Genomic DNA, 230,686 nt, shown 5'->3' on the forward strand with positions numbered 1-230,686 from the left:
ACCAGCAGACCAAGAACCTGCTGATCAGCTATGACATCAATCCGCTCGGTTTCTTCTGACTGGATGGGCACCGGCGTGCGCTCCCTAGGGTCTGTTCCCGTTTCGTCGCACTCCGCGTTGCTGCGACAAATGGCGCCAGGCAAGGCGCGGGACGCAGGCAATGGTCGCTCCCTTGCCAAGTTCCGCAACGCCGCATGGCGACATTTGCCGCGCAACCCTTCGGGCCGGGCCTGTTTTTGCGCGATGCGGCGTTTCTCGTCGCTCATTTGGAACGACCAAACTTCACTCCTCGCGCCTTGCCTCGCGCAAAAACAGGCTCCGGCGCGGACGCGTACGAAGCGGGAACAGACCCTAGACGCCGGTTACTTTGGCAGGCACCCATGGTGCCGAGCCTCGCCGGGCCGTCATCCCCGTGACGCCCGGGTGGCTCGTTACGCAGCGCGGCTTCTGGCCGCGTTTTTTTTGTTCCAGGCGGGCGGCCCGCGAGGCACCGGGCCACTACCAAGGCAGGTCGAAATCTCGTTCCAAAGTACCATTCTGCTGACTGCGGGCAGGGTGCTTAATGAAGTTGCCGGGCGTTTCCGGCATCACCATAAGAACTGAGGACCGAGCCATGTGGACTAAACCCGAGTACAGCGATCTGCGTATTGGTTTCGAAGTGACGATGTACTTCGCCAATCGTTGACTGTTCCGCCCCGGCTTCGGCCGGGGCCTTGATCGGGGAGGGTTCCATGTTCATCCAGATTCTCGGTTCCGCTGCGGGCGGTGGTTTTCCTCAGTGGAACTGCAACTGCACCAACTGTGCGGGCCTGCGCGCCGGCACCTTGCGCGGCCAGGCGCGTACCCAGTCGTCCATCGCCATCAGCGACAACGGCGTGGACTGGATTCTCTGCAATGCGTCGCCGGACATCCGTGCGCAACTGGAGGCCTTTCCCGCCCTGCAGCCGGCGCGCAAGCCGCGCGATACAGCGATCGGCGCGATCATCCTGCTCGACAGCCAGATCGATCACACCACCGGCCTGCTGACCTTGCGCGAAGGCTGCCCGCATGAAGTCTGGTGCACCGAGATGGTCCACCAGGACCTGACCACGGGCTTTCCATTGTTCAACATGCTCGAGCACTGGAACGGCGGCCTGAAGTGGAACCCCATCGCGCTGGACGGCAGCTTCGTCATCCCGGCCTGTCCGAATCTCGTCATCACGCCGATTCCGCTGCGCAGCTCGGCGCCGCCGTATTCGCCGCACCGCAACGATCCGCATCCGGGCGACAACATCGGCCTGTTCATCGAAGACCGCCGCACCGGCGGCAAGCTGTTCTATGCGCCGGGCCTGGGCCAGGTGAGCGAGGCGCTGCTGGGCACCATGCGCGGCGCCGATTGTCTGCTGGTGGATGGCACGCTCTGGCGCGACGACGAAATGCGCGTGCGTGAGGTCGGCGACAAGCTGGGCAGCGAAATGGGTCATCTGCCCCAGAGCGGCCCGGGCGGCATGATCGAGGTGCTCGACGGCCTGCCGGCAGCGCGCAAGATCCTCATCCATATCAACAACACCAACCCGATACTCGACCAGGACTCGCCCGAACGCGCCATGCTCGACGAGCACGGCATCGAAGTGGCCTTCGATGGCATGAGCATCGAGTTGTAGTGCCAAGCCTTCACAGCCGGTGCGCAGCGCGCACTCTACAGAGCAACCGCCGTCCCGCCTGCGGGGCGCCGCAAAGGAAGCCGCGATGACCCTGCCAGCGATGACCCCAGCCGAATTCGAACAGGCGCTGCGTGCCAAGGGCGACTACTACCATATCCATCACCCTTTCCATCGAGCGATGTACGCCGGGCAGGCTACCCGGGAGCAGATTCAGGGCTGGGTGGCCAACCGGTTCTACTACCAGGTCTGCATACCGCTGAAGGATGCGGCGATCATGGCCAACTGTCCGGATCGCGATGCGCGCCGCGAGTGGGTCCAGCGCATCCTCGACCATGACGGCGCGCCCGGCGAGGAGGGCGGCATCGAGGCCTGGCTGCGACTGGCCGAGGCGGTGGGGCTCGACCGCGAGCAGGTGCTGTCGCAGGAGCTGGTGCTGCCCGGCGTGCGCTTCGCGGTGGACGCCTACGTCAACTTCGCGCGTCGCGCTTCCTGGCAGGAAGCGGCGAGCAGCTCGCTGACCGAACTCTTCGCGCCGACCATCCACCAGTCGCGCCTGGATGCCTGGCCGCAGCATTACCCCTGGATCGAGGCGTCCGGTTACGACTATTTCCGCAAGCGCCTGAAGGAAGCGCGGCGCGATGTCGAGCACGGCTTGCGCATCACCCTCGGGCATTACCGCACGCTCGACGCGCAGGAACGAATGCTGAACATCCTGCAGTTCAAGCTGGACGTGTTGTGGAGCATGCTCGATGCCATGAGCATGGCCTACGAGCTGGACCGCCCGCCGTACCACACCGTCACCCGTGAGCGAATCTGGCACAAAGGTATCGAGCTGTGACGGCGGATATCCCCTCGCCGGAAAACGGCGTAGGGTGGATAAGCATTCCATGTGGGAGAGCGCCACGCGGACTTCCCATTCTTCGACCTTTGGCGAGTGACCCGACATGACCGAGAACATCCTGCCGAAAGTCCCGACCTTGCGCCGCGGCTACCGCTTCCAGTTCGAGCCGGCGCAAGGCTGCCACGTGCTGCTCTATCCGGAGGGCATGATCAAGCTCAACGACAGCGCCGCCGAGATCCTCAAGCGGGTCGATGGCGCGCGCTCGGTGGGCGGCATCGTTGCCGAGCTCCAGGCAAGCTTTCCCGGCGCGGAGGGCATCGAAGAAGACATCCTGGCGTTCGTGGAGGTGGCCGTTGAACGGTTCTGGATCGAGCTTCGTTAAGCCCGGCTACGAGCCCGGTCCGCCGCTGTGGCTGCTCGCCGAGCTGACCTACCGCTGCCCGCTGCAATGCCCGTACTGCTCCAACCCGCTGGATTTCGCTCGCAGCCATGAGGAGCTGAGTACCGCCGAGTGGATCGAGGTGTTCCGCCAGGCGCGGGAGATGGGCGCGGCGCAGCTGGGCTTTTCCGGTGGCGAGCCGCTGGTGCGCCAGGACCTGGCCGAGCTGATCGAGGCGGCCCGCGGGCTGGGTTACTACACCAACCTGATCACCTCGGGCATCGGCCTGACCGAAGAGAAGATCGCCCGCTTCGCCGAAGCCGGGCTGGACCATATCCAGATCAGCTTCCAGGCTGCCGACGAAGAGGTGAACAACCTGCTGGCCGGCTCGAAGAAGGCCTTCGCGCAGAAGCTGGAAATGGCCCGCGCGGTGAAGCGGCATGGCTACCCGATGGTGCTCAACTTCGTCACCCATCGGCACAACATCGACAACATCGAGCGCATCATCGAGCTGTGCCTGGAGCTGGAAGCGGATTTCGTCGAGCTGGCCACCTGCCAGTTCTACGGCTGGGCTGAGCTGAACCGCGCCGGCCTGTTGCCGAGCAAGGCGCAACTGGAGCGGGCCGAACGCATCACCAACCAGTGGCGCGAGCGGCTCGCTGCCGAGAATCATCCCTGCAAGCTGATCTTCGTGACGCCCGACTATTACGAAGAGCGCCCCAAGGCGTGCATGAGCGGCTGGGGCAACCTTTTCCTCGACGTCACTCCCGACGGCACCGCATTGCCGTGCCACAGCGCGCGCCAGCTGCCGGTGGAGTTTCCCAACGTGCGCGAGCACAGCATCGAATACATCTGGCGGCATTCCTTCGGCTTCAACAAGTTTCGCGGCTACGACTGGATGCCCGAACCCTGCCGCAGTTGCGACGAGAAGGAACAGGACTTCGGTGGCTGCCGTTGCCAGGCGTTCATGCTCACCGGCGACGCTGCGAATGCCGACCCGGTGTGCAGCAAGTCGGCGCAGCACGGCGTCATCCTCGCCGCGCGCCAGCAGGCCGAGCAGGATGCGCCGGGCCTCGATCAACTGCGCTACCGCAACGAAAAGGCCTCGAGGCTCATCCTCAAGGTCTGAACCCGGCGCTGGCCGGGCCGCTGAACGATGGATGCAAGCATGAGCAAAACCGCTATCCCCTATGGTTCCTGGCCCAGCGAATGGAGCGCCGAGCGGGCTGCCGCCGCCAGCCGAGACTTCGCCGAGTTGCGGGCCGGTCATGGCGGGCTGTTCTGGATCGAGTACGACCCGGCGGATGCGCGTTGCACGCTCTGGTACTGGCGGGAAGGGCAGGCGAACTGCCTGACGCCGGCCGGCTTCTCGCTGCGCAGCCGCGTCTATGAATACGGCGGTGGCGCCTTCTGCCTGACCGCGCAGGGGGTTGCCTTCGCCAACGAGGCGGATCAGCAGATTTATATCCAGGACCTGTGCCAGCAGGAGCCGGTCGCGCTGAGCCGGAACCTGGAGTGTCGCTACGGCGACCTGCAGTTCGATCGTCGCGGCAATGTCATCGTCGCCCTGGAAGAGCGCCATGGCGAGCCGGGCGTCGAGCACCGTCTGGTGAGCCTCGCCCTCGATGGCGGCGAGCGGCGCGTGCTGGTCGAGGGGGCCGATTTCTATTCCTCGCCCGCGCTCGATCCGGAAGGTGGACGCCTGGCCTGGATCGAATGGAGCCGCCCCGAACAGCCCTGGACTGCAACCCGCTTGTGCTGTGCCGAGCGCACGGTCGACGGGCATTGGGGACATGTTCTCTGCCTGGCCGGTGCCGATGGGCAGGAATCGTTGCAGGAGCCGCGTTTTGCCGAGGACGGGACTCTTTATTGCCTGAGCGATCGCGATGGTGGGTGGCAGCCCTGGCGCGAGCGTGCAGGGCGGTTCGAGCCGTACGAACAGGAAAGTGCTGAGACGCATACGGGGTTCGACTGCGCCCCGGCGCCCTGGCAGCTGGGCACGATCAGCTATCAACCCCTGGCTGGCAGCGGGCTGTTGCTGACGCGGATGCGCGACGGCTTCGGCCTGCTCTTCGAACAGGGCGCCCATGGCCTACGTCAGCTGGCCGCGGACTATTCCCGCTGTCGCCAGCTGGCGGTCGACGAGCGCTCCTTCTATTGCATCGCAGGCTCGGCGGATCGCACCGCCTCGGTGCTGAAGATCGACCGCGACAGTGGCGAAACCAGCGTCCTGGCCGGTGGTGAACAGCCGCTGCCCGACACCCAGCTTTCGCGCCCGCAGAGCCTGTATTTCCCCACGGGGCAGGGCGAGTCCGCCCACGCTTATCTCTACTTGCCGAACAATGCTAAGTACTGCGGTATGCCGGGCGAGCGGCCACCTTTGGTGGTGTTCATTCACGGCGGCCCGACCTCGGCCTGTTATCCGGTGTTCGATCCGCGCATCCAGTTCTGGACCCAGCGCGGCTTTGCCGTGGTCGATGTGAACTACCGTGGCAGCAGCGGTTTCGGGCGTGCCTACCGGCACAGGTTGCGCGAGCAGTGGGGCGTGCTGGATGTGGAGGACGCCTGCCAGGCTGTTCACGCATTGGCGGCTGGCGGGCAGATCGACCCGTCGCGGGTGTTCATCCGGGGCTCCAGTGCAGGCGGTTACACGGCGCTCTGTGCGCTGGTGGCGAGCGACCTGTTTCGCGGCGGCGCCAGCCTGTACGGCGTCAGCGATCCGCTGGCACTGCGCCGCGTCACGCACAAGTTCGAGGCAGACTATCTGGACTGGCTGATCGGCGATCCGCAGAAGAATCCTGAGCGCTACGACGAACGCGCGCCACTGCGCAATGCCGAGCGCATCACGGCGCCGGTGATTTTCTTCCAGGGCGGCCAGGATGCCGTGGTGCTGCCCGAACAGACCGAGTCCATGGTGGCAAAGTTGCGAGCCGGCGGCGTCGAGGTGGCGTATCGGCTCTACCCGCAAGAGCGCCATGGCTTTCGCGATGCGGTGAATCTGGCTGACGCGCTCGAACGCGAATGGCGCTTCTACCAGCGGTTGCTTTGAACGGCACGCACCAGGGAAGGCAAGCGAAGCGGGCCATGCCTTGGGCGCATTGCTTTACCCGACCAATCCAGTAGGCTTGCGCGGTTGTTACAAAAAATAATAAAGGCCACGGTGATGAGCCCGAATATCAGCCTCCAGCGTAAATTCGTTTCCCCTGAAATCATCTTCGGTGCCGGTTGCCGCCACAGTGTCGGCACCTGCGCCAGCAACTTCGGCGCGCGCAAGGTGCTGGTGGTTTCCGACCCCGGTGTGGTGGCCGCTGGCTGGGTAGCCGACGTGCAGGCCAGCCTTGAGCGGCAGAACATCGAGCACCACCTGTTCACCGATGTATCGCCCAACCCGCGTTGCGAAGAGGTGATGCTCGGTGCCGAGGTCTATCGCAACGAAGGTTGCAACGTGATCGTCGCGGTGGGCGGCGGCAGCCCGATGGACTGCGCCAAGGGCATCGGCATCGTGGTCGCCCACGGTCGCCATATCGTCGAGTTCGAAGGGGTGGATACCCTGCGCGTGCCCAGCCCGCCGCTGATCCTGATTCCCACCACGGCCGGCACCTCGGCCGACGTTTCGCAGTTCGTGATCATCTCCAACCAGGACGAGCGCATGAAGTTCTCCATCGTCAGCAAGGCGGCGGTGCCGGACGTTTCGCTGATCGACCCGGAAACCACGGCGAGCATGGACCCCTTCCTGTCGGCCTGTACCGGCATCGACGCGCTGGTACACGCCATCGAGGCGTTCGTCTCCACCGGCAACGGCCCGCTGACCGATCCCCACGCGCTGGAAGCCATGCGGCTGATCAACGGCAATCTGGTGCAGATGATCGCCAACCCGACGGATATCGCCCTGCGTGAGCAGATCATGCTCGGCAGCATGCAGGCCGGGCTGGCGTTCTCCAACGCGATTCTGGGCGCCGTACATGCCATGTCCCACAGCCTAGGCGGCTATCTCGATCTACCTCACGGGCTGTGCAACGCGGTGCTGGTCGAGCACGTGGTGGCGTTCAACTACGACGCCGCGCCGGATCGCTTCAAGATCGTCGCGCAGACGCTGGGCATCGATACGCGCGGCTTGAACCACCGGCAGATCCGTGAGCGCCTGGTGCAGCATCTGATCAGCCTCAAGCAATCGATCGGCTTCAAGGAAAGCCTCGGCCTGCATGGCGTCGACCTGTCGGACATCCCCTTCCTGTCGCAGCATGCGATGCAGGATCCCTGCATCCTCACCAACCCTCGCTCTTCTACCCAGCGCGATGTCGAGGTCGTCTATGCCGAAGCCCTCTGACGATCAGCAGCAGGCCCTGACCCAGCTGCTCGGCTTCGGCAGCCATTCGGCGCGCAAGAGTCATTACCCCGAGTTGCTGAGCCGCCTGGAGGAGCTGGAGGCCGAGCGCAACCGCTACAAGTGGCTGTTCGAGCATGCGGTGCACGGCATCTTCCAGGCCAGCCTGCAGGAGGGCATTCGCGCGGCCAACCCGGCCCTGGCACGCATGCTCGGCTACGACAGTCCGGAGGACGCGCTGTGGGCGCTGACCGATCTGTCGCACCACCTGTTCATCGGCGGTGAAGAAGAGCTGCTGCAGATTCGCCATACCCTGAGCAGCCAGCTGGGCCTGTTCGGCTATGAGACCCGATTGCGGCGCAAGGACGGCAGCTTCATCGACGTCATGATGAACCTGCTGCTCAAACCGGACGAAGACGGCCTGGTGGAAGGCTTCGTCGCCGACATCACCGAACGCAAGCAGGCGCAACAGCGGCTGCTGCAGCTCAACGAGCAACTGGAACAGCGCGTGGCCGAACGCACCTGCGAGCTGCGCGAAGCCCGCGATGCCGCCGAAGCGGCCAACCTCAGCAAGGACAAGTACCTGGCCGCCGCCAGCCACGATCTGCTGCAACCGCTGAATGCGGCGCGGCTATTGATCTCCACCCTGTGCGAACGGGATTTGCCGTGCGCCGAACGCAATCTGGTGCTGCGGGCGCACCAAGCGCTGGAAGGCGCCGAGGACCTGCTTACTGACTTGCTGGATATTTCCAAGCTGGACCAGAGCGCGATCAAGCCGGACATCGACAGCTACGGCCTCGACGAGGTGCTGTTGCCGCTGGTGTCGGAGTTCCAGCCGGTCGCCGAGGCGGCGGGGCTGCAACTCGTGCACTTCATTCCGCGCCATGCGATCCAGACCGATTTCCGCCTGCTGAGCCGCATCCTGCGCAACTTTCTCAGCAATGCCTGCCGTTACACCGAACGTGGTCGGGTATTGCTCGGCGCACGCAAACGCGGTGGTTCGCTGCGCATCGAGGTCTGGGATACCGGCCGTGGCATCGCCCAGGACCAGCTGCAGTCGATCTTCCTCGAATTCAATCAGCTCGGGGTCGAGCGTGCCGCCGAGCGGCGCGGCGTCGGCCTGGGACTGGCCATCGTCGAGCGCATCGCCAAGATGCTCGACTACCGCATCCAGGTCAGGTCGCAACCGGGGCGCGGCTCGGTGTTCAGCATCGAGGTGCCATTGAGCGAATCGATGCCCAGGCGCAATCTGGAGGCGCTGGTCAGCGTGCCGCAACTGGGCGACCCCTTGCCGGGGCGGCGGCTGCTGGTGCTGGATAACGAGCTGAGCATCCTGCACAGCATGGCCGCGCTGCTCGGCCAGTGGGGATGCGAGGTGCTCACGGCGACCGATCGGGCGCAGGCGATCGCCGTGCTGGACGGCCGGGCGCCGGAGCTGATCCTGGCCGATTTCCATCTCGACCAGGGCACCACCGGCTGGGAAGTGGCGCAGGCATTGCGCGAGCGTTTCGGCGAGGCGATTCCGGTGGTGATGATCACCGCCGATCGCAGCGACCAGTGTCGCAAGCAGCTGCAGGGCCTCGGCGTGCCGGTACTGAACAAGCCGGTCAAGGCCGGCAAGATGCGCGCGGTGCTCAGCCAGCTGCTTGCCGGAAGGGCTCCTATCAAGGAGCTCGGGGGCACCTGAAACCGGTTGGGGTGGCCAGAGGTTTTTCCAGCTTGTGGGCATCATCCATAAGAGCGGATGCCCGTCCCGTCGAGGTTGACACGCGTTCCCGCGGCACCGCGGACGATCGCCTCGATATCCGCCAGTGCGCCGATCACCGCATCCTTGCCGGTGTGCCGGACGAATTCGCAGGCCGCCTGGACCTTCGGTCCCATGGAGCCGGCGGCGAAGGATAGCCGTTCCAGCGCGTCGGGATGGGCGTGGGCGATGGCCTTCTGTGCCGGCGTGCCCCAATCCAGGTAAGCGCCGTCGACGTCGGTGGCGATCAGCAACAGGTCGGCCCGCAGCTCTTCGGCCAGCAATGCCGAGCAGAGGTCCTTGTCGATCACCGCCTCGATGCCGCGCAGCTTGCGCTGCTCGTCGTAGACCGTCGGGATGCCGCCCCCGCCGGCGCAGGTCACCACGCAACCACGCTCCAGCAACCACTGGATCGGGCGAATCTCGAAGATCCGCCTGGGCCGCGGGCTTGGCACCACGCGGCGAAAATGCTCGCCATCGGCGGCCATGCTCCAGCCCTTGTCCGCACCCAGTCGTTCGGCTTCCTCACGGCTATATACCGGGCCGATGGGCTTGCTCGGCGCGGCGAAGGCCGGATCGTCGGCATCCACTTCGACCTGGGTCAGCAGGGTGGCGAAGGGCGTTTCGGCAGGCAGCAGGTTGCCCAGTTCCTGCTCAATCATGTAGCCGATCATGCCTTCGGTCTGCGCGCCGAGCACGTCCAGCGGGTAGGCGCCGTCCGGGTCGTAGGCGGCGCCCTGCAAGGCCAGCAGCCCGACCTGCGGGCCGTTGCCGTGGGCGATCACCAACTGGTTGCCGGGCGCCACCAGCGCGATCTGGCGGCAGGCAATCCGCACGTTCTCGCGCTGCCTGTCGGCGGTCAAGGGTTCGCCGCGGCGCAGCAGGGCGTTGCCTCCCAGGGCTATGACGATGCGCATCCTTATCCTCCGTTTCAGATATCGCCGAGGGTCGCCACCAGCACGGCCTTGATGGTGTGCATGCGGTTCTCGGCCTGGTCGAAGGCGATGCATGCCGGCGATTCGAACACCTCCTCGGTGACCTCGATGCCGCCGGCCAGCTGCGGATGATGCTGGACGATCTCCTGGCCGATCCGGGTCTCGGCGTTGTGGAAGGCCGGCAGGCAGTGCATGAATTTCACCCGCGGGTTGCCGCTCGCCTTCATCAGTTGGGCATTGACCTGGTAGGGCAGAAGTTGGCCGATGCGCTCGCCCCAGGTCTCAACCGGCTCGCCCATCGACACCCAGACGTCGGTGTGGATGAAGTCGACGCCCCGCACCGCCTCGCACGGGTCTTCTGTGAGCGTCAACTGTGCGCCGGACTGGTCGGCGAATGCCTGGCAGGCGGCGATGTGCTCCGCGCTTGGCCAGAGCGCTCTGGGCGCGCCGATCCTCACGTCCATGCCGAGCTTGGCGCCGACCAGCAGCAACGAATTACCCATGTTGTTGCGAGCGTCGCCGACGTAGGCGTAGCTGATTTCGTGCAGTGGCTTGTCGCAGTGCTCGCGCATGGTCAGTACGTCGGCGAGCATCTGGGTTGGGTGGTATTCGTCGGTCAGGCCGTTGAACACCGGCACACCGGAAAACTGCGCCAGTTCCTCGACGACGTGCTGGCTGTAGCCGCGGTACTCGATGGCGTCGTACATGCGCCCGAGCACGCGGGCGGTGTCCTTCATGGTTTCCTTGTGACCGATCTGCGAGGAGGTCGGGTCGATATAGGTGACGTTGGCGCCCTGGTCGTAGGCGGCCACCTCGAACGCGCAGCGGGTGCGCGTGGAGGTCTTCTCGAAGATCAGCGCGATGTTCTTGCCCTCCAGGTGCTGGTGTTCGATGCCGCTGTACTTGGCGCGCTTGAGGTCGCGCGACAGGTCGAGCAGATAGCGCAGCTCCCGCTCACTGTGATGGGCGAGGCTGAGCAGGTTGCGGTTGTGCAGGTTGAAGGCCATCGTGGTCGCCTCAGTAGTCGACGGGGTCGCGGACAATCGGGCAGGTCATGCAGTGCCCGCCGCCCCGCCCGCGGCCCAGCTCGCTGGCATCGATGGTGATGACCTCGACACCGGCCTTGCGCAGCTGGGTATTGGTGTGGGTGTTGCGGTCGTAGCCGATCACCACGCCGGGCTCCAGTGCCACCACGTTGTTGCCATCGTCCCACTGCTCGCGCTCGGCCTCGTAGCTGTCGCCGCCGGTATGCACCGTGCGCAACTGCTGTATGCCAAGCGCCTCGGCGACCACCTCGATGAAGCCCTTTTCCTCGCGGCGCAGGTCGATGCCGCCGGGCTTGCCGTCGTCCGGGCGCAGGCTGAAGGAGGTGATGGCCTGCACCGCTTCGGGGTAGATCGTCACCAGGTCGCGGTCGCAGAAGCTGAACACTGTGTCCAGGTGCATCGACGAGCGACCGACCGGCAGGCCGGCGACGATCACCCGCTCGGCCGCGCCCTGCTGGAACAGCGACTGCGCCAGTTGGCCGATGGCCTGGCGCGAGGAGCGTTCGCCCATGCCGATCAGCACCACGCCGTTGCCGATCGGCATGACGTCGCCGCCTTCCAGGGTGGCGAGGCCGTGGTCCAGATCCGGATCGCCGTACCAGACCTTGAAATCGGCGCCGGCGAAGGTCGGGTGGAATTTGTAGATCGCAGCGGCCAGCAGCGTTTCCTGGCGACGCGCGGTCCAGTGCATGGGGTTGAGCGCCACGCCGCCGTAGATCCAGCAGGTGGTGTCACGGGTGAAAATCGTGTTCGGCAGCGGCGCCAGGATGAAGCTGGAGTGGCCGAGATATTCACGGAACATCCGCACGATCTCGCCGCTGTGGGTACCGGGCAGGTCATCGCCGGAGACACCGCCGATGAGGAATTCGGCGAGCCGGCGCGGCTCGAGTTCCTGCAGCCAGGCGCGCACTTCGTTGTGCAGGCCGAGGCCGACGAGGTTGGGCGTCAGCTTGCGATCCAGAATCCAGCCTTTCGCCTCGGCGTCGTGGAGGATGTCGGTGAGCAGGTTGTGCATTTCCAGCACTTCGACGCCGCGCTCGCGCATCTTGGTGACGAAATCGAAGTGGTCGCGCTTGGCCTGGCTGACCCATAGCACGTCGTCGAACAGCAACTCGTCGCAGTTGGACGGGGTGAGCCGCTGGTGGGCCAGTCCCGGCGAGCAGACCAGCACCTTGCGCAGCTTGCCGACCTCGGAATGCACGCCGAGTCGTTGAGTGGAAGTAGGCATCGAAATCTCCTGTCACGGGCCTCCGCGAAGGAGGCCAGGGTGAGTCAAAGGGTCAGGAAGCCGTCATACAGACCATAGGCCGCGATCAGCGCGCCGATGAGCACGGCAACGAAGATGAGCTTTTCCAGCGTGGTGAACACTGGCTGGCCCAGCTCGCGCTTGGCCTTGGCGAAAAACAGCGCGCCGGGGGCATAGAGCAGGGCCGACAGCAGCAGGTACTGGATGCCGCCGGCGTAGAGCAGCCAGGCGGCGTAGAGCAGGGCGACCAGTGCGATCGACAGGTCCTTGCGGCGCTCGTCGGGGTCGCTTTCGTAGGTCTCGCCGCGCCAACTGACCAGCACCGCATAGGCGGCCGACCAGAAGTACGGCACCAGGATCATCGAGGTGGCCAGGTACAGCAGGTTGAGGTAGGTCGCGTCGTTGAACAGGGTGACGATCAGCATCAGCTGGATCAGCCCGTTGGAGAGCCACAACGCATTGCTCGGCACCTGCTTGGCGTTTTCCTTGCGCAGGAAGGTCGGCATGGTGTGGTCGCGCGCGCCGGCGAAGAGGATCTCGGCGCAGAGCAGCGTCCATGCCAGCAGCCCGCCGAGCAGCGAGATGACCAGCCCGACGCTGATCAGCAGCGCCCCCCAGCGTCCGACCACGTGCTCCAGCACGCCGGCCATGGAGGGATTCTTCAGCGCGGCGAGCTCCGGCTGGCTCATGATGCCCATCGACAGCACATTCACCAGCACCAGAAGCAGCAGCACGGCGTAGAAACCGATGACGGTCGCCTTGCCGATGTCGCGGCGATTCTGCGCGCGTGCCGAATAGATGTTGGCGCCCTCGATGCCGATGAACACCCAGACGGTGACCAGCATCATGCCGCGCACCTGGTCCATCACGCTGCCCAGCTCGAGGTTGCCCGAACCCCAGAAGTCGGCGGTGAAGACCTCGACCTTGAAGGCCAGGGCGGTAATCACGATGAACAGCACCAGCGGCACGACCTTGGCGATGGTGGTGATCAGGTTGAGGAACGCGGCCTCCCTGATGCCGTTGAGCACCAGGAAATGGATGCCCCAGAGCAGCAGCGAGGCGCAGACGATGGCCGCCAGGCTGTTGCCTTCGCCGAAGACCGGGAAGAACAGCCCCAGGGTGCTGAACAGCAGGACCATGTAGCTGACGTTGCCGATCCAGGCGCTGATCCAGTAGCCCCAGGCAGAGGAAAAGCCCATGTAGTCGCCGAACCCGGCCTTGGCATAGGCATAGACGCCGGTATCCAGTTCGGGCTTGCGGTTGGCCAGGGTCTGGAACACGAAGGCGAGGGTGAGCATGCCCACCGCGGTGATCGCCCAACCGATCAGTACCGCACCGGCCCCCGCACTGGCCGCCATGTTCTGTGGCAGCGAGAAGATGCCGCCGCCGATCATCGAACCGACCACCAGTGCGACCAGGGCACCGAGGCGGAGCCTTTGCGTTGACTCAGTCATGGCTAGACCCTCCTTTCGGATGTCTGGCCATTAAGCTCCGCCGTTGCAGCCACCGAAATGACTTGGGTCAGTGTTTTTCAACTTGTGCGGGTCGAGGCAAGGGGCGCCAGCGCTTGCCCTACAACCGGTACAACTTTGCCAGCCGACACCTCCGCCGGCCCGTTCTCACTGCAGCTTGAAGCGATTCACCATGCCGATCAGGCGGTCGTTCGAGGCTGACAGCGCATCGGTGCTGCGGCCGACGGTCACGCCGCTCTCCACCAGTTCGTCGACCATGTCGCGAACCGCCACCATGTTCTGATTGATCTCGCCACTCACGGCGCTCTGTTCTTCGGCAGCGGCCGCGATCTGTGCGCTGAGGTCGTGGATGCGATTGGTCGAGTCCGCCATCTGATCCAGGCCGCTATTGACGCGCGTGGTCTTGTCCGCGGTGGCCTGGCAGCTGTCGCGGGTTTTTTCCATCGCCGCCACGGCGGCATCCACGGCGTTTTGCAGCGCCGCCAGCATCTCGTCGATTTGCGAAGTGCTCTGCTGCGTGCGGGCCGCCAGCGCGCGAACTTCGTCGGCCACCACGGCGAATCCGCGGCCCTGCTCACCGGCGCGGGCGGCCTCGATGGCGGCGTTGAGCGCGAGCAGGTTGGTCTGGCCGGCGATCTCGCCGATCACGCCCAGCACATCGTTGATCCGCCGTGCATCTTGCTGCATGGCTTGGACCTGGGCGGTGGCCGTTTCGACCTCGTTGACCAGATCCAGGACGCTGTTCGCGGCTTCCTCGACCGTCCGGCGCGATTGCGCGGCGTGCTCGTTGGCCGCCTGGGTAAAGCTCGCGGTCTCGTTCGCGCTCTGTGCGACGGAGTCGGCGGTGGAGCTCATCTCGGTGATGGCGGTCACCGCCTGGTCGGTCTCGCTGGCGTGGCGCGCCAGGATGGCATTGGTCTGGCTGGACTGGCGCTTGAGCTGATCGAGCTCGGCGGAGATCTGCCGGGACGAGGCGGCCAGGTCCGCGATCATCTCCTGCAGGTAGACGATGAAGTCATTCACCGCCACACCGATGTGGTCCACTTCGTCGTCACCCTTGATCCCGATTCTGCGGGTGAGATCGGCATCGCCGGACGACAGCGACTGGATGTTCGCCGTCAACAGCTGCAGCCGGCGCATCAGGGTGCGCAGGGCAACCACCATCAGCAACAGCAGCAGCGCGACGATGGGCAGTTGCAGCCAGCCCAGGGTGCCGAGCATCGCACTGGTCTTCTCCGTCAGCAGGCGGCTCGGCAGGGCGGTGGCCAGCAGCCAGGGCGTGCCCTCGATGGGCTTGAGGAAGAAGGCGGTCGGCTCGCCGTCCGCCGCTTCGAATTCGCTGAAGACGCGATGCTCGCCGCGATCGAGCGCCGATCCGATCTGGGCGACGAAGGGTGTTCGCGCAGCCAGCTCCGAGACGTTCTTCAGCACGATCTGCTCGTTCAGCGCCGGCAGGTTGCTGAGAATCTTGCCATCGGCCTCGACGATCATGATCTGGCCCTGGATCTCCTTCTCCTTGTTGGCCACCAGCTCGTTGAAGAAGCCCAGCGTGAGGTCGATGGTGGACACGCCATAGGCCTTGCCATCCTTGCGAATCGCCATGGCGCAGTTGGTGCGCGGCTCCGCGCTGGCGTCATCCTTGTAGGCGGCCGCCCAGGCGCAGTGCCCGCTCGGCGCCTGGAGACCGGCCTTGTGCCAGGGCTGCTCGAAGTAATTGAGCGATTCGGCGCTGTTCCAGTGGGTGTTGAGCACCAGCCGGCCCTGGGCGTCGCGGTGATAGAAGGTGCTGTGCTTGGCCTGTCCGGGTGTGCGCATGTTCGGAAGAGGCCAGATGCCGCCGCCGAATACCTTCGGGTCCCCGTACTGGTCGATCAGCCTGGGTAATACGGCATCGATCTGTTCGCTCTGGAGCAGCGCGGCCGTCTGGGTAATGGCGCGCGACTGACTTTCGATCCGCGCCAGGTTGAGCTGGATGGCCTGGGCGATTTCGTCCACCTTTTCCTCGACGAGCCGGATTTCGGTCTCTTCGAGTTGCGGGGCGACGAATTTCTGGATACCCAGCAGCGTCAACGCGATGGCAACGACGGTCAGGGTGGCGAACGTGGTCAGGTAGCGTGCCTGGATGGTTTTCAGAAAGGTCATGGGAGCTTCGGCCAGAGGATGGATCGATCAGTGGCCGCTATCGGCATTGCCGGTGACTACTTGAGGGACCGACGGAATGCCCGGACGAGTGGCTTCGGTCACAGATTCGTCATCGAGTAGTGGCAATCTGATGCTCCCTGCGCTGCCGGATCGGTACTTTCCAGTGATACGCCTGAAGCCCGCCACTTCGCTGGAGTCGATCAAGCTGGTCACGGTAGCGTTGGGCGTCGCCATCGTCGCGTTCATCTGGATCATCCATCACCAGCAGTTCTCGACCGCCAGGAGCGAAGCGCTCGAAGCACGGGCGGCCGAGCACCTGAGCCTGGCGACGGCCATCGCCGAGAGCCTCAGGCACCTCACCGACCGCGCCGAGGCCATGGGCGCCTGGTTCGAGCAACCCTTCGATACGCCTTCGAAGCTGTCACCCCATCTGTCGCGAATGCTGGCGGACGATCCGGTATTCAGCCGCGTCGGCATCTACAGCCTTGCCGGCACGCAACTATTCTCCAGCCACGAAAGCATGCCCGCGGCGCTACCGGATTCCTGGCTGGAGCAGTATCGGGCCAGGGCCGAGCGCTTTGCCTTCAAGCCGTTCCTGCCATCGCTGGCCGCCGGAGTGGGGCGCAGCGACACGCCGAGCTGGCGCTTGCCCTTGCTGCTGCCGCTTTCCGACGCGGGGCAGCGTCAGTTGCGTTACATCATGCTGATCGAGATGGACGTGGGCTATCTGGCGTCGCTGATCCAGCGCATCGAACTCGGGCGTACCGGCCTGGTGCATCTGCTGGACAGCACTGGCCAGGAGCGGCTCAGGGCGGACAGCAGTGGCGTGGTCTTTGGCGGGCAACCGCTGCGGCTGGCTACCGGCGAAGCGTCCGGGCGGCGGATTCACACCCTGGAAGGCGCGGTCTATCTGAGCCTGTACAGCCAGCTCCCCGAGCGGGCGCTCAGCATCGCGATCAGCCAGCAGTACGAGGAAATACTCGAGCCAGTGAGAGCCGTGCAGGTGCCGCAGCGGTGGCTGAGCCTGGCCATGTCGGGAGTGATTTTATGCGTGGTGCTCTGGCTGATTCGCATGCTGGGCCAGCAACAGCGGGTGCTGGTCGCGTTGCAGCAATCCGAGCAGAGCAAGCAGCAACTGATCGCCAGCCTGCAGAACGAGCACGAACGCAGCCGCCGAGCCGCTTCGACGGACCACCTGAGCGGTCTGTACAACCGCCGCGAGTTTCTCCAGCTCGCCAGCGCGATGCTTGCCGAGCAGCGGAGCACGCGTCGCTTGCTGGCGATCCTGTTCATGGACATGGACCGCTTCAAGTCGATCAACGACACCCTGGGCCACAAGACCGGTGATCAGCTGCTCCAGGCAGTCGCCGGGCGGGTTCAACGTCTGCTGGAGCCCGGAGACCTGGCGGCGCGTTTCGGTGGCGATGAATTCGTCGTGCTGCTGGCCGGTGAACGCAGCGAGCAGCAGATCGCCGACTGGACCGCCACGCTGGTCGAGCGTATCTCGGCGCCTTATTCGCTGGAGAGTCGCGAGCTGAATACCAGCCCCAGCATCGGTGTCGCCATCTGTCCGCGCGATGCCGAGGACATCGACAGCCTCATTCGTAACGCCGATGCGGCGATGTACTCGGCCAAGCAGGCCGGCCGCGGCCAGTTCCGCTTCTACGACCCCTCGCTGAACCTGACCAGCATCGAGGAGTTCCAGCTCGAGCAGGCCTTTGGCGACGGCTTGAGGAAGCATCAGTTCGTGCTGCATTACCAGCCGCAGGTCAGGCTGGAGAACATGAAGGTCATCGGTTATGAGGCCCTGGTGCGCTGGCAGCATCCGGAGTTCGGGCTCATCTACCCGGATCGTTTCATCGGGATCGCCGAGCGCAGTGGCTTCATCGTGCCGCTGGGCATGGAGGTGCTGCAGCTCGCCTGCCGGCAACTGGCGCAATGGCGCGCCCAGGGTTCGACGGTGTGCATGGGTATCAACGTTTCGCAGCTGCAGCTGAACCAGCCCGGCTTCAGCGACAAGGTTCTCGAAGTGCTGGAGGAGTGCGGCCTGGAGCCCGGCTGGATCGAGCTGGAGATCACCGAAACGGCGATCGTCGATCGCGAGGGCATCGCCCTTCGGCAACTGGCAATGCTCAAGGCGGCCGGGGTCAGCATCAGCCTGGACGACTTCGGCCGTGGCTATGCCGGCTTTGCCCACCTGCAGGCACTGCCGATCACCAAGCTGAAGCTGGACCGTAGCCTGATCGCACCCTTGAGCAACAGCCACGATGACAGCCCGATCGTCTCGTCCACCATCATCCTCGCCAAGCGCATGGGGTTGCAGGTCGTCGCCGAAGGCGTGGAAACCCGCGGCCAGGTCGTGAGCCTGAAACTGGCCGGCTGCGATATCGCGCAGGGCTACCATTTCAGCCGGCCCGTAGCCGCCGAAGACGTTCCCGAATTCGCATCCGGCCGCGAGGTTTCGGCGCTATGTATCTGATCAGGAAGGCTATCGTCGCTTTGTTCGTGCTGCTGTTCGCGGCGCCACTGCATGCCGAAGGTGATACGGAAAGTCTGCGTATCGCCCTGATCCCCAAGAAAGGCATCGAGGAGCTGATCAGCGAATACCAACCGCTGATTGCCTACCTGAGCGACGAGCTGGGTATGCCGGTAGAGGTGGTGCCGACCCGGTCCTATGAGAGCGTGATCGATGCCATCGTCTCTGGTGGCGTCGACATCGCCTGGCTGGGGCCGGCGTCATACCTGATCGCCAAGCAGCGGGACCCACATATCGAGCCCTTCGCCAGGCTCACGCTGGACGAGGGGTATTTCACGGCTGCGGGGAATCATTATCGGTCAATCCTGCTGGTGCGCCGTGCCAGCGGTATTTCGCGGGTATCACAGCTGAAGGGCGGTCGCGTGGCACTGACCGATCCGGCGAGCACCTCGGGCAGCCTGATACCCAATAGCGAATTCGCCGCCGCTGCCGGAACCCGCCTGGAGCGCTTCTTCGCTGCGCAGGTATATGCCGGCTCCCATGACAACGCACTGGATGCTCTGCTGGAGGGCAGGGTGGACGCCGCATTCGTCGCCAGCGTGCGGGCGGACCAATATCTGCAATCGCAACGCATGGAACGCGATACCTTGCGGGTCCTGTGGCGCTCGGAACCGATCCACTACGATCCCTTTGTATTCTCCGGCGGGCTGAGTCCGACCCTGAAACGACGAGTCAGCGAGCTGATGTTCGCCAACTCGCCGGCACTCGCGGCTTTCTTCGATTCTCAGCAGGCGACCGGGCTTGTTGCGGCTGGGGACGCCGACTACGAGCGGTTAAGGCGCTATATCGCACGCTGACTGCTTAGCGGAGCCCCTCGAGCGTCTCCATCAGTACTCGTACCTTGTCGATCGATTCCTGATACTCGGCTTGCCAATCGGAGTCGGCGACGATGCCGCCGCCGCCCCAGCAGCGGACCTGGTCGTCCTTGAACAATAGGGTGCGGATGGCGATCGAGCTGTCCATTTCGCCCCGTACGTCGATGTACAGCAGCGAGCCGCAATAGATCGAGCGGTCGCTGGGTTCCAGCTCGTCGATGATCTGCACGGCGCGGATCTTGGGTGCACCGGTGATCGAGCCGCCGGGAAAGCTGCCGGCGAGCAGGTCGAAGGCATCGCAACCTTCGGCAAGCGTTCCGACCACGCTGCTGACCAGATGGTGAACGTTGGGGTAGCTCTCCAGCGCGAAGAGTTCGGGCACGCGGATGCTGCCGACCTGGCAGCTGCGGCCCAGGTCGTTGCGCAACAGGTCGACGATCATCAGGTTTTCCGCACGATCCTTGGGGCTGGCCAGCAGCGCCTGTGCCTCGGCGGCGTCGGCGTGAGGATCGGTCCGGCGGGGACGAGTGCCCTTGATCGGGCGCGTCTCGACTTCGCCAGCGCCGAGACGCAGGAAGCGCTCCGGCGAAAGACTGGCAATGGCGCCTTCCTCCAGCGCCATGAAGCCCGCATACGGTGTTGGGCAGGCCGCGCGCAGGCTGCAGTAGGCAGCCCAGGCGTCGCCCTGGCAGCGGGCGCGGAAGCGCTGCGCGTAGTTCACCTGGTAGCAGTCGCCTGCCTGGATGTAGTCCTGGATGCGGCCGAGCGCCTGGCGATATTCGGCCGCATCGATATCGGCCTCGAAGCGCCCCTGCAGCTGGAACGTCGCAGCGCTGGGCGTGGCGTCTGCGGTAAACAGCCTGACGAGCCGGTTTCGCTCGTCTTCCTCGACGCTCGGATGAAAGACCAGCTGGCTGCGCTGCAACTGGTGATCGCTGACCAGCGCCCAGGCGTACAGACCCATGCGTGCCGCCGGCAGGGCACAGTCGTCCACGCTGCGGTGGGGCAGCTGTTCGAGATGGCGGCCGAAGTCGTAGGCGAACATGCCGATCAAACCGCCGACGAAGGGCAGAGGACTGTCGGCAGGCGCCTCGGCTGGTTCCAGCGTGCGCAGCGCCAGGCGCAGACGTTGCAGAAAATCGCGTCCCGCTTCGCCGGCCCCGGGTTGCAGTATCGCCAGCGGCCAGGCGCTCAGCAGGTCGTAGCGACCACGCTCGGCGGTGGGGCGGCCGGAGTCGAGCAGCACGGCGCCGGGTGCCTGGCGAATACGCGCGAACCAGGCACTCGGGTCGGGGCGGTAGGGAAGAGGGTGCAGTGTACAGACGGACATGGCGGTTTCGGTGGAGGCGCGGGGCCGATCAGCAGTGACTACTAGGGGCTGTTGGCGTTTCGGCGCGGATGCGAGCGAAACGCCAGCAGATTCTAGTCGTGAGCCGGAACATGCCCGAACAGTTCCTGCGCGAAGGCCACGCGCTGCTCGGGGGTTTCCTGGATGCCTTTTTCCCGGAGATCGGCGATGCGCGACTCCACGGCCTGGGTCCGATGGGTCAGGCCACAGTCGTTGGCGATCTGGATGTTCAGCCCGGGGCGCGCGTTGAGCTCGAGGATCAGCGGCCCCTTGTCCACATCGAGCACCATGTCGACGCCGATGTAACCCAGGCCGCAGAGTTCGTAGCAGCCCGCCGCCAGCTTCATGAAGCCGTCCCAGTTGGGCAGTTGCACACCGTCCACCGCGTTGGTGGTGTCGGGGTGCTTGGAGATCTTGTTGTTCAGCCAGGTGCCGCGCAGGGTGATACCGGTGGCCAGATCCACGCCGACGCCGATGGCGCCCTGGTGCAGGTTGGCCTTGCCGCCGGACTGGCGGGTCGGCAGGCGCAGCATGGCCATGACCGGGTAGCCCATCAGCACGATGATGCGGATGTCCGGTACGCCTTCGTAGCTGATGCTCTTGAAGATCGGGTCGGGCGTCACCCGATACTCGATCAGCGCGCGGTCGCGCAGACCACCCAGCGAATAAAGGCCGGTGAGGATATTGGAGATCTGATGCTCGATCTCCTCATGGGTGATGATCTTTCCCGAAACCGTCCGGTAGCGGCCCTCGAAGCGGTCGGCGATCACCAGGATGCCGTCGCCGCCGGCACCCTGCGCCGGCTTGACGACGAAGTCGACGTGATCCTTGACGATGTCCTTGAGCTTGTCGATGTCCTTTTCGGTCTCGATGATCCCGTACATTTCCGGTACGTGAATGCCGGCCTCGATGGCGCGTTCCTTGGTGATGATCTTGTCGTCGACGATCGGGTACAGGTTGCGCTTGTTGTACTTGAGCACATAGTCGGCATTACGGCGATTGATGCCCATGATGCCTTTGGCTTCGAGGGCCTTCCAGGTTTTGATCAGACCGAACATGGGCTCAATCCTTCAGAAAGGCTTTGAAACGGAACAGCTCGGTCAGCCGATAGCCGCGGTAGCGACCCATCGCCAGCATGAAGCCCACCATGATCAGCAGCACCGCCGGGAAGGTGAAGATGAAGTAGGTCAGTTCCGGGATGTTCATCAGCATGAACGACAGGCTCGCGGCGATCAGGGTGCCGACCGCCACCTTGAAGGCATGGCCGCCGCCGCGTTCTTCCCAGGTGATGGACAGGCGTTCGATGGTCATGGTCAGGATCACCATTGGGAACAGCGATACCGAGAGGCCGCGTTCCAGGCCGAGCTTGTGGCTGAACAGGCTGATCACCGCGATGAGCACTACGACGAAGGTGAGCACCACCGAAAGCCGCGGCAGCATCTGCAGCTTGAGGTGTTCCAGGTAGGAGCGCAGCGACAGCCCCAGCGCGGTGATCAGCGTGAAGAGGATGATGCCGAAGCCGATCTGCGTTTCGCGGAAGGCCAGGGCGATCAGCACCGGGGTGAAGGTACCGAGGGTCTGCAGGCCGCCCAGGTTGCGCAGGATGAGGATCACCAGCACGCCGATGGGGATCATGATCATGATCTGGTAGGTCTGCTGGGTCTGTAGTGGCAGGCCGTACAGCGAGTACTCGAGGAAATCCGCGTCGGTGTTCTCGTCGGTCAGCTTGGCCAGGCGGATGGCGTTCATTTCGCTGCGGTTGAGCGTGAAGGAAACCTGTGCATTGCGGCCACCTTCGAGGCTGAGCAGAGGCTCGTCGCCGGTCCACCAGATCAGGCGGTCGGCCGGCAGACCCTGTTCGCCGGTTTCCGGGTTGAAGTACAGCCACTTGTTGCCATTGAAGCTGCGCAGCCAGAGTTCCGGCGTCTGGGCGATTTCGCTGGCCAGGCGCACGGTGTGTACGCGCTCCATGGGAACGTGGGCGATGGACAGCAGCAGCTCGATGACCCGTGCCTTGTTGGACGAATCGGTATCGCCACCCAGCAGCAGCTTCACGTTGTCGTCATTGGCGTTGTTGACGCGCTTGATGGCTTCGCTGATGAAGGTCTCGACGTCGGCCGAGTGCTGGCGAATCGGCGACAGTAGGGCTTCGGCGGCGATCTTCTCGGGGCCCTCGACGGGGATGCTGTCGCGGAATATCGGGCCTTCGGCCCGGGTCTGCTCACCGCTGTAGCGCTTGGTCAGCACCAGGCGGTAATACAGCGTCTGGCTGCCGTTGACCCGGCGCGCGGACCAGGTCACCCGGCGGTTGCCATCGGCACGGTTGATGCTGACGCCGTAGTTGTTGGAAATGAAGCTTTCGTTGAGGCTGACGAATTCCTGGTTCAGCGGCGGTACGTACATCTGCAGCTTGACCGGCTCGCGGGCGTTGGCCTGGAACTCGACCTTGGCGTCGATATTCCACAGGTCATCCGTTTCGTTTTCAGCCACCGGAATGCCGAGAACGAAGATCTGGTACGCGGTAATCGAGATGCCCAGGGCGACGAGCAGGAAGATCAGTACTTTCAGATGCAGGGTAAGCGCGCGCATGGGTATTACTCGTCAGCGTCGGATTCGGTGATGCAACCGGGCTTGCCGGCCACGTAGGTAAGGCTTGGATCGATCAGCGCGCCAAAGCGGGTAAGCGCATCGGAACCTATGAGAAGCGGGTATTGGAAAGCGGTACGGTCCGTCAGGTTCACTTCGATGTTGCGCAGGGCGGTGCCCATGCACATCTGCAGCTCGATGACGGGGCGGGCCGTGTAGGTCTTGTCTTCCTCGGGGTCGAAGTCTCCGGCACGGCGCTTGATCCTGCTGATGCGCGTCAGCGGGCGCTCGATCGGGTGCGCGTGTGCCTCGTCGATCGCCAGATAGAAACGTACCCAGTTCTTCCCGTCACGCTTGAAACGCTCGATGTCGCGCGCGCTGAGCGAGGCGGTCTGTGCGCCGGTATCCAGCTTGGCGGGGAGTTCCAGATCGAAGTCCGGTAGCGCGACATGCTCGTTGAGCCCGTAAACGGTTTTGCTCTCGGCGTGACTGATAAAGGGGGTCAGCAGCAAGCAGAGCAACAATGAGTAGGGTTTGACTCTCATAGATCCAGTTGTTTTTTTCGGGAGGTCGAAGGAGCGCGGGAAGGAGCAGGCCCACCGACTTGAGAGCGGCCGGTGGGTACTGAACGCGATGTAGCGCGGCATTCTAGCATGGCGTTTTGGGGGTCGCGACTGGCTGTGAAAGGCCATGCGCCGAGTGCGGCCATCGCCTTTGTCGAATTTCCATGTGTCGACAATATACTTTTGGATGCCTTGACGATCTGGTGCCTCGGGGGTAGCTTGCCTCACATATCGGATCAATGTGTCGACAATCATGCTGGATGTAGTGGATGTACCTCTTTCTGGGCAGGCCGACAGTGGAACACTTTCGGAGCACGTGTTCCGCCTGATCCAGGCAGCCATCGTCAAGGGCGAGATCGCGCCGGGGAGCAAGATCTCCGAGCCGGAGCTGGCACGCACCTACGGCATCAGCCGCGGGCCGCTGCGTGAGGCGATCCACCGGCTGGAAGGGCAGAAGCTGCTGGTGCGGGTGCCACATGTGGGCGCACGGGTGGTATCGCTCGGTCATGCCGAGCTGATCGAACTCTACGAGATTCGCGAGTCCCTGGAAGGCATGGCCTGCCGGCTGGCCGCCGAGCGCATGACCGAAAGCGAGATCGACGAGCTGCGCCAGGTGTTGCAGACCCACGAGCGCGACGAGGCCTTTCAGGCCGGAGTCGGCTACTACCAGCAGGAAGGCGATTTCGACTTTCACTATCGGATCATCCAGGGCAGCGGCAACCGCACCCTGGCCAAGTTGCTGTGTGACGAGCTCTATCAACTGGTGCGCATGTACCGCATCCAGTTCTCCACTACACCTAACAGGCCGCACCAGGCCTTCGCCGAGCATCACCGGATCCTCGACGCCATTGCCGATCGCGATGGCGAACTGGCGGAGCTGCTGATGCGCCGCCATATCGCTGCCTCCAAGCGTAACGTCGAGCGCCACTTCAAGAGCGCTCTGGAACAAACACCACATATAAAGGGGTAATGCATGACTCTTCCCACTGCCGGTCAGCGTTTCCGTGACGCCGTGGCCAACGAGCATCCGCTTCAGGTCGTCGGCGCGATCAATGCCAACCATGCGCTGCTGGCGCAGCGTGCCGGCTTCAAGGCCATCTACCTGTCCGGTGGTGGCGTCGCGGCCGGCTCGCTGGGCCTGCCGGATCTGGGCATCAGTGGCCTGGACGACGTGCTGACCGACGTGCGCCGCATCACCGATGTCTGCGATCTGCCCTTGCTGGTGGATGTGGATACCGGTTTCGGCTCCTCCGCGTTCAACGTGGCGCGCACCGTCAAGTCGATGATCAAGTTCGGCGCTGCGGCCATCCATATCGAGGACCAGGTCGGCGCCAAGCGCTGCGGCCATCGCCCGAACAAGGAGATCGTCTCCCAGCAGGAAATGGTCGACCGCATCAAGGCGGCCGTCGATGCCCGTACCGATGACAGCTTCGTGATCATGGCGCGTACCGATGCGCTGGCCGTGGAAGGCCTGAACGCCGCCCTGGATCGCGCTGCCGCCTGCATCGAGGCGGGTGCCGACATGATCTTCCCCGAGGCGATCACCGAACTGGCGATGTACAAGACCTTCGCCGATCGCGTGAAGGCGCCGATCCTGGCCAACATCACCGAATTCGGCGCCACGCCGCTGTACACCACCGAGGAACTGGCCGGGGTAGACGTTTCCCTGGTGCTCTATCCGCTGTCGGCTTTCCGCGCCATGAACAAGGCGGCGGAGAACGTCTATACCGCGATCCGACGCGACGGCACGCAGAAGAATGTGGTCGATACCATGCAGACCCGCATGGAACTCTACGATCGCATCAACTACCACGCTTTCGAGCAGAGCCTCGATGCGTTGTTCGCTCAGAAGAAGAGCTGAGCGCATCGGCTCCGATGTGTCGGAGCCTTCCATCGACGTGATGAGCAGTATCCAGAATAAATCCAATAAGGAGATAACAAATGGCTGAAGCAAAGGTATTGAGCGGAGCAGGGCTGCGCGGACAGGTTGCCGGGCAAACGGCGTTGTGCACGGTGGGCAAGGAAGGTGCGGGTCTGACCTATCGCGGTTATGACGTGCGCGACCTGGCCGAGCATTGCTGTTTCGAAGAGGTCGCCTACCTGCTGTTCCACGGCGAACTGCCCAACGCCGAGCAGCTCGCGGCGTACCAGGCTCGTCTGCATCAGTGGCGCGACCTGCCGGACGTGCTCAAGGAGGTGCTGGAGCGTGCGCCGTCCAACGCGCATCCCATGGATGTGATCCGTACCGCCTGCTCGGTGATGGGCATGCTCGAGCCCGAGCAGGACTTCTCGCAGCAGCAGGACCGGGCTGACCGTCTGGTGGCGATGGCTCCGTCGGTCATGGCTTACTGGTACCGTTTCAGCCATGGCGGCCAGCGCATCAACTGCAATAGCGACGAGGCGACGCTCGGCGGTCACTTCCTTGCGTTGCTGCACGGGCGCAAGCCGAGCGAGCTGGAAGTGAAGGTCATGAACGTCTCGCTGATTCTCTATGCCGAGCACGAGTTCAACGCCTCGACCTTCACGGCTCGGGTGTGTGCCTCGACCCTGTCCGACATCTATTCCTGCGTGACCGGTGCCGTCGGTTCGCTGCGCGGCCCGCTGCATGGCGGCGCGAACGAGGCGGCGATGGAGCTGATCCAGCGCTTCAACACACCGGAAGAGGCCCGTGAAGGCCTGCTGGGCATGCTCGAGCGCAAGGAAAAGATCATGGGCTTCGGCCACGCGATCTACCGTGAAAGCGATCCGCGCAACGAAGTCATCAAGGAATGGGCCAAGAAGCTGGCCGACACCGTGGGAGACACCAAGCTCTACCCGATATCGGTGGCGATCGACGAGACCATGTGGGAGCAGAAGAAGCTCTTCCCCAACGCCGATTTCTACCATGCCTCGGCGTACCACTTCATGGGCATTCCGACCCCGCTGTTCACCCCGATCTTCGTGTGCTCTCGCCTGGTTGGCTGGTGCAGCCACGTGTTCGAGCAGCGCGCCAATAACCGCATCATTCGTCCAAGTGCCGAGTACATCGGCCCGGAACAGCGCAAGGTCGTACCGATCGATCAGCGTTGAGCCGCCAGGGGCGGGCCGGGCGACCGGTCCGCTCACCCTCGCTTCACGAAACAACATCATCGAGTCCATGGCATGAACACCGAATACCGTAAATCCCTGCCGGGCACCCAACTGGACTACTTCGATACCCGTGCCGCGGTCGAAGCCATCCAGCCGGGCGCCTACGACAAGCTGCCGTACACCTCGCGCGTGCTCGCCGAGCAACTGGTGCGCCGCTGCGACCCGGCCATGCTGACCGATTCGCTGAAGCAGATCATCGAACGCAAGCAGGACCTGGATTTTCCCTGGTACCCGGCGCGCGTGGTCTGCCACGACATTCTCGGCCAGACCGCACTGGTCGACCTTGCCGGCCTGCGCGATGCGATCGCGGAGCAGGGCGGCGATCCCTCCAAGGTCAACCCGGTGGTGCCGACCCAGCTGATCGTCGATCACTCGCTGGCGGTGGAGCATGCCGGCTTCGATCCGGATGCCTTCGAGAAGAACCGTGCGGTGGAAGAGCGTCGCAACGAAGACCGCTTCCACTTCATCGAATGGACCAAGACCGCATTCAAGAACGTCGACGTGATCCCGGCCGGCAACGGCATCATGCACCAGATCAACCTGGAGAAGATGAGTCCGGTGATCCAGGCGCGCGGCGGTATCGCCTTCCCGGATACCTGCGTCGGCACTGATTCCCACACCCCGCACGTCGATGCCCTGGGCGTGATCGCCGTCGGGGTCGGTGGTCTGGAGGCCGAGACCGTGATGCTCGGTCGCGCTTCCATGATGCGCCTGCCCGATATCGTCGGCGTCCGGTTGACCGGCAAGCGCCAACCGGGCATCACCGCCACCGATATCGTCCTGGCGCTGACCGAATTCCTGCGCAACGAGCGCGTGGTCGGAGCCTGGGTGGAGTTCTTCGGCGAGGGCGCCGACAGCCTGTCCATCGGCGACCGTGCCACCATCTCCAATATGTGCCCCGAGTACGGCGCCACGGCGGCGATGTTCTATATCGACCAGCAGACCATCGATTACCTCAAGCTCACCGGGCGCGAGCCGGAGCAGGTGGCGCTGGTCGAGAACTACGCGAAAACCACCGGTCTCTGGGCCGATGCGCTGGTCGGCGCCGAGTACGAACGCGTGCTGGAGTTCGATCTGTCGACCGTGGTGCGCAACCTGGCCGGCCCGTCCAACCCGCATCGCCGCCTGCCGACCTCGGCACTGGCCGAACGCGGCATCGCGGTCAACCTGGAGAAGGCGCAGGCCGAAGAGAAGGAAGGCCTGATGCCGGATGGCGCGGTGATCATCGCCGCCATCACCAGCTGCACCAATACCTCCAACCCGCGCAACGTGGTCGCCGCCGGTCTGGTGGCGAAGAAGGCCAACCAACTGGGGCTGGTGCGCAAGCCCTGGGTGAAGACCTCTTTCGCGCCGGGCTCGAAAGTCGCCAAGCTGTACCTGGAGGAGGCCGGCCTGCTGCCCGAGCTGGAAAAACTCGGTTTCGGCATCGTCGCCTACGCCTGCACCACCTGCAACGGCATGTCCGGCGCGCTGGACCCGAAGATTCAGCAGGAAATCATCGACCGCGACCTGTACGCCACCGCCGTGCTCTCCGGCAACCGCAACTTCGACGGCCGCATCCACCCCTACGCCAAGCAGGCTTTCCTCGCCTCGCCGCCGCTGGTGGTCGCCTATGCCATCGCCGGCACCGTTCGTTTCGATATCGAGCAGGACGTGCTGGGGCATGACGCCCAAGGCAAGCCGGTCACCCTCAAGGACCTGTGGCCGAGCGACGAGGAAATCGACGCCATCGTCGCTTCTTCGGTGAAGCCGGAGCAGTTCCGCCAGGTCTACATCCCGATGTTCGACCTCGGCACCGTGCAGGAGGCCGAGAGCCCGCTGTACGACTGGCGCCCGATGTCCACCTACATCCGCCGTCCGCCGTACTGGGAAGGCGCATTGGCCGGCGAGCGCACGCTCAAGGGCATGCGTCCGCTGGCCGTGTTGCCGGACAACATCACCACCGACCACCTGTCGCCGTCCAATGCCATCCTGGCGGACAGCGCCGCTGGCGAATACCTGGCGAAGATGGGCCTGCCGGAAGAGGACTTCAACTCCTACGCCACCCACCGCGGTGATCACCTGACCGCCCAGCGCGCCACCTTCGCCAACCCGCAACTGGTCAACGAAATGGCCGTGGTCGATGGGCAGGTGAAGAAGGGCTCGCTGGCGCGCGTCGAGCCGGAAGGCACCGTCATGCGCATGTGGGAAGCCATCGAAACCTACATGAACCGCAAGCAGCCGCTGATCATCATTGCCGGCGCCGACTACGGCCAGGGTTCTTCTCGCGATTGGGCGGCTAAGGGTGTGCGCCTGGCGGGCGTGGAAGCCATCGTCGCTGAAGGTTTCGAGCGTATCCACCGCACCAACCTGGTGGGTATGGGCGTTCTGCCTCTGGAGTTCAAGCCGGGCACCGATCGCAAGACCCTGAAGATCGACGGCACCGAGACATTCGACGTGATCGGCGAGCGTACCCCGCGTGCCGACCTGACGCTGGTCATCCATCGCCGCAACGGCGAGACGGTTGAGGTCCCGGTGACCTGCCGGCTGGATACCGCCGAAGAAGTCTCCGTCTACGATGCTGGTGGCGTGCTGCAACGCTTCGCCAAGGATTTCCTCGGCCAGGCCTGACGTCGCGATGTAGGGTGGATGTCGCTTCTTACATCCACCGCGCCACCGCTCGGTGGTTCGCCACCCGGTGAATCGGTAAAGCGTGATCCACCCTGCGTCTGCATTCCATTCCCGCTGCCGCCCTCTGGCGGCAGCGTTTCATGAGGATTCGCTTTCATGGCTCATGTACCCCAGATCAAGATTCCCGCTACCTACATGCGCGGCGGCACCAGCAAGGGCGTGTTCTTTCGCCTGCAGGACCTGCCTGAGCCATGCCAGGTACCGGGCGAGGCGCGTGACAAGCTGTTCATGCGCGTAATCGGCAGTCCCGATCCCTATGCCGCCCATATCGACGGCATGGGCGGCGCCACTTCCAGCACCAGCAAGTGCGTGATCCTGTCGAAGAGCAGCCAGCCCGATCATGACGTGGATTACCTCTACGGCCAGGTCTCCATCGACAAGCCCTTCGTCGACTGGAGCGGCAACTGCGGCAACCTGTCCACCGGCGCAGGCGCCTTCGCCATCCATGCGGGGCTGGTCGATCCGGCACGTATCCCGGAAAACGGCACCTGTGTGGTGCGCATCTGGCAGGCCAACATCCAGAAGACCATCATCGCCCACGTGCCGGTCAGCAATGGCCAGGTGCAGGAAACCGGTGATTTCGAGCTGGACGGCGTGACCTTCCCGGCGGCGGAAATCGTGCTGGAGTTCCTCGATCCGTCGGATGATGGAGAGGAGGGTGGCTCGATGTTCCCTACCGGCAATCTGGTCGACGAGCTGGAAGTACCGGGTATTGGCACCTTCAAGGCGACGATGATCAGCGCCGGCATCCCCACCGTGTTCGTCAATGCCGAGGACATCGGCTACCAGGGCACCGAGCTGCGCGAGGACATCAACGGCGATCCGGCACAGCTGGCCCGTTTCGAAAAGATCCGCGTGGCGGGCGCGCTGCGCATGGGCCTGATCAAGACGGCCGAAGAGGCGCTGACCCGCCAGCACACGCCGAAGGTCGCTTTCATCAGCCAGCCCAAGTCCTACAAGGCCTCCAGCGGCAAGACCATCGAAGCCGGCGAAGTCGACCTGCTGGTGCGCGCGTTGTCCATGGGCAAGCTGCACCACGCCATGATGGGCACCTGCGCGGTGGCTATCGGCACGGCAGCGGCAGTGCCCGGTACGCTGGTGAATCTGGCGGCCGGTGGTAATGATCGGGAGGCGGTACGCTTCGGCCATCCGTCCGGCACGCTGCGTGTCGGCGCCGAGGCCCGGCAGGTCGATGGCCAGTGGACGGTGACCAAGGCGATCATGAGCCGCAGCGCGCGCGTTCTCATGGAGGGAGCGGTGCGCGTGCCGGGGGACAGCTTCTAATCGCCCATGTCGATCCCAACAAAAAGTCCGCACCAAGCGGACTTTTTGTTGTCTAGCGAAGCGGCGTTATTTAAGACGTCGCTCGACGCCTTTTTCCACGAGGATCTTGGCGGAAATTTCCTCGACGGAGAAATGCGTCGAGTTGATGTAGGTAATGTTTTCGCGGCGGAACAGGTTTTCCACTTCGCGGACTTCGAACTCGCACTGGGCGAAGCTGGAATAACGGCTGTTGGGTTTGCGCTCGTTGCGAATCGCGGCCAGGCGATCAGGATCGATGGTGAGGCCGAACAGCTTCTCCCGATAGGTCTTCAACACCGAGGGAAGTTGCAGGCGCTCCATATCGTCTTCGGTCAGTGGGTAGTTGGCGGCGCGAATGCCGTACTGCATGGCCATGTAGAGACAGGTCGGAGTCTTGCCGCAGCGCGAAACGCCGACCAGGATCAGGTCGGCCTTGTCGTAGTGACGGGTGCGGGCGCCGTCATCGTTGTCCAGGGCGAAGTTGACTGCGTCAATTCGCTCCATGTAGTTGGCGTTGTGGCTGATCGAATGGGATTTGCCCACGGAATAGGACGAGCGAGATGTCAGTTCATGTTCGAGTGGTGCGAGGAAAGAGGAAAAGATGTCGATCATGAAACCGTTGGATTCAGCCAGGATGTCGCGAATTTCCTGATTGACCAGGGTGTCGAAGATGATCGGCCGGGCACCGTCGGTTTCCGCCGCTTTGTTGATTTGCTGTACCATGGCCCGCGCTTTTTCCGCGGTATCGATATAGGGGCGAGTCAGTTTGGTAAAGCTGATGGTTTCGAACTGTGCGAGCAGACTCTGACCCAGGGTTTCGGCTGTGATGCCGGTGCCATCGGAGATGAAGAAAGCCGTTCGTTTCATCGCAGCTGGGGCCTTAGCAGATTGTTGAAAGGTTTTGGCGAGGTAGCCAGGACAGGGTAGATCTCATTGAGAGGCAGCGTGGGCTCGACAGCGGTTTACGAGTTGCGCATGAACTTCCGATGCGATTCCCAGGTAGTAATGGCGGCGCAGGTAGTTTTTCAACGGCCTGTTAAGTCAAGAACGGTTCTCAGCTATAGTAGCCCTCCGCCGGGCCACGACTAGCGGGCATTGTCACTTATTTTGCAGGGCCAGGCCACCGTCACGCGGACCGCGCCGACCGAGATTCCAACACAACGTGGAGAGTTCACCTTGGTAGAGTACGTAGTTTCCCTCGATAAGCTCGGCAATCATGATGTTGAGCGTGTAGGGGGCAAGAACGCCTCCCTGGGCGAGATGATCAGCAACCTCGCCGGCGCCGGCGTTTCCGTACCGGGTGGTTTCGCCACCACAGCGCAGGCCTATCGCGACTTCATGGAGCTCAGCGGCCTGAACGAACAGATCCATGCGTTGCTCGATGCGCTGGATGTCGACGATGTGAATGCCCTGGCCAAGGCCGGCGCGCAGATCCGTGGCTGGGTGATGGACGCCGAGTTCCCGCCGCAACTGGATGCCGATATCCGCGCCGCGTTCGCCGAGATGGCCGCGGGTAACGAAAACCTGGCGGTGGCGGTGCGCTCTTCGGCCACCGCCGAGGATCTGCCGGACGCCTCCTTCGCCGGCCAGCAGGAAACCTTCCTCAATATTCGTGGCGTGGACAATGTGATCCGCGCCGCCAAGGAAGTTTTCGCTTCCCTGTTCAACGACCGCGCCATCGCCTACCGCGTGCACCAGGGCTTCGACCACAAGCTGGTGGCCCTGTCTGCAGGTGTGCAACGCATGGTGCGTTCCGAAACCGGCACCGCTGGCGTGATGTTCACGCTGGATACCGAATCGGGCTTCCGCGACGTGGTGTTCATCACCGGCGCCTACGGGCTGGGTGAGACAGTGGTGCAGGGGGCGGTGAACCCCGACGAATTCTATGTGCACAAGCACACCCTCGAAGCCGGACGCCCGGCGATCCTGCGGCGCAACCTGGGCAGCAAGGCCATCAAGATGGTCTACGGCGCCGAAGCCAGCGCGGGCAAGTCGGTCAAGACGGTCGATGTCGACGAGGCCGACCGCGCACGCTTCTGCCTCACCGACGAAGAAGTCAGCAACCTGGCCCGCCAGGCGCTGATCATCGAGAAACACTACGGCCGCCCGATGGATATCGAGTGGGCCAAGGACGGGGACGACGGCCAGCTGTACATCGTCCAGGCGCGTCCGGAAACCGTGAAGAGCCGTAGCAGCGCCAATGTCATGGAGCGCTACCTGCTGAAGGAAAAGGGCACCGTGCTGGTCGAGGGCCGTGCGATCGGCCAGCGCATCGGCGCCGGCCCGGTGAAGATCATTCGCGACGTCTCCGAGATGGACCGCGTGCAGCCCGGCGACGTACTCGTATCTGACATGACCGACCCCGATTGGGAGCCCGTGATGAAGCGCGCCAGCGCTATCGTCACCAACCGCGGTGGGCGTACCTGTCACGCGGCGATCATCGCGCGCGAGCTGGGGATTCCGGCGGTGGTGGGTTGCGGTAATGCCACCGAATTGCTGAAAGACGGTCAGCGCGTAACCGTGACCTGCGCCGAAGGCGATACCGGCCTGATCTTCGACGGTGAGCTGGGCTTCGATATTCGCCAGAACTCCATCGACGCCATGCCCGAACTGCCGTTCAAGATCATGATGAACGTCGGCAACCCGGACCGCGCGTTCGATTTCGCCCAGTTGCCGAACGAAGGCGTCGGCCTGGCCCGCCTCGAATTCATCATCAACCGCATGATCGGCGTGCATCCCAAGGCGCTGCTGAACTTCGACGGCTTGCCGGCGGAAGTGAAGAGCAGCGTCGAGAAGCGCATCGCCGGTTACGGCGATCCGGTCGACTTCTACGTCGAGAAGCTGGTCGAGGGCGTCAGCACCCTGGCCGCGGCCTTCTGGCCGAAGAAGGTCATCGTGCGTCTGTCGGACTTCAAGTCCAACGAATATGCCAACCTGATCGGCGGCAAGCTCTACGAGCCGGAAGAAGAGAACCCGATGCTCGGCTTCCGTGGCGCGTCGCGCTACATCAGCGATTCCTTCCGCGACTGCTTCGAGCTCGAGTGCCGTGCGATGAAGAAGGTCCGTGATGTCATGGGGCTGACCAACGTCGAGCTGATGGTGCCCTTCGTGCGTACCTTGGGCGAAGCCTCTCAGGTCATCGACCTTCTGGCCCAGTACGGCCTCAAGCGTGGTGAGAACGGCCTGCGGGTGATCATGATGTGCGAGCTGCCGTCCAACGCGCTGCTGGCCGACGAGTTCCTCGAGTTCTTCGACGGTTTCTCCATCGGCTCCAACGACATGACCCAGCTGACCCTGGGCCTGGACCGCGACTCCGGCATCATCGCGCACCTGTTCGACGAGCGTAATCCGGCGGTGAAGAAGCTGCTGGCCAATGCCATCCAGGCGTGCACCAAGGCCGGCAAGTACATCGGTATCTGCGGCCAGGGCCCGTCCGACCATCCGGATCTGGCCAAGTGGCTGATGGAGCAGGGGATCGAAAGCGTTTCCCTGAATCCGGATTCGGTGCTGGATACCTGGTTCTTCCTGGCCGACGAAGAAATCGGCTGATCGGGAGCCAAGCGGAAGGGCGGGTATTCCGCCCTTTTTGCCATGAGCCGATCATTGCTGGCTTGGTGAGTCGCGTCTGACTATACCCGTCGTTTCGAAGCGAAAGGGTCGCCTGGCGAGACTCGAGACGGTTCTTCAAGGAGATTTCCCATGCAATACGTCACGCCCGATCTGTGCGATGCCTATCCTGACCTGGTGCAGGTGGTCGAGCCGATCTTCAGCAACTTCGGTGGTCGCGATTCCTTTGGCGGCCAGATCGTCACGGTCAAATGCTTCGAGGACAACTCGCTGGTCAAGGAGCAGGTCGAGCTCGATGGCAGCGGCAAGGTGATGGTCGTCGACGGTGGCGGCTCCCTGCGTTGCGCCCTGTTGGGCGACATGCTCGCCGAGAAGGCCGCGCGCAACGGCTGGCAAGGCCTGATCGTCTACGGTTGCATTCGCGACGTGGATATCGTCGCGCAGACCGACCTCGGCGTGCAGGCGCTGGCCAGCCATCCGTTGAAGAGCAACAAGCGTGGGGTCGGCGAGTTGAATATCCCGGTGACCTTCTGCGGCGTGACCTTCCGTCCCGGTGAGTACCTCTATGCCGACAACAATGGCATCGTGGTCTCGCCCGAAGAGTTGAAGATGCCCGAGTGAGGCCGCGCTCATCGGTTGACCAGAGCCCGGCAACGCCGGGCTTTTTGTGGTTCAGGTGGACGAAATGCTGACAGAGGATCAGGGGCAGTCGGGGTTGTTGCACGCCCTGGTGCTGGACGGAAAGGGCGGTGCTCGCCAGCTGGCCCATGCGGATATCCCGTCGCTGGAACTGGCGGAGGGCGAAAGCCTGTGGCTGCATTGGGACAGGAGCCAGCCTCAGGCCGTGGCCTGGTTGCGCGAACACAGCGGTTTGAGCGGTTTTGCCTGCGATGTATTGCTCGAGGAAAACACTCGGCCGCGGCTGCTGCCTTTGGCGGATGACGAGCTTCTGCTGTTTCTGCGAGGCGTGAACCTCAATCCCGATGCCGAGCCGGAGGATATGGTTTCGCTGCGCGTCTTCGTCGATGCGCGGCGGGTGATTTCCCTGCGCCTGCGACCGCTGCGCTCCACGGAGGCGGTGATTCAGCAGCTGGCAGAGGGTGTCGGCCCGAAAACGACGTCCGAGATTCTCATCAGCCTTGCCGAAGCATTGACCGACCGCGTGGACGATCTGGTGGCGGTGCTCGGCGAGAGGCTCGATGAGGAAGAGGATCGCCTGGAAACCGATGCGCGCTATACGCCACCGCAGGACAAACTGCTCATCCTGCGCCGCCAGGCCGCGAGCCTGCGTAGGTTCCTGCTGCCTCAGCGCGAAATATACGGGCAGCTGACGCGTAACCGGTTGCCCTGGTTCGTCGATGACGACACGGATTACTGGAACGAGCTGAGCAACCGCCTGATTCGCTATCTCGAAGAGCTGGAGCTGGTGCGAGAGCGTGCCAACCTGGTGCTGGAGGCGGAAGAGCGACGGATGCGCGAGCGAATGAATCGCACCATGTATCTGCTTGGCATCATCACCGGTTTCTTCCTGCCCATGAGTTTTCTCACGGGGTTACTGGGGATCAATGTCGGGGGTATTCCGGGCTCGGAAAGTCCCTATGGCTTTGCCGCGGCTTGCGTCCTGATCGGCGCGGTGGCTTTTTTCCAGTGGTGGGTATTCCGCCGCCTGAAGTGGATATGAAATGTGACTTTTCCCCGTCGATGCCGTCTAGATTGCACAGTTTAACGAGGTGAACATGGCCGACTCCTTCGAAGAATCCCTCAGGGACATGCTCAGGGCGCAGCCGATGCATGATGACGATGCCTGCCTGGATCGTGTTTTGAAGACTGCCAACCGTCAGGTCGGTGCGGGTGACCTGTTCGGTCTGGGTGGCCGTTGGCTGCAGGCCGTGGCGATCGCCTTCAACAATGGCGCCGGGCATGCCTCGCCCGTATCGCGGCGCCGTGTTTCCCAATCCCTCATTTCCGATAAGGCCGACTGATCATGGAACTCGATCCCTGGAGCCAGAGTTTTTTAGGCGCCATGAGCGCGCTTTGGGCACCCATTGCGGCATTCATCCCTCGTCTGTTTGGCGCGTTGCTCGTCGTCGCGGTCGGTTTCCTGGTCGCCAAGTTGCTGGATACGCTGCTGTCCAAACTGCTGGCCAAGGTCGGGCTGGATCGTCTGGTCGCTGGCACCGGCGTGACCAAGCTGCTCGGGCGTGTCGGTATTCGCGTGCCCATCTCCACGCTGATCGGCAAGATCGTCTATTGGTTCGTGCTGCTGATCTTCCTGGTGTCGGCGGCCGAGTCGCTGGGTCTCGCGCGTGTTTCGGCGACGCTCGATATGCTCGCGCTCTATGTACCCAAGGTGTTCGGTGCCGGAATCATCCTGCTGGTGGGGGTGTTGCTGGCCCAGCTGGTCAGCGGGCTGGTGCGCGGCGCGGCCGAGGGCGTCGGTATCGACTATGCCGGTGGGCTGGCGCGGATTGCCCAGGGCCTGATCATCATCATCAGTATTTCGGTGGCCATCGGGCAGCTTGAGGTCAAGACGGAGCTGCTCAACTATGTGATCGCCATCGGCCTGATTTCCGTGGGGCTGGCAGGCGCCTTGGCGCTCGGGCTGGGTAGCCGTGAGCTGGTAGGGCAGATCCTGGCGGGCATCTACGTGCGCGAGCTGTATGAAGTCGGTCAGCGCGTCAGGCTCGAAGGGCTGGATCTGGAAGGCGAGATCGAAGAAATCGGAACCGCCAAGACCCTGCTGCTGACGGACGAGGGTGAAGTGGTATCGATCGCCAACAGAGTACTGCTGGAACAAAGAGTCGGCAGCCGTTAGACGCGGCAAATCTGATAAAATACGCCGCCTTTATTTTCTGAATGGCGGTCACCCTGGCTGCCGGTTCGAAGCGTCTTGACTAAAACCCATTCGCCCACCATGAGCTATGACCCTCGCCAGCTTTCTGATGAAGAGCTGGCTCAGCGTGCCCATGACGAGCTGTTTCATATCACTCGGGCTTATGAGGAGTTGATGCGGCGTTATCAGCGCACGCTGTTCAATGTGTGCAGCCGATATCTGGGAAACGAACGAGACGCCGACGACGTATGTCAGGAGGTAATGCTCAAAGTCCTGTATGGCTTGAAGAACTTCGAAGGCAAGTCGAAGTTCAAGACCTGGTTGTACAGTATTACCTATAACGAATGTATTACCCAATATCGCAAAGAGCGGCGCAAGCGGCGTTTGCTCGACGCGCTGAGTCTCGATCCGCTTGAAGAAGCGTCCGAGGAAACCTCGCCGAAGGTTGAGGAAAAGACCGGCCTTGAGCACTGGCTGGTGCATGTGAATCAGATTGACCGGGAAATTCTGGTACTTCGTTTCGTGGCCGAATTGGAGTTCCAGGAGATCGCGGACATTATGCATATGGGGCTGAGCGCCACGAAAATGCGTTACAAGCGGGCGCTGGATAAGCTGCGTGAAAAATTCTCTGGAACCATTGAAACTTAACGGTTCAAAGTTGTCGTATTGAAAGCGAACAGCTTGGGCCCACAGACAACCGGTTTCCTTAGATTGTTCTGATATTAATCACCAGATGGGGATTTACGGATGAAAACTAAAAACACCTTGGGCGTTGTAATTGGCTCGATACTGGCCGCCACGTCCGCCGGCGCATTCGCCCAGGGGCAGGGCGCCGTAGAGGTAGAGGCGTTCGGCAAGCACTACTTCTCCGACAGCTCCCGCGACTTCGAAGACGAAGGTGAGCTGTACGGCGCCGGAATCAGCTACTTCCTCACCGACGATGTTTCCCTGGGCCTGTCCTACGGTGAATATCACGACGTGACGACCAACGATCCGGTCGACAACGGTTCCCACAAGAACATCAAGGGCAGCCTCACCGCGCTCGACGCGGTTTACCACTTCGGTCAGCCGGGTGTGGGTCTGCGTCCCTACCTTTCCGCAGGCATGGCTCACCAGAGCATCGGCCAGGCCCGCAGCGGTCGTGACCACAGCACCTTCGCCAACATCGGTGCCGGCCTGAAGTACTACTTCACCGAGAACCTGTTCGCCAAGGCTAGCGTCGACGGCATGCACAACATCGATGCCGGCGACAGCGAGTGGATGGCGGGCGTGGGCGTGGGTCTGAACTTCGGTGGTGGTACTCGCCAGGTCGCTCAGGTCGAGCCGACTCCCGAGCCAGCACCGGCCCCCATCGTCGACACCGAGCCGGAGCCGGAGCCTGAACTGGTCCGTGTCGAGCTGGATGTGAAGTTCGACTTCGACAAGTCCCGCGTACGTGAAGAAAGCTACAGCGACATCAAGAACCTGGCCGACTTCATGCAGCAGTACCCGCAGACCAGCACCACTGTTGAAGGTCACACCGACTCCGTCGGTACCGACCAGTACAACCAGCGTCTGTCCGAGCGTCGTGCCGAAGCTGTTCGCGACGTGCTGGTCAACCAGTACGGCGTGGAAAGCCAGCGCGTCGACTCCGTCGGTTACGGCGAGTCCCGTCCGGTTGCTGACAACAGCACCGAGGAAGGTCGCCAGATCAACCGTCGCGTTGAAGCTGAAGTGGAAGCTCAGGTTCGCTGATTCCTCTGAGCTGCTGAAAGAGAACCCGGCCTGCATTGCAGGCCGGGTTTTTTGTTGTCCGCATTTTTGGGATTCTGTTCGGGGCGGCGTCATTAATCAGGCCGCACAAAAAAAGCCCGTACCGAAAGGTACGGGCTTTTTCTTCTTCATTACAGGGTCACCTGGTCAGGCAACCCCTGTGTTACTTGCCTCAGATCTCTACAACCTGGATCTTGGCCTTCTCCGCGGATTCGCGGAACTCGGCGATCTGGTCGAAGCTCAGGTAGCGATAGACATCGGCAGCCATGGTGTCGATCTCTTTCGCGTACTGCATGTACTCCTCGACGGTCGGCAGCTTGCCGATGATCGAAGCGACCGATGCCAGTTCGGCAGAAGCCAGGTACACGTTGGTCGCATCGCCCAGACGGTTCGGGAAGTTACGGGTCGAGGTGGAGACTACGGTCGAACCGGTCTGTACGCGGGCCTGGTTACCCATGCACAGCGAGCAGCCCGGCATTTCCATGCGCGCACCGGCCTTGCCGTAGATGCCGTAGTAGCCTTCCTCGGTCAGCTGGTGGGCGTCCATCTTGGTCGGCGGAGCCAGCCACAGACGGGTCGGAATGCCACCCTTGACCTTGTCCAGCAGCTTGCCGGCGGCGCGGAAGTGACCGATGTTGGTCATGCACGAACCGATGAAGACTTCGTCGATCTTCTCGCCGGCAACGGTGGAGAGCAGGCGGGCGTCGTCCGGGTCGTTCGGGGCGCACAGAACCGGTTCCTTGACGTCGGCCAGATCGATTTCGATCACGGCGGCGTACTCGGCGTCCTTGTCGGCTTCCAGCAGGTGCGGCTTGGCCAGCCAGGCTTCCATCGCCTGGGCACGACGCTCCAGAGTGCGAGGGTCGCCGTAGCCTTCGCTGATCATCCAGCGCAGCAGGGTGATGTTGGAGCGCAGGTACTCGGCAATCGCCTCTTCCGGCAGCTTGATGGTGCAGCCGGCAGCGGAACGTTCGGCGGAGGCGTCGGACAGCTCGAAAGCCTGCTCGACGGTCAGGCCGCTCAGACCTTCGATCTCGAGAATGCGGCCGGAGAAGATGTTCTTCTTGCCTTTCTTCTCGACGGTCAGCAGGCCTTCCTGGATGGCGTAGTAGGGGATGGCATGAACCAGGTCACGCAGCGTGATGCCAGGCTGCATTTCGCCCTTGAAGCGCACCAGTACCGATTCCGGCATGTCCAGTGGCATGACGCCGGTGGCTGCAGCGAAGGCAACCAGGCCGGAACCGGCCGGGAAGGAAATGCCCATCGGGAAGCGGGTGTGCGAGTCGCCACCGGTACCGACGGTGTCGGGCAGCAGCATGCGGTTCAGCCAGCTGTGGATGATGCCGTCGCCCGGACGCAGGGACACGCCGCCACGGTTCTGGATGAAGTCCGGCAGGGTGTGATGGGTGGTGACGTCGATCGGTTTCGGATAAGCGGCGGTGTGGCAGAAGGACTGCATCACCAGATCGGCGGAGAAGCCCAGGCACGCCAGGTCCTTCAGTTCGTCGCGGGTCATCGGGCCAGTGGTGTCCTGGGAGCCGACGGTAGTCATCTTGGGTTCGCAGTAGGTGCCTGGACGGATGCCCTGGCCTTCCGGCAGGCCGCAGGCACGACCGACCATCTTCTGCGCCAGGGTGAAGCCCTTGCCGCTGTCGGCCGGTGCTTCCGGCTTCTTGAACAGGGTGGACGGAGCCAGGCCCAGCTCGGCACGTGCCTTCTCGGTCAGGCCGCGACCGATGATCAGCGGAATGCGGCCGCCGGCGCGTACTTCGTCGAGCAGAACGTCGGTCTTCAGCGCGAAGGTGGTGACCAGCTCATCGCTGCCGTGGCGGCGAACTTCGCCCTTGTAGGGATACACGTCGATGACGTCGCCCATGGCCAGGTCGGTGCAGTCGAATTCGATCGGCAGGGCGCCGGCATCTTCCATGGTGTTGTAGAAGATCGGGGCGATCTTGGTGCCGAAGCAGAAACCACCGGCGCGCTTGTTCGGTACGTTCGGGATGTCGTCGCCGAAGAACCACAGCACCGAGTTGGTGGCGGATTTGCGCGAGGAGCCGGTGCCGACCACGTCTCCCACGTAGGCGACCGGGAAGCCCTTGGCTTTCAGTTCTTCCATCTGCTTGATGGGGCCGACCGAGCCCGGAACGTCCGGGTTGATGCCGTCACGGGCCATCTTCAGCATGGCCAGGGCGTGCAGCGGGATGTCAGGGCGCGACCAGGCATCCGGGGCCGGGGACAGGTCGTCGGTGTTGGTTTCGCCGGTGACCTTGAATACGGACAGGGTGATCTTCTCGGCCAGCGCCGGACGGTTCTGGAACCACTCGCCATCGGCCCAGGACTGCAGGACGGCTTTGGCGTTGGCATTGCCGGCCTTGGCTTTTTCGGCGACATCGTGGAAGGCGTCGAACATCAGCAGGGTGTGCTTGAGCTGTTCGGCGGTCACGCTTGCCAGTTCGGCATCGTCCAGCAGTTCGACCAGGGTGGCGATGTTGTAGCCGCCCTGCATGGTGCCCAGCAGTTCAACGGCGCGTTGCTTGCTGATCAGCGGGGAAGTGGTTTCGCCCTTGGCGATGGCGGAGAGGAAGCCGGCCTTTACGTAGGCGGCTTCGTCGACGCCTGCGGGCACGCGGTTGGTGATCAGATCAACCAGAAAGGCTTCTTCGCCGGCTGGCGGGTTTTTCAGCAGCTCGACCAGGCCTGCGGTCTGTTCGGCGTTCAGCGGCTGGGGCACGACGCCCTGGGCGGCACGCTCTTCTACGTGTTTGCGATAGGCTTCAAGCACAGTTTTTACCCTCATCATTGGTCCCTTGGGTGTTTCGGGACGCGCATCCGGAAGCTGTTTTCAAAGTTTTACGCCGGCTGAGGGTGGTTGTACGGAGAAGGGGCCGTACAACCAACTGACAGACCGCTGAAAAATGACTGCGCATGATTTGTGGCCTCGAAATCCGGCCCCGCAGCACGCCCATCGCAATGGTTGCATGAGGTTGTCCGGGGTTGAATTCGTCCTGTCTGGCCTGCCGCACGCTACATTTTTCAACGACCTGTCGATGACCGGTTCAACTGTGCTCGTGACGCTTTGAAAACAGCTTCATCTGGATCGTGGCGCCGAAAACGGCGGGCCGATTCTACTGGAACGGCCCTGTAAAGTTAAGCCGGACGCCGTGGCGGCCTGGCTCTGTGGTTCGGCGCGACGAATGCCGGATCTCCCACGATGCAGTGTTTATGCGGCCTCCGGGGCTGCTGCGACTAGGGAAGTCCGCGATGCGGGTGACCCGGCTAGGACAAAAGTCTAAGATGCGCGACCGGCTCCCTGGCATCTGTCTCATGTCTGACCAACGCATCAAAACTCCCTGCATAGGACGCTGTTCGACCGTGTACGGCGACCTGGTCTGTCGCGGCTGCAAGCGTTTTCACCATGAGGTGGTGAACTGGAATGTCTACGACGAAGCCGCCAAACGCTCGGTCTGGCAACGTCTGGAGGTGCTCCTGGTGCAGGTGATGGTTGGCAAGCTCGAGGTTTTCGATGCCCCTCGGCTTCGTCAGCAGCTCGAAGCGCGGCAGATCCGCTTCGTTGCCGAGCAGTCGCCCTATTGCTGGGCTTACCAGCTGATCGCGCGCGGCGCGCGTGTCATCCAGCAGCTCGAGGCGTATGGCGTGGCGTTGTTGCCGGAGTTTCGTGAATGGTCGCTGCTACAGCTTCGTGACGCCATCGACCAGGAATACTTCCTGCTCTCGCGGGCTCACTACGATCGATACATCGCACCGGAATTCGTGGTGGGAGAGGCTCGTTGAGAAGGCGCTGCAGGGCTTGCCTTCGCCCTGCAGCTTCTTGAGTCACCGGCGGGACACCAGATCCTCGAGGTGCTCGATGATGTCGTCGGGCTTCAACACCAGAACGTCGCTCTCCAGTGCATCCAGTACGACCTCGGCGGTATTGCCCATGAGCGCACCGGAGAAACCGGAACGCGCCACGGTACCGATGACCGTGACCACGGCGTCGATCCGGCTGCAGACACGAGGAATCAGTGCATCGGCGGGGCCTTCTTCGATATGCAGCTGGGCATCGGGGATGTCGAATTCAGCCTGGAACTGCTTGCAGGCCTCGCGATAGCGCGCCTCGATGGTTTCCTTGAGCTGGAAGGTCGGGTCTGCGGTGGAAAGCATCGGTGAAGGGTGCGCGCTGATGACGTGCAGCTTGCCGCCGGCCAGCGCGGCAATGTCGAAACCGTGATTGACGATGCTCGCATGCAGGGTACGGTGTTCGAGGTCGGCGTTGCCGACGTCCACTGCCGCGAGGATATTGCCGCCGGTCCAGGGACCGTCGGTCTTGACCATCAGGACCGGGCAGGGGCAGTAGCGCAGCAGTTTCCAGTCCTCGGGCGTCAGCAGGGCGCGCTTGAGTGCGTTGTCGGGCACGTGCTGCTTGATCACCAGGCCGCAGCCTTCGGCTTGTTGCACCTGGATGATGGTCTGATGGAGGCTGTCGTGCCAGGCCTGCTGAGAGTTGACGGTATGGCCCTGGTTGCCGAGCTGTTCGCACAGGCTGTCGAGGTGGGCGCCGTGATCCTCCTTGCCGTCGCAGACCAGCAGATGCAGGCGGGACTGGCTGACGCTCGAAATCAGGCGGGCGCGTTTGAGTGCCAGGTCATCGGGCTGTTTTGGGTCGATTACCACCAGGATGCAGCGAATGGCTTGCATGATCGGCTCCGTTTACTGATTTCAGATTGAATGACTATAGACGGACCCGTGCGCTGGATGCGTGACCTATATCAAGCGTGCTATCCGGTTGGTGCGCCAGTCGTATAATGCCGGCGCTCGCGGCGGGGCCTGCTCCGCTTCACTCTCTCTCTTTGATAGCAAGACTTTGCCATGCTCCCCGAACTGAATGAATTTCTTGGCTGCGCCACGCCGCCGGCCTGGGTCGACGCTGCGCTGGCGAATCAGGACGTAATGCTGATCGATCACGGCAACTGCGAGAAGAAAGCCGCTGGCGCGGCCTTTCAGCTGATGTTCCGTTATGTCGACAAGCCGGACCTGCAGAACAAGATGTCGCGTCTGGCGCGAGAAGAGTTGCGGCATTTCGAACAGGTGCTGTCGATCATTCGCAAGCGAGGCATCACGCTGCGCAACGTCGGCTCGTCACGTTATGCCGCCGGCCTGCGCGAACTGGTGCGCAACCACGAGCCCTATCGGCTCACCGATACGCTGGTGATCGGCGCCTTCATCGAGGCGCGTTCATGCGAGCGCTTCGCGATGCTGGTGCCGCATCTGGACGAGGAACTGGGCAAGTTCTATCACGGCTTGCTCAAGTCCGAGGCCCGGCACTTCCAGGATTACCTGAAACTGGCCTATCTCTACGGCGAGGCCGCGGATATAGACGCCACCATCGTCAGGGTGCGCGAGCGTGAGCGAGAACTGATCGAAAGCGCCGACACGGAGTTTCGCTTCCACAGCGGCATTCCCGAAGCGGCCTGATCAGTCGAGATCGAAAGGCGCCTGGTGCAGGCCCGACTCGTCGATCTGCAAGGCCCACCCCTGTCGATCCCAGTCGCCCAGCACGATGCGCCGTGCGGCCTGGCCATCGATCTGTAGCGGATGAGTCGCCGGGCGGTGGGTGTGGCCATGGATCAGAGTGCGGACCCTGTGCTTGCGCAACACCCTGATCACTTCGCCGGGGGTCACGTCGACGATGTCGCTGGCTTTCATCCGCGTTTCTTCCCTGCTGGTCGACCGCAGTCTCTGCGCCAGCTTCTGCCGCCTGGCAAGGGAGAGGTGATGCAGGATGAAAAGGCTGAGCGGATTGCGCAGCAGACGGCGCAGGCGCATGTAGCCTTCGTCCCGGGTGCACAGGCTGTCGCCGTGCATCAGCAATACGCGCTCGCCGCCGAACGTGGCGATGTGCGGGTCGGAAAGCAGCGTGCAGCCGGCCTCTTTGCAGAACGCCTGGCCGATCATGAAGTCGCGGTTGCCATGCATCAGATAGAGGCGGGTTCCGCTTTCGCTCAGGGCGCGCAAGGCCGCGGCGATCTGGTGCTGGTAGGGCGTCATGCCGTCATCGCCGAACCACACCTCGAAAAAGTCGCCGAGAATGTAGAGCGCTTCGGCCTCTGACGCGCGCGTCTCGAGAAAACGGAGAAACGCCCGGGTGATGTCCGGGCGTTGCTCTTCGAGATGCAGATCGGAGATCAGCAGGATCAACGAGGCTTACTCGACGATCTCGGCCTTTTCGATGATGACGTCATCCACCGGAACGTCCTGATGACCGGATTTCATGGTGGTGGAAACGCCCTTGATCTTCTCGACCACGTCCATGCCTTCGACCACTTCACCGAACACTGCATAGCCCCAGCCCTGCACGGTCGGTGCGGTGTGATCCAGGAAATCGTTGTCCTTGACGTTGATGAAGAACTGCGCGGATGCCGAGTGCGGCTCCATGGTACGCGCCATCGCCAGAGTGCCGGTCTTGTTGGAAAGGCCGTTGTTGGCTTCGTTCTTGATGGGCGCGCGGGTGGTCTTCTGCTTCATGCCCGGCTCGAAACCACCGCCCTGGATCATGAAGTTGCTGATCACACGATGGAAGACGGTGCCGTCGTAGTGGCCGCTCTTGACGTATTCCTTGAAGTTGGCCGTGGTTTCCGGCGCCTTGTCTTCGAACAGTTCGACGCTGATGACGCCATGGTTGGTATGCAGCTTGATCATTGGAACAATCCTTATGGGGGAGGGGCGCGACAGGATCACCGCCGCGATTACCGAATGCATGTTGCCCGTGACAGACGCGATCCGGCGGCGGGCGCTTTGCTCTGTCAGGGGGTTGACGGGTCCGCTATGATAGGCGCTTTGATTTGGCCGGCCTACCCTCTCTAGAGCCGCACACTCGCAGATCGTTAAGGACACCATGAGCAAGCCTGAGACTACCGTCGCCACCAATTTTCTCCGCCCGATCGTCCAGGCCGACCTGGATTCGGGCAAGCATGCCAGCATCGTCACGCGCTTTCCGCCCGAGCCCAACGGCTACCTGCACATTGGCCATGCCAAGTCGATCTGCCTGAACTTCGGCCTGGCCAAGGAATTCGGCGGCGTATGCAACCTGCGTTTCGACGACACCAACCCGGCCAAGGAAGACCAGGAATACATCGACGCGATCAAGAGCGACGTGCAGTGGCTGGGCTTCCAGTGGGCCGGTGAAGAGCGCTATGCCTCCGACTATTTCGACCAGTTGCATGCATGGGCCATCCACCTGATCGAGGCGGGCAAGGCCTACGTCTGCGACCTGACGCCCGAGCAGGCGCGTGAATACCGCGGCAGCCTGACCGAACCGGGCCAGAACAGCCCGTTCCGCGAGCGTTCCGCCGAAGAGAACCTGGATCTGTTTGCACGCATGAAGGCCGGCGAATTCCCCGACGGCGCTCGTGCGCTGCGGGCGAAGATCGACATGGCTTCGCCGAACATGAACCTGCGCGACCCGATCCTGTACCGCATCCGTCACGCCCATCATCACCAGACCGGCGACAAGTGGTGCATCTACCCCAGCTATGACTTCACCCATGGCCAGTCGGACGCCATCGAGGGCATCACTCACTCGATCTGCACCCTGGAGTTCGAGGACCATCGTCCGCTCTACGAATGGTTCCTGGACAACCTGCCGGTGCCGGCCAAACCGCGCCAATACGAATTCGCCCGTCTCAACCTGAACTACACCATCACCAGCAAGCGCAAGCTCAAGCAACTGGTCGACGAGAAGCACGTGAGTGGCTGGGACGATCCACGCATGTCGACGCTGTCGGGCTTCCGTCGCCGCGGCTATACGCCGGCGTCGATCCGCAACTTCTGCGACATGATCGGTGTGAACCGCGCTGGCGGCGTGGTGGATATCGGCATGCTGGAATTCGCCATCCGAGAGGATCTGGATGCCAACGCGGCGCGGGCCATGTGCGTACTCAAGCCGCTGAAGGTGGTGATCACCAACTACCCGGAAGGCCAGGTTGAAAACCTCGAATTGCCGCGTCATCCCAAGCAGGACATGGGTGTGCGCGTCTTGCCGTTCAGCCGCGAGATCTATATCGATGCCAGCGACTTCGAAGAAGTCCCGCCGGCCGGCTTCAAGCGCCTGATTCCTGGTGGCGAAGTGCGCCTGCGCGGCAGCTACGTGATCCGCGCCGACGAGGCGGTGAAGGATGAACAAGGCAATATCGTCGAGCTGCGCTGCAGCTATGACGAGAACACCCTGGGCAGGAACCCCGAGGGCCGCAAGGTCAAGGGCGTGATCCACTGGGTGCCGGCTGCCGAGAGCGTCGAGTGCGAGGTGCGCCTGTACGACCGTCTGTTCCGCTCCGCCAATCCTGAGAAGGACGAGGAGGGCGGCAGCTTCCTCGACAACATCAACCCCGGATCGCTGGTGGTGCTCACCGGTTGCCGCGTCGAGCCGTCGCTGGCCAATGTCGTCTCGGAAGAGCGCTTCCAGTTCGAGCGCGAAGGCTACTTCGTTGCCGACCTGAAGGATTCGCAGCCCGGCAAGCCGGTGTTCAACCGTACCGTCACCCTGCGCGACTCCTGGGGGCAATAACGGCTGTCAAATTGCTGCGCTCGATCATGCTGTGTTGAAGCGGGGTTCGGAATGCTCATGTACTGCAGTACATTCCGCTTCCTCACCCCGCTTCGCCTTGCCTGATCTTCGCTCGCTGCTTTGAAAGCCGTTCTTGAGGAATTAGAGATGCTTTCCATCTACAACACCCTGAGCAAGACCAAGGAAGCCTTCCAGCCGCTGGAAGGCAACCAGGTGCGCATGTATGTGTGCGGCATGACCGTCTATGACTTCTGCCACATCGGCCATGCACGAGTGATGGTGGCCTTCGACGTAGTCACCCGCTGGCTGCGCCAGCGCGGCTACGACGTCACCTACGTGCGCAACATCACCGATATCGACGACAAGATCATTCGGCGTGCCAATGAAAACGGCGAGCCGTTCGAGGCGCTGGTGGAGCGCATGATCGCCGCCATGCACGAGGACGAGGCGCGCCTCAACGTACTGCGCCCGGACGTCGAGCCGCGCGCTACGCAGCATATCGACGGTATGTTCGCGATGATCCAGACCCTGATCGACAAGGGTTACGCCTATGCGCCGGGTAATGGCGACGTCTACTACCGCGTCGGCAAGTTCGTCGGCTACGGCAAGCTTTCGCGGCGCAGGATCGAGGACCTGAAGATCGGCGCACGCATCGAGGTCGACGAGGCCAAGGAAGACCCGCTGGATTTCGTTCTGTGGAAAGCCGCCAAGCCGGGCGAGCCCAGCTGGCAGTCGCCCTGGGGCGCCGGGCGGCCGGGCTGGCACATCGAATGCTCGGTGATGTCCACCTGCTGCCTGGGCGAGACCTTCGATATCCATGGCGGCGGCCCGGATCTGGTGTTCCCCCACCACGAGAACGAGATCGCCCAGAGTGAGGCGGCCACCGGCAAGCAGTACGCCAATGCCTGGATGCACGCCGGTGCGGTGCGTGTGGACGGCGAGAAGATGTCCAAGTCCCTGGGTAACTTCTTCACCATTCGCGAGGTGCTGGAAAAGTATCAGCCCGAAGTGGTGCGCTATCTGCTGGTGTCCAGCCATTACCGCAGCCCGATCAACTATTCCGAAGACAGTCTCAAGGAAGCCAAGGGCGCGCTGGAGCGCTTCTACACCGCGCTCAGGGGCTTGCCCGAGGTGGCCGCGGCCGGTGGCGAAAGTTTCGTCGAGCGCTTCGGCGCGGCGATGGATGATGACTTCAACTCACCGGAAGCCTGCGCGGTGCTGTTCGACATGGCACGCGAGATCAACCGTCTGCGCGAGGCTGATCCACAGGCCGCTGCGGCGCTGGCTGCGCGCCTGAAGGAGTTGGCTGGCGTGCTCGGCGTGCTGCAGATGAGTCCGGATGCCTTCCTGCAAGCCGGCGCCGAAGGCAAGGTCGATGCTGCCGAGGTCGAGGCCTTGATCGCGGCGCGCCTGCAGGCCCGCGCCGAGAAGAACTGGGCCGAGTCGGATCGTATCCGCGATCAGCTGACCGCCATGGGCGTGGTGCTGGAAGACGGCAAAGGTGGCACTACCTGGCGCTTGGCTGAATAAACAGCGTTGCTCGAACTCCCGCGAGCTGACGCGCGCTTGGCGTGTGTAGTCAGCCGGGAACGAGTCCTTCGGCCCGCAAGCGTTTGTAGAGCGTGTTGCGGCTGACACCCAGGCGACGCGCCAGGTGGGAAATATTGCCGCGACATGCCTCGAACTGGACATGCAATGGCTGATTGTCCGGGGCTGGTGCATATGCCGGGGCGCTGCGGCAGTCTTTGCCTGGCGCCGGTTCGAGATCGAGCAGGAAGTCCTGGGGCAGATGCTCGATGCGTATCTGTTGCTCGTCGGCCAGCGCCAGGGCCACCTGAGTCACGCTGCTCAGCTGGCGGATATTGCCTGGCCAGGGGTGACGCTCGAACAACCGCTGCACTTCCGTGCTCAGTCCGGCCCACTGGTGCGGCTCGCGGTGCTGTTCCCAGACTCGCTGGAACAGTGCGCGCTTGTCGGTACGCAGGCGTAGTGGTGGCAGTTCTACGGCGAGACCGTTGACTCGATAGTAGAGATCCTGGCGAAAGCGGCCGCTCTCGACCTCCTGGCGCAATGAGCGGTTGGTCGCGCAGATCAGGCGAAAGTCCACCGGATAGGCTTCGCCTCCGCCCAGCGGCTGCACGCAGCGATCCTGCAGGACACGCAGCAGGCGCGCCTGCAGGTTGAGCGGCATGTCGCCAATCTCGTCGAGAAACAGAATGCCCTTGTCGGCCTTGCGGATCAGGCCGCTGCTGCCTTTATGGTGGGCGCCGGTGAAGGCGCCTTTCTCGTAACCGAACAGCTCGGACTCGATCAGCTCGCCGGGGATCGCCGCGCAGTTCACGGCGATCAGCGGCGCCTTGGCCCGCGAACTCGCCCCGTGCAACGCCTTGACCAGCACCTCCTTGCCAACGCCGGTTTCGCCGTGGATCAGCACCGGGATGTCCTTTTCCAGCATGCGCTGCGCCTGGCGGACAGCTTGCTGCATGCGCTGATCGCCCTGGTCCAGGCTGCTCAGGTCGAGCAGCGGCGCTTTGCCGGCGCTCTTGCGGAAATCCCTTGGCTGGCTGCGTGGCTTGCACGGGCGACGCATGATGCCGTGGAAGCGTTGGCGGCCCAGGGTGCGCAGCAGCAACGGCAGTTCTTCCGGTTGATTCAGCAGGTGCAGTAGGGGCGCGTCGAACAGGCGCTCGATGCTCATCTGCGAAAGGCCGATTCCCAGCAGGCTGTCGGCGCGTCGGTTGGCCGATACGATCAGGCCGGCCTCGTCGAAGATCACCAGCCCCGCCCATTGGCTGTCGAGGTTGTCCTCGCCGGTGTTGAAGATCAGCTGAAAGTAATCGTCCTGGAACAGGTTGAGGATCAGCCGGTTCTCCACCGACTGACTCATCATCTTCACCATGCCCAGGGTATGGGAGGGCGGCAGGTAGCTGTCGCTGGAAACGTCGAGTACACCGATAAGCTGGCGAGAAGCGTCGTAGATCGGCGAGGCCGCGCCCGAGAGGTAGCGGTTGGCCTTGAGAAAGTGTTCGTCGCGCTGGATATGCACCGCCTGCCCGCTGGCCAGAGCGGTGCCGATGGCGTTGGTTCCGCTATCGCGTTCCACCCAGCTGGCGCCTGGCATGAAGCCTGCCCGTTGCCCTGGGTCGACGAAGCGGCGATCGCCCCAGGACTGCAGCAGCTGCCCCTGGCTGTCGGCCAGCAGAATCAGACAGTTCGAATTCGAAAGAATGTTTTCGTAATAGGGCAGTACCTCGCGCTGGGTGGTCTGCACCAGCGCCTGCTGGCCCTGCAGCAGTTCGCTGACGTCCGGCTCAGCGGCGCGGTGAAAGCTGGGCGTGCTGTGCTGGGTCAGTCCGTAGCCTTCGCAACGGGACCAGGAGTCGCGAACGAGCTGATCGTGAGGCACGGCCTTGGCGAAATCGACCATGGTGGGAATTACCTTTGCGCGCAGGTTCTTGTCGTTGTCTGCCGCGCCGGAATGCCGTGGCGCCTTGAACAGTCTTGTTCATATCTGTTCAGTGTCAATGTTCAAAACTGTTCAGATTCGCAAGTAAACGCTCACTCGAATCAGCGTGAGCAGCGTGCCAGAGCCTGCCGGCGGAGCTGGCACGCTTGTCGCTACATGGCGGACATAACAAGCATAAGGACGCGTCATGTCGCTCACGCTGGATCATGTTCGCCGGGTCGAGAACAAGCAGCTGTACATCGACGATGCCTGTCTGACCTTCGAGCCAGGCTCGTTCAACGTGCTGGTCGGCCGTACGCTCTCTGGCAAGACTTCGCTGATGCGGCTGATGGCCGGGCTGGACAAGCCGAGCAGCGGCCGGGTGCTGATGAACGGTGTGGATGTCACCGATGTACCGGTACGCAAGCGCAACATTTCCATGGTGTACCAGCAGTTCATCAACTACCCGACCCTGAGCGTTTACGAAAACATCGCCTCGCCGCTGCGCCAAGCCGGTGTCGGCAAGGCCGAGATAGAGCGCAGGGTGCGGGAAACGGCCGAGATGCTGCACATCGAGGGGTTGCTGCAGCGCTACCCGCTGGAGCTTTCCGGTGGTCAGCAACAGCGTACGGCGATGGCCCGCGCGCTGGTCAAGGATGCCGATCTGGTGCTGTTCGACGAACCCCTGGTCAATCTCGACTACAAGCTGCGCGAAGAGCTGCGCCAGGAAATGCGCGAGCTGTTCCGCACGCGTCGCAGTATCGCGGTATACGCCACCACGGAGCCCAACGAGGCATTGGCGCTGGGCGGCACCACCACCGTTCTGCATGAAGGGCGGGTAATTCAGAGCGGGCCGACCACGGAGGTCTACCATCGGCCGCAGCAGGTGCTGGCCGCCGAGCTGTTCTCCGAGCCGCCGATCAACCTGCTGGGCGGACGCATCGCCGATAGCGAGGTGAGCTTCGAGGATTGCCTGCATTTCCCGCTGAATGCGGACCTGCGGCGGCTTGGCAGCGGCGACTACCGGTTCGGTGTGCGCCCGAGCCATATCGGCCTGGTGCCCTCCAACGATGACGATCTGGAAATTTCGGCAACGGTCGAGCTGGCCGAGATCAGTGGCTCGGAAACCTTTCTCCACGTGCGCAACGCGCATTTCAGCCTGGTTCTGCACCTGCAGGGTGTGCACGACTACGGCGTGGATGAGCCGATTCGGGTGTACGTCCCCACGCATAAGCTGTTCGTCTTCGACGCGCAGGGGCATCTGGTCCAGGCGCCGGAGCGGCGTGTCGGAGGAGGGCGCTGATGGCTGAAATCCGCTTGCAGAACCTGGCTCACAGCTACAGCCGTCATCCTGAAGGCGCGCAGGACTATGCCATCCGCGAGATGAACCATGTCTGGCAGCAGGGCGGGGCCTATGCCTTGCTCGGCCCGTCCGGCTGCGGCAAGTCGACCTTGCTGAACATCATCTCCGGCCTGCTGAGCCCCTCGGAAGGCGAGGTGCTGTTCGACTCCACCGTGGTCAATCAGATGACTCCCGAACAACGCAACATCGCCCAGGTTTTTCAGTTTCCGGTGGTCTACGACACCATGACGGTCTTCGACAACCTGGCCTTTCCCCTGCGCAACCAGAGCATGCAGGAGGCACGGATCACCAGCAAGGTCACCGAGATCGCCGAGGTGCTGGAGCTAGGCCCGCTGCTGCAGCTCAAGGCCCGCAACCTGACCGCCGACGAGAAGCAGAAGGTGTCCATGGGGCGCGGCCTGGTGCGCGACGATGTGTCGGCCATCCTGTTCGACGAGCCGCTGACGGTGATCGACCCGCACCTCAAATGGAAGCTGCGGCGCAAGCTCAAGCAGATTCACGAGCAGTTCAACATCACCATGGTCTACGTCACCCACGACCAGCTGGAGGCCTCGACTTTCGCCGACAAGATCGCCGTGATGCACGGCGGGCAGATCGTCCAGTTCGGCACGCCGCGCGAACTCTTCGAGCGGCCTCGGCATACCTTCGTCGGATTCTTCATCGGCAGCCCCGGCATGAACTTGTTCGAGGTGCAGGGCGAGGCCGCTGGCGTGCGCTTCGGCAACGTGTTCCTGCCTTTGCCCCAGGCGCTGCTCGCACGCCTGCCCGAACTGGCGGGAAAGCGCCTGCAGCTGGGCATTCGTCCGGAATTCGTGCAGGTGAGCGATGCGCCCTGTGCGGGTGCGCTGGCCGCCGAAGTCATCCATGTGGAAGACCTGGGCACCTACAAGATTCTCGACTTTCGACTTGGCGGGCAGACCATGAAGGCTCGTTTGCCCGAGGAGCAGGCGGTCCCACATGAGCGCGCCTGGGTCGGGTTTCCCAGTCAGTGGCTGATGCTCTACGCCGACGACCTGCTGGTGGAGGAGCAGCCATGACCAAGACGCCCAACAATCGCGCCTGGTGGCTGGTGCTGCCGGTATTCGTGCTGGTGGCCTTTAGCGCCGTGGTGCCGATGATGACTGTGGTGAACTATTCGGTACAGGACATCTTCGATTCCTCGACGCGCTTCTTCGTTGGCGCCGACTGGTATCGCCAGGTCCTGCAGGACCCGCGTCTGCACGATTCGCTGCTGCGTCAGTTCATCTTCTCCGCTTGCGTGCTGCTGATCGAGATACCGCTGGGCATCGTCATTGCACTGAGCATGCCCAGAGGCGGGCGCTGGGCCTCGGCATGCCTGATCGTCATGGCGATTCCCTTGCTGATCCCCTGGAACGTCGTCGGCACCATCTGGCAGATCTTTGGTCGCGCGGACATCGGCCTGCTGGGCTGGGCGCTGACCAAGCTGGGCATCAGCTACAACTATGCGTCTAACACCATGGACGCCTGGGTCACGGTACTGGTGATGGACGTCTGGCACTGGACCTCGCTGGTGGCGTTGCTCTGCTACTCGGGGCTGCGGGCGATTCCCGACGTCTATTACCAGGCGGCCCGCATCGACCGCGCTTCGGCCTGGGCAGTGTTCCGCTACATCCAGCTGCCGAAGCTGAAAAGCGTGCTGCTGATCGCGGTGATGCTGCGCTTCATGGACAGCTTCATGATCTACACCGAGCCCTTCGTGCTGACCGGCGGCGGCCCGGGCAATGCCACGACCTTCCTCAGCCAGACGCTGACCAAGATGGCCGTGGGGCAGTTCGACCTGGGCCCGGCAGCGGCGTTCTCGCTGATCTACTTTCTGATCATCCTGCTGGTGTCCTGGCTGTTCTATACCGCCATGACCCGCAACGACCAGACGCGCTGAGGGCCGCACGATGAAACTTCGCAAGCTCGTGGTGCTGGTGATCTACGTGCTGTTCCTGATGGTGCCGATCTACTGGTTGCTGAACATGTCGTTCAAGAGCAACACGGAGATCCTGGGCGGCCTGACGTTCTGGCCCCGCGATTTCACCCTGGACAACTACCGGGTGATCTTCACCGACCGCAGCTGGTACAGCGGTTACATCAACTCGCTGTACTACGTGTGCCTGAACACGGTGATCTCGCTGAGCGTGGCGTTGCCGGCAGCCTATGCCTTCTCGCGGTTCCGCTTTCTCGGCGACAAGCACCTGTTCTTCTGGCTGCTGACCAACCGCATGGCGCCGCCGGCGGTGTTCCTGCTGCCGTTCTTTCAGCTGTATTCGTCCATCGGCCTGTTCGATACGCACATCGCGGTGGCGCTGGCGCACTGCCTGTTCAACGTGCCGCTGGCGGTGTGGATCCTCGAAGGCTTCATGTCCGGCGTGCCGAAGGAAATCGACGAGACGGCCTATATCGACGGCTACAGCTTTCCTCGATTCTTCGTGAAGATCTTCGTGCCGTTGATCGGTTCCGGCATCGGTGTCACCGCCTTTTTCTGCTTCATGTTTTCCTGGGTCGAGCTGCTGCTGGCGCGGACCCTGACCTCGGTGGATGCCAAGCCCATCGTTTCCGTCATGACGCGAACCGTCTCCGCATCGGGCATCGACTGGGGCGTGCTCGCCGCGGCGGGTGTGCTGACCATCCTGCCGGGCATGCTGGTGATCTGGTTCGTGCGTAACCATGTGGCCAAGGGCTTCGCGCTGGGCCGAGTGTAGGAGTCGATCATGAACTGGATGGCCTGGACCCTTCCTACAGCGGTGTTCTTCGGCGTCATCGCAGCCTTGCTGGCGGCGATGACCGTATGGGAGTTACGCCGGCCCTGCGTGCCGCGCCGTGGCTTTCTCCCTCTGGTCACCACACGAGGTGACCGTTTGTTCATCGGACTTCTGGGCAGCGCCTATTGGCACCTCATGGTGATAGGGCTGACCGACTGGAGCATCTGGATAGCGTTCGCGCTATCGCTTGTGTGGTTGTGTGCAGTGATGCGCTGGGGATGACCGTTGGCCATCCCTCCCGATAATTCGAAGGAGGCAGCTCATGTTCGAAAACAACAACAAAACCCGACATGGCATGGCACTGACGGCCTTGCTGACGTTGTCCGGACTGGCGGGTACGGCCTGGGCCGATGCCTATGAAGACGCCGCGAAGAAATGGCTGGAATCGGAGTTCAGCCCCTCGACGCTGACGCCCGAGCAGCAAATGGAGGAGCTCAAGTGGTTCATCAAGGCGGCCGAGCCCTTCCGCGGCATGGAAATCAACGTGGCGTCGGAAACCATCACCACCCATGAATACGAAGCCAAGACACTGGCTCGCGCTTTCAGCGAGATCACCGGCATTCGCCTGCGGCACGATCTGATGCAGGAAGGCGACGTGGTCGAGAAGCTGCAGACGCAGATGCAGTCCGGCAAGAACATCTACGATGGTTACATCAACGACTCCGACCTGATCGGCACCCATTTCCGCTACGGCAAGGCGGTCGCCATCAGCGACATGATCGAGAACGAGGCCAAGGATTACACCTTGCCCACGCTGGATATCGATGACTTCATCGGCATCTCCTTCACCACCGGGCCGGACGGCAAGATTTATCAACTGCCGGTGCAGCAGTTCGCCAACCTCTACTGGTTTCGCGCCGACTGGTTCGAGCGCCCGGAACTGAAGAAGCAGTTCCAGGATATCTATGGCTACGAGCTGGGGGTGCCGGTCAACTGGTCGGCTTATGAAGACATCGCCGAATTCTTCAGCAAGCACGTCAAGGAAATCGACGGCCAGCGCGTGTATGGCCACATGGATTACGGCAAGAAGGATCCGTCCCTCGGCTGGCGCTTCACCGATGCCTGGTTCTCCATGGCCGGCGCCGGCGACAAGGGCCTCCCCAATGGCTTGCCGGTGGATGAGTGGGGTATTCGGGTGGAGGACTGCCATCCGGTCGGCTCCAGTGTCACCCGTGGTGGTGCGACCAACGGCCCTGCCGCGGTCTTCGCGACGCAGAAATACGTCGACTGGATGCGCGAATACGCTCCGCGGGAAGCCCAGGGCATGACCTTTTCCGAATCCGGCCCGGTTCCGGCCCAGGGCCACATCGCCCAGCAGATCTTCTGGTACACCGCCTTTACCGCGGACATGACCAAGCCGGGCCTGGCGGTCGTCAACGAGGACGGCACGCCGAAGTGGCGCATGGCGCCGTCACCCAAGGGGCCGTATTGGGAGGAGGGTATGAAGCTGGGCTACCAGGATGCCGGGGCCTGGACCTTCCTAGTGTCGACGCCCGAGAAACGCCGCCTCGCCGCCTGGTTGTACGCGCAATTTACGGTATCGAAGACCGTATCGCTGAAGAAGACCCTGGTGGGCCTGACCCCGATTCGCGAGTCGGATATCGAGTCCGACGCCATGACCGAAGCGGCGCCGAAGCTGGGCGGTCTGGTGGAGTTCTACCGCAGTCCGGCGCGTACCCAATGGACGCCGACCGGCACCAACGTGCCCGACTATCCGCGCCTGGCACAGCTCTGGTGGCAGTACATCGCCGAAGCGGCCAGTGGCGACAAGACACCCCAGGAGGCGCTCGACGGGCTGGCGCAAGCCCAGGACACCATGATGGCGCGGCTGGAGCGGGGCAAGGTACAGCCCAAGTGCGGCCCCAAGCTCAACGAACCGCGCGATGCCGAGTACTGGCTGAGCCAGCCCGGCGCACCGAAACCGAAATTGGAGAACGAGAAGCCGCAAGGGCAGACGGTCAGCTACGACGAGCTGATCAAATCCTGGGAACAGGAACGCAACTAAGGTAGATAGCAGAACGGCACCCGAAGGTGCCGTTCTGCTGATGCGTCACGCGTGCAGGTGCTCTGCCGCATGCAGGGTGTTTTCCAGCAGGCAGGCCCGGGTCATCGGACCAACGCCGCCGGGAACCGGAGTGATCCAGCCGGCTCGCTGTGCAGCCGGTTCGAACTCGACGTCGCCAACCAGCTTCCCATCGGCCTGACGGCTGATACCGACGTCGATGACGATGGCGCCTTCCTTGATCCATTCGCCCTTCACCAGCCCCACGATGCCGGTGGCGACCACCACCAGGTCGGCACGCTTGACGTGCTCGGCCAGATCATGGGTGAAGCGGTGGGTCACAGTGGTGGTGCAGCCCGCCAACAGCAACTCCAGCGCCATCGGCCGACCGACGATATTCGATGCACCGACGACCACCGCATTGAGTCCATGCAGATCGACGCCGGTGCTTTCCAGCAGCGCCATGATGCCCTTGGGCGTGCAGGGGCGCAGCAGCGGCATGCGCTGGGCGAGACGACCGATGTTGTAGGGATGGAAGCCGTCGACGTCCTTGTCCGGACGGATGCGCTCGAGCAACAGCGAGGCGTCCAGATGCTTGGGCAGCGGCAACTGAACCAGGATGCCGTCGATGGTGGGGTCGTCGTTGAGCTGATCGATCAGCGCCAACAACTCTTCCTGGCTGGTTTCGGCGGGAAGATCGTGGGCCTTCGAATGAAACCCGACTTCCTCGCAGTCCTTGCGCTTGTGCGCCACATAAACCTGGGACGCCGGGTCCATGCCCACCAGAATCACTGCCAGGCCCGGAATCCTCAGCCCTTGATTGCAGCGCTCGGCAACCCGCGCGGCAATCTGCTGGCGAATGTTGGCTGCGATCGTTTTACCGTCGATCAGTTTTGCGGTCATGACGCTTGGTTAACCATCGGAAAGGATTTAAAAAGGAGCGGCATTCTCGCACGTCGAGGCGATGCGGCAAAGGCAGGGCGGTGCGGCGCCTGTAACTCCTTTATCTAACTGAAATTTTTTGCGTTTTGATGTTGACGACCCAGGGCGGCCTCTATAACATGCGCCCCGCTTGTCGAGCACAGCCTGCTGCTGGGTAAGACGGCTTTTGAAGAGGTTGTTCAATTGCCGGAGCTTGAAGTCTGCGCTCTGAATGGAATGCAGCTAAAAGCGCCCGTAGCTCAGTTGGATAGAGCATCCGCCTTCTAAGCGGATGGTCGCAGGTTCGAATCCTGCCGGGTGCGCCATTCATTTGGTCTCTGGCACAAGCAATGCAATATGGTGGGCGTAGCTCAGTTGGTAGAGCACAGGATTGTGGCTCCTGCGGTCGTGGGTTCGAGCCCCATCGTCCACCCCATATTCCGAAGCGCCAGGCACTGCCTGGCGTTTTCGTTTGAAGCGTTTGCGGACGTGGTGAAATTGGTAGACACACCAGATTTAGGTTCTGGCGCCGCAAGGTGTGAGAGTTCGAGTCTCTCCGTCCGCACCATTACATGATTTCGAGACCTCTCTGGTGCACTCGAATATCCCTGAAAGCCCCGTAATAGGGGCTTTTTTGTGCCTGGAGTTTCTCGCTGGAACTCGTTAAAGCTTGTGCCAGCGCGAATCCTTAGGTACATAAATGTGTACATCACGAGTTCGAGCTTGGGAGATGTACACATGCCTCTCACGGATACGGCTATTCGACAAGCCAGGCCAAGGGAAAAGGCATACACGCTGGCGGACTCCGACGGGTTGGCGTTATTCATCCATCCGCGTGGCGGTAAGTACTGGCACTTTCGGTACCGGTTGGGCGGGAAAGGCTGCCGCATTTCTCTGGGGACCTATCCCGAAGTTTCCCTCAAAGGCGCGCGCCTTCGTCGAGACGAGGCCAGACAAAAAGTTGCCGCAGGAATTGATCCGAGGAGCTGCCCAGGCACACCACCTGCCATCGTGACCTTTCGACAGGTCGCCAACGAGTGGGACGCCTTTCGTACACCGCGACTGACCCAGGGCCGCAAGGGCTCGGCGGCACAGGCCAGGCGCTATCTGGACAAGGACATCCTTCCGCTGCTTGGCGACATGCCGATTGAGGCGGTTCGCCGCACAGACGTGCTGAAGGTCGTGCAGACGGTCGAAGAGCGGGGTGCGCTGAATGTCGCCGAGAAAATACGAACCTGGCTGCATCAGATATTCCGCTACGCCATGGTTCATGAATACGTGGAGGTCAATCCCGCCACGGACCTGGATATCGTTGCGGCTGAGCAGCCTCCGGTCAAACATAATCCCTGGCTCAGGCTGGGCGAGCTTGGAGAGTTCGTACGCACGCTCAGGGTCTACCATGGCTCGTTGTTGGTGCGGTTGGGGGTGGAGCTGATGTTGCTGACGGGCGTGCGAACCGCCGAGATTCGCCACGCTCGCCATGATCAGTTTGATCTGGATAAGCGCCTGTGGTCGATCCCGGCCAGCGAGGTCAAGCAGCTGCGTAAGTTGGTCAGGCTCAAGGGCAGCGACGTGGCCGACTATCTGGTTCCGCTATCGTCACAAGCCGTCGAAGTGATCCGGGCCATTCAGGTCTTTACCCGCCAGTACGAACTGCTGATTCCCGGTCGTAACGACCCCGCCAAGGTACTGAGCGAGAATACTCTGAATACCGCGATCAGGCGCATGGGGTACGCCAACAGGCTTACCGGCCATGGTATTCGGGCAACGCTGTCTACGGCTTTGTACGAGATGGGTTATCCAAGTCCCTGGGTCGAGGCCCAGATCTCGCACGCCGACGAAAACAAGGTGCGTGATGCGTACAACCACGCGCTGTATGTGGAGCAGCGCCGAGACATGATGCAGGTCTGGGCGGACTACCTCGACTTCCTGGCTGCTACGACGAAACCCTTCGACTCTCGATCCATGCCTCGATATCTGCCATAGGCCAGCGTGAGCATCGCGCCGACAGCTTGATCGGCCGAGGGAATCCCTGCTCGCTCATCCAGCGATACAGAGTAGGTACACTGACACCCACCGTTCTGGACAGGGTTTTCACATCGACCATGGGGTTGGCGACGTTGATAGGCTGAGACTCGCTACGATTCATGGGTGGTCCTCTCAGTAGGGCGTGCTACATGCACGTATCCATGCTGATTGACCTTCCTGGGCACAACAACCAACCTTGGAAGGTCAGGGCGTAGTGTCGCAGTATCCGGATCGAAACCTGGGACCTGGCAGTGTCGTTTGAGCCCGGACCCTACAAGTCGCCTTTACGACGCGCGGCGACAGTTCCTGGAACTCGCCGAGAGGTCGCGATGTGGCAGATATAGACGGGTGCTGTAGGCCTGAAGTTTGGCTTTGGGGCTACAAAAAGGTGGTGCCGACTGTATTTGTGGCCGATGAGCGACAAAAGAAAGCGTCATCAACGCGTTAGCGCTGGCCAGATGCACAGACATAATCAGATTCTTTCATTGCGTCGATGGTTGCTAAGTTTCCACAAAACTGCCAATGTAATGACAAACGTCATTACAGGTGCCTGTGCCATGGCTTCCATCAATATCCGTATCGACGACGAGCTAAAAGTCCGGGCTTACCAAGAGCTGGAAAGGCTCGGCGTCACGCCTTCCGAGCTGATGCGCCAAACCCTCCAGTATGTTGCCGAGCGCGGACAGCTGCCATTTCGTCCGGTGCTGATGACCGAGGAAGACGAAGCGTTGATTGCGACGGTGCGCGAGCGTATTGCAGCTCCCCAGCGCGTGAAGGTAGCGCTGGATGACCTATAGCCTACAGTTTGATGTGCGGGCACTGAAGGAATGGAAAAAGCTGGGTGATACCGTTCGCCAGCAGCTAAAGAAGAAGCTCGCCGAAGTACTGCTGAATCCGCGTATCGAGGCTAACCGTCTCCACTCGCTGCCGGATTGCTACAAGATCAAGTTGCGTAGCAGCGGTTACCGCCTGGTGTACCAGGTAATCGACCATGAGGTGGTGGTGTTCGTGGTAGCGGTTGATCCACGTGAACGTGAGCAGGCATACCGCAAGGCAGCCGAGCGTCTCAAATAACGGCTGGCTCAGTTGTAAGCGCTATCACCCCAGAGGGCAGGGCTCATCAAGTGTGTAGCACTCGTTCCGATTTCCCTCGGCTATGCCCGGGTCTGGCTTGTCCCAGTGACTGAAAGATCAGTGGAAAGGGCGCAACACCAGGTCGCGATTGACGATCACGCGAAGGGGCAGCCCGGGACGCTGCGTGAGCGTTGGCTTGATATCCAGATTGCGTCGGGTCATCTCCTGGCCGACCTGGTTCACCGTATCCTGCAGGCTGTCGCGTCCGGCGATGATGATTCGGTCGCCGTCGCCGCGGTTGGAAGGGGACGCCAGTTCAGCGCCGATACCCAGCAGGCTGGTCATGGCAGCGCCGGCGACGATGCGATCCCAGTGCCAGTCAACCCCATCTTCCAGGCCGGCATGACCGGCCGCATCGCTGCCCGCCAGGTTATCCAGCGCAAATGACGAGGTGTCGGGGAGGATCACCCGCTGCCACACAATCTGCACGCGCCGCTGCCCGTAACTGACCTGGCTGTTGTAGCGCCCCAGCAGACGTGAGCCTTGCGGGATCAACTCATGCTCGCCCGTCGCGCTGTCATAGACAGGTTCGGTCACCGTGGCGATGACATCTCCTGGCAGGTCCGATTGGATTCCGGTCACCAGCGCCGCCGCAATCACGGTGCCGGCCATGACCTGGTAGGGCGATGCGGGCATTTGCACGAATCCGGAAACACTGTTCGGAGTATTTGCGGATTTACTGGGAAACACTTCATTTCCATCTTGCCGCGCTGCGGATGCCGTAGCGTCAGCGAATACGTCGGCATTCGATGCGGACCCGGCGTCCATGGCGCCCGCTTCCCTATGACCTGCCCGATTTTGGCCAGGCTTCGGCGCGTTTGTACTCCCGATGCCAACCGAGCGGAAGAGCACCGGAGACAGCGCGGCGGCCTCGGCTTCCTCGAGCCTGGCCAGGCGTTCGGCCTCGGCGAGGTCGGACCCGGCGAGCGGATCGTGTGGGTTCTGGAGCCGCTGCTCGGTCTTGAGTATGGCGCCGCCCAGGTCGCCGGGCAGCGGCGGGCCCAGCTGGGGCACCTCTGGAGGGGGCGGAGGCACCTGGGAGTAGTCCGACGGTAGTTGCTCCAGCGCTTCGGAGCGCGTGATGCGCTCGATGTTGTACAGCTCGCCTGGCGAGTTGTCCTGGCGGCGCTGGGGCTGCAGTGACCAGAGCAGGGCAGCCAGCACGGCCGTGGCAAGCCCGCCTGCGAGCACGGTCAGCATCCTGGGATTGAGGCGGGTGACTCGCCGAGGGCGGGCCCGCAGCTCGAGCGACTCCGGCGCCACCTTGGGCAGTGGTGTCGAGCCTTCGCTGTTCGGGGTGTCGGCTGTGTTCACGTTCACGGCCTGCGTGCCAGGCCATCGGTGCGTTCGACTCGCACCATGTCGCCACGGTCCGCACCCAGGCGCAGCTCGGCGGCTCCGAAAAGGCGGTCGACGATGTAGTAGGGCGAGCGGAAGCGGTAGTTGACCAGTTGGCCGTCGCCTTCCGGGCCGATCACGAACAGCGGCGGAAGCTCGCCCTGGGCGATACCCGCCGGAAACTGGATGTACACCTTGCGCCCGTCGTCGAAGGCCCGCAGCGGCTTCCAGGCCGGGTTGCCGCCACTGATTGCGTAGCGAAAGCGCAACCGTTCCAGGTTCAGTCCGGTATCGACCGGCGCCGCTGCACTTGCCGAGGCCGCATGCTGCTGCAGGGCCAGCAGGCGATCGTGCGGATAGTCCCAGGACACCGACGCCATCCAGGCCTGCTCGGTCGAAGTCAGCTCGATCAGGTAGGTGCGGCGCGTGGTGGTGATAAGCAGGTTGGTCTGAAGGTCTCGGCGGGTCGGCTTGACCAGCACGCTGGTCTTTGAGGCATCGCCGCTGCCGCTGGACGTGTCGCCGACGATCCAGCGCACGGTATCGCCGGCGGCGACCGCCACCAGCTCCTCGCCGGTCTGCAGGTTGATCGCGGTCACCCGACCGGGACGGGTGTACACCTGGTACAGCGCCCCCTCGGAGTAGGGCCAGACCTGGATCGCATTGATGAAGCCTTCAGGGTCGGGGGCGACGCGGGCGTCGCGGTTCGCACCGGTGACACGGGCGCGCTCGTCGCCGGGCTTGAGTACCGGCCTGCGCGCGGGAACGGGCTTGAGCTGGGCGGGCAGCGCCAGGGGTTGCGGTATCGTCACCACCTCGATGGGCTTGGGGGTTTCGGGCAGACGCTGGGCCGCAATCGGTTCGTCCAGGGCGACCACCGGCGGCGGGGCGCTCCGGCTGGAGCAGCCGCAGAGGACTGCAATCAGAAGCGGGCAGGCGTACAGTTGGGCAATGGTTTTCATGGCTGCCTGGCTCGTTGCGTAGTGTCCAGTTCTCGGCTCCACGACAGGCCGTTGACATACAGGCCCAGCGGGTTGCTGCGAAGCCGTTCCTCGGTGTGCGGCGGCTTCAGCACGATGGAGAGCACTGCTGTCCAGCGCTCGAGGCCGGCACTCGCGCCATTGGTGTAGTGGCGTTCGTCCCAGCGCACCTGGAAGGAACTGTCGCTGGCGCGCACCACACTGCTGACCTCGACCGACACCGACTCCTTGCCGACCCGGGCGAAGGGATCGTCGCGGCGGGCGTACTCGTTGAGCGTCGCGGCACCCCGGTCGGTGGTGTACTGGTAGGCCTGCAGCCAGTTCTGCCGTACCACTACCGGATCGATGGGCAAGGCACGCACCAGGCCGATGAAGCGCGCCAGATGATGGGCGATCTGCGCATCGGTGGGCTGATAGTCGCTGGCGGCTTCGCCCACTGCGCGTACCTGCCCCTGGCTATCGACCTCCACCACGTAGGGCGTCACCAGCGACTGTGCCGATCGCCAGACCAGGCCTGCGGCCATCAGCAGCGCCAGGCCCAGGCAGCCGAACGCCATCAGGCGCCAGTTGCTGGCCTGGACCCGACTGGTACCCAGCCGTTCATCCCAGATCTGGCCGGCGGCCTGGTACGGGGTGGCGGGGGATGGGGTTTGCGAGTAGCGAACCCGGGCGCGTCTGAAACGCATGTGTGTCTCCTTCAAGCGTCGGATGGATCCTGGAGTCGGGGACCGGGGGCGGAGCCACTGCCGTCACCGCCGCGAAGCGCATGGGCGACGGTCGAGGTCGCCTGGGCCAGCTGCTGTCGGCGTTGTAGCTGCCTGGCCCAGGCCGGCTGTGCGGTCGCCGCGTTTGACGTGGCGGCGGCAGACGCACTGCCGGCAGGTGGCGAGCCGGTCGCGATCGCCGCGCCGGGTAGGTCGCCGGCCAGGGAGGTCCGGGCCAGGCCTGTGCCGCGAGACGCCATGCGTCCCCCGGCCAGGGCGGCACCGCCGATGCCGGTGGCCACCGCTGCCGCACCGGCCGCCATGCCGGCCACGCCCAGCGACGTGCCGGCTGCAGCACCGGCACCCAGCTGCGGCGCGCCCGAGACCAGGCCCGAGGCGATGCCGGGCCCGAAGATGCCCAGCCCGAGCATCGCCAGGGCCGCCAGCATCGTGGCCAGGGCATGGTCGATCGTAGGCTCCTCGGGGGCGGCCAGGAATTCCCCGAACAGGCTGCTGCCGATGCCCACGATCACGGCGAGCACCAGGATCTTGATGCCGGACGACACCACGTTGCCGAGGACCTTCTCGGCGAGAAAGGCGGTTCTGTTCCAGAGGGCGAAGGGCACCAGGACGAAGCCGGCCAGGGTGGTGAGCTTGAACTCGATGAGCGTGACGAAGAGCTGGATTGCCAGGATGAAGAAGCTGACGAGCACCACCAGCCAGGCCAGGAACAGCACCACGATGCTGTCCAGGTTGCTGACCGTCTTGGTGATCCCGGTCAGGCTGCCGATGTGCTCGAGCAGCGGGCGACCGGCGTCGATGCCGATTGCGGCGAGCCGACCCGGCTGGAGGAACTGCTCGTGCGTCAGCGATGATCCGGAGGCCAGCAGGCCCAGTCCGGCAAAGGAGCTGAAAATCACCTCGGCGAGCCAGTTGAAGTGGCCAATGATGAAGGCGAAGGCGCCCACGTAGAGCGTCTTCCTGAGCAGCTTGCCGATGACGTCGTCACCCGCCGTTGCCCAGAGCAGGCCCGCCAGCGTCATGTCGATCACCACGAGCGTGGCCGACAGGAAGGCGACCTCGGGACCCAGCAGGCCGAAGCCCGAATCGATGTACAGCGAGAACACTTCCAGGAAGCGATCGATCACCCCGACATCGTTCATCGCTGGGGCTCCTCGAAGCTTGCCGGGACCGGAGGCAGGCTCTGCAGCGTAAGAAATTCACCCGGTCGCGCCTGTCCGGCGAAGAAGCGCTGCTGCGCCGTCGATAGATGGGGCCGTTGGTGGGCGTGCGGTTGCGGCTCGCGCCGCTCGCAGGCGCCCAGGAGCAGGCCCGTAGCCACGACGCCGCCGATGAACAGCCGACGCTTCATGGCCCGAACAGCCTGACAGGGCGTGGCGTGTAGGGCGTGCCGCTGCCCATGAAGCGTCGGCGCTGCTCCCGTGCTTCCCGTTCGTCGGCAACCTGCCGGGCCTGCTCGAGGGCCATGGCCCGGTTCTGCGTGAGTGCCATCTGCTGGGCCTGGATCGCCTGCTTGGCCTGCAGCGCCAGGAGCTGGTTGGTGGCCTGGCTGGCCTGTAGCGCGCCCACGGCCGACTGGCTCTGGGCGACCAGCTCGGTCAGTACGCTCTGGTCCATATCCAGGTTCTGCGCCACTTGGCCCTGCACGCGCAGCGCCGTATGCAGGCCGTGGCGCTGCTGGCTCCAGCGCTCAAGCCTCTGCCGTGCCAGGTGCGCCCCGGTGACGGTCTGGGCGTACTGTTCCGGATACAGCTGGGCGAACTCCCGGTCGAGGCGTGTCACCTCGTACGCCAGTCCCTGCGCCTGGGCGAGCAGCTGCTCGCTGCGGGTGATCGACTGGCTCAGCCGGCTGATGACGTTGTAGTCGAGCGAGGCCAGGTGGCGTGCCTGGTTCAGCAGCATCCGCGTCTCGTTCTGCAGCTGGCTGAGCTGGTTGTTGGTCATCTCCAGCGTGCGCACCGCGGTCAGGCTGTTCTGAATCAGGTTGGTCGGATCGATCACCGTCATGGCTTCGGCGCGACCGAACAGCATCAGGCCGAGCACGAGCAATGTCGGCGCCAGAGCTATGGTGGATCGATTCATGGCTGGCTCGCCTGCACGTGGTGATGCGTCGCGAGCAGCTCGGCGGCCCAGTCCAGTCCCCGGTCCCGCAGCCAGGCGCCGGCGAAGCCGGTGTGACCGTGATCGCCGAGCAGCCGGTCGAGGCGCTGCTGATCGGCGGGGCCGGCCGCCGCCGCGAAGGCCAGTGCGACGGGCCCCAGGTCCAGCTCGAACAGCCGGTTGCCCTGGCGGGACTGAAAGTAGTAATCGCGCTTGGGCGTGGCCTGGGCAATGATCTCGATCTGCCGGGGATTGAGACCGAAGGATCGGTATAGGTCGCCAACTTGCGGCTCCTGCGCCTGGGGGTTGGGGAGCAGGATCCGGGTTGGGCAGCTCTCGATGACGGCGGGTGCGATGCTCGAGGCCTGGATGTCGGCCAGCGACTGGGTGGAGAACACGACCGAGACGTTCTTCTTGCGCAGCGTCTTCAGCCATTGCCGGATGCGCGCCGCAAACTGCGGCTCGTCGAGAAACAGCCAGGCTTCGTCCAGGATCAGCAGCGTCGGCGATCCATCGAAGCGTGCCTCGAAGCGGTGGAACAGGTAGCCGAGCACGGCGGCGACCGCGGTCTTGCTCGGCATCAGTTCCTCCATCTCGAAGCACTGCACGTCCGCTACTCCCAGGCGCTCCTCGTCGGCATCCAGCAGCCGGCCATGGGTGCCGCCCAGCACGTAGGGCTGCAGTGCCTCGCGCAGATAGGTGTCCTGCAGCAGCACCGTGAAGCCCGTCAGGGTGCGCTGCGCCACAGGCGCGCCGGCAAGGCTCTGCAGCGCCGTCCAGATGGCAGTCTTCTGTTCGGGGTCCAGGGTGACGCCCTCGTGTAGCAGGCGCGCCTGAATCCATTCGCTCGCCCAGGTGCGCTGGTCCTCGCGATCGAGCTGCGCCAGAGGCTGGAAGGCGATGGCGCCGTCGCGTCCCAGATCGTGGTGTTCGCCGCCCAGCCCAAGGGTCGTGGCGCGCAACGAGCGACCCATGTCGAAGATCAGCAGGCGGGAGCCGGGATAGCGGCGAAACTGCATGGCCAGGATGGCCAGCAGCACGGATTTGCCCATGCCCGTCGGCCCCGCCACCAGGGTATGGCCGACATCACCGACATGGGTGACCAGTCGAAAGGGCGTGGCGCCCTCGGTGCGGGTGACCATCAGGGGAGGGCCGTCGAGATGGGCATTGCGGGCGGGGCCGGCCCAGACCGCGGAGACGGGCATCAGGTGCGCGAGGTTGAGGGTGGAGAGGATCGGCTGCCGCACGTTCGCGTAGGCGTTGCCCGGAATGGAGGACAGCCAGGCCTCGACCGCGTTGAGCTGTTCGGCGATGGTGACGAGGCCCCGCGCCTGGATGGTCCGCTCCACCAGCCGCCGCTTCTCGTCCGCGCGCCGCACGTCCTCATCCAACACGGTGACGGTGGCGGTCACGTACCCGAAGGCGGCCTGGTCGGCACCCAGCTCCTGCAGGGCCGCATCGGCGTCGGAGGCCTTATTGGCGGCATCGCTGTCGACCAGTGGGCTCTCCTGCTGGAAGATCGTTTCGCGCAGCAGGGCCATCACGCCCTTGCGCTTGGCGAACCACTGGCGGCGCAGCCGCGTCAGTTCGGCCAGCGCCTCGTCCTTGTCCATGCAGATGAAGCGGGTCGACCAGCGATAGGCGATGCCCAGCCGGTTCAGCTCATCGAGTACACCCGGCCAGGTGGCTGCCGGGAAGCCGCGAACCGATATGACGCGCAGCTGCTGGTCGCCCAGCATGGGTGACAGCCCCGTCGTGAGCGCCCGGTCGGCCAGCAGCGCATCCAGATGGAAGGGCACCTGGGGCACCGCTACCGATTGACGGTCGGTCGAGACCGTAGCGTGCAGGTAGGACAGGGTCTGGCCGTCGTCGAGCCAGCCGGCTTCGGGCATCGCGCCTGCGAGCAGGTCTTGGAAGCGATCGGTTTGGGCGATGTAGTCCGAAAGCTGCTGGCGCCAGTCCACGCCGTGTCGGGGTTTGTCCGCATACAGCAGGCCGGCTGCGCGCGCATGAGCCTCCTCCCGGGGCAGGTACACCAGCGTCAGGTGATAGCGGCTCTCGAAGTGGCTGTCGGTGGCCGCGAAGGTGGCGCGGCGCTCCTCGTCGACGAGCCAGGACAGGGGCTCCGGAAACCTGCTTGCCGGATACTGTGTGGCGAGCTGGCGATCGGCCTCGATGTGCAGCATCCATCCCGAACCGAGACGGCGCAACGCGTTGTTAAGACGCGCCGTGGTGGCGACCAGCTCGGCCTCGGTGGCACTGTCCAGGTCGGGACCACGATAGCGCAGGGTGCGCTGGAAGGAACCGTCCTTGTTGAGCACCACCCCTGGCGCAACGAGCCCGGCCCAGGGCAGCCAGTCGGCCAGTCGGGCGGGCTGGGTTCGGTATTCGCGAAGATTCAGCATGGATTGGCCCCTACACGTCCAGCAGCGAGGGGTACTTGATGTGGCGGGCGAACACCTGCATGAACTGCGGATCCAGCCGCGCCCCCCAGACGGCCAGCGCGTGGCCGGCCAGCCACAGCGCGAGGCCCGGCAACCACAACTGCAGGCCCAGCCCGACCACGGCGGCGACGGTCCCGTTGAGGATGGCTACGCTGCGTGGCGCACCGCCCAGCAGGAGGGGTTCGCTGAGCGAGCAGTGCAGGGGCAGTTCGAATCCCGGCAGGTGCGGTTCTGAGTGGCTCATGCGATCACCGCTCCGCCTGCGAAACTGAAGAAGCTGAGGAAGAAGGAGGAGGCGGCGAAGGCGATCGACAGGCCGAACACGATCTGGATGAGCTTGCGAAAGCCGCCGCTGGTGTCGCCGAAGGCAAGCGCCAGACCCGTGGCGATGATGATGATCACCGCAATGATCTTCGCGACCGGTCCCTGCACCGAGTCGAGGATCGACTGCAGCGGACCCTCCCAGGGCATGCCGGAGCCGGCGGCAAGTGCGGGTAGCGTAACGGTCCACGAAAGGGCAAGCCCCGCGGCGCGCAATGACAGGGGTCGGCTCGACGCGGAAGAACGGCGGGTCATGGCTGGACTCCAGGGGTAACGGCGAGGGACGAGGGGGCAGGGGCGACCGGCATCAGTCGGTATCCCTGTGCGTCGTGGCCGACGACCCGGACAATCTGCCGCACGCGCCGCTTGCGGCCACGGCCGGCGAGGAACACGATGAGGTTCACCGTCTCGGCTATCAGCGATCGCGGCGCGGCCAGCGCGACCTCGAGGATCAACTGCTCCAGGCGAAGCAACGCACCCTGGCAGGAGCCGGCATGGATGGTGGCGATGCCGCCGGGGTGCCCAGTCCCCCAGGCCTTGATCAGGTCCAGTGCCTCCGCGCCGCGGACCTCCCCGACGACGATGCGATCGGGCCGCAGGCGCAGGGTGCTGCGCACGAGATCCGCCAGGGTCGCGACGCCGGCATGGGTGCGCAGGCTGACCTGGTCCCGCGCAGCGCATTGCAGTTCGACGGTATCCTCGAGCACGAGCACCCGGTCGCCGGTATCGGCGATTTCGGCGAGCAGTGCATTGGCCAGGGTCGTCTTGCCGCTGCTGGTGCTTCCGGCGACGAGGACGTTCAGGCGGTCATGCACGGCCTGGCGCAGCAACCGGGCCTGCGCTGGCGTGAGGATGCCGTCGCGCTCGTATTGCTCGAGGGTGATCACCCGCCTGGCGCGCTTTCGCAGCGCAAAGGCCGGGGTCACCGATACCGGAGGCAGCACACCCTCGAAGCGTTCGCCGGTTTCCGGAAGCTCGGCGCTCAGCAGGGGCCGCGAGCGATGTACTTCACTCCCGACATGAGCGGCTACCAGGCGGATGATGCGCTCGCCATCGGACGCACTCAGCGTTCCGAGCGGTGCACGCCCCGAGGAAAGCCTGTCGACCCATAGCTGCCCGTCGGGGTTGAGCATGATCTCCAGCACGTCCGGATCATCCAGTGCGCCTGCGATCAGCGGGCCCATGGCCGTGCGCAGCATCCGCGCGCGACGGTCCGGCGCGGTGGCGCGGGAGAGGGCGGGAAGCGCTGTCATTGAGGCGCCTCCCGTTCGGTCCCGTCTGCAGGCGTCGAAGGCTCGACGGACGCCTCCATGCAGACCTCGTCGAGCAGATGACGACCTTTCTGCACCCGTCGCCCCAGCTGCTCGATGAACTGCGAGAAGCGAACCCGGCCCTGGGCCCTGGCGGCTTCCTGGTGGGCCTCGGGAACGGGCGTGCTGACCGTCAGGTAGTAGCGTACGTACAGCGCCACGGTCTCGATCAGGATGTTCTGGTCGCGCTCCAGCCGCTCGAACTGCCGCGACAGCCTGTCCAGGCGCTTGGCCGTGGCGGTGTCACGCTGCTCGCCCGAGGTGGCCGACAGCCAGGAGGCCAATGCGACCGCCACGATCGATGACTTTGAGACCCCTTTCTTGATGGCCAGCTCGTTCAGCCGCCGGGCATGCTCGGGCTCGATGAACAGGTTCAGGCGTGCTCGGCTCATAGGAAAATCCCGTCGTCAGGGTCAAGCGAGGCGAGGCGCGCGGGCTCGGTGCTGCACAGACCATGTGAAACAGGCAGTGGGGCCTCTTCGTCGTCATCCAGCAGGGCGAGGTCGCTGGCAACAGGGCGGGATGAAGGCTGCTCGGCCGGAAGCGGCCACTCGGCCTCAAGGGCGGGACCGCCGTCCGGCGCAGGCTGTTCCGTTCCACCCTCTGGCGAGGGGCAGACGCGGGGGGGCGGCACCATGAGACCGGTCCAGTCGTCGGACCGGGCGGGTGGGGCGTCGCAGTAGCGCCCCGGGACGGGCGATGGGGCGGGAAGCAACCGCTGCGTGAAGTTGGCATCTTCGTAGTAGCGAAGCTTGTCCGCACGAATCGGCGGGTGACCCGAGAGCATCACGATGGCCTGGTCGGCCGGAAGCTGCATGACCTCGCCAGGCGTCAGCAGCGCGCGGGCCGTCTCCTGGCGGGACACCATCAGATGACCCAGCCAGGGCGCCAGGCGGTGGCCGGCATAGTTGCGCTGGGCGCGCAGCTCGGTGGCCGTGCCCAGCGTTTCGGAAATGCGCCTGGCCGTGCGTTCGTCGTTGGTGGCGAAGGTAATGCGCACATGGCAGTTGTCCAGGATCGAGTGGTTCTGGCCGTAGGCCTTGTCGATCTGGTTGAGCGACTGCGAGATGAGGAAGGCGCGCAGGCCGTAGCCGGCCATGAAGGCGAGCGCCGATTCGAAGAAATCCAGCCGACCCAAGGCGGGGAACTCGTCGAGCATCAGCAGCAGCCTGTGCCTGCGCTCGATGCCGTCCGCGCCGTCCAGCGACTCGGTCAGGCGCCGGCCAATCTGGTTCAGGATCAGACGGATCAGCGGCTTGGTACGACTGATATCCGATGGTGGGACCACCAGGTACAGCGAGACCGGGCGGAGCGCCGAAATGAGGTCGGCAATGCGCCAGTCGCAGCGCGATGTCACCTGCGCAACCGTCGGGTCGCGGTACAGCCCCAGAAACGACATGGCGGTGGAGAGCACGCCGGATCGTTCGTTCTCGCTCTTGTTGAGGACCTCGCGCGCTGCCGACGCAACGACCGGGTGCGGTGCGTCACCGAGATGCCGAGTGGTCATCATTCGATGCAGGGTCAGCTCGAAGGTGGAGCCCGGGTCGGACAGGAAGCCGGCCACGCCCCCGAGCGTCTTGTCGCTGCCGGCATACAGCACGTGCAGGATGGCACCGACCAGCAGGGCGTGGCTGGTCTTCTCCCAATGGTTGCGTCGTTCGAGCGCGCCCTCCGGGTCGACCAGAATATCGGCGATATTCTGCACGTCGCGGACTTCGTGGACGCCGCGGCGCACCTCGAGCAGGGGGTTGTAGGCCGCCGAAGCCGGATCGGTCGGGTTGAACAGCAGGCAGTGCGAGAACCGCGAACGCCAGCCGGCGGTCAGGCTCCAGTTCTCGCCCTTGATATCATGAATGACCGCCGAGGCCGGCCAGGAGAGGAGGGTGGGTACCACCAGGCCGACACCCTTGCCGGAACGTGTTGGGGCGAATGCCAGCACGTGCTCGGGGCCGGCGTGCCGCAGGTAGCTCTTTTCGAAGCGGCCGAGGAAAACGCCGGAAGCTGCAGTGAGACCGGCCTTGCGTACTTCCGCAGCGCCGGCCCAGCGGGCCGAGCCATAGGTGGTGACGCAACGGGACTGACGTGCACGCCATAGCGCCATGCTGATCGCGACCAGCACGGCAAGTGCGCTGCCGGACACGGCGATCAGGCCGGCGGTGTCGAAGACCTCCGGTGCGTAGGCACCATAGGCGAACCACCACTCGAACAGGCGCCAGGGATGATAGATCGGCGTGCCGGACAGTTCGAACCAGGCCGCTCCCAGTCGTGGCTGGTAATCGAGTGCAAGGGCCGTCCATTGGGTGGCGGTCCAAACAGCACCGAAAACGATGGCCACGACCACCGTCACCTGTCCGTACAGCACGTTCGTTGCCTGTTTCACCGCGGCACCCGCCCTCGTCTGCGCGGCACGCCAATGTGCCGTGAACGGGAGGGTCGGTAATCATCGGGAAGACATCAAAGACCGTTTGGGCGGGGATTATGTCTGTCGCGTAAAGAAGTGAAATCGGACGCGCCGGGGCCAGTTCCGGCCTGGTCAAGGGTAGATGCTCGAACAGCACAGACCAGTTGGATAATGTGGGTGAAAGACTGCAATCGGGCCAAAAGCGGTCATTAGCTGTCTACATAAGCCGAGGCTATTCACATAGCGCTAATACGTAGTCGTCAGTCGATGTTCAAAACAATGGGCGGCATATCCTTTACGTGGCTTACCGCCTGCCGGTCAGGAGAAAAATAGCTAGGGCTGTATCCAGTGATGCGAGCTGGCGTCCTTTGGATCAATGCTTGACTAAAGATACGAGCCCATCTATTTTCGCAGAACGCGCTACTACAGTCGGCTACCGAGCTTGATGCTCACGGGCTAATCACCCATCCGCTCCCCTCTGCTGCACGGGAGGTTTCAACTGCAGGCCAGAACCCAATCTGGTGCGTACCCCATGAAACCTAATCCTGATATTGGGAGAAAACCATGTGCAGAATTGATGCCGAATTCGGCAAGTACGACCTTGACGAAAAAGCCGACCCCTCCGAGCGTTTTATCCAAGCCCTTGACGAATATGAAGTCGTCGGGCAACTCCGCTCATTGCTAACTAACCACTTCGCCACCACCTGGCAGCACGTATTCAGCTCCGCTAACAGACTGGAAGAAGCGTTAGACCTTGCTCGAAGCCAAGCGACGACGGAGGGCCAAGCCGCTGCCGTAATCTCATCCGGCCCGCTGGCAGAGCGCCTGCGCGCGCAGCTACTATTCGTTCTCATACATAAAGATGTCACTGGACGCACCTTAGAAACGCTCGATTTTGCCAAAGACGTAGCCCAAACCGTCTTTCCGCACTCCCCTTACAAGCTGTTTAAAAAGCTCAAACCCGACTCACAGTACGGTTGGTTCATAACCGCGCTGTACGGAAACGAGTACTTTCTCCACAGCGCAGTATTCGATGACCCAGCGCTTATTGCAGAAGGTGAGTGGGAAAGGGTGCGGGTGCTCTGGTCGTGCTTGCCCGCGTGGTCACACGACGAGCAGCAAATCCCGACTGAGTTGGCATCAATTTTCAGCCCTGATGCCAAAGCTCTGATTTCAGTTGCGTCAACACAGCGGCATGCTGGCCCGCCAACACCTGCAGCACACCAATGGCTTCAGCGGGTCAGGTTTCTAGAGGCTTGGGTTAAATCCGATGCTGCTGCCGGCAGACTCCGTAACCCGCACGAAAGCGTTTTTCAAAAGCTATATATTGAGGGGGAATCACTACGGTCTGACCTAGAGGCGCTACGTTCAGGCGACAGCGATGAAAAGGACCTGTACAACTCTGCCACAAATTGGCTCATAAACTTGGAACTGCAGCTAAAGGAAACCCTAGCGGTCCACATGGATCTCTCCAATGCTGATGAAAGCCAAGTTACTGACTGGGCTTCACAGCTTGATAAATGCGTCCAGGTGCGCACCTATCAAAATCCAGATCCGCAGGCGTGGGATGCCGCCGAGGAAAAAGCTGTTAGCAGCATACTCTCGCGGCTTACTCCCGAGAAAACCGAGGCATGGATTCAGGGCTCAGTCCACAGCGATGTAACAGCAACACTACAACGCAGACTGGACTCGTTCCCAACGCTATCTGATCAGAGCAGCAGAAAGTGGTGGGCATCGGACTATTCGGCCATATGGAAAGCCAAGTTAGAAGCCGAGATCCATGCCTTGGGCGTTAAAGATGCATTGGCCGTTCTATCCTGCAGGCTTTTCCGGCTGCCCAGTGAAGCAGTATCTCGAGAACTTCACCCTTGGTGGGATAGCCTGCTCGAAAAGTTGATTCACGACCCCGAGTTTCCACTGGCTCTAACCCCGCAATGGACTGTCCATGCTATTGGTAGATTGAGTGACGAGGTCGTGCTGCCTTACATCGACAAGAGCCTCGGACTGTTGCGCAGCCGACTGTCGAATGCGGCAGAGCCTGATCTGAACAACCAACTCGATGCACTGTTGAGCAGGCTATCGCACCTAGACCCGCGGAAAGCACTTCGACATCGCCTGATGCTCATGCGCTCGTCGTACGTGCCGTTCGCCGACGAGTCACTATCACGCTTCAGCTCGCTTCACAGCGACAAGGCTGTCAGTTGGTACAGCCCACTGAGTGAGCTAGCTAGGAACTTTCACGCAAAAAAAGTCAACGGAACGCCTTATGTTGATCGGCAGGAATGTGAAGCAGCTGAGCTGGAGATCTACCGGTCATTCGCCCTTGATCTTATCGATTTTTGCCTTAGCCGCCTGCGCCTGCGCAAAGGCGAAAAGAAGCCCGAAGATGAACGGTACGCCGATAGCCAGGTGACCGAGCAATCGGCTATCTGGCGTCAAGGATATTTGAAGGCGCTGCTGGAAGTCGGCCTTGACCCTAACGGTAAGGCGCATAAAACCCTCTTTTTTACCCGGCAGTTCGACCCTGATGAGAGCGTCCGCGATGTCGCGAAAGAGGCTTATCGCGCCGTGCGCCGGGAAACCAACAGTAGAAAAAGCGTTCAGGACTTCAAGCGTGGGCTGATCGCCGCTGAATGGTGGCTACTAATGAGTCAGCGGCGCGCACTCGATCTTCCCATAGACCCAGAGGGAGCCCTCAAGACACGGCGCAATATGATGCGTAATCCGTAACCACCCGCAACAAGAAAAGTCACGGTGTACTGGAGCCTGATGCTCCTGCTCTGACGCCTCGCGTCCGCCATGCAGAACCTTTTACCGACCGCACTACTGCGATCGCCAAGGAGTTGACGCATGTCCAAAGAAAATTTGATTTTCCCCATCAGCCCTGTAAAAGCAGCTCCTGCCCACGTTGACGCTCTGACCATCAACTGGCACGTGACGGAGGCCTGCAATTACCGCTGCCAATACTGCTATGCGAAATGGACGGATCACCCCTGTCCCCGCGAGCTATTTCACGATCGCGACCGCAGCCAGCACTTGCTGGCAGAGTTGTTCCGGTATTTTCAGCCGACAAACACCAGTAATCCTCTGCGTGATGCCCTCTCATGGCGCACTCTGCGCCTGAACCTGGCTGGCGGAGAGCCATCGATACTCGGAGAGCGCCTGCTAGACATCACCCGCGCGGCCAAACAAGTAGGGTTCGAGGTTTCACTTATCAGCAATGCTTCAAGGTTGACATCTGACGTTATAAAGCAGCTTGCACCGCAACTGACCTACCTAGGTGTCAGCCTAGACTCCACGCACTCTGGGACCAACCTTGCAATAGGACGGGTAGAAAGAAGCGGGCAACGGCTGAGTCTAAATGAGCTGACCGCGAACCTGGACTTTGCTCGTCAAGTTAACCCCGCACTCAAGATCAAGATTAATACCGTCGTCAACGCCTTAAATGCCGATGAAGACTTGAGCGGACTAATCACACGAGTTCGCCCAGAGCGCTGGAAGGTGCTGCGGATGCTACCAATAGTTGATGCCACCCTTGCCGTTAGCGACGAGGCCTTTGCAGCCTTTGTGGAAAGACATAGCGCTTTCCGATCAATCCAGTGCGTCGAGGACAATAGCGACATGTGTGAGTCGTACCTTATGGTCGACCCATATGGCCGTTTCTTCCAAAACCAAGCAACTGGGAAAGGAGGCTACCTCTACAGCCGACCGATTTTACCTTCCGGTGCCGCCGCAGCCTTTTCCGAAATGCGCTTCAACCCAGCCGGCTTTCGCTCCCGTTACACAACAGCACCGGGGGAGGCATCATGAGGAAGTACTGCTCTGACAAAGACTTCGACCTCGTCATACGGTGCCTGGTGCGACACGGGTGGGGTTATCGACGTGGCGGCAAACACGGCAAGTTGACTCACCCCTCTCTCTGGCGGCCCATTACCGTTTCTATTTCACCAAGTGGCCGCCGTAGTTTGCAGCGATTCAAGCAAACTGTTCTGTCTACCCACAACTGTACTGGAGTAACTAAGAGCCAGATGTAACATGTCGCCGGGCGGGCGCAGGCTTCTTACCAGCGTCCGCCCGGCAGCATTCCAGAGTTTTGTCCCGACTCAGCCATCAGCACCGACCGAGCAGGGCAGCTTGTGGCTGCATACTTCCAAGATGTTGCCGATGGGCTCTTCTTGTAAACCATGCAGTAGAGGCTGAATCTCTCTAGATTCGTAGGCACCCTTGAGGGCCGTTTCTGGGCAATTTTTATCTGTCGTCATCGGCTGCTTCTGGCCGATTTCTGCCGGTTGCCAATTGGTCGCTTAGTCGACTGACTTGTCGGTACTCAGACGTTCAACATACGCAGTGAGAAAGTGGATGTTTCTGCGCCATAGGCGAAGCGGATTACGATCGCACGGCGAACAGCCGTTCGTCATAGGCGAAATCCATCACCCGGCTGATCATTATTCGTTCCATTGCGGGGTGCTTGGGGTTCAGCACGATGTTCCGTTCCAGCGGCATCACGGCTGAAGGCACGATCAGGCCCAGGTGCGACCCGCTCTTCAGCCAGGCGGTGCCAAAGGACATGCTTGGCCGATCGGGCGGCAGGGATGCCCAGCCAACCGGTAGGCTTTCCACATCGGGCTCGAGGTAAAGCTCGGAGTCATCAGGCAGTTCCAGCTCGGTGATCTTCATGGGTATCACCGGGCGCCGGGTCTGGTGGACGAAGGTCTCGAGACAGCAGATCGCAGGCGACAGGCCCAGGTAGACGGCTGGTACTTCAGCATCATTCCAGCGGCCACCCTCAAGTGCCGCGCCCATACCCGAAAGATCGACGGCGCGTCTGGCTTTCGAGATCCGCCAGGCTCGCATCAGACCGCGCCGCCCCATTCGATGGCATGCAGAACCCGGCGTACCTGCCGTGCACCAAGCTCCGTCTCGCATAGCGAGAGAGGCGTTTCCCCTCCAAGCGAATCGTTAGGCGTTGCCATCCATGCGCCGGCTACGTCCTTGTCTTCGAAAACATCCTCGGCCAGCACCGCCACCTGAGCCAGGCGGTCGATGCGCTCCGATGCTATGGGGTCCAATGCCTCGTCACTTTTCAGCCGACGTTCGACCGTCGAGGCCGATACGTTCGCGATGACTGCGATCATGGGGGTAGTCAGGCGGAACGCGGACTTGGTCGCCACCAGCCAGTAAGGCTCAAAGCCCGTTCGAATCCGTGCCAGTCGCTCCTGCTCGGTAATTGCCGCTAGCGCATGTGCCATGCTCCAGAAACTGGGCTTCTCCGTGACGCTGGAGGATCGTTTGATAGGCCGTTTCGCCAAGGCACTCATATCGAAACCCTCATTTGACGTATCTGAATGCATCAAATGATAGCACTGTTTCGAGGCTCCTGCTGCGGGCACTGTCATGGTCGAACTTCCACGACTTGTCCGTCTGCGAGGTTGGCAACCTCGGGCGGCGCATCATCATGGTCGATCCGCATGACGCGGTTGATGAATCGACCCAGTTGCTCGCAAGGTTCGACATCACGTCGCACCAGAGATGTGGTCAGCAGCGTACCGCCAGCCAGGGGACGCGTTACGACGTCGGGATTGTTGAGCTCGGCAATCCGCGCCAGGCTTGAAAAGCCGAGGCCGTAGCCCGCTGCCACAAGCGCCATCATCAGGTCGAGCGTAGGGACGCGCTCGGTAATGATCAGCCTGGACTCGATCGGTCCCAGGAGCGGCTGCAACTGCTGCCAGAAGCCTTCGCACACCTGTGGCTCGCACAGCACCAGCGGATGTTGCGCGATTTCCTCCAGCGGAATTTCACGATACGCGAGCAACTGGTGCCGGGCGGGCAGCGCGACGACGAGTGGATCCTGCCATACGGGTATGGTAACGAGGCCTTCGATCCGTTTTGCGCTCTGCGTCAGGCCCACGTCGTACAGGTCGTCCTGCAGGCCCCTGACCTGGTCGGCGGAAGGTACCTCGTATAGGCAGATTTCCACTTCCGGATCCTGTTCTCGGGACTGGGCGAGCAGGGTGGCCAGCCGGGACTGGGGAATGCCGTCCGACAGCGCGACGCGCAGTCGCCCGCGATAGCCGGTTGCCGCGCCCCTGACGCTGGCCTTTGCCTGGTCGACCACCGCGAAGATGCGTCGCGCCTCCTCCAGCAGTACGGTGCCCGCCCAGGTGAGACGGGTGCGGCGTGTCGTGCGCTCGAACAGTTGCACGCCCAGCCTGTACTCCAGGTCCTTGATGATCCGTGACAGAGGCGATTGCTCGATATGCAGGCGCGCCGCGGCGCGCGCGAAATGCAGTTCCTCGGCAACCACGACGAAACAGCGAAGATGGCGAAGCTCCACGTCTCTGTCTCCCGTGACGATCAGTGATGGGGTTCGGGCCGGGGTGTGCCGGGCCAGGCCGGCTGGCGTCGCAGGTTGACGACCTGAAGCAGGGCGCCGACCAGTGCGACCGCACCCGCGCTGGCAGCGAGCGTCCAGGTGGGCAACTGCAGCAACAGGACGAAACCGCCGGCGGCCGCACCGATGGCGCTGCCCAGATAGAGCGCCGACTCGTTCAGCGCGATGGCCAGATTGCCGTCGCCCTGTGCCTGCCGTGCCGAGATCAGCTCGTTGTTCTGCGGGACCTGCAGCGCCCAGCCAACGGCCCCCCAAAGCGCAATGGGCAGTGCGACCAGCCAGGCGCCCAGTGCGGCCGCAAATGGCAGCAGGAACAGCGAGGCCGCCAGGATCAGCATGATCGCGAGAACGAGCACGGGGCCGCGGACGCGGTCCACCACGGGGCCGACGAGAAAGCTGCCCAGCACGCCGCCGATGCCCCAGATCCAGAGGTAGGGTGTTACCGAGCGGACCGCGCCGTGGGCCGGGTCGGCCAGCAGTGGCGCGATGAAGGTGTACATCCCGAGGCTGGCGATCGCCGCGAGGAGCGATACGAGCAGGATGGTCACCACGTGTCCATCGGCGAGGATGGCCAGCTTCTGGCGCAGCGAGCTGGCGGGAGCCGCGGGCAGCGCCGGCAGCATGAGCGCAAGCCCGACCAGGGCCAGCAGGCCCAGCAGCGTGACCAGCCAGAGTGCGCCCTGCCACCCCGTCTGGTCGGCGATCATCAGGCTCAGCGGGACGCCCAGCACTACGCCGCTGGCCATGCCGCCCATGATGATGGCGATCGACTTGCCGCGTCGCTCGGCCGTCGATAGCGCGGCGGAGGCGCCGATACCCATGGCCAGGTACACGCCCGCGCCGATGCCGGCCACGGCGCGCCAGATCATCAGGCTGTCGAAGCTGGTCGCCAGGGCGCTGGCCGCATTGGCGACCACGAACAGGGCGAGGGCGACGAGAAGCCCCGTGCGCTGCCTGTCGGGTGGCGTCAAGGCGACAAACACGGGTGAGCCGAGCCCGTAGGCCAGGGTAAAGGCCGTCACCAGCTGCGCGGCAACGGCGACCGAGACCGAGAAGGAGGTCTCGATCATGGGGATCAGCCCCGCGGTGACATAGGACGCCATCCCGAGCGCGAACGCGCCGAGGGCGATGAGGTAGATGGGCAACTGGTTGGAGGTGGGATTGCTCATGATGGGGTGGAACTCCACTGGACAGGCGCAGCGCGATCCCTCAGGACCGCGCCCGGATGGGTTAGAGATCGAGGCTGATGTCCTGCTCGGTGAGCCAGGTGTTGAGCCCGACGGCGAGTTCCATGCCCATGCGGTCGTACATGGGCGAGAGCCCCCCGAGCGGCCTGCCGAGGGTTTCCTTCACGCGCACCGGGTCGAGCAGTTCGCGTACGGGGGCGGCGGGGTCGGCCATGATCGTGGCCAGCGACGTGCGCAGCGCCCGCTCGTAGGCAGGGTCCTGCGTGGAGGGGTAGGGGCTCTTGACCCGATCGACGATGGACTCCGGCAGCAGGTCGCGGGTCGCTGCACGCAGGATGCTCTTCTCGCGACCGTCGAATGCCTTCATCTGCCAGGGGATGTTGAAGGCGTATTCGACCAGCCGGTGGTCGCAGAACGGTACTCGGACCTCCAGGCCGACGGCCATGCTCATGCGGTCCTTGCGATCCAGGAGCGTCTGCACGAAGCGCGTCAGGTTCAGGTAGCTCATCTCGCGCATGCGCCGTTCAACGGGGCTTTCCCCAGGCAGCACGGGCGTCTCGGCGATCGCCTGGCTGTAGCTGTCGGCCAGAAAGCCCGGCATGTCGAGCTGGCGCAGGAGGCCGCCGTCGAACAGCGTTTTCCCGTCGAAGTACCGACCCGTCACCGATGCCAGCCAGGGGAACGTCGGCGCCTCGATCGCCGCCGGATCATGGAACCAGCGATAGCCCCCGAATACCTCGTCGGCGCTTTCGCCGGACAGGGCAACGGTCGAGTGCCTGCGCACCTCCTGGAACAGCCGGTAGAGCGATGGCCACATGTCGCCCCAGTAGGCCGGCGGCAGGTCGAGCGCCCGTATGACCTGGCTGCGAAGTGCCGGGTCGGCGAGCTCGTGACTGTCGAGGACGATCTCGTTGTGGCTGGAGCCTATGCGCTCGACCAGGTCCCGCACGAAGGGCGCATCGGGCGTGCCGCGCACCGCGTCGCTGGCAAAGCCGTTGCCATGATCGCGGAAGTCGACCGAGAAGGAGCGGATGTTGCCCTTGCCGCTGGCGAGCAGTTTACGAGAGGCCAGGGCCGTGATGATCGACGAGTCGAGGCCGCCGGACAGCAGGCTGCACAGGGGCACGTCGGAGACGATCTGCCGCTCGACGATGTCCTCGAGCAGGTCTCGCGTATGACGGATGGTCTGCTCGAGGGAGTGCGGATGCTCGTGCGCCTCGAGCTGCCAGTAGCGGCGGCGGGAAAGGCCCTGATGGTCGATGCGGACCAGCTCGCCTGGGAGCACCTCGCGCATGCCGTCGAACACCGCATGCCCCGGTGTCTTGACCATCTCCAGGATCTCGCGCAGTCCGTCCGCGCGGACCTTGCGCGGAACCCGCGCATTGGCCAGCAGCGCCTTGGGCTCGGAGCCGAAGAGCACGCCGCTGGCCGTCTGGTAGTAGTACAGCGGCTTGACGCCCATGCGGTCGCGCACCAGCAGCAGTCGCTGGCTGCGCAGGTCCCATAGCGCAAAGGCGAACATGCCGTTGAGGTGATCGACGAAGCCCTCGCCCCATTCGAGGTAGGCGCGCAGGGCGACCTCGGTGTCGCTGTGATTCTCGAAGCGATGACCGCGCACCTGAAGCTCGGCCCGAAGCTCGCGATAGTTGTAGATCTCGCCGCTGTAGGTGATGGCCGCCGCTTCCCGCCCATCGTCCTGGCGGGCGAGCATCGGCTGCCGACCGCCCGCCAGGTCGATGATCGACAGCCGGCGATGCCCCAGTCCGATGGGGCCGTCCAGCCACAGGCCTCCGGCATCGGGGCCCCGTCGGGCCATGGTGTCGGTCATCTGCTGCAGGGTGTCCCGTTGCATCTGCATATCGAGGCTGTAGTCCAGCCATCCCGCGATTCCACACATGGTTTTTTCTCCAGATATGACGGCCTAGCCGAGGCTTTCCAGGTCGCTGTCTTCGGCCAGCAGGGCGCGTGTAGCGCCGGGGTTGTAGCGGGCCGGGGGTGGGGTCAGCGCGCGAGCCTCGAGTGCATTGAGCAGGCGCTGCAGGCCCAGCGCCGTCTCGAGATCGGCAAAGGGCTGGTCGGGCGGCTGCCGGTGTGCGACCCACTCCACCACCCGCAGGCAGAGTCGGGACAGCTTGTGCAGCGTCTCCAGGCCGGGTTGGCAGGGCGCTACGGTCACCTCATGCAGCACGAGCTCGGTGCCGTCCGTGTCACGCATCCAGATGCGCAGATGATCGTGGTCCCACCGAGGCGTATCGAAGGTCAGGCGCGCATGGATCAGCTGCTCCTCGCGGTCGACCAGGGACAGGTCCACCGTGCGCTGCCGGACGACGTTGGCAAAGCTGGCGTAGCCGGCCACCGGGGCATCACCGAGCGTTGCGGTGAGCTGAAGGGTGTCGAGTACCGTATCACCCGAAATCGAGAAGTCGGAGCGCACGCCCAGCACACCCGCGAGTGACAGCGGCCCTGCCGCGGGGCAGAGCCAGGACAGCAGGTCCAGCGCATGAATCGCTTCGCTGGTTACGCCACAGGTGGGGCGATGGTCGTTGATGCGGTCCTTGCCCCAGTGGAAGCTGGCACGCACCAGTTTCCACTCGTGGCGGGCCACCCAGTCGCGCAGCACGCGGCTCGCATCCGAATAGCGCTCGACGAGGTTCAGGGCGAAGCCTTCGGCCGTGGCGAGTCCCGCCTGGATCTTCGCCAGGTCGTCCGGCGGCGAAGCCAGGGGCTTCTCGCAGACGACGAAGCCGCGGTACCCGGCCAGTTGTTCCAGAACGGCCGCATGGCTGATGTCGTTGACGCTGACCACCACGATGTCGGGCCTGAAGTCCCGCAGCGCGCCATCGATACGCTCGAACGGCCTCAGCGTCGTCCGTTTCGGCCGGCAGTCGACATAGGTGATCGAAACCGCGATCCCCGAGCAGGCGCCGACATGCTCGAACGCGCGCTGGAAGCGCTGGCCGGCGTAGCCCAGGCCGATGATCAAGATCTTCATTCGCGCGCCTCCTGACGAATCAGCAGGTGTTCGTGGCTGGGTTCGAAACCAAGGGCCCGGTAGAGCCCTTCCGCACCCGGGGTGGCCTGGAGCACGACCGTCGCAACCTCGCGGTTGGCGTACCAGCGCAGCAGCTGCTGCATGAGCTGCCTGGCGATCCCGCGAGCACGCCACTGCGGCGCGACCACCACCGACTGTACCCAGCCCGACAGGCCGTTGACGTTGGCGGCCGACGGCGCCCTCGCATCGATGATGCCGGTGGCGCAGCCAATCACCTGGCCGGATTCGCGGTGCTCGGCGGCGAGTACCTGCACGTTGTCGTTCGTGCCGAGCGTGCCGCCCAGCCAGCTGCGGTAGGCAGCGCGCCAGCGTGCCTGCTCCGCCGGCGTGCGGGCCGAATAGCTGGCGTGCGTGCCGTCGAGCAGATGCGCCCGCAGCTCGATCAGCATGGCCACGTCGACCGCCGTGGCGATTCGCACGTTGACCAGAGGGCCGCTCATCAGGCCACCTCCGTTGCAAACGCGGCCGAGGCCAGGGGAATGGCGAAATGCTCGAAGGTCTCTCGAAGGGCGATGGCCAGGTGTTCGATCTGCACCCGGCTGTGGTTGGGCGTGGCATTGACGCGAAAGCGCTCGGTGCCGATCGGCACCGAGGGATAGTTGATCGGCTGCAGGTACACGCCATGGGTATGCAGCAGGCGCTGCGCGGCCGCCTTGCATCGCTCGGCCTCGCCGACCAGCACCGGCAGCACATGGGTGTGCGAGCAGGGCATGACGGGAATGTCGTACTGCGCGAGCCGTTCGCGAAGCAGCGCGGTACCGGCATGCAGGCGGCTGCGCTCCGCCTCGCTCGCCTTGAGGTGCTCGACGCTGGCCAGGCAGCCGGCCGTGATGGCCGGAGGCAGGGAGGTGGTGAAGATGAAGCCGGTGGCAAAGGAGCGCACGGCGTCGACGATGACATGGCTGGAGGCGATGTAGCCGCCGATCACGCCGATCGCCTTGGCCATGGTGCCCTGGATGATGTCGACCTGTCCGGCCAGCCCGAGCTGGGCCGCCACGCCGGCACCACGGGGGCCGTACATGCCGACCGCGTGCACCTCGTCCAGGTAGGTCAGGGCGTTGTAGCGCTTCGCGAGCTCGACGATCTGCGCAATGGGGGCGATGTCGCCGTCCATCGAATAGATCGACTCGAACACCACGAGCTTCGGCTGGCCGAGCGGATAGCTCGACAGGATCCGCTCCAGATGCTCGACGTCGTTGTGGCCGAACACCTTGCGCTCGTTGGGCGTGGCACGGATGCCATTGACGATGGACGCGTGGTTCAGCGCGTCGCTGACCACGACGCAGTCGGGGATCTGGCGCAACAGGCATTGCAGCGTGGCGTCATTCGAGCCGAAGCCGGTCGGGAACACCAGTGCCGCTTCCTTGCCATGCCAGTCGGCCAGGCTGTTTTCCAGCCGTGCATACAGCTCGTGGGAACCGCCGATGTTGCGCGAACCGCCGGAGCCCGCGCCGTAGGCATCCAGCGCCAGGTGCATCGCCTGGCAAACGGCGGGATGCTGGGACATGCCCAGGTAGTCGTTGCTGCACCAGACGACGACGGGACCCTGTCGATCATCCGCCAGCTTCGCCATTGGGTACTGGCCGCAGATCCGGCTCAGGGTGGTGAAGGTGCGGTACTGATTGGAGGACTTCAGTAACTCCAGCTGTTCGCGAAGTAGTGATTGGTACATCCGTATCTCTCCTGACGGTCAAGACGCCGACCCATGCGCTCTGGCGCGGGCCTTCGGGACGACGAGGAGGTATTCTTAGTACCGCTTCGATGGGGTTACAATTTGACCGTTTATGCTATTACTGGAGGTAACCGGATGAGCGCGCCACGCAGTCTCGAGCGAAACCGGGCGGAGCTGGCCGACTTCCTGCGCAGTCGGCGCGAGCGCATCACGCCCCAGGAGGTCGGGCTCCCCTCGGGCGGGCGCCGGCGTACCCCCGGGCTCCGGCGCGAAGAGGTGGCCGCGCTGGCCGGGGTCGGGCTGTCCTGGTACACCTGGCTCGAGCAGGGCCGCGAGATCGGCGTTTCCGCTTCGTTCCTGGAGAACCTGTCCCGGACCCTGAAGCTCGATGCGACCGAACGTCGCCACCTGTTCCTGCTGGCCCACCAGCGCTTGCCGCCCGAGCCGGGCAAGACCTGGTGCGTGGTGCCGCCGCTGGTGCACCGGCTGATGGCCGACCTGCCGCTGCGCCCGGCCTACGTGCTGAACCTGCGCTGGGATGTGCTGGCCTGGAACGCGGCGGCGGACAAAGTGTTCGGCTTCTCGAGCGTCCCGGTCGAGCGCCGCAACCTGCTCTGGCTGCTCTTTACCGCACCCTCGATGCGCGCGCTGCTCGATCCCTGGCAGGATCAGGCGCTGCAGATCCTGTCGAGCTTTCGCCGCGACTTCGTCCGCGCCCCGCAGGACCCGGATATCGGGAGCCTGGTCAGGGACCTGGAAAAGGTCGATCCCGACTTCCGGACGTGGTGGCGGCAGCAGGACATCCACGGCCCCTGCCAGGGCATTCGTCATTTCCAGGTGGCCGATATCGGGCCCGTCGTATTCGACCATACCTCGCTGTCCATCGATGTGGATCGCGACCTGCGGCTTGTCTATTACGCGGCCAGGGAAGGGCAGGCGCAGAGTCGCTCGTTCGAGCAGTGGCTCCAGACCGAGCGCGAGCAGGCGGCACGCGATGCAGACGTTCTCAACTGATGGCGGGACCGCGTGAGCGACCGATCTGCCAAGGCACTTGGGCGGGATTGCGCGAGCGCGACTCATGTACTCGCTTCATTGGTACGGAGTCAAACTTAGGCTAGTAGATTCGCTGGATAAGCCAAGTTTCTAGAATACTTGCTCCGCGAGAGCATTTACTGAGTTAGGGCTAGTTCGCTGCTTTAGTACGTTTTAGAAACATGCTCCGCATTGCAATATTGTAATGCAAGGAACATCTTTGCGTAAGGTTGGCACCTTTAAGCTATCTAGCATCAACTACCAAGAGGTGTTACCGATGAAAAATATTGCAGCTGTTTTTGCTGTTGTTATAGCCATCACTTCTTCCTTCGCAATGGCTGAAGTGGATCGAAATTCCACGATGCAGCATGACTATTCGACCGCCGAGGGCAGGCAGGCTCTAAAAGTCCTTCTTGAAAGCGGTGATGTTCTAAGTGTGTCTCCAATGGGTGGCAAGAGTGTTGTAGGCAGGTCAAGTGGTCGCGTGCAGCCATACGAAATCAAAATTCGTACTCCTGATGGACTCGTTCACTCAGTTGAGTTCCGTAGCGTGCCGGTTGGAATAAATAACGGTTAATGATTTAAAAAAGTCGTTATAAGCCAGTCGCATGATCGTTGCGATTGGCTTATCACTTATTTTTAAAGTGGCCGATTTCTCTGCATAAGAGTGGCAGTAGTAAAGCCAAGCGCGTTGGTTTGGGTATAAGAAGTAGGTGTTCCGCTGCTGAATAACAGCGCCATCCTGCCAAGACCATAAACACTATCTTGGCAGGAGCCGGCTTGCTGGTTATACAGCCATACGCTCACATTCTTCAGCACAATTCATACAGGCTTTCGCGCATTCTTGGCAGTGATCCATCTGATGCTTGGCACACTCTTCACCGCAGGCCCGGCAAATTTTTGCACACAATGCACAAAACTCTTTAGCCAACTCGCTCTGGCGACTCATGAGTCTGGCTGCCAGAGCACACATGTCAGCACAATCCCTGTCGAGCTCAATGCAACGAGCCATCGCTTGTACGTTTTCTTCGCGTAAACAGGCAGATGCGCATGCTTCGCACACTAGTGCGCAGTTTGAACAAGCTTGAATGCAGCTATTGAACATTGTATTAGTCATGACTTCCTCCAAAGTTCGTATTTAAGCGTTCAGCCTTGAGCCGGCCCGAGGCATTCCTCAGGTAGCACATAAATCCGACACGTGTAGAGTTCGTCCGTTTCAATAGTTGAAATTACAATCTTGTAAGGTTGCTCATGAGCGCTATGCGGCTGATTTTGAAATGTTATTTATTTAGACGGGGAAGCTCTATGTGAAAGCCCGTCACGCCGTCTACTGAGGTACACCAGATTCTGCCTTTATGGGCCTCAACGATGGATCTGGTGATTGCCAGGCCAAGGCCAGCGTTGCTTGGGCTACCCTCGCGTCGGGCAGGATCGACCCGGTAGAAGCGATAGAAAAGCTTGTCCAGGTGCTCGGGCTTGATCGTCCCTCCGGGATTCTCGACGCTGAGGGTGACCGTCCTTTCCGTCTCGTGAATGGTTACAGAAATAGTTTCCCCAACCGGGGTGTAACGCAGCGCGTTGGATAACAAATTGGAGACCGCTCTATCGAGCATCAATTTATCTCCAAGCACATTGCCTGCGCCTGAGACTGAGAGACGGATATCGCGTTCGTCGGCTAGTAAGTGATAGTACTCAAGCAGCTTAACAACGACATCAGCGAGTTCGGTAGGCGCTTGTTCGGGGATAATCAAGCCATTGTCGGATTTGGCCAAAAAGAGCATGTCGTCAATCATGCGTGACATACGCTTCAATTCCTCTAGATTGGAGTACAGATTCTCCTCATAAGCATCAATATCCCGCTTTTTGGTCAGCACTACCTCAGTGTGGGTCATGAGATTGCTGACAGGGGTTCGCAATTCATGAGCAATGTCCGCAGAGAAATTCGAGAGCCGGGCGAAGGCATCTTCTAGGCGACCCAACATCGCGTTGAAGGATAGAACCAGTTGCTGCAGCTCTAACGGTACTGGCTCAAGGGGTATTCGTTCCTGTAACGACCTAGCTGACATCGATGCGGCGAGATGGGTAACTTGCCTCAGCGGCCTGAGGCCACTTCGAACAACCACCCAGCCAAGCGCAGCACTAATCAGGGCGCTGATGATCAATCCAACGCCGAACCAACGCTGCAAAGTCTGAAAGAAATGCGCGTGGTTAGTGACATCGAGAATCAGCAGTGCTGTAAGCGGTTCGGGCTGGTCTGCTACCGAGATTCGGGCAGTCATCCCTCTATACAGGTGTCCGGCATATTTCCATTCCCACATGCTCTGCTGTTCTGCGTGCCTGAAGCTTTCCGGGACGTCGACTGCCTTGGGATCAGAAAAGAGCACTCTGCCATCTCCGCTCAAGATGGTCGCCGCTAAATCATGATGAGCACCGAGCAGGGCTCGCAACTGCGGTAGCTCCTCTGCAAGGTTCGCGCTGCTGCGTGCGTTATTGAGAATGTGTTTGGTCGATTCGAGCTTCTCAACCAGGGCCTGCCGATCTAACACTTCGAAGTGATGCTGGCTGAGCAAATTGAAGCTCAGCCCCGCTATGGTGAGAACTACAACCACCACAGACATGAACATGAGACTCATGCGGGCGGTCAGCGAAAGGTGGCGCAGGCTCACTCTGGTGCATCCATCATATAGCCCATGCCACGCACGGTATGGATCAGTTTGTGATCGAAGTCGTCGTCGACTTTTGCGCGCAGGCGGCGTACCGCGACCTCGATAACGTTGGTGTCGCTGTCGAAGTTCATATCCCATACCTGAGAGGCAATCAGGGACTTCGGAAGCACCTCGCCGCGCCGGCGCATCAACAACTCCAACAATGAAAATTCCTTCGCCGTCAGATCAATCCGCTTCCCAGCACGAACGGCGCGGCGCTTTAGCAGGTCCACTTCGAGATCTGAAATTTTCACGGTGGTTTGGGTGGGGGAGCCGCTGCCCCTGCGAAGCAACGTCCGAACCCTTGCCAGAAGTTCGGAGAACGCGAACGGCTTAATCAGGTAGTCGTCCGCGCCCAGCTCCAGGCCTTTGACGCGGTCTTCTACGCCATCACGTGCGGTCAAGAACAATACGGGTACGTCTTTCCCTGCTGCTCTGACCATGCGCAGCACCTCCCATCCCTCAAGCCCCGGCATCATCACGTCCAGGATCAAAAGGTCATAGACCTCACTCAGCGCGTATTGGAGCGCATCTGTACCAGTCATGACGCGGTCGACGGTAAATCCGGCCTCGGTAAGTCCTTGTTGCAGGTACGCCCCGGTTTTGGGTTCGTCTTCAGCTACCAGTAATTTCATGCGGGCAGATTCCGAGAGTCGATTGGCTCAGTTTGGAGGCAAACGAGGCCGCCAACTAGAAGCTTACGAAAATGTAACGTCCGGTTCAGCTCACTGACAGAAGGAGGCGCCTAGTGTTCGCATAGTCGAGATCTCTGCTCGAGCAAATACGAGCAGAAGATTGTGAGAGTACCAGCAGCGGAATTTTCCAGGCCTTCCACATTGCTCCCTTGGCCTAACGGCGCCTCACTGGCGCCTTTTTTTTGTTGATCTGGTCATGGCTGTTGAGCCTTACAGAAATGTAATCCCAGTGTAAGCCTGTCGGCAGCCTGGCCTGAATAACCTTAAGTCATTCCTTCGACGACTTGAATGAGGACCCCAACCAATGAAAATCAAGTTCGTTTCTTTTTTTTCCGCAATGGGTTTGATCTTCAGCGCTACTGCCGCAATGGCCGGCCCCGACCATGGCCATGCTTACGATTTCGGCCAGCCGGGTGATCCGCAGGCTGTAGACCGCACTATCGAGTTACGGATGGGCGATAACTTTTTCGATCTTGGGGCGATTGAAGTTAAAGCCGGTGAGACCATCCGTTTCGTACTGCATAACGACGGCGCCCTGCTACATGAATTCAATCTGGGCGACGCGGCGAATCATGCTGCACACCGGGAAGAAATGACTGCAATGTTCCAGACCGGCGCGCTTACCCCGACTGGTGCCCACGATATGAGCAATATTGGGCATGACATGGGCAATAAGAGTGCCGTTATGGAGCACGACGATCCGAATAGCGTGCTGATCGAGCCTGGGGCACGCGAAGAACTGATTTGGGCTTTCTCGAAAGCCACGGGGCTGGAGTTCGCCTGCAATATTCCAGGGCACTATCAAGCTGGAATGGTCGGCAAGGTGGAGATACGTTAATCCCCCCTTTGGTTGGGGTCACGTCCACCGGGAGGAGCGACTCATTCTGACCCAGCGGATCAAACAGTAACCAGTCACCCGAGGTCACTGCCGTGAATCACACCCATCTTCACCGCGCTACTGAACTGCCATTTTGGCAGAGCAAGACCGGCATAGCCCTGATCATGCTGGCCGTAATCGGAACCTTTCATACGGCACGTGAGCATCACCGTCATCTCTCCAAGGGCCGTCGTACCTGATCCGGTTGCTATAGCAATGATCCATTTGTTTGGCCACAACCATGGTGGCCATTCCATTTCCAGCGGTACCGGTGTCTCCAAGGACGAAGATAGGACATAGATCGCATGCACAGTTCTTCCTGCAACCACGACCGGCATCAGGCCAACCATTCGCACGATCAAAACGGCAAACAGTACGACCCGGTGTGTGGAATGGCGGTTAAGCCTGATAGTTCTTATCACGAGACCTACGAAGGGAAGACTTATCGCTTTTGCAGCGCAAGGTGTCAGGAGAAATTCCAGGCTGCCCCTCAGCGGTTCGCAAGCGGCCGGCCGCATGAGCAGCATCAAGATGTAGCTCAAGCGCCGTCCGGACCTAGCACCGAATACATCTGTCCGATGCATCCGGAGATTCGCCAGGCAGGACCAGGAAGCTGCCCAATCTGCGGTATGGCATTGGAGCCTGTCATTCCGGAACTAGACGAAGAAGAGAACCCGGAGCTTAAGGACTTCTCTCGGCGCTTCTGGTGGACCCTGCCGTTGACGGTGATCGTCACCGTGCTGGCCATGGGTGGGCATTCCCTGAACCTGTTCCACGGCACCACGCAGAACTGGGTCGAGCTCGTACTGACCACTCCGGTAGTGCTTTGGGCTGGCTGGCCATTCTTCGAGCGCTGCGTACGCTCGTTCGTGCTGCGCAGTCCGAACATGTGGACGCTGATCGGCCTCGGCACCGCCGCCGCCTACCTGTACAGCGTCGTTGCCACTCTGGCGCCAGGCGTGTTTCCTGCCGACTTTGTACAAGACCGGCGCATCGGCGTGTACTTCGAGGCGGCGGCGGTGATCATCTCACTGACTCTGCTCGGCCAGCTCCTCGAGCTGAAGGCACGCTCGCAGACCTCGGCGGCGATCAAGTCACTACTCGGCCTGGCGCCGAAGACCGCGCGACGCATCAATCCCGACGGTACAGAGGACGACATTCCGCTCACCCATGTTCATGCGGGCGATAGGCTACGCGTACGCCCTGGAGAGAAGGTGCCAGTCGACGGTCTGGTGCTGGAAGGCGAAAGCGCGGTGGACGAGTCAATGCTGACAGGCGAGCCGGTGCCGATCATGAAGCACGTCGGTGACAGTCTCATCGGTGCCACCCTTAACGCCCACGGCAGTCTGGTGATGCAGGCGCAGAAGGTCGGCAGCTCGACCATGCTTGCGCAGATCGTGCAGATGGTTGCCCAGGCGCAGCGCTCCAAAGCACCGATGCAGCGACTGGCTGATGTTATTGCTGGTTACTTTGTGATGGTGGTGATCGCTATCGCCATACTAACCTTCCTTGTCTGGGGGCTTTGGGGTCCGGAGCCGAGCTGGGTCTTCGGTTTGATCAACGCGGTGGCGGTGCTGATCATTGCCTGCCCGTGCGCCCTGGGCCTGGCCACGCCAATGTCGGTAATGGTCGCGACCGGCAAGGCGGCCGGCAGCGGCGTACTGTTCCGCGATGCGGGCGCCATCGAAAATTTGCGCAAGATTGACACGCTGATCGTCGACAAGACGGGCACCCTGACTGAAGGTCGCCCGGCCTTTCACAGTGTAGAGGCGGCGCCTGGTTTCACTCCGGATGAGGTGCTGCGCCTGGCAGCGAGCCTCGATCAGGGCAGCGAACATCCCCTGGCCCACGCCATCGTCGACCATGCCCGCGCGCACGGCCTGGCACTGAGCACGGCCGAGACATTCGAATCAGCCTCCGGCATCGGCGTACGTGGCCAGGTTGATGACCACCACCTGCAACTGGGCAACACCGCGCTGATGAATGATGCCGGCGTGGATGCCAGCTCCCTCAGTGCGCGGGCCGAACAGTTGCGCGGCGAAGGCGTGAGCATCATGTTCCTGGCGGTGGACGGCGTCCTGGCTGGTCTGCTGGCAGTGGCTGATCCGATCAAACCGACGTCGAAACTGGCGGTAGAGCGCCTGCAGGCAGACGGCGTGCGGGTGATCATGGCCACCGGTGATAGCCTGACTACTGCTCGCGCAGTGGCCCGCGAGCTAGGCATCGAAGAGGTGCACGGCGAGGTCAAACCACAGGACAAGGAACGCTTGGCCGCCGCCCTGCAACAAGAAGGGCACCGCGTGGCCATGGCCGGCGACGGCATCAACGACGCCCCAGCCCTGGCGCGCGCCGATATCGGCATTGCCATGGGCACCGGCACCGACGTGGCGATGAACAGCGCTCAAGTCACGCTGGTCAAGGGCGACCTGCTGGGCATCTTGCGCGCAAGGAGCCTGTCAGTGGCCACCGTGCGCAATATGCACCAGAACCTGACCTTTGCTTTTCTCTATAACGCTCTGGGCATCCCGCTGGCCGCAGGCCTGCTCTACCCGCTGACCGGCCTGCTGCTGTCGCCGATTATCGCCGCGCTGGCGATGAGCCTGAGTTCGGCCTCAGTGGTGTTTAACGCGTTGAGGCTGCGCAAGGTATCGATCGATTGAAACGCTTGACCTTGCCGCTCTGGCAAGGTTGAACATCTGCTCAACCATTACGGTGACTTCCCAGGAGATTCTCATGAGCACCATTGAACTGAACGTCGAAGGCATGAGCTGCGGCTCGTGCGTCAAGCATGTCACCGAGGCGCTCAACACTGTCGAGGGCGTCACCAAGGTGGATGTCGATTTGCAAGCCGCCAGGGTGCGGGTTAGCGGCCAGAGCGACAGCCAAGTGCTGATTGCTTCCCTGACTGATGCGGGATATCCCGCGCAGCTGGCCAGTCCGGCAGCCGGGACGAACAACATGAAAAAGACGGGTTGCGGTGGCTGCGGCTGCAACTGAAAACGAGAGGCAAACAAGGTTCTTATATGTCTAGAAAACTGCGTATATCAGCCCTTGCGGCGCTGCTGGTAAGTGGGGCGATCCATGCCGCTGAACCCTTGATCATCGATGTACACCGAGACGCCAACTGTGGTTGCTGCAAGGACTGGATCTCCTATCTGGAGGACAACGGCTTTGCGGTCCGCGACCATGTTGAACGCAACATGCGTTCGGTGAAGCAAGACCTAGGAGTGGAGCCGCGTCTGGCGTCCTGTCACACCGGTGTGATCAACGGCAAGTTCGTTGAAGGCCACGTGCCGGTGGCGCAGATACTCGAATTGCGCAAGCGTTCCGACCTGCTAGGTATTGCCGTGCCCGGCATGCCGGCTGGATCGCCCGGTATGGAGCACGGTGATGCCAAACATGCCTACGAGGTAATCGGGCTTACCCGTTCAGGGCAGGATGAGGTCCTCGCCAAGTACCCGTAAATTCAGGCTCCGTGCCGCTGACCGGCTTTCCCAGGCGGGTGGCAGCAAAGAGAACGCGGGGGTGATCACTGGATGATCGCAGCGATCACCCCGTCCGGCTCGCTTGCTCAGGACAGTTTCCTGACTTGCGAGGCGGAATTATGTCCGGAGCCTTTCGTTAACTCTTGTTCCGCGAGATACCCATGTTCCGCCTTTTGCTGTGCCTGCTTTTACTGATCCCACTGCCGGTCAGTGCTGGGATTTTTGATCTGCCTCGCTCACAGCCGGCCCTGTTCAACGCCCCCCTGAATAACAGCCAGGACTTCCTGCCGGTGGATCTGGCCTTTGGCCTTGATCTGATAGAAGCCGACACCGACAGTATTCGCCTGCGGTTCATAAATGCCGATGGCTATTACCTCTACAAACATCGTTTCGCCTTCAACAGCGACCATCCGCAAGTAACAATCGGCACCCCGCAATGGCCTGCAGCCGAACCGAAAACCGATGAGTATTTCGGCGATGTCGAGGTGTTCTACGGCATTACGGACTTAGAACTACCGATTGATAACCCTCAGAACAGGCCGTTCACCCTGCAGGTGAGCTACCAGGGCTGCGCCGATCTGGGACTGTGCTACCCACCTGAAATGCGCACTTTTCAGATCGGTAACTCGCCCCCGGTATCGCCTGCGCAACCGGAAACGACCTTGGACTGGGGAAGTCTGGCACTGTTCTTTCTGGCCGGTTTGGGGCTGACTTTCACTCCCTGCGTGCTGCCGATGCTGCCCATCCTTTCCGGCGTAGTGCTGCGTGGACAACTCGGTGGGCTACGAGGTTTTCGCCTGTCGCTTGCCTACGTACTTCCCATGGCTGCCTGCTTCGCACTGCTCGGAGCGCTGATGGGCATGTTCGGAGCTGGCCTCAACCTGCAGGCGCGCCTGCAGTCACCGTGGCTACTGGTGCCCTTTGCGCTGTTCTTTTCGGTATTTGCCCTGGCCATGTTCGGGGTGTTCGAGTTGCGTATGCCGCGCTTTATCACCGAACGAATGGATCGCCTGGCCAGCCGAACCCGCGGGGGTTCAATGATAGGGGCCGCAACGCTAGGCGTGCTGTCAAGCCTGCTTGTATCACCCTGCGTGACAGCACCACTGGTCGGTGCGCTGCTGTACATCAGCGCCACCGGCGATGCCCTGGGCGGCGGGCTGAAGCTGTTTTCGCTGGGTCTGGGCATGGGGGCGCCGTTGGTGTTGTTCGCCACTGGTGGCGCCGCCTTGTTGCCCAAGTCCGGGACCTGGATGGTCGGCGTACGCAAGGTTTTCGGTCTGATGTTGCTGGGTGTCTCTGTATGGCTGCTGGAGCGTGTGTTACCAGCTCCCGTGACGCTGGCCTTGTGGGGCCTGTTGGCGGTTGGCACTGCGTTGTGGCTGGGCGCCCTGGAATTTATTCCTAAGCCCGGCAAGCAGAAGCTTGCCCAGTTGCTTGGTGTGGCCTTGCTGGTTTACGGCATCAGCAGTTGGGTGGGCGCTTTGCAAGGTCAAACCGACCCGCTGCGCCCACTGGGTCGCCTGGACGCCCAAGGCTTGCCTCAAATCGGCGCAACCGTCGGCTGGCAGACCCTGGACACCCCAGCAGCCCTGGATGCGGCACTGTTGTCAGCGAAAACTGCCGGCCAACCTTTGCTGCTGGACTGGTACGCCGACTGGTGCATCAGTTGCAAAGTAATCGAACGAGAAGTACTCGAAGTGTCCTCTGTGCGCGAACAGCTGGCTGATTACCGGCTGGTGCGCTTCGATATGACGCGTAGCGATGCCGAGCAACGCGCGCTGCTTGATCGCTACCAGCTGTTTGGCCCGCCGGCACTGCAATTGTTTGCCCCCAGTGGTGATGAGTGGCAGGACCTTCGCACGGTTGGTGAAACCGACGCCGAGAGTTTTCTGGAACGACTGCGTCAAGCCGACGACCGAATGTAAAGCATGCAACCTGGTCGCTCCCGGAAGTCGACGTCAGCTGGCAGATCGCAGCCCGCCGCAGCATGTACTTGCGGCGGCTGAAAGCTAAGACGTGGGCAGATGACTTGATCGTTTTTACCGATGCTCCACTTTCAAAATCCGTGACGGCTGAAGTCAGCCATTTGTTGAACAGCCACACCGGAACTTAACAGTCAGAAAAACTAGAACCTGACAGAACTGTAATGTTTCGCTAAGGCCTGTGACAGGATGCCGCGGTTAAGTTGGCGTCGTGCCTGAAGAACAAAGCACTCCGTTCAAACGGAAACCGAATTAACGGGTATTTCGAGGGGGATCGAACAATGCCCCTGTTTTCATGCGTTGCCGAGTACTCCGACTTGGCAGGGGCGAATGTGTCAGTTGGCATATGGGGCACCTGAGTTGCGGTTTGAGAATCTGTCGCCTCCAAGCAGCATAAGCCGAGGCGCCTGTTGCAAATTGCGACGCCAAATAAGCTGAGCTTACCAACTGCTGAAGAGGCGCTGCTCGCTGGAACGAGTTCACACAACAGTGGGAAAGGTTGAAGGTGGAATCTCGATAGTGGGGCAGTCAACGAACCCGAGACCGGATTGCTCACCACCGGCTCATCTGATTAATGGACATAACGGGATGCAAAGCAAAACCACAAGGCGCACTTTCATCAAGGGGCTAGCCGCCACCAGTATTCTCGGCGGCTTAGGCATGTGGCGTATGCCGGTCTGGGCCGTGACCAGTCCCGGTCAGGCCAACGTGCTGGCCGGTACCGATTTTGATCTGTTCATCGGTGAAACCCCGGTAAATATTACTGGCGCGGCTCGTACCGCGATGACCATCAATGGCTCACTTCCGGGGCCGACCCTGCGGTGGCGGGAAGGCGATACCGTGACTCTGCGCGTTCGTAATCGTCTGCAGGAAGATACCTCGATTCACTGGCACGGCATCATCCTGCCGGCGAACATGGATGGCGTACCTGGCCTGAGTTTCCACGGCATCGCCCCCGATGGCATGTATGAGTACAAATTCAAGGTTAACCAGAACGGCACCTATTGGTACCACAGTCACTCGGGACTGCAGGAGCAGGCTGGCGTCTATGGTGCTCTGGTGATCGATGCCAAAGAGCCGGAGCCGTTCAGCTACGACCGTGACTACGTCGTGCTACTAAGTGACTGGACTGACGAAGATCCGGAACGGGTTCTGGCCAAGCTCAAAAAGCAATCGGATTACTACAACTTCCACAAACGTACTGTCGGCGACTTCGTCGATGACGTGAGCGAGATGGGGTGGTCCGCAGCGATCGCTGATCGGAAGATGTGGGCCGAGATGAAAATGAGCCCGACTGATCTTGCCGATGTCAGTGGCTATACCTACACCTACTTGATGAATGGCCAGGCGCCGGATAACAACTGGACTGGTATTTTCAAGCCGGGTGAGAAAATCCGTCTGCGCTTCATCAATGCATCGGCCATGACCTATTTCGATGTCCGCATCCCCGGTCTAAAGATGACGGTGGTGGCGGCCGATGGGCAGTACGTCAAACCTGTTAGCGTCGATGAGTTCCGTATTACTGCGGCCGAAACCTTCGATGTAATAGTCGAGCCCGATAGCGAGCAGGCCTACACCATCTTCGCGCAGTCCATGGACCGCACTGGCTATTCACGCGGCACCCTGGCCGTTCGCGAAGGGCTGAGCGCGCCTGTTCCTGAAGTTGATCCTCGCCCGTTGATCTCCATGAGCGATATGGGAATGGATCACGGCAGCATGGAGGGAATGGATCATGGCTCCATGCAGGGCGGCATGGCAGGCATGGATCATAGCAAGATGGCAGGTATGGACCACGACAGCATGGCTGGCATGGATCATTCAGCGATGGCAGGCATGGGTGGAGCGATGCAGCCCCATCCGGCCTCCGAAACCAATAACCCTCTGGTCGACATGCAGACCATGACGCCAACTCCCAAGCTGAATGACCCGGGAATCGGGCTTCGCAACAACGGTCGCCGTGTGCTGACTTACTCAGATCTGCACAGCACCTTCCTCGATCCGGATGGGCGCGAGCCGAGCCGTACCATCGAGTTGCACCTCACAGGTCACATGGAGAAATTCTCTTGGTCATTCGATGGCATTGAGTTCTCTGATGCGGAACCGTTGCGATTGAAGTATGGCGAGCGTGTTCGTATCACCTTAGTCAACGACACCATGATGACCCACCCCATCCACCTTCATGGCATGTGGAGCGATCTGGAGGATGAGAACGGCAACTTCCTAGTTCGCAAACACACCATTGATGTACCACCAGGCTCGAAGCGCAGCTATCGCGTAACCGCAGATGCGCTAGGGCGCTGGGCCTATCACTGCCACCTGCTGCTCCACATGGAAATGGGCATGTTCCGTGAAGTTCGTGTGGATGAGTAAAGGAGATATCTAATGAGCAATTCCCCGAAACGAAACCACCTGTTCTGCAGTGCCGCAATGTTGAGCCTTTTGGCTGCCCTGTATATCCCAGTGTCGCTGGCCGAAGAAAATCACAGCGATCACGGACGGCACGCCGTTGACTCTTCCAAAGCTGCAAGTGAGAAGCAGCCTCCTCAGGTGCGAGGCCAGGGCCCCGCCAATCAGCAAATGGATCACGGCTCGATGAATCACGGCTCGATGGACCATGACGGCATGGACCACCAAAAAATGACCGGTGAGCATGGCAGCGACCATGCCGAGGCAGATTCGAACCATGACCATTAAGCTTTCACGTCCATCGCTCATTGCGCTGGCGGTGTTAATGAGCGCACTGAGTAGCGGCTTTACCTTTGCCGCAGAAGAGATGGATCACTCGACTATGGACCACGGCTCCATGCCGATGGACCATAGCAAGATGAACCACGGGGCTGCTCAGGTGCAGATGGGGGGCATGGATCATAGCCAGATGCCCGAGGGCCAGAATTCGCAGGATGGGACTCCTGCTATGGACCACAGCAAGATGAATCATGAGGCCATGCAAGGCCAGATGGGCAGTATGGATCACTCCCAGATGAACCATGGCCAAAATCAGAGTAAAGCTGCGGCTATGGACCATAGCAAGATGGGCCACGGCGCCATGCAAGAGCAAATGAAAGGGATGGATCACAGCAACATGGATCACTCCCAAATGAACCATAGCTCCGCTGATACCCCGAGAACCACCAGTCGTACACCGATCCCCGTCCTCACGGATGCTGATCGCCAAGCGGCCTTCGCGCCTCTGCCTGGACACACAGTGCACGATAGCGGCATCAACAGCTTCTTCCTGCTCGATCGGCTTGAATATCAGGACGCTGATGAGGGCAGCACCCTGGCCTGGGATGCCTCAGGCTGGGTGGGAGGCGATATCAATCGGGTCTGGTTTCGTTCCGAGGGCGAGCGTACTAACGGCGTAACCGAGGATGCCGAGCTGCAGCTGTTGTATGGGCGCTCGGTCGGCCCCTGGTGGGACGTCGTTGCTGGCGTTCGCCAAGACTTCAAACCCGAGTCTCCACAGACCTGGGCTGCCTTTGGTGTGCAAGGCATGGCGCTTTACGCTTTTGAAGCCGAGGCCACAGCCTTCGTCGGCGAAAACGGCCAGACTGCGGCGCGTCTTGAGGGCGACTATGACATCTTGCTTACCAATCGGCTGATCCTCCAGCCAACTGCGGAAGCCAATTTCTACGGTAAGAATGATTCTGAAAGAGGAGTGGGCTCGGGCCTGGCGAATACCGAACTGGGTTTGCGCCTGCGCTACGAAATCGTTCGCGAGTTTGCGCCCTACATCGGGATTTCTTGGAGTCGCTCATACGGTAATACCGCAGACATGCTGCGCGACGAAGGAGAAGATGTTGAAGAGGCGCGCTTTGTCGCCGGCATTCGAATGTGGTTTTAGAGCCTGATATGAAAAAAACAATTACAACCCTGGTGGTAGCAGGCGCTGTCGGTAGTGCAGCAATATTAGCCGGAGCCTATTCCGGCTTGATCAACGTTGGTGCTGACGATCCTCATTACCCAGCCGTGCATGCGTTCCTTTCAATGGCGCGTGATCGCTCTATCGAAGCGCGGTCCAAGGACATTGAGATTCCCAATCTAGATGACGAGGCTCTCATTCGTGGCGGGGCCGGGAACTACAACGCCATGTGCGTTGGGTGCCATCTGGCGCCCGGTGTCGAACAAACAGAGCTGAGTCAGGCGCTGTATCCAGCCCCGCCTAACCTGGCCAAGATCGGCATTGACGCAGGCCCTGCATCCGCCTTCTGGGTCATTAAGCATGGAATCAAAGCAACAGGCATGCCGGCCTGGGGTAAGAGTATGGGCGACGAATATATCTGGGGCATGGTTGCCTTCATCAGCCAGTTGCCCAAGATCGACGCTACGCAATACCAAGCGCTCGTCGCTGCGAGTGGCGGTCACCAGCATGGTGGCGGTGAGAGCCAGACGCACAATCATGAAAGCTTGGATGGCAGCAATTCTGACCATCATGGCAATGCTGCCGCTGGAGGAGAGTCTGGACGTCGCGGTATAGCGGCTGCAGACCACCACGGCGGCTCAGCTCCAGAGGCCGATCACCATTCTTCGAGCAGTAACGGCGATGATCACCATGGTGGAAGTAACACCAGCACGAAAGGCAGTAGCGCCAGCGACCATCATGCCGAGCCGGCGTCCAACGCTCACACTCATGCGGATGGCAAAGAGCACGTACATGACAGCTAAAAGCAACGGGGCACGTTTGGTGGTCAAGCAGTAGTTGAGCTTTTACCGCGACGAGCGTCTTGCTACACCGCCGTCATCGCGGGTTAGTTCGTGTGCTGGCCGCTCAGGTCAGCGAACTCAATAAGCGCAATGACCTCGTCGGGATCGCGTGACGCTTGAAGGAAAAACGGGCCGGGGCGAGAAAGTTGCTCGATACGTTTTTTCAGTTAGCCCTCTCTAGATCATTGATCAGGAACTTCATCTCAGAGATCTCTCGGCGCTGAGCCTCAATGATTTGATCTGCCAGCTTGCGAACGCGCGGGTCTGAAATCTGAGCGCGCTCACTTGTCATGATGGCTATGGAATGGTGAGGAATCATGGCCTTCATATAGTCCGTATCGTCGACAGTTGCCTGGCTACGAACAAGCCACAGGGCAATAGCAAAGGAAGCTGCTCCGCCGGCGAATATCGCTATGTTCATGGGCTTTTTCTTGTACATATTGAGCATGAAGGCGAGCATGACTATCGCCATGACAGCTCCCATTACTAACGCCATCCAAGCACGGGTCTCACTCCATAGAACATGCTCAAAAGCGTAAGTATTCAAATACATAACGCCGTACATGATGACGGTTGATGTGGCCACCATCGCAGCGAAACGCCAATAAGACATTTGCATATCAACTCCTCTTGGTGATGTGCTGCCACTGAACTGCGCTTACTAAAATCTGCGTATTTTTGCGCGATCATGCCGGGCAGCTGCGTTACGAATGCCGTCAGAGCCCAGATCTGAAATGAGCTGCGGTGTTACTTAGAAACGGACAAGCCGAGAGGCTATGAGGTTTCGACTATTTAAAAATCTTACAAAAATGTAATCTTCACCAAGCTTAACTCGTCCACAGTTTTGCTCTGTTTTGCCAGTCGAACTAAATGTGCCGCATGCCATCGAGGGTTGGTCTGAAAAAGGGAGCCGGCTCTGTTGATATACGCCGGTCCCGTTGCCTCGAGTTTTCCGGCGAAGAAAATGACCTTCGCCGACGCCGAGTATGCTGACAAGTGCAAGCAGACCCGCACGGATCGGTTCCTGATCGAGATGAATCAGGCTGAATCGTGGAGGGGTTTGATTGCCCCATTATCCCAAGGGTGAAGGTGATCGCTAGCCTATTCGCCGATGGTGATGCTTCGGGTTCATCTGATGCAGAACTGGTTTGGCTACAGCGACCCGGCGTACGAATTGGCTGCTGAGGTCCAGGCCTTCAGTCATCCGGCAGATCGCGGCCCGCCGCAGCATGTACAAGAAGCTGAGTAAGCGCAGCGCACTGCACAAAGCCAAGCGCAAGTGCGCGCTAGGTCGAGCACCCGTTACGGGTCAAATACCAGTTCGGTTATGTGAAGACGCGCTTCCGCAGCCTGGAGAAGAGCACGGCGCCATCCACACTGTTCGTCCTGTCGAACCCTGTGGATAGCGCGCCGATATCTAGTGACGAATGCGTGAGAGCTGCGTCTGTAATGTGGGAAGTGGTCGCTGCGAGGTTATCGCGGCGGTTAAAACGCAGAAATGAGCGGGCGACTTGATCCTTCTTATATCATGTCGCCGCTTTTAAACGGGAAGGACCGAAGTGGGCCGGAAATAAGGGATGGGGCATCCCTAGGGGCCATATGTCTATCTCCGACAATTCGTTCCGGCGACCCGGTACTCGAGGATATTCAGATCGCCATTGGAGTCCTCGTAAGTCATCTGGGCTGGCATCACTTCATTGCAGGTCATGTCAGTCCGCGTGGTACGAATAACTTTGGCAATGTCCAGCTTCATTCCATAGCGGTAATGGACTACTTCGGGACGGTTCTTTCCGATGGAAACGGCGTATTCCTGTATGGCCTTTTCGTTCGCGCGAATCATTTTTCCATAGACACGATCTGAATTGCCTTCCGCCATGGCAAACGAAGCTGCGGTCATAAATGATACTGCGGCCATGATTTTTAACGTGTTCATATCCGGCTCCTATTTAAAATGTTACCGGAATTATAAATATTACGAACTGTTAGTCGGATGACATCGAAATTACATAGACGTAATCAAGCGGATTACCTTTAGGTAATAGCCCTCCATAATAACAAGTACAGGCCATTCAATGGTTCTGAACCCTCGCTATTTGCGCATGACGGCTGGGGGATGTATTCCTTTTCCTATTGGCGCTTTCGTCAGCCGATGCCATTCGATGACGCTGGTGGCGACTACTTGGCACAAGATGACATCAGCGATCTTTGTCTAAGAAGCTGACATGAATGTAATGCTGAGGTCATCTACCCGACAGGCCTGATCTGCAATAAAGCCAAACAATAAATTATGAACTATTCGAGGCTCGATCATGAACGGGTCCATGCATTCCCCTTGTGCCGACATTTGCGTGCTTCGGAGCTAAACATGATGAATGTCTTGAACAAATACCGTGCCTGGTTGGCATACCTGTTTCCGCTCTCCGCTCAGGACTGGCGTGGTGCCGTAGCCGAAGTACGCGAAGACTCTAATTGTCGTTGCTGCAATCAAAGGGGCCGGCACAGCAGCAAGGGGATTCTATGAACTGGATCGTTCAGCCGCTGCCCTGTCGCAGTTGGGGGCTGCTAGCACCCGTCATCCTAGGCCTTGCTCTGAGCAGCGGCGCGCAGGCCTCGCCAGGGTCAGCCGAGCTCGGCGCCTCGTTGCCTCCGCTGCTAGACCTGCTCGAACGGCAGAGCCCAGAGCTGCGGGCCGTCGGGCATGAGAGGCAGGCTGCCTGGGAGCGGCCCGATGTAGCCGGTGCGCTCCCGGATCCGATGCTCACTTTCGAGGAAATGGGCATCGCCCGCGACGACCCGACCCTATCGCCCAGCGGCGTCGGCAGCACACGCTACGCGTTCCGTCAGACATTCCCTATTGGCGGCAAGCGAGGGCTTGCCCGCGAGATCGCAGAGGCGGGTGCCGAGCAGGCGGTGGCCCGGGAGCGCCTGAGTCGAGTCGAGCTCAGGAGTCTCGTCAAGCTTGCCTTCAACGAATATCAATACGCCCACGCGGCCATCCAGGTCACCGAGGAACTGCAGGCTCTGGTGGATGAGCTTGAGAGCATTGCCCAGGCTCGCTACCGAGTGGGGCTTGTGCCGCAACAGGACGTGATCAAGGCTCAGACAGAGCACACCAGTCTGCAGAGCGAGCTGTTGACTCTGGAGCGTGACCGGCGCGGCGCGGCGGCGCGGCTGAACGGCATCTTAGCTCGCCCAGCGAACTCGCCGCTGGCGGAGCCCGCCGGTTGGCCTGCTCTGCCTGCATCGGTGCCGACCTTGGCTGAGCTGCAGGCGCGTATCTTCGGTGGCAATCCTCAATTGGCTGAGCTCAGTGCACGAGTTCAAGAGGCCCAGCGTGCCGAGGCGCTTGCCAGCCGAAACTGGATTCCGGATATCACCGTCGGCACTGCCGTCGTCCAGACGGGCAACCGGGCCGAAGAGTTCGAGTTGATGCTGGAGATGAACATCCCGCTGTGGGGCAAACGCCGCAACGCAGAGCAGCGCGAGGCCGTTTCCTTGCGCTACGCCGCCGAGGCTCGACGCGAGGCAGTCAGCAGCCGTCTCGCGGGCAGCGTAGGTGAAGCGTGGTCGGCGTTGGAGACAGCCTTTCGACAGCACGAACTGACCGACAGAACGCTCCTGCCGCAGGCGGAGCTCACCTATCAATCGGCGCTCGCCAGCTATCAGACCGGCAACGTCGACTTCGCGACCTTGCTCGATGCCCAGCGACAGATTCGCCAGCTGCGGCTGTCGCTGCTCTCGCTGGCACTGGAGCAACGAGTGCAAGTGGTGGAATTGGAACGTCTTGTCGGAGCAGAACTATGAAACGCAGCATGATTTTCGGCGCAGGCACGCTTGCCCTCGTTGCGGCAATCGCCGGCTTCGGTGGCGGCTACATGGCAGCGCAGAAGACAAGTTCCTCGGAGGCGGCTGGCAGCACTGCCCCACAAGAGCGCAAGGTTCTCTACTACCGCAACCCCATGGGCCTGCCCGATACCTCGCCAGTGCCCAAGAAGGATCCGATGGGGATGGACTACATCCCGGTCTACGCCGACAAGGCGCATGCTGCCGCGCAGGGCGAGCGCAAGATCCGTTACTACCGCAATCCCATGGGTCTGCCGGACACCTCCCCGGTGCCGAAGAAGGACTCCATGGGTATGGACTACATCCCCGTTTATGAGGGTGATGAATCGGGTAACACCGTTGTCATCAGCCCTGAGAAGGTGCAGTTGCTGGGTGTACTGTCTTCGCCAGTCGAGCGCCGCGTGCTCACCCGTACAGTGCGCGCCGTCGGTACGGTGCAGGTCGACGAGCGTGGCCAATACACCTTGGCGCCCAAGTTCGAGGGCTGGATCGAAAGGCTCCACGTCAACACGACCGGTGAGCCGGTTCGCAAAGGCCAGCCACTTATGGAGGTCTACAGCCCCGAGCTGGTGTCGGCGCAGCAGGAGTTCCTGATCGCCAATGCCGGACGGCAAAGCCTTGCCGGTGGCAGCGCGGTCGCGCGGAAGGGGCTCGCCTCGCTCTCCGATTCTGCTCTAGAGCGGCTACGCAACTGGGATATCGGAGAAGCACAGCTTGAGCGGCTGCGCCGTACCGGCAAGGCCACTCGCACTCTGACGATCGCCGCGCCTGTGAGCGGCGTGGTGCTGGAGAAGCCCTCGGTGGAAGGTATGCGCTTTCAGCCAGGGGATATTCTTTATCGAATTGCTGACCTCGATACCGTCTGGCTCATCGCTGAGGTTTTCGAGCAGGATCTGGCGCTGGTTCGGCCTGGGCAGGAGGCGCAGCTCTCGGTCAGCGCCTATCCCGATAGGACCTTCCAGGGTGAGGTGATCTTCATCTATCCCGGCCTGTCGCCGGAGACTCGTACCGCCAAGGTTCGTATCGAGCTGCCCAATCCCGACGGCCTGCTCAAGCCGGCCATGTTCGGTACCGCCCACCTCGCAGCAGGTGAACAGGTGCCTGTGCTCGCCGTGCCCGACTCAGCGGTGATCGACAGCGGTACTCGTCGGATTGCACTGGTTGCCCTGGGCGAAGGTCGCTTTGAGCCGCGCGAACTGCGCACAGGCAGGCGTGCCGACGGCTACCTCGAAGTGCTGGAAGGGTTGAGGGAGGGCGAGTCAGTGGTCACACGCGCCAACTTCCTGATCGATGCCGAGAGCAACCTCAAGGCAGCGCTGAGCGGCATGAGCGCGAAGCCGGCTGCGCAGGCGGCTGCACAGGCGGCTCTGGCGACGGATACCCATGCTCATGGCGATACTGTCGCGCCAGGCGATGCCGACGCACATGATCGTCATGCTGGACACGACGCTCACAGTGATAGCGGCAGTTACGAAAAAAACGAGCGTACGCCGGATGTGGATGCGGGCTACGGTAGTCGCGCTGAGTCTGAGACTCACTCCGGTCATGTGATGCCGGACGGCAGCGGCCATTCCCATGGAGGGCATTGAGCATGCTTGCCAAAATCATTGAATGGTCGGTGCGCAACGTCTTCCTTGTTTTGCTCGCCACGCTGATCATTATCGGCGCCGGCATCTACGCGGTAATCAAAACCCCACTGGACGCACTGCCGGACCTGTCCGACGTGCAGGTGATTGTCTACACCGAATATCCTGGGCAGGCCCCGCAGGTGGTAGAGGATCAGGTGACCTATCCGCTAACCACAGCGCTGCTATCGGTGCCCAACTCCAAGGTGGTGCGAGGCTTCTCATTCTTCGGTGCCTCCTTCGTCTATGTGATCTTCGAGGACGGCACCGATATCTACTGGGCCCGCTCGCGGGTTTTGGAGTACCTCAACTTCGCTTCGAAGAGCCTGCCAGCCGGGGTGACACCCGCGTTAGGGCCAGATGCCACCGGTGTGGGCTGGGTCTACCAATACGCCCTGACCAGCACGCGTCATACCCTTGCTGAGCTGCGCACCCTGCAAGATTGGTTCGTACGCTATCAGCTCACCAAGGCCGAGGGCATATCCGAGATTGCAAGCATCGGCGGCTTTGTCCAGCAGTATCAGGTCACCGTTGACCCGCAAAAGCTGCAAGCCTACGACATCCCGTTGAGCCGGATATCTGAAGTCATCCGTACCAGCAATGCCGACGTCGGTGGCCGCATCGTAGAGATGAGCGAGACCGAGTACATGGTGCGCGGTCGCGGCTACCTGCGCGGTGCAGAGGACATCGAGAAACTGGTGCTGAAAGCTTCACGCGGAATTCCGGTTCTGCTGCGTGATGTAGCTCGCGTCGAACTCGGCCCGGACGAGCGACGTGGCGTCGTTGAGCTCGATGGAGAGGGGGAGGTGGTCGGCGGCATCGCCGTTGCCCGCTACGGCGAGAATGCTATGTCCGTGATCGACAATCTTGAGGCCAAAATAGAGGAGATCCGTCCCGGCCTGCCGGAAGGAGTGAATATCGAGACGGTGTACGACCGCTCGGATCTTATCCAGCGCGCTGTCGACAATCTCAAGTTCACCCTTCTTGAGGAGTCGATCATCGTTGCGCTGGTGTGCATTGTTTTTCTTCTGCACGTGCGCAGTGCGCTGGTGGCCATCCTCATGCTGCCGATTGGCATCCTGATGTCTTTCATCGTCATGCGTTGGCTTGGGCTCAACTCCAACATTATGAGTTTGGGCGGCATCGCGATCGCCATCGGCGCGATGGTGGACGCCGCTATTGTGATGATCGAGAACGCCCACAAGCACCTGGAGCGAGCGCCGCCGGAGAAGCCACGTGTTCAGATCATAATCGAGGCCTGTCGGGAGGTAGGCCCGGCGCTGTTCTTCTCGCTGCTGATCATCACCGTCTCCTTCCTGCCAGTGTTCACGCTGGAGTCGCAGGAGGGGAGGATGTTCTCGCCGCTGGCGTTCACCAAGACCTTCGCTATGGGTGCGGCGGCGCTGCTATCAGTGACCCTGGTGCCGGTGCTGATGCTGCTGTTCGTGCGTGGGCGGATAATCCCCGAGTACAAGAACCCGGTGAACCGCTTTCTGATCTGGGTCTACCGCCCGATCATCCAAGGTGTGCTGCGTTGGAAGGTAATCACCATCTTTGTGGCGCTGGTGGTTTTGGTCGTTAGCATTTTGCCGGCGCGGCAGCTCGGTAGCGAGTTCATGCCGCGACTCAACGAGGGCACGCTGCTGTATATGCCAGCCTCGCTTCCTGGCATGTCTATTACCAAGGCCGCTGAGCTCATGCAAACGCAGGACCGGATCATCAAGAGCTTCCCAGAGGTGGCCTCGGTGTTTGGCAAGGCTGGCCGCGCAGCCACGGCCACCGACCCGGCACCGGTGGAGATGTTCGAGACCGTGGTTAACCTCAAGCCGGAGAAAGAGTGGCGGCCAGGGATGACGGTGGACAAGCTCATCGCCGAGATGAACGAGGCGCTGAAATTTCCCGGCGTGGCCAACAGCTGGACTATGCCCATTCAAGGGCGCCTGGATATGCTCTCCACCGGCATCCGAACGCCCATTGGCATCAAGGTATTCGGCATGGATCTCGCGGGAATCGAGCGGCTGGCAACGCAGATTGAAGCAGTGGTGCAGGCGGTGCCCGGCACAACCAGCGCGTTTGCCGAGCGCATAACAGGCGGCTTCTACCTCGACATCGCGCCTGATTACGACGCCCTGGCCCGCTACGGCCTTACGGTGGGAGAGGTGCAGGTGGTGATCGGCACCGCTCTCGGCGGCGAGCTTGTGACCACCACTGTCGAAGGGCGGGAACGGTTCGGCGTTAATGTGCGCTACCCGCGCGAGCTGCGCTCCGATCCGCAGCGGATTGCTACCGAGGTGCTAGTGCCAACGCCGAGCGGTGCACACATACCGCTCGGTCAGCTCACCGCGATCAGCATCAGTAAGGGTGCCCCAAGCATTCGTACCGAGAATGCGTTGCTATCGGCGTACATCTATGTGGACATTCGAGACCGGGATATCGGCAGCTACGTGCGCGAGGCGCAGCAGGCTGTACAGGAGCAGGTGAGCTTTCCGCCCGGTTACTACGTCACCTGGAGTGGCCAGTTCGAGTACATGGAAAGGGCTGCCGAGCGGCTGAAGATCGTGGTGCCGTTGACGCTGGTGGTGATCTTCCTGCTGTTGTACCTGAACTTCCGCCGGCTTACCGAGACGCTGATCGTCATGCTCTCAGTGCCATTTTCGTTGGTAGGCGGCGTTTGGCTGATGTGGGCGCTGGGCTACAACTTCTCTGTTGCAGTAGCGGTGGGCTTTATCGCACTGGCTGGCGTAGCCGCCGAGACCGGCGTGATCATGCTGATCTACCTCGACCACGCGCTCGATGAGCGCCGAGCCGAGCGGGAGGCTGCCGGTGAGAAGTTGACAGTGGATGACCTCTACCAGGCGGTGATGACTGGCGCGGTGGATCGAGTGCGGCCGAAGATAATGACTGTGGTTGCCATCATGGCCGGTCTGCTGCCGATCATGTGGGGCACCGGTACAGGATCGGAGGTAATGAGGCGCATCGCCGCGCCGATGGTGGGCGGGATGGTTTCTTCGACGATTCTTACGCTGATCGTCATTCCAGCGATCTACACGCTGGTGAAACAGCGTGGTCTGGCCCGTTCGGCTCGCTAAATGATGCAGCGGATTCGGGCACCTAGGTGCTCGAATTCGCCCGCCAGAGACCAGAAGGGAGAGACTATTCGGCCATCGGCCCGGTCGTGTTCGACCATACCTCGTTGTCCATCGATGTGGATCGCGACCTGCGGCTGGTCTATTACGCCGCCAGGGAAGGGCAGGCGCAGAGTCGCTCGTTCGAGCAGTGGCTCCAGGCCGAGCGGGAGCAGGCGGCACGCGATGCCGACGTCCTCAGCTGATGGCGGGACCGCGTGAGCGCCCGATCTGCCAGGTGACATGGGCGCCCTGGACCCTTGCCGTCAGCCGTTGCCCCAGCCTGGGCTCGATCACGGGCCTCCAGGGCACCAGGCTGAATCCCAGGCCGTCGTCGAGCAGGGCATAGCGCCCACTGGCCAGCTCGATGCGGCGGCGATAGATGCCGCTGGCGGGCTTGCCGTCGACCAGCGGGTGGTGCTGCAGGCCCGTCCGGGCCTCGATGTCGCGGGCTGTGGCCGCCAGTTCTCGCTCGCGCAAGGTGGCCAGCAGGTTGCGGGCGAACAGCGTGCGCGCCCCTCGACGTTCCGCCAGGCCGCGTTCCACCAGCCAGCCCGTGCGCCGATGCAGAGCGGCCCGGACCTCGGCCCCGAACCCCCGATCACTGATGGCCTGGCCACCGGCAATCAGCTGCGTGTCCAGCCAGGTGGCTCCGTTGGCACCGATCTGCCGTTCGATCGACAGCGGGCTGCGCACCGCGACCGACAGGCCGCCTGTGCGTCGGGCATCGTACTGTTGCCCCCGTTCGACCAGGTCGGCGGGGACGCGCCATGAACCCTCATCCGTTCGCTCGACGATACCCGCCCGACGCAAGGCTTCCAGCCGTCGCTCATGGGCGTCCAGCAGTCCCTGGGACTCACCGCTCAATCCATCCTCTCGAGCCAGGAGCGTCCGGTGGTGCTCGCGGTGATAGAGCCCCTCTACCGCGAGCGAGACGACTCGCCGGTCCACCACGCTCGGAGCCTGCGAGGCCCGCGCCTCGATCACGGCATCCGCTGGGTAGTCGGCCGGATCGGCCCCGGCCGGCAGGCGCAGGTGATGGGCCTTGCCGTCGACGCCGTCGATCACCAGATAGACCCGGTCATGCGCCTCGCCGGCCAGGCCCTTGGCAGCCAGCCGGCCCACCACGACCTGATCGGAGCCGGGCTCGAGGATGCTGAGCTCTCGCTGCATGCCGGACATGGCGCGCTGCATCGTCCGCACGATGTCGCCCCGTTCGCCCATGGCACGCAGTGTCCGCTCGGCGCGATCGTCGATATGCCAGTGCCCGGGTCGCAGCTCCCGCGCCAGGCCAAGCCGCTCCAGATGCTGCAGCCGACCGATCAGCGGCTGGCGACGGGGATGCTGGGCGAGCCTTTGCAACCGTATCCCATCGGCCTGACGCTGACGCAGCAGCTCGCGGTCAAGGCCGGTCCATCGATCCTGCCCGACCTCGCGCTGCAGTCCCTGTCGGATCTCCCGTTCGGTACGCGGCCCCAGCCATTCGGTGGCCAGCTCGCAGGCCCGGTGGCGCATGCCCTGCGCGATATAGTCGCGTGCGATGATCAGGTCCCGCCCGGTTTCGTCCTTGCCACGCAGGACGATGTGGGTATGCGGGTTGTCGGTGTTCCAGTGGTCCACGGCCACCCAGTCCAGGCGCGTGCCCAGGTCGCCGGCCACGCGTTCCATCAGGTGCCGGGTGAAGGTGCGCAGCTCCTCCAGCGAGTCGGCGTCTTCGGGGGACACGATGAGGCGGAACTGGTGGCGATCATCCCGGCCCCGGGCCTCGAATGCCTCGAGATCGGCGCGATCCGTCATCGGATCGTATGCCTGACCGGGTTCGTCCTCGCGTCCGACGCCCTCGCGCTCGATGTAGCGAAGGTGCGTCGAGACCGAGCGCCTGCCGGACTGGCGCAGGTTCACCAGCCGGGTCTTGATCGTCACTCGGCGACTGCGCGGCGAGCTGCCGGCGACGAACCGCGCGGCGACATGGCCGCGGCCGAGGCCGGCGCCGGGTCGGTGTGCGCCTGGGCGACGACGGCCACCGGCCTTGCCGGCCTGGCGCAGGACCTGCGTCACCAGTGATTGGCCGCGGTGTCCGGGTGGCCCCGCCTCGGGCTGAAACCGCTCCTCGAGCGACCGATCTCGCGTGTCATTCATGTTGCGCTCCCGTGTCGTGCAGTAGCGCGTGGTGCCCCCGGGCGTATCACGGGCGGCGCGCCTTTTGACATGATCCCGGCACGTATCGTGGCGCAGCCGTGCCGCTCCCACCCCCACGTGCAGACTGGCTCCAGGCGTCACTCGTGCCGCCCCCTTTTATCTTGCCCTCCGCTTTTTCCGCCCTTGCTCCGAGTTCCGGCCTCGCTTTCCAACGGGGCTGCTCGTCCAGCCACAGCGGCTGGGCCTTGCCCAGGACGCTGTCCAGCGGGACGGGCCCGAAGTAGCGGCCGTCGAACGACTCGGCATGACGGGTGGAGAGCAGCAGCACTTCGTCCGCGCCGAGTTCGCGGCATCCCGTCCAGCGGGGCATTGCTCGGCCGGCGCGATCCTGCGCCCGCGCAAGGGCGACGACCCGTCCGTCGACCCGCATTCGGGCGCCTGTCGTACACACCCGCTGTCGCGGTCCGGCGGCGATCGACTTGAGCAGCGGGACACCGGCCGGCAGGTAGCCGCGACGCGCGGCGAGCGACGCGACGTCGGCCGGTAGTCGCACCAGCACCAGATCGCCCACCGCAACCGACTCGGTGGGCACGATGCGGTACCAGCCGCCGGGTACGCTGTCCGACGCGTTGTAGACGACCTGTACCGGCGGCTCGGCAAAGGCGAACCACATACAGGCAACCGCACTGGCGAGCGCCGGCCACGCCATAGGCCGGCGTCCGCTTGTGGAGGGATGGCGTTGGCCGGCCGGGCGGTACCCGCCACGTGTCATGGCGCGTCCTCCGGAAAGCGTCGCTCCAGCAGTTCGCGCAACATCTCGGCCACGGTGATGCCCTCGCCGAAGGCGGCCACCTTGATTCGGGCGCGCAGCGCCGGAGTGACATCGAGCGTCAGGCGCGCGGTATACAGGCTGCCCTTGCCAAGCGTCTCCCGGCCGGTTTGACGAATCCAGGCCTGGGCCTGGGGATCGGTCGTGGGGCGTGCGCCGATGCCGATTCGTTTCCCGCTCATGGCGTCCACCGCAGCAGCTCGTCGACCAGGTTGCCGATCTCGCGGGCCGCGGCACTGTGGGGTGCCAGTTCGCAGGCCAGGCGTCCTGCCGCCGCGCTGTCGGCGAAGACGATGCGCTGGCGCACCTCGGCCCGCAGGGCCGGCAACGGCTGTTCGGCCAGGGCGTCGCGAGCCTCTCGGCCGATCACCGTGGTGCCGACCCGCCGGTTGATGGCGAACGCGGCGCGCAGGGTGGGCCTGAAGACCTGGGCTTCCTGGATGAGGCTCACCATCTCGGCGCTGGCCCAGAAATCGAAGGGGCTGGGCTGCACCGGGATCAGCACCCGGTCGGCGGCCATCAATGCCGATCGGGCCAGCGCGGCGATCCGGGGCGGTCCGTCGATGATCACGTGATCGACTCGCCTGGCCAGCTGGGGCGCTTCCTGGTGCAGTGTCTCGCGTGCCAGGCCCACCGCGCCGAACAGCCTGCCCAGTCCCTGCTGCGCGCGCCGCTGCGTCCAGTCCAGCGCCGAGCCCTGCGGATCGGCATCGAGGAGGACCACGGTCTTCCCGCGCAGCGCGAGTTCGCCGGCAATATGGGTGGCCAAGGTGGTCTTGCCGACGCCGCCTTTCTGGTTGAGCAGGGCGATGATCATGAGCCGGCTCCCAGCCAAATGCAGCAGCACTTGCCATGCCCCCACCGACACACCTCGGCCCAATAACAAGTTAGCGCTTTTGGGTTAGTAGAGTTAAGGACCGCCGCAGCACCCGTCGCAGCTGGGCTGGAGCGCCTTCGGTACGCCTGATGGCACGATAGCCGTGCGCCTGATAGCACGAGCCCCGTTACGCCTGATAGCACGACAGGTTTCACAGCTTGTACATGACTTATCCCCGTGCCGTTTGCGGCACAGGCCGGAACGCCAGCAGCTCGGTGCCGCGGGACAGGCGTACCGTACTCAGGTGGTAGCCGGGCAATGATTGCCGGGCAACCAGCGCACGCAGGTCGCAGGCAAAGTCCGAGAAGCGGGCCGAGCTGCCGGATTTGCGATGCAGGTGCCGGAAGTCGAACTGCCAGCCGTCGGCCTGACGGCCGCCGTGCTTGCGCACCAGCCGGTACAGCCAGCGCTCGATCCCGCCGGTGAGCTGGAAGTAGGCCGGGTCGATGGTGAGCACGAGTGCGCGGTCCAGTACGCCGGCATAGAACCAGTCGGGCAGGATCAGTTCGATGCCCAGGGGCCTGCCATCGGCCGCTGCCAGTTCCCTCCATTCGTTGATCCACGAGAAACGGTGCAGGCGCCGCCCGCTGGTCTCGCGGATCGAGGTGGCCACGCTGGTGGTCTGCAGCCTGTCCAGCGCGGCCCTCAGGCGCTGGTAGTCGCGCATCGAGGTACCGCGACCGATGAAGCGCAGGATCTCGTAGGGCGTGGCGCGTATCAGCCTGGAGGTGGGAATCTCGGCGTCCCTCGCCTCGACGAGTTGGCTGGCCGCCCAGATCAGGATGTCGGCATCCCAGATCGTCGCGATGCCATGCTCCAGTGTGCCCTCGACACGCACGGTAACCGTCCCGGAGCGGAAATCGATCGGCAGGGTGCGGCGGGACTTGCCCAGGGCGAAGAAGGGATGCGCCATCAGGTCCTGGGCGTCGCGTGGCGCCATGTCGCCCGGCAGGGCACGAAACAGCCGCAACGGCTCCGGCGCGGGCGCCGGGCTTCGCTTCGGGCTCATGAAGACGGTCGGCTTTACCGGTCATCGCGCGCACCTCCGGGGTGGCGCTCCAGGTACGCCGGATCGAAGGTCGTCTCGAAGCAGCGCGCGTCAGCCCAGGCCTGCAGGTCGGCGAGGGCATACATCACGCGCCGGCCGAACTTGCGAAACCGCGGGCCGCCGCCGATCACCCGCTGCTTCTCCAGCGTGCGGGGCGACAGCCGCAGGAAGTCGGCCGCCTCGTCGTTGTTCAGGTAATGCGAGCGGCTTGCGGCGCCCGCGTCCCCAGCGGCCTTCGGTGGCGGCGGCGAGCCCAGGCGTCGATGGGGCGGCACGCTACCCGGTGGAAGAGGGCGGGCACTGCGATGGGATGAATGCGGCATGATCGGGCCTCCGGTGGGTGGAGACCTACCCTGTGCCCGGTGTGCGCGCCCGATCATGCCGCGTTGGGTCCGAAACGACGCGGTGTGCGGCCCGGATCGTATTGCAGCCTGTTGGGTCTGGCTCATACGGGGCAGCGCCTATTGCGCTGCCGCCGTGCCCCCCAATCCGATTGCCCGGCACGGACCGTCGAACTTCAGGCGAGGTACGGGTTTCAACAGATGTGCGAATGCGGATTCAAGTAAAAGCGCAGTTTCGTAAATAAACGAAAGAGTAGAAGCGTATTTATCCAAATGCGGATTATCCACTTCGCGTAAATAAAGCCTGTTTGATCCGTCCGAATGAATCGCCCGTTTACATATGCCGGATACCGTGCAGGCCGTACAATGCCGGCCAGGTATTCATATCGATTGTATGAACCCCGTTTACCCGCCTTACATTCGACCAGAGAGTAGAGATGAGCAAGATTGCCGAATACAAGCGCCTCGAAGCACAACTTGCCGAGCAGCTCGCCGCGCTGGATAAGCTCAGGAGCGATGACAAGCTGCAACGGGAAATCGAATTCGAAACCCGGCTCAACGGGCTGTTGAAAGAGTACGGTTACAGCCTTCAAACCGTGCTGGATATCCTTGATCCCGGTCCCGCAACCAGGACGAATCAGCCGAGCCCCCGTCGCGAGCGCAGCCTGAAGAGCTATACGAACCCGCATACCGGCGAAGTCGTCGAGACCCGTGGCGGCAACCACAAGGTGATCAATGCCTGGAAGGCAGAGTACGGTGCTGACGAGGTCAGGCGCTGGGCACGGTAACCCTGCTCGCAGGCGAAGCGACCTGGATCAATGACGGGTTGCCCGTACGCATGGAAAATGCAGACCGTTCATGAAGGGATACGTTAAGGTTCGGTGCAGCTTGAATGGACAATACTGGACGCAGGGAGCGGATATGGGAAGGCTGATAGTCACCAGATCTACCAACGAGCAGATCAGGCTCACGCTGAGGCCGGGCGCCTCGGTCGAGGACCTTCTGTGTGAACTCGAGGACACCGGCATCTGGATCACCATGATCGAGACCGACGGCGCCAGGGCGCGCCTGGCGATCGACGCACCCAATCAGTTGTTGGTGCTGCGCGAGGAGCTGATCGCCGACGAGCAGGGGTGAGGATCCTCTGCGAGGGGGTGGGCACCGGAGCGGAACTGGCCCACCTGGCGCTCAGGTTCCGCGGATGGCAGTTCACCGCCGTGGACCGCTCCGAAGACCATCACCAGCGCCCGGTGTCCCGTATGCGGGTCTTCCTTCTCCTCTACCTCATCGAAGCCGCACGACCGGTAGAAAGCGACGCTTCGGCGATTTTCCTTGTAGACCTCCAGCGAGAGGCGCGCGCGCAGCGTCTTGGCCTTTTCCATCATCCTCCGGCCGATGCCTTCGCCCTGGCAGTCGGGTGCGACGAAGATGGCCGCCAGGGTGTCTTCGTGCAGTGAAAAGAAGCCCGTTACCTGGCCATTCGATTCGTACACGTAGGTTTCCGACGCTGGAATGTAGATGTTGCGCATGTCGTCGAGCCTGGCCGCCCAGAAGCCAGGCTCGACGAAGCCATGCGCCTCGATTGAGGACGCCAGCCAGACGTCCAGTACCCTGTCCATATCCGTATCGGAAAATGCGCGAATCATTTCCAGCTCCCCAGGTTCAGGCCAAGTCTATTCCGTCACAATGATACGCCTCGATGGCCCATCACCCCGCATCCCGAGGGCATATCACCGCGGCTGGTCACCGTAGCCAAGGAGGACCCTCACGAGCAGGGCGGCTCGTGGTCCGTACGGCTTTGGGCGTGCGGACCGAAACCGCCGCCTCCCGCGCGCGATGTCCCGGCAGTCCTTCATCGAGACGCTGCATTCAACGGCGTGCACCGTACCGTGAACCGGGTCTGAGCGCACCACGGCCGATCCAGCACCATTTGCACTGTCCCGGTCCCCGCAGTCGCGCTGCCACCGTTCACGTGGCGGGGCCCCACCGGCCACGCTTGGGCGCACGCGCCGTTCGGTTGGAGTGTGCCGGGTCGTTGCGATAGGATCGTGGCATTACAATGTGCTGAAGCACGGGCGCAGCAGGGATGAAAAGGAGTAAGGGATGGCATTTTCCGCCAGTGGCGAAGCGCGGGTAGCGGTGCTGGTCGATTGCGACAACGTTACGCCCGAGATACTGGAGCATGCGCTGCGCGTGGGCGCCCAGTTCGGGCGGGTGGTCCTGCGCAGGGGCTACGGCAACCCCGGAACGCTCGCCAACCGGTGGCAAGAAGCCTTGGTGCGTCTGGCCTTCACCCCATGCCTGCAGTACCAGTATGCGGCGGGCAAGAACACGGCCGACATCGCCCTGGCACTCGATGCGCTAGAGGCACTGTTCGATGCACGCGCCGACACATTCTGCCTGGTGACCAGCGATTCGGACTTTGCCTACCTGTGTCGTAAGCTTCGTGAGCGGGGCGCGACGGTCTGCATCGTCGGCGAGGCCAAGACCCCGGATGCACTGCGCAACGCCAGTGACGAGTTCTTCGAATGGACGCGCCAGGCCGATCAGCCTGACGAATCACCGGAGCCCCGCCATATAACCTGTCCGGCCAAGGCAGACGCCAAACCGGAACCCGCCAAGCCTGTCGTCAAGCGTCGTCCCCGTTTCGTGGTCGATGCGGTCGCCCTCATGGTTTCGAGTACGAACGAAGGGAAGGTCACGCTTAGCGCGCTGGGCGGCTATCTCAAGCGTGCCGATCCAGCGTTCTCGCCCAGCGCCTATGGCCATTCCGGGTTGCTCAACATGATCAAGACCTATGATCTGCTGCAAGCCGTACAGGAGTCCGGCGGCCACTGGAGCGTCAGCCTAGCCAAGGAACCGGATGTCGACGAACCCTCGGCGGCATCATGAGAATACGACAATAGGATGCCGCCGGGTGTGGAGTATGGAGGGAGCATGACTGACCGCAAGATCATCCAGTTGGTGAGCGCAGGATCGCCTGCCGTGCTGGTCGCCCTGTGCGATGACGGCTCTGCCTGGCAGCGCACCCTGGACAACACCGAACAGCCCTGGCGAGCGCTACCACCGATCCCATCGCCGGGGGCCGAGAGGGTGTCGGAGGCCCGGCCCGGCAACATGGGGCAGCGCTGGGAGGCTGCAGATGACGAGCACCTGCGTCGGTTGTGGGGCGAGCACGGCAAGCTTTGCTCCGAGATCGCCGCCATCATGGCGCGCAGCGAAGGGGCCATCGTCGCGCGTCTGGCTCATCTGAAACTCTTCGCAGATCGCGAGTCGGCACGTGAAGCCGATCGGGCCCGCCGCGCCGGCAGAAACGCAGTGATGTCACCTGCTAATGGGTAGATGCGGCGTGATGCGGTGCGCAAGGCAGGCCGTGGCGGTCGTCTTCCTGGCGACTTTGGCGGTCGGGAGCGCCCGGGCCGAACCCATCAATTCGCTCGGGTTGCGTACGACCGATGCCAGTGGCTGCCATTTGACGGATGGGCGCGGCTTCGAAGCGCCTACGATCGTGCTGATGGCAGGCGCGTACGACAAGCTGCTCCCGGAGGCGGCCGTTGCGCTCAAGGTCATCGACGTGGCCATCGAGGCGGGTTGCGACATCGACGAGCCGGATGAGCTGGGATTCTCGCCGTTGAACGCCGCTATCCTCTACAACGAGCCGGTGCTGGTCGAGCGGTTCCTGCGCGCCGGAGCCGACCCCCACCGGAAGATCGTCAGCCCCAGGGCCAGCATCAACGGCCTTGATTCGTTCGAGTTTTTGCACCTGCTGGAGGCCAAGGCCCCCAGCCAGAACCGCGCGGCGCTTCGACAGATGCTGCGCGACCGCGATTGAGCCTGGCGTACTCCCCATGAAGGAGCAGTAACCCAGTAGGGCTGCGACCCGTGCAGGAGAGGCACTCGTTTGGTAACGATGGAACAGTGGCGATTACGCCATCCTAAGCAAAGGTTTTCATGAACGGCTCGGCGCAACGCCTGATTGCCGCGACCACGTGTGGCGCCTGCTCGCACAGCTCGGTCGAGCGAGCCAATACCTGTTCAAGCGCTTGCAATTGCCTGCGGATGATCGCTTCCGGCCGGGCGACATCGCACGTCCCGGCGAAGTCCAGCAACCCCTGTCGCGATGCGAACAACGACTTGTTGCCGCAAAGATCCAGCGCTAGGACGTCCTCGGGAATGTAGGCGGTGGTGTTGACGATATCGTAGGCCGGCGCGAGCCGTGCATCGCGCTGGGTAGGGTCGGAATACAGCAGCCCGAAGTTCTTCAGGTGGGCGTCGCCGTTACCGACGATGCAACTCAAGGTCACGATCTCGAACAGCTGCGCCAGCGAGTCCCGTACCTGTTCAGGCGCACAGAACAGGCGGATGGCCTTGGCGATGGCCGAATAGCTCTTGCTGTACTTCTGCTCGGCGGCCAGCCCCATCAGGGCGGCCATGTCCTCGAAACCCATGGGGTCGAGCCGCTCATCACGGTCGAAACGGCGCATGACGAACAGTTTGGCGTTGTCGGACAGGTAGAATTCCGGCACCGCAATACCCGCTTCTCTGGCCACCGACATGCAGAGGAACTCGTTGATCGCCAGCCCGGGAAATTCGTCCCGACCGCTTTTGATGATCAGGTCGGAGGTCTTCGAGGTGAAGCGCCGCGGCGCCGAATCAAGGTGTTCGGGCACCAGGACCTTGGGCTGGACACCGGATATCCCCGCACGCAGGATGTAGCGATCCACCAGATCGGCAAAGATGTCCTCGGCTCCATCCCAGGCGAGGATTTCCTCCAGCTTCTCCCCCGGAAACCGCTGGCGCTTGAGAAGCGTATCGACTTCGTGCGAACTCACCGCGACGCGGCCGATGGGCGAACTGCTGCCCGACAGTGCCAGCAGCAACATGGGGTCGACGTTCGCCACCTTCGCCAGGCGATTGCGCAACTGCTCCAATACATAGCCTTCCGGCAGATTCATCTGGAAGATCGGATGCAGTTCCCGGTGTCTGTATTCATCCAGGCGCACGGGCATCAGCAGGCTGATTGCCGCTCGTGCCTCCGCGCTATCGTGATAGCGGAACAGATAGCTCGCGGTGCTGTGGTGATGAAGTCTCCCGCTGTCGCCCTCGGGGGTGGAAACCTGCAGGGTGGTGGCCATCAGTCGAATACTCCCTGTATTTCGTCGAGCGTAGGCATTGCAGCCGGCGTCACTTGGAACTCGCAGTCCAGCGCGCCCAGTACACGCGAATAGGCATTTATCCCCACGGATTGATCACCCTTCTCGATGGCGATGACCTTCTGACGGGTCAGGCCCGCCAGGGCTGCAAGCCTGGCCTGCGTGAGCCCCCGGCTCAGGCGGCGCTCACGAAGCTGCTCGCCAAGGCGCAGTGTGATGATTGTATGGTCCATGTCACGAATACGATACAAATGGAGTCTTATGTAACGTATACCTAACCTTAGGAGAGATCAATGATTATGTGAGGTTCGTCGCAGGCGATTGACCGTCGCCGAGCACTCATAATACTGTATAAACATACAGTTTTGAGGTCGGTACACCATGCCTGTCAGTATTCTGGGCCCTGCGGCGCCCTCGTCGATCATCCTGCCGTTTTTCAGCTTTTGCGTCCCGGCGGGGTTTCCAAGCCCGGCGCAGGACCATATGGAAGGCACCATTTCGCTCGACGAGCTGATGGACATTCGCGCTCCCCACACCTACATGGCGCGCGCCGACGGCGACAGCATGGTCGATGTGGGCATCTTCGACCGTGACATCCTCATCATCTCGCGTGGCCGCTCGGCTGAACGGGGGGAGGTCGTCATTGCCGCTCTCGACAACGAGCCTTTGGTGAAGATCTTCGACCGCAAGGACGATCAGGTCGTGCTGCGCTCGGCGAACAGGAAATTCCCGCCGCGCTACCTGCTCGAGAGCGAGGAGTTGCAGGTCTGGGGAGTGGTGTCCTTCAGCATACGTTTCCATGGACGGTACTGAACGGCCCCTGGCCCTGATCGACTGCAACTCGTTCTATGCCAGCTGTGAGCGGATCTTCCGGCCCGATCTGCGTCGTACCCCCATCGTGGTGCTGTCGAACAACGACGGCTGCGTCATTGCGCGCTCGGCCGAGGCAAAGGCGCTGGGCATCCGGATGGGCGAGCCCTATTTCAAGATCCGGCATGAACTCAAGCGCAGGGGCGTAGCCGTGTTCTCCAGCAACTACGCGCTCTACGGCGACATCAGCGAGCGGGTGATGACGGTCATCGAGGGGTTGGTGCCGGCCGTGGAGGTGTATTCGATCGACGAGGCCTTTGCCGACCTGACGGGCATTGCCGATGTGGAGGGACTCGGCAGGCGTATCCGTACCGACGTGCTGCGCTGCACCGGCATCCCGGTGGGGGTGGGCATCGCCGGCACCAAGACGCTGGCCAAGCTGGCCAACCATTCGGCCAAGCGCTGGCAGAAGCAGACGGGCGGGGTGGTGAGCCTGCTCGACCCCGACCGGCGCGACAAGGTCCTGCGCGTCACCGAAGTCGGCGACGTCTGGGGTATTGGACGGCGCATGACCGAGCACCTCAATCGCATGGACATCCATACGGCCTGGGACCTGGCGCAGGCCGATGCCCGGACGCTGCGCGAGCGATTCTCTGTGGTGGTGGAGAAAACCGCTCGCGAACTCAGGGGCACGCCCTGCCTGGCGCTCGAGGAGATGGCGCCAGCGAAGCGGGAAATCTGCTGCTCGCGCATGTTCGGCGACCGCCAGGAAGCATTCGAGCCGATCCGCGAGGCGGTTGCCAGCTATGCCGCGCGGGCTTGCGAAAAGCTCCGGGCGCAGCAATCGCTGTGCAAGCGTGTACGGATAAGCATCCGGACCGGCATGTTCAATCCGGAGGAGCCGAAGTATGCACAGGGCATGGTATGCGAGCTGCCGTATCCGACCGATGACACGCGCCTGATCACCCGGGCCGCCATCGCCGGCCTGGAGCACATCTACCGTCATGGCTATGCCTATAGCAAGGCGGAGGTGCTGTTGATGGAGCTGTGCCAACGCGGCGAGTTCTCCGACGATCTGTTCGCATCGACCCCGCCGGCGGCGGCTGAACGGGTAATGGAGGTGCTCGATGCGGTCAACGCCAAATGGGGCCGCAATACGCTACGGCCGGGGCGTGTGACCCTGGCACCGAAGTGGAGCATGCGCCGGGACATGATGAGCCAGAGCTTTACGACCCGGATCGACCAGCTGTGGACGGTTGGGTGCCGATGAGGGAAAGCAGGAACACCTGGATGCCAGGCTGGCGGCACCTCGGGGGACCGCACCACACAGGTTGCCGGGACGTTGAGCAGGCATCAGCTAACGTGTCGGATGGGGCCTGCGCAATAGGCCGCTGCCTGATGAAGGCTTTCAGGCCGGGGGCACCTAACCCTTCAGGTTCTCGTTGATCCAGTCGGCCGTCGTTGTCAGCTCAATGCCATGGACGGCGTTGAAGGTGTTTCGCTTATCCCAGGCGACGCCCTTGCCCTGCGCAAACACCGCCCGATACTTGCGCATCTGATCGTCGGGGGCGGCGGCCAGATCGTCGTTCAGCTTCTGCACGGTCCACTCGATCCGATGCACCTTGCGATCCAGGGCAGCATCGACCCTGTCAGCGAGCTGACCGTAGCTCAGGGTGTCTCCAGCAACGAACACCACCCGGTTCGCCAGGCGGGGGCGAGTGAACAGTATCCTCGCCGTCAGCAGCCCGATGTCCTCCGGTGTTGTCACGGTGACTTGCGTATTCCAGCTGCCCAGCGCATGGACTGTGTTGCGTGCCAGGTCCACCACACCGAACGCGGGCTCGAACAGGAAGCTTGTGAACATGCCCGTCGAGATGATCAGCCACTCGGTCCGCCCCTGGGCGCGCAGCAGTGCCCGAACCTCGAGCTGTTCGTCGAACAGATCCTGCGCGCTGCCTTTGCCGATCGCGTCGTAGTCGACCCCGAACTGCCAGGGCACGTAGCGTTTCACGCCCGCCTCGAGCACGGCTTGGGTGATTTTGAGTTGCACGCCCGCACCTGCCACGAAACCTACGCAGCTGATGACGGTGTCGAACCGACGGAAATTCCCGGCCAGTTCTTCAACCGGGTCCTCAATGATGTCGGCGGACAATACCCCAACACCCAGCATCCGTAATTGTTCGAGCAGCTCCGCTCGGGGCTTGGGTATGGCAGCGGTTACCGCGGGACGCAGCAGGACCGTGATGCGCACACCGCCTTCGTTCGCAGCGGCCTTGGCCAGCTCGCGCAGCACGCAGAGGCCAAGTTCTCCAGCGCCAAGCACCAGGATATTTCGGGTTTCCACAGCGTGATCTGCCTGCATGATCTTCTCCAAAGTGCGTTTCGATCGTGGACGGCCGTTATCCTGTCACCATCGAGGAGTGCCTCGTAAGTAGGCACACGCGTGATCCTGGGGGCTCTATGGACAACGACGAAATCATCAGGCAGTCGCAAGCGGTGTGCGCCGCGCTGAGTGCGGAAGACGATGGCTTGAAGCGGGAGGTGCTGTCCCATGCGGGCAATCGCTGGTCGCTGGGAATCGTCCACACGCTAGGGGTGGCGGGGCGCTTGCGCCACGCTGAAATAGCCAGGCGCATGGATGGCGTCACGCAGCGGATGCTGACTCGCAGCCTGCGGCAGCTGGAACGAGACGGCCTGGTCCTGCGGCACGATTACGCCGAGGTCCCGCCTCGCGTGGAGTATGAATTGTCGGCGTTGGGGCGGGGCCTGCTCGCCCAGATGATTCCGCTGTGGATGTGGGTCGTGAAGAACGCCGAGGGCTTTCGTGCCGCTCGACAGGACTACGACGCGAGGGCCTCCGACGACACAAGATGAGCGCTCGACCTTCAAACGGCTACGCCGCAGTTACTTGATGTGAAGACTCCATTTCCTCATGTGCGAGCTGGATGCGACTAGATGCGTTTGCCCAGCCTCCTTGGAGCCTTGATATCCTCCGGTCAAGGAAACACAGCCCTTGGCGGCGACTCAATCCATACGAGGAAATCTTGATGGCGCGCGTTGACCTGGACGTTCCGTTCTCGGAGAAAGATGAAGCGAAAGCGCTTGGAGCCCGCTGGGATCCACAGGCAAAGGTCTGGTACATCCCCGAAGGTAAAGAATCGGCACCATTTGCTAGATGGCTCCCCCAGCAAGGCGATGCGAACTTGGCGAATGAGCCGGAATTCAAAATCCGATCGCTTTGGTACTTCCTTATTGAGTCGTCATCCCACTGCTGGAAATGCGGCAACCGGACACGGGTACATGCGTTCATGCTGCCGGAAGATCACGAGCAGTTTGAATACGCAGAGGAGGATGAGGCGTTTACCCTCGCCAGTCCCAGTGGCTACTGGATGCGCCAGGGAGAAATTGGGACGGTGTCGAATGTGTATGGCTTGTCGCCAAAGGTATTGGCGCAGCTTCGATGCCATACGACTCGCTATCGGCCTGCCTACAGCCAACAGGCCGGGGCAACCTACTACATGAACCACTGCGAGCACTGCGGAGCTAAGCTGGGCGACTTCTACATGCACTCAGAGCCGGGTGGTGCGTTCTTTCCAATGTCGGCTGCCGACGCGAGCAAGATGATCCTGCGCAAGGTCGACGCGCCCTTCGAGGCGAATGGCAGCGTGGGATATGCATCGGAGAATTTCGTCGAGTGCATGCAACGCAAAGATGACCAGTGAGTCCCAAGGATCAAGGTAGCGCTACATGAGCTATGGGTTAGAAGACGCTTCAGGTGGAAGCAACGAAGAGGTCGTTGAGCTGCTGCGCCAGGCCAAGCTAATCGCGGTGCGTTATCGCCAGCTCACCGGTAAACCGTTGGGTATTACAGGAGAAGTGGCAGAGTTCGAGGCGGCCGCCATTCTTGGTTTGGATCTGCACGCTGCTCGGGCCGCGGGCTATGACGCAACCGAGATGCGAGACGGGAAGCCCGTTCGGGTGCAAATAAAAGGTCGATGCATCTCTGACCCGAAGCGCGTAACGGGGCGGGTCGGCAAGATCGATCTCAGGCAGCCTTTCGATACCGTACTGCTGGTCCTATTGGACATGGACCTGAATGCACTTGCGATGTACGAAGCGGAGCGTACTGCTGTCGAGGCACTACTCACCAAGCCTGGCTCGAAGGCCCGCAACGAGCGCGGATCGGTTGGCATTAGCCAATTCAAAGCGATCAGTAAGGTCCGTTGGACCAAGAGCGGCGTAACGAAGATTCAGGTCGTGTAGCAGTTGGTCGCCGGCGGCTGACTTTGCAATATACCGAGTCGGAAGAAGAACAAAGCGGGCCGCCCAAGCGGACGGCCCGGTGGCTCAGGCTTGCGCCGATTCCGCGCCGAATGCCCGTCGATACAGCACGACCATCTCGTCGAGCAGTTCCTGGGCCGCATAGCCCAACAGGCGCGCCCGCAGATCGAGGGTAGGCACGCCGCCATCCTCGGTCAGCTGAAGCAAAAGCCCCCGGATCATCTCGACACGCATCTCTGCCTCGGCCAAGGGACCGGAAGACGAAACGACAGTCGAACAACGCAAGTGGGCAGTGGAAGGAAAGGCCAGGAGATTGGAAGGCAACTCAGTCATGGCCCACCTCGCAGCGCGAAGTAGTAACAGAGCCAGATAGAGACGAAACGACAGGGTGGGGCGCGGGCGTAAAAAGGAGGTAGTGCATAACGCTGGTGCTCCTTGGACAGTTAAGGAGCCGCCAACCAGCCTTCTCACGAGCGTGGGTGGCGGACCGTGCAAGGGTGAGAACCGGCGTCCAAGGGAACCGGCCGGACCGAAGCCCGCCTCACACGGCCCGCCATAGCTTTGCTGCAGCACAGTGCTAACACTGGCTGTGCGCTACGGCGCAACCGCGCCTTGGACATACACGCCGGGTTCTCACGCCCGGTCGCGGGATTTACCGCGACTGGGACAGTCTAGCGCGGGCAATTGGGGGAGGGCAAACAGGCTGGAGCGTAGTGAGGAGTAACTGGAGAGATGGCTTGCGAAGGGCAACTATCGGGCCAGAAGCGGGCAGTAGGCCGGCTAATGGGTATCCCCTTTCGCTCCGACCAGATCGCCTCTTTCAAAATCGGCAATGGCTGAAATCGGCGAGAAGCAGCGGTCTATTTCAGACCATCCCTAATGCCGTGATCAGTAGCTCCAGCTGTCATACCCACTCCATTCATCACCATGCATTCGACGGGGCACACCTTAAAGAAATGAGCCGTGAATACAAAAACCATTGCCGCTCTGTGTTCAATAGAGCGTTACGGTAGATGGTCAACGTATTGATGCCGAGTCCACATGAAGTGTGCAGTTCACAGTTTGAAAGGATGATGGAAGAATGGCATAGTGTACCAAGCGCAATTAACAGCAAGGATAGTGTTATGTCAGTGGTGTCAGACGCATTACAGAGATTCTTCGAGTCCGCGACTAATCCGGTAATTTTTACTGGCGCAGGGGTATCTGTTCGAACGGGACTACCAACATGGAAGGCATTAGTCACACAACTCGCCGAACAACTTCGTCGAGCCGACCCTCTTACCACCCAAATGATGATTGAATGCGTTAATGATGGCGACTACACCACTGCTATTGACTATTTTAACATCACAAAAAAGATGGTAGAAGGCGAGAAACTCAAAATCCTTAAGGATCAATTTAAAAAATTTGATGCGAAGTCGATATCCGCTGTTGGGGAACTGCCGTTCAAGTCCTGTATTACCACAAATTTCGACAGAAGCATATTGGATGCAATTGCAATTGCCAGACAAACAACAGCCGTGGACTACAAATATGGCGACGCGTCTTTCCGACAAGCCCAATGGGAGGACAGCTTGTTTGTCGCTCGAATCCACGGCGCAGCAGAGTATCCTGAATCAATAATACTTTCCGATGGCCAATTTGAAGCACTATTGAAGGATGATGTTTATAAGGACCTCTTACGCGACTGCTTTATAAATCGCAACGTCCTGTTTATGGGGTTCTCATTTTACGACCCGGCAATAAAGTATGTCTTTACAGAGATCGACAAGCGCTTTGGGCCTGCCACCCCTGGAAGGCACATGGCTCTACTACCGGAAGATATTAGCTCGGAATTCCTGAGCAAGGCGAGCCGGCTAAATATCGACATTATAAAGTACGACCCTGCCAATCACCACGCATCGCTTTGGGAGGGGATCGAATCATTTAACAAAACGAAATCCGCTCAGCCAAACATACCACCAGCAGCAACAATAACCCCATTCGACGCAACAAAGCGCTATCTTGCTGCATGTTATTCGCGAGCAAAAACACAAGATAGTTCGACCGCTCTACGTCATGTAGTCATTGAAGGGGTTGTGTCGGCATTATTACAAGAGGCGGCCCCGACCTCTCTCACCCGCGCTGATATTTTGGAGAAAGTCAGACTCCAACTCGGCATAAAAGGGAAGGACGCGGAAAAAATCTTAAACAAAGCCACTAAATCTCTTATCGATGACGGGCTTTGTATCAAGCAAAATGGATCGCGCGTCTCTGGAATACGTTACGCATGGAAAGGCGAGACTGCAGGAGAAAGCATGCTTGACGCCTCCATAAACACGCTTTGCAGGAGCTTTGCGGACCGTGCATTTCTGGAAGAAAAATGGTCAGTTTCCGACGCCATTAAACTTAAAATTATTACCTTATTCAATCACCTGATAAAGCGAAGGGGCTGGGACTTAGGAGCGGCTTTTGCATCTGGCAAGACACCTGAAAATATTTCAATAGAGGCTGTCCTTAATGAGTGCAACTTGAAACTAGTCGCCTTCGATCAGGAGCGAGCTCTTCGCGTTCTGAAAAACATGCTGTTCCACCCCACCGCAGAAGAGTCGAAATTATTAGGAGAGCTGGGCCGAGTCAGCTTTGCAATGGAGCTTGCGTTCCATGCGCCTGAACGAACTCTACTGCATAAAATGGTGCTACCTCGCGACATCTATTTTGACGCCAACGTACTACTACCTGCCTTAGTCCCAGGCCATCCTTTCAGCAACATCTATAAAGAAGCAATCAAGAGTCTGAAGGAAGCGGCTGCCTCTGCCGCTGTCAAGCTAAACCTCAATGTGTGCGCCGGCTATCTTAATGAGGTAATTAGCCATCGAAATCTGGCGATTAACTACTATAACGAGGCGGGTGCAGATTTCGCAAAAATATCCAGAAGTGACGCATTGTATAATGGCACTTCAAATTTGAATGTTTTTGTGGGGGCGTACGCGAACTGGGTTAATCAGAACTCCGAGATTGACTTTTTGAAATTCCTCGCTGAGTACGCGCCTTATCGTAATGAGACCGATCTCAAGGCCTGGCTTACTCGTCTGGGCTTTACAATCATTCCGGCAATAAAAAATGCGCGCTACCCCGAATACTACTCGGCGCTGGAGAAATCTTATGCCGGTCCGCTTTCAGCAGGTAAACGTCCTATTCTAATTGAGCATGACTCAATACAACTAGCTGTCTTGCGGGAAGAGCTTGAGCGTGGAAATCGTTGCCTATTTGTTACCAGCGACCGAGGATTGCAAAATATAGTTTCCGAGCTCAAAGGACTGTCTTTATCGGAAGCAATTATTGGTCACGTCGGACTTATACAGCTCATTGAAATGATGCTGGGTGGGATTTCAGAAGGCGCGGGATTAACAGAGTTGCTTTGGAGTTCCAGAATATCAAATAGCACACAGGCGATCCGATCTCACCTCGTATCCTTGGGGCTTTCTCAATACGACGACGGTATTGCAATGACGATGCCAGAGATCATCGAACAATTTTCCGAGCTTGCTGCATCTGAGCTTGAGCGAGCAGGAGTGAATCTCGACTCTGAGGACCCCAAAAGACGTGTTCAGGCATTTAAAGCCCTCGGCACTCTTGAGGAAAACTATATGAAAAACATGAATGAGGCCGCGCGCGCACTGGAAAAGAGACTGCGAGGTAGCACCACCTCAACATAGCTGAAATCCCACAGCGTCATTAGGTTCCAAAGAGCCTCGATAGTCCAGGCAGCAGCATATGCTGTTTGGACTCTAATCGTCAGACGCGAAAGCATAGTTATAATCACTGAAAAGTTCCTGGCCGTTGCCTAAAATCTTTTTTAATGATGGCTCAGGTTCCCTGCAACCTTCCAGAAACCACCTCTGCGCTCTTCTGGGCTATCGCACCTTAGCTTCTTCCCTTGCGGCTACCAAACAAGGATCCAACACCGGCCCGGTTAGCGCCGAAGGGTAAAGGGGACGGATTTATTTACTGGAGCACTGTCCGTTTTTGACCGGTAACTGCCCGTCGTCACCGGCTGCAATCGGCCGGGCCGGTCATTCGGCTCATCATTCTGGCTCAGGGTCATGAAAAACTATGGGCATCCCCTTTTCTCATAAGTAAAAGGCAAGACCTGACCCCCGCCCTGCCTCAAGGCTAAATGCTACCAGTTCTAGGGAGTCTGCTTATAGGCCCTTTGCGGCTATTGATAGCCGCTGCCAGCTCTTGAATCTTTCTCTTCCGGTCGCTGTAAACCTCTTCAAGAAGTAATTCCATAATTTCGAAAGCGTTCAGTGCATCTTCAAATTCCACTTGTGTTCCTGGATGGCTTCCGTAATTACCGAGCCAGCGTATAGCATCGAAGAGTGCACGCACGCTTTGGTCATCATCTCCAAGCATTTGGATTCTGCGCCCAAAGGAAAGGTATCCCTCTCCAGATTCTGGCTGCGCAGGAACTCCAAGAGTTGTTAGGATTTCCTCGGCCGCCGCCCTGATGCTATTGCAGCAAGTGGACGGACTTGAAAAGTAATATGCAAATGCAGTTTTTAAAGTGGCTATGACATTAACTGGGGAAGCAGCAGGGAAGTCAATTAACTGTAGCGCAGGGTGGAAGTACGATGGGCGATAAAATTCCACATACCCTCTATCCCAGCCCCCATCCGGGCGCTCGAAATACTCTTCTTCAACTGAGCCGTCGCCAACGACAAAAACGAATTCACCGCACGAGGAGCATTTCAAGGTGCAACTGAAGATAAGCTGAATAAATTCAGGCTCCCAATAATCCTCACCATGCTCAGCTTTCGATGCGACTGTTTCTTGAGAGTTGAAATCGCCCTCAAGGCGAAGCTCGCCGCTATAGCAGTAAGGGCATGTGTATCTGTGAATCGATTCTTTCGTAAACACCGATGTTAGGGTTTTGTTATCCATTATTTTTCCGACTCCATATTATTTGGCGATCGCAGGCCAATATATCCGGCTCCCCAAGCAGAACAGGGCACCAACTGTACATCTACTACTTATCGGCCATTGGTAATCGCTGCTTGAATGGTGTGGCGCAGGCTATGAGATTTGATCTGATCAGGGTCACCTTTCATGTAGGTGAGCAGCTCCCTATTGGTAAGATTTTCCCTGTATGAAAGTGGAAGTCGATCAATGATCAGTTCACTTTCTCGCAATAGTTCAGAAAGTGACTGGTTAGTTTCATCATCGATGAGTGCGTAAATCCGGCGAGCCAACGCATAGAGCCATAGGTTCACTTCATGCGCCCGGATGTGTGAGCTCCAACTAATCTGAGCGCTAAGCGGTTGTCTTATCGTTCGAGCCAGTGCATTGAAGACTTTCCACAGCTCAGCGATGACCGTCTCTAGATTTTTTGGGGCAAGGTAGGAGGTCAGCGTGGCAAGTTCGTCAGTGAAGGCGCCATCTGCCTCTAGCTTAAAATACAAGCTGTCTTTGTTTAGGGCGGCACGCCATTGGGTTGTTAATTCATTTAGCCACTCCCTTGAGACCTGAGTTGTATCTATCGTCTTCCGTTCGAGCATGGGAAGAAGTAATGACTCTAAGATCCAAGGTGTGAAGTGATGCAGCCTACCAAGACGACCGCGTACTGGTTGGAGAATATCTTGGAGTTCTTGGTCGGATAGCGGTCCTTGTAGTGATCGGGTAAGTTTTGAAATTAGATGGGGTTTAATATCCGATTTGACGTAGTTTGCTTCATTGATTAGCCAGCAAAGAATAGTTCGATGAAAGCTGGCAGGAGCAATCTTGTCGATATTCGACAGTGCTTCAACTCCTAACGTGCCATTGTTGATGGCGTCTTTGAAAGCATGGAGCCCCACCCACGTGACGATACTCGTCTCACTGTACATAAGGGCTTCGAGTTGAGCTGTTTTTTTGTCTAAACCTAGGTACAAGCATATGTGCTTGAAAGCCTCGATGACCAGCGTGTGCGTACGCAGGTCTTCGATGGGGTTTGCACATATTGCGCTCAGAAAGCTGACGAGCGCCTGGGGTGCATGTGACCAGAGCAGCTTGAGGGCGTAGTAATCACCCCATGAAGTATCTGTTGGCGAGTTACTGAACGCTCTATAGGGGGTATCGGTGGAAAGCAGGAGTGAGCGAAGGTCTTGCGAGCGGTAATGTTCAAGGTCGAGTAGCGTTTTCCGTTTCCTCGGCTGTAAAGCACCCGGGCGGCAAGGTCTCAGGTGTTCGAGCAAGGCGGTCTGCAGCTCTTGTGGGAGAGACTTGGTTTTCTCCGTGTACAGTTGACCTGCATGGGTCCAGGCGAGCACATAGCCGAAGGCATCCCAGGTCGAGTGAAAGTCCTCAGCAGGTAGGCCGTCAGTCCAGAACGTGGAGGGGACACTATCGAAAATTTCTGGATCAAGCTCCCCGTCTTTGATCTTGCCCTTCGCCTCCAATTGGTTTCTTAGCTGAACTCCTGAAAGTCCTACGAGTTCAGGGTCATTCAACCACCAGGCAAGCACATCGCCCGCGCGGGGAGCTTCTGTGAATGAAGAACGGTGGTTTAACCCATTAGGTTCCTCGTCATCTTCCTCCGCCTTGACGAATGTGGTTGAGTCAAAAATTATCTTTGCTGTAGGTGTCCTCCCGTCGTCCGCATGTAGCGTGTTCTGTATGATCTGATCAGTGTATTCGAAGACATGATGCATGACATCCAATGGAATAGGCGTTGCCAGCAGTGGAAAATTGTCATTAGCGCGTTGTATCGAGTTGGAGAGGTGATATCCAGCCAGCGGGCGACCGCTCGCTGAGCGAATCAGTATCATACGGTCATGAATTTTACTTTCAGGAACTGCAAGTACTTTGAGGTGAACGTTGCCAAAGTAGCTGTTGCCCCACTCATCGCATTGGGCAAGAAGACGGTGGATACGGTTGGGTTGATTAGGGGCATTCGATGTTTTCTCTGTCGTGATGATGAGGTAATCGCCTGTCGAGGTGCCCATCCGATGCAGGAGTTCAATGCCCACGTCCTCCATGAACGGGTCGATCCAGGCGATCTGTGCGTCATGGTTGCTCTCGAAAATTTCGCGGAGCCATTGGGTCAATTGCAAGCGACTCCTGCCGCCGCTGTCGGTCAGCTTGGGGAAAAACCGACCTTTGGATTTTTTGGGGTATAGTTGTTTTATGGTGTTTTCGGTAGCCCTATTCAGAGTGACCCATGGGTCGGAATCATGGCCTCCCAGTTGCGAGCGCGAGGGTCGAGTGGCGCGACTAATCCGCCCCGCAGCCTCCACCTGGGGTTTTTCTTTTGCCGGAACATGCTTCTCCAGCCAGCTCAACTTTCTATTTGAGCTGATCGGTTCAATCACCTGCATGTTGAGGTTCATGCTGCGAACAAAATAGTTCCCAGTCTGCAGTACTAGGTATGAGGCATCGCCCACGTTGCCAAGTGCGTAGATTTCCAGGGTAAATGATGTACAGGTCTGATTCTCTAACGCCTCAAGCTTGAAGCCATGCTTTAGCGGGTACTCAGAATGCTTGTCTAGTCGAGCTGTATAGGTAGCTTGCACACTGTCATCACTGTATGCATTGACCACAACTAAAAGATCGGAGGCTTCCGGGGTTAGCGGCTCAAATAGTTCGATGGAGGCGTCTGGTCCCCTCAACGTGATGTCGTATTTGCTTCTTTCTGCGCTGGTCAGGCTCGGGGCGCAGATGAACTCAAAATCTCCGATACGCCATGCGTCTAGCTCTGCGAAGTCCAGTCCGGTATCTGCGTTCAATGTACGGCATGCGGCTTCAGCGATTATCCGGTCCAAACCCTCCGTCATGCTGAAGAGCCAAGGCTTGCCTGCGGACGAAATGGCTGCGCTGTCCACGCTAGCATAGCTGGTCGGGCTAAGGCGGCTCGTGCGGAACTGATAGAAGTCTCTTGTCGGTAAATGCATGACGGGACGGGCGATAGGATTTACTCCAAAGGTAATCGTCCCTACTTTTGCAGCCAGCTTGTTATTGAGATCTAACTGAGCCTGTTGGCTGGCCTCCTGTAGCGTTGCACCGCCGAAAAGGAATTGATCAAGAAAGATCTTAAGCTGTCGCGATGTTGTATACAGCGTTAAAGCGTGAGTCCTCACGGAACAGTCATCGTTGAGCGAGGTCTTGCTGCTGTTTGTGCCCGTCCAGCTGTTCGACTGGTAAGTGCCTGGCAGAGACCGGCCATAAAGGAACCGCAGCTCGGCGGATCCTGCTTGTTCGATTTCTAGCACCCAGACTTGAGTGACAGTCAGGTGGTGGTCGTCGCCAAAAAGATTGTGAAGCCTGAAGTCAGAGGCTAGTTTGCCGAGAACATTGTCCATAGCGCATCCTTCCGCTTTTGTCAGTGAACAGATCTGGAGCGCAACGTTGAAGGCGTAGCGGTTTCGATCGGTGTCATTTTGATATTACCCTTTTAGCAATCTATTACTGAGTCGTAATGTTGGGTAAGAATCATATGATTCCGGGGACCGGCTGGGCACCGTTGATGTGCTGGTGATATTCCAGGGTCAGAAGCCAGGCATAGGCCAGGTTTATGTAAAAGTCTGGAAGGGGTGCGGACGTCCAGAGCATGGTCACGCCAAAGACCAACACAGGACCAGCATGGACACTCTGCGAAGGGGTGAAACCGCTGTGGGTTTGAAAGGCGGCTTGCTGGGCGGCGCTTAGTAGTCGGGAAACCTTTGGGACAGACCACTATATTGATACTGTTGAGCGTCCGCTCTTGGCCGAAACCCGCCATCGCCACCACTCCCTCGCGTCAGCGATGAGCGCCCCAGGGTCGAGACGGCCCCGGCCGGCTCGATGCGCAGCACGCCAGCGCGACCCGGCCCAGCCGGGTGACGCCCAATCCTTTGCTCTTTTGCTCTTTATGCTCTTTTGCTCTTTCTCTTCCGCTTTCTGTTCCAGTCTAGGGGGGACCGACGCCCATCTGAAACCCCCACAACCACCCCCCACCGCGACCTCACGCACCTACCTACACCGGGCATTTACCGCTACAGTGCCAACAGCCCCGTAGTCTGTTGCAAGGATCGCCGTCCGGATGGCTTCACCGTCTCAACCCAAAAGCCTGATCTTCGATCTGGAAGTTGCACCCGGTACAGCGGGCCAACCCGACCGCATCTTCATGGTCGGTGCCCTGCGCCCCGACACGGGTGAGGAGCTCGAACGCAAGGTCGACAAGAATCTACCCAGCATCCTCGATGCCCTGGACACCCTGGGGCTGGGCGCAAGCTTCGTGCTTGGCCATAACGTCATCGACCATGACCTGCGGATCCTCAAACAACAGGCGCCCCAGCTTGCCCTGCACCAGCTCCCGGTGATCGACACCCTGCGTCTGTCCCCCTTGGCCTTTCCGCAAAACCCGTATCACCGCCTGGTCAAGGACTACAAACTCATTCGTGACAGCCTCAACTCACCGCTGTCGGACTGCCGGTCTACGCTCACCCTGTTCAACGACCAACGTCAGGCCTTTACCGAGCTCAACACGAGCCACCAGGCCGAACTCCTGTGCTACCAGGCGCTGCTGGCCCCAACGCTCAAAAGCGACCTGGGCTCACTCTTTGCCTCGATCACCGGCCAGGCACCCAAGCGCCTCACCGAACTGCGCAGCCTCATCCCCGAGCTGCTCAAAGAAACCGACCCAACCCTGAGCCGTCCCCTCAAGGTATGCAGCACCCGCCTGGAGCAGCTGCTGGAAACCGACCTCATGGATGAGGCCCTGCATCTGCCGTTGGCCTATGCACTGGCCTGGCTGCGGGTTTCGGGCGGCAACTCGGTGCTAGCCCCCTGGGTGCGCTACCAGTTTCCGGAAGTGGGCCGGCTGATCGCCGAGCTGCGTGATACCCCCTGCGGCCAGGACAGCTGCGGCTATTGCACCACCACCCACGACCCACGCCACGAACTCAAGCGCTACTTCGGCTTCGATGACTTTCGCACCGAACCGGACGGCCGCACCCTGCAGCACGACGTGGTGTTGGCGGGCATGCAGGGCAAGCACGTGTTGGCCATCCTGGCGACCGGGGGTGGCAAATCGCTGTGCTACCAGCTTCCGGCCCTGAACCGTTTTCACCGCAACGGCAGCCTCACGGTGATCATCTCGCCGCTGCAGTCGCTGATGAAGGATCAGGTCGATGGCCTACTGGCCCGCAACGTCCAATGCGCCGCCACCCTCAATGGCCTCCTGACCATGCCCGAGCGGGCCGAGGTGCTGGAGAAGATTCAGCTGGGGGACGTGGGTATCTTGTTGGTCTCGCCCGAGCAGTTTCGCAACAAGGCCTTCCGCCGGGCCATTGCCCAACGACAGGTCGGCGCCTGGATCTTCGACGAGGCTCACTGCCTGTCCAAGTGGGGCGCAGACTTTCGCCCGGACTACCTCTACGTCTCGCGCTTCATCAAGCAGTTCACCGGTGACGGCGCGCTGGCCGCCATCGGCTGCTTCACCGCCACGGCCAAGCCCGATGTGCTCGAAGACATCGAGCAGCACTTCAAGGATCAGCTCGACGTCACCTTCGAGCACTTCATCGGTACCCACGAGCGCAACAACCTGAATTTCGAGGTGCTGCCCTGTGCCCGGGCCGAGAAGCGCCACCACACCCAGGCGCTGCTCGAAGACGAACTGGGCCGCAACGAGGGCGGGGCGGTGGTCTTCGTCTCCAGCCGCAAGGGCGCCGAGGAGCTCGCGGACTTTCTGATCGGTCATGGGTGGGCCTGCAAGTACTTTCATGCCGGGCTCGAGCCCCACGAGAAAAAGGACATTCAGGACGCGTTCAAAAGCGGCGAGCTCAAGATCATCGTGGCCACCAATGCCTTTGGCATGGGCGTGGACAAGTCAGACATTCGCCTGGTGGTGCATGCCGACATTCCAGGCTCGCTGGAAAACTACCTGCAGGAAGCCGGCCGGGCGGGGCGCGACCAGGGCGAGGCGCGCTGCGTGCTGCTGTACGACGCCCAAGACATCGAAAACCAGTTCGGCATGTGCGAGGGCTCGAAGCTGACCCTGCGCGACATTCAGCAGATCCTGCGCAAACTGCGCAAGGAGAGCGAGCGGCGCAAGGGCGGCAAAGTCGTCATCACCGCCGGCGAAGTGCTGATGGACGAGCAGGTCGAGACGAGCTTCGAAGCCGGTGAGCGCGACGCCGAAACGAAGGTCGTCACCGCCGTGGCTTGGCTCGAGCGCGGGCAGTTTCTAAAGCGTGAGGAAAACCAGACCCAGATCTTCCCCGCGAGCCTGAAGCTCTCGAAAGAAGAGGCCGAGAAGCGCCTGGCCAATGCCAAATTACCGGCCCGAAGGCTGGAAGAGTTCAAGGCCATTCTGAGCTTTCTCTATGATGCGAGCGCCGACGAGCGCATCAACACCGATGCGCTGATGGCCCTGACCAGCCTGACCTCCGAAGAGGTCACCGCGACCCTGCGGCAGATGGAAGATCTCGGCCTGCTGGTCAACGACTCCAAGCTCACCCTCTACGTGCGCCACGGTGTGGTGGGACCGTCCACACAACGTCTGCAAGCCACGCTGGAACTGGAGTCGGCGCTGTTCGATCTCTTGCAGGAGCAGGCACCCGAGGCCGAGAGCGGCGACTGGCAGGATCTGAACCTGCCGCTGCTGACCGCAGCGCTCAAAACCGCCACCGGCAACCAGGAACTCATACCGCTGCACGTGCTGCGTCTGCTCCGCAGCCTCGCCCAGGATCACGACAGCGAGACGCAGCTGCGCAGCAGCTTCGAGCTGCGTCAGATCAGCCAGGACTTTCTCAAGCTGCGCATCCGCGGCGGGTATAACTGGCGGGGCATTCAGGGGCTCGGCGAGCGCCGTCGCGCCCTGGCTGCGGTGGTGCTGCCGTTTCTGATTGGCAAGCTGCCGCCGGGTTCACGCAGCAAGGATTTGTTGGTCGACACCACCTTCGGCGAACTCACGGAACTGATAGACCGAGACCTGGAGCTGCGTGCTCGGATCGAGCCGCCACAGCGACGCCGAGCAATCGAGCACGTGCTGCTCTACCTGCACAAACAAGACGTGCTGACCCTCAACCACGGCATGACGGTGATGCGTCGCGCCATGACCATCGAAGTCGATCCGGAAAAGCGCACCGGCTACCTCAAGGACGATTACCAGCGACTGGACGAGCACTACCGCGAGAAGCGCATTCAAGTACATGTTATGCGCGAGTACGCCGAAGTGGCGCTGGGCTCCATGCGAGAAGCCCGCGACCTGGTCAAACACTATTTCACCCTGGCCAAACAGGAATTCATTCGTCGCTACTTCGCGGGCCGCGAAGAGGTGCTCAAGCTTGCCACCAGCGAGGAATCCTGGCGCACTATCGTAGAGAAGCTCAGCGCCGCCCAACGGGTCATCGTGTCGGACGATGATGACGTCAACCGTCTGGTGCTGGCGGGACCCGGCTCGGGCAAGACGCGCGTCATCGTCCACCGGATCGCCTACCTGCTACGCGTGCGACGCGTACCGGCGCGCTGCATCGTGGCCCTGACCTTCAACCGGCATGCGGCCAACGAGATCAAGCAGCGCCTGCTGAGGCTCGTGGGACCCGACGCGTATGGGGTCAACGTCATGACCTATCACCGCATGGCCATGCGCCTGACCGGCACGCGATTCGAGCGTGGCGAGACGGTCGAGGAGGGGCGGCTCGCCCAGGTGATGAGCGAGGCCGTCGAGCTGCTCGAAGGCAAGCGTCAGGTCGAGGGCGAGGATGACTTGCGCGAACAGTTGATGCGCGGGTACCGCTACATCCTGGTCGACGAGTACCAGGACATCGACGACCTGCAATACCGCCTGGTCAGTGCGCTGGCAGGGCGCAAGGCCGAGGAAGAAGGGCGCCTGTGCATCTTGGCGGTGGGCGACGACGACCAGAACATCTATGCCTGGCGCGACACCAACAACCGCTACATCGAGCGCTTTCGCGAAGAATATTCGGCGTCAACGAGCTATCTGGTCGACAACTACCGCTCCAGTGCTCGCATCATCGAGGCCGCCAACAGCGTTATTGGCCGTAACCCGGATCGCCTGAAACAGGATCATCCCATTCAGATCGACACGGCCCGTCGTGAGCAATCCAAAGGTGGCGACTGGGAGAGCCTGGATCCGGAACGGGCAGGGCGGGTGCTGCGTTTGAGGGTCGATGCCGAAGACGATGCACACGCGAACGTTCAGGCCCAAGCGGCAATGGCCGAGCTGCAACGGCTGCTCACGCTGGACACCGAGGATTGGCAGGGCTGCGCCGTACTGGCGCGCACCCATCAGTACCTGCTGCCGGTTCAGGCATGGTGCGAGGCCCACGGCGTGCCGTACTGCCTGGCCGCTGACAAGGAAAGTGCATTGCCACTTACGGCCCAGCGGGGCTTTGTGCGAGCGGTTGAAGGGCTACGCGCGATCATCGAGCCGGTCACGGCGGCCGAAGCATGGTCGCGCCTGAGTGATGCCGCCGTTGCCCCGGATTGGTACGGTTTCTTTGTCACCGCGTTCGATCAGCTCACCGCCGAGTTTGGGCTATTCCCGCTCGCCGCCCACTCGCTGATCGATTGGCTCTACGACTACGCGCGTGAGTTGCGCCAGCAACCGAAGCAGGGGCTGTACCTCGGCACGGTGCACTCGGCCAAGGGCTTGGAGTTTCGACACGTCGTGGTGCTCGACGGCGGATGGTCTGCTCAGCCCGATACCCTTAGCGATGAGCGTCGGCTCTATTACGTCGGCATGACTCGCGCCGAGCAGACACTGACCCTATGTGAATTCCCGGGTGGCAACCCGTTCGCAAGAAACCTGACCGAAGAGGTGATTGGACAGACCTTTGCCGGCGAGCCCATGCCCGAACTCGACAAGCGCTACTTGCAGCTGTCGCTTAAAGACATCGATCTGGACTTTGCGGGGCGCCAGCCACCGAGCTCGCCGGTCCACCAAGCACTGGCAAGCCTGGAACCAGGCGACCCGCTCACGCTCAAGGCGCAGGATGAGCGCTACCTAATCCTTGATGCCAGCGGCCAGACCGTGGGCCGCACGGCCAAGTCCTTCAAGCTCGGCCTGGATGTCGAGCACTGCGAGGTAGCAGCGATCCTGGTTCGCCACACCGATCAGTGCGAAGAACAGTACCGAGCGTGGCACAAGTGTGAGCAGTGGGAACTGGTGGTGCCGAGGGTTGTGGGTGTTTGACCTGGCAGGCACAGCAGCGACCATGAACACGCAGTTAACGGTCTAGCAGTTGAAATGAAGAAGTCGAAACTCGAAACCGCTCTGTACCCGTTTCGATACAAGATACTGACACTGATGATCATGGCAGTCCTGGTCAACAGCTACAGCCTGTCTGACGATTCCGGCGTCATGGCTGCGGCGGCCATCACGCATTTTTTGTTCGGCCAGGCGGTGTTTTCGTACCTCAATGGTTGGAGCGTGTTGATCGGACCTGGTACAAGCTTGGACAGCACGGGCTGCAAATACGCAAGGGATTTAATGGGCCTGGTGGCGTTCACGGCTTTTGTCGTGACGTTTCTGTTCAGGGGCTACTCATAGTCTCGTGACTCTGCGGTCCCCGGCACACCATGACAAAAAGGAAGGACCCTGTGTCTCAGCTCTCCCAACTGCGAAGCCCCGCTGCCGTACAAGCTGCGATGGATGAGTTCGTGCAACTAGGCCGCACCAAATTCCTGGCGCGCTATGGGTTCGGTAAGTCGCGCGACTTCCTGGTCCGTGACCCAAAAACTGGCGTCGATTGCGATTCAAAGGCCATCGCCGGTGTCGCCTTCGGCAAGCAATTTCCTGATCAGGGCCCGCTCACTGCGGACAGCTTCTCCGGTGGCGAGGCGACCGTCGTTCCGGCGCTGTCGCGGCTCGGGTTTCGCATCATTCGCATCGGCGAAGACTGGTCCGAAGAAGAGGTCCTGGCCACGGTCGAAGACTATTTCGACATGCTGCGCGCCGAGGCCTCTGGGGAGCCGTACAACAAGTCCGAGCACAACCAGGCACTGCGCCAACAGCTGAACGGTCGCAGCAAGTCTTCAGTCGAGCTCAAGCACCAGAACATCAGCGCCGTACTTGATGCCCTGGGCTTACCCTATATCAACGGCTACAAGCCACGCGGCAACAGTCAACTGCTGCTGCGTAAATCCGTACACGCCTATGTTCTGGAACATCAGCAGACGGTCGGCGCCCTTGTCGATGCCCTGGAGGAGGTAAAACTTCCGGGTGACAAAACCTACCAGGCGGCTTTGGTAGAACCGCCCGCCCGTGAAGTGCTCGTGCGTACCTCGGCATCCCTTCGGCAACGCCTACCGCGAAAGTTCGACTATGCCGCTCGCGATGAAGCCAACCGCAAGCTGGGCCGGGCAGGGGAGCAGTGGGTGATCGAGTTCGAGCAGCGGCGCCTGACCGCAGCGGGCCACCCGGAGCTATTCCAGCGATTGGACTGGGTGTCCGACTCCCAAGGAGACGGTGCAGGCTTCGACATCCTGTCGTTCGAAGATGACGCCCGTGAGCGCTTCATCGAGGTGAAAACCACCAACGGCGGGGTAGGCTCGTCTTTCCTGGTCAGCCACAACGAGCTCGAGTTTTCAAAGGAAACGGGCGATCAGTTCCATCTGTATCGCGTGTTCCAATTTCGAGACGGTCCGCGCCTTTTCACGCTACCCGGCGATCTGAGCCAGCATGTGCATCTCAAGCCTACTGACTACCGGGCGAGTTTTCGGAGTGTGGTGGGGTAAAAGCAGAGTCTGGTGGGGTCAATGGCAGCATTCGGCCAGAAGCGGACACCAACCTAAGTGCTACCCAGAAGGCGATTAAGATTTTATCAAGTACGGGAAAAGCATGACCTCCATGACTATTAGCAAATTAAAGGAGCGGACTCATGAAGAATTTTTATAGGGTGACAGCGGCGAAGATAAGTAATCCGAAGGGACACTTAAAGTTTAGTCTTCAGCTTGATGGAAACACTTGGGCTTCGATGCTTGCCCCAAATAAAGCCAGCGACAAGGAGTATAATCGACTTTACCAATTTTACTTGGCTCATAATCGAACGCTGGACTATTTGGTCAATAAATACGTTCATCTATGGGTGGAAAAAAATGAGTATGGGTATGAAATAAAAAGCCTTCATTCTTGCGATATGGTTGCAGACTTCAAGGGCTTACTAGACAAACATGATGGCGAGCCATTTGATACTTTTATTCCAATTTATGAATTGCTCAAGGCCAAAAGGTACCCTCTGAATCCTGATGGATCAATAACGCTCAGGCCACCTTACAGTAATCTTGATATTTATCGAGAGCGCGAGGCTGTTATTTGCTATCGAAATGACTTAAATGAAGGCTACGCCACAAGGGAAAACCTAAAGCTTATTTATGATCATTTTTACGCCAATTACAAAGATGACGATAATAACCCAGATCGCGTGACTAGTATTTTCCTTGGTCGTTTCGCGATACGGGAGACCACTAAGCGATACCACAAAACCATGGGTGGCGTCGAAAGTAGTAGTTGTTTTGATATTTTAAAGCTAGGCGATAAGCTATCTGACGAGCACTTAAAGTTCCTTTCCGAAATTCAGCAGCTTATCGAGGTTAAATAAATTAAATCCCTTCGAGGCGTCCTCTGCTTTTTCCAATATCTCGTTAGCCACCTCGAAGGACATCCGCACAATCGGCGGATTGGTATTTCCTGCCACGTAATAGAACTGTGCAGGCGTCTGCGTAATCAGGTGAGCGGCCGGATGATTTTCATAACTAATTAAAAAAACCTGCAGCGCTGCGCTTCATTCAAGTTGCTCGTCTGGCGCTTAATAGGCGCTGAATGACCGCTTTTGGCCGGTTAGCGACGGCCTGACTTCGACCGTCGCTATACATGGTCAAACCTCGGTCTGCTCTGCCATTTCCAAGGCGTCGTCGACCTCAATCCCAAGATATCGAACGGTGCTCTCCAGCTTCGTATGGCCAAGCAGAAGTTGAACGGCCCGCAAGTTCTTTGTCCTGCGATAGATCAGTGATGCCTTTGTACGTCTCATTGTGTGAGTGCCATACATGGCCGGATCAAGGCCAATGGCTTGCACCCAGCCTTTGACGATACGAGCGTATTGACGAGTGGATAGATGGTCTGAGGTGTGCAGCCTGCTCGGGAAAAGGCAGTCCTGGCTACGGAGCTGGGCTTGGTGTATCCAGGCCGCGAGAGCAGACCGTGTTTGCTCAGTAATTTCGAACTGCACTGGTCGCTTCGTTTTCTGCTGCATAACCATTGCTCGTGATGACACATGCTCGCCATGAGCAACGTCGCATACACGGAGCTTGGTTAAGTCGCAGGCTCGAAGCTTGCTGTCGATGGCCAGATCGAACAAAGCCAGATCCCGGGTTCGTTCTGCAAGCTGAAGCCTTACTCGATGGCCCAGATATCTCTCAGCCGGAGCGGGGTTTTCTGTCCGACCAACTTTCCTTTGTTCCAGGGCCGGCGGGTGCAGGTAGCAGTGATGTTCATGGCAAGTCCTCCACATGTGGGAGGACAAGCATGGCTAGCCTGAGAAGTGGTCGCTAACCGGCCAGAAGCAGCCGCTCGCTGTAGGCTGCCTTCGACCAATAGCTGCCTGATTTACACAGAGCCCAGTACACCTTCATGCGAGCAAGCCACCGTCGCTGCTACTTCGTCACCGATCGGGGGTGGGCCGTATAGGGTTTGGGGCTGGAGGTTGCTGGGCGACCCAGAGTTGGCGCGGCGATGTCAAAATGCTATACGTTTTTGTCAATCAGCGTGCCAGGGAGGGCTACATGGCCAAGTTTCCGACTCATCCGCAGTATATTCCGATCATCAAGTGGCAGGGCTACGAACAGCGAGCTCTTGAGAAGGTCGACGCTGCTCTTGTTTCTCGCCTGCGGCCCTGTGTCGAGGTTCGGACCTCTAAGCAGCATGTAAACCTGATTGCGAATCTCCAAACGATCTGGCCGTATGAAGTGCTGGTGGACTATGCCAATCCTAGTGGCGCACTGACGCATGTTCGCCTGAACGAGTTGCTAGATTTTATGCAGCATGCTGTCCAGCAAAAACTCCCGGCCTCGCCTGTTTTAGGGCCTGCCTATGTGGCCAGTGTCGGGGCTAGGTTTCTCAAGTTGGCGGAGGCTCTGCCCTCTGTTGTCATCCGCTTGCGGGTGAGTACGTTGACTATTCCGGATGATAGGCTGCAACTCGCCAAAGGCGCCCACAATTTCTTGAAGACCCATGGGATCACCTCTTCACTGATTGTTGATTTGGGTGTGAGCCCGAAAGAGTGGATGCCGGCTTCGGTAGCCAGGCTGGGTCAAGATCTGCGGGCGTTAGCAGCCATCGGCTATCAGTCAGTGCACCTGATCTCCGGGGCTTACCCGGCAAGTCTGGCTGCGGTCAAAACTGGTATGGCGACCTTTAATCGCGATGACTGGGGCTTCTGGTGTGACGTGAATGCCAATGTACCGGATCTTAAGATCGGATTTGGTGACTACGGGACGCTTTCGCCGGAATGGACGGAGGAGATTCTGCAGCGCCGCGGTACCCGTATTGCTATCCGGTATACCCGTGATGACGACTGGCTGGTTCTGCGGGCTGATGGCAATACCACCAACGACTCGATTGCTCTCTCCGAGATCCTCGTGAATACCTACGCTGGCGACTTCAAGGGGGCTACTTACTCGTTTGGAGACCGCCTCATCGAAGAGCGCGCAGACCCCAATTTGCCGGCGAAGAAAAAGCGCTGCGGGCACTACCACATCACGGAAGCGTGGAGTCACCACATCGCTTATGTGCTTAAAGAGCAATACTGAGACTGGGGCAAGCTCGATTGATCAAACGTTGCCGGACTTTGATTTTGAGCTCCTCCAGGGGCAGTAGCTCGGTGAGCTTGGCTTGAATGACATAGAGGCTTTTGCTCTTGAAGCCGCGGGTGACTCCCTGCTCTTCAAGTATCTGCAGTGCCTCTTCGCGCTTGAGTAGCGTGACCAGAACGCCAGGCTCGTGGCGCTTGTTGAGTTTGGCTTTTCGCACTTGTTTGAATGCCTGGCCAGCCTTATCCGGCACCACCATGATGCCCCACCATGACGGCAGCATTGGCATAGCCTTCTTGAGGTGGCATTCGGCGGTAACCAGAGTCACTTGATCGAACGCACGTGCGTAGCGAGAGCCTTGGCCAACCAAGCGAGTCAGCGAGTCGCTGGCGCTTTTTATCTCGTAGCAATGCATGTCCATGACTTGCACAAGATCCGCACGAATCTCACCACCGTTGAGTTCGACCTCCTCCAGGAAATGGAAGGAGTCAGTCGGCCTCACCGTTGCTAGGTGGTGAGATAGGGCAAGTTTTATTTCAGCTTCACGCATGTTCGATTCTCAAAGGGGAGGCCATCATGCCGAAAAAATGGCTCACTTGTCCTCGTATTTCAGACCGCTGAAGGCATTCTAGTGGCTGCTTAGCTGTATGCAAATATGCTAAAATATTTGCATGAGAAAAAATAAAGATCTGCCCCGGATTATCACTGAGCTTCGCGGGTATTTCGCCAGTGAAGGGCTGGAGACCAGTGCTTCAATTTCAAGGGCTACAGGCGTTAATCAATCACAGGTCTATCGTAATCTTTTTGACTCGCCGAAACGTTTCACTAAGACGCATCTTCGTTTATGCGAATATGCAAAAATAGATACCCAGGATGAGGCTGCTGATCCGCGGTCGAGCGACATCTTGATGGGGGCGCTAGCTTCTGTGTGGGATGGCTCAGATGTCCATGCTCGCAGGCTGGCAGATCTGCTTTTTGCTCATAGCCGGGCGGGCATGGGAAAATCAACTAATGGAAGAGCGTTAGAGGAGACTGCAAATGCAAGACGCAAAGACTCCGATAACCGTTAAATCCACGTTCGAACGCCTCCAGGCAGCGGGTTACCCTCGTGCGTATGTCACGAAGCTATTGCCTGACTGGTGGGACAACAGTCTCTTCAAGACCAGTGCTGGAGCGTTCCAGTTTGCTCTGATCCTGAAGCAGCGGCTGGGTTTGGACGTTAGTTTTGGGCAAGACGGTGATTTGACAATCCAGCCGCGGGCGGCTCGTGCCAATTTCAAGCATCGGGCAGATACGCGAGTTGAAGAGTTGGATGTCGCTGCTGGCCTCGGCATTGCTTTGGCGCGCCTGGCGGTTTTTGCATCTACTGCCTATCGCAATCTGCCGAATGACCCAAGCGTGCTTAACGAGATGGTGCGCACTCTCAGTGGTCGAGAGTGTGTCGACTTCGAGGGCCTGCTGGATTTGTGCTGGGGGCATGGCATTCCCGTCTTGTTCCTCAAAGACATGCCTAAGAACACCAAGAAAATGACGGGCATGGCAGTGATGGTCGATGGCCGGCCTGCCATCTTGCTTGGGTTCGGACACGATCAGAAGTCCCGGCAACTGTTTGTTCTAGCGCACGAGTTGGCCCACATTCTCTGTGGCCACGTTCAAGACAACGGCGCTCTCATCGATGAAGAGATTGCTGATGTGAGTGAGGGGCTAGAGGGAAGAGCCCAGGTTGTGCGTGATGATCAGGAGAGGGAGGCAGATAGCTTTGCTCTACAGCTGATCAGAAATGGCCAACTAGAGGTTGCCCGCCGAATTCCTCGCCAAGCTTCTGCAGCAATGCTAGCAGCCGCAACGTTTCGGCTTGGTCGAGAGAGTGGTATCGATCAGGGACACCTGATCCTGTCCTATGCCAAAGAGCACGATGACTGGATGAAAGCCTCTCAGGCATTACGCTTCCTTCCTCCGACTGCTGGAGCTATCGATGTGCTCCGGGAGCGGTTCATGAACAATATCGATTTTTCGGCGATCACCGCCGAGAGCAGTGAACACCTTCTTGCGATGCAGGGATTTGCGGAGTAACTCGATCTTGTATTTGCTTGATAGCGATGCAGCCAAAAAAATCTGCCAATACCGCCTGCTAAATGAGCTGGCTGCGGCGCTGGGTTGCGCTTTGAGTGATTTTGCAGTGCTTCCACAGCTCAAGTATCAGCTGAAGCTGGCCAATACTGATAAGGCACGCGACAAGCTCGGTAGCCAAGAGGCTGTGGACATGGCCAGGCAGCTTGTTGAGGCGGCTTCTGAGGTGGTCGTGTTGGCTGACTCAGCCAATCCGTTACTAGAGCTGAACAGGCCGGACATCGACTCTGGAGAGGCTACCCTCTTCGCTGCTTTACATGGCGATGATGACTCAAGCCTGGTAAGCGGTGATAAGCGCGCATTTGTTGCTCTCTCAAAGGTAGATGATATTCCGGTTGTGGATGCCCTTTGGGCTCGCCTGATTTGTTTGGAGGAGGCCTTGCTCCTCATTTTGCAACATGCGGAGTTTCAGCAAGTCTCCGAAAAGGTTCGCTCAGTGCCGGTTGTGGATATGGCGATCAGCATCGCCTTCGGCCGAGTGCACGCCAACCCCATCGATGACGTATTGAATGGGTTGAATAGCTATCTGCTAGATCTGCAGGCCAATACCTCTGGTAAATACCAACTGCCCAGCTAAGGGTGAATAGCCCCCCTCCCTTAGAGACCTCCACGCCTCACAGAAGGTCTTCTAAGCCACTGAAGAACAGTCCGCTTCTGGCCGAACCCAGCCATCGCCATAGATCCCAGCGTCAGCGATGAGCGCCCCAGGGCCGAGAGGGCCTGCCGGCTAGATGCCCCTTACGCCAGCGCGACCCGCCTTGGCGGGTGAGGCCTTACACACGACACCTCGCCCTTAGGCCCAGACACCGTCTCCATCGTCTTCCAGCTAACCGAGCTTTTATTGATTGAGACCTAACCACGCGCTTACCGACAAATCGCCTCGCACGGAATCCCGTCCCCATCACCATCAATGCGGGGGTTTCGGCACGACCGAAGCTGAAACCTGGCTTCTGCGCACCCGCTCATCTGCCGGCAGGACTTGATCACCGAGCAGCTGAAGCCGCTCTGCTGAGGTGACGTCGAGGGAGGCCGTATCGATGCACGCTGCGACGTGGAGCCGCTTCGCTGTGCCTGCCGCCATTCAGAAGGCGCCACCTGCTCCGATTTCGGCAACGACCAGATGCCTCGCTTGAACTCCTTCGCCACCGCTTCGAGGTTCAAGAGGCTGCGGTCCTTCAGGTAGTCGCGATATACCCAGGCGGCTCCGGTCCTGACCATCTCGGCGTTCACGTCGGTATTGCCAACTGTCACGCGCGCTACGGTGCGGCCGTAACGGTCGAGGTCCTGGATGTGGAGGGTGACGTCCTTGCCAAACACCAAGCCTGACAGGGCCTGCCGTGCACGACTGCCGTACGGCTGCTTCAATTCCGGTGCGTCGATTTCACCCAGTCGTACCCGCACCTGATCCTTGTGGGCAGTAAGGCAACTGAAGGTATCCCCATCGGCGATACCAATGACACGACAGTCAATCGACTCGGCGGCGACGGGAAGGGCCGTGAAGAGTAGAGCGGTCAAGAAATAGCGCAGCATGGGCATCCGTGCGGTTAAAAGGCGCGAAGTTAGCAGGCTGGTCGAACACTGTCAGAGAGCCGCGTCTCAGGCGTGCCGGGTAGGTCAATGCACCCGCTAACTTCTTGATTATCAGAACGGCCGTTTTGCCGGCAATCTCCGCCGTATTGTGCACCTTAACGAATGACTCTGAGCTTTTCTCGATGTCCGTGAACCACGCCAGACTTGGCTATGCGGGGCTGGGTTAATGTGTCGAGACAGCACCCATCGACGGGCTGCCACAAGGAGGTGCACATGCGGCGTTTTGGGTTACAGGCGGCGTTCGTGCTGATCGCACTGGGCGCGGGTACGGCCCTTGGCGGGTTCTATCTGGGGGCGGCACCACAGGTGCCAGACGTCATTCGTCCACCGCTGGACATCATGGCGGATGCCGACGAGGTACGTGTCTGGGGCGCCTGGGAGGTGCTGGCCGGATATGTCCCGCCCGGCACGGGCGCCGTTGAAATCCGTTGTTTCAGGCAGGCGGGGCTTTGTGTAGAAGCGCAGGCCAACCTGCTTCAGCACACCGAGGGCGAGGACTTGATGGCCGAGGCCCGGCTCTACCAGATCACGGCCTGGAGCGACGACATTGTCGAGGCCGCACAACTCACCACGTCAGCTGATTGCGGACAGAACCGCTTGGAAATCCGTTTAGGTGAGCAGGGCGCTCGTCGATCCTGGAGTGGTATCGGGGCGTGCGAAGTCGATCCGGGGCACGCTTACCTGGTCGGAGATCCGCTCTAGGCCGGGTCGCCGCCCGTCGCCGTTCATCGTGTCGGCCTGGTGACGTTGACCCGGGTCAATCAGTCTGTTGCCTTGCAGGCGCAGGCTGAGGTTTTCCCACTCGAAACGGAGCAGACAATGGATACAACCATGAAAGCCGCCGTGGTACGTGCCTTCGGACAACCGCTGGTGATCGAGGAGGTCGCGGTGCCACGACCGGGGCCGGGGCAGGTGCTGATGAAGGTCGAAGCCTGTGGGGTCTGCCATACCGACCTGCACGCCGCTGAGGGTGATTGGCCGGTAAAACCTGAGCCGCCCTTCATCCCTGGCCACGAGGGCGTCGGCCACGTGGTGGCGGTGGGCGCGGGCGTCACGCATGTACGCGAAGGCGACCGTATCGGCGTACCGTGGCTGTATTCGGCCTGCGGCCACTGTGTGCATTGTCTCGGCGGCTGGGAAACACTGTGCGAAACGCAGCAGAACACCGGCTATTCGGTCAACGGCAGCTTCGCCCAGTACGTGGTGGCCGATGCCAACTATGTCGGTCTGCTGCCCCAGAGCATCGGTTTCGTTGAGATCGCGCCGGTGCTATGCGCCGGCGTGACCGTCTACAAGGGTCTGAAGGTCACCGACACCAAGCCAGGCGACTGGGTGGTGATCTCCGGCATCGGTGGGCTCGGCCACATGGCGGTGCAGTATGCCAAGGCCATGGGCCTGAACGTGGCGGCGGTCGATATCGACGACAGCAAGCTGCGCCTGGCTGAACGCCTCGGCGCCCAGCTCACGGTCAATGCGCTCACTACAGACCCGGCTGCCTTCATCAAGAAAGAAATCGGCGGTGCACACGGTGCGCTGGTCACTGCGGTATCACCGAAAGCCTTCGCCCAGGCCGCCGGCATGCTGCGTCGTGGCGGCACGATGTCGTTGGTTGGGCTGCCGCCAGGGGACTTCCCGCTGGACATCTTCGGCATGGTGCTCAATGGCATCACCGTGCGTGGTTCGATCGTTGGCACCCGGCTGGATCTGCAGGAGTCACTTGAGTTCGCAGCGCAAGGCAAAGTTGGCGCCACTGTCGCCACGGATCGCCTGGAAAACATCAATGCGATCTTTGCACACATGCACAAGGGTGAGATTGAGGGCCGCATCGTGCTCGATATGACGCTGTAGCCGCATGCCGACACACCACCAGCGCAACGGGGAGCAGATTGTCGCCCTCAGCTTCGCGCTCGATCAGACGGCTGTGACATCGCTTGTCGTTCTGGTGGGCGCGCAAAAAAAAGAAAAGGGGGCCGAAGCCCCCCTCTGGCCTATAACAGCCCGAGCTCGGCAAACGACACCTGCTCCTGACCCGCCACGATGATGTGATCGAGTGTGCGCACGTCAATCAGCTCCAGCGCGTCCTTGAGCTTTCGGGTCAGCGTCCTGTCCGCCTGGCTCGGCTCTGCATGCCCGCTCGGATGATTGTGCGAAAGGATCACCGCCGCCGCATTGAGCTTAAGGGCCTCCTTCACGACTTCGCGCGGATATACCGAGGCGCTGTCGATGGTCCCGCGGAACATCTCGACGTACTTGATCAGCCGATGCTGGTTGTCGAGAAACAGTACTGCAAAGGCTTCATGCTCCAGGCCCGCGAGCTTGGCGCCCAGGTACTCCTTGACGATGTCAGGCGCATTGAACGGTGCGCCCCGCCGGACTTTCAGGTCGACGACCCGGCGTGCGGCTTCGAGGATCTGATCGGCTGTGGCCGGCAGGTAATGCCCTTCGGCATCACGGACCAGGAGGGACGACTCGAAGGTGAATTGAGACATGGCAGCGTGCTCCGGTTGCTCGGGCGGAATTGCCCGGAACCGACCCGGCACGGCGCAGCGCAAGCAGTCAGGGGGCGCAGCCGGCGACAGCCGCAAACGCGCAACGCGGGTGAAGCCCTTGACGGCGAGCACGCCGTGATAAGGTGAAGGACCCAGCAAAACCGCCCCAACTCACTTCATTGCGCGAACCCACGGACCCGTACAGCAAGCGGAGCGCGCAGGCGTCAGCCGACCAGGGGGAGGTGCGCTTGAAGCCCGGCGGGGCGACAGGCCCTTCGACTTTCCCGACGGCAGTATGGGAGATGCTCAACGATGTGGGACGCTGTTAGGGATAGGAAACGAGGCATTGACCAGTTGCGGCAAGTAGTAACATGCGTACATGGCGTTTGCGGAGGTACTCACCATGCCCACCACACCAAGCAGCTGTGAATCCAATCACGACACCAGCGCTGCCAAGAAGGCAGCGTTATCGGGGCCTGTTCTCACCATGGATCGCGGCAGGCCCACGCATGTCCCGCTGAGCATGCATGAGTACCTGCGCCTGGCTGGCGGAAACGCCAGCATCATCGACGTGCTGGCAACGCCTGATGCAGAGGGTGTTGAGTTCGATCCGCCTCGGGCCGATATCAAGATACGCCAAGTGAATCTGTCCTGCTGATTGCCATTGATATCGATGTGGTGTCGGAGCTGCGCAAAGCAAAGTCCGGGCGGGCGGACCCTGCGGTCGTGGCTTGGGCGAAGTTCGTTCAGGCGAGCGAATTGTTCGTATCGGCGATTACCATTCTGGAGTTGGAAACGGGCGTGCTTCAGATCGAGCGACGCGACGCGGTCCAGGGCAGCCTGTTGCGCGCATGGCTGGATCAACAGGTGTGACCAGGCTTCACTGGCCGGATCCTGGCGGTCGATACCGCCGTAGCACGCCGCTGCGCCCGGATAGATGTGCCAGACCCTCGAGCCGAGCGTGACGCGCTGATTGCGGCAACCGCACTGGTTCACGGGATGACGTTATTCACTGATCGATCAGGCGGGCGGGGCACCAGAATGGCACACTCCGGTACCGCATGCCTTGGTGCAGAGGGCACGCGATCAAAGAGCGACCCTGGAAGTTCAGCGGTCACGACGCTTGCGAACCGGGAAACGAAGAACTCGTTACGCGAGGCAATCACGAGCTGATGGGTTCGCAGTCGCTGTTGCCTAGCGAGCCATCGTTCAGTTTTGTCCCCAGGTACCATCGCGGCGCATTGCGCCCCAGTGGTGCCGTTGCCGCGAGAACCATTGCCAAAGGCCACGACAGCGCCAGAGCGTATTGAGTTGTCGATAGCCGAGGTTCTCCAGCACGGCCATCAGAAACAGCTGCAACATATCGCGCCGACGGGTGTATACGCGAAACGACAAGGTTTCCAGCAACAATCCGTTGACCGACAGCAGGATACCCATCCCCACCGCCACCAGCAGAAACAGGGTCAGCGCGGAAAGCGACACGACGCCCAATGCGAAACCGCCCAGCATGAAGCAGTAGCCGGCCAGCTCGATCACGGGGCCCAGCCACTCGAACAGCGTCATGAACGGCCAGGCGAGCCAGCCTGGGGTGCCGCCTCGCCGGCTGAAGGCCAGCCGTGAATGTCGACCAAGGCTTTCGGCCAGCCCTCGCTGCCATCGGCTACGCTGCCGCCCGAGCGTGCCGAGGTCCTGAGGACATTCCGTCCAGCAAATGGGGTCGGGGAGGTAGCGAATGCGGTAGGCGAGGCGGTGCTGCCGATGGTAGCGGTGCAGTCGAACCACCAGTTCCATATCTTCGCCGACGGTATCGGTACGGTAGCCACCGACGGTAATGACTTTCTCCCGGTCGAACAGGCCGAAGGCACCGGAGATGATCAGGACGGCGTTCAGGGGGGACCAGCCAAGACGACCGAAGAGAAAGGCGCGCAAGTACTCGACGATCTGGAAACGTGCCAGCCAGCTTTTCGGCAACCCGGCCTGGATCAAAAAGCCACCGCGTACATGCGAGCCGTTGGCAATGCGCACGGTGCCACCCGCGGCAATGGTGCGTTCGTCTTCAAGAAATGGCTGCACAACGCGCAACAGACTGTCGCGTTGCAGGATGGAGTCGGCATCCACGCCACAGAACAGGCCGTGACGGGCGACGTTGATACCGGCATTCAGGGCATCGGCCTTGCCGCCGTTGGCCTTGTCGATCACCCGCAGATTGACGTAGCGCTGGGAACGGTAGATGGCCTCGATCGGCTTATGGACGACGGACTGGCGCACGGGCTCAGGATGGAGCACCAGAGCGAATTCCTCGATGAGAACTTCGAGGGTGCGGTCCTTCGAGCCATCGTTGATGACCAGGACCTCGAACTCGGGATACTGCAGCTGCAGCATGGAGCGCACCGATGTTCGTATCGTCGCCTCTTCATTGAAGGCCGGCATCAGGATGGAAACCGGCGGCTCGACACCCAGATAGGGAGCGGCTTCGCCGATCACCGCGCGTTCGCGCATGTAAGCCATCAGGCTGGCCATGGACAGCACGTTGAGTACCAGATAAGTGCCGTTGAGCAGCACGAAATACAGGATGAATCCGAGCTGCAGCCACCAAAGCCAATCCAGAGCCGTCAGTGAGTCGAGCGTCATCGTTGGGTCTCCGCAATTGCGCGTCGAAGCGCATCCTGGCCGTAGCGGTCGTCGACCTCATGCAGCATCTGCTGCAGCTGCTCGGTTGTCATGCCCGGCAGGCTTGCCAGGCTGTCGGCAGCGGCCTGGCGGACCGACCAGGTCCGGTCTTTCAGCAGCGGCATGAACACGCCCTGATCGTCACTGCGTGCCTGCCGGCCCAACGCCTGCAGTGATTCGAGGCGTACGCCGGGGTGGCTGTGTTGCAGCTTGTCGATCAGGTTCGTCCGGTCACGCGGGTCGCCCAGCTCGCCCAGGCAACGGAGCGCGGCCAGCATGTGCTCGACGGGTGCGTCTTCGTTCAGTCGGGTTCGTGCCCAGGCGGCGGCATGCCGGGGTTCGCTATGGACCAGCAGGGCGGCCAGGCGCTGGTTGGGCGTCGCCTCGGTGTTCAGCAGCGAGAGCAGTGGCCCGGTCACTGCCTGCTCACCGGCCTGCAGGCAGAGACTTGCGAGGCGGGGCAGCGCCCAATCGGGGCGCTTCGTCGCTGTCGCCAATATCGCCTGCATCGCACGGGCGGGGTCCATCGCCACCAGCGTCTGAGCCGCCGTGAGGGATACGATGGTGTTGCGGCTCTGCAACATGGGCATTACCGCATCCCAATGCCTTGCATCGGCAAGGTGGCGCAGACTGGTCAAGCCGATGAGCCTGTTTCGCACCCGACCGCGCAGCAGTGCTAGCGCCAGACGCTCCATGCCGAGGGCAACCATTGCGCGATTCATTCGCTCGTGCGCGGCGCCGCGCAGTTGCATCTGGGTGCGGTTCCACTGCAGAAGCAGCCAGAGCTGCTGCGTGCGCGTGGAGGGAACAGATGCTTCGGGTAGCTCGTCAGACAGGCTGCAGAGGGCGAAATAGGGGCGCCAGCTATCATTGAAGCGCTGCCTGCGCTTGGCCTGCAGCTTGGCGGCTTCGCCGAACAGCAGAACCTGCACCATGACCAGCAGCGTCAAGGCCGCCAGTCCTACAACGCAGTAGAAGGCCAGCAGCAGCACGACGTCTTGCGGCTTCAGCGCGGCCCAAACCAACATCGGGGTTTCGCAGAGCAGGTCGGGGCAGGGAAGATTCCAGTCAGAACGCATGACGCAGGCCGAGCTGTAGCCATTGCCGGGTGTAATAGTCACCTTGCTTGTGATGGCCGATTTCCCAGGTCATAGCCCAGCGACGGCTGAACCAGTGGCGTCCCTGAAGACTGAGTGCGCGAACGTCGCTGGTGATCAGCCGTTGCTCCTCCACCGCCTCTTCCTCACCGGCGGTGAGCCGGACGCCTGCATAGCTGAGTCCCCGGTAGTAATAGTCCAGGCCCAGGTTGTGCCCCACGGGCGTTCCGGCGTCGGCGACATCGGTGATGTTGAGGGTGTAGCCGGCGCGCCAGTTCCCGAAATAGCGTTCGGCGCTCAGTGCGAGTCGATCGACGCGTGTGGTTTCGTACTCGGTACGACGGATGCTGACGGCACCCAGATAGCCATTTTCAAAGCGGCGCTGCAGACGCAGGTCGGTATGCCATTCGGGGAGAAAATAAGGAGAGGGCTGGTAGCCGACTTCCGGCTGCAGCGTCCATCTGTCATTCAGCGGCAGTATCGCGCCCAGCTCGATGCCTTCGTCCCACTCGCCGAAGCGTTGTTCGCGCAGCAGTGCGCCGTACCAGCCCGGCCCTTCTGGACGAGTCGAGGTATAGTCCAGCCGGTGGCTGCGCCAATCGTCGAAGCCGTTGTCCAGCGCGTCCTTGCGGGTGGAAAGCTGAAGTTCGTGACGCCGCTGCGTTGGCACGTCGGAGTTGGGTGCGGTTGCCGTCACCGGCACGACCAATGCTGCCCGGGCCTGCTGGATCACGGTTTGAACATCGCCATAGTCCGGCGCGATCACCGCGGCGCGTTCCAGCGATTCCAACGCCCGTTGCGGGAAACCGGACCAGAGCAGTGCCTGGCCGTAGCCAAGCAGATAGTCCACATTGTCGGTCTGGCTGGTGAGCAGTGACTCGTAGATTGGCAGCGCCTCGTGAGGACGGCCCTGCCAGGCGAGTACGCGCGCCAGCAGGAAGCGCGCCTGCTGATCGCCGGGCTGCTGCCGCAGATGGGCTTCGAGCGTCGCCCTGGCGGCATCGAGCTGCTGTTCGCGGACCTGATGCTCGGCGGTGGCAAGGTCGGCCCATGCATTGACACTGCCCAACGCCAGCGCCCCGAGCAGAATGAGGCGGATCATCGACGCCCCCGTAGCAGGCGCCGAATCCGTGCCAGCAGTTCTTCGGGCTGGAAAGGCTTGGTGACGTAATCGTCGGCGCCGAGCTCCAGGGCGCGGACGACATCCGCCTCGCGGGCCTTGGCGGTGAGCATGAGTACCGGCACCGCCTCCCACCCTGCCTGGGCGCGCAAACGCCCGATGAGTTCCAGGCCGTCGTGGTAGGGCAGCATGATGTCCATCAGCGCGAGGTCTGGTGGCTCGATGGAGGTGAGGCGCTCCAGCGCCTGGCGGCCATCGGCGGCATGTTCGACGATAAAACCGTGGCGCTCGAGCAGGAAGCGGATGAGGAAGGCAATGTCCTCTTCATCTTCCACCATGAGAATGCGCTGTCCAGCGGACCCGTTCATGTCTGAACCTCGTGATTGTCGTTGTGCTGCCCCGACGGCCAGTGCAGCAGCAATTGTTGGATCAGGCGGACCAACTGGTCGCTGTCGTGGCGAGACTTGACCAGTTGGCGCAGCATCAATCGGCTGTCCACAACCGGCGCGTCGAGTGCGGAAAAAAGGATGACGGGAGGTGCAGGGACACTGCGTGCCAGCGCGTCGAACAGCTCGGTCCCGCTGCCGTCCGGCAGCACAAGATCGAGGATTACCAGATCGAAGCGCCGTGTTTCGATAAGCTGGCGGGCTTCGCCGAGTGTTGCCACGCCCAGCAATTCCACATCCAGGGCGGCAACACCCCTGGCGAGTACCGCCCGTAGATCCTCGTCATCCTCCACATGAAGAATGCGATGCCTGGCGCCTGGCTGTGGCAGGCAGGCCTGGATCATCGTCGCCACCCGTGTCGGGTCGAAGGGTGTCTGCAGCCAATCGATCACCCCGACTGCGCCGCCTTGAAGCGTACTGTCGTCGGTTTCCCGGCGTTGCGGCTGCAGACCTACGATCAGTACCGGCAGGGTTCGATAAACCGGCTGGTTGCGGACACTCTTCAGGAAGGCGCCGCAGTCCTCGTCGACCAGTGCCGCGCTCAGGGTCAGCGCATCGACGCCGTTGCGGGCAAGCAGTGCCCACGCATCGGCTACGTTTGAAGCGATCGAGGCGGCGTAGCCGTGTCGTGAGAGGGCTTCAGCCAACTGCTCGGCCGAGAGGCGGTCGGGTTCGACGATCAGAATATGCCCCTCTGATTCAGCCATCCTTGAAGGCGCATCGGCCGGCCGCGGCCCCGCAGGCGTTTGAGCCTGAAGCGGCAGCCGAAACCAGAAGCGGCTACCCAGTCCCGGTGAAGATTCGAATCCCACCTGGCCCTGCATCTGTTCGACCAGTGCGCGGGTAATGGCAAGCCCCAGGCCGGTACCGCCGCGCTGGCGCACGTCAGAGGAATCGGCCTGGGCAAAGCGCTGGAAAATGCGTGAGCGAAAGTTATCGGGAATGCCCGCGCCCTCATCCTGTACACCGATTTCGACCTCGTCGCCATCGGCGCGCAGATCGACCGTGACGGTGCCGCCGCGAGGCGAGTGCTTGATGGCGTTGGACAGCAGATTTGCCATCACCTGGGCAAATCGATCCGGGTCCACCGTCGCGCTGGTATTCGGGGGGCTGGCTTGCGGGGCGAGGACGACACTCACACTGTACTCGCTGGCAAACGGCGCCATGTCGAAAAGGGACTGTTCGACCAGCGCGCGAATGTCGCAGCAGCGAGAATCGAACACCATGCGGCCGGCGTCGAGTTTCTCGATGTCGAGAATGTCGTTAATCAACCTGACCAGCCGCTCACTGTTCTTGTGCGCAATGGCCAGAAGAGGCTGCGCGGAGTCGTCAATCGGGCCGGCGATGCCCCCGACCAGCATGCCGAGTGCGCCGCGGATGGATGTCAGGGGTGTGCGCAGCTCATGGCTGACGGTCGAGATGAATTCGGTCTTCATCTGCTCCATCCGGCGCCGTTGGGAAATATCCACCGCCACCGTCACCACATGGCACGCTCCGGCTGAGACGCGCAAAGGACGCTTGATCATCTGCAACCAGCGCTCCTGGCCATCGCCATCGGTGAGTGCCACTTCGCTGATGCGCAGCTCGCCGGAACCCTGACGCAGCTCCTCCTCGCCAACCAGAAGCGGCATCAGCAAATGCGAAGGATCGATATCGTCGGGCAAGCGCCGCTCTATGTGCTGCGGCTGCAGATTGATCAGCTTGGCCAGCGCGTTGTTGCACAGCACGAAACGGCCTTGCTGGTCACGGACGAAGATCAGGTTCTCGTCGGTATCAACCACCCGCCGCAGGAACGCCTCCTGATCGCGTAGCGACTCCCGGCTTCGTTCGAGCTCGGTCACGTCCCGCGCAATCGCCAGATGATCGCCCAGTCCCGTGGAGACGAGTCGGACTTCGAATATTCGCCTTCCCTGCGGCTCACACCAAAGGCGATGACGTACCGGATCGTCTTCGTGTTGCTTGAGAAGATCGAGCAGCAGGGGCTCGATCACCTCCGGCGTGGGGCCCGGGGAGGTACCCATGGACAAGTTGGAGACTCGTAGCCGCGCGTCCACGGCATAGAGCTGATCGGGTATCGCCTCGAGCAGGGCGCCGATGCGGGCTTCGCCCGCTTGCGCGGTCAAGGCCAACTGATGGCGAATTCTCAGGCTCCGCTGAACCGCCCAGAGTGCGGCGAGGAAAAGCAGTACGACGATCAAGCTGCCAAGCAACGCCAACTGCTGGCTGCGCTCTGTGGTGCCCGCCACCTTTCGGTTAGAGGCTTCGAGTTGGCTGCGTTCCTGCTGTACGACCGCGTTGAGCAGGCCGCGCAACCTGTCCATCAGCTGTCGGCCCGCTGTCCGCTGCACCCGCTCAACGGCTGCCTCGAGCCCGGCGTCGCGCCGGTGCTGGATATTTGCAGCGGCGACCTCGATACGCTCGGCAATGGTGGCGTCCAGCATTTCGAACCAGGGTCTGCCAGGGAAGTCTCGGCCCTGAAGCTGAAGTTCCAATGCTCGTCGATTTTGCTCCAAACGAGAGAGGCCGAGCGTGTAGGGCTCCAGATAATTTGGGTCCCCGGTGAGGATAAAACCGCGCGAGCCGGTCTCGATGTCTTGCAATGAGGAAAGCATCGCCTGGACTTCAGTGATGACCTCCAGGCTTTGTGTGACGGAACGGTTATTGGCGAGCAGCGCTTCCTGTGTGCGTTTGCCATGCCAGCCCAGGATCGCCAAAAGCAGAAAAGCCAGGACGAAAGCGAGGTAATGCCAACCTCTGGCAGCGCGTGTTAGCAAACCTTTACTCCTTTCGCCCCGACAGACAACGGATAGCCGTCCACGCTCCGGACTGGCGGCTTACCTATCAAACTGCACTATAGACGTTCTTTCTTATGTGAGAAATGAGGGGGCACGGGATCCGATCCCTGCCGTTCCGACTGGGCACCGGCCAGACATTGCTTGAGCGGTGCTCACAAGGATGTATTACGAGCGGTCCAGCTTGAGTACCAGCGTCCCGGCTGGGAGCTTATCAAGCAGCCACCGGTTATTTGAAAGCCGCTTCAGGCCCGCTTCGGCCGCTGGGCGCATCTCGGCCGGTAACTCAAGGACCAAGCCCTCCAGCGGGTCGGTGGCTGTAAGGCGCAACTCGAGCCTACCGCCTGTTCGTGACAGGTCGGCTTCCACCTGATCGCGCGCGACCCACCAGCTTCCGTACTGGCTGAGCGTCCCAAACCAGGCAAAAGGTTTCAGTGCTGGCAGTATCTGCTCCAGGAATCTGTACTTGTGGTCGATCTCATTGGGGTGGATGAGCATCACGTAGCTTCCGCCGTAACGGGCGAGCGTTCGGGCCAATGCCATCGCCTCGTCGACACGTTGATCCATCAGAGGTGGAAATTCGTCTTCAATGGCAATTGGAAACTCAAAGACGGTCGTTTCGCGGGAGTAAGAGCGCTGGGCGTTGGAACGAAACGGTAGATGAGTGGTGAGGTTGCCAGCCGTGGCGGAGCTTGAATAACGATAGCCTGCAGCCTCCATCGCCTCGGGCAGCCGCAGCGGGGTCGCCAGGTAGCCGGGGCGGAAAGATGCAACCGACACGCCGCCGAGCTGCTCCAGCAGGAAACGACTGACCCTGAGCTCGCCGAGTACTGTCGCGCCACGCGTATCGCCCCTTGCCTTGACGCGCGGCTGGTAGGCTGGAAAGCGCTCGCTTCCATCGCCAAGCGGCACCGAGGCATACATGTCCGAATGGCTGACCGAATGGCTCGCGATCTCCATGCCCGCATCGACGAGTGCGTCGACGGCGGCGAGCGTTCGGTCATTGAAAAAGCCCTCGTCCTGGAAGTCCCGGTAATATTTGGTCTGAAGGAAGAAGGTTGCCTGCACACCTTCACGCACCAGGAGATCCCGATAGGCGAGCAGGTTGTCCATCGATGCGACGTAATCCACGTCGAAGGTGATGACGGCTGCAAGTTCCCGTCCGTGGGGGACGGTACCGAGGGTAACGGCCAGTGGCTCATGCTCGTGGTACAGCGTCTTGAGCCAGCGAAGCCAAACGTCTACGGACGGCTCGTAACCGTTGGCATAGGCACGGTAGCTCTGGTCGTTCCGGTCGTTGTGTGCCCGCAGTATGAAAAAACCGAGATCGAATCCCAAGGCATAGGCGCTGCCACCCGCTTTGGTGGAGCCTCTCACCAAAGCGGCGGAACCATCCTCGAACCGGGCCAGCACCTGTTGCGCTCCGTCATATGTTTGGGTGCCGATCCAGCTCGAAGGCAAGTCGGGCTGGCCGAGCAGAACGGTGCGTTCGTGCGGATGGTCGATCCAGTCAACGCCTGGTGCCTCCTCGAACGTGATGCTGTGGTGGGCCCGCGACTCGGTAACCGAGGCAAAGCCGAACAGATCCTGGAGTCCGCCACCAAGTACCTGTGTTGCGATAAGCGTTCCGCCTGCCTCGACGTGACGACGAAGTGCCATCCGCCCCTCCTCGTCGAGGGTTCGGCCCGAGAGCAGGGGATAGGCCAGTATCATTTCATGGCGAGTGGCCTCGGCTACGTCCCGAGTGATTCGAAACGGCACGCCGATGCTCTTGAGGCCGTGCGCCAGTCCGAGCCACGCGGAGTTCTCGTCCGTGAGGAGGACCGCAAGGCGCGAGGTCCCGCCTTCGGCATGAAGCGCCCAACCGGTGGGCGGCTGCTCGACGACGGGACTTGCCTCGGTCGGTCCATTGAGCACATCAAGGCGGTCGAAGGTGTTGCGCTCCTTGAATGCCGTCACGGTGAAGCCGATTAGGCCGGCAAGGGCAAGAGTGGCCATCAGGCGTGCCAGGAAGGCAGGTTTATTCAAGAACGGCACGAAGAGGCCTCGTCATACAAAATTGCCTATGTCGGAACGGTGCGGTCGCCCGCAGATCCTCTATAAATGGCGCTACCCAATCCAGGTGCGGCAAATCGCTAACGCGTGAGCGATCTTAGCCATACGGTCACCCACCCACCAGAAGTAGGCTAAGCCCTCCTTGCCTCTGGCAAGCTGAACGCGCCAGAAATCCATTCAGAACGCGGCGCTTCTTCAGCACCGGAGATCTGTCGGCCATGTCCGAACGGCGAAATCACGGGTGTTCACAAGACTGCGCGCACCTCCCGCGCACCCGGGCATGTCGAGAGCGCTGCCTATCAGCAGGCTGTGCCCGTGACTTGCTGGCAGGGTCGCTGGCGTGGGCGTACGGCTGGGCGATGGAGCGCCTTGGGCAGTGGATTGCAGACCTGCATGTCGTTGCTGAAAAGCCGTTCGATCCGATACGGATTGCGGCGTCGCCAGGCAAAATCATCGATGAAGCAGGGGAGGTCGGTCATCTCGCAGCTAGGGGGATTGCAGGTTCTTGAAAGCGTTCAGCGCCCGATGACGGCTGGCGGCAAGATCGACCATCGGCGGGGGATAGTTCCCCACGGCTAACAGGCCATCGGCGCCAGGGTCATGGATCTGGCGGTTGTTCAACTGATCGAGCTCCGGCAGCCAGCGGCGGATGAAACGGCCCTGGGGGTCGAAGCGCTGCGACTGGCTGATGGGGTTGAACAGGCGAAAGTAAGGCGCTGCATCGGTGCCGGTGGAGGCGCTCCATTGCCAGCCGCCGTTGTTTGCCCCCAATTCGCCATCGATCAGGTGGCGCATGAAGAAGCGCTCGCCCTCGCGCCAGTCGATCAGCAGGTTCTTGGCCAGGAACATCGCCACTACCATCCGCAGGCGGTTGTGCATCCAGCCGGTGGCCAGCAACTGGCGCATGGCGGCATCGATCAGCGGAAAGCCGGTACGTCCCTGTTGCCAGGCGGCCAGCTCTTGCGGAGCGTGGCGCCAGGGCAGCATCTCGGTATGCGCACGAAAGGCCCGGTGCCGCGATACCTGCGGGTAACCGACCAGGATGTGCGTATAGAACTCACGCCAGAGCAATTCGTTGATCCAGGTGATGGCGCCGCTGCTGCCGGTTTCGAATTCGCCGTGGTTGCTGTTTAGCGCAACGTGCAGGCATTGCCTGGGCGATATCACTCCAGCGGCCAGGTACGCCGAGAGCTGGCTGGTACCAGGCTGGGCGGGTAGGTCGCGCTGGCGATCGTAGTCGTCCAGTTGCTCATCGGCAAAGCGTTGCAGCCGTTCCAATGCGGCCACCTCACCTGCGGGCCACAGCGCCTGCAATGCGGCGTCCGGGGTAGCGAATCCGGCCAGTTGCACAGGGATCGGGTCGCTAACGATGGCGAGCGGGGCTTGCATCCGGGGAAGCCCCACGCATAGGGGCAGCGCGGTATGCAGGCGTTCATGACAGGCCTTGCGGAACTGGCTGAAGACCTTGAAATAACCGCCCGAGCGGGTGAGGACGCTGCCCGGCTGAAACAGCAGGCGGTCCGTATGGCTGTGAAAGCCAACGCCCATGCGGTCCAGTTGGCTCGCCACGTCATGGTCACGTCGGGCTTCATTCAGGCCGTATTCCCCGTTGACATGCACACTGTCTATGGCCTGTTCCCGGCACAGGCCGTCCAGTACCGCAGGCGCGTCGCGCCAGTGTTCCGCATGGCGGATCAGCAGCGGGACGTTCAACTGGCGCAGCTCGGCCGCCAGCTCCGGCAGGTTGCGCAGCCAGAAATCGATCTTGCAGGGCGCATCGTCGTGGGCGAGCCACTGGCCGGGGCTGAGCATAAATACGGCCAGGGTAGGGCCGGCCTGCATGGCCGCGGTCAATGCGGTGTTGTCCTGTACCCGCAGGTCCGTACGAAACCAGATTAACTGGCGCATGTGAGGCTCCTCATGGGCCGTCCAGCACGCCGAGCTGCCGCAGGCAGTGCAGGGCGGCGAGCGGGTTGCTGGCAAGGTGCAGGTTGGGTAGCACAACCCGCTCCTCGGGGCGGATGCTGACCGCATGGCCGCACAGTAGCTGCGGGCAGTCGACTGCGTCGAACAGGCGCCCAAGATAGCCGGGTTCAAGCGTCTCATTACCATACAGCAGCACGGCACGGGGGCCGATCCGGCTTATGGCCAGGGACAGGTCTGCCACCGGAATGGACCAGTCGATTACGCGCACCGGGCATCCGGTATTGCTCGCCAGCCAGGCGCACAACCACAGGCCAGGCTCCATTACGTGGTCCGAAAGGTTCAGCGTCAGCAGCGGTGGGCCATTCAGCAGGCGATTGCTGTGGTATACCCTGGTACCAAGATTGATTCTCAGCCAGGGGAGGAAGAAGACCTGCTCCAGGCGCCTTCTGATCGGGCCGCTCCAGCGCAACTGCAGTTGCTCAAGGACGGGCCACAGCAGGTGCCGACAGAGGGTTTCGGCGGAGTAGAGCGCGATGGCCTGGTTGAAATAGTCATCCAATGCGCGTTCATTGAACTCTTCGATGCGGCTCAGCCACAGTTGCTGCTGCTCGACCCATGACGCGCCGGTCGGTTCGGCGGCCTGCTGCGGGCCCTGCAACAGGCCGCTCACCTGGCTGATGTTCACGCCCTGTTCCAGCCAGACAAGTATCTGACGAATCCGGATAATCTGCTCTGCGTCATACAGCCGAAGCCCCCTGGTGGTTCGCTGCGGCTGGATCAGCCCGAAGCGGCGCTCCCACCCCCGCAATGTTGCCGGGTTGACGCCTGTCTGATGCGCCACTTCACATATCGGCAGCAGGCCCTCAGGCAACTGGGTGCCGCTGCGGGCTTGGGGACTCATAGGGCGTTACGCAGGCCGAGCTTTTCCGGATGCGGCTGCAGGTAGGCCTGTTGCTCGATGTAGGCATCCGGGTGACGGCGAAAGTGGTGCTTGATCAGGGTCAGCGGTACCACCAGCGGCACGATGCCCAGGCGGTACTGTTCGATCAGGTGTTGCAGCTCCTGCCTCTCCGAAGAGCTCAGCACATGTTTCAGATAGCCCGAAATGTGCTGCAGCACATTGCTATGGCTGCCACGGCTGGCCGGTTGCTTGAGGGCGGTCATCAGTTGGCTGAAGTACCAGGGCGCAAATTGTTGCAGAGGGGTGTCGGCACTCTGCGCCACCGCTCGTCCCAACAATTGGTAATGCACGCGGCTGGTCGCCATCAGCTGGTACTTGTAGCGCGCGTGGAACGCCATCAGCGCGCTGCGAGTCAGCCCGGCCTGTAGCAACCGCTGCCATTCGGCATAGACGAAAATGCGGGTGATGAAGTTTTCGCGCAGCACCGGATCATTCAGACGCCCGTCTTCCTCCACCGGGAGATCAGGGCGTTCGCGCATCAAGGCCGCGGCGAACAGGCCGCGCCCGCCACCTTCGGCGGGATGGCCATCGTCCTGGTAGACCTTGACTCGCTCCATCCCGCAGGACGGCGACTTCTGCATCAGGATATAGCCGCAGATATCGTGCAGCTTCGCAGCGGCTTGTTGGCCATAGGCGCTCAGGGCCTCGCTTACGTCCAGTTCACGGTTGACAGTACCCTTCGCGCGTGGGCTTTGCGGATCTCCTACCAGGCGAATCGGCGGTCGCGGGGTGCCCAGGCCTATGGCCTGTTCCGGGCACAGGGCGATGAACTCGAAATGCTGCGACAGTACTTCCATGCACAGCTGCGAGGCCTTGTGGCCACCATTGAAGCGCACGGGCCTGCCCAGCAGACAGGCGCTGATGCCGATCTTGATGGTGCCTGTGGTAGCGGCCATGGAAACCTCGACGTTACTTGTACGGACTGAGCGACTTGTACAGTTTAGTCCAGAATATAATCTATATTGTACAAGTCAACCGATTTGTATAGCTTTCCTGGCAGACAGACACAGGCACGCAATCAGCTGGGCCGGTTAGGCTGAGCGGGGTAGCCGTTGCGTTCCCCGTAACGAGATAGCCAGAACAGATACCGGCATCCCCGAACAGTGAATTTTGGCTTCTAATTGGATATTCCCGGCATGAGCGAACAAACCCCAATTCCCCCCTGTTCCTGCTGTCAAGACGGGCAGGCACTGGGATTCGACTTCAGTATGGCGTTTCAGCCTATAGTCGATCTGCGGGACAACAGCCTGTATGCCTACGAGGCACTGGTACGGGGCACCGACGGCAGCGGTGCGGCGAGCATCCTTGGCCGCGTCAACGAGCAGAACCGTTACGCTTTTGATCAGGCTTGCCGGGTCAAGGCAGTGGAGTTGGCGGCTCGTTTGCAGATGCCCTGTATGTTGAGCATCAACTTTCTACCGAATGCGGTGTATCAGGCCGCCACCTGCATCCGCGCCACCCTGCAAGCGGCGCGACGCGTTGATTTTCCTACCGAACGGATCATTTTTGAAATCACCGAAAAGGAAGAGCTGGTCGACAAGGAGCATCTCAGGGGCATCATCCACGAGTATCAGCGACAGCACTTCAAGACCGCCATTGACGACTTCGGCGCCGGCTATTCCGGGCTCAACCTGTTGGCCGAGTTCCAGCCGGATATCATCAAGCTGGACATGGCGCTGGTGCGTAGCATCGACACCGACCCGGTGCGCCAGGCCATTGTTCAGGGCATTCTCGGGGTATGTCGTGTGCTGAACATCGAAGTGATTGCCGAAGGTATTGAAACGCCGGGCGAGCTTCGTCAGCTGCTGGGGCTGGGCATTTATCTGTTCCAGGGTTATCTGTTCGCCCGCCCGGCATTCGAGGCACTGCCGGAAGTGAACTGGCCGGCGGGCTGACGCCGCAGGCGCGGCATCGGCTGGTTCAGCTGTTGTTGTCTGCCGCGCTGGGCAAGCCATGCTCAGCGCTCAGCATTGTTGCCCACCAGCAGATCGGCCAAAGCCACTGACAGCTCAGCGAAACAAAACTCGAAGCCCTCGGTTTGCAGCCGTTCGGGCAGCACATGCTGGCCACCCAGCAACAGCCCGGACATTTCGCCAAAACCGACGCGCAGCACTGCGGCCGGCAGCGGCAGCGGGGCAGGCCTGTGCAGTGTCTGCGCCAGACAACGGGTGAACTCGGCGTTGCGTACGGGATGCGGCGAGCAGGCGTTATAGGGGCCGCTGGCAGAGGGGTGGCGCAAGAGGAAATCCACCAGCGCGACCTGATCATGCAGATGAATCCAGGGCATCCACTGTCGTCCGGAGCCGATCCGCCCTCCCAGGCCCAGGCGAAAGGGCGGTAAAAGCCGGGCAAGAAAGCCGCCATTGCGGGCCAGCACCAGCCCGGTACGAACCAGCACGACACGCATGCCCAGCTCCTGGGCACGCTGGGCGCTCTCTTCCCAGACGATGCATAGCTGGCTGGCGAAATCGCTGGATTGCGGTGCGTCAGTCTCGTGCAGCAGGCGCTCGCCGCCATCCCCATACCAGCCTACGGCAGAGCCGGAGATCAGCACGGGCGGGCGCCTGGACAGCCCGGCCAGCCACTCGACCAGACGTTCGGTCAGGTGGATGCGGCTGTCCCACAGCAAGGCCTTGCGGCGGCGAGTCCAGCGGCGCTCGGCGATGGGCGCACCGGCCAGATTGATCACGGCATGCAGCTCGATATCACCCAACTCTTCCAGGCTGGCCACACCACGTACAGCCGCGCCGCACAGCCGCGGCACCTGTTCCGGCCGCCGGCTCCAGACCAGCAGTTCATGCCCCTCCTGCAGCCACCGGCGACAGAGTGCACGGCCAATCAGCCCTGTCCCACCGCTCAATAGAATCCGCATACATCCTCCTGCGTGGTGATTCGTTCGGGTCCAGTGCAGATTTTTTCGCATGATGACCGCGGCGCTATCCGATGCTGGGATACCTGCTAGTGAAGCCTATTTTCGTCCGGACGCTGCCTGAGCGTTTCGCCCTGCTGGTCAAGGCGCTGTCAGCGGTGACGGTCCATGGTTTGGGTGAACTGACCAATGACTTCCACGACCTGCTGGGCAGCGTGCTGGATGTCGAAGATGACCGTTCCGGCCTGGTTGGCAAGGCTTACTCCCTGTTCTGCCTTGAGCGTGCTGGACTGCATGCTGCCTGCCGCCTCACTGGCCAGTTCGCGATTCTTGCCGACCACCTCGGTAATGGCGACGGTTGCCTGGCTGGTCCGCCGGGCCAGGTTGCGCACCTCGTCGGCAACTACCGCAAAGCCGCGACCCTGCTCGCCGGCTCGGGCCGCTTCAATGGCTGCATTGAGTGCAAGCAGGTTGGTCTGTTCGGCGATGCCGCGAATCGCATCGACGATGCTGCCAATCTCTTCGGACTGGGCGCTCAATGCCCCGATACCCTGAGCCACCTGTTGCAGCTCATCGGCGATGCTTTGCACCACGCTGACCGTCTGCTTTACCACCGCAGCGCCCTGACGAGCGTGTTCGTCAGTCTTTCGTGAAGTGTCAAAAGCCAGTTGCGCCGCCCTGGTTTCGGCTTCGCGCTGCTCGACCTGCAGGGTGATGTCGGTGGCGAATTTGACCACACCATACAGCTTGCCCTGGGTGTCGTAGAGCGGATTGTAAGTGGCTTGTAGCCAGACCTCTGAACCCTGTTTGTTTAGCCGCTTGAACAGGCCCGAACTGAACTCGCCGCGGTTCAGGCCCGCCCAGAAGTGGCGATAGGCTTCACTTTGTACTTCCTCGGGCTGGCAGAACAGACGATGGTGTTTGCCGCGAATATCTTCCAGACGATAGCCCATCACTTGCAGGAAATTGGAGTTGGCATTGACGACCTCACCGCGCAGATCAAACTCGATAACGGCCATGGAGCGGTCGACCGCCAGCATGAAACTGGCGTCGGCCTGTGCACGCAAGGTCTGCTCGGTAATGTCGGTCGCCAGCTCGATAACACGCTGCACGTTGCCGCTGGCGTCACGTACCGGAATATAGCTGGCCTGTAGCCAGATCTGTCGTCCGTCCCGGCCTTGCCGCAGCACCCGCTCACTGACGCTGCGGCCAAGCCGGAGCGCCTGCCAGAACTCAGTGTACTGGCGGCTGCGCGCATGGGTGGGGTCACAGAGCACCTGATGATGCTGGCCGCGAATCTGATCCAGGGTATATCCCAGGAGTGTCAGAGACAGTGGGTTGGCATTCAGCACCAGACCCTCCGGACTAAATTCAACGACCGCCATTGCACCACGCAGAGCGCCATGCTCGTCCTCGAAAACCGCCCGCTGCGCCTGGCACTCGCGCAGGGTGTCGTTGAATGTGCGGGTGCGCATAAACATGCGTCGTACTCCGAAAGGTGGGCTGCTGTGTGCGTAATCAACTGACCGAAACCGGCAGGATCCTGTGCGTCGCAGAAGCTGTAACAGTCGTCGCTCGGTTGTGTGCAACGTTCTTCTGTACAGCTTTCTCCGATAGGCACAGCCTGGATTGCAATGACTGGATGGCAAAAAGCCAGCCTTCCCGCTGGCAGCTGGAGATTACCTTGAAATTAAATGCTGTACAAGAAGTAAAATTAGTATAGATTTTAAGGGGCTGTACAAAAAATTTGCCGCCCGTGTGTCAGGCTTCCTTTGCCTACAGGCATCCGCGGACATGCGGCTCGAGCCCGCCGAGGCTCGGCCGGAGGAAGAATCAGACAGAAATAAGATGCAGCAGGTGCTTATTGCTGGTTGCAGCGAAACCCTGGCAGGGCACGCTGATTGTGGCTGCGAGCGGATCTGCTCGTGGGGGAACTGAAAAGGCTGTCAATGTTGCCGGCGACCGGATTGAGCCAGGCCCGTCAGTTGTCGTCAGGCCTTGTCTTGCAGCTGAGCCAGTTGGCTCTTCAACAGGGCGACTTCCGCTTCCAGTTCTCGAACCCGCTCGGTGGCCTGGACTTCGACACTGACGTCCTTCTGGATACCGATGAAGTAGGTGAGCTGATCGGCTTCGTTGAAGACAGGTGTAATGGACAGCTCATTCCAGAAGGCGCTGCCATCCTGGCGATAATTGCGGATGATCTGGCGACAGGGTTGCAGGTTCCGGACCGCCTCGCGGATTGCCGTCAGGCCGGGTTGCTCCCGGTCGTCGCCCTGTAGGAAACGACAGTCCTGATAGAGGATGTCATCCACCGCGTAGCCGGTCAGGCGCTGGAAGGCGGGATTGGCGTAGATCAGAATATTGTCGTCACCTTCCTGCTCGGCGACCACAATGCCGTCGTTCGATGCTTCAACTACCAGTTGCAGCAGTTTTGCGTTGATCATGCTCTGACTCTCGATACAGATTACGGCATTCTAGATCAGCTTGATCCAATAGTGCTTCGTTGCCAGGCATGTTGGCGGTTTTTTGGTTCGAGGCAAGACATGCTACGTTCTACAAATATTGCCGCCTGTACAATGTCCCCCATGCATCAGGGTTGACCCTTCATGACCGAGCGACCTGAGTCTCTCTCCATCGCCCCCGAGCACTCCGCCAACCCGGAGCTGCTGCCCATCCGCGACGTTGTGCGTCTGACCGGGGTTAATCCTGTCACGTTGCGTGCTTGGGAGCGGCGCTATGGGCTGATTCAGCCGCTGCGGACCGAAGGAGGGCATCGGCTCTACTCGCTGGACGACGTGGCGACCATTCGTGACATCTCGTCCTGGACCGAGCGAGGGGTGGCGGTGAGCAAGGTTGGGACGCTCTTGGAGCGTAGTCGACCCACCCAGAACGATTCCAGTCTTCGGGTTGCAGACACTTCGGTAAGTGTGGTCGATTTTTCAGAAGCGTCGGAGTGGCTTGAGTGGCAGAGGAGTATTCGTCAGGCGCTTGCGGCGTTCGATGAGGATGGTCTGGAACAGCTATACGGTCAGATTTTCTCGACCTATCCGACCTCGCAGGTGTTCGGCCAGGTGCTCCTGCCCCTGTGGCACGAGCTGCGGCATCAGACCGGCTTCGGTCAGCTGAGTCAGTGGCTGTTCTATGACGCCTTTCTCCGTGCGCGCGTGCTGCAGCGCCTGCAGTTTGTCAGGCGAGGTGCACGTCAGTGTGTGCTGCTTGCCGCGCTGCCCGATCAATGTCGCGAGCTGGAGCTGCTGGTCACGGGCTTGCTGCTCAGTGGTGACCATGGCGCGATAAGGGTTTTGCCGCTAGGTCAGCCGCTCGCTGAGATGCCGCTGCTATGTCAGGCAATCCAGCCCCGGGCGCTGGTGTTTTTTGCACCGGCTCCGCCCTCGCCACCCCTTCTGGGCCAATTGAACAAGCTGGCATTGGCCATTGACTGCCCCATGGCGCTTGCCGGGAGGGGCGCAGAGCTGGTCGCCGCGAAGCTTAAGGACACTCCCGTTGCCAATTTGGGCGACGAGCCGCGGCTAATGCTGTCCAGGCTGATGCAGTTCTTGGCGGGACATCTGGACACTTGATGTCCGTTAAAGAGAGTTTGAGTCCAGGTGATCTTCCTCAAAGATTGAAGCTCGTCTCAGCGGGCAACGCCTGGGTTGATCCCGTTGGCATAGCGGCAAGCTTGGCGGCAGCGCCATTTGAAGCCATGGCCCTTAAAGGTGCCCCGCCACAGGCGGGGCACCTTAGGCCGTCACTCGGCCTTGTTGCGACTCCAGAGCAGGACGTGTGTGCCGTCGTCGTTTTCCAGCAGCCGGGCATATACCGTCGCCGGGAACGCGGGGTCATCCAGGCTCACCGACAGGTAGGGGCGCTCGGCTTGGCTGAGCTTCTTCCAGGCGGCACCGATATCGTATCCGTCAGCGGCCAGGATGCGGTAGTCCGGTGCGTTGGGACTGCTCTTGTCGTTGGGAACGATGGCGACCTTGGTTTGAAGTGTCAGGGTACGCAGCGTGCCGGTGAAGCCATCGTCGAGGGTGGTAAAAGAGCCGATGTTGGCCATGGTGTGTCTCCTTTCGGATTCAAGGTCGCGCCCATCGCGTCCTTGTTGTGATCCGGTCGGTGGGAGAGGGCGCGCTGCACTGCTTGGCAGCCGGAACGCAGAGGAGGACCGCAGGCACTGAAGAATTTGCGGCGCGAGGAAGCCGCTCGCCGGCGGGGAAATTGTTCTGTGCAGCGGTTGCAGGCCCTGAGCCCGACTCCACCAGGATTCACGACGAGACAAGGACGCAGGGCTGACCGGCCGAACAGGAGACGGGGCCGGCTCGAAACTCCAGCCATACACTCCTGGCTTCAAGTGACATGCATGGCACTTGCCTGATCCAACGTCATTCCCGACCACCGAGCGAGATGAAGCCGTCATACGTCGTTCGGCATAGGATCATCGCGACCCGCGAGGGGCTCAACCAAGCGCAGCCAGTTGTGGCGTAGCACAAGAATGTGGTCCGGTTCACATGAGCAGACCGGGATGCAGGAGCAAACCTGAAGCCATGAAGGGGCTGTTGGTCAGCCGCTGAACCGCAACGGGTTAATCCACAGAATCTGTGGATAAGCTGGTGGATATCGTCCGTGATGGCACTTCGAGGCTAGAGCCACCGGAGGCTCGGGGCAGCTGATTGAATTTCGTCCAAGCCTGCGTTTTTGTCTTTTAATTCAATAGCTTGATTTTTGTAGGGCAACGGGCAACGGGCAACTGAAACCAGGCCCTTCGCAGGTACCTCCAGCGAGGGGAGCGGCTGAATCAGTCAGCCGGGAACGTTGGCGCTACAGCCATTCAGGCTGCGGCGCCAACCTGTCGGCACATGTCCGCGATGATCACCTTGGTGATTGCCCATAGGCAGCGCAGTTCGCCGCCAAGCGTCGGTCGAAGTTCCGGGCGTTGGCTGCCAAGTTCACGGTGTGCCCGCTCTGTTTCGTCATAAGGGCAAGCGCCTCTTTCATGACGCTTGTGCGCAGGCGATCGACCATTGCACTCTGCGGTAAGACGGATACCAACTGTTCCATCACCTGGAACAGCTTGCTCCATTGCACCTATTCCTCGCCGCGCTCGACCCTTGCCCAGAAGTATCCTCAAGATCGTGAGGGTTTCGATCAGAAGAATAGCCGAAACAAGCCATTCCTCACGATCAGGAGGTTTTGGGCTTGCGGACTTCACTTGTGAAAACCGCTGTTGCGGAAACGGGAGGGTGCTTCAACCTTGGCTTTTGCGGGGATCAGCCTTCCTAGGATAGGTGCGCTCTTCCTGAATGGTGCCGTCCTTCTTGTGGATCTTGACCGAGGCGGTATTGCCGTCCAGGAACATGGCCGTATCGCGAAGCAACTCGTCCTTGGTGGCGGCTTGTTTGGAGGCCCTGCTGGCGCCTTCCTTGCGAAGCTCCCAGCCCTTATCGGTTGCCGAAATGTGATAGTTGTCCATCGCTTGTACTCCGCCGTGGTTTCGGTATCCGGTAGAGCTGCAATTGATACGGGGGGTTCGGTTTCCTGTGTCGAGGCGCTGACAAGCGGAACCGCAGGAACATCCGCGGCGATCAGGATGTCAGGGGCGGAATGGGTGTAGTCTGATCCAAGGGCGTACCTCAATATCGGTACGGACATACTTTTTACTGGAAGAGGAAAATCGAGGCGTACGCTTCGCTTAAACCGACGCGCATGCAAGTAGAGTCGTCTAAAGGACAGGCGGCAAGCCAGCAGTGAATTATGTGTACATAAAACGGTACATAAGCCAGGATTTCTCAGTGATTCTTCATTGAAAATCAATGAGATATGCTATTCGTTCGAGTCTCTCCGTCCGCACCATGTGACAAGCCGAAAGCCCCGGATTCCGGGGCTTTCGCGTTTCTGGGGCAGGGCAGAGCACAAGAGTGCTCCCGGTTGCCCGAGTCAATCTCACATCCTTGATTCTTCCTGAGACAGGAAAAGTGCGCCTACCTATATGGATGGGCGCGAACGGCCCTTCATGGTCCGGTTCTCGCGCCCAGGTGGACGAGCAGGCTCTGCATCGGCGAAGACAGTGTTTCCCAGTCGCGGAAGCACAGACAGAGATGACGATGCGCCCAGTCGTCGGCCAGGGCAATCGTTCGGTAGCCGTGCCGTCGCCGATAGCGGCTGGCAACGCACTGCGGCACGATGCCCAGGCCAACGCCGTGCGCCACCATTTCACACAGCCCTTCGAAGGTTTTCATGCGAATGCGCAGCGTCAGCGAGCGGCCGGCGGCGCGTGCATGTTCTTCAATGTGATCCTGCAGCGCGCTACCGGCAGCCAGGCCGACGAAGGACTCGTCGAGAACCTCGGCGAAATGCACCTTGCTGCGGTGTGCGAGAGGGTGCCCGGCGGGTGCTATCAGGGCCAAACGGTCCTTTGCGACAGGCTGCAGCTGCAGGCCGTGCGCATCGATCGCGTCGGAGACGATTCCGGCCTCGGTCAGGCCGGCGGCAACGGTTCGCACGATGTCCGAACTGGTGCGCTCCTTCAGTTCGACATGCAGGCGCGGCCGATCGGCAAGCCAGGGGGCGAGCCTGGACGGCAAGAATTCCGTCAGCGCGGCCGTGTTGGTATAGAGATGAAGGGTACCGCGCGTGCCCGTGGCGAAATCCTGCAACTCGCCCTTGAGCAGTGCCTGCTGACGCAGCATCAGGCGTGCATGGTGGGCCAGCGCTTCCCCGGCCTCGGTGGTAATAACGCCGCGGGGGTGACGCTCCAGAAGCGCTATGCCCGCATCCGCTTCGATGCTGCGCAGGCGTGCGCTGACCGAGGCCAGCGCCAGGTTGGCGCGCGCAGCACCCTGGGTGATGCTGCCGGCATCCGCGACGCAGAGAAACAGATGAAGATCCGCGAGATCGAGCCGCATGCTGCCATCCTGCATTCTTCCTTCGGATGATCCGAAGGGATGAGTGTTGAATCCGCATTGTGCCCGGGAGCCATCCGGGCTCCAATACGGTCATGTTCGAATCCAGTCATTTCTTCTTTTCGTTGCTGATCCTGACGTTCCTGGCCGCCGGGCTGGTCAAGGGTGTCACCGGGATGGGTCTGCCCACTGTGGCCATGGGACTGCTGAGCGTCGTGATGCCGCCGGCGGCCGCCGCGGCCATGCTGGTGATCCCCTCGTTCGTGACCAATGTCTGGCAATGGCTTGCCGGCCCCGATACGTCAGGTCTGTTGCGACGGTTGTGGCCGATGATGGCGAGCATCGTGCTGGGTACGGTAGCCGGCGCGGCACTGCTGGTGCGTGTCGACCCCTTGTGGTCGGGTCTGGCCCTTGGGATCGCGCTGCTGGTCTATGCGAGCTACGCACTGGTGTCGCCCGCGCTGTCGATTCCGGCACGCGTCGAGCCCTGGTTGTCGCCCATCGTCGGGCTCGTTACCGGTGCGGTCACGGGGGCTACCGGTGTCTTCGTGATGCCGGCCGTGCCCTATCTGCAGGCGTTGGGGCTGGACAAGGACGAACTGGTGCAGGCGCTGGGGTTGTCGTTCACGGTCTCTACCGTCGCGCTGGCCGCCGGCCTGCTGATGCACGGTGCATTCCGACTGGATCAGCTGGGCCTTTCGGCGCTGGTCATCGTGCCGGCGCTGGCCGGGATGTGGCTGGGGCAGAAGATCCGGGCGCGAATCAGCCCTCGGCGCTTCCGGCAATTCTTCCTGCTGTTCCTCGGGCTGCTGGGGCTGGAGCTGGTGTCGCGGCCTTTCTTCTGAGGCTGGCGCGGTGCAATCAGCATTGGCGACTGCGCCTCAGGCGATCTGCTCCATCAGGGCCTGGCGGAATGTCTGTGCAACCGGCCCAAGCGGCTCATCCAGACGGTGCGCCAGATAGGCTTCATATTCCACCTGACTGTTTCTGCCAAGATCGGTAACGCCAACACGCACCAGGCGACCTGTCTGGAGATCGTCCTGTATCTGCCATTCCGGCAGCCGGCCCCAGCCGAGGCCGGCTCGAATGAGGGCAAGTTTCGCGTCCTGCGTATTCACCCGGCAGGTATATGGCGAGAGGACTCCGAATGCTCGGCCTTCCGATAGCGGGGTGGGATCGGTCAACACAATCTGCTGATGACTGGCGAGATCCGGAAGCCCCAGCGGTGTGTTCTCGCCGAGTTGGGCGAGCGGGTGATCGGCATGCACCACGGCGATCTGCCGAACAGCGCCTATTGCCTCCTGTGAAATCCTGGCGCTGCGAAAATCATCACCCACCAGGATCGCGAGCGTGCAGCGCCTGTTGTCCAGCGCCGCAAGAGGGCCTCCCAGCGGTTGCGACTCCAGGCGAAAGGTGGTCGAAGGATATTTCGCACACGCCTTGGTGATCGCTTTAGCTACCGAGTCGATCGGAAACAGCGTGTCTGCCACCAGTGACAGCTCCAGCTCGACACCCGCGCCAAGTGCGCGAGCACGTGCACGCATGGCATCCGCCCTGAGAAGGATGTCGCGCGCATTGGCCAGTAATGCCTGCCCCTCCGGTGTCAGCACCGGGCGATAGCCGGAGCGGTCGAACAGTTGCAGACCCAGCTCAGCCTCCAGATTGGCAATCGCATGGCTGATCGCCGACTGCACGCGCAGCAGGCGCGCAGCGCCGGAACGGAAACTGCCGCTGTCGGCCACGGTGACGAACGTGCGGATCTGATCCAGCGTCAAACTATCCAGCATGATCTGCTCTGTAGATCGAGTCGTTCGATTTTTTATCACTCTTTCAGAGCATGTGAAAGGACTAGGCTTGCTTTCGTCAACGACATTCGAGGGCGAGACGATGACGAAAGTGCTGGTGCTCTATTACTCCTCCTATGGCCACATCGAGACCGTTGCGCATGCGGTCGCCGAAGGTGTTTGCCAGGCTGGCGCGTCAGCCGTGGTCAAGCGGGTACCCGAGCTGGTTCCCGAGCAAGTCGCTCGGAGGGCCGGGTACAAGTTCGATCAATCGGCCGACGTGGCAACGGTGGCGGAGCTGCCGGGTTATGACGCCATCGTGATCGGTACTCCGACTCGCTTCGGCAACATGGCAGCACAGATGAAGAACTTTCTCGACCAATGCGGCGGGTTGTGGTTCGAAGACAGGCTGGTCGGCAAAGTCGGTAGCGTGTTCACCTCTACGGGAAGCCAGCACGGGGGGCAGGAAAGCACGCTTTTGACAACCCATACCGTGCTGCTTCATCTGGGCATGGTCGTGGTTGGGCTGCCTTACAGCTTCAAAGGCCAGCTGCGCATGGATGCGGTCACCGGAGGCACGCCATATGGCGCTTCGACGCTCGCCGACGATGGTAGCGGTGGCGATCGCCAGCCAAGCGACAATGAACTGGAGGGCGCGCGTTTCCAGGGACGGCACGTTGCACGAGTCGCCGCGGCCCTTGCGGCTTCTTCCGTCGACAGGTCTGTGTGAGCATGAGGATTGGGGTGGTGGTCTGGCTCATCCTGGCCTGTGGCGTCGTCGCGGCCCTGCATGTAGGCAAGGCCGCCATCGCCACACCGATGTTGCTGGCGGACCTGGGCCTTGGCCTGGGTGAGGCGGGCTGGCTTACCGGCATCTTTGCGGTGCTGGGGCTTCTGGGCGGTGCGCCAGCCGGTGTGGTGGCAGCAGCCATCGGTGGTCGAAGGACATTGCTGCTGGGGCTTGGCGTGATGGCGCTTGCTGGAGCAGCGGGCGCCGCCGCGCCTTCATATCCGATTCTGCTGGCGTCACGGCTCCTGGAGGGGCTGGGTTTCGTGCTGATCATCGTTGCCGGCCCGGCGATACTGGAGCGCCTGACGACCGGCGCGCGGCGGGACATGGCGTTCTCGCTCTGGAGCTGTTTCATGCCGTGCGGAATGGCGATTGCGATGCTGGCCGGTCCTCTGTTCCAGACGTGGCAAGCGTTCTGGTGGTCGAGTGCGGGACTGGCGGCGGTTTCGGCCGTACTCGCGCTCTGCTGCGTACCGCAAGGCGCCTCGCTCGGCGGCCGCGCTTTGGGGCAGATGTCGGGTGATATCCGCTGCCTGCTTTCTTCCAGAGGCACCCCGTTGCTGGCCATCGGCTTTGCGCTGTACAGCCTGATGTTCTTTGCGTTGTTCAGCTTTCTCCCAGTGCTGCTGATGGAGCGCATGGACGTCTCGTACCGCCATGCCGGGCTGTTGAGTGCACTGGCAAGCGCTATCAACGCCAGCGGCAACCTGGCGGCCGGTTATCTGCTTGCTCGCGGAGCCGGGCGCGCTTCACTTGTCGTCATTGCAAGTTGCGTCATGGGGGTATCCGGAATTGGCATATTTTTCGGGCTCGTCCCGGCGTTTCTGACCTTCTTGCTGTGCCTGCTCTTTTCGGCGGTGGGAGGGGTGATTCCGGCGACGCTGCTGGCCTCCGCACCGCTGGTTGCGCGTGATGCCGCGCTCGTGCCGGTTGCTGTTGGCCTGATCATGCAGGGAAGCAGCCTGGGACAGCTGCTTGGCCCGGTTACCGTGGGTGGTGTCACCGCTGCCTTCGGATGGGGCGCCGCCGGCGCCGTGGTAGCACTCTCGGCCGTAGCGGCCTGCGCGACCGCGCTATTGTTGTCTCCGGCCTTTTCAGCGCCTCGCGCCACTTGAGGAGTTGCTCGATCCTGCGAAGTTACCCGATCCTACGCACCTGCGCCGCGCAGGAAGAACCGCTCGAGCGCCGCGGCGGAGCCGGCGCTGGCGGCCCGGCCCCGGCGCTCGGCATCGACCATGCCGTAAACGAGGGACACGAAAAGCTCGGTCAGTACCGGGGCGCCGATATCGATGCGAAACAGACCGGTGTGCTGGCCCCTCAGGAAGAAGCTGTCCAGCGCATCGACATAGGGAATCCACTGCACTCCTTCGGTATCCGGGTCGAGCGAATCGGGCCGGTACTGGAACATCAGGAACACGAGCAGCTCTCGATGTGTCAGATGCCCGCGGATGAGTCGATTCAGCGCCGTCAACGGCTCAGCCTGCTCCAGGTCGCTGTCCTGAATGACCTGTGTCAGCGCTGACAAGCCGTGGGCCATCAACATTTCCACCAGATTGTCTCGCGTGCCGCAGAAGCGGTGCAGGGTGGCCTTGCTGATGCCCGCCGCTTCGGCCAGCTCCTTGAGCGTTGCCCGTGGGCGGTCGACGATGGCCACGGCCAGTGCCTTTAACAGCCGATCATTCTGTGCGGGCTGGGACATGATTTCTCGCTGATGAAAATGCCAGGTCCGGTATTGTGCAGGAATGATCTCGTTTGACAAGTTTCAACTTGCTTTGGGTTTCATATGAGTCATGTGAGACATATTTGACTCATATGGGGCTTGTCGCCATCATGCGCAACTTCAAAATCGCGTCGGGTGTGTCATGCGAAAGCTGGGGAAATTGAGTGTGGTCATGTTACTGGCGGGGCTTGGAGCCGCCGGTTGTGGCAAGGGTGGCGAAGATGAAGCCCCCAGCGCGCCGGCGCGCCAGGTCGAGGTCGTTACGGTCGCGGCAGAACCGCTGGTGCTGGCGACGGAATTGCCGGGGCGGGTCGAACCCGTGCGGGTGGCCGAGGTGCGCGCGCGTGTAGCCGGCATCGTGGTTGGCAAGCGTTTCGAGGAGGGCGCCGAGGTGGCAGCCGGCGAGCTTCTCTTCCAGATCGATCCCGCCCCGCTGAAGGCCGCCGTATCCCGCGCCGAAGCCCAGCTGGCGCGCGCCGAGGCCGCGCTGCTCGATACACAGGCGCGAGTGAAACGGTACGAGCCGCTGGTCAAGTTCGAAGCCGTCAGCCGACAGGAGTACGACAGTGCGCGCGCTGCGCTGCAAAGTGCCGTGGCGGATAGGCGGTCAGCCCAGGCCGATCTGGAAACGGCGCGTCTGAACCTTGGTTACGCCTCGGTCACGGCGCCCATTTCCGGGCGAATTGGCCGGGCGCTGGTCACCGAAGGGGCGCTCGTGGGGCAGGGCGAAGCGACCCTGATGGCGCGTATCCAGCAACTGGATCCGATCTATGCCGACTTCACCCAGCCGGTGGCCGAGGCGCTGCGTCTGCGCGATGCGCTCGTGCAGGGGCGCCTTTCAGCGAGCGGAAACGATGCCCTGACGCTGAAAGTCGAGGGCACCGACCACGAGCGCAAGGGCAAGCTGCTGTTCAGCGACGTTTCGGTCGAGCGCAGCACGGGCCAGTTGTCGATGCGCGGCGAGTTCGCCAACGCCGACGGCATGCTGCTGCCGGGTATGTACGTGCGCATACGTACTCCCCAGGGGCTGGATGACGAGGCCATTCTGGTGCCGCAGCGGGCGGTCCAGCGCGACAACGTCGGCACCGCCCAGGTATGGGTCGTCGATGCGCAGAACCGCGCCCAGCTGCGCCAGGTCGAGACAGGCGTCATGCAGGGAGCCCGCTGGCAGATTCGCAGCGGACTGAACGTCGGTGATCGGGTCGTGGTTGGCGGGTTAAACGGCCTGGCGGCGGATGCCCCGGTCGCTCCGCAGCCATTCCAGGAGCAACAGGACGCGGCCCGATAGGGTCCGTCCACGTCGAGGAATCACCATGTCCCTGTTCTTCATCAGGCGCCCCAATTTCGCGTGGGTCGTGGCGCTGTTCATTTCCATCGCCGGCTTGCTGGTCATTCCGCTGCTTCCGGTGGCGCAATACCCCAGCGTCGCGCCGCCGCAGATTTCGGTCACGGCTACCTATCCCGGCGCGTCGGCGAAGGTGCTGGTCGACTCGGTCACCAGCGTGATCGAGGAGGAGCTCAACGGCGCCAAGGGGCTGCTGTATTTCGAGTCCACCAGCAACTCCAACGGCATCGCCGAGATCACCGTCACCTTCGAGCCAGGCACCCATCCCGACCTGGCGCAGGTCGATGTGCAGAACCGGCTCAAGAACGCCGAAGCTCGTTTGCCACAGGCGGTGCGTGACCAGGGCATTCAGGTCGAGCAGGCCAGTGCCGGGTTTCTGCTGATCTACGCGCTGCGTTACAAGAATGGCGGGGGAGCGTCGGACACCACGGCACTGGCCGACTACGCCGCGCGCAACATCAACAACGAGCTGCGTCGTGTGAAAGGCGTGGGCAAGCTCCAGTTCTTCGCCTCGGAAGCGGCAATGCGGATCTGGATCGACCCGCAGAAGCTCGTCGGCTATGGCTTGTCCATCGATGATGTGAGCGCCGCGATACGGGCGCAGAACATCCAAGTTCCGGCGGGCAGTTTCGGCAGCTCGCCGGCCCTCGGTCAGCAGGAGCTGACGGCCACCCTGGCGGTGAAAGGCACGCTGGATGACGCGGAGGAGTTTGGCCGTGTGGTGCTGCGCGCCAATCTGGACGGTTCCAGCGTGACGCTGGCCGACGTGGCTCGCATCGAGGTGGGCAGCCAGGACTACAACTTCGCCTCACGGCTGGACGGGGAGCCTGCCGTCGCCGGGGCCATCCAGCTGTCGCCGGGTGCCAACGCAATCCAGACAGCCGAGGCGGTCAAGCAGCGCCTGGAAGAGCTGTCGGTGAATTTCCCGGAAAACATCGAATTCTCGGTGCCCTACGACACCTCACGATTCGTGGAGGTCGCGATCGAGAAGGTCATCATGACCCTGGCCGAGGCCATGGTGCTGGTGTTCCTCGTCATGTTTCTGTTCCTGCAGAACGTGCGCTACACGCTGATCCCCGCGATCGTGGTGCCGGTGTGCCTGCTGGGCACGCTCATGATGATGTACCTGCTGGGCTTCTCGGTGAACATGATGACCATGTTCGGCATGGTCCTGGCGATTGGCATCCTGGTGGACGATGCCATCGTGGTCGTGGAAAACGTCGAGCGCATCATGGCCGAGGAGGGGCTTTCCCCCGGTGCCGCCACCGTCAAGGCCATGGGGCAGGTATCCGGTGCCATCGTCGGTATCACCCTGGTGCTCTCGGCGGTGTTTCTGCCCCTGGCGTTCATGGCCGGCTCGGTGGGGGTGATCTACCAGCAGTTCTCGCTGTCGCTGGCGGTCTCGATCCTGTTCTCTGGCTTCCTGGCGCTGACCTTCACCCCGGCACTGTGCGCCACCCTGCTCAAGCCCGTTGCGCAAGGGCACCATGAGAAGCGCGGTTTCTTCGGTGCATTCAATCGTCTGTTCGCGCGTCTGACCGGGCGCTACACGGCGCTCAACAGTCGTCTGGTGCGCCGGGCGGGGCGCGTCATGTTCATCTATCTGGGTGTCGTGCTGCTGCTGGGGTTCGCTTATCTGCGCCTGCCCGAGTCCTTCGTGCCGGTGGAAGACCAGGGGTACCTGATCGTCGACATCCAGCTGCCGCCGGGCGCAACCCGTGCTCGCACCGATGCGACCGGCCAGCAGCTCGAGCAGTTCCTGGCCAGCCGCGAGGCCGTGAGTTCGGCTTTTCTGGTGATGGGCTTCAGCTTCTCCGGCATGGGCGAGAACGCGGCGCTGGCGTTCCCGACCCTCAAGGATTGGTCCGAGCGTGGCGAGGGCCAGTCGGCCGACGATGAAACCGCAGCGGTTAATGCACGCTTCGCTTCGCTGAACGACGGGGCAATCATGGCCGTCACGCCGCCGCCCGTCGAAGGGCTGGGCAACTCGGGTGGTTTTGCGCTGCGTCTGCAGGATCGTGGCGGGTTGGGCCGCGACGCCTTACTCGCGGCCCGCGATACGCTGCTGGCCCAGGCCAGCAGCAATCCGAAGATTCTCTACGCGATGATGGAGGGGTTGGCCGAAGCGCCACAGTTGCGTCTGGCGATCGACCGAGAAAAGGCCCAGGCCCATGGGGTGGGTTTCGAAGCCATCAGCAGCGCGCTGTCCGCCGCGTTCGGCTCGTCGGTGATAAACGACTTCGCGAACGCGGGTCGCCAGCAGCGCGTGGTCGTGCAGGCCGAGCAGGGCGAGCGCATGACTCCCGAGAGCGTTCTGAAACTCTACGTTCCCAACAGCAGTGGCGAGCAAGTGCCGCTGGGCGCCTTCGTCACGACCCGTTGGGAGCAAGGACCGGTCCAGTTGGCGCGCTACAACGGCTACCCGAGCATTCGCATCACGGGCGATGCGGTGCCTGGTATCAGTACCGGTGAAGCGATGGCCGAGCTCGAGCGGATCGCTTCCGAACTGCCGGCGGGCATCGGTTACGAATGGACCGGGCTGTCCTATCAGGAAAAGGTCGCCAGCGGCCAGGCGGCACAGCTGTTTGCGCTGGCCATCCTCGTAGTGTTCCTGTTGCTGGTGGCGCTATACGAGAGCTGGGCGATTCCCCTGGCCGTCATGCTGATCGTGCCAGTGGGCGCCCTGGGGGCGGTGCTTGCCGTGACGGCGGTCGGCATGCCGAATGACGTGTACTTCAAGGTCGGCCTGATCACCATCATCGGTCTGTCCGCGAAGAACGCGATCCTCATCGTCGAGTTCGCCAAGGATCTGCATGCACAGGGACGTTCGTTGCGCGACGCGGCGATCGAGGCCGCACGCCTGCGGTTCCGGCCGATCATCATGACTTCCATGGCCTTCATTCTCGGCGTCGTGCCGCTCACGCTGGCAACCGGCGCCGGTGCGGCGAGCCAGCGCGCCATCGGCACGGGTGTCATTGGCGGCATGTTGAGCGCGACGCTGCTGGGCGTGGTGTTCGTTCCGATCTTCTTCGTCTGGGTGCTCACGCTGTTGCGCCGCAAAACCGTGGCCGATGCCGGCCAGCTTCGCGCGGAAGGCCGTCAGGAGTGAGCCGCGTGGGCGTGAAGCGAGGCGAAGAAGCGGGCGATTGCTCGCCGCGGCGCCAGTCATCTTCGCGCCCAGCCATGGATGAGGCGAGCATCCTGCATTCGTAACGGCTCGGTATCAGATGCCTATCATCTGGCGCTGGCCAGCTCCTCGTAGCGTCCGGTCAGCTCGTTGACCTTCCCAAGCAGTGTCTCGGTGGTGGTGACGATGACGGTCGGCACGTAGCGCGAATCGTCCGCCAGGCTGAAGCCGGCCTGGGCAAAGCGCCATTGCGTGGCGATCTGATCGAGACGTTGGTTGATCTCTGTGGTGTTCTGTGGCGCCCCACGCAGGTCCTTGATGCCCTGGTCGAATTCCTGGACGGCGGCATCGAACTCGGTGCGCAGCTGTTCCACCGGGAGGTGCCAGCTCATGGCCAGGTACAGTTTGGCGATGCGCTGGCTGAGCATGCGCTGGCGGCCGCTGCGGTTGACCAGTTGGGCCACCTGGTTTCCGGTATGCTGCTCGATCAGCTTCACCAGCTTTTCGTTCTGCTCCAGAGCCTGTTCGCTGAGCTGCAGAACCTGCAGAGCACGCTCCTTGTTGGGGCTGGTCAGCACGGCTTCGCGGTAACGCTGCCAGGTTTCGCTGGCCTCGCTCAGCGCGGCGCGTATCGGCGCGGTCGGTGCATATTCTTGCAGCAGCTGGCTGTTGGTTTCGAGGTCGGCGATGCTCTGGTCGAGCTGGATGACAGCGACCTCCGCCCGCGTTTCGGTACCCAGCATCAGGTAACTCTTGGCGATACGCTGGCTCAGCATGCGTTGCATGCCGGCGCGGTTCACCGCTTCCGCATCGCTTATCGCCGCCTGGCCCGGCTGGCTACAGGTGAGCAGACCGAGCGCCAGTGACAGGCTCAGCAAATATCGAATCATCAAAACATCCTTCTGCAGGTGTCGCCAGCAGGCTGGCGGCGCGATCCATGGTCGATTCGGCGGCCTGCGACTAGGGACTGTTGCCATTTGCCGCAGCAACGCGGTTCGCGCCGAAATGGCAACAGTCCCTAGGGCAGGCCGCCCATTTCATCAGTAGCTGTATTGCAGCTGTGCCCAGAACTTATCGGTGTTGACGCCGTTGTCGTCCGCGTCGTACGCGGCGTATTTGACGGTGGCGACCAGGCCTTTCAGCAGCGGAACGGGGCGGCTGTAACCGACGTCGATCTCCGTGCCGTACTGTTCGCTGCCGCGTTCGGCGCGGAAGTCGTGATACCAGGCCTGCAACGTGCCGCCCAGCAGAGGCATGCTGCCGCCCAGATAGGCGTCCTTGATGCCTTTTTCAGGCGTGAGCAGGAAGTTGTCGGCCCAGCCCTGGAAGGCGTGCTTGGTGGCGAGCGGGGTCTGGAAGGCGCGGTTGCCGGGGCCGGAATCACCTCCCAGGATCTCCATTCCGCCTTTGAGTGCCACGCCCTTGAGTGTGTAACCCAACTCGGCCAGGTAGTACTCGCTGCTCAGCTCCAGTGGGTTGCCGGCGTAGTCGCGCTGCTGTGCGTATTCCAGGGCATAGCTGACACCCGAGAGGTTGCCGTTGAGGCGCAAGCCGTGGGTCTTGCTGGAGAGGGTGCCGAAATCCGCCGCGGCGCTGCTGGCGATGTTGTCGAGCCCCAGCAGATAGCTGTAGGCGGTGACCGTCAGCTCGGGCATCAGCACGTACTGGGCGTTGATCAGGTGGCTGTGGCCTTCGATGTTGGCCGGGTTGCTGCGGTTGTCGTAGCGGTTGTCGTCCGGGCCGAAGATGGTGTTGATGTTGTCGATGTAGGCGTAGGTCAGGGTCAGCCCATCGAATGGTTTCAGCTGTCCGAGCATGCCGTCGTAGGTCTGCTCGTTCTGCCGCCAGCCGACGCCGCCGACGAAACGCTGATTGTCGAGGTTGATGCGTTGGCGACCGACCACCGCGCTGCCCAGGGTGTGGTCATAGCGCAGCAGCGCCTGGTTGACCTCGCTGCCGTCGGGGTCGACCACGGTGGAATGATCGCTCTGCCCGTTGCGGGTGCTGTTGTAGGCGGCATCGCCGAGGCGGCTGACGTTGTCGACTTCGATCAGCCCGGAGAAGCCGTACCAGCTGCCGCTCTGCAGGCCGAAGCGGGTACGCAATGTCTGTGCGTTGGCGTTGCTCAGGCTGTTGTCCTGGTCGACGTGCTCGTAGCGATAGCGCAGGTCGAAGATGGGCTTGGCGTCAGTGAACAGCGAGCTGAACTGCTCGTCAGCCGTGGCCGCCGAGCTGCAGGCGAGACCGGCAGCCAGCAGGGCGAGGGACAGGCGGGATGGACTGGGGTGGCTCATGGCAGTGCTCCTTGGTTGTGTTGGAGCGAAAGATAGGCTGCTTATGATCTTTGCCATTGATTGCCGTCAAGGTGCGACAATTGGGCCGAAAAGCGCTCAATTGACGCGATTTGAACTTGATCACGAATATTTTTGACGGGCAGGCAAGCGCGCTGCGTTCTTGCCGCAGCGCTTGCTGGATGGCTGCTGAAGCTCCCTGCAGAGATCGGGCTGACAGCCCGTTCAGCGTGGCAGGGCAGGTCCTTCAGTTTCGTATTCGTTCGTGTTCGAGAACCCATACGGCGGCTTCGACGCGTGAGCGCAATCCCAGCTTGTGCAGCAGGTTTTTCACATGGACCTTGACGGTTCCTTCGCTGATGTCCAGCTTGCGCGCGATCATCTTGTTGGTCTGGCCCTTGGCGATCAGCCGCAACACATCTCGCTCGCGCTTGGTCAGGCTGGCCATCGGCACCCCGTGGCCTGGTTTGGGGCGTTCGCGGATCGCTTCGGCGAGCACCCGGGTCAGTTCGGGGCTCAACGCCAGCTTGCCCAGTGCGGCGAGGCGAATCTGGCTGATCAGTTCTTCGGGCTCCATGTCCTTGAGCAGATACCCGTCGGCGCCTTCGCGCAGGGCCGCCAGCACGTTGGCGTGATCGTCCGAGACGCTGAAGATGACGATGCGCGCTTCAACGCCGGCCGCACGTAGCTGTCGAATGGTTTCCAGGCCGTCCATGCCCGGCATGTTCATGTCGAGCAGAATCAGGTCCAGCTCCAGTTCGCAGGCCAGCCGCAGGGCTTCGGCACCGGTACCGGCTTCCGCCGCTGGCAGCAGGTCGTCTTCCATGGCCAGCAGGGCGCGCATGCCGCCGCGCATCATGGGATGGTCGTCGACCAGCAGAATGCGGGTCTTGTCTTCGTCGTTCACGTGGTTTCAATCTCCTGCTGCAAGGGGATGCGGCGGTAGGCCGGCAGAAACTGCAGATGCACCTGCGTGCCGCCTTCACGGCGCCGGCCGATCTTCAGACGGCCATGCAGGCTGCCGGCGCGCTCGGCGAGAATGCTCAGGCCGTAATGGCCGTTGGGGCTTTTGTTCACGTCGATGCCGATTCCATCATCGTCGACGCAGATATGCACCAGGCCGTGCTTGTCCTGATGCAGCCACAGATCACAGCGCGCCGCCTGGGCATGCTTGATGACGTTGCTCAACGCCTCGCGGATGATCTGCAGGCAGTGAATTTCCTCGTTGGGGGACAGCGGGCAATGCTCCAGTGCATAGCGCAGGCAGATATCCACGCCCGAATGGCTGCTGAACTCGAGCACCGTGGTACGCACCGCGGCGGCTAGCCCCGGCATGTCCAGCTTGATGCGGAAGGTGGTGAGCAGTTCGCGCAACTGCCGGTAGGCAGCGTTCAGCCCGTCCTGGATCTCCGCCAGGGTGGCATCCAGTTCGGCCTTCGGGTGGCCGCTGGCGATCTGTTTCTTGTAGCGACTCAGTTGCAGCTTCTGATACGACAGCGCCTGGGCGAGGGAGTCATGCAGCTCCCGGGCGATGACAGCGCGCTCTTCCATCAGTGCCAGGCGCGCCTGTTGCTGGCCCAGCTGACTCAGCCCGAGGGAGGCGGCGAAGAGCTCCGCCACCGCGCTGAGCAACTGTTCTTGCCAGGGCTCCAGCGCCACCCCTTGCGGCTGTTCGACGCGCAGCGTGCCCAATTCGCTGTTGCCCGAGCGCAGGGCGAAATTGATCAGTTCGGTGCCGCCTGCGAGCTTGCCGTCGCCTGCGTGAACCGGGCACTGCTCGCAATCGGGAAGTCGGCAGTAGTGGGGTGGCTGACGCTCCGCACTGACTGCCGTATGGGCGCTGAAACAGGTCTTCTGCGAGGCGTGGTTGAGGCACAACGACACCGGCCCCGAACCCAGCGAGCGCTGGACCGGCAGCAGCAGGCTGGCCAGCTCCGGAATGGGGTCGGCTGAGCTGCGATAGAGGCTGCGGGCGCTGTTGAACAGCAGCTCCAGCGAATTGTTGCTGCGCTGCAGCTGAGCGGTCTTCTCATCGACCTTGCGTTCCAAGTGATCGTAGAGGTCGGCCAGTTCATCGCTCATCTTGTTGAAAGCCCTGGCCAACAGACCCAGCTCGTTGCGCGCCTCGTAATAGGCCTTGCTGCGGAAATCGCCACGGCCTATCTGCTGGGCCAGGCGCGTCAGTTCGCGGAGCGGGGTGATCAGGTTGCTGTATACGCCCAGCAGCACGAAGAAGGCCATCAGCACGGTGAACAGCAGCGTGCCGATCTGCAGGCCTCGAATCACCGCCAGCTTGCCCTCGGATTTGACCTGCAGGGCGTGGACGAACTGGTCCAGTTCATTGACGAAAACCGGCACCTCGGCGCGAAAGGCGCGTATCTGACGCGGTTGGTTCTGTAGCAGCGGCAGCATCGAATCGCGCCAGCGTTCGACGGCCTTGCCATACAGGCGATGCAGGGTGCTGGCCGGGTCGTTGCCTATCGCCCGGGCCAGGGAGTAATCCAGCAGTGTCTGTTCGAACTTCGCGATGTGTTCCTGCAGCAGCTGCTCCTCGTTCTCCAGCGCGAGCAGGGCCAGCCGGTAGGATTGCATGCGCAGACTGCCGGCCTTGTTCAAGGCTTCGGCATCTCCCTGTATGGAGTCGGCCATATACATGCCGCCGAGCATGCTGCAAAGGGTGACCCCTATAACGAGAATGAACGCCAGCGTGGTGTGCTGAACGATCGAGTTCCGCAAGGGCGAGTGAGTTATATCCGAATGGCTCACGACTCGTCCTCATTTATCTGGTGTCGCCACGTTACTCGCTGGTCATTGTTTTTACTATGGGCGGCGGGATACTCCCAACGCGTTAAATTGACGCTACCCATTTATTCAGCGGTGTCGAATTCGATCCTGAACTCCCGTAAACAGTCGCTTTGCCTGGAATTAATTGGGTATATCGAAGTGGGTAGTTCGTTGTTATCTGGCTCTTGCATATAAATCAATGATGACCATGGTCAAGTTTAACCGGCCATAGCTGGCCGTAGCCTCCTGCCCGGATTGCATTTAACGGAGCGAGGCAGTTATGACCAATATCCGAAAGTGGGACGTGGAAGTTGCCGAGTTCTGGCAATCCACCGGTAGAAGAATCGCGACCCGCAATCTCTGGATATCCATACCCAGCTTGTTGTTGGGTTTTGCGGTCTGGTTGATGTGGGGAATCATCACGGTGCAGATGCTCAATCTGGGCTTTCCCTTCGAGCCGGCGCAACTGTTCACCCTTACCGCCATATCCGGCCTGGCGGGCGCGACGCTGCGCATCCCCGCGTCGTTCATGATCCGTATCGCCGGCGGGCGCAATACCATCGTCCTCACCACCGCGTTGCTGATGGTCCCGGCGGTGGGCGCCGGCATCGCTCTGCAGGACACCCGTACGCCGCTCTGGGTCTTCCAGTTGCTGGCGTTGCTTTCGGGGATCGGCGGCGGCAACTTCGCCTGCTCCATGAGCAACATCAGCGGCTTCTTTCCCAAGAGCCAGCAGGGGCTGGCGCTGGGCTTGAATGCCGGGCTCGGCAATTTCGGCGTGACCACCATGCAGATCGTCATCCCGCTGGTGATGACGGCAGGCATATTCGGCGCGATCGGCGGTGAGCCCATGGCCCTGGTCAAGGACAGCGGCACGCTGATAGGGCGGATTCCTGCGGGTTCCGATACCTGGATCCAGAACGCCGGCTGGGTATGGATGCTGTTGCTGGTGCCGCTGGCCATCATCGGCTGGTTCGGCATGAACAACCTGCTGCCGATCACGCCCAACCCGGGCCATACCCTGGCGGCTTTCGGCAAGATTCTCGGTCTCTATGGCGTTGGCTTCCTGACCGCCGCGGCGGGTCTCTACCTGTACCTGCCCAAGCCCTTCGGTTTGGGCGTGCTGAACATGTGGCTGGCCATGCCGCTGATCATGATTGCGACGCTGGGTCTGCTGCGCATGCTGCCGGGCAGCATCAAGCCGAACATCAAGCGCCAGTTCGAGATCTTCCGCGACAAGCACACCTGGTCGATGAGCGTGCTGTACATCCTGACCTTCGGCTCCTTCATCGGCTTTTCCATGGCACTGCCGCTGTCGATCACGGTGATCTTCGGTTACGTCAGCGAAGTCGCCGCCGATGGCAGCGTGAGCCGCGTGGTCAACCCCAACGCGCCGAGTGCGCTGACCTACGCCTGGATCGGTCCTTTCATCGGTGCGCTGACTCGCCCCTTCGGCGGCTGGATCGCCGACAAGCTCGGCGGCTCGATCGTCACCCAGGTGATCTCGGTGGTCATGATCGCGTCCTCGGTGGCGTTGGGCTACGTGATGCAACAGGCCTACGGCTCGACCCAACCGGAAACCTTCTTCTTCGCCTTCATCATCCTGTTCCTGGTGCTGTTTGCCGCCTCGGGAATCGGCAACGGTTCCACCTTCCGCACCATCGGCGTGATCTACGACCGCGACAAGGCCGGCCCGGTGCTGGGCTGGACCTCGGCCGTGGCCGCCTATGGCTCCTTCGTCGCGCCAATGGTGATCGGCAATCAGATCAAGGCCGGCGCACCGGAACTGGCGATGTACGGTTTCGCCGTCTTCTGCGTGCTGTGCCTGGTCCTCAACTGGTGGTTCTACCTGCGCCCCAACGCTTATGTGAAGAACCCCTGATCGACAAGCCAGCCATTGGAGCGAAGTCCATGAACATCATGTTTGCCTATGACGATTCGCGTAATGCGCGGCTCGCACTGAAACGCACCCTGGATATGTTCGGAAAGTTGCAGCCAATGATCATTCTGATTGCTGTGGTTGAACAAAATCTGGACACCAGTAGTTCAAGTGAGAGCAATTATCTGCAAGCCAGGGAAAAGTTTACCGCGGCCGTTCGTGAAACCGCTGAGAGCGTCAGCGAACAAGGTTTCGATGTCGAGGTGATTGTCGGTGAAGGTGATGCGCGCAAGGTGATCCTGAAGGCCGTACAGAACTTGACTCCCGACCTTCTGGTGATTGCCCGGCGTAGTCACGAACCGGACGGAAATGTAATCGGCCAGTCGATAGATGCGCTGGTCGAGGAATTCAACTTCATGACTTTCGGTAGCGTCAGTTCATTCCTGGCCAGGCGTGCAACTTGTCCTGTGCTTATTCAGGCCTGTCCAGCCGTTCTTTGAGTGGGGGAGAGTCGTAATGAAAGTTTCTGATCTGTTCAAATACCGGCAGCCGGAAATAAGAGCGCTGCATCTGACCTGGATCGCCTTCTATATCTGTTTCTTCGTCTGGTTCAACATGGCGCCGCTGGCCACCAGCATGCTCAAGAGCGCGAACTGGCTGACCGCCGACGACTTGCGACTGTTTGCCATCGCCAACGTGGCGCTGACCATTCCCGCGCGGATTCTGGTGGGCATGGCGCTGGACAAATGGGGCCCACGGCGGGTGTTTTCCGTGTTGATGGTGACCATGGCGGTGCCGGCGATCACTTTCGCCATGGGCGACTCGCGGGTGCAACTGCTTATCTCGCGGCTGGTGCTGAGCTCGATCGGCGCCAGTTTCGTGGTCGGCATTCACATGACCGCCATGTGGTTCAAACCCAAGGATATTGGCTTCGCCGAAGGCTTCTATGCCGGCTGGGGCAACTTCGGTTCGGCTGCGGCGGCGATGAGCCTGCCCGCGATCGCGTTGCACGCGTTCGGAGGGGACGACGGCTGGCGCTACGCGATTACTACGACGGCGCTGATCATGGCGGCCTACGGGGTGTTCTACTGGTTCGCGATCACCGATGGCCCGGCGGGCACAGTGCAGCACAAGCCGCGCAGGGTGGCGGCCATGGAGGTCAGCAGCTGGGGCGACATGTTCAAGCTGATCATCTGGACCATTCCCATGGTCGGTGTCCTCTCGGTGCTGGTCTGGCGCATCGAGAAGATGGGTTACATAGGAGCCAGCTGGGCCTGGGCCTGTCACGGCGTGATCGTGCTGGTGGTGCTCTACCAGATCGTGCAGATCCTGCGGGTCAACGTGCCGATTCTGCGCAAGGGCGTACCGGAGGACGACAAATACCCGTTCAACTCGGTGGTGGCGCTGAACTCTACCTACTTCGCCAACTTCGGCGCGGAATTGGCCGTGGTGTCGATGTTGCCCATGTTCTTCGAGTTGACCTGGGGGCTTTCGGCCACGACGGCGGGGATCATTGCAGCCTCCTTCGCCTTCGTGAATCTGCTCGCGCGGCCCATCGGCGGCCTGGTCTCCGATCGTTTCGGCAATCGCCGTTTCGTGATGTTGGCCTACATGCTCGGCATCGCCCTGGGTTTTCTGCTGATGGGGCTGATGGGCTCTAGCTGGCCACTGTTCATTGCCGTGGTCATCACTATTTTCTGCTCGGTTTTCGTGCAGGGAGCGGAGGGTGCCACCTTCGGCATCATCCCCTCGATCAAGCGCCGTATCACCGGCCAGATATCCGGCATGGCCGGTGCCTACGGCAACGTCGGCGCGGTGTTCTATCTGACCCTCTACACCTTCGTTACGCCTTCGCAGTTCTTCCTGATCATCGCCACCGGCGCATTGCTCAGTTTCGTCATCTGCTTCTTCTGGCTGAAGGAGCCTGAAGGCGCCTTCGCCGAAGAGTACTTCGTGTCATCCGTCGACCTGGCAATCGCCGAACAGGCTGCCGTCGGCAAGTAGCCATTCATTGCCGGTGCATGCGTGCCGGCAATGCCTGATTTGTAACGCGGACGCCAGTCGCTGGCGTCCGTAAAGGAGAAAAAGATGAGCCATCTACTCGACCAGTTGCGCTTCTTCAATCGCAAGCAAGGCGAGTTCGCCGACGGTCATGGCGAAACCCGTATCGAATCCCGCGACTGGGAGAACGTCTACCGTTCGCGCTGGCAGTACGACAAGATCGTGCGCTCCACCCACGGAGTGAACTGCACCGGTTCGTGCTCCTGGAAGATCTACGTGAAGAACGGCCTGATCACCTGGGAAACCCAGCAGACCGACTACCCGCGCACTCGTAACGATCTGCCCAACCACGAGCCGCGCGGCTGCCCGCGTGGGGCCAGCTACAGCTGGTACATCTACAGCGCCAACCGCCTCAAATACCCCAAGGTGCGCAAACCGCTGCTCAAACTCTGGCGCGAAGCGCGGGCCAGCATGGCCCCGGTGGACGCCTGGGCCAGCATCGTCGAAGACAAGGTCAAGGCCGAGTCCTACAAGAGCAAGCGCGGCATGGGCGGCTTCATCCGTTCCAGCTGGGAGGAGGTCAACGAGATCATCGCTGCGGCCAACGTCTACACCGTCAAGCAGTACGGCCCGGACCGCGTCATCGGCTTCTCGCCGATCCCGGCCATGTCGATGGTTTCCTACGCCGCCGGTAGCCGTTACCTGTCGCTGATCGGTGGCGTGTGTCTGAGCTTCTACGACTGGTACTGCGATTTGCCACCGGCCTCGCCACAGGTGTGGGGCGAGCAGACCGACGTGCCGGAGTCGGCCGACTGGTACAACTCCAACTACATCATCGCCTGGGGCTCCAACGTCCCGCAGACCCGTACCCCAGACGCGCACTTCTTTACCGAAGTCCGTTACAAGGGCACCAAGACCGTCGCCATCACCCCGGACTACGCCGAAGTCGCCAAGCTCACCGACCTCTGGCTCAACCCCAAGCAGGGCACCGACGCCGCGCTGGCCCAGGCCTTCGCCCACGTCATCTTCAAGGAATTCCACCTCGAGACGCCGAGCGCGTACTTCCACGACTACGCCAAGCGCTACACCGACCTGCCGGTGCTGGTGCGCCTGAACGAGAAGGACGGCAGCTACATTGCCGACCGTTTCCTGCGCGCCTCCGACCTGGCCGACAACCTCGGCCAGGACAACAACCCGGAGTGGAAGACCATCGCCGTCGACGGCAGCACCGGCGAGCTGGTTTCGCCGCTCGGCTCCATCGGCTACCGCTGGGGCGAGAAGGGCAAGTGGAACATCGAAGCCCGCGAAGGCAAGGACGGCCGCGACGTCGACCTCGCCCTGACCCAGATCGAGGGCGGGGAGACGGCGGAGGTCGCCTTCCCGTATTTCGGCGGCATCCTCCACGAGCACTTCCAGCACGCCGAAGGTGAGAGCATCCAGTTGCGCCGCGTCCCGGTGCGCAGCATCACCCTGGCCGACGGCAGCACCACCAAGGTCGCCACCGTGTTCGACCTGATGGCCGCCAACCTGGGCATCGACCGTGGTCTGGGGGGCGGCAACGTCGCCAAGAGCTACGACGACGCCAGCGTGCCGGGCACCCCGGCCTGGCAGGAAGTCATCACCGGCGTGGCGCGCGAAAAGGCGATCCAGATCGCCCGCGAATTCGCCGACAACGCCGACAAGACCCATGGCCGTTCCATGATCATCGTCGGTGCGGCGATGAACCACTGGTACCACATGGACATGAACTACCGCGGCCTGATCAACATGCTGATGTTGTGCGGTTGCGTGGGCCAGACCGGAGGCGGCTGGGCTCACTACGTGGGTCAGGAAAAACTGCGTCCGCAGTGCGGCTGGCTGCCGCTGGCCTTCGGCCTCGACTGGAGCCGTCCGCCGCGGCAGATGAACGGCACCAGCTTCTTCTACAACCACAGCTCGCAGTGGCGCCACGAGAAGATGAGCATGCACGAAGTGCTCTCGCCGCTGGCCGACAAATCGCAGTTCCCCGAGCACATGCTCGATTACAACATCCGTGCCGAACGCGCCGGCTGGCTGCCCAGCGCGCCGCAGCTCAACCGCAACCCGCTGCAGATCTGCCGTGATGCCGAAGCGGCCGGCATGTCGCCGGTGGACTACGTCACCCAGTCGCTCAAGGACGGCTCGCTGCGCTTCTCCTGCGAGCAGCCGGACAGCCCGGAAAACTTCCCGCGCAACATGTTCATCTGGCGCTCCAACCTGCTGGGCAGCTCGGGCAAGGGCCACGAGTACATGCTCAAGTACCTGCTGGGCACCAAGAACGGCGTGATGAACGAGGACCTCGGCAAGCGCGACGGCTTCAAGCCGCTCGAGGCCGAATGGCAGGAAGACGGCGCCATCGGCAAGCTCGACCTGGTCACCACGCTCGACTTCCGCATGTCCTCGACCTGCGTGTATTCCGACATCGTTCTGCCGACCGCGACTTGGTACGAGAAGGACGACATGAACACCTCGGACATGCACCCCTTCATTCACCCGCTGTCGGCAGCGATCGATCCGGCCTGGGAAGCGCGTTCCGACTGGGAGATCTACAAGGGCATCGCCAAGTCTTTCTCGAAGATGGCCGAAGGTCATCTGGGCGTGGAGAAGGATCTGGTCACCGTGCCGCTGCTGCACGACAGCCCCGGCGAACTGGCCCAGCCGTTCGGCGGCACCGACTGGAAAACCGCTGGCGTCGATCCGCAGCCGGGCAAGAACTGCCCGAACATGACCGTGGTCGAGCGCGACTATCCGGCCACCTACAAGAAGTTCAGCTCCCTCGGCCCGCTGCTCGACAAGCTCGGCAACGGCGGCAAGGGCATCAACTGGAACACCCAGGATGAAGTCGATTTCCTCGGCGAGCTGAACTACATCGTGCGCGAGGAGGGCGTCAGCCTGGGTCGGCCGAAGATCGAGTCGGCCATCGATGCCGCCGAGGTCATCCTCAGCCTGGCACCGGAAACCAACGGTCACGTTGCCGTGAAGGCCTGGGCCGCGCTGTCGCAGTTCACCGGCCGCGACCACAGCCACCTGGCGCTGCCCAAGGAGCACGAGGCGATCCGCTTCCGCGACATCCAGGCGCAGCCGCGCAAGATCATCTCCAGCCCGACCTGGTCAGGCCTGGAAGACGAGCATGTGTCGTACAACGCCGGCTACACCAACGTCCACGAGTACATCCCGTGGCGCACCATCACCGGTCGCCAGCAGTTCTTCCAGGATCACCCCTGGATGCAGGCCTTCGGCGAGCAGCTGATGAGCTACCGGCCGCCGATCAACACCCGCACCACCGACTACGTGAAGGGCAAGAAGAGCAACGGCAACCCTGAGATCGTCCTCAACTGGATCACCCCGCATCAGAAGTGGGGCATCCACAGCACCTACTCGGACAACCTGATCATGCTCACCCTGAGCCGTGGCGGACCGATCGTGTGGATGAGCGAGATCGACGCGAAGAAGGCCGGCATCGAGGACAACGACTGGATCGAGTGCTTCAACGCCAACGGCGCGCTGACCGCCCGCGCGGTGGTCAGCCAGCGCGTGATGGAGGGCATGGTGATGATGTACCACGCCCAGGAACGCATCGTGAACGTGCCCGGCGCCGAGAGCACCAAGACCCGCGGCGGCCACCACAACTCGGTGACCCGCGTGGTGCTGAAACCCACCCACATGATCGGCGGCTACGCCCAGCAGGCGTACGGCTTCAACTACTACGGCACCGTGGGCTGCAATCGTGACGAGTTCGTCGTGGTGCGCAAGATGGCCAAGGTCGACTGGCTCGACGGGCCGAACGGCCACGACCTGCCGCAACCCCTGCCGCAAGATATCTGAGGATTTGATGCCATGAAGATTCGTTCACAAGTGGGCATGGTCCTGAACCTGGACAAGTGCATCGGTTGCCACACCTGCTCGATCACCTGCAAGAACGTCTGGACCAGCCGCGAAGGCATGGAATACGCCTGGTTCAACAACGTCGAGACCAAGCCCGGCATCGGCTACCCCAAGGAGTGGGAAAACCAGGACAAGTGGAAGGGCGGCTGGGTGCGCAACGGCGACGGCACCATCAACCCGAAGATCGGCGGCAAGTTTCGCGTGCTGGCGAACATCTTCGCCAACCCTGACCTGCCGACCATCGACGACTACTACGAGCCGTTCGACTTTGACTACCAGAACCTGCACACCGCGCCGATCTCCGAGCACCAGCCGGTGGCGCGGCCGCGCTCGCTGATCTCCGGCCAGCGCATGGAGAAGATCGAGTGGGGGCCGAACTGGGAGGAAATCCTCGGCACCGAGTTCGCCAAGCGGCGCAAGGACAAGAACTTCGACAAGGTCCAGGCCGACATCTACGGCCAGTACGAAAACACCTTCATGATGTACCTGCCGCGCCTGTGCGAGCACTGCCTGAACCCGGCGTGCGCGGCGTCCTGCCCGAGCGGGGCGATCTACAAGCGCGAGGAGGACGGGATCGTCCTCATCGACCAGGAGAAGTGCCGCGGCTGGCGCATGTGCATCAGCGGCTGCCCGTACAAGAAGATCTACTTCAACTGGAAGAGCGGCAAGTCCGAGAAGTGCATCTTCTGCTTCCCGCGCATCGAGGCCGGCATGCCGACCGTCTGCGCGGAAACATGCGTGGGACGTATCCGCTACCTCGGCGTGCTGCTGTACGACGCCGACCGCATCCATGAAGTGGCCAGCACCGTCAACGAGCAGGACCTGTACCAGAAGCAGCTGGAGATCTTCCTCGACCCCTTCGACCCGCAGGTCATCGAGCAGGCGCTGAACGACGGCGTGCCGATGTCGGTGATCGAGGCCGCGCAGAAGTCGCCGGTCTACAAGATGGCGGTGGACTGGAAGCTGGCCCTGCCGCTGCACCCGGAGTACCGCACCCTGCCGATGGTCTGGTACGTGCCGCCGCTGTCGCCGATCCAGAACGCCGCGGCCGCCGGCCACATCAGCATGGATGGCGTGCTGCCGGACGTCGACAGCCTGCGCATCCCGCTGCGCTACCTGGCCAACCTGCTTACCGCCGGCGACGAAGAGCCGGTCAAGCTGGCGCTCAGGCGCATGCTCGCCATGCGCGCCTACAAGCGCGCCGAGCAGGTCGACGGCGTGCAGGACCTGGAGGTACTGAAGAGCGTCGGGCTGTCGGTGGCCCAGGTCGAGGACATGTACCGCTACCTGGCCATCGCCAACTACGAGGACCGCTACGTGATCCCCAGCGCGCACCGCGAGGAGGCCATGAGCGACGCCTTCGCCGAGCGCTCCGGTTGCGGCTTCAGCTTCGGCAGCGGCTGCTCGGGCGCCTCGGACACCAATATGTTCGGTGCCAGGAAGGCCAACCGCCGCGACATCATCAAGACCGTGCAACTGTGGGAGGACTGAACATGCGAATCCTGAAAGTGATTTCCCTGTTGCTCGACTACCCGACCGCCCAGTTGCGCGAGCATCAGCTGGAACTGGCCATGGCCATCACCTCCGCCCACGAGATCAGTCCCGAGCAGCGCGCCGAATTGCGCGCGCTGCTCGACGAGCTCTGCCACGGCGATCTGATGGACGTGCAGGAGCGCTACACCGACCTGTTCGACCGCGGCCGCGCCTTGTCGCTGCTGCTGTTCGAGCACGTGCATGGCGAGTCCCGCGACCGCGGCCAGGCCATGGTCGACCTGATGGCGCAGTACACCGAGGCCGGTTTCGACATCGGCGTACGCGAGCTGCCGGACTACGTCCCGCTGTATCTCGAGTACCTCGCCACCCGCGAGGACCTCGAGGCCCGCGAGGGGCTGGCCGACGTCGCGCACCTGCTGGCGCTACTGGCGGCCCGCCTGCAGGAGCGCGAAAGCCCGCACGCCGCGTGTTTCCGTGCGCTGCTGCAGATCGCCGGCGAGCCGGTGCAGGAAACCCTGAGCGGCCTGCGCGAGCAGGTCGCCGCGGAGCAGCGCGACGACTCGCTGGAGGCCCTCGACAAGGTCTGGGAGGAGGAGCAGGTGAACTTCCTCCAGGCCGAGCAGCAGGATCGCTGCCCATCGATGTCGAGCGGGCCGGGCAAGGCCCGCGAGGAAAGCCCGGTGCCGCTGCACTGGACCGATTTCAAGCATGACGGGCCGGCCGCCGCGCTCGCCCAGGAGGTGCGCAATGTCTGACTTCAATTTCCTGCTGTTCGGGGCCTATCCCTACATCGCCCTGGCCATCTGCCTGATCGGCAGCTGGGCGCGCTTCGACCTGTCGCAGTACAGCTGGAAGACCGGCTCCAGCCAGATGCTCTCCAACACGCGCATGCGCCTGGCGAGCAACCTGTTCCATATCGGCATCCTGTTCATCCTCTGCGGCCACTTCGTCGGCCTGCTGATGCCCGAAGCCCTCTACCACCACTTCATCAGCAGCGGCGCCAAGCAACTGCTGGCGATGGTCTCCGGCGGCTTCTTCGGCATCCTCTGCCTGATCGGCCTGGTGCTGCTGATCCATCGCCGGCTGACCGATGCGCGTGTACGCGCCACCTCCAACGGCAGCGACGTGATGATCCTGTTCGTACTGCTGGCGCAACTGGTGCTGGGCCTGCTGACCATCGTCGCCTCCACCGGCCACATGGACGGCTCGGTGATGGTGCTGCTGGGCACCTGGGCGCAGAGCCTGGTCACCCTGCAGCCGGTCAAGGCCGCCGCGGCGATCGAGTCGGTCGGCCTGATCTACAAGCTGCACGTGCTGCTGGGCGTCACCTTGTTCGTGCTGTTCCCCTTCACCCGCCTGGTGCACATCGTCAGCGCGCCGGTGTGGTACCTGGGCCGGCGCTACCAGATCGTCCGCCAGAAGGGCGTCAAGCCGGCCATGCCGCGCGCGCAACGCCCGCGTGGCTACGAGGCGCCGGCGCGCGAGACCGCCGCGCCGGCCGCCGCGCCCGGCTACGCCACGGCGAAGAGCAAGAGCCCGGTGTGACGTCCCGCTGGTCGGCGCCTTGGGCGTTGGCCAGCCGACGGACCGGAGCGACCTTATTACGGCTTTATCGAGGTATTCATCATGGGCTGTGGATGCGGTGGAATCACGGGAGGCGGCGGCTGCGGTGGCGGCGCCCGCCCGGAAATCGAGGTGCCGGCCGAGGCGCCGCTGTTCGAGGAGCTGCCACGTGAAGTAGAGCCGGAGATCGACGAGGCGGCCGGCGAGCCGTCGCTGATCGCCAGCAGCGAACAGGAATGGCCGCGGGTCCGGGTCAATGGCGTGGAGATCGCGGCGCAGGCCATCGCCCGGGAGCTGCAGTACCACCCCGCCGAGAGTCGCGACGAGGCCGTCTACCTGGCGGTCCAGGCGCTGGTGCTGCGTGAGCTGCTGCAGCAGCGCATCGGCGAACTGGGCCTGGTGGTACAGGCGGCGTCCGGCGAAAGCGAGGAAGAGGCCGCCACCCGCGCGCTGATCGAGCGCGAAGTGCCGCTGCCGCTGGCCGACGAGGCCACGTGCCGCAATTACTACAGCGGCAACCGGTCGCGCTTCTTCAGCGCGCCGCTGCTGGCCGCGCGGCACATCCTGCTGGCCTGTGCGGCGGACGACGTCGAGGCGCGCAGCCTGGCCCGCGAGCAGGCGCTGGAGCTGCTCGGGCAGCTGCAGGCGGCCCCGCAAGGCTTCGCCGAACTGGCGCTGCGACACTCGGCGTGCCCGTCCAAGGAACAGGGCGGGGCGCTGGGGCAGATCAGCAAGGGCCAGACCGTGCCGGAATTCGAACGCCAGCTGTTCCGCCTTCCCGCCGGGTTGTGCCAGCAGCCGCTGGAAAGCCGCTACGGCTACCACCTGGTGTTCGTCGACCAGCGTATCGACGGCGAGCAGTTGCCCTACGAGGCGGTGGCTGGTTCGATCCGCGCCGAACTCAACCAGCGCGTCTGGCAGATCGGCGTCAGCCAGTATCTGCAGGGTCTGGTCGGCGCGGCGAATATCGAAGGCATCCACCTGCAGGGTGCGGAAACGCCGTTGATGCAATAACCGTAGGGTGGAAAACCGCGCAGCGTTTTCCACCTTCGGCGGCACGAACGAGCCTGTGAGGGCCATGGTGGATGAAAAAAGCGTCATCCACCCTACGAAGCTTCAGAGGTCTTAGCGATGACTCGACTACGCGATGCCCACGACCGCGCCATCGACTACCTGCGCCTGTCGGTGACCGACCGTTGCGATTTCCGCTGCGTCTACTGCATGGCCGAGGACATGACCTTCCTGCCGCGCCAGCAGGTGCTCGGGCTGGAGGAGCTGGAGCGCGTCGCGCGGATCTTCGTCGGCCTGGGCGTGAAGAAAATTCGCCTCACCGGCGGCGAGCCGCTGGTGCGTCAGGGCATCGTCGGCCTGTGCGAGCGCATCGCCGCGCTGCCGGGGCTGCGCGAACTGGTGATGACCACCAACGGCTCGCAACTGGTCAGGCTCGCCGCGCCGTTGGTACGGGCCGGGGTCAAGCGACTGAACATCAGTCTGGATAGCCTGGACGCCGAGAAATTCCACGCCATTACGCGCACCGGCCAGCTGCAGCAGGTGCTCGACGGCATCGATGCGGCGCGCGCCGCCGGCTTCGAGCGGATCAAGCTCAATGCCGTGGTGATGAAGGGCCGCAACGCAGAGGAAGTCGCCGACTTGGTGGACTTCGCCATCGCCGGCGGGCTGGACCTGAGCTTCATCGAGGAAATGCCGCTGGGCGATGTCGGCCGTTCGCGCGGCGAGAGCTTCTGCTCCAGCGACGAGGTCAAGGCGCTGATCGCCGAGCGTCACGCGCTGATCGATTCGGCCGAGCAGAGCGGCGGCCCGGCGCGCTATGTGCGCCTGCCGGAGCATCCGCAGACGCGCATCGGCTTCATCTCGCCGCATTCGCACAACTTCTGCGCCACCTGCAACCGCGTGCGGCTGACCGTGGAAGGTCGCCTGCTGCTGTGCCTGGGCCACGAGCATTCCGTCGACCTGCGTGCACTGCTGCGCCGCCACCCGACCAGCGACCAGCCGCTGATCGACACCATCCACGCTGCGCTGCAGCGCAAGCCGTGGCGTCACGAGTTCGCCAGCAACGGCGAGGTGCAGGTGCTGCGCTTCATGAACGCCAGTGGCGGCTGACTCAAGGCGCCGTGAGCAAGGGGCCCGCAGTCGCTGGTCCTCGCTCGAGACTTACGAAGCCATTGCTTCCTTATATAGCTTCGTTTCGTCGACCATTTTTCTCGAAGCGTCGTTGCTCATACTTTTGCAATCGCATTGTCGGGCCAGGGTGACTTCTGTAATGCGAGCCACTAGAATGCTTGCCCATTCTGGGGCCGGAACGCCCGGCTTATGTCTGTGCAACGAGGAAAATCCATGCAAGTTTCTGTTGAAAGCACCTCCGCTCTTGAGCGCCGCATGACCATTGGCGTGCCGGTCGAGCGCATCGAGACCGAAGTCAACAAGCGTCTGCAACAGACCGCCAGTCGTGCCAAGATCCCAGGTTTCCGTCCCGGCAAGGTGCCGATGAGCGTGATCCGCCAGCGTTACGAAGCGGCGGCTCGCCAGGAAGCGCTGGGCGATCTGATCCAGGCCACCTTCTATGAAGCCGTGGTTGCCGAGAAGCTGAACCCGGCTGGCGCGCCTGCCGTCGAGCCGAAAGTGTTCGAGAAGGGCAAGGACCTCGAGTACGTCGCTACATTCGAAGTATTCCCCGAGTTCAAGGTTGCCGGCTTCGAGTCCATCGAGATCGAGCGCCCGCAGGCCGAGGTTGCCGATGCCGACGTCGACAACATGCTGGACATCCTGCGCAAGCAGAACACCCGCTATGAGAACGTCGAGCGTGCAGCCGAGAACGACGACCAGTTGAACATGGATTTCGTCGGCAAGATCGACGGTGAAGTCTTCGCCGGTGGCTCGGCCAAGGGCACCCAGCTGGTATTGGGCTCGGGTCGCATGATTCCGGGCTTCGAAGAAGCACTGGTTGGTGTCAAGGCCGGCGAAGAGCGCGTGATCACCCCGACCTTCCCCGAGGATTACCAGAACCTCGATCTGGCCGGCAAGACCGCCGAGTTCACCGTTACCGTCAACAGCGTCGCAGCACCTCAGCTGCCGGAGTTGAATGACGAGTTCTTCGCCCAGTTCGGCGTTCAGGAAGGTGGCCTCGAAGGCTTCCGTGCCGAAGTGAAGAAGAACATGGAGCGCGAACTGCGTCAGGCCATCAAGACTAAGGTCAAGAACCAGGTCATGGAAGGGCTGGTCAGTGCCAACCCGATCGAGGTGCCCAAGGCGCTGATCGACAACGAAGTCAATCGTCTGCGCGTACAAGCCGTTCAGCAGTTCGGCGGTAACATCAAGCCCGAGCAGCTGCCGGCCGAGATGTTCCAGGAGCAGGCCAAGCGTCGCGTCGTGCTCGGTCTGATCGTTGCTGAAGTCGTCAAGCAGTACGAGCTCAAGCCCGATGATGCGCGTGTTCGCGAGCTGATCGAAGAGATGGCTTCCGCGTATCAGGAGCCTGAACAAGTGGTGTCCTGGTACTACAAAAATGACGAGCAACTGAACGAAGTCCGTTCGGTTGTGCTCGAAGAGCAAGTTGTAGATACTGTTCTGCAGCAGGCCAAGGTGACCGACAAATCGGTCTCTTACGAGGAAGCGGTTAAGCCAGCGGAAGCACCGCAAGCGGCCTGATCTTCTTCAACGATCGAGCACATCATTCATAAGCCAGCCTCGTGCTGGCTTATGTATTTGAGGCATGACATAGGGAGTATCGCTGGACATGTCCCGCAATTCATTTATGCAAGCTCCGGACATTCAGGCCGCTGGCGGTCTGGTGCCAATGGTCATCGAGCAGTCGGCGCGCGGCGAGCGTGCCTATGACATCTATTCCCGTCTTCTCAAGGAGCGAGTGATCTTCATGGTGGGTCAGGTCGAAGACCACATGGCCAACCTGATCGTCGCGCAGCTGCTATTCCTCGAAGCGGAAAACCCCGAGAAGGACATTCACCTGTACATCAACTCCCCGGGCGGCTCGGTGACGGCCGGTATGTCGATCTACGACACCATGCAGTTCATCAAGCCGGACGTATCGACTATCTGCATCGGCCAGGCCTGCAGCATGGGCGCGTTGCTGCTTACCGGCGGTGCGGCCGGCAAGCGTTACTGCCTGCCCCACTCGCGGATGATGATTCACCAGCCGCTGGGTGGTTTCCAGGGCCAGGCGTCGGACATCGAGATTCATGCGCGCGAGATCCTCACCATCCGCGAGCGTCTGAACAAGGTCATGGCCGAGCACACCGGCCAGCCGCTGGAAGTGATCGCACGCGACACTGACCGCGACAACTTCATGAGCGGAGAGGAAGCCGTCAAATACGGACTGATCGACCAGGTTCTGACCCAGCGCCAGCTGGCCGTCTGATCACGCTGGTCTGGCGATATCCGGCTAGTGCGTGGGCTTGAAAAAGCCCACGATTGCCTTCATCTTGTGTTTCAAGCCTTCCCGATTGGATCGATCGAATGACTGATACCCGCAACGGCGAGGATTCCGGCAAGCTGCTCTATTGCTCTTTTTGCGGCAAAAGCCAGCATGAAGTACGCAAATTGATTGCCGGCCCCTCGGTCTTTATCTGCGACGAATGCGTCGACCTGTGCAATGACATCATCCGCGAGGAGGTGCAGGAAGCCCAGGCCGAGAGCAGCGCGCAAAAACTGCCTGCGCCCAAGGAGATCAGCGGCATTCTCGACCAGTACGTCATTGGTCAGGAACGCGCGAAGAAAATCCTCGCAGTGGCTGTTTACAACCATTACAAACGCTTGAACCAGCGCGACAAGAAAGAAGAAGTCGAACTGGGCAAGAGCAACATTCTGCTGATCGGTCCTACCGGTTCGGGCAAGACGCTGCTGGCCGAAACGCTGGCGCGGCTGCTCAACGTACCTTTCACCATCGCCGACGCGACCACGCTGACCGAAGCGGGCTACGTGGGCGAGGATGTCGAGAACATCATCCAGAAGCTGCTGCAGAAGTGCGACTACGACGTGGAAAAGGCCCAGATGGGCATCGTCTACATCGACGAGATCGACAAGATTTCACGCAAGTCCGACAACCCGTCGATCACGCGCGACGTGTCGGGCGAGGGCGTGCAGCAGGCACTGCTCAAGCTGATCGAGGGTACTGTTGCATCGGTTCCGCCGCAGGGTGGGCGCAAGCATCCGCAGCAGGAGTTCCTGCAGGTCGATACGCGCAATATCCTGTTCATCTGTGGCGGTGCGTTCGCGGGCCTGGAGAAAGTCATCCAGGGACGTTCCACCAAGGGTGGCATCGGCTTCAATGCCGAGGTTCGCAGCAAGGATCTGGGCAAGAAGATCGGCGAATCCCTGCGGGTAGTGGAGCCTGACGATCTGGTCAAGTTCGGTCTGATTCCCGAGTTCGTCGGCCGCTTGCCGGTCATCGCGACGCTGGACGAGCTGGATGAAGCCGCACTCATCCAGATTCTTACCGAGCCGAAGAATGCGCTGACCAAGCAGTACGCCAAGCTGTTCGAGCTCGAAGGGGTCGATCTGGAGTTCCGTCCGGATGCGCTCAAGGCGGTAGCTGGGCGTGCGCTGGAGCGCAAGACAGGTGCTCGCGGCCTGCGCTCGATTCTGGAAGGGGTGCTGCTCGATACCATGTACGAGATTCCTTCCCAGAAGGACGTCAGCAAGGTGGTCATCGACGAGAGCGTGATCGAAGGCACCTCTCAGCCACTTCTGATTTACGAGAACAGCGAGCCGCCCGCCAAGGCAGCGCCTGACGCGTGATCGAAAAAGGGGCCTTCGGGCCCCTTTGCATTTTCCCGGTGATCCTTGTTTTTTACGGATCGCGCCCTCATCTTGTGTCGTCAGGGTATGTTTCTCCCGTTTACCGCCGTATGGCCGTCGTAGAGCTGAATTTATGAAGACAACCATCGAATTGCCCCTTTTGCCGCTGCGCGATGTCGTGGTCTACCCGCACATGGTGATACCGCTGTTCGTTGGGCGTGAAAAATCCATCGAAGCGCTCGAGTCGGCGATGTCGGGCGACAAGCAGATTCTGCTCGTGGCCCAGAAGAACCCGGCGGACGATGATCCCGCTGAAGATGCGCTGTACCGCGTAGGCACTGTGGCCACGGTGTTGCAGTTGCTCAAGCTGCCCGACGGTACCGTCAAGGTTCTGGTCGAAGGCGAGCAGCGCGGGATGATCGAGCGTTTCGTCGAAGCCGACGGACATTGCCGAGCCGAAGTGGCGCTGATCGACGAGTCCGCGCTCGATGCGCGCGAGGCGGAAGTGTTCACTCGCAGTCTGCTTGGTCAGTTCGAGCAGTACGTGCAATTGGGCAAGAAGGTGCCAGCCGAGGTGCTGGCATCGCTGGCTAGCATCGAGGAACCGGCGCGGCTGGTGGATACCATGGCCGCTCATATGGCGCTGAAGATCGAGCAGAAGCAGGAAATCCTCGAAATCACCGATCTGCCGGCACGCGTCGAGCATGTGCTGGCCCTGCTGGATGCCGAGATCGACCTGCTGCAGGTCGAGAAGCGCATTCGTGGCCGCGTCAAGAAGCAGATGGAGCGCAGCCAGCGCGAGTACTACCTGAATGAGCAGATGAAGGCCATTCAGAAGGAGTTGGGTGATATCGACGAAGGCCACAACGAAATCGATGATCTCAAGAAGCGCATCGAGAACGCTGGCCTCAGCAAGGATGCGCACGTCAAGGCGACCACCGAGCTAAACAAGCTCAAGCAGATGTCGCCCATGTCGGCCGAAGCGACCGTGGTGCGTACCTACATCGATTGGCTGGTCAACGTGCCGTGGAAGGCTGCGAGCAAGGTGCGCCTGGACCTGGCCAAGGCCGAAGAAGTGCTCGACGCCGACCACTACGGCCTGGAGGAGGTGAAGGATCGCATCCTCGAGTACCTGGCCGTGCAGAAGCGCGTGAAGAAGCTCAAGGGCCCGGTGCTCTGCCTGGTCGGACCACCCGGTGTCGGCAAGACCTCGCTGGCCGAGTCCATTGCGCGTTCGACCAACCGCAAGTTCGTACGCATGGCGCTGGGTGGCGTGCGCGACGAGGCCGAGATTCGCGGCCATCGGCGCACCTACATCGGCTCGATGCCGGGCCGGCTGATCCAGAAGATGAGCAAGGTGGGAGTGCGCAACCCGTTGTTCCTGCTCGATGAGATCGACAAGATGGGCAACGACATGCGGGGCGATCCGGCCTCGGCTTTGCTCGAGGTGCTCGATCCCGAACAGAATCACAACTTCAACGATCACTACCTCGAAGTCGATTACGACCTTTCGGACGTGATGTTCCTCTGCACGGCCAACTCGATGAACATCCCGGCGCCGCTGCTGGACCGCATGGAGGTGATTCGTCTGCCGGGCTATACCGAGGACGAGAAGATCAACATCGCCATTCGCTACCTGGCACCGAAGCAGATTCAGGCCAACGGCCTGAAGAAGGCCGAGCTGCAGTTCGAGGAAGAGGCGATTCGCGACATCATCCGTTACTACACGCGCGAGGCTGGCGTTCGCAGCCTCGAACGCCAGTTGGCCAAGGTCTGCCGCAAGGTGGTCAAGGAGCATGCGGCCGACAAGAGCTTCAGTGTTCAGGTAACCCCCAAGACGCTCGAGCATTTCCTCGGCGTGCGCAAGTTCCGTTATGGCCTGGCCGAACAGCAGGATCAGATCGGTCAGGTGACGGGGCTGGCCTGGACCCAGGTAGGCGGTGAGCTGCTGACCATCGAGGCTGCCGTGGTTCCTGGCAAGGGCCGCCTGACCAAGACCGGCTCGCTGGGCGACGTCATGGGTGAATCGATTACAGCAGCGCTGACAGTGGTCCGTAGCCGTGCCGGTAGCCTGGGGCTGGCTCCCGACTTCCATGAGAAACAGGACATCCACATCCATGTCCCGGAAGGGGCGACGCCCAAGGATGGCCCCAGCGCGGGCATCGGCATGTGCACGGCGCTGGTGTCGGCACTGACCCAGATACCGGTGCGCGCCGAAGTCGCCATGACGGGCGAGATCACCTTGCGCGGCCAGGTGCTGGCGATCGGTGGCCTGAAAGAGAAGCTGCTCGCGGCGCACCGGGGGGGAATCAAGACGGTCATCATCCCGGAAGAAAACCAGCGAGACCTGAAGGAGATTCCTGAAAATATTAAGCAGGACCTGCAGATTAAACCGGTGAAGTGGATTGACGAGGTCCTGCAAATTGCGCTGCAATACGCGCCGGAGCCCTTGTCTGATGCGGCTCCCGATATTGTTGCAAAGGACGATAAGCGCGAGACTGATTCCAAGGAGCGAATCAGCACGCATTAGGCTGGAAGCGTTGTTGACACATTTTTGGAGGCCTTGCTATAAGACCTCCCTTTGCGTCAATGCGATTCCTGCACTGCTTTGCTTACATCTTAAAAAACGAAGAATGACTCAACAGAAATAAGGGGACTTAGAGTGAACAAGTCGGAACTGATCGATGCCATCGCCGCATCTGCTGATATCCCGAAAGCTGTTGCTGGCCGCGCGCTGGACGCAGTAATTGAATCCGTCACTGGTGCCCTGAAGGCTGGTGATTCCGTGGTACTGGTTGGTTTTGGTACTTTTGCTGTCAAAGAGCGTGCAGCTCGCACTGGCCGCAACCCGCAAACTGGCAAGCCGATCAACATCGCTGCTGCCAAGATCCCGGGCTTCAAAGCAGGCAAGGCTCTGAAAGACGCGGTCAACTAAGCGTTTTCCGATCCCGTCAGCCATCAGCTAACGCTGAACCTGACCTGGAGCGATTGTCGAGCAGGCAGTGCCTGCTGCGTTCTGGCTTGGGGGATAAGCCCAACCGCTCCAAAAGCTCCGAGAAGGCGCATCCCTGGATGCGCCTTTCTTTTATCCGGTTTCCACCCGTGCTGCAGACACTATTGCGCAGCTGACTCCTGGGGGACGCATGCTTCAGAACATCAGGGACAATTCACAAGGCTGGATTGCCAAAACCATCATCGGCATCATCGTCGTTCTGTTGGCGTTGACGGGGTTCGAGGCGATTTTCAATTCCTCGGGTAATGCCCGAAACGCGGCTGAGGTCAATGGCGAGGAGATTTCGCTGGATGAGCTCAACCAGGCGGTAAACATGCAGCGCCGACAGCTGATGCAGCAGCTGGGCTCGGATTTCGACGCCTCGCTGTTCGATGACAAGCTGATGCGTGATTCCGCCCTTGGTGCGCTGATCGACCGAACCCTGCTGTTGCAGGGGGCTCGGGATGCCGACTTCGCATTTTCCCAGGCTGCTCTGGATCAGCTGATCCTGCAGACCCCGGAATTCGCCGTCGATGGTGTGTTCAACGCGGCTCGCTTCGACCAGGTCATCCAGCAGATGGGCTATACGCGGATGCAGTTCCGCCAGTTGCTCGAGCAGGAGATGCTCATCGGCCAGTTGCGCGCGGGGATATCGGGATCGGGTTTCGTTACCGATCAGCAGATCGAGCGCTTCGCTCAGCTGGAGCGCCAGACGCGCGATTTCGCCAGCATCACCGTCGCGGCGGACAGCAGTGCGGTGCAGGTCAGCGATGAGGAAGCTCGCCAGTATTACGAAGCCAACACCGAACGTTTTCGTTCGCCTGAGCAGGTCGTGCTGGAATACGTGGAGCTGAACAAGGAGGCTTACTTCGACGAGGTCGACGCGTCGGAAGAAGAGCTGCAGGAGTTGTATCGCCAACAGATCGGCAATCTGGCCGAACAGCGTCGCGCTGCGCATATCCTCATCGAGGTGGATGGTACAAGCGATGCCGAGGCCAAGGCCCAGCTGGAGGAGATTGCCGCTCAACTGGCAGCCGGTGGGGATTTCGCCACCTTGGCCAAGGAGCACTCCGATGATCCCGGTTCGGCCAACGAGGGGGGAGACCTGGGCTATGCCGGTCCGGGCGTTTACGATCCGGCATTCGAAGATGCGCTCTATGCGCTGAAGGAAGGCCAGGTGTCTGCGCCGGTACGTTCGGAGTTCGGCTGGCATCTGATCAAGCTGCTGGGTGTGCAATCGCCCGAAGTGCCGAGCTTCGAGAGCATGAAGCCGGAGCTGGAGCGTGAGCTGAAAGCACAGCAGGTCGAACAACGCTTCGTGGAAGTGACCAAGGAACTCGAGAATCTGGCTTTCGAATCAGCCGACCTGGAGCAGCCTGCGCAGGAGCTCGGTCTGACCGTCAAGACCACGGAGCCCTTCGGGCGCGAGGGTGGTGAAGGCATCGCAGCCAATCGTCAGGTCATTCAGGCAGCCTTCAGTGATGAAGTGCTGATGGATCGTGCCAACAGCAGTGTGATCGAACTCGATCCGGATACCGTCGTTGCCGTGCGTATCAAGCAGCACCTCGAGCCTGAAGTGCAGGCGTTCGAAACAGTGCGCGATGGTATTTTCGAGCAGCTGCAGCACAGCAAGGCCGCCGAGCAGGCACGTAGCGAAGGCGAAAAGCTGCTGGCAACGCTCCGTGAAGGTGGCGAGGTCGAAGGACAATGGCAATCTGTCGAGGCGGCAACCCGGGGCCAGGACGGCGTCGCACCGGCCGTGTTGCAGACAGTGTTCCGGATGCCCAAACCCGAGGGTGAGAGCTCCACCTTCAGTGGCGTGACGCTCGCCTCCGGCGATTATGTGGTGATTCGCCTGAATGGCGTCAGCGAACCGGATGGCGAACTGAGCGCCGAGGAGAAGCAGAACTACCGCCGCTTCCTGGCTTCGCGCAGCGGCCAGCAGGATTTCGCGGCCTATCGCGAGAAGCAGCACGCCGAGGCCAAGATAGAGAGGCTTTGACGGCAAGTTGAGAGCCATAGGAAAAGCCCCGTTCAGCATGCTGACGGGGCTTTTTTCATGAAGCGGTTCTGCTGACGTAGCAGACGGCCTCGGCTCTCGCGACATAAGAAAGCCCCGTGCAGCTTGCGCTGCCGGGGCTTTTGCGTTGACGAAATCTGGTGTTCAGTCTTCGATCGCGCCCATCGCGGTGGTGTTGAAACCACCGTCGACGTAGAGGATTTCCCCACTGATGCCGGAGGCCAGGTCGGAGCAGAGGAACGCGCCGGCGTTACCGACTTCTTCGATGGTCACGTTGCGGCGCAGCGGTGTCTGCTTCTCATTGGCCGCGAGCATCTTGCGGAAGCTCTTGATCCCGGATGCGGCGAGCGTACGGATCGGGCCGGCGGAGACGGCGTTGACGCGGGTGCCTTCCGGGCCAAGGCTGCCGGCCAGGTAACGCACGCCGGCTTCCAGACTGGCTTTGGCCATGCCCATGACGTTGTAGTTGGGCATGGTGCGTTCGGCGCCCAGGTAGGAGAGGGTGAGGATGGAGCCGTTACGGCCCTTCATCATCGGCCGGCCTGCCTTGGCCAGGGCCACCAGGCTGTAGGCGCTGATGTCGTGGGCGATCTTGAAGCCTTCACGGGTGGTGACTTCCGTGAAATCGCCGTCGAGCTGATCGCCAGGGGCGAAGCCTACCGAATGCACGATGCCGTCCAGGCCATCCCACTTCTTGCCCAGCTCTTCGAATACCTTGACGATGTCCTCATCGTTCGCCACGTCGCAGGGGAAGCAGAGTTCCGGACCGGAGCCCCAGCCTGCGGCGAATTCTTCGACGCGTCCCTTGAGCTTGTCGTTCTGGTAGGTAAAGGCCAGCTCAGCGCCCTCGCGATGCATGGCCGCAGCGATACCCGAGGCAATCGACAGTTTGCTGGCGACGCCGACGATCAGTACGCGCTTACCGGTAAGAAAACCCATGTGCTTGTCCCTCTTCTGGTTGTTCAGGTGCCGGCGCCAGAAAGGCGGACTCCAGCAACTGCTGTGTATACGGATGTTGCGGGGCGGCGAAGATGGCCTCGGCCGCACCCTGTTCCACTACCTTTCCCTGCTTGACCACCATCATCTGGTGACTCAACGCCCGTACCACAGCCAGGTCGTGGCTGATGAACAGGTAGGTCAGGTTGTACTTGGCCTGCAGCGAGCGGAGTAGCTCGACGACCTGCCGTTGCACGGTTCTGTCCAGCGCGGAGGTCGGTTCGTCCAGCAGGATCAGATCCGGCTTGAGTACCAGCGCCCTCGCGATGGCTATGCGCTGCCGCTGCCCACCGGAAAACTCGTGGGGGTAGCGGTGGCGGCTCTCGGGATCCAATCCCACCTCCATCAGCGCATCGATGATTGCCTGCGCTCGTTCCTCCGGGCTGCCCATCCGGTGGATGTCCAGTCCTTCACCGATGATCTGGCCCACCGACATGCGTGGACTCAGGCTACCGTAGGGGTCCTGAAACACCACCTGCATCTGTCGACGCAACGGCCGGATCCTTCGCTGCGACAAATCCTCCAGCGCTTGTCCCTGGAAGCGGATCTCTCCGCGGCTGGACAACAACCGCAGGATGGCCAGCCCCAATGTCGACTTGCCCGAACCGCTTTCACCCACGATACCCAGCGTCTGTCCCTTGGGCAGGCTGAAGTCGACGCCATCCACTGCCTTGATGTGATCGACGGTGCGCCTGAGCACGCCTTTCTTGATCGGAAACCAGACACGCAGATCTTTCACTTCCAGCAATGGCGGGGCGGCCTCGACCGGCACCGGACCTCCGCTGGGTTCGGCGCCGAGCAGTTCCTGAGTATAGGGATGCTCCGGCGCACGAAACAGTTGTTCGCAGGATGCCTGTTCGACGACACGACCGCGCTGCATGACACATACGCGATGCGCGATGCGTCTGACCAGGTTCAGATCGTGACTGATCAGCAGCAACGCCATGCCCAAGCGCTGCTGCAATTCCTTGAGCAGTTCGAGGATTTTCAGCTGCACCGTCACGTCGAGCGCCGTGGTGGGCTCGTCGGCGATCAGCAGCTCGGGTTCGTTGGCCAGCGCCATGGCGATCATCACCCGCTGGCGCTGACCGCCAGACAATTCATGAGGATAGGCGCGGATGCGCTTGCGAGGCTCGGGTATGCCCACCAGTTCCAGCAGTTCCAGCGTGCGTGCGGTGGCGGCCCGGCCACGCAGCCCCTTGTGCAACTGCAGGACCTCGTTGATCTGCATGCCGACGGTATGCAGCGGGTTGAGCGAGGTCATCGGCTCCTGGAACACCATGGCGATGCGGTTGCCACGGATGCGACGCATGTGCTTTTCGTCGCTCTGCAACAAGTCATGCCCACCATAGGTGATGCTTCCGGCCGGATGACGAGCCAAGGGGTAGGGCAGCAGCCGCAGGATGGAGTGGGCGGTCACCGATTTGCCGGAACCGCTTTCGCCGACCAGGGCCAGGGTTTCGCCCTTGCGAATGTCGAAGCTGACGCCCTCGACCACGCGCTGGGTCTGCTCGCCGCTGACGAATTCCACGGCGAGGTTGCGAACCTCGATCAGATTGTCAGCCATCTTATTTCCTTGGATCGAAGGCATCGCGTGCAGCCTCGCCGATGAACACCAGCAGCGTCAGCATCACGGCCAGGACGACGAAGGCGCTGATGCCCAGCCACGGTGCCTGCAGGTTGGCTTTGCCCTGTGCGACCAGCTCACCCAGGGACGGCGCGCCCGGCGGCAGACCGAAGCCGAGGAAATCCAGCGCGGTCAGGGTGCCGATCGCACCGGTGAGGATGAACGGCATGAAGGTCATGGTCGAAACCATCGCGTTGGGCAGGATATGCCGGAACATGATGGCGCCGTTCTGCATGCCGAGCGCTCGCGCCGCACGCACGTACTCCAGGTTTCGTCCGCGCAGGAATTCGGCGCGGACCACGTCCACCAGACTCATCCAGGAAAACAGCAGCATGATGCCCAGTAACCACCAGAAGTTCGGTTGCACGAAGCTGGCGAGGATGATCAGCAGATAGAGCACCGGCAGGCCGGACCAGATTTCCAGCACCCGTTGCCCGATCAGATCGACCCAACCGCCATAGAAGCCTTGCAGGGCGCCGGCGATGACGCCGATGACCGAGCTGATCAGCGTCAGCGTCAGCGCGAACAGCACCGAGATACGGAAGCCATAGATCACCCGTGCCAGCACGTCACGGCCCTGATCGTCGGTGCCGAGCCAGTTGTCCAGCGATGGCGGGCCTGGCGCGGGGACCTGCAGGTCGTAATTGATGCTGGAATAGTCGAAGGGAATCGGCGGCCAGATCATCCAGCCGCCTTTCGCCTCGATCAGCTCCTGGATGTAGGGGCCCTTGTAGTTGGCCTGCAGCGGGAACTCGCCGCCGAAGGTGGTTTCGGGATAGCGCTCGAATACCGGGAAATACCAGCCGCCATCGAAGCGCACCACGATGGGCTTGTCGTTGGCGATGAGTTCCGCGCCCAGGCTGAGCACGAACAGCGCGAGGAAGATCCACAGCGACCACCAGCCGCGCTTGTGGGCCTTGAACAGGGCGAGCCGGCGCTGATTGAGCGGAGTCAGTTTCATCTCAGGCCTCCCTGCTTTCGAAGTCGATGCGCGGGTCGACCAGCGTATAGGTCAGGTCGCCGATCAGCTTCACCACCAGGCCTAGCAGCGTGAAGAGGAAGAGGGTGCCGAACACCACGGGGTAGTCCCGATTGATCGCCGCTTCGAAGCTAAGGAGGCCAAGGCCGTCCAGTGAGAAGATCACCTCGATCAACAGCGAGCCGGTGAAGAACATGCCGATGAAGGCCGCCGGGAAGCCGGCGATGATGATCAGCATGGCATTGCGGAACACATGTCCGTAGAGCACGCGATTCTTGCTCAGGCCCTTGGCGCGTGCGGTGATGACGTATTGCTTGTTGATTTCGTCGAGGAAACTGTTCTTGGTCAGCAGGGTGAGGGTGGCGAAGTTGCCAATCACCAGCGCGGTGACCGGCAGCGCCAGGTGCCAGAAGTAATCGATGAGCTTGCCGGCGAAGCTCAACTCCTCGAAGTTGGCGGACGTCAGCCCGCGCAACGGAAACCAGTTCCAGTAGCTGCCGCCAGCGAACAGCACGATCAGCAGGATGGCGAACAGGAAGGCCGGGATTGCATAGCCGACGATGATCGCCGAACTGGTCCAGACATCGAAGGCGCTGCCATGCCGCGTCGCCTTGGCGATTCCCAGCGGGATGGAGGCCAGGTACATGATCAGAGTGCTCCACAGCCCCAGCGAGATCGATACCGGCATCTTCTCGATGATCAGGTCGGTGACCTTGGCATCGCGGAAGAAACTCTCGCCGAAATCCAGGCGCAGATAATTGCTGAGCATGATCCAGAAGCGTTCGGCAGGCGGCTTGTCGAAACCGTAGAGGCGCTCGATCTCCGCCACCAGGTCGGGGTCGAGCCCCTGTGCGCCGCGGTAGTTGGTGCCGGCCATGGCAACTTCCGATCCTCCGCCGGCGATGCGGCTGGTGGCGCCCTCGAAACCCTCCAGTTTGGCGATGGCCTGCTCGACCGGCCCGCCGGGCGCGGCCTGGATGATGAGAAAGTTGATCAGCAGAATGCCGAAAAGGGTGGGGATGATCAGCAGCAGGCGCCGGAAGATGTAAGCGAGCATGCTCAGCGCTCCGCCTCGGTGTCATCCGGCGCGATCGCTGGCGCAGGGACGCCGGCTTTCTCGGCCTTCTGCGCTTCTGCCGGGTCGGCGGCAGGGGTGGCGGCATCGGGTTTGCGCCACCAGGTCATCAGGCCGATGTCCTGTCGCGGCGTAACGGTCGGATGTGCGAGATGGTTCCAGTAAGCCACTCGCCACGACTTGATATGCCAGTTGGGCACCACGTAATGCCCCCACAGCAGCACACGATCCAGCGCACGGGTGTGGGTGATCAGCTCCTGGCGTGAATCGGCGGCGATCAGCCCCTCGACCAGTGTGTCGATCGCCGGGTCCTTGAGACCGATGAAATTGCGGCTGCCGGGGTTGTCCGCGCTGGTCGAATGCCAGAAACCGCGCTGCTCGTTGCCGGGCGAGCTGGACTGGCTGAAGCCGCTGACGATCATGTCGTAATCACGTGAGCGCAGCCGGTTGATGTACTGCGAGACATCCACCCGGCGAATCTCCAGTTCGATGCCCAGGTCCGCGAGATTGCGCTTGTAAGGCAGCAGAACCCGCTCGAACTCGGCCTGCACCAGGAGAAACTCGAGCTTCACCGGCTTGCCTTCGGTGTCGACCATTCGATCGTTCTCGATTTTCCAGCCAGCCTCGGTAAGCAGCCGATAGGCCTGGCGCATCTGCTCGCGGATCACGCCGTTGGCCTCGGTGCGGGGCAGTTCGAACGGCTTTTCGAACACCTCGTCCGGGATGGTGCCGCGCAACGGCTCCAGCACCTTGAGCTCGTCCTTGTCGGGCAAACCGGAGGAGGCGAGTTCGGAATTGTCGAAATAGCTGCGGGTTCGCGTATAGGCGCCGTTGAACAGCTGACGGTTGGTCCACTCGAAATCGAAGAGCAGACCCAAGGCCTCGCGTACTCGGCGGTCAGCCAGGTGCGGGCGTCGAATGTTGAGGACGAAGCCTTGCATGCCGGCCGGATTGTGATTGTCGATTTCCTCGCGAACGATGCGGCCATCTTTCACCGCGGGGATGTCATAGGCGGTCGCCCAGCTCTTGGCGGTGCGTTCTTCCCAGAAATCGAAATGCCCGGCCTTGAAGGCCTGCAGCGCCACGGTGTTGTCGCGGTAGTAGTCGAATGTCAGGTGGTCGAAATTGTAGAAACCGCGGTTCACCGGCAAGTCCTTGCCCCAATAGTCCTCGACGCGTGCATAGCGAATTGTGCGCCCGGCCTGGACGCGCTCCACGCGGTAGGGGCCGCTGCCCAGCGGTGGCTCCAGGCTTCCCGAGGTGAAGTCGCGTTCGGCCCACCAGTGGGCGGGCAGCACGGGGAACTGGCCGAGAATCAATGGCAGTTCGCGGTTACCGGCATGCTTGAAGTCGAAGCGTACCCGGCGAGGGCTTTCGGCGACGACTTCCTCCACATCGGCATAATAGGCGCGGTAGTGCGGCGCGCCTTTCGCCAGCAGGGTCTCGAAAGTGAAGACAACGTCCTCGGCCGTTACCGGCTCACCGTCATGAAAGCGCGCCTCGGGACGCAGATGAAAGCGAACCCACTCGTTGTTCGGGCCTTTCTCGATTTTCTCGGCGAGCAGACCGTAGACGGTGAATGGCTCATCCATGCTGTTGGTGGTCAGGGTGTCGTAGATCAGGCCGATTCCGTCCGCGGCAACCCCCTTGTTGATGAAGGGGTTGAGCGAATCGAAGCTGCCAAAGCCGGCCTGGCGCAAGGTGCCGCCCTTCGGCGCGTCGGGGTTGGCGTAGTCGAAATGCTGAAAGTCGGCCGGGTATTTGGGTGCCTCCCCGTACAGGGTCAGTGCATGACGAGGTGCTGCCTGGGCCGTCGCGGCCAGGCAGAACAGCAGAATACCGGCGTGCAGAATGGGCCGCACAATGCGATGGGTCATTGGTGCTTCTCCAGGTCCTTCAGCCACCAGGCGTTCAGCCCCAGCGTGTAGGGCGGTGTGCCGACGTGGGCGAATCGGTTGCGGTACGCCAGGCGGTGGTGATCGATGAACCAGTTTGGAATGGTGTAGTGATTCCATAGCAGCACGCGGTCGATGGCTCGCGAGGCGGCTACCTGTTCGTCGCGGGTCTGCGTGGCGAGCAGCTTCTCCAGCAGTTCGTCGACGATCGGATTGGCGATACCGGCATAGTTGCGCCCGCCTTTCACGTCGACCTGGCTGGAGTGGAAGTAAAGCCATTGTTCGATTCCGGGGCTCAGGCTCTGCCCCAGCGTTGCGAGGATCATGTCGTAATCGTACTGGTCCAGGCGCTGCTTGTACTGCGCGCTGTCTACTGTGCGCAGATTCGCCCGGATACCGACGCGGGCCAGATTCTCTACGTAGGGCTGAAGGATACGCTCCAGTCGCGGGTTTACCAGCAGGATTTCGAAGCGCAGAGGGCGGCCTTTTCTGTCGGAAAGGCCGTTGTCCGTGAGCTTCCAGCCGGCTTCGGCGAAAAGCGCCAGGGCGCGGCGCAGAGTGGCTCGTGGAATGCCCCGACCCTCGGTTCGCGGCAGATGGAAGGGTTCGGTGAATACCTCGGGAGGCAACTGCTTGCGATAACGAGAGAGCAGCAACCACTCGGCGCCTTCAGGCAGCCCGCTGGCGGTGAAGTCGCTGTTCGGGTAGTAGCTTTCGCTGCGTCGATAGGCCTCGTAGAACAGTGCCCGATTGGTCCATTCGAAATCGAACAACAGCCCCAGCGCCTCGCGAACCCTGATGTCGGAAAAGGTCTCGCGGCGCCCATTCATGAACAGTGCCTGGGTCTGGGTCGGAATCTGGTGCGGGATGCTCGTACGAATCACGTCCCCTCGCTGCACGGCGGGAAACTGGTAGCCGTTGGCCCAGTTCTTGGCCTGGTGCTCGATGTAGAAATCGAATTCGCCGACCTTGAACGCTTCGAAGGCCACTGTGCTGTCGCGATAGAACTCCACCTCGACCCGGTCGAAGTTGTACTTGCCGCGGTTGACCGGCAGATCGGCGCCCCACCAGTTGCTGACGCGCTCGAACACCACCTGCCGGCCTGGCTGCACTTTGCTGATGCGGTAAGGGCCGCTGCCCAGGGGCGGCTCGAAGGTGGTGGCCTTGAAGTCGCGGTCCTTCCAGTAGTGTTGCGGCAGCACGGGCAGTTCGCTGAGGCGCAGGATAAGCAGCGAATCGTTGGCCGTCTCGAATACGAAGCGAATGCGGTGGCGGTTGAGGATATCGACGCGGCGCACCCCTTGCAGGCCCGTTCGGTAGCGTGGATGACCGTCCTTGAGCAGCAGGCGATAGGAGAAGGCGACATCGTAGGCGGTGATCGGCTGGCCATCGTGAAAACGGGCCGAATCGCGCAGGTTGAAGACGATCCAGCTGCGGTTGTCCGCGTACTCGATCGATTCGGCGATCAATCCGTAGGCCGAGGAAGGTTCGTCACCGGACGGATCGTAGATGCCGGTACCCACCATCAGGGGCTCGTTGAGTTCGCTGATACCGTACTGGAAGAAGCCCGGCGTGGCGCTGGGGCTCGTGCCCTTGAAGGTATAGGGGTTGAGCGTGTCGAAGGTGCCCGAAGCCATCAGGCGTACGACGCCGCCTTTCGGCGCATCGGGATTCACCCAGTCGAAATGGGTGAAATTCTGTGGGTACTTGAGGATGCCGAACTGCGCGTAGCCGTGACTTTCGCTGATAGCGGCAAACGCGGGGGAGCCCAAGGCCAGGCAGATCAACGGTAATAGGGCGGGTCGCATCAGATGGTGAATCCGATCCATGGCGCTTTCGGCTTTTCGGCCGAGTACAGTAACAGCTTGTATGGGCAGGAAAAAGCGCGGCCGTAGTGGACTGGTATCGCCTTGTTTCCAGTCGCAGGCAGGCGGAAGGAAATGATCCGACTTGCGCCGCCTGTGCTGGAGCGGCGGGGCCTCCGAGCGCCGGGCAGAGCTTGCTGCCTGGCTTGCCGCAGCGCCATCGGGTCGTGGCGCCGCAGCATGGCGGATCAGTGGGGCAGGTATAGCGTGAGCGTCTGCCCCGGCTTCAGCATGGAGCTGTCCATCGGATTCCAGCTACGCAGGTGATCGATGCCTACGTTGAAGCGCTTGGCGATCTGGTAGAGCGAATCGCCCTTCTTGACCTTGTAGTAGGTCGGAGCCGCCTTGGCGGTTGCTGCCTTCGGTGCCGGGCCCTGGAGAAACAGCGCCTGGCCGACCTTGAGGCTGCTGCCGGAGAGCTTGTTCCAGCTTTGCAGCTCATGAACCGTCACCTTGTGTGCCTTGGCGATATCCCAGAGATTGTCACCCTGGCGTACACGGTAGCTGCGCGGCGTCGACTGGCTGCGGGACACCGCATGGAGCAGTTCGCGCGACGAACCGCTGTCGGCAGGCTGCGGCAGGCTCAATAGCTGACCGATGCGCAGGTGATCGCCGTCGAGCCGGTTGATGTCGCGAATCACGTTGACCGACAGCCGGTGACGGTTGGCGATGGCACCCAGCGTATCGCCCGGACGAACCCTGTATTCTTGCCAGTTGACCAGTTCCTGAGGCTTCATCAGCGCCAGGTTGGCGGCGAGCATTTCCGCCTTGGCGGTCGGGATGAGCAGTTGCTGCGGGCCGTCGAGCGTGATGCGTCGGGTGAACGCGGGATTGAGTTGGTAGATTTCTTCTTCGTCCAGCTCCACCAGCGCCGCTACCCGGGCGAGGTCCATCTGGTGCTTGAGCGCCACGACTTCGAAGTAGGGCTCGTTGGCGATCGGGCTGAGGTTGATTCCGTAGGTCTCGGGTGCCTGTATCAATTGCGACAGGGCCAGCAGCTTGGGCACGTAGTCGCGGGTTTCCTTGGGCAGCGGCAGGTTCCAGTAATCGGTCGGCAGGCCCCGCTTCTGGTTGCGCTCGATAGCCCGGCTGACGGTACCTTCGCCAGCGTTGTAAGCCGCCAGTGCCAGCAGCCAGTCCTCGTTGAACAGCCCGTGCAGATAGGTGAGATAGCGCAGCGCGGCGGTAGTCGATGCGGTGATGTCGCGACGCCCGTCGTACCAGCGGGTCTGTTGCAGATTGAAGTGCCGACCGGTGGAGGGGATGAACTGCCAGAGGCCGACGGCCTGTGCCGGCGAATAGGCGAAAGGATTGTAGGAGCTTTCGATGATCGGCAGCAGCGCCAGCTCGAGCGGCATGTTGCGCTCCTCGAGCTGCTCGACGATGTAATGGATGTAGGGAGCGCCGCGCTCGCTGACCATCTCGATGGATTCGGGGCGGCTGGCGAATACCAGTCGTTGCTGCTCGATGCGTGGGTTACTGCCCAAGTATTCCTGCAGCTTGAACCCGTCACGAACCCGATCCCAGATGTCCTGGTGGGCTTGCTTGGTGGGTTTTTCCATCAGCCAAAGAGTTTGCGCCGAACCGGCAAGAGGCGTGCTGGAGGCTGTCTGAGCCGATCCTGGCGCCTGCATGGCGGTGCTCTGGCAGCCGGCAAGTACGCTGAGGATGGCCAGTGTCAGGACCCGGCCGGAGGCTGCCAAGGCGTCCGGAAGAGGGCGATTCGAAGAGTCGGACGGCATTGGCTGGACGTTTCCCTTGGCGCAAAATTCGGGGGAGTGTAGGAATGCCGTCCGGACGGGTCAAGCAAACGAGCCGGTTTTGGGGAATGGTCGAGGTTCCTCAGAATCGATCCTTCCAGGCGCGAAGTGCCCGGAAAACCGCCTGTGGATTGTCCAGCGGCTTCTGGCTGTAGGCACTGGCGGCTGCGGCCACTGCCGTATCGTTGCTGCGCAGAAAGGGGTTGGTAGCCAGCTCGGTACGGATGTCCGAAGGCAGCGTGATGCGGTTGGCTTCGCGCAGGCGCGTCGCTTCGGCAAACCGCTCGGCGATGGCCGGGTTGGCGGGTTCCACCGCCTGCGCGAAGCGCAGATTGCTCAAGGTGTATTCGTGGGTGCAGTAGACACGTGTCTGCGCTGGCAACGAGGCAAGGCGTTGCAGTGAGTCGAACATCTGTTCGGCCGTGCCTTCGAACAGGCGGCCGCAACCGGCTGCGAACAGCGTGTCGCCACTGAGGAGCCAGGGGGACTGTGGATCATCGTGGAAATAGGCGATATGGCCGAGCGTATGCCCCGGCACCTCTATGACTTGCAGCTTGTGGCCGAGCACATCGACCTGCTGGCCTTCGACGAGGGCCACGTCCCTGGCGGGGATCTTCTCGTTCGCCGGGCCGACAACCCGTGCCCCGGTGGCCATTTTGAGCTGTTGCACGCCCCCCACGTGATCGTGATGGTGATGGGTGATCAGGATATCGGTCAGCTTCCAGCCCGGATGACTGTCGAGCCAGGCGCTGACCGGCGCGCAGTCACCAGGATCGACCACTGCACATTCCTTACGGCTGACATCCTGCAGCAGCCATATGTAGTTGTCGGTAAAGGCGGGCAAAGCATCTATCTGCAACATGTCGGCGGTCGCCAAGTCAGTGACAAAGGCGCATCCTAGGGTCTGTTCCTGTTTCGTCGCAAGCCGAAGGGCCGGTACGGAGCGGGAGTAGACCCTAAGGCCGGTCGAACCGAACCCATAAAGGTAGTCGTGCAGACCGGACCGATGAATGGAGTCGAGCATGAACCACGACCACAGTGCCAAGGCGGATGCCTGCTGGTTGTCCCTGATCGACGAGGCCAATGCCTGGTTCGAGGGGCCATTGGGCCAGCAGTTGCGCGAGCAGGAGCGGCGGGTGATCAAGGACGAGCTGGAGCGCTGTTTCGGCAGTTACCTGGTGCACTATGCGCCTTTCGTCGATGCGCCCATCGAATCGCAGAAGATCAAGCGCAGCGTGCGCCTGGGCGCGCCGATGCCTGGCGTCGAAATCATCTGCGAGGAGCAATCCTGGCCACTGACCGAGCATGCCGCCGATGTGGTGGTGCTCCAGCATGGCCTGGACTTCAGCCTGTCGCCGCACGCCGTGCTGCGTGAAGCGGCGCGTAGCGTCAGGCCGGGTGGGCACTTGCTGATCGTCGGCATCAACCCCTGGAGTGCATGGGGTGCGCGCCATCTGCTGTCCCGGGAGATCCTGCGCCAGGCGCATTGCATTCGTCCGAACCGTGTCGGCGACTGGCTCAACCTGCTCGGATTCGCGCTGGAGAAACGACGATTCGGGTGCTATTGTCCGCCGCTTTCCTCGGCCCGCTGGCAGAAACGCCTGACGCGGCTGGACATGATCGGCGAGCGGCTGCAGGCGCCCACGGGAGGCTTTTACCTGCTGGTGGCCCGCAAGCTGATGATCGGACTGCGGCCGTTGCGGCAGAACCGTCGGGAGCGGATGGGTAAGCTGCTGCCGCTGCCCGTGGCGAAAATCAGCCGTCGTGATGCTGAATAGAGAAGAGCTAAGAATTCCAGATGAGTGACGAGGCGGTCGAGATTTATACGGACGGTGCCTGCAAGGGCAATCCCGGGCCAGGTGGCTGGGGTGCGTTGCTGGTCTACAAGGGTGTCGAGCGCGAACTCTGGGGCGGCGAGGCGGAAACGACCAACAATCGGATGGAGCTGATGGCGGCGATCCGTGCGCTGGAAGAACTCAAACGGCCCTGCCAGGTTCGCTTGATCACCGATTCCCAGTACGTCATGCAAGGCATCAACGACTGGATGCCCAACTGGAAGAAGCGCGGCTGGAAAACGGCCGCTAAACAGCCGGTGAAGAATGCTGACCTGTGGCGCCTGCTGGACGAACAGGTCAATCGCCATCAGGTGACCTGGAAATGGGTGCGCGGGCACACCGGGCATCCCGGCAACGAACATGCCGATCTGCTGGCCAACCGCGGCGTGGTGCAGGCCAAGCGGCAACCCGTCTGACGGCGCCGGGGCAGCATTGAGCCCGCGCATCCGCAACTCGTAAACTCCCGACGATCCGGTTCGCCTGAAGCGCTCCCGAGTCAGACCAGGCCCACCTTCAATTCCGTTGCAAGAGAATCAAACACCATGCGTAGCGTCGTTCTCGATACCGAAACCACAGGCATGCCGGTCACCGATGGTCACCGGATCATCGAGATCGGCTGTGTGGAAGTCATCGGGCGCAAGCTGACCGGGCGGCACTACCACGTCTATCTGCAACCGGACCGGGAAGTGGATGAGGGGGCCATCGCGGTTCACGGCATCACCAACGAGTTTCTGGTCGACAAGCCGCGCTTTCGTGACGTGGCCGATGAGTTCTTCGAGTTCATCAAGGGCGCGCAGCTGATCATTCACAACGCGGCGTTCGATATCGGCTTCATCAACAACGAATTCGCGCTGCTGGGGCAGCAGGATCGGGCCGACATCGCCGACCACTGCTCGGTGCTCGATACGCTGTTGATGGCCCGCGAGCGACATCCAGGACAGCGCAACAGCCTGGATGCGCTGTGCAAGCGTTACGGCGTCGACAACTCGGGTCGCGATCTGCACGGCGCCTTGCTCGATGCCGAGATCCTGGCCGATGTCTTCCTGACCATGACCGGCGGGCAGACGCATCTTTCTCTGGCAGGCGAGGGGGACGACTCCAACGGCGGCCGCCAGCAGCCGACAGCGATCCGGCGCCTGCCGGCCAATCGTGTGGCTACCCGAATCATCCGCGCCAGCGATGACGAACTGGCCGCCCATGCGGCGCGTCTGGCGGCCATCGAGAAAGCGGCTGGCGCCGCGTCGCTCTGGGCTCAGCTGGAGCAGCCGATGGAAGCCGAGACGCAACCTGCCTGAGAGCGTTTCGGTGGTTTGCTTGGAGCTTGTGCATGAAGCTTCTACCCTGAAGGCAGGTGTCTTCAGGAATCCTCCATGTACAAAGACTTGAAATTCCCCATCCTTATCGTTCACCGCGACATCAAGGCCGATACCGTCGCCGGCCAGCGCGTGCGCGAAATCGCTGCCGAACTGGAGCAGGACGGTTTCCATATCCTGCCTACAGCAAGCGCCAGCGAAGGGCGCATCGTCGCGTCCACCCACCATGGCCTCGCGTGCATTCTCGTTGCGGCCGAAGGGGCGGGTGACAACCAGCGCCTGCTGCAGGATGTGGTTGGGCTGATACGCGTGGCCCGGCGCCGCGCGCCGCAACTGCCGATCTTCGCGCTCGGCGAGCAGGTTACCATCGAGAACGCGCCGGCCGAAGCCATGGCCGATCTCAACGAGCTGCGCGGCATCCTCTATCTGTTCGAAGATACCGTGCCCTTCCTTGCGCGGCAGGTGGCCCGGGCGGCGCGATCTTACCTGGAGGGCCTGCTGCCGCCTTTTTTCCGGGCGTTGGTCCAGCATACCGGCGACTCCAACTATTCCTGGCATACGCCCGGTCACGGCGGTGGCGTGGCCTTTCGCAAGAGTCCGGTGGGGCAGGCGTTCCACCAGTTCTTCGGCGAGAACACCCTGCGTTCCGACCTCTCGGTCTCGGTGCCTGAGCTGGGTTCGCTGCTCGATCACACCGGACCGCTGGCGGCCGCCGAGGCCCGGGCGGCACGCAACTTCGGTGCAGACCACACGTTTTTCGTGATCAACGGCACCTCGACGGCGAACAAGATCGTCTGGCATTCCATGGTGGCCAGGGGCGATCTGGTACTGGTGGATCGCAACTGTCACAAGTCGATCCTGCACTCGATCATCATGACCGGTGCGATCCCGCTCTATCTCACCCCGTCGCGCAACGAACTGGGCATCATCGGGCCAATCCCGCTGGAGGAGTTCAGCCGCGAGTCGATCCAGGCCAAGATCGATGCCAACCCGCTGACCCGTGGCCGACCCGCCAGGGTCAAACTGGCGGTGATCACCAACTCGACCTACGACGGCCTCTGTTACAACGCCAATCTGATCAAGCGCACGCTGAGCGACAGTGTGGAGGTGCTGCATTTCGACGAGGCCTGGTACGCCTATGCGGCATTCCACGAGTTCTACGACGGCCGCTACGGCATGGACACGCGCGAGCAGGGGCCGCTGGTGTTCACCACGCATTCGACGCACAAGGTGTTGGCCGCCTTCAGTCAGGCATCGATGATCCATGTGCTCGACAGCCAGACCCGTCAGCTGGATCGCGATCGCTTCAACGAAGCCTTCATGATGCATATCTCCACTTCGCCGCAGTACGGCATCCTCGCCTCGCTGGATGTGGCGTCCGCGATGATGGAAGGGCCCGCGGGCCGCTCGCTGATCCAGGAAACCTTCGACGAAGCGCTGAGCTTTCGCAGAGCCCTCAACAATCTGCGCCAGCATCTGGCGGCGGATGACTGGTGGTTCAGTATCTGGCAGCCCACATTTGCAGAGGATCCGGAAGCGCTGGTCACCCGTGACTGGCTGCTCGAGCCGGACGCCGACTGGCACGGTTTCGGCCATCTGGCCGAGGACTACGTACTGCTCGATCCGATCAAGGTCACGCTGGTGACCCCGGGCCTGACAGCTGCCGGCAGGCTGAGCGAGCGTGGCATTCCCGCCGCGGTGGTCAGCAAGTTCCTCTGGGAACGCGGACTGGTGGTGGAGAAGACCGGTCTCTACTCGATTCTGGTGCTCTTCTCCATGGGCATCACCAAGGGCAAGTGGAGCACCTTGCTCACCGAGCTGCTGGAGTTCAAGCGGCATTACGACAACAACGTCTCGCTGTGCGATGCGCTACCGGCGGTAGCCAGCGCGGGCGGCAGCGCATACGAGGGCATGGGGCTGCGCGATCTCTGCGACGCGCTGCATGCCTGTTACCGCGAAAACGCCACTGCCAAGGCGATGCGGCGCATGTATACCGCCTTGCCCGAACTGGCGATGAAACCAGCGGATGCCTACGACAAGCTGGTGCGTGGCGAGGTGGAAGCGGTGCCTATCGAGCAGCTGGAAGGGCGTATCGCGGCCGTGATGCTGGTGCCATATCCGCCGGGAATTCCGTTGATCATGCCGGGCGAGCGATTCACCTCCCAGACGCGCTCGATTGTCGATTACCTTGAGTTCGCGCAGAACTTCGCCAAGCGCTTTCCGGGGTTCGATGCCGACGTGCATGGGCTGCAGAGCGAGGCCGATTCCAACGGGCCGCGCTATACGGTCGATTGCATCCTGGGCGGTTGAAAAAGTATCCGGGGGTGGCGCTCATGTGCGAGGCCGTGGGCTGCATCACATCGTGGTGCAACCACTTTCAGCCGGCTGTTGTTATAGTTGCGCGGCTATGCGTCGCTGTATCTGGCGGGGCGTTGAACCTTGTGTTGCACCACGGTGCCTGCTGCTGTCGGGGATGAGAGCATGACTGAATACCAAGCCTTCCAGGTCGAACTGACGGGCAAGGTCGCCCATGTGGCGATCAATCGTCCAGAGAAGGCCAACGCGATGAATGCCGCGTTCTGGAGCGAGATCATCGATATCTTCCGCTGGGTCGACGAGACCGACGAAGTGCGCGTCGTCGTGCTGTCCGGTAACGGCAAGCACTTCTCGTCAGGCATCGACCTGCAATTGCTGGCTCAGGCCGCCAGCCAACTGGGCAACGACATCGGTCGCAACGCCGAACGGCTGCGACACAAGATCCTCAGCCTGCAGGCTTCGCTCAATGCCGTCGACCATTGCCGCAAACCGGTGATCGCAGCCATCCAGGGCTGCTGCGTGGGCGGTGCGGTCGACCTGATTTCCGCGTGCGACATGCGCTACAGCACGGCCGATGCGCAATTCTCCATCAAGGAGATCGACATGGGCATGGCGGCGGATGTGGGTACGCTGCAGCGCCTGCCTCGGATCATCGGCGATGGCATGATGCGCGAACTGGCCTATACCGGGCGCAATGTGAGCGGGGAGGAGGCACAGGCCATCGGTCTCGTCAACCGCACCTATGTCGATCACTCGGCGCTGATGGACGGGGTTTTCGCACTGGCCGCCGAGATTGCCGCCAAGTCACCGCTGGCCATCCGCGGGACCAAGGAGATGATTCGCTACATGCGCGATCACCGGGTCGACGATGGCCTCGAGTACATGGCGACCTGGAATGCCGCAATGCTGCAATCCGCCGACCTCAAGGTTGCCATGGCCGCCCACATGACCAAGCAGAAACCGGATTTCGCCGACTGATGCATCCTCTAAACGTTGCGCGGGAGGCGCGCTAGGCATGGTTACTGGAGCTACTTCACTCAGCCTGGTGCGGGACGAGCTGTTCGCGACCATGGAAGAGGCAGAACAGAGCCTCGAACATTTCATCATCGACCGGAACAATGGTGGCCTGTTGCAACAGGCGGTCGAGAATCTCAAGCAGGTTCGCGGCACCCTCAAGCTCGTCGAGCTGACCGGCGCCGAGCTCTTGGCCCAGGAAGTGCTGAACCTGGTCACGGATATTCCCGTCGGTGCGGGCGACGAGCGCGATGCCCAGCTCGCCGCACTGAGCAATGCGCTCTATGTACTGGGGCGTTATCTGGAAAGCGTCGATGCCAGCCGCCAGGAGATGCCCGAGCTGCTGCTGCCGCCGATCAATGCCCTGCGTCTTGCCGGTGGCCAGCCGGCGTTGCCGGAAAGCTTCTTCTTCAGCGTCCGCCTCGACCATGCGCGTCCACCGGTCGCCGTGGCGGTGCGTGAACCGGCTGCTCGTACGACGGAGGCCCGTCGTCTCAGACAGATGTATCAGGTCGGTCTGCTTGGCTTCATTCGCGAAGATAACGTACCGGCGAGCCTGAAACTGATGGGGCGCGCGTTCGCCCGGCTCGACATCCTCTTCGCCGATGCACCGGCCGGACGTCTGTGCTGGATCGGTAGTGCGGCACTCGAAGCCCAGCTGGATGGACAACTGCTGCCGCGTCAGTCGCGCAAGCAGTTGTTCTCCCGACTCGATCGCGAGCTGCGGCAACTGATCGGCAACCCTGCCTATGAACCGCCCCGCAGCCTGCTCAAGGAATTGCTCTATCTGGTGGCGCTGGCGGAAAGCTCGGGGCCGTTGGCCAGCCAGGTGCGCGAACTGTTCTCCCTCAGCCCCTTGCCCTTTACCGATCATCTGATCGAGGACGAGAGCCAGCGTCTGGCCGGTCCTGGGCAGGCGGTGATGCGTTCCCTGTCATCAGCCATTCGCGAAGAGCTTGCCAGCTGCAAGGATCTGCTGGATCTGATCGAGCGGAAGACGGCGCCAGCCGAATCCTATGCGACCCTGCATAGCCAGCTGGGCAAGCTGGCCAAGACCCTGGGCATGGTCGGCCTGTCTTCGGCCGCCAGCACGCTCCATGCCCAGCTGTCGGTGGTTTCGTCCTGGAGCAACGAGCAGTCGCCTGAACCTCAGGCCTTGCTGAGGTTGGCCGATGCCGTGCTCTATGTCGAAAGCATGGTCGCCAGCCTGGAACGCGGCGAGCGCCGGGAAGTGCGTCCGCAGCTCGCTCAACCCGGCCAGGAGGCCGAGGCCTTCGCCAGCCATCAGCTGACCGAAGCCTGCATCGTCGTGCTCGATGAGGCCACGGCCGGATTGGCTCTGGCCAAGCGGGCGATAACCGCCTATCTGGAATCCAACGGGGAAAAGCTGCATCTGGCCAATGTGCCGTTCAGCCTGATGGCCGTGCGCGGCGGCCTTCGCTTTCTCGAACAGGAGCGCGCGGCGGAGCTGATCGGTGCCTGCGCCGACTTCATCCAGAAACAGATGCTCGAAAGCGTGCAGATGCCGCCGGAGCAGATGCTCGAAACGCTCGCCGATGCCTTGACCAGCCTGGAGTACTACCTGGAAGGCGGCGCGCTGCTGCGTCGTGATGATTCGCGGGCCAGCGTGCTCGACCTGGCAAGCGAAAGCGTTCGCGCCCTGGGTATACCGGTCGCCGCCTGATGAGCCTGCGCTGGCAGCCCGCCATACTCGATCCGGCGAAGGAGGGCGGTTGGGCGCTGGTGCATTGCCAGCAGGGTTTCCTGATCGATCGTAATGGGGTGCTGTTTCCCCGGGACTGGCTGAAACGCCTGGATCTGCCTGTGCTGAGCGAGCAGGGACTGGGTTACTTCGACGGCGACGAGGTGTTCCTGCTGGAACTGGCGCATCCGGCCGAAGTGCCAGGTTCCGTCTGGCAGGGGCTTCGCCAGTTCATGTTGCAGGATGAGGATGCCGAGCGCTTTCGCATGCTCGGTTATGCGGCGCAGATCGGCACCTGGGTCAATCAGCATCGTTTCTGCGGCAGTTGCGGCCATCCCATGCGACAGCACCGTAGCGAACGTGCCATGCAGTGCGAAGGCTGCGGTATTCGACACTATCCGCGCATCTCGCCGAGCATGATCGTCCTGGTCACGCGTGGCGACGAACTGCTTCTGGCGCGCTCCCCGCGCTTCGCGCCCGGCGTCTACAGCACGCTTGCCGGTTTCGTCGAGCCGGGGGAATCTGCCGAGCAATGCGTGGCGCGGGAGGTGCACGAGGAAGTCGGCGTGTCCATCCATCCGCCGCGCTATATCTGTAGCCAGGGCTGGCCCTTCCCACATTCGCTGATGCTGGGTTATCACGCCGAGTACGCCGCCGGCGACATTGTCATGCAGCCGGAGGAAATCGAGGATGCACGCTGGTTCTCGATTCATGCGTTGCCGGGGCTGCCGGCGCCTCGCTCGATTGCCCGCTATCTGATCGAGCTTTATCTCGCGCAGCGATTAGGCCATCCCGAACCAATGCTGCCAGGCTAGACGTAGACTCATTGCAAGCACCACCAGGATGAAGATCGGGCGGATGAACCTCGAACCGCCCTGGATCGCGGTTCGCGCTCCCAGAAACGCGCCCGCCATCAGCGCCAGCCCCATGCCGATTCCCAGTACCCAGGCGACGTGTCCGCTGATGATGAACACCCCCAGTGCCGTGCCATTGCTGATGAAATTCATCGTGCGCGCCACGCCGCTGGCTTTGAGCAGGTCGAGCGGGTAAAGCAGCATGCTGCTGATCGTCCAGAAGGCTCCGGTGCCTGGCCCGGCGACACCATCATAGAAACCGAGCCCCAGGCTTTGCAGCCATTGCCGGCCACGGCCGAGTGTCATGTCGGAGCCGCTCGGTGGGCTGGGCATGCGGCTGAACAACAGGTACAGGCCGCAACCGAACACCACCAGTGGCAACAACTGGTTGAGCCAGTCCGCTGGCACCGCATGGGCCAGCCCCGCACCCAGCAATGCACCCAGAAACGTGCCGATCAGCGCGCGACGCCACAGCTTCGGCTCGAACAGCCGTCGACGATAGAAGGCGTAGCTGGCCGTTGCCGAACCGAAGGTGGCGCACAGCTTGTTGGTTCCCAATACCAGATGTGGCGGCAGTCCGGCGGTGAGCAGCGCCGGCAGGGTGAGCAGCCCACCGCCACCGGCGATGGCATCGATGAAGCCGGCCAGGAAGGCGACGAACAGGAGGATTCCCAGGGTGGTGGGTTCGATGGCGATTTCAAGGAGCGGCATGGAAGTTCTCGGCCTCGGCTAGCCGCGCATGATGCCCGGTTGCCAGCCGAACCGCCATGGATCAGGGGTTTCGCCTTTTCGGGAAATGTCGACTCGTGATCAATGTCCGAAGCCCGTACTGGCTGCGCAGACAGGCGCTGCGGATAATGCAGCGTCAATTTTCGGGGGCGCATGCATGCAATATCTGGGTCTGGCGGTGGCGATCGCAGTGGTGGGCCTGATTGTCCTGTGGATCGCACTGCGCATGCTGTTCGGTGGTAACTGGTTGCTGGGCTGGCTGCGTGGGACGACCGGATTGCTGGTGCTGGCCGCAGCGGCCTTGACCGGCCTGGTGGCTTGGGATGTCTGCACCTATCGCGCACTGCCAGAAGAAGCGCCTGTCGCCACGCTGAGCTTCGAAGCCGATGGCGCACAGCGTTATCAGGTGAGAATCGAACAGGGCGGGGAGGTGCGATTCGTCACCCTCGAGGGCGACCTTTGGCAGCTGGATGCACGCATCCTGCGCTGGAAGGGTGTCGCTACGCTGATCGGCCTCGAACCCGGTTATCGGCTGCACAAGCTTTCCGGGCGCTATCTCGCGGTTGAGCAACAGGATCAGGCGCGCTACGCGCAGGTCCTGCTGACGCAGAGCGCACTGGACGCCGATTTCTGGAGCTGGCTGCAAGCGTGCCAGTGCACCTCTCTCGTTCTTGAGGCTCAGCCACAGCGGGTGAGCTATATGCCGATCGCCGATGGTGCCGCCTACCGGGTCGAGATGACGCCGACCGGTTTGCTCGCTTCGCCTGCCAACCCTGCCGCGGAGCAGGCCTTGAAAGACTGGTGAATCAGCACGACGCGTAGATTGGATGGTTCCCATGCCCCAGCGTGGGAACCGGCGGACGCCGAATACCTTCTCACAGCGAGCCCACGCCGGAGCATGGGCTCGATCAATCATCAATCAGTAGCCGCCATAAAAACAAAGGAGCCAACTGGCTCCTTTGTTTTGTCGCTCGCCTTGATCGATCAGGCGAGGTAACCGCCATCCACGTTCAGCGAAACGCCGGTGGTATAGCTCGAGGCATCGCTGGCGAGGTAGAGCACCGCTCCGGCCATTTCGCTCGGGTCGGCGACACGGTGCAGCGGGATATGCTGCAGCGCCTGCTCGCGGATCGTGTCGTTCTTGACCAGGGCCGAGGCGAACTTGGTATCCGTGAGGCCCGGCAGCAGGGCGTTGCAGCGAATTCCCAGCGGTGCGCATTCCTTGGCGAAGGCCTTGGTCATGTTGATCACCGCGGCTTTGGTGACCGAGTAGATTCCCTGGAAATGCCCCGGCGTGACGCCATTGATGGATGCCACGTTGATGATGCTGCCACCGCCATGCTCGCGCATCAGTTTGCCGGCCTCCACCGACATGAAGAAATAGCCGCGGATGTTCACATCGACGGTTTTCTGGAAGGCCGATACGTCGGTGTCCAGGATATGGCAGAACTGCGGGTTGGTCGCCGCGTTGTTCACCAGGATGTCGAGGCGACCGAATTGCTCGCGGATCTGTGCGAAAACGCTCTGGATCTGTTCCAGTTCGCCGATATGGCAGGCGATCGCAGTGGCCTTGCCGCCCGCGGCGTTGATGGCCTCGGCAACCGCCTGACAGCCATCGAGCTTGCGACTGGAAACGATCACGTGAGCACCTTGCTGGGCCAGCAGTTTGGCGATGGCTTCACCGATGCCCCGGCTGGCGCCGGATACGAAGGCAACCTTGCCGTTTAGGTCGAACAGGGTGGTTTGAGTCATGGTCACTCCCTTTGCTGAGCCGTATTACAGCTTCGATTTATTGATCACCTGCAGGCTCATTTGCTCGAGCAGGGCATTCATCTGGACGAACCGGGCAAAGCGCTTGTCCTGCGTCTGTCCGTGGAAATAGCGGTAGTAGATCTGCTGGACGATGCCGGCCAGGCGGAACAGGCCGTAGGTGTAGTAGTAATCGAAGTTGTCGATCCGAATGCCCGCGCGCTCGGCGTAGTAGTCGACGAATTGCCGGCGAGTCAGCATGCCCGGCGCATTGCTCGGCTGCTTGCGCATCAGCTGCACCGGCGCCGGATCGTCTGCCTCGATCCAGTAGGCCAGCGTGTTGCCCAGATCCATCAGCGGATCGCCGAGGGTGGTCATCTCCCAGTCCAGCACGCCGATGATCTCCATCGGGTTGTCCGGATCGAGAATGACGTTGTCGAAGCGGTAGTCGTTGTGCACGATCCCGGGCTTGTGGTGATCGGCTGGCATCTTGTCGCGCAGCCATGCCTTTACCGGCTCCCAGGTAGGCGCATCGGCGGTGATGGCGCGTTCGTAACGATCGATCCAGCCGCTGATCTGCCGCTGTACATAACCTTCCGGCTTGCCCAGGTCGCCGAGGCCGCAGGCCTGGTAGTCGACGTTGTGCAGGTCGACGAACTTGTCGATGAAGCTCTTGCACAGCGCGGTGGTCTGCGCGGGCGTGAAATTCAGTTCGGCCGGAATATCCTCGCGCAGGATGATGCCGCGCACCCGCTCCATGACGTAGAACTCGGCGCCGATGAGCGTTTCGTCTGTGCAGTAGGCGTAGGCCTTGGGGCAGTACGGAAATCCGGCGTTGAGCTGGTTGAGGATGCGGTATTCACGCCCCATGTCATGGGCCGATTTCGCCTTGTGGCCGAAAGGCGGGCGGCGCAGGACGAACTCGCGCTCGGGGTATTCCAGCAGATAGGTCAGATTGGACGCGCCGCCGGGAAACTGGGAAATCCGCGGAACCCCTTCAAGGCCCGGAATCTGCGCCTTCAGATACTGATCGATGACGTCGAGAGGCAGCTCTTCGCCTTCGCGAATGCGGCTGGTCTGATCTGTTAGCGCCATGCTTTACCCTTGTAGTTATGATCGATG

Annotated in this window: 197 protein-coding genes, 3 tRNA genes and 3 pseudogenes; 109 read left to right on the forward strand and 94 right to left on the reverse strand. The window is 61.6% G+C overall.

Going from position 1 to position 230,686, the window contains the following annotated elements:
* The coding region (locus EA795_RS21360; RefSeq protein WP_240644984.1) for a hypothetical protein at positions 1 to 266 on the reverse strand (266 nt) is incomplete at its 3' end.
* 347 nt (positions 267 to 613) lie between these two features.
* Between EA795_RS21360 and pqqA the strand changes: the two genes are divergently transcribed.
* The 8 genes from pqqA to EA795_RS04055 all read left to right on the forward strand — a co-directional run bounded on the left by pqqA (position 614) and on the right by EA795_RS04055 (position 8,874).
* A complete protein-coding gene (gene pqqA / locus EA795_RS04020; protein WP_115028541.1) occupies positions 614 to 685 on the forward strand; it encodes a pyrroloquinoline quinone precursor peptide PqqA in 72 nt (23 codons plus the stop codon).
* A 46-nt stretch (positions 686 to 731) separates the two neighbouring features.
* Complete coding sequence (gene pqqB / locus EA795_RS04025; RefSeq protein WP_058074871.1) at positions 732 to 1,643, forward strand: pyrroloquinoline quinone biosynthesis protein PqqB; 912 nt, start codon at positions 732 to 734, stop codon at positions 1,641 to 1,643.
* Between the two features lie 85 nt (positions 1,644 to 1,728).
* Complete coding sequence (gene pqqC, locus EA795_RS04030) at positions 1,729 to 2,481, forward strand: pyrroloquinoline-quinone synthase PqqC (RefSeq protein WP_122075705.1); 753 nt, start codon at positions 1,729 to 1,731, stop codon at positions 2,479 to 2,481.
* 106 nt (positions 2,482 to 2,587) lie between these two features.
* The gene (gene pqqD, locus EA795_RS04035; protein WP_014853085.1) at positions 2,588 to 2,866 is read left to right on the forward strand and encodes a pyrroloquinoline quinone biosynthesis peptide chaperone PqqD; all 279 of its coding nucleotides are present in this window, start codon (positions 2,588 to 2,590) and stop codon (positions 2,864 to 2,866) included.
* Positions 2,838 to 3,992: a pyrroloquinoline quinone biosynthesis protein PqqE gene (gene pqqE, locus EA795_RS04040; protein ID WP_058074870.1), complete on the forward strand. Its 1,155-nt coding sequence runs from the start codon at positions 2,838 to 2,840 to the stop codon at positions 3,990 to 3,992. Before pqqD ends, pqqE begins: the two co-directional genes overlap by 29 nt.
* Positions 3,993 to 4,031: 39 nt before the next feature.
* The gene (locus EA795_RS04045) at positions 4,032 to 5,912 is read left to right on the forward strand and encodes a S9 family peptidase (RefSeq protein WP_122075707.1); all 1,881 of its coding nucleotides are present in this window, start codon (positions 4,032 to 4,034) and stop codon (positions 5,910 to 5,912) included.
* 114 nt (positions 5,913 to 6,026) lie between these two features.
* Positions 6,027 to 7,190, forward strand: coding sequence for an alcohol dehydrogenase-like regulatory protein ErcA (ercA, locus tag EA795_RS04050; RefSeq protein ID WP_014853082.1), 1,164 nt, complete (start codon positions 6,027 to 6,029; stop codon positions 7,188 to 7,190).
* Positions 7,174 to 8,874, forward strand: coding sequence for a hybrid sensor histidine kinase/response regulator (locus tag EA795_RS04055; protein WP_122075709.1), 1,701 nt, complete (start codon positions 7,174 to 7,176; stop codon positions 8,872 to 8,874). Before ercA ends, EA795_RS04055 begins: the two co-directional genes overlap by 17 nt.
* Positions 8,875 to 8,915: 41 nt before the next feature.
* Here the strand turns inward: EA795_RS04055 and arcC are convergent, their stop codons facing one another.
* The 5 genes from arcC to EA795_RS04080 all read right to left on the reverse strand — a co-directional run bounded on the left by arcC (position 8,916) and on the right by EA795_RS04080 (position 15,772).
* Positions 8,916 to 9,848: a carbamate kinase gene (gene arcC / locus EA795_RS04060; protein ID WP_122075711.1), complete on the reverse strand. Its 933-nt coding sequence runs from the start codon at positions 9,846 to 9,848 to the stop codon at positions 8,916 to 8,918.
* Positions 9,849 to 9,862: 14 nt separating this feature from the next.
* On the reverse strand, positions 9,863 to 10,873 hold the full coding sequence (locus EA795_RS04065) for an ornithine carbamoyltransferase (RefSeq protein WP_122075713.1): 1,011 nt from the start codon (positions 10,871 to 10,873) through the stop codon (positions 9,863 to 9,865).
* Between the two features lie 10 nt (positions 10,874 to 10,883).
* Positions 10,884 to 12,140, reverse strand: coding sequence for an arginine deiminase (gene arcA, locus EA795_RS04070; RefSeq protein WP_122075715.1), 1,257 nt, complete (start codon positions 12,138 to 12,140; stop codon positions 10,884 to 10,886).
* 44 nt (positions 12,141 to 12,184) lie between these two features.
* The gene (gene arcD / locus EA795_RS04075; RefSeq protein WP_122075717.1) at positions 12,185 to 13,612 is read right to left on the reverse strand and encodes an arginine-ornithine antiporter; all 1,428 of its coding nucleotides are present in this window, start codon (positions 13,610 to 13,612) and stop codon (positions 12,185 to 12,187) included.
* 165 nt (positions 13,613 to 13,777) lie between these two features.
* On the reverse strand, positions 13,778 to 15,772 hold the full coding sequence (locus EA795_RS04080; protein ID WP_122075719.1) for a methyl-accepting chemotaxis protein: 1,995 nt from the start codon (positions 15,770 to 15,772) through the stop codon (positions 13,778 to 13,780).
* A 163-nt stretch (positions 15,773 to 15,935) separates the two neighbouring features.
* On the opposite strand from EA795_RS04080, the gene EA795_RS04085 reads away from it, so the two are divergent.
* Together EA795_RS04085 and EA795_RS04090 are read left to right on the forward strand one after the other, a co-directional pair.
* A complete protein-coding gene (locus tag EA795_RS04085; RefSeq protein ID WP_122076020.1) occupies positions 15,936 to 18,251 on the forward strand; it encodes a putative bifunctional diguanylate cyclase/phosphodiesterase in 2,316 nt (771 codons plus the stop codon).
* Positions 18,242 to 19,105 (forward strand): phosphate/phosphite/phosphonate ABC transporter substrate-binding protein, encoded by an 864-nt coding sequence (locus tag EA795_RS04090; RefSeq protein ID WP_240644985.1) that lies wholly within the window; start codon positions 18,242 to 18,244, stop codon positions 19,103 to 19,105. Before EA795_RS04085 ends, EA795_RS04090 begins: the two co-directional genes overlap by 10 nt.
* A 4-nt stretch (positions 19,106 to 19,109) precedes the next feature.
* Here EA795_RS04090 and pabB read toward each other — a convergent pair whose 3' ends face one another.
* The 4 genes from pabB to rloA form a co-directional block, all read right to left on the reverse strand.
* Positions 19,110 to 20,453 (reverse strand): aminodeoxychorismate synthase component I, encoded by a 1,344-nt coding sequence (gene pabB / locus EA795_RS04095; protein WP_122075721.1) that lies wholly within the window; start codon positions 20,451 to 20,453, stop codon positions 19,110 to 19,112.
* 92 nt (positions 20,454 to 20,545) lie between these two features.
* Positions 20,546 to 21,529, reverse strand: a complete 984-nt coding sequence (locus EA795_RS04100; RefSeq protein WP_014853072.1) for an alpha-L-glutamate ligase-like protein — start codon at positions 21,527 to 21,529, stop codon at positions 20,546 to 20,548.
* Positions 21,530 to 21,533: 4 nt separating this feature from the next.
* Positions 21,534 to 23,060 (reverse strand): osmotic stress tolerance membrane protein RloB, encoded by a 1,527-nt coding sequence (gene rloB / locus EA795_RS04105; RefSeq protein ID WP_014853071.1) that lies wholly within the window; start codon positions 23,058 to 23,060, stop codon positions 21,534 to 21,536.
* 5 nt (positions 23,061 to 23,065) lie between these two features.
* Complete coding sequence (gene rloA / locus EA795_RS04110) at positions 23,066 to 23,602, reverse strand: retropepsin-like aspartic peptidase RloA (RefSeq protein ID WP_043942617.1); 537 nt, start codon at positions 23,600 to 23,602, stop codon at positions 23,066 to 23,068.
* Between the two features lie 271 nt (positions 23,603 to 23,873).
* Between rloA and EA795_RS04115 the strand changes: the two genes are divergently transcribed.
* From EA795_RS04115 to prpF, 5 genes are all read left to right on the forward strand, one after another.
* Positions 23,874 to 24,590 (forward strand): GntR family transcriptional regulator, encoded by a 717-nt coding sequence (locus tag EA795_RS04115; protein ID WP_058074863.1) that lies wholly within the window; start codon positions 23,874 to 23,876, stop codon positions 24,588 to 24,590.
* 3 nt (positions 24,591 to 24,593) lie between these two features.
* Positions 24,594 to 25,481: a methylisocitrate lyase gene (gene prpB / locus EA795_RS04120; protein ID WP_014853068.1), complete on the forward strand. Its 888-nt coding sequence runs from the start codon at positions 24,594 to 24,596 to the stop codon at positions 25,479 to 25,481.
* An 80-nt stretch (positions 25,482 to 25,561) separates the two neighbouring features.
* The gene (gene prpC / locus EA795_RS04125; RefSeq protein WP_058074862.1) at positions 25,562 to 26,689 is read left to right on the forward strand and encodes a bifunctional 2-methylcitrate synthase/citrate synthase; all 1,128 of its coding nucleotides are present in this window, start codon (positions 25,562 to 25,564) and stop codon (positions 26,687 to 26,689) included.
* Positions 26,690 to 26,761: 72 nt separating this feature from the next.
* Entirely contained in the window at positions 26,762 to 29,359 is a 2,598-nt protein-coding gene (acnD, locus tag EA795_RS04130) for a Fe/S-dependent 2-methylisocitrate dehydratase AcnD (protein WP_122075723.1), read from the forward strand.
* Between the two features lie 156 nt (positions 29,360 to 29,515).
* A complete protein-coding gene (gene prpF / locus EA795_RS04135; protein WP_122075725.1) occupies positions 29,516 to 30,703 on the forward strand; it encodes a 2-methylaconitate cis-trans isomerase PrpF in 1,188 nt (395 codons plus the stop codon).
* A gap of 66 nt (positions 30,704 to 30,769) precedes the next feature.
* On the opposite strand, the gene ppsR is transcribed toward prpF, so the two are convergent.
* Positions 30,770 to 31,588 (reverse strand): posphoenolpyruvate synthetase regulatory kinase/phosphorylase PpsR, encoded by an 819-nt coding sequence (ppsR, locus tag EA795_RS04140; protein WP_014853064.1) that lies wholly within the window; start codon positions 31,586 to 31,588, stop codon positions 30,770 to 30,772.
* A 309-nt stretch (positions 31,589 to 31,897) separates the two neighbouring features.
* On the opposite strand from ppsR, the gene ppsA reads away from it, so the two are divergent.
* The 7 genes from ppsA to EA795_RS04175 all read left to right on the forward strand — a co-directional run bounded on the left by ppsA (position 31,898) and on the right by EA795_RS04175 (position 38,855).
* On the forward strand, positions 31,898 to 34,270 hold the full coding sequence (ppsA, locus tag EA795_RS04145; RefSeq protein WP_058076780.1) for a phosphoenolpyruvate synthase: 2,373 nt from the start codon (positions 31,898 to 31,900) through the stop codon (positions 34,268 to 34,270).
* Positions 34,271 to 34,420: 150 nt separating this feature from the next.
* Positions 34,421 to 34,909: a ribonuclease E activity regulator RraA gene (gene rraA, locus EA795_RS04150; RefSeq protein WP_014853062.1), complete on the forward strand. Its 489-nt coding sequence runs from the start codon at positions 34,421 to 34,423 to the stop codon at positions 34,907 to 34,909.
* A 64-nt stretch (positions 34,910 to 34,973) separates the two neighbouring features.
* Complete coding sequence (locus EA795_RS04155; protein ID WP_115027731.1) at positions 34,974 to 35,969, forward strand: zinc transporter ZntB; 996 nt, start codon at positions 34,974 to 34,976, stop codon at positions 35,967 to 35,969.
* A gap of 55 nt (positions 35,970 to 36,024) precedes the next feature.
* Entirely contained in the window at positions 36,025 to 36,270 is a 246-nt protein-coding gene (locus EA795_RS04160; protein WP_115027732.1) for a CrfX protein, read from the forward strand.
* A gap of 2 nt (positions 36,271 to 36,272) precedes the next feature.
* On the forward strand, positions 36,273 to 37,103 hold the full coding sequence (locus tag EA795_RS04165; protein ID WP_014853059.1) for a mechanosensitive ion channel family protein: 831 nt from the start codon (positions 36,273 to 36,275) through the stop codon (positions 37,101 to 37,103).
* Between the two features lie 99 nt (positions 37,104 to 37,202).
* Positions 37,203 to 37,769: an RNA polymerase sigma factor SigX gene (gene sigX, locus EA795_RS04170; protein ID WP_170910331.1), complete on the forward strand. Its 567-nt coding sequence runs from the start codon at positions 37,203 to 37,205 to the stop codon at positions 37,767 to 37,769.
* Positions 37,770 to 37,868: 99 nt separating this feature from the next.
* The gene (locus EA795_RS04175; protein ID WP_014853057.1) at positions 37,869 to 38,855 is read left to right on the forward strand and encodes an OmpA family protein; all 987 of its coding nucleotides are present in this window, start codon (positions 37,869 to 37,871) and stop codon (positions 38,853 to 38,855) included.
* A 190-nt stretch (positions 38,856 to 39,045) separates the two neighbouring features.
* Here the strand turns inward: EA795_RS04175 and acnB are convergent, their stop codons facing one another.
* Positions 39,046 to 41,655: a bifunctional aconitate hydratase 2/2-methylisocitrate dehydratase gene (gene acnB, locus EA795_RS04180; RefSeq protein WP_014853056.1), complete on the reverse strand. Its 2,610-nt coding sequence runs from the start codon at positions 41,653 to 41,655 to the stop codon at positions 39,046 to 39,048.
* A 542-nt stretch (positions 41,656 to 42,197) separates the two neighbouring features.
* On the opposite strand from acnB, the gene EA795_RS04185 reads away from it, so the two are divergent.
* Entirely contained in the window at positions 42,198 to 42,665 is a 468-nt protein-coding gene (locus tag EA795_RS04185; RefSeq protein ID WP_115027734.1) for a DUF1289 domain-containing protein, read from the forward strand.
* A 42-nt stretch (positions 42,666 to 42,707) separates the two neighbouring features.
* On the opposite strand, the gene EA795_RS04190 is transcribed toward EA795_RS04185, so the two are convergent.
* A complete protein-coding gene (locus EA795_RS04190; RefSeq protein ID WP_122075728.1) occupies positions 42,708 to 43,571 on the reverse strand; it encodes a universal stress protein in 864 nt (287 codons plus the stop codon).
* Between the two features lie 171 nt (positions 43,572 to 43,742).
* Here EA795_RS04190 and EA795_RS04195 point away from each other — a divergent pair, with 171 nt between their 5' ends.
* Positions 43,743 to 44,348 carry a MiaE family protein gene (locus tag EA795_RS04195; RefSeq protein ID WP_058076782.1) on the forward strand — a complete coding sequence of 202 codons (606 nt, stop codon included), beginning with the start codon at positions 43,743 to 43,745 and terminating at the stop codon, positions 44,346 to 44,348.
* Here the strand turns inward: EA795_RS04195 and lpxH are convergent, their stop codons facing one another.
* Together lpxH and EA795_RS04205 are read right to left on the reverse strand one after the other, a co-directional pair.
* The gene (gene lpxH / locus EA795_RS04200) at positions 44,349 to 45,071 is read right to left on the reverse strand and encodes a UDP-2,3-diacylglucosamine diphosphatase (RefSeq protein ID WP_122075730.1); all 723 of its coding nucleotides are present in this window, start codon (positions 45,069 to 45,071) and stop codon (positions 44,349 to 44,351) included.
* Between the two features lie 6 nt (positions 45,072 to 45,077).
* Positions 45,078 to 45,572, reverse strand: a complete 495-nt coding sequence (locus tag EA795_RS04205; RefSeq protein WP_014853051.1) for a peptidylprolyl isomerase — start codon at positions 45,570 to 45,572, stop codon at positions 45,078 to 45,080.
* A 196-nt stretch (positions 45,573 to 45,768) separates the two neighbouring features.
* Here EA795_RS04205 and EA795_RS04210 point away from each other — a divergent pair, with 196 nt between their 5' ends.
* Positions 45,769 to 47,436, forward strand: coding sequence for a glutamine--tRNA ligase/YqeY domain fusion protein (locus EA795_RS04210; RefSeq protein ID WP_122075732.1), 1,668 nt, complete (start codon positions 45,769 to 45,771; stop codon positions 47,434 to 47,436).
* A 147-nt stretch (positions 47,437 to 47,583) separates the two neighbouring features.
* Positions 47,584 to 48,966 carry a cysteine--tRNA ligase gene (cysS, locus tag EA795_RS04215; RefSeq protein WP_122075733.1) on the forward strand — a complete coding sequence of 461 codons (1,383 nt, stop codon included), beginning with the start codon at positions 47,584 to 47,586 and terminating at the stop codon, positions 48,964 to 48,966.
* Between the two features lie 49 nt (positions 48,967 to 49,015).
* Here the strand turns inward: cysS and EA795_RS04220 are convergent, their stop codons facing one another.
* Complete coding sequence (locus tag EA795_RS04220; protein WP_122075735.1) at positions 49,016 to 50,863, reverse strand: sigma-54-dependent Fis family transcriptional regulator; 1,848 nt, start codon at positions 50,861 to 50,863, stop codon at positions 49,016 to 49,018.
* A 226-nt stretch (positions 50,864 to 51,089) separates the two neighbouring features.
* Between EA795_RS04220 and EA795_RS04225 the strand changes: the two genes are divergently transcribed.
* From EA795_RS04225 to EA795_RS04250, 6 genes are read left to right on the forward strand one after another with little or no spacing between them, the layout of a single operon-like run.
* Positions 51,090 to 52,184 carry an ABC transporter ATP-binding protein gene (locus EA795_RS04225; RefSeq protein WP_058074847.1) on the forward strand — a complete coding sequence of 365 codons (1,095 nt, stop codon included), beginning with the start codon at positions 51,090 to 51,092 and terminating at the stop codon, positions 52,182 to 52,184.
* Positions 52,184 to 53,281, forward strand: a complete 1,098-nt coding sequence (locus EA795_RS04230; protein ID WP_058076786.1) for an ABC transporter ATP-binding protein — start codon at positions 52,184 to 52,186, stop codon at positions 53,279 to 53,281. Before EA795_RS04225 ends, EA795_RS04230 begins: the two co-directional genes overlap by 1 nt.
* The gene (locus EA795_RS04235; protein WP_058076787.1) at positions 53,278 to 54,144 is read left to right on the forward strand and encodes a carbohydrate ABC transporter permease; all 867 of its coding nucleotides are present in this window, start codon (positions 53,278 to 53,280) and stop codon (positions 54,142 to 54,144) included. The genes EA795_RS04230 and EA795_RS04235 overlap by 4 nt, the downstream gene beginning before the upstream one ends.
* Before the next feature lie 10 nt (positions 54,145 to 54,154).
* The gene (locus EA795_RS04240) at positions 54,155 to 54,955 is read left to right on the forward strand and encodes a carbohydrate ABC transporter permease (RefSeq protein ID WP_014853044.1); all 801 of its coding nucleotides are present in this window, start codon (positions 54,155 to 54,157) and stop codon (positions 54,953 to 54,955) included.
* Between the two features lie 9 nt (positions 54,956 to 54,964).
* Positions 54,965 to 55,237: a DUF2160 domain-containing protein gene (locus EA795_RS04245; protein ID WP_058076788.1), complete on the forward strand. Its 273-nt coding sequence runs from the start codon at positions 54,965 to 54,967 to the stop codon at positions 55,235 to 55,237.
* A gap of 40 nt (positions 55,238 to 55,277) precedes the next feature.
* Positions 55,278 to 57,020: an ABC transporter substrate-binding protein gene (locus EA795_RS04250; RefSeq protein ID WP_058074843.1), complete on the forward strand. Its 1,743-nt coding sequence runs from the start codon at positions 55,278 to 55,280 to the stop codon at positions 57,018 to 57,020.
* 45 nt (positions 57,021 to 57,065) lie between these two features.
* On the opposite strand, the gene folD is transcribed toward EA795_RS04250, so the two are convergent.
* On the reverse strand, positions 57,066 to 57,920 hold the full coding sequence (gene folD / locus EA795_RS04255; protein ID WP_014853041.1) for a bifunctional methylenetetrahydrofolate dehydrogenase/methenyltetrahydrofolate cyclohydrolase FolD: 855 nt from the start codon (positions 57,918 to 57,920) through the stop codon (positions 57,066 to 57,068).
* A gap of 267 nt (positions 57,921 to 58,187) precedes the next feature.
* On the opposite strand from folD, the gene EA795_RS04260 reads away from it, so the two are divergent.
* The 4 genes from EA795_RS04260 (at position 58,188) to EA795_RS04275 (ending at position 59,924) form a co-directional block, all read left to right on the forward strand.
* Positions 58,188 to 58,264 (forward strand) — tRNA-Arg (locus tag EA795_RS04260).
* A 34-nt stretch (positions 58,265 to 58,298) separates the two neighbouring features.
* Positions 58,299 to 58,374, forward strand: a tRNA-His gene (locus tag EA795_RS04265).
* 47 nt (positions 58,375 to 58,421) lie between these two features.
* Positions 58,422 to 58,506: transfer RNA gene (locus tag EA795_RS04270), tRNA-Leu, on the forward strand.
* 170 nt (positions 58,507 to 58,676) lie between these two features.
* Entirely contained in the window at positions 58,677 to 59,924 is a 1,248-nt protein-coding gene (locus tag EA795_RS04275; RefSeq protein WP_122075737.1) for a tyrosine-type recombinase/integrase, read from the forward strand.
* Here EA795_RS04275 and EA795_RS21605 read toward each other — a convergent pair.
* Positions 59,875 to 60,087 (reverse strand): helix-turn-helix transcriptional regulator, encoded by a 213-nt coding sequence (locus tag EA795_RS21605; protein WP_080586037.1) that lies wholly within the window; start codon positions 60,085 to 60,087, stop codon positions 59,875 to 59,877. The two genes, EA795_RS04275 and EA795_RS21605, sit on opposite strands and share 50 nt — an antisense overlap.
* A gap of 436 nt (positions 60,088 to 60,523) precedes the next feature.
* On the opposite strand from EA795_RS21605, the gene EA795_RS04285 reads away from it, so the two are divergent.
* On the forward strand, positions 60,524 to 60,763 hold the full coding sequence (locus EA795_RS04285; RefSeq protein ID WP_014853039.1) for a type II toxin-antitoxin system RelB/DinJ family antitoxin: 240 nt from the start codon (positions 60,524 to 60,526) through the stop codon (positions 60,761 to 60,763).
* Complete coding sequence (locus EA795_RS04290) at positions 60,753 to 61,040, forward strand: type II toxin-antitoxin system RelE family toxin (protein WP_122075739.1); 288 nt, start codon at positions 60,753 to 60,755, stop codon at positions 61,038 to 61,040. Before EA795_RS04285 ends, EA795_RS04290 begins: the two co-directional genes overlap by 11 nt.
* Positions 61,041 to 61,157: 117 nt before the next feature.
* On the opposite strand, the gene EA795_RS04295 is transcribed toward EA795_RS04290, so the two are convergent.
* Genes EA795_RS04295 through EA795_RS04350 form a run of 12 tightly spaced genes read right to left on the reverse strand, consistent with a single transcriptional unit; the run spans position 61,158 to position 72,698 of the window.
* Positions 61,158 to 62,414, reverse strand: coding sequence for a TraB/TrbI/VirB10 family type IV secretion system protein (locus EA795_RS04295; protein WP_432813938.1), 1,257 nt, complete (start codon positions 62,412 to 62,414; stop codon positions 61,158 to 61,160).
* A 2-nt stretch (positions 62,415 to 62,416) separates the two neighbouring features.
* Positions 62,417 to 63,400, reverse strand: coding sequence for a P-type conjugative transfer protein TrbG (gene trbG / locus EA795_RS04300; protein WP_122075743.1), 984 nt, complete (start codon positions 63,398 to 63,400; stop codon positions 62,417 to 62,419).
* Entirely contained in the window at positions 63,397 to 64,104 is a 708-nt protein-coding gene (gene trbF / locus EA795_RS04305; protein ID WP_122075745.1) for a conjugal transfer protein TrbF, read from the reverse strand. The genes trbG and trbF overlap by 4 nt, the downstream gene beginning before the upstream one ends.
* 11 nt (positions 64,105 to 64,115) lie before the next feature.
* Complete coding sequence (gene trbL, locus EA795_RS04310; RefSeq protein WP_122075747.1) at positions 64,116 to 65,285, reverse strand: P-type conjugative transfer protein TrbL; 1,170 nt, start codon at positions 65,283 to 65,285, stop codon at positions 64,116 to 64,118.
* Complete coding sequence (locus EA795_RS04315; RefSeq protein ID WP_122075749.1) at positions 65,282 to 65,494, reverse strand: hypothetical protein; 213 nt, start codon at positions 65,492 to 65,494, stop codon at positions 65,282 to 65,284. The genes trbL and EA795_RS04315 overlap by 4 nt, the downstream gene beginning before the upstream one ends.
* A complete protein-coding gene (gene trbJ / locus EA795_RS04320; RefSeq protein ID WP_122075751.1) occupies positions 65,491 to 66,225 on the reverse strand; it encodes a P-type conjugative transfer protein TrbJ in 735 nt (244 codons plus the stop codon). The genes EA795_RS04315 and trbJ overlap by 4 nt, the downstream gene beginning before the upstream one ends.
* On the reverse strand, positions 66,222 to 68,648 hold the full coding sequence (gene trbE / locus EA795_RS04325; RefSeq protein WP_122075753.1) for a conjugal transfer protein TrbE: 2,427 nt from the start codon (positions 68,646 to 68,648) through the stop codon (positions 66,222 to 66,224). Before trbE ends, trbJ begins: the two co-directional genes overlap by 4 nt.
* A gap of 10 nt (positions 68,649 to 68,658) precedes the next feature.
* Positions 68,659 to 68,931 carry a VirB3 family type IV secretion system protein gene (locus EA795_RS04330; RefSeq protein ID WP_014853030.1) on the reverse strand — a complete coding sequence of 91 codons (273 nt, stop codon included), beginning with the start codon at positions 68,929 to 68,931 and terminating at the stop codon, positions 68,659 to 68,661.
* Positions 68,928 to 69,263: a TrbC/VirB2 family type IV secretion system protein gene (locus EA795_RS04335; protein WP_122075755.1), complete on the reverse strand. Its 336-nt coding sequence runs from the start codon at positions 69,261 to 69,263 to the stop codon at positions 68,928 to 68,930. Before EA795_RS04335 ends, EA795_RS04330 begins: the two co-directional genes overlap by 4 nt.
* Complete coding sequence (gene trbB, locus EA795_RS04340; protein ID WP_205891466.1) at positions 69,260 to 70,261, reverse strand: P-type conjugative transfer ATPase TrbB; 1,002 nt, start codon at positions 70,259 to 70,261, stop codon at positions 69,260 to 69,262. Before trbB ends, EA795_RS04335 begins: the two co-directional genes overlap by 4 nt.
* Entirely contained in the window at positions 70,258 to 70,710 is a 453-nt protein-coding gene (locus EA795_RS04345; protein WP_122075757.1) for a CopG family transcriptional regulator, read from the reverse strand. Before EA795_RS04345 ends, trbB begins: the two co-directional genes overlap by 4 nt.
* Complete coding sequence (locus tag EA795_RS04350; RefSeq protein WP_122075759.1) at positions 70,707 to 72,698, reverse strand: conjugal transfer protein TraG; 1,992 nt, start codon at positions 72,696 to 72,698, stop codon at positions 70,707 to 70,709. The genes EA795_RS04345 and EA795_RS04350 overlap by 4 nt, the downstream gene beginning before the upstream one ends.
* A 585-nt stretch (positions 72,699 to 73,283) precedes the next feature.
* Here EA795_RS04350 and EA795_RS04355 point away from each other — a divergent pair.
* Both EA795_RS04355 and EA795_RS04360 read left to right on the forward strand, forming a co-directional pair.
* On the forward strand, positions 73,284 to 75,449 hold the full coding sequence (locus EA795_RS04355) for a hypothetical protein (protein ID WP_122075761.1): 2,166 nt from the start codon (positions 73,284 to 73,286) through the stop codon (positions 75,447 to 75,449).
* Positions 75,450 to 75,569: 120 nt separating this feature from the next.
* The gene (locus tag EA795_RS04360) at positions 75,570 to 76,529 is read left to right on the forward strand and encodes a viperin family antiviral radical SAM protein (RefSeq protein ID WP_122075763.1); all 960 of its coding nucleotides are present in this window, start codon (positions 75,570 to 75,572) and stop codon (positions 76,527 to 76,529) included.
* Positions 76,530 to 76,822: 293 nt separating this feature from the next.
* Here EA795_RS04360 and EA795_RS20995 read toward each other — a convergent pair whose 3' ends face one another.
* The 9 genes from EA795_RS20995 to hemA form a co-directional block, all read right to left on the reverse strand.
* A complete protein-coding gene (locus tag EA795_RS20995) occupies positions 76,823 to 76,981 on the reverse strand; it encodes a hypothetical protein (protein ID WP_158601294.1) in 159 nt (52 codons plus the stop codon).
* Between the two features lie 124 nt (positions 76,982 to 77,105).
* Complete coding sequence (locus EA795_RS04365; RefSeq protein ID WP_349771810.1) at positions 77,106 to 77,645, reverse strand: RES family NAD+ phosphorylase; 540 nt, start codon at positions 77,643 to 77,645, stop codon at positions 77,106 to 77,108.
* On the reverse strand, positions 77,573 to 78,037 hold the full coding sequence (locus EA795_RS04370) for an Xre family toxin-antitoxin system antitoxin (RefSeq protein ID WP_122075765.1): 465 nt from the start codon (positions 78,035 to 78,037) through the stop codon (positions 77,573 to 77,575). Before EA795_RS04370 ends, EA795_RS04365 begins: the two co-directional genes overlap by 73 nt.
* 74 nt (positions 78,038 to 78,111) lie before the next feature.
* The gene (locus EA795_RS04375; RefSeq protein WP_122075766.1) at positions 78,112 to 79,053 is read right to left on the reverse strand and encodes a LysR family transcriptional regulator; all 942 of its coding nucleotides are present in this window, start codon (positions 79,051 to 79,053) and stop codon (positions 78,112 to 78,114) included.
* Positions 79,054 to 79,073: 20 nt separating this feature from the next.
* Entirely contained in the window at positions 79,074 to 80,213 is a 1,140-nt protein-coding gene (locus tag EA795_RS04380; RefSeq protein WP_240644991.1) for an MFS transporter, read from the reverse strand.
* A gap of 127 nt (positions 80,214 to 80,340) precedes the next feature.
* Positions 80,341 to 82,194 carry an asparagine synthase (glutamine-hydrolyzing) gene (asnB, locus tag EA795_RS04385; RefSeq protein WP_115027867.1) on the reverse strand — a complete coding sequence of 618 codons (1,854 nt, stop codon included), beginning with the start codon at positions 82,192 to 82,194 and terminating at the stop codon, positions 80,341 to 80,343.
* A 24-nt stretch (positions 82,195 to 82,218) separates the two neighbouring features.
* Positions 82,219 to 83,289, reverse strand: coding sequence for a Gfo/Idh/MocA family oxidoreductase (locus EA795_RS04390; RefSeq protein ID WP_122075770.1), 1,071 nt, complete (start codon positions 83,287 to 83,289; stop codon positions 82,219 to 82,221).
* Complete coding sequence (locus EA795_RS04395) at positions 83,286 to 83,789, reverse strand: GNAT family N-acetyltransferase (protein WP_122075772.1); 504 nt, start codon at positions 83,787 to 83,789, stop codon at positions 83,286 to 83,288. Before EA795_RS04395 ends, EA795_RS04390 begins: the two co-directional genes overlap by 4 nt.
* Positions 83,789 to 85,021: a 5-aminolevulinate synthase gene (gene hemA, locus EA795_RS04400; protein ID WP_014853014.1), complete on the reverse strand. Its 1,233-nt coding sequence runs from the start codon at positions 85,019 to 85,021 to the stop codon at positions 83,789 to 83,791. Before hemA ends, EA795_RS04395 begins: the two co-directional genes overlap by 1 nt.
* A 135-nt stretch (positions 85,022 to 85,156) precedes the next feature.
* Here hemA and EA795_RS04405 point away from each other — a divergent pair, with 135 nt between their 5' ends.
* Positions 85,157 to 86,035, forward strand: a complete 879-nt coding sequence (locus EA795_RS04405; protein WP_115027863.1) for a helix-turn-helix transcriptional regulator — start codon at positions 85,157 to 85,159, stop codon at positions 86,033 to 86,035.
* Between the two features lie 295 nt (positions 86,036 to 86,330).
* A complete protein-coding gene (locus EA795_RS04410; protein WP_080586075.1) occupies positions 86,331 to 86,630 on the forward strand; it encodes a hypothetical protein in 300 nt (99 codons plus the stop codon).
* Between the two features lie 210 nt (positions 86,631 to 86,840).
* Here EA795_RS04410 and EA795_RS04415 read toward each other — a convergent pair whose 3' ends face one another.
* From EA795_RS04415 to EA795_RS04425, 3 genes are all read right to left on the reverse strand, one after another.
* Positions 86,841 to 87,170 carry a four-helix bundle copper-binding protein gene (locus EA795_RS04415; RefSeq protein WP_080586036.1) on the reverse strand — a complete coding sequence of 110 codons (330 nt, stop codon included), beginning with the start codon at positions 87,168 to 87,170 and terminating at the stop codon, positions 86,841 to 86,843.
* A 163-nt stretch (positions 87,171 to 87,333) separates the two neighbouring features.
* Positions 87,334 to 88,719, reverse strand: a complete 1,386-nt coding sequence (locus EA795_RS04420) for a heavy metal sensor histidine kinase (RefSeq protein WP_038659348.1) — start codon at positions 88,717 to 88,719, stop codon at positions 87,334 to 87,336.
* Positions 88,716 to 89,393, reverse strand: coding sequence for a heavy metal response regulator transcription factor (locus EA795_RS04425; protein ID WP_014853010.1), 678 nt, complete (start codon positions 89,391 to 89,393; stop codon positions 88,716 to 88,718). Before EA795_RS04425 ends, EA795_RS04420 begins: the two co-directional genes overlap by 4 nt.
* Positions 89,394 to 89,757: 364 nt before the next feature.
* On the opposite strand from EA795_RS04425, the gene EA795_RS04430 reads away from it, so the two are divergent.
* Complete coding sequence (locus tag EA795_RS04430; RefSeq protein ID WP_122075774.1) at positions 89,758 to 90,291, forward strand: cupredoxin domain-containing protein; 534 nt, start codon at positions 89,758 to 89,760, stop codon at positions 90,289 to 90,291.
* A 74-nt stretch (positions 90,292 to 90,365) separates the two neighbouring features.
* On the opposite strand, the gene EA795_RS21290 is transcribed toward EA795_RS04430, so the two are convergent.
* Entirely contained in the window at positions 90,366 to 90,641 is a 276-nt protein-coding gene (locus EA795_RS21290) for a hypothetical protein (RefSeq protein ID WP_155416518.1), read from the reverse strand.
* Here EA795_RS21290 and EA795_RS04440 point away from each other — a divergent pair.
* From EA795_RS04440 to EA795_RS04475, 8 genes are all read left to right on the forward strand, one after another.
* A complete protein-coding gene (locus EA795_RS04440; protein ID WP_205891467.1) occupies positions 90,636 to 92,990 on the forward strand; it encodes a heavy metal translocating P-type ATPase in 2,355 nt (784 codons plus the stop codon). The two genes, EA795_RS21290 and EA795_RS04440, sit on opposite strands and share 6 nt — an antisense overlap.
* Before the next feature lie 73 nt (positions 92,991 to 93,063).
* A complete protein-coding gene (locus tag EA795_RS04445; protein ID WP_122075776.1) occupies positions 93,064 to 93,327 on the forward strand; it encodes a heavy-metal-associated domain-containing protein in 264 nt (87 codons plus the stop codon).
* Positions 93,328 to 93,353: 26 nt separating this feature from the next.
* Positions 93,354 to 93,794, forward strand: a complete 441-nt coding sequence (locus EA795_RS04450; protein ID WP_014597615.1) for a DUF411 domain-containing protein — start codon at positions 93,354 to 93,356, stop codon at positions 93,792 to 93,794.
* Positions 93,795 to 93,976: 182 nt separating this feature from the next.
* Entirely contained in the window at positions 93,977 to 95,740 is a 1,764-nt protein-coding gene (locus EA795_RS04455) for a protein-disulfide reductase DsbD (RefSeq protein ID WP_003292141.1), read from the forward strand.
* A gap of 645 nt (positions 95,741 to 96,385) precedes the next feature.
* Complete coding sequence (locus EA795_RS04460; protein ID WP_014597614.1) at positions 96,386 to 98,167, forward strand: copper resistance system multicopper oxidase; 1,782 nt, start codon at positions 96,386 to 96,388, stop codon at positions 98,165 to 98,167.
* Positions 98,168 to 98,179: 12 nt separating this feature from the next.
* Positions 98,180 to 98,491, forward strand: coding sequence for a hypothetical protein (locus EA795_RS04465; protein ID WP_003298487.1), 312 nt, complete (start codon positions 98,180 to 98,182; stop codon positions 98,489 to 98,491).
* Positions 98,481 to 99,641 carry a copper resistance protein B gene (locus EA795_RS04470; RefSeq protein WP_122075778.1) on the forward strand — a complete coding sequence of 387 codons (1,161 nt, stop codon included), beginning with the start codon at positions 98,481 to 98,483 and terminating at the stop codon, positions 99,639 to 99,641. The genes EA795_RS04465 and EA795_RS04470 overlap by 11 nt, the downstream gene beginning before the upstream one ends.
* Positions 99,642 to 99,649: 8 nt before the next feature.
* Entirely contained in the window at positions 99,650 to 100,462 is an 813-nt protein-coding gene (locus EA795_RS04475) for a c-type cytochrome (RefSeq protein WP_122075780.1), read from the forward strand.
* Positions 100,463 to 100,664: 202 nt separating this feature from the next.
* Here the strand turns inward: EA795_RS04475 and EA795_RS04480 are convergent, their stop codons facing one another.
* Positions 100,665 to 101,120 (reverse strand): DUF305 domain-containing protein, encoded by a 456-nt coding sequence (locus tag EA795_RS04480; protein ID WP_014853003.1) that lies wholly within the window; start codon positions 101,118 to 101,120, stop codon positions 100,665 to 100,667.
* Between the two features lie 345 nt (positions 101,121 to 101,465).
* Between EA795_RS04480 and EA795_RS04485 the strand changes: the two are divergent.
* A pseudogene (locus EA795_RS04485) lies at positions 101,466 to 101,936 on the forward strand (transposase).
* A gap of 168 nt (positions 101,937 to 102,104) precedes the next feature.
* Here the strand turns inward: EA795_RS04485 and EA795_RS04490 are convergent.
* Positions 102,105 to 102,434 (reverse strand): DUF2790 domain-containing protein, encoded by a 330-nt coding sequence (locus tag EA795_RS04490; RefSeq protein ID WP_038659364.1) that lies wholly within the window; start codon positions 102,432 to 102,434, stop codon positions 102,105 to 102,107.
* 584 nt (positions 102,435 to 103,018) lie between these two features.
* Between EA795_RS04490 and EA795_RS04495 the strand changes: the two genes are divergently transcribed.
* Genes EA795_RS04495 through EA795_RS04510 form a run of 4 tightly spaced genes read left to right on the forward strand, consistent with a single transcriptional unit; the run spans position 103,019 to position 109,300 of the window.
* Positions 103,019 to 104,305: a TolC family protein gene (locus tag EA795_RS04495; protein ID WP_122075782.1), complete on the forward strand. Its 1,287-nt coding sequence runs from the start codon at positions 103,019 to 103,021 to the stop codon at positions 104,303 to 104,305.
* Positions 104,302 to 105,933, forward strand: a complete 1,632-nt coding sequence (locus EA795_RS04500) for an efflux RND transporter periplasmic adaptor subunit (protein WP_014852997.1) — start codon at positions 104,302 to 104,304, stop codon at positions 105,931 to 105,933. The genes EA795_RS04495 and EA795_RS04500 overlap by 4 nt, the downstream gene beginning before the upstream one ends.
* Before the next feature lie 2 nt (positions 105,934 to 105,935).
* Complete coding sequence (locus EA795_RS04505) at positions 105,936 to 109,058, forward strand: efflux RND transporter permease subunit (RefSeq protein ID WP_014852996.1); 3,123 nt, start codon at positions 105,936 to 105,938, stop codon at positions 109,056 to 109,058.
* A 26-nt stretch (positions 109,059 to 109,084) separates the two neighbouring features.
* Positions 109,085 to 109,300, forward strand: coding sequence for a hypothetical protein (locus tag EA795_RS04510; RefSeq protein WP_432813939.1), 216 nt, complete (start codon positions 109,085 to 109,087; stop codon positions 109,298 to 109,300).
* Here the strand turns inward: EA795_RS04510 and EA795_RS04515 are convergent.
* From EA795_RS04515 to EA795_RS04540, 6 genes are all read right to left on the reverse strand, one after another.
* Positions 109,293 to 111,233, reverse strand: a complete 1,941-nt coding sequence (locus tag EA795_RS04515) for a relaxase/mobilization nuclease and DUF3363 domain-containing protein (RefSeq protein ID WP_122075784.1) — start codon at positions 111,231 to 111,233, stop codon at positions 109,293 to 109,295. The genes EA795_RS04510 and EA795_RS04515 overlap by 8 nt on opposite strands.
* 46 nt (positions 111,234 to 111,279) lie before the next feature.
* Positions 111,280 to 111,906 carry a S26 family signal peptidase gene (locus tag EA795_RS04520; RefSeq protein ID WP_240644987.1) on the reverse strand — a complete coding sequence of 209 codons (627 nt, stop codon included), beginning with the start codon at positions 111,904 to 111,906 and terminating at the stop codon, positions 111,280 to 111,282.
* Positions 111,907 to 112,001: 95 nt separating this feature from the next.
* Positions 112,002 to 112,244, reverse strand: coding sequence for a hypothetical protein (locus tag EA795_RS04525; RefSeq protein ID WP_043942808.1), 243 nt, complete (start codon positions 112,242 to 112,244; stop codon positions 112,002 to 112,004).
* Positions 112,241 to 112,879: a ParA family partition ATPase gene (parA, locus tag EA795_RS04530; protein ID WP_115027859.1), complete on the reverse strand. Its 639-nt coding sequence runs from the start codon at positions 112,877 to 112,879 to the stop codon at positions 112,241 to 112,243. The genes EA795_RS04525 and parA overlap by 4 nt, the downstream gene beginning before the upstream one ends.
* Before the next feature lie 229 nt (positions 112,880 to 113,108).
* A complete protein-coding gene (locus tag EA795_RS04535) occupies positions 113,109 to 113,948 on the reverse strand; it encodes a replication initiator protein A (protein WP_122075788.1) in 840 nt (279 codons plus the stop codon).
* Between the two features lie 14 nt (positions 113,949 to 113,962).
* On the reverse strand, positions 113,963 to 114,310 hold the full coding sequence (locus tag EA795_RS04540; RefSeq protein ID WP_122075790.1) for a helix-turn-helix transcriptional regulator: 348 nt from the start codon (positions 114,308 to 114,310) through the stop codon (positions 113,963 to 113,965).
* A 455-nt stretch (positions 114,311 to 114,765) separates the two neighbouring features.
* On the opposite strand from EA795_RS04540, the gene EA795_RS04545 reads away from it, so the two are divergent.
* A complete protein-coding gene (locus EA795_RS04545; protein ID WP_122075792.1) occupies positions 114,766 to 115,116 on the forward strand; it encodes a histone-like nucleoid-structuring protein, MvaT/MvaU family in 351 nt (116 codons plus the stop codon).
* 133 nt (positions 115,117 to 115,249) lie between these two features.
* Entirely contained in the window at positions 115,250 to 115,465 is a 216-nt protein-coding gene (locus tag EA795_RS04550; RefSeq protein WP_122076030.1) for a carbon storage regulator, read from the forward strand.
* On the opposite strand, the gene EA795_RS04555 is transcribed toward EA795_RS04550, so the two are convergent.
* The gene (locus EA795_RS04555) at positions 115,417 to 115,974 is read right to left on the reverse strand and encodes an N-acetyltransferase (protein ID WP_082641859.1); all 558 of its coding nucleotides are present in this window, start codon (positions 115,972 to 115,974) and stop codon (positions 115,417 to 115,419) included. The two genes, EA795_RS04550 and EA795_RS04555, sit on opposite strands and share 49 nt — an antisense overlap.
* A gap of 457 nt (positions 115,975 to 116,431) precedes the next feature.
* Here EA795_RS04555 and EA795_RS04560 point away from each other — a divergent pair, with 457 nt between their 5' ends.
* From EA795_RS04560 to EA795_RS04570, 3 genes are read left to right on the forward strand one after another with little or no spacing between them, the layout of a single operon-like run.
* Positions 116,432 to 117,220, forward strand: a complete 789-nt coding sequence (locus tag EA795_RS04560; RefSeq protein ID WP_122075794.1) for an NYN domain-containing protein — start codon at positions 116,432 to 116,434, stop codon at positions 117,218 to 117,220.
* A gap of 45 nt (positions 117,221 to 117,265) precedes the next feature.
* The gene (locus EA795_RS04565; RefSeq protein WP_122075796.1) at positions 117,266 to 117,670 is read left to right on the forward strand and encodes a hypothetical protein; all 405 of its coding nucleotides are present in this window, start codon (positions 117,266 to 117,268) and stop codon (positions 117,668 to 117,670) included.
* A gap of 31 nt (positions 117,671 to 117,701) precedes the next feature.
* Entirely contained in the window at positions 117,702 to 118,160 is a 459-nt protein-coding gene (locus EA795_RS04570; protein ID WP_122075798.1) for a hypothetical protein, read from the forward strand.
* A gap of 103 nt (positions 118,161 to 118,263) precedes the next feature.
* On the opposite strand, the gene EA795_RS04575 is transcribed toward EA795_RS04570, so the two are convergent.
* Both EA795_RS04575 and EA795_RS04580 read right to left on the reverse strand, forming a co-directional pair.
* Entirely contained in the window at positions 118,264 to 119,463 is a 1,200-nt protein-coding gene (locus tag EA795_RS04575; RefSeq protein ID WP_115027854.1) for a type II toxin-antitoxin system HipA family toxin, read from the reverse strand.
* On the reverse strand, positions 119,463 to 119,714 hold the full coding sequence (locus EA795_RS04580) for a helix-turn-helix transcriptional regulator (RefSeq protein WP_205891468.1): 252 nt from the start codon (positions 119,712 to 119,714) through the stop codon (positions 119,463 to 119,465). Before EA795_RS04580 ends, EA795_RS04575 begins: the two co-directional genes overlap by 1 nt.
* 148 nt (positions 119,715 to 119,862) lie before the next feature.
* Between EA795_RS04580 and EA795_RS04585 the strand changes: the two genes are divergently transcribed.
* Positions 119,863 to 120,294 carry a LexA family protein gene (locus EA795_RS04585; protein WP_058075688.1) on the forward strand — a complete coding sequence of 144 codons (432 nt, stop codon included), beginning with the start codon at positions 119,863 to 119,865 and terminating at the stop codon, positions 120,292 to 120,294.
* Complete coding sequence (locus EA795_RS04590) at positions 120,281 to 121,561, forward strand: Y-family DNA polymerase (RefSeq protein WP_122075799.1); 1,281 nt, start codon at positions 120,281 to 120,283, stop codon at positions 121,559 to 121,561. Before EA795_RS04585 ends, EA795_RS04590 begins: the two co-directional genes overlap by 14 nt.
* 153 nt (positions 121,562 to 121,714) lie before the next feature.
* Here EA795_RS04590 and EA795_RS04595 read toward each other — a convergent pair whose 3' ends face one another.
* Positions 121,715 to 122,653, reverse strand: coding sequence for an aromatic alcohol reductase (locus tag EA795_RS04595; protein ID WP_122076034.1), 939 nt, complete (start codon positions 122,651 to 122,653; stop codon positions 121,715 to 121,717).
* A gap of 98 nt (positions 122,654 to 122,751) precedes the next feature.
* Between EA795_RS04595 and EA795_RS04600 the strand changes: the two genes are divergently transcribed.
* The 3 genes from EA795_RS04600 to EA795_RS04610 all read left to right on the forward strand — a co-directional run bounded on the left by EA795_RS04600 (position 122,752) and on the right by EA795_RS04610 (position 124,554).
* Positions 122,752 to 123,165: a winged helix-turn-helix transcriptional regulator gene (locus EA795_RS04600; protein WP_122075801.1), complete on the forward strand. Its 414-nt coding sequence runs from the start codon at positions 122,752 to 122,754 to the stop codon at positions 123,163 to 123,165.
* Between the two features lie 173 nt (positions 123,166 to 123,338).
* Complete coding sequence (locus tag EA795_RS04605) at positions 123,339 to 124,013, forward strand: DUF5710 domain-containing protein (protein WP_122075803.1); 675 nt, start codon at positions 123,339 to 123,341, stop codon at positions 124,011 to 124,013.
* 25 nt (positions 124,014 to 124,038) lie between these two features.
* Positions 124,039 to 124,554, forward strand: a complete 516-nt coding sequence (locus EA795_RS04610) for a hypothetical protein (protein WP_122075804.1) — start codon at positions 124,039 to 124,041, stop codon at positions 124,552 to 124,554.
* Between the two features lie 84 nt (positions 124,555 to 124,638).
* Here EA795_RS04610 and EA795_RS21170 read toward each other — a convergent pair whose 3' ends face one another.
* Positions 124,639 to 124,806 (reverse strand): hypothetical protein, encoded by a 168-nt coding sequence (locus tag EA795_RS21170; RefSeq protein ID WP_170162212.1) that lies wholly within the window; start codon positions 124,804 to 124,806, stop codon positions 124,639 to 124,641.
* An 890-nt stretch (positions 124,807 to 125,696) separates the two neighbouring features.
* Between EA795_RS21170 and EA795_RS04615 the strand changes: the two genes are divergently transcribed.
* On the forward strand, positions 125,697 to 128,270 hold the full coding sequence (locus tag EA795_RS04615; protein WP_205891469.1) for an SIR2 family protein: 2,574 nt from the start codon (positions 125,697 to 125,699) through the stop codon (positions 128,268 to 128,270).
* A gap of 457 nt (positions 128,271 to 128,727) precedes the next feature.
* On the opposite strand, the gene EA795_RS04620 is transcribed toward EA795_RS04615, so the two are convergent.
* Complete coding sequence (locus EA795_RS04620) at positions 128,728 to 129,498, reverse strand: DUF4145 domain-containing protein (protein ID WP_122075808.1); 771 nt, start codon at positions 129,496 to 129,498, stop codon at positions 128,728 to 128,730.
* An 89-nt stretch (positions 129,499 to 129,587) separates the two neighbouring features.
* The gene (locus tag EA795_RS04625; protein WP_122075810.1) at positions 129,588 to 132,890 is read right to left on the reverse strand and encodes a VPA1262 family protein; all 3,303 of its coding nucleotides are present in this window, start codon (positions 132,888 to 132,890) and stop codon (positions 129,588 to 129,590) included.
* Positions 132,891 to 133,609: 719 nt separating this feature from the next.
* On the opposite strand from EA795_RS04625, the gene EA795_RS04630 reads away from it, so the two are divergent.
* From EA795_RS04630 to EA795_RS04645, 4 genes are all read left to right on the forward strand, one after another.
* Positions 133,610 to 138,727 (forward strand): RecQ family ATP-dependent DNA helicase, encoded by a 5,118-nt coding sequence (locus EA795_RS04630; protein ID WP_122075812.1) that lies wholly within the window; start codon positions 133,610 to 133,612, stop codon positions 138,725 to 138,727.
* Positions 138,728 to 138,781: 54 nt separating this feature from the next.
* A complete protein-coding gene (locus EA795_RS04635) occupies positions 138,782 to 139,084 on the forward strand; it encodes a hypothetical protein (protein ID WP_349771811.1) in 303 nt (100 codons plus the stop codon).
* A gap of 50 nt (positions 139,085 to 139,134) precedes the next feature.
* Complete coding sequence (locus EA795_RS04640) at positions 139,135 to 140,271, forward strand: protein NO VEIN domain-containing protein (protein ID WP_122075813.1); 1,137 nt, start codon at positions 139,135 to 139,137, stop codon at positions 140,269 to 140,271.
* 143 nt (positions 140,272 to 140,414) lie between these two features.
* Positions 140,415 to 141,134, forward strand: a complete 720-nt coding sequence (locus EA795_RS04645) for a hypothetical protein (RefSeq protein ID WP_122075814.1) — start codon at positions 140,415 to 140,417, stop codon at positions 141,132 to 141,134.
* A gap of 276 nt (positions 141,135 to 141,410) precedes the next feature.
* Here the strand turns inward: EA795_RS04645 and EA795_RS04650 are convergent.
* Positions 141,411 to 142,030: pseudogene (locus EA795_RS04650) on the reverse strand (tyrosine-type recombinase/integrase).
* A 287-nt stretch (positions 142,031 to 142,317) separates the two neighbouring features.
* On the opposite strand from EA795_RS04650, the gene EA795_RS04655 reads away from it, so the two are divergent.
* Positions 142,318 to 143,343, forward strand: a complete 1,026-nt coding sequence (locus EA795_RS04655) for a beta family protein (protein ID WP_158601295.1) — start codon at positions 142,318 to 142,320, stop codon at positions 143,341 to 143,343.
* Here the strand turns inward: EA795_RS04655 and EA795_RS04660 are convergent.
* Positions 143,327 to 143,893 (reverse strand): sce7726 family protein, encoded by a 567-nt coding sequence (locus EA795_RS04660; RefSeq protein ID WP_122075817.1) that lies wholly within the window; start codon positions 143,891 to 143,893, stop codon positions 143,327 to 143,329. The two genes, EA795_RS04655 and EA795_RS04660, sit on opposite strands and share 17 nt — an antisense overlap.
* A gap of 121 nt (positions 143,894 to 144,014) precedes the next feature.
* On the opposite strand from EA795_RS04660, the gene EA795_RS20895 reads away from it, so the two are divergent.
* The 3 genes from EA795_RS20895 to EA795_RS04670 are packed head-to-tail and all read left to right on the forward strand — an operon-like array spanning position 144,015 to position 146,050.
* Positions 144,015 to 144,413 (forward strand): hypothetical protein, encoded by a 399-nt coding sequence (locus EA795_RS20895; protein ID WP_147456292.1) that lies wholly within the window; start codon positions 144,015 to 144,017, stop codon positions 144,411 to 144,413.
* Positions 144,382 to 145,416, forward strand: a complete 1,035-nt coding sequence (locus EA795_RS04665) for an ImmA/IrrE family metallo-endopeptidase (RefSeq protein ID WP_122075819.1) — start codon at positions 144,382 to 144,384, stop codon at positions 145,414 to 145,416. The genes EA795_RS20895 and EA795_RS04665 overlap by 32 nt, the downstream gene beginning before the upstream one ends.
* Positions 145,417 to 145,423: 7 nt before the next feature.
* On the forward strand, positions 145,424 to 146,050 hold the full coding sequence (locus tag EA795_RS04670; RefSeq protein WP_122075821.1) for a hypothetical protein: 627 nt from the start codon (positions 145,424 to 145,426) through the stop codon (positions 146,048 to 146,050).
* Positions 146,051 to 146,337: 287 nt separating this feature from the next.
* On the opposite strand, the gene EA795_RS04675 is transcribed toward EA795_RS04670, so the two are convergent.
* Positions 146,338 to 147,003, reverse strand: a complete 666-nt coding sequence (locus EA795_RS04675; RefSeq protein WP_122075823.1) for a thermonuclease family protein — start codon at positions 147,001 to 147,003, stop codon at positions 146,338 to 146,340.
* A gap of 273 nt (positions 147,004 to 147,276) precedes the next feature.
* Between EA795_RS04675 and EA795_RS04680 the strand changes: the two genes are divergently transcribed.
* Positions 147,277 to 147,765: a hypothetical protein gene (locus tag EA795_RS04680; RefSeq protein WP_014852961.1), complete on the forward strand. Its 489-nt coding sequence runs from the start codon at positions 147,277 to 147,279 to the stop codon at positions 147,763 to 147,765.
* Between the two features lie 117 nt (positions 147,766 to 147,882).
* On the forward strand, positions 147,883 to 148,911 hold the full coding sequence (gene adhP / locus EA795_RS04685) for an alcohol dehydrogenase AdhP (RefSeq protein ID WP_014852960.1): 1,029 nt from the start codon (positions 147,883 to 147,885) through the stop codon (positions 148,909 to 148,911).
* A gap of 140 nt (positions 148,912 to 149,051) precedes the next feature.
* Here adhP and radC read toward each other — a convergent pair whose 3' ends face one another.
* Positions 149,052 to 149,552: a RadC family protein gene (gene radC, locus EA795_RS04690; RefSeq protein ID WP_122075825.1), complete on the reverse strand. Its 501-nt coding sequence runs from the start codon at positions 149,550 to 149,552 to the stop codon at positions 149,052 to 149,054.
* 403 nt (positions 149,553 to 149,955) lie between these two features.
* On the opposite strand from radC, the gene EA795_RS04700 reads away from it, so the two are divergent.
* Complete coding sequence (locus EA795_RS04700) at positions 149,956 to 150,210, forward strand: type II toxin-antitoxin system Phd/YefM family antitoxin (RefSeq protein ID WP_122075827.1); 255 nt, start codon at positions 149,956 to 149,958, stop codon at positions 150,208 to 150,210.
* Positions 150,207 to 150,725: pseudogene (locus EA795_RS04705) on the forward strand (type II toxin-antitoxin system VapC family toxin). The gene EA795_RS04700 and the pseudogene EA795_RS04705 overlap by 4 nt, the downstream one beginning before the upstream one ends.
* Positions 150,726 to 150,761: 36 nt before the next feature.
* On the opposite strand, the gene EA795_RS04710 reads toward EA795_RS04705, so the two are convergent.
* The 9 genes from EA795_RS04710 to EA795_RS04755 all read right to left on the reverse strand — a co-directional run bounded on the left by EA795_RS04710 (position 150,762) and on the right by EA795_RS04755 (position 163,515).
* Positions 150,762 to 152,183, reverse strand: coding sequence for a glycosyltransferase family 2 protein (locus EA795_RS04710; RefSeq protein WP_122075829.1), 1,422 nt, complete (start codon positions 152,181 to 152,183; stop codon positions 150,762 to 150,764).
* The gene (locus EA795_RS04715) at positions 152,180 to 153,301 is read right to left on the reverse strand and encodes a HEAT repeat domain-containing protein (protein WP_122075831.1); all 1,122 of its coding nucleotides are present in this window, start codon (positions 153,299 to 153,301) and stop codon (positions 152,180 to 152,182) included. The genes EA795_RS04710 and EA795_RS04715 overlap by 4 nt, the downstream gene beginning before the upstream one ends.
* Positions 153,291 to 154,421 carry a YaiO family outer membrane beta-barrel protein gene (locus tag EA795_RS04720; RefSeq protein WP_122075833.1) on the reverse strand — a complete coding sequence of 377 codons (1,131 nt, stop codon included), beginning with the start codon at positions 154,419 to 154,421 and terminating at the stop codon, positions 153,291 to 153,293. Before EA795_RS04720 ends, EA795_RS04715 begins: the two co-directional genes overlap by 11 nt.
* Positions 154,418 to 154,807, reverse strand: a complete 390-nt coding sequence (locus tag EA795_RS04725; RefSeq protein ID WP_122075835.1) for a response regulator — start codon at positions 154,805 to 154,807, stop codon at positions 154,418 to 154,420. The genes EA795_RS04720 and EA795_RS04725 overlap by 4 nt, the downstream gene beginning before the upstream one ends.
* Positions 154,804 to 157,659, reverse strand: coding sequence for an ATP-binding protein (locus EA795_RS04730; protein WP_122075837.1), 2,856 nt, complete (start codon positions 157,657 to 157,659; stop codon positions 154,804 to 154,806). The genes EA795_RS04725 and EA795_RS04730 overlap by 4 nt, the downstream gene beginning before the upstream one ends.
* Before the next feature lie 186 nt (positions 157,660 to 157,845).
* Positions 157,846 to 159,714, reverse strand: coding sequence for a polysaccharide deacetylase family protein (locus EA795_RS04735; RefSeq protein WP_122075839.1), 1,869 nt, complete (start codon positions 159,712 to 159,714; stop codon positions 157,846 to 157,848).
* Between the two features lie 504 nt (positions 159,715 to 160,218).
* Complete coding sequence (gene phrB / locus EA795_RS04745; RefSeq protein WP_122075843.1) at positions 160,219 to 161,640, reverse strand: deoxyribodipyrimidine photo-lyase; 1,422 nt, start codon at positions 161,638 to 161,640, stop codon at positions 160,219 to 160,221.
* Positions 161,641 to 161,650: 10 nt separating this feature from the next.
* A complete protein-coding gene (locus tag EA795_RS04750) occupies positions 161,651 to 162,559 on the reverse strand; it encodes a MerR family transcriptional regulator (protein WP_122075845.1) in 909 nt (302 codons plus the stop codon).
* Positions 162,556 to 163,515 (reverse strand): YbgA family protein, encoded by a 960-nt coding sequence (locus EA795_RS04755; RefSeq protein WP_122075847.1) that lies wholly within the window; start codon positions 163,513 to 163,515, stop codon positions 162,556 to 162,558. The genes EA795_RS04750 and EA795_RS04755 overlap by 4 nt, the downstream gene beginning before the upstream one ends.
* Before the next feature lie 240 nt (positions 163,516 to 163,755).
* On the opposite strand from EA795_RS04755, the gene EA795_RS04760 reads away from it, so the two are divergent.
* Positions 163,756 to 164,514: an EAL domain-containing protein gene (locus EA795_RS04760; RefSeq protein WP_205891470.1), complete on the forward strand. Its 759-nt coding sequence runs from the start codon at positions 163,756 to 163,758 to the stop codon at positions 164,512 to 164,514.
* A 62-nt stretch (positions 164,515 to 164,576) separates the two neighbouring features.
* Here the strand turns inward: EA795_RS04760 and EA795_RS04765 are convergent, their stop codons facing one another.
* The 3 genes from EA795_RS04765 to EA795_RS04775 all read right to left on the reverse strand — a co-directional run bounded on the left by EA795_RS04765 (position 164,577) and on the right by EA795_RS04775 (position 167,932).
* Positions 164,577 to 165,491 (reverse strand): TIGR01777 family oxidoreductase, encoded by a 915-nt coding sequence (locus EA795_RS04765; RefSeq protein ID WP_122075851.1) that lies wholly within the window; start codon positions 165,489 to 165,491, stop codon positions 164,577 to 164,579.
* 149 nt (positions 165,492 to 165,640) lie between these two features.
* Complete coding sequence (locus EA795_RS21495; protein WP_122075853.1) at positions 165,641 to 166,969, reverse strand: methyl-accepting chemotaxis protein; 1,329 nt, start codon at positions 166,967 to 166,969, stop codon at positions 165,641 to 165,643.
* Between the two features lie 510 nt (positions 166,970 to 167,479).
* Complete coding sequence (locus EA795_RS04775) at positions 167,480 to 167,932, reverse strand: PAS domain-containing protein (RefSeq protein WP_122075855.1); 453 nt, start codon at positions 167,930 to 167,932, stop codon at positions 167,480 to 167,482.
* Between the two features lie 162 nt (positions 167,933 to 168,094).
* Here EA795_RS04775 and EA795_RS04780 point away from each other — a divergent pair, with 162 nt between their 5' ends.
* Positions 168,095 to 169,069 carry a MerR family transcriptional regulator gene (locus EA795_RS04780; protein WP_122075857.1) on the forward strand — a complete coding sequence of 325 codons (975 nt, stop codon included), beginning with the start codon at positions 168,095 to 168,097 and terminating at the stop codon, positions 169,067 to 169,069.
* Between the two features lie 170 nt (positions 169,070 to 169,239).
* On the opposite strand, the gene EA795_RS04785 is transcribed toward EA795_RS04780, so the two are convergent.
* The 3 genes from EA795_RS04785 to EA795_RS04800 all read right to left on the reverse strand — a co-directional run bounded on the left by EA795_RS04785 (position 169,240) and on the right by EA795_RS04800 (position 172,393).
* Positions 169,240 to 169,548 (reverse strand): DUF736 domain-containing protein, encoded by a 309-nt coding sequence (locus EA795_RS04785; RefSeq protein WP_122075859.1) that lies wholly within the window; start codon positions 169,546 to 169,548, stop codon positions 169,240 to 169,242.
* Between the two features lie 1,188 nt (positions 169,549 to 170,736).
* The gene (locus EA795_RS04795) at positions 170,737 to 170,961 is read right to left on the reverse strand and encodes a DUF2188 domain-containing protein (protein ID WP_122075863.1); all 225 of its coding nucleotides are present in this window, start codon (positions 170,959 to 170,961) and stop codon (positions 170,737 to 170,739) included.
* Positions 170,962 to 171,499: 538 nt separating this feature from the next.
* Positions 171,500 to 172,393 (reverse strand): LysR family transcriptional regulator, encoded by an 894-nt coding sequence (locus tag EA795_RS04800; protein ID WP_122076040.1) that lies wholly within the window; start codon positions 172,391 to 172,393, stop codon positions 171,500 to 171,502.
* Positions 172,394 to 172,485: 92 nt separating this feature from the next.
* Here EA795_RS04800 and EA795_RS04805 point away from each other — a divergent pair, with 92 nt between their 5' ends.
* Positions 172,486 to 173,235, forward strand: coding sequence for a sulfite exporter TauE/SafE family protein (locus EA795_RS04805; RefSeq protein ID WP_122075865.1), 750 nt, complete (start codon positions 172,486 to 172,488; stop codon positions 173,233 to 173,235).
* A 36-nt stretch (positions 173,236 to 173,271) separates the two neighbouring features.
* On the opposite strand, the gene EA795_RS04810 is transcribed toward EA795_RS04805, so the two are convergent.
* Entirely contained in the window at positions 173,272 to 174,177 is a 906-nt protein-coding gene (locus tag EA795_RS04810) for a LysR family transcriptional regulator (RefSeq protein ID WP_122075867.1), read from the reverse strand.
* Between the two features lie 100 nt (positions 174,178 to 174,277).
* On the opposite strand from EA795_RS04810, the gene wrbA reads away from it, so the two are divergent.
* Together wrbA and EA795_RS04820 are read left to right on the forward strand one after the other, a co-directional pair.
* Entirely contained in the window at positions 174,278 to 174,904 is a 627-nt protein-coding gene (gene wrbA / locus EA795_RS04815; protein ID WP_058075023.1) for an NAD(P)H:quinone oxidoreductase, read from the forward strand.
* A gap of 2 nt (positions 174,905 to 174,906) precedes the next feature.
* On the forward strand, positions 174,907 to 176,079 hold the full coding sequence (locus EA795_RS04820; RefSeq protein WP_122075869.1) for an MFS transporter: 1,173 nt from the start codon (positions 174,907 to 174,909) through the stop codon (positions 176,077 to 176,079).
* Between the two features lie 32 nt (positions 176,080 to 176,111).
* Here EA795_RS04820 and EA795_RS04825 read toward each other — a convergent pair whose 3' ends face one another.
* Entirely contained in the window at positions 176,112 to 176,663 is a 552-nt protein-coding gene (locus tag EA795_RS04825) for a TetR/AcrR family transcriptional regulator (RefSeq protein ID WP_115027739.1), read from the reverse strand.
* A gap of 163 nt (positions 176,664 to 176,826) precedes the next feature.
* Between EA795_RS04825 and EA795_RS04830 the strand changes: the two genes are divergently transcribed.
* Complete coding sequence (locus tag EA795_RS04830; protein WP_122075871.1) at positions 176,827 to 177,972, forward strand: efflux RND transporter periplasmic adaptor subunit; 1,146 nt, start codon at positions 176,827 to 176,829, stop codon at positions 177,970 to 177,972.
* 25 nt (positions 177,973 to 177,997) lie between these two features.
* Positions 177,998 to 181,138 carry an efflux RND transporter permease subunit gene (locus tag EA795_RS04835; RefSeq protein WP_122075873.1) on the forward strand — a complete coding sequence of 1,047 codons (3,141 nt, stop codon included), beginning with the start codon at positions 177,998 to 178,000 and terminating at the stop codon, positions 181,136 to 181,138.
* 125 nt (positions 181,139 to 181,263) lie between these two features.
* On the opposite strand, the gene EA795_RS04840 is transcribed toward EA795_RS04835, so the two are convergent.
* The 4 genes from EA795_RS04840 to EA795_RS04855 form a co-directional block, all read right to left on the reverse strand.
* Positions 181,264 to 182,046 (reverse strand): type IV pili methyl-accepting chemotaxis transducer N-terminal domain-containing protein, encoded by a 783-nt coding sequence (locus EA795_RS04840; protein ID WP_122075875.1) that lies wholly within the window; start codon positions 182,044 to 182,046, stop codon positions 181,264 to 181,266.
* 150 nt (positions 182,047 to 182,196) lie between these two features.
* Positions 182,197 to 183,450 (reverse strand): alginate export family protein, encoded by a 1,254-nt coding sequence (locus EA795_RS04845; RefSeq protein WP_122075877.1) that lies wholly within the window; start codon positions 183,448 to 183,450, stop codon positions 182,197 to 182,199.
* Positions 183,451 to 183,694: 244 nt separating this feature from the next.
* Positions 183,695 to 184,306 (reverse strand): two-component system response regulator NarL, encoded by a 612-nt coding sequence (narL, locus tag EA795_RS04850; RefSeq protein WP_240644995.1) that lies wholly within the window; start codon positions 184,304 to 184,306, stop codon positions 183,695 to 183,697.
* 44 nt (positions 184,307 to 184,350) lie between these two features.
* Positions 184,351 to 186,213 (reverse strand): histidine kinase, encoded by a 1,863-nt coding sequence (locus EA795_RS04855; protein WP_240644988.1) that lies wholly within the window; start codon positions 186,211 to 186,213, stop codon positions 184,351 to 184,353.
* Between the two features lie 298 nt (positions 186,214 to 186,511).
* Here EA795_RS04855 and EA795_RS04860 point away from each other — a divergent pair, with 298 nt between their 5' ends.
* The 15 genes from EA795_RS04860 to EA795_RS04930 all read left to right on the forward strand — a co-directional run bounded on the left by EA795_RS04860 (position 186,512) and on the right by EA795_RS04930 (position 207,837).
* Positions 186,512 to 188,113, forward strand: a complete 1,602-nt coding sequence (locus tag EA795_RS04860; protein WP_014852938.1) for an MFS transporter — start codon at positions 186,512 to 186,514, stop codon at positions 188,111 to 188,113.
* Positions 188,114 to 188,142: 29 nt separating this feature from the next.
* Positions 188,143 to 188,610 carry a universal stress protein gene (locus tag EA795_RS04865; protein WP_058074835.1) on the forward strand — a complete coding sequence of 156 codons (468 nt, stop codon included), beginning with the start codon at positions 188,143 to 188,145 and terminating at the stop codon, positions 188,608 to 188,610.
* Positions 188,611 to 188,626: 16 nt separating this feature from the next.
* Complete coding sequence (locus EA795_RS04870; protein ID WP_122075881.1) at positions 188,627 to 190,114, forward strand: MFS transporter; 1,488 nt, start codon at positions 188,627 to 188,629, stop codon at positions 190,112 to 190,114.
* An 84-nt stretch (positions 190,115 to 190,198) separates the two neighbouring features.
* Positions 190,199 to 193,954 carry a nitrate reductase subunit alpha gene (locus EA795_RS04875; RefSeq protein ID WP_122075883.1) on the forward strand — a complete coding sequence of 1,252 codons (3,756 nt, stop codon included), beginning with the start codon at positions 190,199 to 190,201 and terminating at the stop codon, positions 193,952 to 193,954.
* 12 nt (positions 193,955 to 193,966) lie between these two features.
* Positions 193,967 to 195,505, forward strand: a complete 1,539-nt coding sequence (gene narH, locus EA795_RS04880; protein WP_115027744.1) for a nitrate reductase subunit beta — start codon at positions 193,967 to 193,969, stop codon at positions 195,503 to 195,505.
* A 2-nt stretch (positions 195,506 to 195,507) separates the two neighbouring features.
* On the forward strand, positions 195,508 to 196,263 hold the full coding sequence (gene narJ, locus EA795_RS04885; protein WP_122075885.1) for a nitrate reductase molybdenum cofactor assembly chaperone: 756 nt from the start codon (positions 195,508 to 195,510) through the stop codon (positions 196,261 to 196,263).
* A complete protein-coding gene (gene narI / locus EA795_RS04890; RefSeq protein ID WP_122075887.1) occupies positions 196,256 to 197,053 on the forward strand; it encodes a respiratory nitrate reductase subunit gamma in 798 nt (265 codons plus the stop codon). Before narJ ends, narI begins: the two co-directional genes overlap by 8 nt.
* An 81-nt stretch (positions 197,054 to 197,134) precedes the next feature.
* Entirely contained in the window at positions 197,135 to 198,085 is a 951-nt protein-coding gene (locus EA795_RS04895) for a peptidylprolyl isomerase (RefSeq protein WP_122075889.1), read from the forward strand.
* Positions 198,086 to 198,202: 117 nt separating this feature from the next.
* Positions 198,203 to 199,192 carry a GTP 3',8-cyclase MoaA gene (gene moaA, locus EA795_RS04900; RefSeq protein WP_122075891.1) on the forward strand — a complete coding sequence of 330 codons (990 nt, stop codon included), beginning with the start codon at positions 198,203 to 198,205 and terminating at the stop codon, positions 199,190 to 199,192.
* A 234-nt stretch (positions 199,193 to 199,426) separates the two neighbouring features.
* Positions 199,427 to 200,737 carry a trigger factor gene (gene tig, locus EA795_RS04905; RefSeq protein ID WP_115027748.1) on the forward strand — a complete coding sequence of 437 codons (1,311 nt, stop codon included), beginning with the start codon at positions 199,427 to 199,429 and terminating at the stop codon, positions 200,735 to 200,737.
* A gap of 88 nt (positions 200,738 to 200,825) precedes the next feature.
* Positions 200,826 to 201,464: an ATP-dependent Clp endopeptidase proteolytic subunit ClpP gene (gene clpP, locus EA795_RS04910; RefSeq protein WP_043942607.1), complete on the forward strand. Its 639-nt coding sequence runs from the start codon at positions 200,826 to 200,828 to the stop codon at positions 201,462 to 201,464.
* Positions 201,465 to 201,562: 98 nt separating this feature from the next.
* Positions 201,563 to 202,843, forward strand: coding sequence for an ATP-dependent Clp protease ATP-binding subunit ClpX (gene clpX, locus EA795_RS04915; RefSeq protein WP_014852927.1), 1,281 nt, complete (start codon positions 201,563 to 201,565; stop codon positions 202,841 to 202,843).
* Between the two features lie 133 nt (positions 202,844 to 202,976).
* The gene (gene lon, locus EA795_RS04920) at positions 202,977 to 205,373 is read left to right on the forward strand and encodes an endopeptidase La (protein ID WP_122075893.1); all 2,397 of its coding nucleotides are present in this window, start codon (positions 202,977 to 202,979) and stop codon (positions 205,371 to 205,373) included.
* Between the two features lie 132 nt (positions 205,374 to 205,505).
* Positions 205,506 to 205,778, forward strand: coding sequence for a nucleoid-associated protein HU-beta (gene hupB, locus EA795_RS04925; RefSeq protein ID WP_003282502.1), 273 nt, complete (start codon positions 205,506 to 205,508; stop codon positions 205,776 to 205,778).
* A gap of 208 nt (positions 205,779 to 205,986) precedes the next feature.
* Positions 205,987 to 207,837: a SurA N-terminal domain-containing protein gene (locus EA795_RS04930; RefSeq protein ID WP_014852925.1), complete on the forward strand. Its 1,851-nt coding sequence runs from the start codon at positions 205,987 to 205,989 to the stop codon at positions 207,835 to 207,837.
* 162 nt (positions 207,838 to 207,999) lie between these two features.
* On the opposite strand, the gene fabI is transcribed toward EA795_RS04930, so the two are convergent.
* From fabI to gloB, 8 genes are all read right to left on the reverse strand, one after another.
* Positions 208,000 to 208,794, reverse strand: a complete 795-nt coding sequence (gene fabI / locus EA795_RS04935; RefSeq protein WP_014852924.1) for an enoyl-ACP reductase FabI — start codon at positions 208,792 to 208,794, stop codon at positions 208,000 to 208,002.
* The gene (locus EA795_RS04940) at positions 208,775 to 210,418 is read right to left on the reverse strand and encodes an ABC transporter ATP-binding protein (protein WP_014852923.1); all 1,644 of its coding nucleotides are present in this window, start codon (positions 210,416 to 210,418) and stop codon (positions 208,775 to 208,777) included. The genes fabI and EA795_RS04940 overlap by 20 nt, the downstream gene beginning before the upstream one ends.
* A 1-nt stretch (position 210,419) precedes the next feature.
* Positions 210,420 to 211,439 (reverse strand): ABC transporter permease, encoded by a 1,020-nt coding sequence (locus tag EA795_RS04945; RefSeq protein WP_014852922.1) that lies wholly within the window; start codon positions 211,437 to 211,439, stop codon positions 210,420 to 210,422.
* A gap of 1 nt (position 211,440) precedes the next feature.
* Positions 211,441 to 212,514, reverse strand: coding sequence for a microcin C ABC transporter permease YejB (locus tag EA795_RS04950; RefSeq protein WP_014852921.1), 1,074 nt, complete (start codon positions 212,512 to 212,514; stop codon positions 211,441 to 211,443).
* Positions 212,515 to 212,516: 2 nt separating this feature from the next.
* The gene (locus tag EA795_RS04955) at positions 212,517 to 214,409 is read right to left on the reverse strand and encodes an extracellular solute-binding protein (protein WP_014852920.1); all 1,893 of its coding nucleotides are present in this window, start codon (positions 214,407 to 214,409) and stop codon (positions 212,517 to 212,519) included.
* Positions 214,406 to 216,235 carry an extracellular solute-binding protein gene (locus EA795_RS04960; RefSeq protein ID WP_122076043.1) on the reverse strand — a complete coding sequence of 610 codons (1,830 nt, stop codon included), beginning with the start codon at positions 216,233 to 216,235 and terminating at the stop codon, positions 214,406 to 214,408. The genes EA795_RS04955 and EA795_RS04960 overlap by 4 nt, the downstream gene beginning before the upstream one ends.
* Before the next feature lie 245 nt (positions 216,236 to 216,480).
* Positions 216,481 to 218,034: a lytic transglycosylase domain-containing protein gene (locus tag EA795_RS04965; protein ID WP_080586033.1), complete on the reverse strand. Its 1,554-nt coding sequence runs from the start codon at positions 218,032 to 218,034 to the stop codon at positions 216,481 to 216,483.
* 100 nt (positions 218,035 to 218,134) lie between these two features.
* Positions 218,135 to 218,914, reverse strand: coding sequence for a hydroxyacylglutathione hydrolase (gloB, locus tag EA795_RS04970; protein ID WP_014852917.1), 780 nt, complete (start codon positions 218,912 to 218,914; stop codon positions 218,135 to 218,137).
* A gap of 160 nt (positions 218,915 to 219,074) precedes the next feature.
* On the opposite strand from gloB, the gene EA795_RS04975 reads away from it, so the two are divergent.
* From EA795_RS04975 to nudC, 7 genes are all read left to right on the forward strand, one after another.
* Entirely contained in the window at positions 219,075 to 219,830 is a 756-nt protein-coding gene (locus tag EA795_RS04975; protein ID WP_014852916.1) for a class I SAM-dependent methyltransferase, read from the forward strand.
* 20 nt (positions 219,831 to 219,850) lie between these two features.
* Positions 219,851 to 220,303, forward strand: a complete 453-nt coding sequence (gene rnhA / locus EA795_RS04980) for a ribonuclease HI (protein ID WP_014852915.1) — start codon at positions 219,851 to 219,853, stop codon at positions 220,301 to 220,303.
* Positions 220,304 to 220,429: 126 nt separating this feature from the next.
* The gene (gene dnaQ / locus EA795_RS04985) at positions 220,430 to 221,182 is read left to right on the forward strand and encodes a DNA polymerase III subunit epsilon (RefSeq protein WP_014852914.1); all 753 of its coding nucleotides are present in this window, start codon (positions 220,430 to 220,432) and stop codon (positions 221,180 to 221,182) included.
* Between the two features lie 75 nt (positions 221,183 to 221,257).
* Positions 221,258 to 223,510, forward strand: coding sequence for an Orn/Lys/Arg family decarboxylase (locus EA795_RS04990; RefSeq protein ID WP_122075895.1), 2,253 nt, complete (start codon positions 221,258 to 221,260; stop codon positions 223,508 to 223,510).
* Positions 223,511 to 223,681: 171 nt separating this feature from the next.
* Positions 223,682 to 224,494: a crotonase/enoyl-CoA hydratase family protein gene (locus tag EA795_RS04995; protein WP_122075897.1), complete on the forward strand. Its 813-nt coding sequence runs from the start codon at positions 223,682 to 223,684 to the stop codon at positions 224,492 to 224,494.
* A gap of 37 nt (positions 224,495 to 224,531) precedes the next feature.
* A complete protein-coding gene (locus EA795_RS05000; RefSeq protein WP_122075899.1) occupies positions 224,532 to 226,214 on the forward strand; it encodes a FimL-related protein in 1,683 nt (560 codons plus the stop codon).
* Positions 226,214 to 227,047 carry an NAD(+) diphosphatase gene (nudC, locus tag EA795_RS05005; protein WP_014852910.1) on the forward strand — a complete coding sequence of 278 codons (834 nt, stop codon included), beginning with the start codon at positions 226,214 to 226,216 and terminating at the stop codon, positions 227,045 to 227,047. Before EA795_RS05000 ends, nudC begins: the two co-directional genes overlap by 1 nt.
* On the opposite strand, the gene EA795_RS05010 is transcribed toward nudC, so the two are convergent.
* Positions 227,015 to 227,797: a TSUP family transporter gene (locus tag EA795_RS05010; RefSeq protein WP_122075900.1), complete on the reverse strand. Its 783-nt coding sequence runs from the start codon at positions 227,795 to 227,797 to the stop codon at positions 227,015 to 227,017. The genes nudC and EA795_RS05010 overlap by 33 nt on opposite strands.
* Positions 227,798 to 227,972: 175 nt before the next feature.
* Here EA795_RS05010 and EA795_RS05015 point away from each other — a divergent pair, with 175 nt between their 5' ends.
* A complete protein-coding gene (locus EA795_RS05015) occupies positions 227,973 to 228,620 on the forward strand; it encodes a hypothetical protein (RefSeq protein WP_058076832.1) in 648 nt (215 codons plus the stop codon).
* Positions 228,621 to 228,799: 179 nt separating this feature from the next.
* Here EA795_RS05015 and EA795_RS05020 read toward each other — a convergent pair whose 3' ends face one another.
* Entirely contained in the window at positions 228,800 to 229,567 is a 768-nt protein-coding gene (locus EA795_RS05020) for an SDR family oxidoreductase (RefSeq protein WP_058076833.1), read from the reverse strand.
* A 24-nt stretch (positions 229,568 to 229,591) separates the two neighbouring features.
* Positions 229,592 to 230,659, reverse strand: a complete 1,068-nt coding sequence (locus EA795_RS05025; protein WP_115027749.1) for a phosphotransferase family protein — start codon at positions 230,657 to 230,659, stop codon at positions 229,592 to 229,594.
* Positions 230,660 to 230,686 lie beyond the last annotated feature (27 nt).

This window comes from Stutzerimonas nitrititolerans (genome assembly GCF_003696285.1).
Classification (GTDB): domain Bacteria; phylum Pseudomonadota; class Gammaproteobacteria; order Pseudomonadales; family Pseudomonadaceae; genus Stutzerimonas; species Stutzerimonas nitrititolerans.

Bases quoted from the DNA above. Each gene is read 5' to 3' on its own strand.
- pqqB (WP_058074871.1), top strand. From the start codon at position 732: ATGTTCATCCAGATTCTCGGTTCCGCTGCGGGCGGTGGTTTTCCTCAG.
- pqqC (WP_122075705.1), top strand. From the start codon at position 1,729: ATGACCCTGCCAGCGATGACCCCAGCCGAATTCGAACAGGCGCTGCGT.
- pqqD (WP_014853085.1), top strand. From the start codon at position 2,588: ATGACCGAGAACATCCTGCCGAAAGTCCCGACCTTGCGCCGCGGCTAC.
- EA795_RS04045 (WP_122075707.1), top strand. From the start codon at position 4,032: ATGAGCAAAACCGCTATCCCCTATGGTTCCTGGCCCAGCGAATGGAGC.
- ercA (WP_014853082.1), top strand. From the start codon at position 6,027: ATGAGCCCGAATATCAGCCTCCAGCGTAAATTCGTTTCCCCTGAAATC.
- EA795_RS04055 (WP_122075709.1), top strand. From the start codon at position 7,174: ATGCCGAAGCCCTCTGACGATCAGCAGCAGGCCCTGACCCAGCTGCTC.
- arcC (WP_122075711.1), bottom strand. From the start codon at position 9,848: ATGCGCATCGTCATAGCCCTGGGAGGCAACGCCCTGCTGCGCCGCGGC.
- EA795_RS04065 (WP_122075713.1), bottom strand. From the start codon at position 10,873: ATGGCCTTCAACCTGCACAACCGCAACCTGCTCAGCCTCGCCCATCAC.
- arcA (WP_122075715.1), bottom strand. From the start codon at position 12,140: ATGCCTACTTCCACTCAACGACTCGGCGTGCATTCCGAGGTCGGCAAG.
- arcD (WP_122075717.1), bottom strand. From the start codon at position 13,612: ATGACTGAGTCAACGCAAAGGCTCCGCCTCGGTGCCCTGGTCGCACTG.
- EA795_RS04080 (WP_122075719.1), bottom strand. From the start codon at position 15,772: ATGACCTTTCTGAAAACCATCCAGGCACGCTACCTGACCACGTTCGCC.
- EA795_RS04090 (WP_240644985.1), top strand. From the start codon at position 18,242: ATGTATCTGATCAGGAAGGCTATCGTCGCTTTGTTCGTGCTGCTGTTC.
- pabB (WP_122075721.1), bottom strand. From the start codon at position 20,453: ATGTCCGTCTGTACACTGCACCCTCTTCCCTACCGCCCCGACCCGAGT.
- EA795_RS04100 (WP_014853072.1), bottom strand. From the start codon at position 21,529: ATGTTCGGTCTGATCAAAACCTGGAAGGCCCTCGAAGCCAAAGGCATC.
- rloB (WP_014853071.1), bottom strand. From the start codon at position 23,060: ATGCGCGCGCTTACCCTGCATCTGAAAGTACTGATCTTCCTGCTCGTC.
- rloA (WP_043942617.1), bottom strand. From the start codon at position 23,602: ATGAGAGTCAAACCCTACTCATTGTTGCTCTGCTTGCTGCTGACCCCC.
- EA795_RS04115 (WP_058074863.1), top strand. From the start codon at position 23,874: ATGCTGGATGTAGTGGATGTACCTCTTTCTGGGCAGGCCGACAGTGGA.
- prpB (WP_014853068.1), top strand. From the start codon at position 24,594: ATGACTCTTCCCACTGCCGGTCAGCGTTTCCGTGACGCCGTGGCCAAC.
- prpC (WP_058074862.1), top strand. From the start codon at position 25,562: ATGGCTGAAGCAAAGGTATTGAGCGGAGCAGGGCTGCGCGGACAGGTT.
- acnD (WP_122075723.1), top strand. From the start codon at position 26,762: ATGAACACCGAATACCGTAAATCCCTGCCGGGCACCCAACTGGACTAC.
- prpF (WP_122075725.1), top strand. From the start codon at position 29,516: ATGGCTCATGTACCCCAGATCAAGATTCCCGCTACCTACATGCGCGGC.
- ppsR (WP_014853064.1), bottom strand. From the start codon at position 31,588: ATGAAACGAACGGCTTTCTTCATCTCCGATGGCACCGGCATCACAGCC.
- rraA (WP_014853062.1), top strand. From the start codon at position 34,421: ATGCAATACGTCACGCCCGATCTGTGCGATGCCTATCCTGACCTGGTG.
- EA795_RS04155 (WP_115027731.1), top strand. From the start codon at position 34,974: ATGCTGACAGAGGATCAGGGGCAGTCGGGGTTGTTGCACGCCCTGGTG.
- EA795_RS04160 (WP_115027732.1), top strand. From the start codon at position 36,025: ATGGCCGACTCCTTCGAAGAATCCCTCAGGGACATGCTCAGGGCGCAG.
- EA795_RS04165 (WP_014853059.1), top strand. From the start codon at position 36,273: ATGGAACTCGATCCCTGGAGCCAGAGTTTTTTAGGCGCCATGAGCGCG.
- sigX (WP_170910331.1), top strand. From the start codon at position 37,203: ATGAGCTATGACCCTCGCCAGCTTTCTGATGAAGAGCTGGCTCAGCGT.
- EA795_RS04175 (WP_014853057.1), top strand. From the start codon at position 37,869: ATGAAAACTAAAAACACCTTGGGCGTTGTAATTGGCTCGATACTGGCC.
- EA795_RS04185 (WP_115027734.1), top strand. From the start codon at position 42,198: ATGTCTGACCAACGCATCAAAACTCCCTGCATAGGACGCTGTTCGACC.
- EA795_RS04190 (WP_122075728.1), bottom strand. From the start codon at position 43,571: ATGCAAGCCATTCGCTGCATCCTGGTGGTAATCGACCCAAAACAGCCC.
- EA795_RS04195 (WP_058076782.1), top strand. From the start codon at position 43,743: ATGCTCCCCGAACTGAATGAATTTCTTGGCTGCGCCACGCCGCCGGCC.
- EA795_RS04205 (WP_014853051.1), bottom strand. From the start codon at position 45,572: ATGATCAAGCTGCATACCAACCATGGCGTCATCAGCGTCGAACTGTTC.
- EA795_RS04210 (WP_122075732.1), top strand. From the start codon at position 45,769: ATGAGCAAGCCTGAGACTACCGTCGCCACCAATTTTCTCCGCCCGATC.
- cysS (WP_122075733.1), top strand. From the start codon at position 47,584: ATGCTTTCCATCTACAACACCCTGAGCAAGACCAAGGAAGCCTTCCAG.
- EA795_RS04220 (WP_122075735.1), bottom strand. From the start codon at position 50,863: ATGGTCGATTTCGCCAAGGCCGTGCCTCACGATCAGCTCGTTCGCGAC.
- EA795_RS04225 (WP_058074847.1), top strand. From the start codon at position 51,090: ATGTCGCTCACGCTGGATCATGTTCGCCGGGTCGAGAACAAGCAGCTG.
- EA795_RS04230 (WP_058076786.1), top strand. From the start codon at position 52,184: ATGGCTGAAATCCGCTTGCAGAACCTGGCTCACAGCTACAGCCGTCAT.
- EA795_RS04235 (WP_058076787.1), top strand. From the start codon at position 53,278: ATGACCAAGACGCCCAACAATCGCGCCTGGTGGCTGGTGCTGCCGGTA.
- EA795_RS04240 (WP_014853044.1), top strand. From the start codon at position 54,155: ATGAAACTTCGCAAGCTCGTGGTGCTGGTGATCTACGTGCTGTTCCTG.
- EA795_RS04245 (WP_058076788.1), top strand. From the start codon at position 54,965: ATGAACTGGATGGCCTGGACCCTTCCTACAGCGGTGTTCTTCGGCGTC.
- EA795_RS04250 (WP_058074843.1), top strand. From the start codon at position 55,278: ATGTTCGAAAACAACAACAAAACCCGACATGGCATGGCACTGACGGCC.
- folD (WP_014853041.1), bottom strand. From the start codon at position 57,920: ATGACCGCAAAACTGATCGACGGTAAAACGATCGCAGCCAACATTCGC.
- EA795_RS04275 (WP_122075737.1), top strand. From the start codon at position 58,677: ATGCCTCTCACGGATACGGCTATTCGACAAGCCAGGCCAAGGGAAAAG.
- EA795_RS21605 (WP_080586037.1), bottom strand. From the start codon at position 60,087: ATGAATCGTAGCGAGTCTCAGCCTATCAACGTCGCCAACCCCATGGTC.
- EA795_RS04285 (WP_014853039.1), top strand. From the start codon at position 60,524: ATGGCTTCCATCAATATCCGTATCGACGACGAGCTAAAAGTCCGGGCT.
- EA795_RS04290 (WP_122075739.1), top strand. From the start codon at position 60,753: ATGACCTATAGCCTACAGTTTGATGTGCGGGCACTGAAGGAATGGAAA.
- trbG (WP_122075743.1), bottom strand. From the start codon at position 63,400: ATGAAAACCATTGCCCAACTGTACGCCTGCCCGCTTCTGATTGCAGTC.
- trbF (WP_122075745.1), bottom strand. From the start codon at position 64,104: ATGCGTTTCAGACGCGCCCGGGTTCGCTACTCGCAAACCCCATCCCCC.
- trbL (WP_122075747.1), bottom strand. From the start codon at position 65,285: ATGAACGATGTCGGGGTGATCGATCGCTTCCTGGAAGTGTTCTCGCTG.
- EA795_RS04315 (WP_122075749.1), bottom strand. From the start codon at position 65,494: ATGAAGCGTCGGCTGTTCATCGGCGGCGTCGTGGCTACGGGCCTGCTC.
- trbJ (WP_122075751.1), bottom strand. From the start codon at position 66,225: ATGAATCGATCCACCATAGCTCTGGCGCCGACATTGCTCGTGCTCGGC.
- trbE (WP_122075753.1), bottom strand. From the start codon at position 68,648: ATGCTGAATCTTCGCGAATACCGAACCCAGCCCGCCCGACTGGCCGAC.
- EA795_RS04330 (WP_014853030.1), bottom strand. From the start codon at position 68,931: ATGAGCCACTCAGAACCGCACCTGCCGGGATTCGAACTGCCCCTGCAC.
- EA795_RS04335 (WP_122075755.1), bottom strand. From the start codon at position 69,263: ATGACCCGCCGTTCTTCCGCGTCGAGCCGACCCCTGTCATTGCGCGCC.
- trbB (WP_205891466.1), bottom strand. From the start codon at position 70,261: ATGACAGCGCTTCCCGCCCTCTCCCGCGCCACCGCGCCGGACCGTCGC.
- EA795_RS04345 (WP_122075757.1), bottom strand. From the start codon at position 70,710: ATGAGCCGAGCACGCCTGAACCTGTTCATCGAGCCCGAGCATGCCCGG.
- EA795_RS04355 (WP_122075761.1), top strand. From the start codon at position 73,284: ATGTGCAGAATTGATGCCGAATTCGGCAAGTACGACCTTGACGAAAAA.
- EA795_RS04360 (WP_122075763.1), top strand. From the start codon at position 75,570: ATGTCCAAAGAAAATTTGATTTTCCCCATCAGCCCTGTAAAAGCAGCT.
- EA795_RS20995 (WP_158601294.1), bottom strand. From the start codon at position 76,981: ATGACGACAGATAAAAATTGCCCAGAAACGGCCCTCAAGGGTGCCTAC.
- EA795_RS04365 (WP_349771810.1), bottom strand. From the start codon at position 77,645: ATGCGAGACGGAGCTTGGTGCACGGCAGGTACGCCGGGTTCTGCATGC.
- EA795_RS04370 (WP_122075765.1), bottom strand. From the start codon at position 78,037: ATGAGTGCCTTGGCGAAACGGCCTATCAAACGATCCTCCAGCGTCACG.
- EA795_RS04380 (WP_240644991.1), bottom strand. From the start codon at position 80,213: ATGGCGTCCTATGTCACCGCGGGGCTGATCCCCATGATCGAGACCTCC.
- asnB (WP_115027867.1), bottom strand. From the start codon at position 82,194: ATGTGTGGAATCGCGGGATGGCTGGACTACAGCCTCGATATGCAGATG.
- EA795_RS04390 (WP_122075770.1), bottom strand. From the start codon at position 83,289: ATGAAGATCTTGATCATCGGCCTGGGCTACGCCGGCCAGCGCTTCCAG.
- EA795_RS04395 (WP_122075772.1), bottom strand. From the start codon at position 83,789: ATGAGCGGCCCTCTGGTCAACGTGCGAATCGCCACGGCGGTCGACGTG.
- hemA (WP_014853014.1), bottom strand. From the start codon at position 85,021: ATGTACCAATCACTACTTCGCGAACAGCTGGAGTTACTGAAGTCCTCC.
- EA795_RS04405 (WP_115027863.1), top strand. From the start codon at position 85,157: ATGAGCGCGCCACGCAGTCTCGAGCGAAACCGGGCGGAGCTGGCCGAC.
- EA795_RS04410 (WP_080586075.1), top strand. From the start codon at position 86,331: ATGAAAAATATTGCAGCTGTTTTTGCTGTTGTTATAGCCATCACTTCT.
- EA795_RS04415 (WP_080586036.1), bottom strand. From the start codon at position 87,170: ATGACTAATACAATGTTCAATAGCTGCATTCAAGCTTGTTCAAACTGC.
- EA795_RS04425 (WP_014853010.1), bottom strand. From the start codon at position 89,393: ATGAAATTACTGGTAGCTGAAGACGAACCCAAAACCGGGGCGTACCTG.
- EA795_RS04430 (WP_122075774.1), top strand. From the start codon at position 89,758: ATGAAAATCAAGTTCGTTTCTTTTTTTTCCGCAATGGGTTTGATCTTC.
- EA795_RS04440 (WP_205891467.1), top strand. From the start codon at position 90,636: ATGCACAGTTCTTCCTGCAACCACGACCGGCATCAGGCCAACCATTCG.
- EA795_RS04445 (WP_122075776.1), top strand. From the start codon at position 93,064: ATGAGCACCATTGAACTGAACGTCGAAGGCATGAGCTGCGGCTCGTGC.
- EA795_RS04450 (WP_014597615.1), top strand. From the start codon at position 93,354: ATGTCTAGAAAACTGCGTATATCAGCCCTTGCGGCGCTGCTGGTAAGT.
- EA795_RS04455 (WP_003292141.1), top strand. From the start codon at position 93,977: ATGTTCCGCCTTTTGCTGTGCCTGCTTTTACTGATCCCACTGCCGGTC.
- EA795_RS04460 (WP_014597614.1), top strand. From the start codon at position 96,386: ATGCAAAGCAAAACCACAAGGCGCACTTTCATCAAGGGGCTAGCCGCC.
- EA795_RS04465 (WP_003298487.1), top strand. From the start codon at position 98,180: ATGAGCAATTCCCCGAAACGAAACCACCTGTTCTGCAGTGCCGCAATG.
- EA795_RS04470 (WP_122075778.1), top strand. From the start codon at position 98,481: ATGACCATTAAGCTTTCACGTCCATCGCTCATTGCGCTGGCGGTGTTA.
- EA795_RS04475 (WP_122075780.1), top strand. From the start codon at position 99,650: ATGAAAAAAACAATTACAACCCTGGTGGTAGCAGGCGCTGTCGGTAGT.
- EA795_RS04480 (WP_014853003.1), bottom strand. From the start codon at position 101,120: ATGCAAATGTCTTATTGGCGTTTCGCTGCGATGGTGGCCACATCAACC.
- EA795_RS04490 (WP_038659364.1), bottom strand. From the start codon at position 102,434: ATGAACACGTTAAAAATCATGGCCGCAGTATCATTTATGACCGCAGCT.
- EA795_RS04495 (WP_122075782.1), top strand. From the start codon at position 103,019: ATGAACTGGATCGTTCAGCCGCTGCCCTGTCGCAGTTGGGGGCTGCTA.
- EA795_RS04500 (WP_014852997.1), top strand. From the start codon at position 104,302: ATGAAACGCAGCATGATTTTCGGCGCAGGCACGCTTGCCCTCGTTGCG.
- EA795_RS04505 (WP_014852996.1), top strand. From the start codon at position 105,936: ATGCTTGCCAAAATCATTGAATGGTCGGTGCGCAACGTCTTCCTTGTT.
- EA795_RS04515 (WP_122075784.1), bottom strand. From the start codon at position 111,233: ATGAATGACACGCGAGATCGGTCGCTCGAGGAGCGGTTTCAGCCCGAG.
- EA795_RS04520 (WP_240644987.1), bottom strand. From the start codon at position 111,906: ATGTGGTTCGCCTTTGCCGAGCCGCCGGTACAGGTCGTCTACAACGCG.
- EA795_RS04525 (WP_043942808.1), bottom strand. From the start codon at position 112,244: ATGAGCGGGAAACGAATCGGCATCGGCGCACGCCCCACGACCGATCCC.
- parA (WP_115027859.1), bottom strand. From the start codon at position 112,879: ATGATCATCGCCCTGCTCAACCAGAAAGGCGGCGTCGGCAAGACCACC.
- EA795_RS04535 (WP_122075788.1), bottom strand. From the start codon at position 113,948: ATGAGCCCGAAGCGAAGCCCGGCGCCCGCGCCGGAGCCGTTGCGGCTG.
- EA795_RS04540 (WP_122075790.1), bottom strand. From the start codon at position 114,310: ATGCCGCATTCATCCCATCGCAGTGCCCGCCCTCTTCCACCGGGTAGC.
- EA795_RS04545 (WP_122075792.1), top strand. From the start codon at position 114,766: ATGAGCAAGATTGCCGAATACAAGCGCCTCGAAGCACAACTTGCCGAG.
- EA795_RS04550 (WP_122076030.1), top strand. From the start codon at position 115,250: ATGGGAAGGCTGATAGTCACCAGATCTACCAACGAGCAGATCAGGCTC.
- EA795_RS04555 (WP_082641859.1), bottom strand. From the start codon at position 115,974: ATGATTCGCGCATTTTCCGATACGGATATGGACAGGGTACTGGACGTC.
- EA795_RS04560 (WP_122075794.1), top strand. From the start codon at position 116,432: ATGGCATTTTCCGCCAGTGGCGAAGCGCGGGTAGCGGTGCTGGTCGAT.
- EA795_RS04565 (WP_122075796.1), top strand. From the start codon at position 117,266: ATGACTGACCGCAAGATCATCCAGTTGGTGAGCGCAGGATCGCCTGCC.
- EA795_RS04575 (WP_115027854.1), bottom strand. From the start codon at position 119,463: ATGGCCACCACCCTGCAGGTTTCCACCCCCGAGGGCGACAGCGGGAGA.
- EA795_RS04580 (WP_205891468.1), bottom strand. From the start codon at position 119,714: ATGGACCATACAATCATCACACTGCGCCTTGGCGAGCAGCTTCGTGAG.
- EA795_RS04585 (WP_058075688.1), top strand. From the start codon at position 119,863: ATGCCTGTCAGTATTCTGGGCCCTGCGGCGCCCTCGTCGATCATCCTG.
- EA795_RS04590 (WP_122075799.1), top strand. From the start codon at position 120,281: ATGGACGGTACTGAACGGCCCCTGGCCCTGATCGACTGCAACTCGTTC.
- EA795_RS04595 (WP_122076034.1), bottom strand. From the start codon at position 122,653: ATGCAGGCAGATCACGCTGTGGAAACCCGAAATATCCTGGTGCTTGGC.
- EA795_RS04600 (WP_122075801.1), top strand. From the start codon at position 122,752: ATGGACAACGACGAAATCATCAGGCAGTCGCAAGCGGTGTGCGCCGCG.
- EA795_RS04605 (WP_122075803.1), top strand. From the start codon at position 123,339: ATGGCGCGCGTTGACCTGGACGTTCCGTTCTCGGAGAAAGATGAAGCG.
- EA795_RS04610 (WP_122075804.1), top strand. From the start codon at position 124,039: ATGAGCTATGGGTTAGAAGACGCTTCAGGTGGAAGCAACGAAGAGGTC.
- EA795_RS21170 (WP_170162212.1), bottom strand. From the start codon at position 124,806: ATGCGTGTCGAGATGATCCGGGGGCTTTTGCTTCAGCTGACCGAGGAT.
- EA795_RS04615 (WP_205891469.1), top strand. From the start codon at position 125,697: ATGTCAGTGGTGTCAGACGCATTACAGAGATTCTTCGAGTCCGCGACT.
- EA795_RS04620 (WP_122075808.1), bottom strand. From the start codon at position 129,498: ATGGATAACAAAACCCTAACATCGGTGTTTACGAAAGAATCGATTCAC.
- EA795_RS04625 (WP_122075810.1), bottom strand. From the start codon at position 132,890: ATGGACAATGTTCTCGGCAAACTAGCCTCTGACTTCAGGCTTCACAAT.
- EA795_RS04630 (WP_122075812.1), top strand. From the start codon at position 133,610: ATGGCTTCACCGTCTCAACCCAAAAGCCTGATCTTCGATCTGGAAGTT.
- EA795_RS04635 (WP_349771811.1), top strand. From the start codon at position 138,782: ATGAAGAAGTCGAAACTCGAAACCGCTCTGTACCCGTTTCGATACAAG.
- EA795_RS04645 (WP_122075814.1), top strand. From the start codon at position 140,415: ATGAAGAATTTTTATAGGGTGACAGCGGCGAAGATAAGTAATCCGAAG.
- EA795_RS04655 (WP_158601295.1), top strand. From the start codon at position 142,318: ATGGCCAAGTTTCCGACTCATCCGCAGTATATTCCGATCATCAAGTGG.
- EA795_RS04660 (WP_122075817.1), bottom strand. From the start codon at position 143,893: ATGCGTGAAGCTGAAATAAAACTTGCCCTATCTCACCACCTAGCAACG.
- EA795_RS20895 (WP_147456292.1), top strand. From the start codon at position 144,015: ATGAGAAAAAATAAAGATCTGCCCCGGATTATCACTGAGCTTCGCGGG.
- EA795_RS04665 (WP_122075819.1), top strand. From the start codon at position 144,382: ATGCAAGACGCAAAGACTCCGATAACCGTTAAATCCACGTTCGAACGC.
- EA795_RS04675 (WP_122075823.1), bottom strand. From the start codon at position 147,003: ATGCTGCGCTATTTCTTGACCGCTCTACTCTTCACGGCCCTTCCCGTC.
- EA795_RS04680 (WP_014852961.1), top strand. From the start codon at position 147,277: ATGCGGCGTTTTGGGTTACAGGCGGCGTTCGTGCTGATCGCACTGGGC.
- adhP (WP_014852960.1), top strand. From the start codon at position 147,883: ATGGATACAACCATGAAAGCCGCCGTGGTACGTGCCTTCGGACAACCG.
- radC (WP_122075825.1), bottom strand. From the start codon at position 149,552: ATGTCTCAATTCACCTTCGAGTCGTCCCTCCTGGTCCGTGATGCCGAA.
- EA795_RS04700 (WP_122075827.1), top strand. From the start codon at position 149,956: ATGCCCACCACACCAAGCAGCTGTGAATCCAATCACGACACCAGCGCT.
- EA795_RS04710 (WP_122075829.1), bottom strand. From the start codon at position 152,183: ATGACGCTCGACTCACTGACGGCTCTGGATTGGCTTTGGTGGCTGCAG.
- EA795_RS04715 (WP_122075831.1), bottom strand. From the start codon at position 153,301: ATGCGTTCTGACTGGAATCTTCCCTGCCCCGACCTGCTCTGCGAAACC.
- EA795_RS04720 (WP_122075833.1), bottom strand. From the start codon at position 154,421: ATGATCCGCCTCATTCTGCTCGGGGCGCTGGCGTTGGGCAGTGTCAAT.
- EA795_RS04725 (WP_122075835.1), bottom strand. From the start codon at position 154,807: ATGAACGGGTCCGCTGGACAGCGCATTCTCATGGTGGAAGATGAAGAG.
- phrB (WP_122075843.1), bottom strand. From the start codon at position 161,640: ATGCGCCAGTTAATCTGGTTTCGTACGGACCTGCGGGTACAGGACAAC.
- EA795_RS04750 (WP_122075845.1), bottom strand. From the start codon at position 162,559: ATGAGTCCCCAAGCCCGCAGCGGCACCCAGTTGCCTGAGGGCCTGCTG.
- EA795_RS04755 (WP_122075847.1), bottom strand. From the start codon at position 163,515: ATGGCCGCTACCACAGGCACCATCAAGATCGGCATCAGCGCCTGTCTG.
- EA795_RS04760 (WP_205891470.1), top strand. From the start codon at position 163,756: ATGAGCGAACAAACCCCAATTCCCCCCTGTTCCTGCTGTCAAGACGGG.
- EA795_RS04765 (WP_122075851.1), bottom strand. From the start codon at position 165,491: ATGCGGATTCTATTGAGCGGTGGGACAGGGCTGATTGGCCGTGCACTC.
- EA795_RS21495 (WP_122075853.1), bottom strand. From the start codon at position 166,969: ATGTTTATGCGCACCCGCACATTCAACGACACCCTGCGCGAGTGCCAG.
- EA795_RS04775 (WP_122075855.1), bottom strand. From the start codon at position 167,932: ATGATCAACGCAAAACTGCTGCAACTGGTAGTTGAAGCATCGAACGAC.
- EA795_RS04780 (WP_122075857.1), top strand. From the start codon at position 168,095: ATGACCGAGCGACCTGAGTCTCTCTCCATCGCCCCCGAGCACTCCGCC.
- EA795_RS04785 (WP_122075859.1), bottom strand. From the start codon at position 169,548: ATGGCCAACATCGGCTCTTTTACCACCCTCGACGATGGCTTCACCGGC.
- EA795_RS04795 (WP_122075863.1), bottom strand. From the start codon at position 170,961: ATGGACAACTATCACATTTCGGCAACCGATAAGGGCTGGGAGCTTCGC.
- EA795_RS04800 (WP_122076040.1), bottom strand. From the start codon at position 172,393: ATGCGGCTCGATCTCGCGGATCTTCATCTGTTTCTCTGCGTCGCGGAT.
- EA795_RS04805 (WP_122075865.1), top strand. From the start codon at position 172,486: ATGTTCGAATCCAGTCATTTCTTCTTTTCGTTGCTGATCCTGACGTTC.
- EA795_RS04810 (WP_122075867.1), bottom strand. From the start codon at position 174,177: ATGCTGGATAGTTTGACGCTGGATCAGATCCGCACGTTCGTCACCGTG.
- wrbA (WP_058075023.1), top strand. From the start codon at position 174,278: ATGACGAAAGTGCTGGTGCTCTATTACTCCTCCTATGGCCACATCGAG.
- EA795_RS04820 (WP_122075869.1), top strand. From the start codon at position 174,907: ATGAGGATTGGGGTGGTGGTCTGGCTCATCCTGGCCTGTGGCGTCGTC.
- EA795_RS04825 (WP_115027739.1), bottom strand. From the start codon at position 176,663: ATGTCCCAGCCCGCACAGAATGATCGGCTGTTAAAGGCACTGGCCGTG.
- EA795_RS04830 (WP_122075871.1), top strand. From the start codon at position 176,827: ATGCGAAAGCTGGGGAAATTGAGTGTGGTCATGTTACTGGCGGGGCTT.
- EA795_RS04835 (WP_122075873.1), top strand. From the start codon at position 177,998: ATGTCCCTGTTCTTCATCAGGCGCCCCAATTTCGCGTGGGTCGTGGCG.
- EA795_RS04840 (WP_122075875.1), bottom strand. From the start codon at position 182,046: ATGATTCGATATTTGCTGAGCCTGTCACTGGCGCTCGGTCTGCTCACC.
- EA795_RS04845 (WP_122075877.1), bottom strand. From the start codon at position 183,450: ATGAGCCACCCCAGTCCATCCCGCCTGTCCCTCGCCCTGCTGGCTGCC.
- narL (WP_240644995.1), bottom strand. From the start codon at position 184,306: ATGATGCGCGGCGGCATGCGCGCCCTGCTGGCCATGGAAGACGACCTG.
- EA795_RS04860 (WP_014852938.1), top strand. From the start codon at position 186,512: ATGACCAATATCCGAAAGTGGGACGTGGAAGTTGCCGAGTTCTGGCAA.
- EA795_RS04865 (WP_058074835.1), top strand. From the start codon at position 188,143: ATGAACATCATGTTTGCCTATGACGATTCGCGTAATGCGCGGCTCGCA.
- EA795_RS04870 (WP_122075881.1), top strand. From the start codon at position 188,627: ATGAAAGTTTCTGATCTGTTCAAATACCGGCAGCCGGAAATAAGAGCG.
- EA795_RS04875 (WP_122075883.1), top strand. From the start codon at position 190,199: ATGAGCCATCTACTCGACCAGTTGCGCTTCTTCAATCGCAAGCAAGGC.
- narH (WP_115027744.1), top strand. From the start codon at position 193,967: ATGAAGATTCGTTCACAAGTGGGCATGGTCCTGAACCTGGACAAGTGC.
- narJ (WP_122075885.1), top strand. From the start codon at position 195,508: ATGCGAATCCTGAAAGTGATTTCCCTGTTGCTCGACTACCCGACCGCC.
- narI (WP_122075887.1), top strand. From the start codon at position 196,256: ATGTCTGACTTCAATTTCCTGCTGTTCGGGGCCTATCCCTACATCGCC.
- EA795_RS04895 (WP_122075889.1), top strand. From the start codon at position 197,135: ATGGGCTGTGGATGCGGTGGAATCACGGGAGGCGGCGGCTGCGGTGGC.
- moaA (WP_122075891.1), top strand. From the start codon at position 198,203: ATGACTCGACTACGCGATGCCCACGACCGCGCCATCGACTACCTGCGC.
- tig (WP_115027748.1), top strand. From the start codon at position 199,427: ATGCAAGTTTCTGTTGAAAGCACCTCCGCTCTTGAGCGCCGCATGACC.
- clpP (WP_043942607.1), top strand. From the start codon at position 200,826: ATGTCCCGCAATTCATTTATGCAAGCTCCGGACATTCAGGCCGCTGGC.
- clpX (WP_014852927.1), top strand. From the start codon at position 201,563: ATGACTGATACCCGCAACGGCGAGGATTCCGGCAAGCTGCTCTATTGC.
- lon (WP_122075893.1), top strand. From the start codon at position 202,977: ATGAAGACAACCATCGAATTGCCCCTTTTGCCGCTGCGCGATGTCGTG.
- EA795_RS04930 (WP_014852925.1), top strand. From the start codon at position 205,987: ATGCTTCAGAACATCAGGGACAATTCACAAGGCTGGATTGCCAAAACC.
- fabI (WP_014852924.1), bottom strand. From the start codon at position 208,794: ATGGGTTTTCTTACCGGTAAGCGCGTACTGATCGTCGGCGTCGCCAGC.
- EA795_RS04940 (WP_014852923.1), bottom strand. From the start codon at position 210,418: ATGGCTGACAATCTGATCGAGGTTCGCAACCTCGCCGTGGAATTCGTC.
- EA795_RS04945 (WP_014852922.1), bottom strand. From the start codon at position 211,439: ATGAAACTGACTCCGCTCAATCAGCGCCGGCTCGCCCTGTTCAAGGCC.
- EA795_RS04950 (WP_014852921.1), bottom strand. From the start codon at position 212,514: ATGCTCGCTTACATCTTCCGGCGCCTGCTGCTGATCATCCCCACCCTT.
- EA795_RS04955 (WP_014852920.1), bottom strand. From the start codon at position 214,409: ATGACCCATCGCATTGTGCGGCCCATTCTGCACGCCGGTATTCTGCTG.
- EA795_RS04960 (WP_122076043.1), bottom strand. From the start codon at position 216,235: ATGCGACCCGCCCTATTACCGTTGATCTGCCTGGCCTTGGGCTCCCCC.
- EA795_RS04965 (WP_080586033.1), bottom strand. From the start codon at position 218,034: ATGCCGTCCGACTCTTCGAATCGCCCTCTTCCGGACGCCTTGGCAGCC.
- gloB (WP_014852917.1), bottom strand. From the start codon at position 218,914: ATGTTGCAGATAGATGCTTTGCCCGCCTTTACCGACAACTACATATGG.
- EA795_RS04975 (WP_014852916.1), top strand. From the start codon at position 219,075: ATGAACCACGACCACAGTGCCAAGGCGGATGCCTGCTGGTTGTCCCTG.
- rnhA (WP_014852915.1), top strand. From the start codon at position 219,851: ATGAGTGACGAGGCGGTCGAGATTTATACGGACGGTGCCTGCAAGGGC.
- dnaQ (WP_014852914.1), top strand. From the start codon at position 220,430: ATGCGTAGCGTCGTTCTCGATACCGAAACCACAGGCATGCCGGTCACC.
- EA795_RS04990 (WP_122075895.1), top strand. From the start codon at position 221,258: ATGTACAAAGACTTGAAATTCCCCATCCTTATCGTTCACCGCGACATC.
- EA795_RS04995 (WP_122075897.1), top strand. From the start codon at position 223,682: ATGACTGAATACCAAGCCTTCCAGGTCGAACTGACGGGCAAGGTCGCC.
- EA795_RS05000 (WP_122075899.1), top strand. From the start codon at position 224,532: ATGGTTACTGGAGCTACTTCACTCAGCCTGGTGCGGGACGAGCTGTTC.
- nudC (WP_014852910.1), top strand. From the start codon at position 226,214: ATGAGCCTGCGCTGGCAGCCCGCCATACTCGATCCGGCGAAGGAGGGC.
- EA795_RS05010 (WP_122075900.1), bottom strand. From the start codon at position 227,797: ATGCCGCTCCTTGAAATCGCCATCGAACCCACCACCCTGGGAATCCTC.
- EA795_RS05015 (WP_058076832.1), top strand. From the start codon at position 227,973: ATGCAATATCTGGGTCTGGCGGTGGCGATCGCAGTGGTGGGCCTGATT.
- EA795_RS05020 (WP_058076833.1), bottom strand. From the start codon at position 229,567: ATGACTCAAACCACCCTGTTCGACCTAAACGGCAAGGTTGCCTTCGTA.
- EA795_RS05025 (WP_115027749.1), bottom strand. From the start codon at position 230,659: ATGGCGCTAACAGATCAGACCAGCCGCATTCGCGAAGGCGAAGAGCTG.